Origin of the sequence: Methyloterricola oryzae (assembly GCF_000934725.1) — a bacterium.
Lineage (GTDB): Bacteria > Pseudomonadota > Gammaproteobacteria > Methylococcales > Methylococcaceae > Methyloterricola > Methyloterricola oryzae.
In genome coordinates this window covers 1-230,159 of the sequence record NZ_JYNS01000007.1, presented here as the reverse complement: position 1 = coordinate 230,159, position 230,159 = coordinate 1, and the positions used below count along the sequence as shown (strand labels likewise).

The window sequence follows — 230,159 nt, the reverse complement described above, 5'->3', positions numbered from 1 at the left end:
AACCGCATCCGCCCGGTGGCCTTTGGGCGCCGCAATTGGCTATTCGCCGGAAGTCTGCGTGCCGGTCAGCGCGCGGCTGCCATCATGAGCCTGATCCAGTCGGCGAAACTCAATGGTCACGACCCCTACGTCTATTTGAAAGACGTGCTCACGCGACTTCCGACGCAACCCGCCCATCGGATTCATGAACTTCTGCCGCATCGCTGGCAGCTTGAAACCACTCCCGCTTAGTTCCTCCAAGCGCGATCCGATTCCGGATTGCGTCAACATGGGATCGCCACGCGCTTACGTCCCGCTCCCGCCATGAGGTCATTCAGTGCCGATCAGGCGGCGGTCATGCGCGTCGCGCCCCTCAGTTTCAGCCAGAGCCTGCCGGAGTCCCTGATTCGTGAAGCATGCGTGGAAACCGCGCGGCTTTTCGAGGACTGGAAAAGCGAGCCATCGGTGGCCGGGTAGCGGCCGCTGGGTTCGTAGGCCGTGGCTGGCCTTATTGCCGCCAGAATATGATTTCCGGCAGGATTTGCGCTTTGCCGGTCAGTTGCTCGCCGCCGGTCTCCCGGAGGATCTGGTAAATCCTGCCCGCGGCCTGGATTTCGGCCGGCCCCCATTGCTTGACGATGCCGCCGCAATAGTCGCGCCTCAGCACCATCTGCAATTGCGGGTCCTTTTCCTGGGTCAGCGGTGCAATCTTGGCCCAGGCTCCGTCGTTACGGCATAGCAGTCCGCGGGCTTCCTCCGAGGCGGTGCGGAAGGCGGCCAGACCTTGGGCATTGGCCTCGCCCCAGGCGGCCTTGAACACGTAACCCAGGTTGGGCATGGGTAGTTCGATGCCCAGGCCCTTCAACAGCTCGCGGCCATCCAGCAGCTTCCGGTAGCCCTGTGCCTCCTGCTTGGCGGCGTAGTGCCAGAAGGTCAGCAAGGCGTCGAGCTTGCCGTCGGCGAGCTGCTGATTGAGCAAGGGCGGGGCTCCGAACACCTTCTCCGCGGATTTTTCCAGGTCCAGGCCATGCACTTTGCGGGCGTAGGCGCGCAGCAGCACCCAGTTCTTGTCCAGGGGTCCGCCGACGATACCCAGCTTCTTGCCGGCCAGATCCGCCACCCCCGCCAACTTGGAGCCGGGCCCCGCCATGAGCGCGCCGGCGTGGGTGGAATAGGGGACAAAGCGCAGCGCATTGCCGGTCTGCTCCTGATAGGCCACCCAAATCCAGTCGGTCACGATCATGTCCAAGCTGCCGGCTTGCAGGCCGATCTTGCCCGCGTCGGGACTGGCCAGGGTCTGCACCTGCAGGTCCAGACCGTACTTTTTGTCCAGGCCTTCATTGCGCATGGCCGCCAGTTCCCAATTGACCGTGCCGAAGGCCAAAACGCCGATACGCACTTTGCTGCTGCCGGCCGCGCTGGCTAGGCAGGGAATCAGGGCGAGCATGAGGATGCTCAGGGTTTTGTTCATGGTGTGCTCCCGGCTCTCAGGTTGCGGAAGAAATGGTAAATGAAAAAGCGCAGCATGCTGGCCAGATGCCAGCGCAGGTACATAAGATTGCGGTGGCTCTCCCGGCGTGCATCGTGCACCACGGAAACCTCCGGCGCCAGCAGGACTTCAAGGCCCCGAGCATGCAGGCGCGAGCACAGATCCACGTCCTCGTAATAGAGGAAAAAGGCTTCGTCGAAGCCCCCAATTTCGCGAAATACTGCCGCCGGAAACAGCAGGAACATGCCCGCCACCCAGTCCACGGAAAGGGCGTCACCCTGCAGCCGCTTGTGCAAGGTCTCGCGGTCGCGGTTCAGGCCGAGGGCTTTCTTGACGATGGTCCAGGGGCTGGGGAAATCGCGGGCACTGTCTTCGAGTAAGCCTTCGGGGCTCACCACCCGAGGCGCGACCACGCCCGCCGAAGGGTTTGCCTGCAGGCAGGCGAGCAAGGCGGGAAAGGGGTCGCAGCTCAGCCCGATGTCGGGATTCAGCACGCAGAAGTAATCGCCGTTGGCCTGCTTCAGGGCGGCGTTCTGGTTGGCGCCGAAACCCTTCGCCCGCGCGTTTCGAATGATGCGCAGCGGAAATGGGAAATCCTCCGGCGCTTCCAGGCCCTCCGGGAAGTTTTCCGTGACCAGCACTTCGAGATCACTCTGGCAATTACGCGCGATTGACGTCAACAACTCCGACAGCAGCGGGCCGTGGCCGTGGCTGACGATGGACAGCGTAATGCGCGGGCCGTTCATTGTGGTCTCCCGGGGCGACGGGTTGCGCTGAGGGCAAGGCGTCGCACCGACTTGAGTAGCGAATACGTGCACAGCGCGGCCATGGGCAGGAAACCGAGCAGGCCTTCCCGGTGCAACTGCCGGTAATTATCGAAATCCGCCTGCGCCATGGCCGTCATTTGCGCACTGAGCCCGCTTTCTCCATAGGCCGCCTTGAACGAATAGGCCAGAGGTGCGTCGATCCAGTGGAGGGAATGTCCCAGCAGCGCCAGGCGCAGCCAGAGCAAGTGGTCCTCCATGTGGCGCCGGCCTTCGTCAAAGCGAAGCGGCAGCGCTCTGCGCAGCATGACGGCGGAAGGCGTGAGCCGGTTGGCCAGCAGCAGGGCGAGGCTGGAGAGAGGGCGGCCCTTGAGAGCGTCCGCTTCAAGCCGGGGCGGATTCGGGGAATAAGTGCTGTGCTGCCGCCCGCAGGCGGCGACGTCCGGGTACCGGTCCAGATAGCCGGCCTGGAACTCGGTCTTCTGGGGATGCCAGGCATCGTCGGCGTCCAGGAAAGCCACGTAGTCCTGGCTCGCCGCCTCCCAGCCGCGGTTGCGCGCGGAGGCAGCGCCCAGGTTCTGTGGCAGGGCGAGCACCTGGACCCAATCTTTCCCCAGCCGTTCGGCAATGTGCTGCAGTGCTTCAAGCGTCCCATCACGGCTGTGGTCGTCCACCAGGATCAGTTCGGCCGGCGGGAGCGTCTGGCCCACTACCGAAGCGACGGCGCGCTCGATGGTGGCGGCGCAGCGGAAGCAGGGGATCACCGCGCTCACGGGCGCCTTCAGGGCTTGACTGCCGGTCGTCACAAGGTGCGCGTCCAGAAGGGTGGCAGGCCCCGCAGCCGGCGTCCGAAGTCCAGCAGTCGCCGGGTCCTGGCTTCGCCGAGAAGAGGCCAGAGTGCCATGCGCAGGTAGATGCGTGCCACCGCCATAATCCAGTAGGGTCCAGGCCAGCGGAAGCCCAATGAGCGTTGTGCCCGGCGCACTTCCCGCAATTGCTGCAAGGCCAGGGCGGGCTGGCTGCTGATGCCGCCCACGCGCATGCCGACGATGGCCTCCGGGCCTGCTACGAACTGGGCTGGCGCCTGCCGCAGTTCGCGTAGCAGGAATTCGTAATCGCCGGCGATCCGGAAGCTTTCGTCAAAGGGACCGTAGTCTTCGAAAAGACTGCGATGGTGCAAGACACCCAGGTGCGGCATGCTCATGACCTGGTGAAAGCGCTGGCGGGCGCTATCCCATGCTTCGCCGACACGGTAAAGCACCTGACCCAGATCATTCACCACCGCGACGCGTCCGTAAATGAGGCGGCTGTTGCGGTCCGGCGCGACGAGGGCTGACACCAGGCTTTCCAGGGCGGTCTCGGACCAGAAATAGTCGTCGGCGCCGAGGAAGCAGATCCATTCGCCGCTGGCGTGCTTTAGGGCCTTGTTCCAGGCGTGGTAGATGCCGCGGTCGGCCTCGGATTCCCAATAATCGATGCGATCCGACCAGGCTTCGAGCAAGCCCACCGTGCCGTCCGTGGAGCCGCCGTCCATGACGATGAGTTCCCGATTGGCATAGGTCTGCGAGTCTATGCTGCGCAGACATTGCTCCAGTGTTCCTGCCGCATGGTAGGTGGCAATGACGATGCTGATCTTGGTAGCGGCGCTGCCGGTCTGCATCAGCCGTTTCCTTGGTCCAGCAGGGATTCATATGCAGCGCGGTAGCGCCCGACGATCGTGCGGATATCGAACTCCTTTTCGGTCTTGTCCCTTGCCGCGGCTGCCAGGACGCTCCGGCGTCCCGGGTGATTCAACACCCAGGCCAGACCCTCGGCAAGATCGGTCGCGTCGTTCGCCCGGGCCAGGTACCCGTTGATCTGATGATCGATCAGGTCCGGCATGCCGCCGATGTCGAAGGCGACCACCGGCGTGCCGCAAGCCAAGGCTTCCAGCACCACGTTGGAAAGATTCTCCTGGGTCGAGGGGGCGACTACCGCATCGGCAGCACTGTAAACGGTCGCCATGCTGATATCGTCATGCAGCCGGCCCAGGTAATGGGTATCGAAGCCGAAATCAGGTGCCTGTGCCGGCCGCGCGGCTCCGAAGATCATCACGCCCAGGTCAAGATCCGGTTGTCTGGAGGCGAGGCGTTGCAGGGCCTCGGAAAGGGCGGTAAAGCCCTTGCGCGGGTCCGATGTGGCGGACATGGCGCCGAAGGCCAGCCAGAGGGCGTGCTGCTCCAGCGGCAGTCCCAGCGCCTTGCGGCAGGCGGCTTGGTCCAGCGGCTTGAACTGTTGCAGGTTGAGGCCGTTGGGGATGACTTCGATCCTGTAGCCGGCAAGCAGGGCACTCTCGCCCGCACAGCGCGCCAGCCAACGGCTGGGGCAGACCAGCAGCAACTTCTCCCTCCGGTAGGCGCGGTGCTTGAACTGCCATGCGAATCGGCTGATATCCCACCCTTGCGACGAACCCAGTTGCGGGCAATGGCCGCAACGCTGCCGGTAGTGCCCGCAACCGTTGTCATAATGGCAGCCTCCGGTGAAGGCCCACATATCGTGCAAAGTCCAGACTACGGGACAATGCAATGCGCCGATTTGGCTTGGACTCAGGAAGCCTTCCCCGATCCAGTGGAGATGGACCAATTTTGGGCCGAGCTTGAGTACTGCCCGGTTGAAGCCTATTTCCGGCCAGAGATTACAACTCCAGAACCCGGCCCGGCGCCGCGGATACAGACGCACGGGCACCGCGTCCAGCAGGGGCTTGATCGTGCCCCAGATCGAACCTAGATGCGATCGGCCGTGCGTGGGCAAGACCGTCCCGTCGTCCCCGTATTTGCGATGGACCATCATACTAGCGCGAACACCACTGTCGAGCAGGCCGCTGTGGAGCCGATAGGCGGCTCTAGCGGCGCCCCCATGGATATCCACCGTGCTCACGGAAAGGACCTCTATGGACTGAGTCATTCGCAGCGATGGTTTGGGACCTAAATATTGTCGATAGCCACGAGCCTTTGCATTATCAGGCGTTCGAGGCGGTATTGAGTGTGCCGCTCGCAATTCGCCCTGGAATTGGGCGTTTCATCAGGCAGCGGAGAAGTAGTTTCGCCTGCAGCACAGGCCGTGCCGCCCTGCCCACCGGCGATGCCATGAATATTCGCCAAACGCGCAATCCCTCGCCCGCCGCCATACCACAGGCGACATACCAGTGCAGGCTTAGCATTTTGTGTACTCTCTGTACTGGCGCAGCAAAGTGTTCGCTCAGCTTCCTCGTGAAACGGTCGATCCAATGTGACGCCAGTTCCAGTTCAGTGCAACCCCCGGTGAAACAGTGGTGGGTAATGGCATGATGCAGTCGGAGCTCTTCCGGGTCAGGGGCGAGGCGTAGGAATGCAAGTTGCCCTTCGCGCACCCGGTCTGCAGTTGATCTTTGCTGTTCTGCGAAAACGCTGCTGGTATTTTCCGGATGGAAGCGATAACGCACCAGCGGCTCCGGCAGGTTCGCCATCTTCGTCAATCTGGAGCAGCGCACCCAGAACTCGTAGTCCTCTGCATAGGCGTAGGAAGGGTCGTAACGGAGCCCATGACGCTCAATGAAGTCACGACGCAACATGACTGTGTTGTGGCCGAAAGTGTTTTCGAAGGCCAGGGACAGGCGTATGTCGCGGTCGTCACAGGGTGGGGAAAAGATGCGTGCCGCGCCATCAAAGCGCTCGTACCAAGAGCCGCATACACCAATTTCAGGGTTGGCATCCATGAATTCAACCTGTCTGGCCAAGCGTTGCGGATTCGCGATGTCGTCGCAGTCCATGCGGGCCACGTAGCGCCCGACGCACATCCCAAGTCCCTTGTTTAGGGTCGTGACCAGCCCCAGGTTCTGGCAGTTGTCCACCAGACGGATGCGTGGGTCTTGGTAGCCGATCACAGTTTCGCGGCTGGTGTCTGTGGACCCGTCGTTGACGATGAGAAATTCGAAGTCGGTAAAGGTTTGCGTCAGGATGCTGTCGATGGCCTCGGCCAGATAACGCTCACCATTGTAGACAGGCATCAGGACGGAAATTTGAGGTGGGGCGGGCATCATTGCGGAGAAATCTTTGGGTGCGTGGGCGGTGAAGGGTGGCTTAGCAATGGTGGAGGTTCGCCCTAGCCCTTGAATCGAGGCAATAGTTTGGCCTCTCGGCCGTGCAGACAATCCGGTCTCACGGGCTCATCCGTTTCGGCTTCCAGGAGACGTCGCACGCCCTCTTGGGCGGGAGAAAAACTGTGGGGGGGTGTTCAAAACGGCGTCGATCCGGGCCTCTGAATACTCCGCTCCCAGAAATTGGAGCAAGTCTTTCAGACGCTCGGTTTTCCTCACACAGTCCGAGTAATCGATAACGAACGCATTGAGCGATTTATCCGCATAGGCGCGAAATAGCATGTCCAGTCGCTGAATCCGGCTCAGCACATCTCTCCTGCGTTGCTTTTTCAACCAGGCACTGCGGGCGACCTCCTCGCTGCGCCGGGTGTTGAAGATCAGGGCCGAGCCCGGGAGTATGCGATGGAGAAAATCCAGGTACTCCTCCAATTCCGGCAAGGCCTCGGCATAGCGTATCTCCTTGAAGCCCAGGCATCGTGTACCCTTCGACTCATCCAATGCGCGCAGTTGTGCGATGACCAGCCGGCTCGCATCCTCCAGAAAGAGTTCCGGACTGAGGCGCCGCGCGCCGAAAAAGGGATGCCGGGGCAAATGCGGATTTTCGCTCCCGAGGACTCCCTCCGCCACGTGCGTATTCGCCGAGAGCAAACGCCTATAGGATTGGTACAAGGGAAAAATGAAGTTGAAGTTCTCACCGGCAATCAAGCACCCGTCGATGCTGTTCAAGACGCCTTGCAGGAGCGTGGAGCCACTGCGTCCGTAGGTGACGACTAGAATATATGGATACTTCATGGAAGAACGCAGCCTGCCGCATTCCGGCTCATGCCCATGTTAGCACGCCCCTGCCGCCTATCGCCTGGCTGCCGTTTCCTCAAGGATTCCGACATGACTTTGGCTGGTCCTCCAGGCTCCGGCATAAGTCGACGAACGCATAATCGTGTCTGTACCAGTGAGACAGGTTCGCCAGGGCCTGCGGGTCGAGGCGGCGGTCCAGTTCCTCCGGATTGCGGTGCATGGCAGCCTCTTCGCCTGGCAGGACCGCGCTATCGGGTAGCCCGAGTAATGACTTGAGCTTATCGAAGTCTGCCGTCAGGGATTCCTGGAATCCGACGAAAAGTATGTCATCGCGTCGGGACAAAAAGTAGCTCTCATTTTCGAACCAGTCCCAATAGGACGATCTGACATGCTGAATCGCGCCCATGGCCGCGACCGCGGCTTCCCTCAGGGTGGCGTCGGCCGAGCTTAGCGCCAGCGCCAGCTGGTTGGGAGTCTGAAAGCGGGCGAATGCGACTGCCTCTGCTTCGCTCCAGGGGTAGAAATAGCGCGGCCGGCCTTGGCGCATGCGGCTGTAGAAGCCGCTGACGAAGCGGCTGACAGGGTCGCGCAGGAAAAACATCACGCCGTCACCCACGGGCACATCGCGCAGCGTGCAGGCGTGGTTGTGCAGCACGATACGGTAGCGGGGCGTGACGGATTGATGCTTTAGTACATGCTTGAGCGCGGTACCGCCGGTCTTTCCGATGTGGATGAGATGGACGGTGCGGCGGCCGTGCAGCCGGTCGTAAGTCCGAAGTACGCGGCTGGCGGGAACCCGCAGCCAAGCGGCGACAAACCGTCGGCAGCGCGGCCAGATGCCGGTGGCGGGGGGCTGGGCCGCCGAGTCATGCTCCGGTACCGATTTAGCCTCCACCTTTAGCCTCCACGCCCAGGCCATGCCGCCACGTATTGCGCAGCTTTACCAGGCTATAGCGCAAGGCATAGGCTGGCTGCAGGAGCTTGCCGGGCCGCAGAATCGGCAGCCAGGAGAGGACCCGATCGGCTTTCTGCAGCCGGTCCCAGGCATTGCCGGGGCAGAACCATTGGTGAAAATGGGGGGCGCGTTCCTTGGCGCTGAGGTTCTCGAGCTGGATCAGGCGATCGCTCAGGTTCGCTGCAATGCCGTAAACGGCCGGATCGATGGCTGATTGAGGATGCTCGGCTGCGGTCTGCAGGCACGTGTAGACTTGCCCTATCCATGCCTCCAGCAGCAGGCTGTCCACCAGTTCAAGCCCCTCGCCTACTGGCCGGTGCGGCTCAGGCGTGCGGTGGTGACGCAGTTCCGGGTCGAGAAAACCGCGCATGCGTGTCTCGAAGTCCTCGGGCAGTTCCGGCCAGGGTAGCGAGAGGCCGCTGCGTATCTTGTCGATGACCTGCTCCGGTGCTGAGAGTAACTGGTCGAAGGTAATGATGACCCGCCCGCTACCTTGGGTCTGCACCAAGGCCTCCAGGTTGTTGATCAGCCACAGCAGCAGCCCACGGCGAAACGGCAGCCTGTCGCGCTTTTCCAGCGATCCGGCGACTTCCAGCGGATTGCGCACGGTCAGCAGAAAATGCGGTGACCGTCCGATCTGAGGATACAGCGGCGCCCAGAGCGGCAGCAGCCGGCAGTGACGGGGATCTTTCACACCCCAAATGCCAGCCTCCTGGCGATAGTTGGACAGCACTTGCAGTAATGCGCTTTGTGCTGCGTCCGCCGCGCGTCCCGTCCAGTCCCGTTCGCTGAATACCCGCGGGTCGCTCGAACTTCGCTCTATGTCCTGGAGGAAACGCTCGTGTATGGCGACGATGCGCGCGTCTTCCCAGAATCCCTTAGGATTGTCGATCTCCGCCGGCACCAACTCTCGCCCCAGGTCCATGCCCATCAGATTGAGCACGCGGGTTAGCGCAGAGGTGCCGCTGCGATGCATGCCCAGGATGACGACGATGTGCTTGTCCATGGTTGGGGTGGGATATTAAGAATGGGCGAGCCGACAAGGCCAGACACCGAGGCGTCGAATTTTCTTCGTCCGTCCGTCAGGCATGGGTCACCTCCAGGGGGCGGAAGCAGCCCAGTTTATCGGAGACCTTGGCAATGTATGGGCCATAGCGCTGTTCATCCTCCTGGTTGGAGACCAGTTCCAGGCCCAGGATCTGCGTTTGCTCAAAGATGATCTGGGCCGCGGACCAGATGGTGAGGGATGCGAAATAACTTCCCGGAGCCAGATTGTGCCCCTCCAGCCGCAGGTCAAAGCGCGTTGGCCCAGTTGCAATGGCATCGATGCGGGCCCTTGCGGTGAGAATGTGGGCACCCAATGAATTCTCGATCCCGAGGATGACCGAGATGCCATCCAGGGGACGGGCGGACTCCAGTTCCATATTGAAAACCAGCGGCCGATTGAAACCGAGGGGGCTCGCTTCACGGTCGAGGACGAATCGCAGCACCGCGAAATCGGTCCGCTGATTGCGGATGCCCTGCGTCGTGTCGGCCGCAGCGCCGCCTTGCAGATAATGGGTAACGCACTGTGCGCTGCTGTCGCGCATCGCGAGACGGCCTTGGTCTAGCAGGATGCAGGTGTCGGTCAACTGCAGGATGGAACTGGTGTTGTGGCTAACGAACAGCACCGTGCGGCCCTCGCTGCCCAGCTCCTTCATTTTGCCCAGGCATTTCCGCTGGAACTGCGCATCGCCCACCGCCAGCACTTCATCCACGATCAGGATTTCGGGTTCCAGATGCGCCGCAACTGCGAAGGCGAGCCGGACGTACATGCCGCTGGAGTAACGCTTGACCGGTGTGTCGAGAAACCTTTCAACCTCGGCAAACGCGACGATGGCATCGAATCTACGGTTGATTTCCGCCCGGCGCATGCCCAGTATGGCGCCATTGAGAGCGATGTTCTCGCGGCCGGTCAGTTCCGGATGAAAGCCGGTTCCCACTTCCAGAAGGCTGGCCACGCGTCCAGTGATGGCGATACGGCCCGTCGTGGGGTCGGTGATGCGGGAGAGCAATTTCAGCAGGGTCGACTTGCCCGCGCCGTTGCGTCCGATCACGCCCACGCGCTCGCCCTGGCGGATTTCAAACTCGATATCCTTGAGGGCCCAGAATTCTTCGCGGCCAGGATTGTCGCGGACGCCAAATGGGTGTCGGATTCGCTGCGCGAACTGCCTGGCCGCTCCGTGCAGGGAGTCGCGCAGGGTGATGTAGCGGGCGCTATCCTGGTGCTTGAGGATGTATTTCTTGGAAAGGTTATGAACCTGAATCGCCGTGCTCATCGCGGATTTACAGCAGGGGGCTAGTCATGTCCAGTCGCTTCGATGCGGGATTGTCCCCATCGGCACAATCGACTAAGGTTCGAGAGGCACACATTTCGTGGGATCAAATGATGTCGGCAAAGATCTTTTCCGTTCGGCGGAAATAAAGCACGCCGCTGCACAGGACCACGGCAGCCACGCTCGCGGACACAAGAAATTCGGGCGACAACAGGGGGCGGTCGTCGGTCAGGATGGCCCAGCGGAACCCGTCGATCACGCCGACCATGGGGTTGAGGGAATACAGCAGACGCCAATCTTCCGGGACGATGGCGCTGGTAAACCCCACAGGCGACACGTACAAGCCGAATTGCACCACGAACGGAATGATGTAGCGGAAATCGCGGTATTTGACGTTGAGCGCGGCGATCCACAGCCCTGCTCCCATGGCGGCTGCGAAACCCATGAGGATGAAGGCCGGCAGGGTCAGGATACGCCAGTCCGGAAGATACCGGTACCAAGCCATGAGTCCTGCCAGCAGGATAGCGGAAATGAGGAAATCCGCGAAGCTGACGATGACGGCGCTGGTGGGCACGATCAGACGTGGGAAATAGACCTTGGAGATCATGTTCGCGTTGGATATGAGACTGTTGCCGGCTTCCGTGAAGGCGTTCGCGAAGAACTGCCAGGGCAGCATGGCGCTGAACACCAGGATGGGGTAGGGGGCGCCTTCCGAAGGCAGCTTCGCCAGCTTGCCGAAGATCACCGTGAACACCAGCATGGTCAATACCGGTCGTACCACGGCCCATACGACGCCTATGACCGTTTGCTTGTAACGGACCAGCACATCGCGCCAAGCCAGGAAGTAGAACAGTTCCCGGTAGCGCCACAGATCCCGCCAGTAATGCCGTTCGGTCCTGCCCGCTTCGATGATCAGCGTTTGCTGGCTCGCCATTTTCGCCAGGTGCCTGATTACAGGATGCAGCAGGTGAGCTGAAAGTCGACGTGCTCGCCGCTCTGCGTGGGCCGTTCGCTGCTGCTTGGCACCATGAAACGGATGGTGAAGCGGTGCTTGCCGCCACTGATTTCGGCGAAATAGGGCTGCGTACGCTCCAGGCCGACCCGCAGCAATTGATAGGGCAGGCTGTGATCGAGGGTCTTCTGGAAGAACCCGGCTTCCGCCTGTTCCATGGTGGGAATGGCGCTGCGTCGGATGAAGTTCAGCACCAGGTCGATGGCGTCACGAATGGTGGCGAAGGGGGCCAGCCACGACGCAAGGTCTTCGCGCCGCCGCGCATCGCCTTGCTGCAGCCAGTAATGGTACGTGGGCAGGTCGAAGGCGCAGGTGCCGCCCGGTATGGAACTACGCTGGGAAATGCTCTTGAACAACTCGCTTTCGTTCAGCCAGTGGCCAATCTTGCCGGGCGTCGCATACAGCTTGTCGCTGATATCGTTCAGCCTGTCGAGAATCCGGTTCAGTTTTTCATTATCGATATTGTCGTTGGCGGTGAGCTTGTTGAGCACGCCAACATGCCGGTCCAGTTCCTTGAGCGTTTCCGACTTGAGATCGTTGCGGCTGAAGATGGTCAGGATTTCCAGCAGGGTCGCAATGACCGCCCGGCTCTCCCAGATCGTGTTGCCGCCCATGAAATGATCAACCTGCTGAAACAGTTGCTCGAGGCGCATGAACACGCGAATCCGTTCGTTCAACGGAAACTCATACAGAACCAGATCGTTCAAGTTGGGAAACCGGTCTTGGTGAAGTTTTGAATTAGTGAGGGCGGGCGTCCTTTTCAGTTCGCCATTTTGACCGATGGCCGTGATTAGTCAAGTTGGCCGAGGGACTTCCCGGTTTCCAGGTACCTCAGGTGCAGTTTTGCGACGCGCGCTTCCAAGGCCTCGAGGTCGCCGTCGTTCTCAATCAGATCGTTGGCCGCGGCTAGGCGCTCGGCGCGGGCCATCTGGGATTCGATGATGCGGCGCACAGCGGCCTCGTCCAGTCCGTCCCGTCGGGTGACCCGGGCGATCTGTGTCTCCACCGGGCAGTCCACCACCAGCAGGCGATCCACAAAGTCGCGCCGTCCGGTCTCCAGCAACAAGGGGACCATTAGGATGCAGTAGGCCGCATCCAGATTGGCCATCTGTGCCTCCATGGAGGCGTAGACTCTGGGGTGAAGAATCGATTCAAGGCGCTTTTTGTCGTTGGCATTGCGGAATACCGTTTCGCGCAGCCAGGCCCGGTTCAGGCGCCCGCCATCCAGCGCCTGCGGACCAAAGGATTCGGCGATCTCGGACAGGGCCGGCTGGCCCGGTTCCACCAGGGCGCGGGCGATCTCATCGGCGTCCAGCACTGGCACGTCCAGGCGGCGGAATAGATCGGCCACGGCTGACTTGCCGCAGCCTATGCCACCGGTGAGGCCGACTTTCAACACGTGGGGTTCAGGTCTACGGCGCGAGGCCGGCGAAGCGCAGATAGGCGTCCAGGATGGGGTCGCCCCAGAGCATGACGATCCAACCGGCTGCCGCCAGGTAGGGGCCGAAGGGGATGGGCGCGCTGCGCTGATGGCGCAGGAACGCGATCATGCAGGTGCCCACCACAGCGCCCACCAGGGACGCCATGAGGATGATGGGCAGGAGTTTCTGCCAGCCAAGCCAAGCGCCGAACAGCGCCAGCAGCTTGAAATCGCCGAAGCCCATGCCTTCCTTGCCGGTCAGCAGGCGAAAAGCCTGATAGACCGACCAAAGGCTCAGATAGCCGACGGCAGCACCGATGATGCTGGAGCGCGGGTCGGTGAAACTCCCGGACAGACTCAGCAGCAGGCCCAGCCACAGGAAGGGTAGGGTGATCGCATCGGGTAGCAACTGCTTTTCTAGGTCGATGGCGGACAGGGCGATCAAGGTCCAGCTCAGGCAGAGCGCCGCCAGCATGGCACCGGTCGGTCCCATCTGCCAGGCAACGACGCCGGAAACGATGCCGGTGAGGGCCTCGATGGCGGGGTAGCGGATCGAAATGCCCGCGCCGCAGGCGGCACAGCGGCCTTGCAGGAACACATAGCTGAGGATGGGGATATTCTCGTGGGCGCGGATGCCATGGCCGCAGTGAGGACAACGGGAGCCGGGAGCGACGAGACTGAATGCGGCTTCGGGCGTGTCGCTGCTTTCCAGTCCCAGGAAAGCCTGGCATTCCTGCTTCCATGCCCGCTCCAGCATGCGCGGCAGGCGGTGGACGACGACATTCAGAAAGCTGCCGACGATCAGCCCCAGCAGGCTTGTGGCGGTCACCAGCCAGGCCGGACTGGCCTGCAAAAGATCCAGGATGTCCAAGGGATTAGAGGGTTTAGACGACTGATCCCAGCTTGAAGATGGGCAGGTACATGGCAATCACCAGGCCGCCCACCACCACGCCCAGGAAGGCCATGATCATGGGCTCCAGCAGGCTGCTGAGGGAGTCCACAGCGTTATCCACTTCTTCCTCGAAGAAGTCGGCCACCTTTGACAGCATGCTGTCGATTGAGCCGGATTCCTCGCCGATGGCGACCATCTGGATCACCATGTTGGGGAACAGGTTGGTCTGGCGCATGGTCATCTGCAACTGGTGGCCCGTGGACACTTCGTCGCGCATCTGCAGCACCGCGGTGCCATAGACGATGTTGCCCGTGGCGCCCGCCACGGATTGCAAGGCTTCCACCAGGGGCACGCCGGCCGCCGACATGGTGGCGAGGGTGCGGGCGAAGCGGGCGATGGCCGCCTTACGCATGATTTCCCCGATCACCGGAATCTTCAGGATCAGCCGGTCCAGTCCATGGTTGAAAGCCAGAGAGCGTCGCTTCAGGTTTGCGAGGACGAAACCCGCGACGATCAGGATGCCGGCGATGATGTACCAGTAGTCACGCAGAAAGCGCGACATGCTCACCACCATCTGGGTGAAGGCTGGCAGGTCGGCGCCGAACCCCTTGAACAAATCTTCGAACTGGGGCACCACGAACACTAGCAGGATGGCGGTAACGATCACGGCTACCACGAGGACTGCAGTCGGGTAGGTGAGTGCCTTTTTGATCTTGCCCTTGAGGGACTCAGTCTTTTCCTTGTAGTCTGCGATCTTGTGCAATAAGGTTTCCAACACGCCGGCCATCTCGCCCGCGTGCACCAGGTTGCAGAAGAGCTCGTCGAAATACAGGGGGTGTTTGCCCAAGGCTTCCGCCAGGGGGCTGCCGCCCTCGATGTCGGCCTTGATGCTCATGAGCAATTCTTGCATGCTCGGGTTCTCGTGGCCGCGCCCGACGATGTCGAAGGCCTGCACCAAGGGCACGCCGGCGCTGAGCATGGTGGCGAGCTGGCGGCTGAACACCGCGATGTCCTTGGGGATGATCTTTTTCTTGCGCGCGGTGAAAAGGGGCTTGGGCTTCTTCTTGACCTTGATGACCTTGATGCCTTGACGGCGCAGTTCCGCGCGCACGGTGTTCTCGCTGCGGGAGGAAACTTCCCCCTTCATGCGCGCGCCGGCGCGGTCGGTCCCTTCCCAGACGAAAAGCGTCAGTTCTTCTTTGGCCATGTCCTTATTCTCGGGTCACCCGATCGATTTCTTCCAGACTGGTAATACCGGCGCGCACCTTCTTCAAGCCTGATTCGCGCAGGTTTGAGACGCCCTCGCGCTTGGCCTGCTCGCTGATCTGCATGACGTTACCGCCTTCCAGGATGATGCGGTTGAGGGACTCGGTGATGGGCATGACCTGGTAGATACCGACGCGACCCTTGTAGCCCTTGACGCACTTGTCGCAGCCTTCGGGGCCGAACACGATCAGGTTGTCGATCTCCGACTCCTTGAAGCCCGCGTCCAGCAGCACTTCGGGCGGGAGCTTCTCTTCCCGCTTACAGTTCTCGCACAGGCGCCGGGCCAGACGCTGGGCCATGATCAGCAGCACCGAGGAGGCGATATTGAAAGCCGGTATGCCCATTTGCAGCAAACGGTTGAGGGTCTGCGGGGCGTCGTTGGTATGCAGGGTCGAGAGCACCATGTGACCGGTTTGCGCCGCCTTGACGGCGATCTCGGCAGTTTCCAGGTCTCGAATCTCACCCACCATGATGATATCCGGGTCCTGACGCAGGAAGGCCCTGAGCGCCTCGGCGAAGGTGAGGCCAGTCTTGACGTTGACGTTCACCTGGTTGATGCCGGGCACGGTGATTTCCACCGGGTCCTCGGCGGTGGAGATATTGACGTCAGAGGTATTGAGAATATTGAGGGCGGTGTACAAGGTGACGGTCTTACCGCTGCCGGTCGGGCCGGTCACCAGGATCATGCCGTAGGGCTTCTGGATGGCGTTGAGAAAGTTCTCCTGCTGTTCCGGCTCGAACCCCAGCTTTTCGATGCCCAGCTGGGCGCTGGTGGGGTCGAGGATACGCAGGACGATCTTCTCGCCGAACAGGGTCGGATAGGTGTTGACACGGAAGTCGATGGCCCGGTTGCGGGATAATGCCATCTTGATGCGGCCGTCCTGGGGGACGCGGCGCTCGGCAATGTCCATGCGGGACATGACCTTCAGGCGCGCGGCGATGCGGTTAGCCAGGTTGGCCGGCGGCGCCGCCACCTCATGTAGCATGCCGTCGTGGCGGAATCGGATGCGGAAATTCTTCTCGTAGGGTTCGATATGGATATCCGACGCGCCCTTCTTGATGGCGTCCAGCAGCACCTTGTTGACGAAGCGCACGATGGGCGCGTCGTCAACATCGCTGCTTTCAGCCTCGGGCCGGTTGTCGATCTCGTCGCCGCCGGTGATCTGCAGATTGTCCAGATCGGCGTCGATGAGATCGCGCATGGAGGTGTCGGCGGCCTCCAGGGCGGTGTCGATCAGCTTGGTGAGCTTGTCTTCCTCGACGACGATGCTCTCGGCGGACAGCCGGGTGTGGAACTTGATTTCGTCCAGCGCCTGGAAATTGGTTGGGTCCGCCACCGCCACGAACAGGCGGTTGCCGCGCTTGAACAGGGGGATCAGGTGGTGCTGGCGAATCAGCTTCTCGCTCACCAGCTTGATGGGCATCACGTCCGTGGACAGCACGTCCAGATCAAACTGGGGGACGCCAAACTCCTTGGACACATTGGCCGCGATGGTCTTGGAGTCGAGGATCTTGTTGGCGACCAGATAGCTGACGAACAGCATGCGCCGGGTCTGAGCCTGCTCCAGATGGATCTGCGCTTCGGCTTCGGTGAGCAAGCCTTCCTTGACCAGGCTTCTGGCAAGTCCTGACAGTTGCGCCGATGATGAAGGGGAAGCGACCATGTCTTAGCGGCGAGGCACGCGATTCAGGGAACAGGCGGCGAGTTTGACACCCGACTAATACTAGTTCAAGCCTTGGAATTTGAACAACCGGGGGGCCGCGGCCTGCGCGGGGGCGAGGCCGTCCTCAGTTCTGGAGTTGGGACAGCTTGAGCGCGATGTTGGCCTGCTGGGTGATCTGCTTGAAGGCCTCGAATATCGCCTGATTCATGGGTTCGTGGTGCAAGGCCCGGTCCGCGTAGAAGCAGCCTATCACCTTGTTGTTGAGGCCGAAGGGGGAAATCAGGCATTCGTGGGAGCCCATGTGCGTGGCGATCCAAGGGGTGTAGCGCTCGTAGAGGGGGTGCGACGCCTCCTTGCGTGCCCAGATGGCCTGATTGCGGTTGACGGCATGGGAAAACAGGTTTTCCGGCACGCCCGCCGCCGGAATTTGCAACAGGCTTTGCCGGTTCGTTTCCGGCCAGCCAAGACTGGACTTTTCCTTGAGGACGCGGCGATCCGGCGTCATCAGGGCGAACAGCACACGGTCCATGCGCAGGCTCAGATAGATGCCCTCGATGATCATCTGGAATACCAGGTTCAGGTTGAAGTCGCTGGCCAGGGCGTTGGAAATCTCCTGCACCACTTGCAGCACCGTGACCTGGTTCTTGTCTTCCTGGACCTCCTCCGTGCCAGGCGACTCCTGTTCGGACTCTAACTCCACGCCGGCAACCAGAGATTTTTCCACCTTGGGGATGAAGGGCACGGCGGCCGTGGCGCCAAACTGATTCGCCAGTTTTACCGCGTTGCCCGTGTTGGACTTCACCAGGGCTTCGATTTCCTTGGGCGGGTGCCCAGAGATCTCGGCCATCTTGAGTTGCACCCGATGCAACTCGGGATCCTCCCACCCCTTGGCCGACAGTCGCGCCACCTCGCAGCCCAATCGGACGCATTCACTGCGGCGTGAGGACGGGACGCTCGTGGAGAAGGTATCACCGATCAATCCGCCCAATTTCCAGGTCTTGCCCAGGGCAGAACCCAGTTGCTTGAGCTTGAATCCAAGCACCGACTTTTCGGCTTGGTCGGGATCCATGTTCTGCTCATCCATCAGTCTGCCGATCCGCTTCCCCTGTTCCTGCTCGAAACACCAGAAGGCGATGTGACCGATGTTATGCAGCAAGGCGGCGATGAAGACTTCTTCCGGCACGGGATCCTTGCACATGACGGCCAAGGCCTTGGCCTGCACCGCCGCGTGCAGAGAACGGGCGATTTCCTGGTTGACGCGGTCCTTGTTGCGCTGGTTGAGGATGGTCTCGATGAAGGAGCAGGCGATGGCCAGGTCGCAGATGGGGTTCAGGCCGATGACCACCATGGCCCGGGTCACGGTGGCCAGGTTCTGGCGGCTGGGATTGTAATAGGTGCTGTTGCTCAACTTCAGCAGCTTGGCGGTGAGCGAAGGATCTTCCAGGATGATGCGGGAAATCTCCATCACGCCGGCCCTGCGGTCTTGGGCCGCCGCATTCAGGCGTTGCACCGTGCGCGAGAAAATGGGCATCTCCTGGTCCTGCAGCCAGGCGACCCATTCCTCCAGTGTCGTCGGGAGCGTGGCGGCCGCCGCTTTTACGGGAGCGGCAAGCGTGACGGACTCTGCTGAACTGATGTCGTCAAATTTCAAGTTCATGGCCAATAGGTTTCACGCTCCTTGCATGCCCGCAACCATTGCAGTTTCAAGACAGAAAGTCTAGTCGGCCCGGTCAAAAAACCGCGCTGGTCCTGCATCGCCCATCGATGGGGCCGTGATCCAATCAGAGGGCGCTGATCCTCTGGGCCTGCTCACGCAACTGGTTTAGGCTCGATTGCAGTTCCGCCAGCTTGCCGCGCTCCTTTTCCACCACCTGCGGCGGCGCCTTGTCCATGAAGCTGGGGTCGTTGAGCTTGCCTTCGATGCGCGGCAAATCCTTCTCGATGCGCTGAATCTCCTTGTGCAGGCGCGCCAGTTCCGCATCCTTGTCGATGAGGCCGCGCATGGGGATCAGGATGCGCATCTCGCCGAGCAGTGCGATCGCCGACTCCGGGGCCTGCTGGCCCGGTTCGACCCACTCGATGTGCTCCAGGCGGGCGAGCTTGCTCACCAGTTCACCGTGCGCTTCCAAACGATGACGGTCGCTGTCCTGACCGTTTTCCAACAGGACCGGCAGGAGCTTGCCCGGCGGGATGTTCATCTCGCCGCGGATACGGCGCACGCCCAAAATAAAATCGATCACCCAAGAGATCGCAGAAGCGATGTCTCCGGCGGGTCGATGACGTTCCGTGTCGGGATAGGGCTGGGTCATGATGGTGGCGCCCGACTGTCCTGCCAGTGGGGCGACGCGCTGCCAGATCTCCTCGGTGATGAAAGGCATGAAGGGATGGGCGAGGCGCAAGGTTTCTTCCAGAACCCGCACCAGGGTCTGCCGCGTGCCGCGCTGCGCCGCTTCGTCGCCGGACTGCAAGGTAATCTTGGACATCTCCAGATACCAGTCGCAATAGGTGTTCCAGACGAATTCATAGAGCGCCTGGGCCGCCAGGTCGAAGCGGTATTCGGCGAGATGATCGGCCATGTCCGCCGCCGTGCCGCGCAGGCAATCCCGAATCCAGATATCCGGCGCGCTGTAGCGGCAGGGCAAATCCCCCAGCCCGGTATCCTGGCCTTCGGTATTCATCAGCACGTAGCGCGCCGCGTTCCACAGCTTGTTGCAGAAATTGCGGTAACCCTCCACGCGCTTCAGATCGAAGCGGATGTCGCGGCCAGTGGAAGCCAGGGACGCGAAGGTGTAGCGCAGGGCGTCGGTTCCGTAGGAGGGAATGCCCTCGGGGAAGTCCTTTCTCGTCTGCTTGGTGATGCGCTCGGCCATCTTGGGCTGCATCAGACCCGAGGTGCGCTTCTCCAGCAGGTCATCCAGGCTGATACCGTCAATGAGGTCAATGGGATCGAGCACATTGCCCTTGGACTTGGACATCTTCTGGCCTTCGGCGTCGCGCACCAGGCCGTGGATGTAGACCTGGCGGAAGGGCACGTCGCCCATGAACTTGAGGCCAAACATGATCATCCGGGCGACCCAGAAGAAGATGATGTCGAAGCCCGTGACCAGCACGCTGGTGGGGTAGAAAGTCTTGAGTTCCGGCGTCTGCTCCGGCCAGCCCAGGGTGGAAAACGGCCACAGGGCGGAGGAGAACCAGGTGTCCAGCACGTCATCGTCCTGCTTCAGGGGCAGGTCGGCGGGCAGGCCGAACTTGGCGCGCACCGCCGCCTCGGACTCACCCACGTAGACATTGCCGGCCTCGTCGTACCAGGCGGGGATGCGGTGCCCCCACCAGATCTGGCGGCTGATGCACCAATCCTGGATGTTCTCCAGCCACTGGAAATAGGTGTTCTTCCAGTTGTCCGGCACGAACTGGATGTCGCCGCCGCGCACCGCGTCGATGGCCGGCTCGGTAATGGCCTTGCGCCCGCCGGGACGGCCGTCGGGTTGCACGTCGCGGGTCAGGTCGACGAACCACTGATCGGTGAGGTAGGGCTCCACCACTACCCCGGTGCGGTCGCCGCGCGGCACCATCAGTTTGTGGTCATCCACCTTTTCCAGCAGGCCCAGTTCGTCCAGGTCGTGGACAATTAAATCGCGGGCTTCGTAGCGGTCGAGGCTGTGGTATTTGGCCGGAATCCGCGCAATTTCGGTGTCCGCCAGGATCTCGGCGTTCTTGGTGAGAACATTGATCATCGGGAGCCCGTGCCGCTGCCCGATGGCATAGTCATTGAAATCGTGGGCCGGAGTGATCTTCACGCAGCCGGTGCCGAACTCTCTGTCCACGTAATCATCGGCGATGATGGGGATTTCCCGGCCAGTCAGAGGCAACCGCACGGTCTTGCCTATGAGGTGCTGGTAACGCTCGTCTTCCGGGTTCACCGCCACTGCCGTATCCCCCAGCATGGTTTCGGGCCGGGTCGTGGCCACGACCAAATGCCCCGAACCGTCCGTCAGCGGGTAGCGCAGATGCCAGAGGTGTCCCTGTTCTTCCTGGGAGATCACCTCCAGGTCGGACACCGCCGTGTGCAGCACCGGGTCCCAGTTCACCAGCCGCTTGCCACGGTAGATCAGACCCTCCTCGTGGAGCCTGACGAACACCTCGCGCACGGCTTTGGACAAGCCCTCGTCCATGGTGAAGCGCTCCCGCGACCAGTCCAGGGACGTGCCCATGCGCCGCAACTGCCGGGTGATGGTGCCTCCGGACTGGGCCTTCCACTCCCACACGCGCTCCACGAAAGCCTCGCGACCCAGATCGTGGCGCGTCTTGCCCTCGCCATTGAGCTGGCGCTCCACCACCATCTGGGTGGCGATGCCGGCATGGTCCGTGCCCACCTGCCACAGGGTGCGGTCGCCCTTCATGCGGTGGTAGCGGGTGAGGATGTCCATCACCGTGTCCTGGAAGGCGTGGCCCATGTGCAGGCTGCCGGTAACGTTGGGCGGCGGGATCATGATGCAGTAGGCGGGGCCATCGCCGCTGGCGGCGAAATGCTGGCCGGTCTCCCAGTCCTGATAGAGGCGTTGTTCGATGGCGTGGGGGTCGTAGGTCTTGTCCATGGATGAAATAGAGCCGGATGCGGGATGTTATTGTTCTGAATGGATAGGGATTATACGCGAGCGGGGCGGCTTGCGCCGCGTCCACGGCTCTTGGGAGCGAGGGGCGTGGCGATATGGCCATGAGGTAAACTGATGTCCCCTTGCCGGCACAGGCAAAGGGCTCAGTGTAAGGAAGCGCGCGACAGGGCTGGCCGTGGACTGCGGACAGGCTGAGTGGCCGCGCTTGATTCGAACGACGATTTTGTAAAGGTACTTCTGCTTGGATTTAGACCCTTCATTGGGCCTTTGGGGCCTTTTCGCCAGCGCCTTCATATCCTCCACCATCGCGCCGGGCGGGTCCGAGGCGGTGCTGGCCTATCTGGTGAGCCGGGGCGAAACCGCCAACGGCTTACTGCTGGTCACGGCCACGATCGGCAATACCCTGGGAGCCATCACCACCTGGCTGCTGGGCCTGTGGGCGGCATCGGCGTACTCGCTGGACCAGCTCAAGACCGAGCGGCAGCGCAAGGCGGTGGCTTCCGTTCGTCGCTTCGGGGTTCCCATCCTGCTGCTTTCCTGGCTGCCGGTCGTGGGTGACGCTTTTTGTTTCGCCGCCGGCTGGCTGCGCATGTCCTTTCCGCTGAGCCTGGCCGCCATCGCCCTGGGCAAGATGGGGCGCTACGCGGCCATCGTCTACCTCTTTTCCTGAATCAGCGCACATCACCCACCGGCGCCGCGAAGGCATCGGATACCAGGGTTTCCACGTTGTCGCCTGTCAGGCTTTTCAAGAATTCCACCAGGGCATCGAGTTCCGCCGATGTCAGGTTCAGCGGGCGGATCAGCGGGTCAAGTGCTTCGTTGGGTACGCCGCCCCGGTTGTAGAATTCCACCACTTCGCGCAGGCTGCCCAAGGCGCCGTTGTGCATGTAGGGCGCGGTCAGTGCTACGTTGCGCAGGCTAGGCGTGCGGTATTTCCAGCGGTCGCCGGGATTCTGGGTGATCTCGTACAGGCCCAGGTCAGCCGGGCGGGGTTCTCCCACCTGATTGATGAGCGCGGCGTCCATGTCCACCGCGACCCCGGGGGCCAGTTGCACGCGCTGGGTGGCGACGGGTTTGAGCATGCTGTCGCGGTAACCCAAGCCGGTATTGTGCAACCGGTTGTCGGTGAACAGGGCCGCTTGCTCGCCGACCGCATGGCAGGCGGAACAGCCGGCTTTGCCGGTGAAGAGCGCGAAGCCCTGGCGGGCCGCCGGTGACAGGGCCTGCTCATCGTGGCCGTAGCGCCAGCGGTCGAACGGGGAATGGGCGGAAACCAGGGTGCGTTCGTAACTGGCGAGGGCCTGCCCGATGGTCTCCATGCCCGGGCCGCGGCGGAAGGCCTTCTCGAAGAGTCCCCGGTAGTCCGGCAGCGATTTGAGCTTGTCCACCACGAAACCCACGGACGGATTGCCCATTTCGTTGGCCGCGAGGACGGGGCCCCACACCTGGTTTTCCAGCGTGGACTCACGCCCGTCGTGGAAGATCTTTTCCAGATAGGCCGCGTTGTAGATTGTAGGCGCGTTGCGCCTGACCGTCCGCCCCTCGATGCCGATGGCGGTGGCCTGCTCCTGGCTGGTAAAACCTTGCTCCGGTATGTGGCACATGGCGCAGGAGACGGTGTTGTTGAGGGACAGACGTCGGTCGTAGAAGAGTTTGCGGCCGAGGGCAATCTTGTCCGTGGTCAACGGGTTGTCTGCCGGAATCGGAACTGCCGGCAGACCCAACGGAGGCTGCTGCGCGATGGCCAGCAGATCGGCAGCGCGCCCGGTGCGCCCCAACAGGGCCAGGGAATGGGTCTGATAGTCCGCGGCCGCGTATCCGGTTTTGTCATCGCCGGCCCGCAGCGGCTGGGCTTGATGGGCGTTTGCTGACAGCGCCGGCGGCGGACTCTGGTTTGATTCCAGCAGCAGGGTCTTGACGTCGGCGATCAGCGTGTCCGGGTGCAGCACGGAGACGGTGTAGGTGTTGCGTATGCGTTTGTCCCGGTCGATCAGGAAGACCCGCAACAAATGGGAATATCGGCCGGTGAAGACGCCTTTCTCGTCGTATTCCTTTTCCGCGGTTTGTCCGTAGGCGGAGAGTATGGGCTGGATCTCGGATTCGGAGCGCGTGGTGAGGAACCGCCAGTCGACCCCTGGGCCCTGGAAGGCCTGACCGTAGCCTCCCATGATCGCGGGCGTGTCATGGGTAGGATCGAAGCTGAGGGTCAGCAGTCGGAGCTTGTTTGCCACCTCCGGCTCGGTCTTCAGCTTGTTCTTCAGCTTGTGGAATACGGCAGTTGCCAGCGGGCAGCCGTTCACATCGCTGCAGGTGGCGTAGATGAAGGTCAGCACGCTGATCTTGTCGCCATAGAGGTCGTGCAGGCGCAGGGCCTTGCCCTGACTGTTAAGCACGTCGCCGTCTGCGGCGATGCCCATGGCCGGTAGCACGTAACTGCCAGGATTCGGCGCAGCGTAGGGAAGGGGTGCATAACCGGGAGCCAGGGGCTGCGGTTCGGCCACCTTGTCTTTGTCTGACGCCTGAGCCAAGGAATGGAAGGCGAGCAGGGCGAGGAAAAACAGTCGTGAGAGGTTCATCGCCGGAAGCTCCAGGAGAAGTCGGTGGGGCCTCCCTGCCCCGGGTTGCGGTTTTTACTGCGCGCTGGCCAGTTCATGTCCAGCGGGCTTGGCTGCGACGCCGGAATAGAGCGCCTGGGCGCCGAAGCGCATCTGGTGCGGCCGGCCCAGTTTCTCGGCGTAGAAGTCGATGGCGAACTGCTCCTTCAGGTCCTTGCCGTCCCAGTGATACAGCTTCAGGAACTGCTCGTTGTCCTTGCCCTTCTTGTCCCAGTTGGCCAGGAGGCTGGTGGTGTAGTACAGGCGCTTGCCGTCCCAACTGGACGACACCATGTTGACCTGAGCGCCGACGTGCTTCTCGTAAACCTGCTTGGGGTGATGCGGGTCGCTGATGTCGAAGGCGCGAGTGTTGCCGTCCATGAAGGTGTTGACCCACAGGGTCTTGTCGTCGTTGGAGATGGAAATGTCCACCGGCAGCGGCACCTTGGACGGGTCGCCGATATCGGCCACTGCCTTGGCCTGCCACTCGCCCTTGTCGTCCTCGTAGATGAGCCAGATCTTGGAAGTGAGCGCGGTGGTGGTGAAGCAGTAATTGTGGCTGTCGCCCCAGGCGCAGCGGATTTCCAGGGGAGCGCCGGGCACGTCGAACACCTTTTTCGGCTGCTTGGTGTGCAGGTCCCAGGTGACCACGGTATTGCCGAAGTGCTTCATGGCTTCGGTGTCGGTGAGCATCTTGCCGAAGTCCATCATGTAGTTGTTCCACCCGGTGAAGGAGGAGGTTACTAGCAGGTTCTTCCGGGGCAGGGCGCGCACATCGTAGTTGTATCCGTCGGCAAAATTGCCCGTCTTGACCGCGCCGCGCAGGTCACTATCGGTGGGCATCCAGTGAGTGGCGATGAATTCGCCTTCGTTGGTGTATTCCACCAGGGCGGTGCGTCCGCCATGATCCTTGTTGTTGGAAAGCCCCGTGATGATCATGCGGCCGGGCAGGGCGTACATGGTGTGCGGGCCGACCACGCCGCCGCTTTTCTCTACAAAATTGGTGATGGTCTTAACCAGTTTGGGTTTGCCTGGGTCTGACTTGACGTCGAATACGAAGATCTTGCTGGTATCCAGGCCGCCGGCCCAGAGGAATTGGCGGTCATCGGTGAAATCGGAATGGTGCGCCTCGTTGCGCCCGCCCACGGACAGGGTGTTGACGATCTTGCCGTACTTGTCCGACTTGGGGTTCACATCCACGGTGACCAGTTTGTCCTGCTCGTCGCCGATGCCTTCGGCGCCCAGCGTCCAGACGTAGACGTAATCCTCCTGGCCGGTGATCTTCTTCATGTAGGGCGAGGCGCAGGTCTCGTCGGCCTGAATGGAGAGCGGCGCCGCCGTGATAAAGGCGGCGGCAAGGCCGGCGAGGGTGCCACGCACGGCCTTGGCCAGCCGGCCGTTCATCGGTTGTGTCGTTTTCATTGCATATCCTCTTGTCATGTTCAAACGCGGTCGATCGGCCTCGGTCAGTTGCCGGGCTCTGCGGTGGTGGGGTCGATCCTCGACCGGACGCGGCGGATGCTGTCCGCCGGGAACTCTCCTTGGGCTGCGTGCTCGCGAATTAGTTCTTCGCTGGGCGCGATGTACACGCAGTAGACTTTGTCATCCGTTACATAACTCTCGATCCATTGAATCTGGGGTCCCAGGTTTTTCAGGATACTGCAGGACTTCTGGGAAATTCTTTGCAAGGCCTCGGGCGAGAGGTCTCCGGCTCCGGGAATGCTGCGCTCGATTATGTACTTGGGCATGGTTGTGCTTCCTCCTGGCGTAGTATCGGTCGCGATACGACCGGTCGTCTTGCTTCTGGGTAAAAAATTTATCCTCGGAAATAGCCTTCCAGCAGCATCTTGCGGCACTGCTCCAAAGGGGCTACCGACAGTTCGACTTTCATGCGCAACAATGCGCCCTGCCAAGCATTGACCAGGCAGTCGGCCAGTTCCCCGGCGCTCACATCCGTCCGGAACGACTGTTCCTGCTGTCCACGCGCGATGGCTTCCTTAATCTTGTCCCGATACCGGTGCAGGGCATCCCGCAGGGCTTTGCGGCAGGCATCGCTGGTATCGCCGATCTCACCCATGAGGTTGCCCAGCAGGCAGCCACCCTTGTACTGCCGGCGCTGTGACTCCTCGATCAGTTCCTTGAGGTAGGCGTCCAGGGCCTGCGCGCCGGATAACTGCGGGTTGCCCAGATGCCGTTCCAATTGTCGGATGAAGGGCTCGATGTAATGCTGGATCACATCCGCGCCGAACTCTTCCTTGCTGGCGAAGTAGTTGTAAAACGAACCCTTGGGGACACCGACGGTCTTCAGGATGTCCTGCAGGCCGGTGCCGTGGTAACCCTGTTCCATGAGCAGGTTGACGCCCTGGTCCAGTAGTCGTTCCTTGGTCAGGTTCTTGGTTTGGGTTCGCATGGGACAATATATTAGACCGGTCGTCTTGGATTGCAAGCAGACCTTTCATGCCGTCTCATGGCCACCGAGCTGTATGCGGCGTGTGAGAAATTCTGCGAAGGGCGGTGCGCGTGGGCCCCGGATGGGGCGGGCAAGACAGCGGGAGGGGGGAGCCCTCAGGGAACTCAGACGGACAGAAGCTTGCGGCTAGCGGCGGGGCGATGGCGCGCGCCATCGCGGCCATAAACGAACTCGCTTTGCGAGCGGCCGTGGAGCACGTCCAGCGAGCGTTGCGTATGTTGGCTCAACAGGGCGATATACGCCCCATTATGCAGGTTGATTTCGTTGCATTGTTCGGCGAGTTCCTTGATCGTCGACCACTTGTTGCGAAACGCGTCCACTTGGGGGGAGGAGGGCAGTGCAGCGAAGAGGCGATCGATTCCGCCACGGCCTGTGGGCAGGTTGTGACGCTTGAACAGGTCTTGCTGGTCGGTGGTCAGGCCATTGATGCGGTCCGCAAGCGATTCCTTCGCCTTGGTGGTTTGCTCCAGGCCAGGCACATCGCGGACTCGGAGGCTTTCCTTCTCCTGCTCCAGGACGCCGCGCATTTCCCCGATCAGTTGCTGATAATGGTCAAACAGCTGATCCAGTGTCTGATAGAAGTCACTCATGGTTCTGTGTGTTCCGTCAGGGAGTCAGTGCTTCAAGTTCCACCAGCCGATTGGCCGCCCGTTGAGGGTCGATCTGGTAATGCCCGCTGGCGATGGCATTGCTGATGCGCTGTACATGTGCCGTGTCCACTATCGGCGCGGCGAGCACATTTTCCGTCATCGCACGCAATTTCAAGGATGTTTCCACGGTGTCGCTAGATGCCGCCGGCTCGTCGGATGAGCTCTTTGCGGGCGAATCCGACACCGTCGGCTTCTTGACTGCGGCGGTTGGCAGGGCGCCGCCTAAAGACTGGATGAAAACGTTCATCGCCGTTCTCCGAATGATTTCTTGTCCTGGGTATCGGCCCTGCCCAATCCTTCTTTAATGAGGACAAATACGGAGTTGGAGATGCCAGCTCAGGGTGAAACGCTGATCGTACCATCGGAAATCACCTGCCCTTCGATGATGCGTTGGGAAGAAACATTGCGCACGCGAATGCGCTGTCCAGCCTCTCCGTCCGTCAGCGCGATGCCTGCCATGCTGACTTCGAAAACCGTGTTCTGGGCCCGAATGGCCACCTGCTGCCCACGCTTGACCAGCTTAACGGTGGTCAGATGGGTCGGCAGGAGGACCGTGCCGGCCGCCAGGGACTTGCGCACCGGCTTGCCGATCACATCCTCCGGGTTGAAGAAGCCGCCGTGCAGGGACGTGGCATCCTTTTCGACCAATTCCACATCGCCTGGCGCGATCAGGCTGCCTTGACGCAAAGCGGTTCGCAGCGCCACCACCTGCTTGGATAGGCGCACGAATGCGCGTCCATAAAGCGACCAGGGCTGCGTGCCTTCGCAGCGCACCGATACCGATATATTCCCGAGATCCCGGGTTCCCGGCAACCTGGCGACGGTCAATGGCCGGTCGCACTGCGGCAGTTGCAAGCGCCGGTCCAGCGGCGCCACATCGATCTGATACTTTTCGCCCGTGTGTCGAAGATTTGACTCCACCTGCTCCAGGATGGCTCCGAGTATCGACTCATGCGACTGCCAGTCCGCCTGACTTTGACCGGGCGCGGCGACTGTCAAGGATAACAATGCAATAACTTTCAATAGGTTTGACATGGATGCGCTCCGCTCGGGAGGGGGCTGGTTCAGGCGGCCCAAGCTGCGACGGGAAGAACCGCCGTGTGGCTTGGGCCTTTCATTGCTATTACAAGCATGAATGATGCCCATGCTTCGATTCTGAGGCGCCACGAGAGCTTGATGCGTCTCCGAGGGGTTTGCAGGCGGCGGAAAATTGCCGCCCTCAAGCTGCTGGTAAATCCAAATCGTCCAATTAACCATCTAAAAACAATTAGATAAGTTTATGGCTCGGTTTGTGCTTCACGGTTGTCAACCGTGTAGGAGGGTTTGTCATGGCCATCAATTTTGACAATGCGTTGGGTATTCATCCCCTCGCGCTTCAGTTCCGCAACCAGCGGGCCGAGTTGCTTGCGTCCAATCTGGCGAATGCCGACACGCCCAACTTCAAGGCCCGCGATCTGGACTTTCAATCGGTCCTGAAAGAGGCGCAGGGCGCTACGCTGAAGCTCACCGCCACCCAGCCCGAGCATTTGCAGGCGCCTGGAGCGGGCGGCAGTTTGGGGGTGGCGCCTCAGTACCGGATTCCGTCACAGGCGTCCCTGGACGGCAATACGGTGGACGCGGAGCAGGAGCAGGTTCGGTATGCGGAAAACGCCTTGAGTTACCAGTTCAGTCTGCGTCTGGTCGGCGACAAGTTTAGCGGTCTGAGCGAAGCCATCCGAGGTGAATGATCATGTCCTCCTTCAAGATCTTCGACATCGCCGGCTCCGCCATGCGGGCGCAGTCGCTGCGACTCAATTTGGTGGCGAGCAATCTCTCCAATGCGGAGACGGTCACCAGCAGCATCAATGAAACCTACAAGGCCCGTCATCCGGTGTTCGCGTCCCAGTTGCAGGACGCCATGGCCAAGCCGGGGAAAGTAGGCGAGGCCGACACCGGTACCGGGGTCAACGTGCTGGGGGTGGTAGAGAGCGACGCGCCGGCACTGGCGGAGTACGCCCCGGAACATCCCCTGGCCAATGCCGAGGGCTATATCTTCCGCCCCAATGTGAATCCGGTGGAGGAGATGACCAATATGATCGCGGCGTCCCGCTCCTACCAGGACAACGCGGAAGTGGCCAACACGGCCAAACAGCTCATGCTGCAGACCCTGCGCATGGGCCAGTAAAGGAGTGAGCCGTCATGAGTGTGAATTTGCAGGCGCTCGACAAGTTGGGCTTGTCGGCCGCGACCAAGGCCACGACCACCACCGATACCAGCAAGTCCAGTCAGATGGGTCAGGACATGTTCCTGAAACTGATGATGACGCAGTTGGAAAAGCAGAACCCGTTGAAGCCCCAGGACAGCAGTGAATTTCTCAGCCAGTTGGCGCAGTTCACCATGGTCACCGGGATTCAGGAATTGAAGAACAGCTTTTCCAGCGTTGCCAGCACCATGAGCGAGGGTCAGGCTCTGCAGGCCGCCAGCCTGGTGGGCAAGAGGGTGATGGTGGAATCGAATCAGGGTGTGCTGGGGGCGACGGGCGGACTGTCCGGGGCCTTGAGCCTGGATGCCAACTCCAGCAACGTGACAGTGCAGGTGCTCAATGCGGGCGGTGCGACTGTGAGAACCCTGGAATTGGGCGATCGCAAGCAGGGCAATGTGCCGTTCACCTGGGACGGAATGCTGGACGATGGTGTTACCGCGGCCAATCCGGGTACTTACACCCTCAAAGCGGAAGCGGTGGTCGAAGGCGAGACCGTCGCACTGGCTCCCCATGTGGCGGCTCCGGTGCAAAGCGTCACCCTGGGCGGGTCGCAGGGAATCGAAGTGGATTTGGGCGTTCTGGGCCGGCATAAGCTGGCGGACATTCTTGAAGTTTTGAATTAATCCGGGAGTAGTGTCATGAGCTTTAGTACAGCAGTAACTGGTCTGAATGCCGCGAGCAACATGTTGTCGGTGACGGGCAATAACATTGCCAACGTCAATACGACAGGCTTCAAGAACTCGCGGTCCGAGTTCGCCGATGTGTATTCCACCGCCCTGAGCAGCGGTGGCAAGACGACGCCGGGTTCCGGTGTGGTCACGACCAATGTGGCTCAGTTGTTCGGGCAGGGCAATCTGCAGTCTACGGGCAACAACCTGGACATGGGCATCAGCGGCGAAGGCTTTTTTGTCATGGGAGAGAGCACCGGCAATTACGCGAGCCACTCCTACACTCGCTCGGGGGCTTTCCACACCGACCAGGATGGTTATGTGGTGGGGAACAACAGCAAGCCCCTGCTCTGTTACCGGCCGAACGGGACGACGGTGGCCGAAGGTTTCAGTACGGGCGTGTTGCAGCCCCTCAAACTGGATGCCAGCGAGGGACAACCAAGCGCAACGACCGCGATCAATACGAGCTTTAACTTGGATGCGCGCAAAAAGATCGTGGACAACGCGGTGTTTCCCTTCGTCGGTCCAGACTCCAGTGGAGTCGTGGACCCTAACACCTATTCCAATTCATCGTCGGTCACGGTGTATGACTCCCTGGGCAACTCCCATTTGGTGACCCAGTATTATGTGAAGCGCGACGTTTCGATTCTTCCTAGCCCCCTGCCGTCACCGGCCACGACCCCTGCCAGTATATGGGATGTTTACACGACGGTAGATGGGAAGGACATTAAGGGAACGTCATCGCCGACCGCGCCTACTCCGGACCGGCTGACCTTCGACAACAGCGGCAAATTGGAGGAGATCTGGCCCGGGGCAAGCCCGGCAGCAGCGGTTACCACGACCAAGATCGCCTATCCCAGCATCTCCGTGGCTGCCGATGCCGCACCGATGCAAATTACGTTGGATGTAGCCGGAAGCACGCAACTTGGCAGCGCGTTCAGCGTCAACACGCTCAACCAGGACGGTGTTACCACCGGCACTCTGTCTGGCATTGACATCAGTGACACCGGCATCGTGTTTGCGCGCTTCACCAATGGCCAGGAAAAGCCCCTGGGCCAGGTGGCCATCGTGCGCTTCGCCAACCCGCAAGGCCTGAACAAGGTAGGCGACACCAGCTGGAAGGAGAGCGTGCAGTCGGGCGTGCCATTGAGCGGCGTGGCCGGTTCCGGCTCCTTCGGCACCATCAAGTCCGGGTCATTGGAGAGTTCCAACGTGGAGTTGTCGCAGCAGCTGGTGAACCTGATCGTGGCGCAGCAGGCCTACCAGGCCAATGCCCAGACCATCACCACGGAAAACGAAGTGACGCGGACCCTGCTGCAGATCCGTTAATCCGCATTAGCTGAACAGGAGTAGCCGTCATGGACCGCGCATTGTTCGTCGCCATGAGCGGGGCCAAGCAGATCCTGCAGGCCCAGACCTCCAACGCCAACAACCTGGCGAACGTGAATACCACGGGCTTTCGCGCGGACCTGGAACAGTTCCGCAGCCAGCCCGTGTTTGGACCGGGCTACCCCAGCCGGGTCTACGCCATGCTGGAACGGCCGGGTGTCGATTTCTCGTCGGGGATGATGCAGAACACCGGTCGGGATCTCGACGTTGCGGTGGACGGCGAGGGCTGGATAGCCGTCAAGGGCACGGATGGCAAGGAGGCCTACACGCGGGCAGGGGATTTGCATATCACTCCTCAAGGACAGTTGCTGAACGGCGAGGGACTGCAGGTTGTAGGCAATGCCGGGCCGATCACGGTGCCGCCGGCGCAGAACCTGACCATCGGCAGCGACGGCACCATCAGCTTCATACCGTTGGGACAGAACGCCACGACCCTGGCGGCGGTGGACCGGATCAAGCTGGTGAACCCGCCCAAGGATCAGATGGAAAAGGGCAACGACGGATTGTTCAGGGTCAAGGGCGGCGCGCCGGCACCGGCGGACGCCCAGGTCAAACTGGTTTCCGGTGCCCTGGAATCCAGCAATGTGAGCGCGGTGGAAGAGATGACGCAGATGATCCAGCTCCAGCGCCAATACGAGATGCAGCTGAAATTGATGAAGACCGTCGAGGACGACGGGGCCGCCAGCTCCAAGCTGATGCAGATTAGTTAACGAATCGCGGTATAGAGGACAAGACCATGACCACGCCATCGCTATGGGTCGCCAAGACCGGACTGGATGCCCAGCAGACGCACATGCAGGTGATCTCCAACAACCTGGCCAATGTGAACACGACAGGGTTCAAGAAGGACCGTGCGATGTTCGAGGACTTGCTGTACCAGAACGTGCGCCAGGTGGGCGCCCAGTCCACCCAGACCACGACCTTGCCCTCGGGCCTGCAACTGGGCACGGGCGTCAGGACGGTGGCCACCCAGAAGATCCACACCCAGGGCAACATCATGCAGACACAGAATCCCCTGGATGTTGCGATCAATGGTCGCGGCTTCCTGCAGGTGGTCATGCCCAACGGCGACATCGCCTACACCCGCGACGGATCGCTCAAGATCGATTCCACCGGACAGATCGTCACCAACAACGGCGATCCCATCGAGCCGGCCATCACCGTTCCCCAGGATGCCTTGAGCATCACCATCGGTGACGACGGCACCGTGTCGGTCCTGCAACCGGGCAACACCGCTCCGGCCCAGGTGGGCAGTATCCAGCTGGCGGATTTCATCAATCCCACGGGTCTGGACCCCATAGGCAACAACCTGTTCCGCGAGTCGGTTTCCAGCGGCACCGCCATCACCGGCGCGCCGGGCACCGACAGCCTGGGCAAGATCCAGCAGGGAGCGTTGGAAACCTCCAACGTCAACGTGGTGGAGGAACTGGTCAACATGATCGAGACCCAGCGCGCCTACGAGATGAACTCCAAGGCCATCGAGACCACGGACCAGATGCTGAGCTTCGCCTCCAACACCTTGTAACTGGACTAAAGCCATGAAACGCCTGACGCTGATGCTTCCCCTCGTGCTCCTGAGCGGGTGCGCGTCCCTCCTCAACCCGCCGCCGACCCGTGACCCGGCCTATGCCGCCGTGCGTCCCGAAGACATGATGGTGCCGGCCCAGAATCCGGGCGCCATCTTCCAGTCGGGCAACGAACTGCGCTTGTTCGAGGACGCTAGGGCGCGCCGGATCGGCGATATTCTCACCATCCGCTTGGTGGAGTCCACCGACGCCAAGAAGAGCGCGGCCACCAACGCGTCGCGCAGTGCGGTGACCGAGGTCAAGGCCCCGATGATCATGGGGCAGGAAGCGGCTCAAGTGCTGGGCTATGACCTCCAAACCAGCCTGGAAGCCTCCAACGATTTCAAGGGCAAGGGCAATTCTGATCAGAGCAACGCCCTGAAGGGCAATATCACGGTCAGCGTGGTCGAAGTCTTTCCCAATGGCAATCTGCGGATTCAGGGGGAGAAGCGCGTAGGTCTGAACCGCGGCAATGAATACATCAAGCTCTCCGGCATTGTCCGGCCGGTGGATATCGACACGACCAATTCCGTGGATTCCACCAAGGTGGCTGACGCCACCATGATCTACAACGGCGACGGGGAAATCGCGGATGCGAATCGCATGGGCTGGTTGCAGCGCCTGTTCACCAGCATCCTGTTTCCCTTCTGAACAAAGCGATTTCGGAGAGCCGCCATGGCCACCAAGTATTTGAGAGCACTGTTCGCGGCAGGTCTGGCTGTATCGATATTGTATACGCCTGCGCTGCAGGCCGAGCGCATCAAGGATATTGCCGCGGTTGCGGGTGTGCGCACCAACCAATTGATCGGCTACGGCCTGGTGGTAGGTCTCACCAATACCGGCGACAAAACCACCCGCTTCACCAGCCAGACGCTGCGCAACATGATGATGCAGCTAGGCATGACCCTGAGCAAGGACGTGCCGGTTGCGGGTATCGACCTCAAGTCCAAGAACATTGCCCTCGTCTCGGTTCAGGCGGAATTGCCGGCCTTTTCCAAGCCGGGCCAGATGATCGACGTGACTGTGGCCTCCATGGGCGATGCCAAGAGCCTGCGTGGCGGCAGTCTGGTGATGACGCCGCTGAAAGGTGCCGATGGCCAGGTATATGCCATCGCGCAGGGCAACCTCGTGGTGGGGGGGCTGAGCGCACAAGGGCAGGACGGTTCCAAGGTCACGGTCAACGTGCCCAGCGCCGGCCGTATCCCCAACGGCGCGACGGTGGAGCGGGAGGTGCCCACCGGCTTTGCCCAGGGCAGCAACCTGGTGTTGCAACTGCAGACCCCGGATTTCACCACGGCCAATCGCCTCGCGGAGGAAGTCAACCGGGCCTTCGGCCCCGGCCTTGCGCGTCCCATCGACGCGGCCTCGATCCAGGTAAGCATGCCGCGCGATCCCGCACAACGCGTTTCTTTCACCTCCATGGTGGAAAACCTGGAAATCAGTCCCGGCGACGCGCCAGCCAAGGTCGTGGTCAATTCCCGTACCGGCACGGTGGTGATCAGCAGTCATGTGCGGGTGCAGCCCGCCGCCGTGTCCCATGGAAATTTGACCGTCACCATCACCGAGCGTCCCGAAGTCAGTCAACCGGGTCCTTTCTCGAACGGTCAAACCGCCATCGTGCCACGTTCCGATGTCAACGTGAAGGAAGACGGCAACCGCATGTTCGTGTTCAGACCCGGCGTGTCCCTGGATGAAGTGGTCAAGGCAGTCAACCAAGTGGGGGCGGCGCCGAGTGATCTCGTGGCTATTCTGGAAGCCTTGAAAAGCGCTGGAGCGTTGCGCGCGGAACTCATCGTGATCTAGGAGAGCCGTCATGATCAATCAATCCGGCATGGCCGATGTCTACACCGATTTTCAAGGGCTCGCCAAGCTCAAGGGCGCGGCGAAGCAGAACTCGAAGGAAGCCATCAAGGAGACGGCCCGTCAGTTCGAGTCGGTGTTCATCCAGATGGCCCTGAAGAGCATGCGCAGCACCACCGGCAAGGCCGGGCTGATGGAAAACAACCAGACCAAATTGTACCGCGACATGTACGACCAGCAGTTGGCCCTGGAACTGGGCAAGACGTCAAAGCTGGGTTTCGGCAAGATGCTGGAGCGGCAGTTGGGCGGCTCACCCGACGATCAGAAATTGACAGGCAAGACCCTCGCGGATTACCGCCGCGAGGCGCTGCCGGCCGTCGATCGCGAGCGCGCCTCAGTTGCGCGGGACGTGGCGGGCATGGTGGAGCGCATGGCGGCGGGCGCTGGCACGAAGGTGATGGCCGGTGCGAAGGCGGGACGGTCCGGCGCTTTCTCCAGTCCGCAGGAATTCGTCGACGAACTCTGGCCCCATGCCCAGCAGGTTGGTGAGGAACTGGGCGTCGATCCCAAGATGATCCTGGCTCAGGCGGCCCTGGAGTCCGGGTGGGGCAAGGCGGTGATGCGGGCGGCGGATGGCAGCCACAGCCACAACCTGTTCGGCATCAAGGCGGATCGCAATTGGGAGGGGCGCAGCATCGCCACCAGCACCCTGGAATACGAGAACGGCGCGCCGGTGCGCACGCGGGCGGCATTTCGCGCCTATGACAGCTATGCCGACAGCTTCCGCGACTACGTGCAGTTTCTCAAGGCGAATCCGCGTTACACCCAGGCGCTGCGCAACGCCGAGAATCCGGAGCGCTACATCGCCGGTTTGCAGAAGGCAGGCTATGCCACAGACCCCCATTACGCGCGCAAGGTCATGTCCATCTACAGGGGCAATGCGGCGTTCGAGGGCCTCGATCAGGCTTAGGCGGGCTTGTTAAGCAGGATAACGGGCCGATAACCCGCTTGGAAAGGCGGCAAAATTGTTGAGGACCATGACATGTCAGGCGAACTACTAGGCATCGCAACGTCGGGGCTGATGGCATTTCAGCGCTCCCTGACGACGACCAGCCATAACATTGTCAATGTCGACACGGAAGGATACAGCCGCCAGCGTGCCGACCTGGCCGCGCAGGACGCCAATTTCATTGGCCAATCCGGGTATATTGGGAGCGGCGTCAACGTGGCTTCCGTGCAGCGGAGCTACGACGTTTTTCTGACGAATCAGGTTCGCACTAGCACCTCCGCCCACTCGGAACTGGACGCCTACTACCAGTTGGCCACCCAGGTGGACAACATGATTGCCGATCAGGACAGCAGCCTTTCTCCGGCCATGCAGAGCTTTTTCGATGCGGTGCACGGCGTGGTGAACGAGCCGACCTCGGTTCCGGTGCGGCGGGTGATGCTGACGGCGGCGCAGACCATGGTCAACCGCTTCAATGTGCTCAACGAGAACTTCGACAACCTGCGCGATCAGGCCTACCAGAGCATGGAAAGCAACATCAACCAGCTCAATGCCCAGGCCAGCAACCTCGCGGAACTCAACAAGAAAATCGTTGCCGCTACCGGCAAGGCCAATGGCAATCCGCCCAACGACCTGTTGGACCAACGCGACCAGTTGCTGGTGGACATGGCCAAGCACCTGGATGTCAGGGTGATTCCCGAAAGCAATGGCGCGGTCAATGTTTTCGTGGGTTCGGGCCAGGCCCTGGTGATGGGCACCCAGGCGGCTAGCCTGCGGGTGCAGGATTCCATGTACGGCGATACCCAGAAGGACATTGCTCTGGTGGCCAACGGCTCCAGCAATTCGACCATCGTCACCAATCTGCTCACGGGGGGAGACATTGGCGGCATGATGAATTTTCAGAAGGATTTTCTGGATCCGGCTCAAAATGATCTGGGCCGGATCGCCGCCGCCTTCGCCGACCAGTTCAATACCCAGCACCGTGCCGGTTTCGACCTGAACGGCGTTGCCGGCGTTGACTTCTTTTTCGAGCCCTCGCCCACGGTGGCCAACAATAAGCTCAATACAGTAGGGTCCTCGCTGACCGTTGCCTACAACGACTTCCAGCAGATGTCCGGCGCGGATTACAAGGTGGATGTGACCGCCACCGGGGTCAATATCACCAATCTGCGCACCAGCTCGATTCAGGCGCTGGCCGTGGCGATTCCCCCGGGCACCTTCAATCTCGATGGTCTGGACTTCACCTTGAGCGGCGTGAATGCTGGCGACAGCTTTATCGTCAGCCCCACCCGTGCCGCCGCCGGGAGCCTGAGTATCGCCGCCGGCATGAACGACCCCGCCCTGATCGCCGCGGCAGCTACCGGTTCCGCGACCCCTGCGACGGCCAAGGTGGGCGACAACACCAATGCCCTGGCCCTGACCCGGTTGCAGGCCGCCAAAAACCTTCTCAATGGCCGGGCGACCTATCAGGACGCGTTCAACGAAATCGTCGGCACCGTGGGCAATCTGACCAAGGCCGCAGAAATCAATTCCTCCGCCCAGAAAAGCTTGCTCGATCAGGCCACCCAGCAGCGTGACTCGGTTGCTGGCGTGAATCTGGACGAGGAGGCGGCCAACCTGATCAAGTTTCAGCAGGCCTACCAGGCCGCAGCCCAGACCATTTCGGCCGCACAATCCACCTTTGACGCGCTGATTGGCGCCGTGAGGAGATAGCCATGCGCATCTCGACCCAATTGACGCAGGAACTCGGCGTCAACGCCATGCTCAACCAGCAGAGCAAGATCGCCAAGAGCCAGGTGCAGATGGCATCCGGCCTGCGCGTGGTGACACCTTCGGACGACGCGCCAGCCGCGGTGCGCGCCCTGCTGTTGACCGAGTCCATCAGCATCACCGAGCAGTATCAGAGCAACGTGACCATGGCCACGTCGCGCCTGTCCCAGGAAGATTCGGCCTTGGACAGCGTGCTTAACGCCATGCAGCGGCTCAACGAGTTGGCGATACAGGGCCGTAACGACAGCCTGTCCGAGTCCGACCGCCGCTCCATCGAGGTGGAGGCGCGCCAGATCCTGTTTCAGGTACGCGACCTGGCCAACGCCAAGACCGATGGCGGCGAATACCTTTTCGGTGGCTTCAATTCCACCACACCGCCCTACGCCTATCAGGCTTACACCGTGGGCGGCAGCGAAGTGGGCGGCACCTATGTCTACCAGGGGGACGCCAGCCGGCATTCCACCATGGTGGGTCCGACCTTTCGTCTCGAGGACAGCGACCCCGGCAGCGACATCTTCAATATCGATATCGCCGACATGCCCAGTCCCGCGGTGGAGGTGCAGACCCCGAAGACCAACCTGGGCAGCATCGATGCCACCATCAGCAACGCCGGCGCCCTAACCGGTCATGACTACAAGGTCGACGTCACCTCGGCGGGCGTGACCATTACCGACCTGGCCACCGGCACGGCAAGTAGTCTTCCCAGTTCGACCGCGGGCTATCCGATCGTTACGCAAGATGGCATCACATTCGACCTGACCGAGTCGGTGAACGCCATCGGCACCTCGGGCAGCACCGACAGCTTCCAGGTCAATCTCACCAGCCGAGTCTGGCCGCCGGTGGTGCCGCAAGGAGCGTCCAGGCCCTGGATGACCGGCAATCCGGCCCCGGATCCGCCGGCCGTGTTCGCGCAACCGGAGGAGAACATCCTCAATGTTATTTACAACTTCGCGGAGAACATGAAGAACAACACGCCGGACGACAAGGACATCGAGCGTATCCAGCGCGCCATGACCGCCGTGGACGATATTCGTGTGACCGTGGGTGCCCGTTTGCAGGCCTTGCAGAGCCAGGATGCCATGAACCTCAAGTTCACCACCGACCAGAAGGGCTATCTCTCCACCACCCAGGATCTGGACTACGCGACTGCCATCAGCGAGTTCAACCTTCAGACCTTCGCCTTGAAGGCGGCCCAGCAAGCCTATTCCAAGGTCCAGGGGCTCACCTTGTTCGACTATATTTGACGCCGCGATGTTGCTTAGCCGGGTTCCAGAGCTCTGACGCAGCCAGCGGTCGTTCGCTCCACGGGCTGAAAACTCGCAGCCCTTGCGCGCGAACCGGCGGCGCCTTCTATCGACTCCCACCTATTTCCACTGTGGCAAATGCGTCTGCCTGCTCGACGGGGTGTGGCATATGACACACCTATGAGCTTTTGCTTGTGTAGGGAAAAGCTTCATCGGGTACGTATTTCCTATACGCTGAATCTGCTGCTCGCCAATCCCCGGGATGACCTGTGATTTGCAGCCTGTCGTACGGCTTTTTCTGATTGGTTGGGTGTCCTGAATGCGTGAGATGCCTCAGTTGACACAGGATAAGTGCGGCATATGGCGCAGTTTGAGGTGCCTAAAGCCACGCTTCCTTCCGTATGGCTGCAATTCCTGACTGAATTGCCTACATTTTTTTGGGTTGGCGCAAAACGTGCTTGAAGACGCGTGTCGATAATGACAGGACGCCGGCAGGACTGCTGGTCGCCCACGCATCACCATCCGAAAATGACGAGGACTTGCAATGTTCGAACATAATAAGCACAAGAAACTGATTAGCTTCCTGGCCGTGGCGGCCCTGGGTGGCGCTGCGCAGGGCGTTCACGCCCATGCCGGGTTCAAGGAACAGATCGATTCCGGTACGTCGACCCAGTCGGCCAAGTGGAACGCTGTCACCATCACCCACGGCTGTAATTCCAATGCCGGCGGCGAGGGCAGCACCGCGCCGCACAAAGACGTCATCGCCCTGAGCGTGGTGTTCCCCGATTTCACCAAGACCTCCAACGTGGTCATGCGCAAGAGCCTGAGCACGGCCACCGTCACCGCCGGTGAGGAGCCGACCGTTACGAGCTTTGAAAACGACATCGTCGATTCCACTGCCGACGTGGCTTTGAAAACCTCTATCGCTCTGGACATGGGCGGCGACCAGTTATTCGCCAACAACCTGCCGACGGTGGACGCTAGCGGCAATAACCGCGGCTGGCAGGGCTGGAACGGTAATTTCCCGATCAAGGGACCGGTTCTGATTGAAAGCGCCAAGAAGCCGGACGGCAGCGATATCAGCACCACCGGGCTGTCGCCCTTCCGCATCGGCGGCATCCAGTTCAAGGAGACCTCCTGCGCCAAGACCCTGAGAATCCGCGTCGCTGTGGCCGACTGGTGCGGCAAGGGCAACAAGTCGTACAAGGACGCGGCCTCCAACGTGGATGTCTGGATCGGCTCCAAGACTGCCTTGTTCAACGATCCGGCCACCATGCCCAACGAGAGCCAAGCCATCTTCTGGCCCACCCTGACCATCAACAACAAGGACTACGATGCGACGGCCTGCGCCTCGGCGGATTATGACACCTTGTTCATCGAGCCTTCCACGGCGGACATCGATGCCATGCTGCCCATGCGCAAGCAGAAGTATCCGAAGGGATCCGGCGAGAAGTACTGGCCGACCAAATAAAGTTTTGAGTATCCGGTAAAGCGGGCACTTGCCTCTTGCCGCCATGTAATTTGATATCATGGTGGCAATTTTCTCCAGCACTCTTTTCTTAAGAAAAGAGTGCTGTTTTTTTCAAAGGGCGTGACACACGTTTATCTCCATGACTGAATTCAGAAAAGCTTTGACGGTCAGCGCATGGCTCTGCGGTTCTTTTTTGGCCGGAACTGCGGTGGCCGAGGATGTGCAGGAGGCAACCCTCAGTGGCGGCAGAGGCGCCATTGACCAGTATCAGGTTTCGTGTCCGGAAGGCACGGACCACTTGAAAATACAGGCAAGCCGGAGCCTGGCGCCGCAGGCGAGCCTGCTACAGAACCTCAAGGTCGCCAAAGGCGGCAATGTGGCCAACTCCGCTCCGGTCACGCCAGGCATGACGCAGGAGGTGTCCCTGGACGGCGGCAAAGGCAAGTATTCCATCACCATCGATACCAGCGGCAGTACCGGTTCATCCAAGCAGTCCTATTCTGCCGGGTTCCAGTGCCTGAATGCGGCAGGACAGGCGGTCAAGACCTCGTTGACCAGTTCGGCCGGAAATCTCAAGAAGAAGGGAAAAAAGCTCACGGTCAATTGCGGTAAAACCAAAACCGGGGGCGATCCGAAGTCCTTGCTGGTCCAACTCACCAATATCACGAAAGGGACTCCGGTCCTGATTGCGCAGGTTACTAACTTCTCGAATTCCAGATTTTCTGATAACCGTCCGGTTGCCGTCAGTGTCCCGGAAAGTTTCCCAGGTGAATTGACTGGCTTTGACCCGGGCGACTACCAAGTCCTCGTCGCCCACAACGGCACGCCCGCCCCGGCTGATTTTCAGTATGTCCTGCGGAGCAGTTGCCTGGACAGTTCTGATGTTGAAGCCGGAACACCGGTGGTGACCCTGCTGCAATCTTCCTCGCCCTGAATGCGCCATGATCAACCGTAGACGACTTTCTGATATGGCAGGAGCGGCAATGAATTCGCATGTTTTCAATATCGTATTTACTGGCCTGGCGGCGCTGATCTGGTCGGGCAGTGGCTTCGCCCACGAGGAGAGCAGTCCCCTCGGCGTTGGTGTCACCGCCACGGATGTGCACACCATTTCGTGTTTCGACGATGGCAACGGCACCCCTGCCTTCCTGCTGTTCGAACTGGTTGCCGGTGCGCCGGCCAACGGACCGGTGGTGAGCGCTCAGATACTGGTGCCGGACAAGCAGATCGTCATGAATGTCACTGATCCGGTGAGCGGTGATTTGGGTGGCAGTGGCGAGGTCAGAATCGACGGCGGTACGTCGCCCTATCGGGTCATCGTGAACAAGGCGGGGGCCGGCAAGGCCTTCTACACGATGATCTACCACTGCGAGACGGCTGGTTCCATTCATACCGGCACCGACCAGAGCTATTCGCAGAACCAGTGAGGCCTGTTTTTGGAGGCTGCATACGCGGCTGGCGCGCCAGGTCTGAAATGGGTCGTTGGATTTGATAGCGATGTTCCGCCGCTAAGACGTGGTCCGGCCTCAGGTTTTCCGGCAGGGCTTCAAGGCCATGGGTTCGCCCTGCGAGGTACAGCTTTTCGCGCGGGATGCCCGCCAGGCCGAGCAGGCGGCCGGGGCCGCCATTGCCGATGTGCAGAGACTGGAGGCGCGCTATTCGCGCTACAAGGACGACAGTTTCCTGTCCGAGATCAACCGGGCCGCGGCGGTGGGCGGTTCCATCGAAGTGGATGCGGAAACGGCCGGACTGCTCAATTACGCTCTCGCCTGCTATGAGCAGAGCGGGGGCTTGTTCGATATCACCTCCGGTTTGTTGCGCCAGGTTTGGCGCTTCGATCAAGGCAAACTTCCCGAGGCGGGGCAGGTGGAAGCCCTGCTGGAGCGGATCGGCTGGGACAAGGTGACATGGAAGCCGCCACGGCTCGACTTCAGGGTGCCCGGCATGGAACTGGATCTGGGCGGGGTGGTGAAGGAATACGCCGTGGACCGGGCCGCGGCCCTGTGCCGCGAAGTTGGTGTGCATAGCGGCATCGTCAACCTGGGCGGCGACATCAAGATCGTCGGCCCGCGCGCGGACGGGACGCCCTGGCGCATCGGCATCCGCCATCCACGCCAGCATTCCGGGGTGCTGGACACCATTGAACTGCACGAGGGCGCGGTTGCCAGCAGCGGCGACTACGAGCGCTGTATCGTGCTTGGCGATGAGCGTTACGGCCATGTGTTGAACCCGAAGACCGGCTGGCCTGTGCGGCATATGGCGGCGGTCACCGTGGTCGGCGAGTTCTGCGTCGTCGCCGGCAGCGCCTCCACCATCGCTATGCTCAAGGAGCGGGACGGACCGGCCTGGCTGCAATCCCTGGGCCTGGCGCATCTTTGGATGGATGTGCGCGGCGCCGTGGGCGGCTCCCTGGCTGGCCATGCCTGATACGCAGTCTGTATTCCAAGAACGAAAAGCGCATGAACGATAGCCCAGGCAATTTGGGCGGCAAGGCCGCTCTTTTTTTCACCGTATTTGTCACCGGGTCCGCGGTGATGGTCATCGAACTGCTGGGGACGCGGCTGATCGCGCCTTTCTACGGCGCCAGCCTGTACGTGTGGTCTTCGCTGATTTCGGTGACCATGATCGCCCTGGCCCTCGGCTATTTCATGGGGGGGCGCTGGGCCGACCGCGCCCGGCGCTCGGGCCTTTCCCTCATCATCGCCCTGGCCGCGGTACTGACCCTGGCGATCCCCTGGGCGACCCGTCCCGTGCTCCTGGCGACCGATCCCCTGGGACTGCGCCTGGGCGCTTTCATCAGTGCACTGGTTCTGTTCTCCCCGAGCCTCACCCTGCTGGGCATGGTGGGCCCTTTCGCCATCAAACTCTCCACCTCCACCCTGGCTGGGGTGGGTAACAGCGCGGGCTCGATATATGCCGTCAGCACCGTGGGCAGCGTGGTGGGCACGCTGATCCTGGGGTTCTTCCTGTTTCCTCTGATAGGCTCGCGCGAGATATTGGTGGGCACGGGGTTGCTTCTTCTGGCCCTGTCCCTGATCGTGGGATTGCTGGAGCGAGGCCGTCTCGGCGCGGCCAAGGCGCTGTTGCCCGCGTTCCTGCTCGGTGTGATCGGCTTGGGGATGGTGCCCAAGGTGCTGAGCGCCGGCCATGTGCCGGTGGGCGATAAGTTCCGCGTCCTGTCCGAGCGCGAGAGCCTGTACGGTTGGGTGCGCGTGATCGATGATTCCTCGCGCCGCTTGCGACTCCTCACCTCGGATGCCTCCGCCATCGGCGCGGCGAGTCTGGTCAATGGCGAGAGCGTGCTGAGTTACCAAGACATCGTCGGGTTGATTCCCGCCATGCGCCCGCCCATGCAACGCGGGTTGATCGTCGGCCTGGGCGCCGGCCACATGGGCAAGGTGCTGCACGACCGCTACCGGATGGTGACCGATTCCCTGGAAATCGACCCGGCGGTCTCCAGCGCCGCGGAGGATCACTTCGCGTTCAAGCCCACCGGCAGGGTGATCGTGGGCGATGCCCGCTATGAGATCCGCCATCTGACCGGACCTTATGACCTGATCATCCTCGATTGTTTCACCGGCGGGTCCGAGCCCGCCCATTTGATGACGGTGGAGACCCTGGAACAACTGCGGGGGCTGCTGTCGGAACGAGGCATACTGGCGGTGAATTTCGTCGCCTTCGCCCAGGGGCCCAACAGCCTCGCGCTCAACTCCGTTTCGCGCACCCTTGCCCAGGCCTTCCCCCAACAGGCGGTCTTCATTTCCGAACCGGGCAAGGAGTTCACCGACTTCATCTTCCTGGCCGGTCGCCAGCCCGTCGACATCCATGCGCCAGGCCTCTCGCCAGACCAGACCGCCTGGCTGCAGGAGCGGGTGTTCCCGGTGGACCCCGCGCCTGGCACCGTGCTGACGGACAACCTGAATCCCCTGGAACATCTGCAGATCGCCAAATCCGAGCATTACCGGCGTTTCCTGGTGGACATGTTCGGCGGCGATCTGTTTGTGCGCTGAGGGCAGGCGATCCTGCAGGTGAGCGAGCGCAGCGTCGAAGCAAGTCGCGCAGTCATTCAGGGCTTCGTGACGGGCGCCCTCGGCTGCGGCTGTCCCGCTGAGGTCTTCCGCCAGATCGAATCCTCATGGCCAAGGGTGGAGCGGACTGATCCGAACTACCTGCGTATCCTGATCGGCGGCAGGCTCTTGATCTACGCCGTGGAAGGATCGGAGGGGAGTTCCTTGCTCCATTGGCTACCGTCCCTTGTGGAGCGGGGCAGGGCGGAGCGGGACGCGGCGGCTTACAACCGCTTCCGGCTGGTTCTGCTGATGGACGGAGCGGCCGATGGCCGCGATGAAATGGAGGCCGCGTTCGCGAGGCAGGCGGGGGATGACGGCAAGGCGCACTTGCATTTCCTGCCCTCAGGATCGGCCTGGCACGCGGTGCGCTCGGCGCTCGAATCGGATTTTACGACGGGATAATCGGAGTCTAGCCGGACTCGCCTTCCTCGGCAGCGTCCTTGTTACGCCCTTGCAGGACGTGACGTCCCTCGCCGAGGGGAAAGCGCTTCTTGGCATTGATCACCCAGCCCTTGGCCTTGGCCACCTTCACGTCGCGCACTTCCTCTTCCAGCAGCAGGCGTTGGCGCTCCATGGCCAGCAGTTCGATCTCGCGCTTGATGTGTTCCTCCATGTCGTCCATGGTCTGCGCGCGGCGGGTTTTCTCGTTGATGTCAGCATCCAGTTCCAATTCACGCAGATGGGCGGTATGGCGGATCTGTTCCTGCCGCTGGCGCGCCTCGCTGCCCCGCTGCTCGTCCTGCATGGCTTCCTCCACGCGTAATTCGGCACGCAGGCTCTCCAGTTCCTGCTCCAGACGCACCTTGCGCAAGGTTTCCTCACGCTGTTTGACGGCGAGGAGTTGTTCCTCCTGCTCTAGCCGACGCTGCTGCTCGAGCAGGGACTGCGCGTGCGCCTCCTGTTGCGCCTGCTCCTCCGCCACGCGTTGACGGCGGAGTATCTCGAGGTACAGCGTCCGGTGCCGGGACCAGGGCGCGGCGGCTTCGATTTCCTCCAGCGATCCGAAAACGGGCGTGATGCTGCAGCGGGTGCGGCACTGGATGTAGCGGATCGCCAACTGCTCGTTGATTTCCCGCTCGATGGCCTTCTCGTGGGTGGCGCAGCCCTGTTCCAGCCAGGCGGGGTCGGCTTCCAGGCGGCGCAGGTGTTCTTCCACCTGGTCGCGCAGCAAGGCGTGGTGGCTCTGGCGGATATGCCGGCCCAGTTCCGGCAGGGCCTCCAGATGGTCCCGCGCATAGCGCAAGGTGGGCTGGAAGCGCACTGACACGCTGGCGGAGACGGTGCAGAACGAGCCCAGCACCAGAGGTTCGACGGGAATCTCCCAGTCCTCGATGGGGAGTTCGAACACTTCGTGGTAGAAGCGTTTGATGAAGCGCGCCGGGCGCGGCGCGACGCGCACGACGGGCCCGAGGCGGGTGACCACCACGCTGCGGCCGCCTTCGAAGCCCGCTTCCCAGATGTGATCGTTAGCCTCGAACAGCAACTCATCCATAACGCTTTTTCTCCATGGCTACACGAATCCGCTCGTCATTGGCCGGCGCCGGTTCCTCGCGGCGCAGCTTCAGACGCTCCGAAATGATGGGATAGAGGTTCGGCGCGAACTCCACCGCCTTGCCGCTGATCTTGCGCAGGTAGCCGCGATTGAGCAGAAAGGCCACGGCGAACATGCGAGTCCAGTCCGAATAGCGCCGCGCCCGTTCCAGTTCGGTCTTCTCGATCTGGAATTCCAGTTCGTCGTTGCCGTTGATGGTGAACTCGCCGAACTGGCGAAGGCCCGCGTAGGCCAGTTCCTTCTCTTCCTCGGTGAGGGGCCCCGGGGCCGTGGATTCCAGGCGATAGGACAGCACCAAGGTGAAGAAATCCACCATGCAGGCACAGGCCAGGGCGAACCAGGAGATGTTGCGCCACATGTCAAAGGTGGGTGTGATGCCCTGGCTGAACTGAGGGAAGGGCGCCGGGACCGGTGCCTTCACCGGTGTCAGGCCGGCCCCCGCGGCCAGGGAATCGGCGCGGGTCTGGACATTGCGCAGCGCTTCCTGAAGCTTCTCGTAGGCGCTCGCGTCACTGGGCTGCCGCGTGAAGCCCTGGCTCGCGCCGCGCAGCGCCAGGATGGCGCCATCCAGGGCCGCCAGGTCGGTCTTGAGGCTAGCCAGCTTGGTTTCCTCACGCTGCTGGATCTCGTTGTAAAGGCTCCAGAACTTGCCCTTGCCGACCTTGCGCGCCGTGTTTTCCTGCATGGCCGGGTGGTTGCCCAGATAGGCCTGAGTGGCTTCCAGGCGAGCGGCCTCGGCCTTGCGTTCCTGCTGCGCGATCAATCCGCTGTGCTGGCGCGCCACGTCTTCAAGGTAGCGCGCGACATCGCTTTCCAGGGCGGCGGTCTTATCCAGCAGCAACTGGTCGCGCTGAGAGAACTCGTAGAACTTGAAATAGGAGAACGATACCGAGACCACCAAGGCGACCACCAGGGAGCCGGCGATGCTGAGGTAGCGCGGCAGGTTGGCGCGCCAGTGGGTGCCCGCCAGCTCCAGGGTGCAGATGACGATGATGGATTGCACCGCCACCGTGATGATCAGGGCGATCCACCAGGTAATGAAAAAAGACATGCCATAATAGGTCGTGTAGCCGGAGGCCACGCTCAGCAGCAGCACGATGGGGATGGACCAGACCCGCAGCAGCCCGACGAAGGTGCTCTGAACGGAGTTGAGGATCTGCCCGATGCGCCAGACCTGCGCGGTCATGACGTGGGCCCCGATAGGCCTGATGGCGGGATGGAACGCGCCGGCGGCGCTGAAACAGGGGACTGCCGGGTGGTCTTATCATGCATAGGGATCACCGTCGGTTGGGAAGTCCCCGACATGCTATTGCTTTCCCGGATCAATTTGAAGAGTGAAGGGCATGGAAATCTTTTTCCTGATGCTGGTTGTGGTGGTCGTCGTGGTGGTCGGCAATCTGCTGGTGCTGCTGCGGACGGCGAAGCAACCGAAGGTGCCGGATTCGGTCAAGGCGAAACCCTATGACGATGAGGAAGGCGGCTGGTAGGTCCTGCAGTTCCCTGGAAGTCGTGCAAATCGTTGCAGAAGAGGACGCGTGATGGAGAATACCAACGACACCTTGATAGGACACGTGGTGCGGGTGGACGGCAGTGGCATGCTGGGGCGGCTGTTGGGCGAGGACGAGGGCTTCCGCGACCAGGTGACGGTGGGCGGTGAAACCCAGATCGTCGGGCAGGTGGGCTCCTACGTCTCCATCCATCAATTCGGCCTGCGCGTGCTGGCTATGGTCAAGCGCATCGAGGCGACCCAACCCAAGGGCTGCCGCTCCGCCGCCGGCTGCTCCGTGACCCTGACGCCCTTGGGCGAGGTGGGTGACAAGAACCAGTTCCAGCGGGGTGTCCGCCGCTATCCGACACCCGGCGCGGAAATCCACGCGGTGGCGCCGGAGGAGATCAATTCCATCTTCGTCAAATACCGCGCCCAGCGCTTCAACCTGGGTTATCTGCGCAGCCATCCCGCCACGGGCGTGTATCTGGACGCCTCCGCACTGTGCAGCCGCCATTTCGCCATCCTCGGCCAGTCGGGCTCGGGCAAGTCCTGGACCGTGGCCAGCCTGATCCAGCATGTGGTCTCAGCCATGCCCAAGGCGCACATCATTCTGCTCGACCTGCACGGCGAATACTGCTGGCGCGGTCGCGACGGCCAGCTCAATTCGGCCTTCGATCCCAAGAATACCCGCTACCTGGACGCGCGCCGCCTGGAGATTCCCTACTGGCTGATGACCTTCGCCGAGTTGGTGGACCTGTTCATCGACCGCAACGACGAAGGGGCCTCGGTGCAGATGGCCTTTCTGCGCGAGACCATTTTTGCCTTGAAGAAGAAGAGCGCGGAGCAGTTGGGCATGGACGCCGTGTCCATCGACTCGCCCGTGTATTTCCCGTTGAAAGCCGTCTATGACAGCTTCAAGGAAGCCAACGAGATGCGCACCGACTTCGGCAAGACCAAGGGGCCGTTGTTCGGGCAATTCGACGAGTTCCTGGTGAAGCTCATGAGCCGGCTCAACGACGTGCGCTACGATTTCCTGCTCAGCCCGCAGCGGCGCAACCGCTCCGAATCCCTGGAGAGCCTGCTGCGGGATTTCGTCGGCCTGGGCGAGCCCCGGGCGCAGATCACCGTCATCGACCTGAGCCCGGTGCCCTTCGACGTCCGGCCCACGGTGTCGGCGCAGATCGGGCGCCTGGCCTTCGAATTCAACTACTGGAACCCTCAGAACCGGGAATTCCCGATTCTCCTGATCTGCGAGGAGGCCCATGCCTATATTCCGCGCGACTCGGCCGCCGGGTTCGAGGGCACGCGCAAGTCCATGGAACGCATCGCCAAGGAGGGGCGCAAGTACGGGGTCGGATTGTGCGTGGTGAGCCAGCGGCCCCACGAACTCTCGGAAACCGTGCTGTCCCAGTGCGGCACCTACGTATGCCTGCGCATCACCAATCCGGACGATCAGGCGTATGTTAAGAAGCTGGTGCCGGAGGGGGAGGGCGATCTGGTGGACATCCTCACCGCCCTGGGGCGTGGCGAAGCCATGGTGCTGGGCGAGGCTACCCCGCTGCCGGTGCGTTTCCAGGTTTACAAGCCGGACCCGCCGCCCAACAGCAACGACGTGGATTTCCATACCTACTGGAACAGCGGCCCCGACGATCTGGACATCAACAGTATCGTGCAGCGCTGGCGCAGCCAGGGGCGTTGAAGCCGTGGCGTCGGGATCTTGAAGGAGAACAGCATGGACCCATTCCTGCGGGCCGCTATTGAAGAAGCCGAGAAGGGCTTGGCCGAAGGCGGCATACCCATCGGTTCGGTGATCGTCCACGGCGGGCGCATCATCGGGCGCGGGCACAATCGCCGGGTGCAGTCGGGCAGCGCCATCCTCCACGGAGAAATGGACGCCCTGGAAAACGCGGGCCGCCAGCCGGCCTCGGTATATCGCGAATGCACCCTCTACACCACGCTGTCGCCCTGCGCCATGTGCAGCGGCGCCATCCTGTTGTACGGGATTCCCCGCGTGGTGATCGGCGAGAACCGCACATTCATGGGCGAGGAGGATTTGCTGCGCGCTCGCGGCGTGTCCCTCGAGGTGGTGGACGATGAGACTTGCGTCCGGCTCATGCGGGATTTCATCGCGGCCCACGGCGAACTGTGGAATGAAGATATCGGTGTCTGACGGCTAGCCCATGATGACGTACCGCATAACCCTCCTGCTCGCAGCCCTCAGCCTGTTCACGGCCGTGGCCTTAGGTGCCTTTGGCGCCCACGGCCTGCGCCAGCACCTGGATGCCGCCATGCTGGCGGTCTATCAGACCGGAGTGCAGTACCACTTCTGGCACGGGCTAGGGCTGGGCGTGGTGGCCCTGCTGCTCAGGGGTGACCCTGAATCCCGGCTGTTGCGCTGGGCGGCGGCGCTGCTGCTTGCCGGCATTTTCATCTTCTCCGGCAGTCTGTACGTCCTGGCCATCAGCGGGGTGAAATGGCTGGGGGCGATCACGCCCTTCGGCGGTACCGCCTTCCTGGCCGCCTGGCTGCTGCTCGCCGTCTACGCTTACCGCCTGCCCCGCTAGGAGGCCAACATGGCCGTGACCGCGGCTGCCGAACCTGAGGGGATTGAGCGCGTCCGCCGCGGCACCCTGATCGAGGTTCAGGGACCGGTGGCCGTCATTCAATTCCGGGAACTGCCCCCGTTGCGGCAGGCGCTGGCCGCGCGCTGCGGCGATGAGACGGTACTGTTCGAGGTCCATCAGCATCTGGATCAACGCCATGTGCGCGCCATCTGCTTGCACCGCACCGCCGGTTTGTTCCGCGGCATGGCGGTGGAGGACACCGGATCGGCCCTGCGGGTGCCGGTATCGGAGGCCTGCCTGGGGCGCCTGCTGGACCTGTTTGGCAACCCGCTGGATGGCGGGGAAGCCCTGGCGTCCTCGGAATATCGCCCTATTCATGGCAGTCCCGCGCCCTTACATCAGATCCTGGGCGAAAGCGGGATACTGGAAACCGGCATCAAGGTCATCGACCTCTTGTGCCCTTTCGTCCGCGGCGGCAAGACCGGTCTGTTCGGCGGCGCCGGCGTGGGCAAGACGGTGCTGGTGATGGAATTCATGCATGCCATCGCCGCCATGCATAAGGGGGTGTCGGTGTTCGCCGGGGTCGGCGAGCGCATCCGCGAGGCCCACGAGTTGTGGCAGGAAATGCGCGCCGCGGGCGTGCTGCCGCAGACCCTGCTGGTCTTCGGGCAGATGGATGAATCGCCGGGGGTGCGTTTTCGCGTGGCCCTGTCGGCGCTGACCTACGCGGAGTATCTACGCGATTGCCTCAAGCGGGAGGTGCTATTCGTGGTGGACAACGTATTCCGCTTCGTGCAGGCGGGCAGCGAGATCTCCAGCCTGCTCGGGCGCATGCCGGCGACGGTGGGCTATCAGCCCACCCTGAGCACCGAAGTGGCGGAACTGCAGGACCGCATCATGTCCACCGCGTCCGGGGCGGTGACTTCGGTGCAGGCGGTCTACGTGCCCGCCGACGACATGAGCGACCCGGCGGTGAACGCCATACTCGGGCACCTGGACACGACCGTGATACTGTCCCGCGGGCAGGCGTCCAAGGGCATCTATCCGGCGGTGGACCCCTTGCGCTCGGGCAGCAAGATGATGGACCGGCGCAGCCTGGGGGCTCGGCATTACGCCGTGGCGGCGGACGTGCGCGAGCACCTGGCGCGCTACGCGGAACTGGAGGACATTATCACCATGCTGGGCCTGTCCGAATTGTCCGAGCAGGACCGCCACATCGTGCTGCGTGCCCGCAAGTTGCAGCGCTATCTCACCCAACCCTTCTGGGTGACCGCCGAACACACCGGTATTGCCGGCGTCAGCGTGCCCTTGGCGCAGACCCTGGACGACTGCGACAGCATCATGGCGGGCCGCGTCGACGACTGGCCCGAAGAACGCTTCTACATGCGCGGCGGCCTCGGGGTGGCGGCGTGAGCACCTTCACCCTGCAGGTCTGTGGCGCCACCCGCAGCGTGCAGATGGATGATGTCTGCTCCTTTGTCGGCGAGGACGCCTCGGGCAGTTTCGGCATACAGGCCGGCCACGCCCGCTTCATGACCTGTCTGAGCTTCGGCCTGTCGCGCTTTCGCCAGGCCGGGGGCGCCTGGCAGTACCTGGCGATGCCGGGAGCCGTGCTCTACTTCGCCGACAACCGGCTGCGCCTGAGTACCCGCAAGTTTCTGGTGCACGAGGATTACGGGCAGGTGGTCGAGCAGCTGCACAACCAGTTGCTGGCCGAGGAGGAGTCGCTGCGGGATCTGAGAGCCAGCCTGAAGCGGCTGGAAGAGGAAATCCTCAAGCGCATCTGGGCCATGGGCCACGAGGGGAGGCGCTTGTGACCGATGCCGACGAGCGCTTGCGCAAGCGCGTCGAGAACCAGGCCCGGCGCATGCGGCAGGCCCAGCGCGACCAGCCCACGCTGCTGGCGCAAACCGCCTACGTGGGCACCCTGGGCTTGCTGTTCGCCGTGCCCGTGGTGCTGGGCGCTTACGTCGGGCTCTGGCTGGACCGCCACGTGGAAGGTTATTCCGTCCACTGGACCCTGTTGATGATCGCCCTGGGCGTGGCGATCGGCAGTTTCAACGTCTACTGGTTCGTAAAGGAATGAGCATGAGCAATGCCTTGTCCGCGGCGACCCTGGTCAGCTTCGGGCCATTGGAGATCACCGAGACCGCGCTGACGACCTGCGGCATCAGCGTGGCATTGGCGTTCGTTTCCTGGTGGGCCACGCGTCCCCGGACAAAGCCCGCCGGCTGGCTGCAAACGGCGACGGAAGCCGTGGTGACGGTGATGGAAGACGCCATCGCGGCCGCCGCACCGGCGCATCGGCGCCTGCTGCTGCCTTTCATCGGCAGTCTGTGGCTGTTCCTGGTAGTGGCCAATCTGGTCGGGCTGGTGCCCGGACTGGATTCCCCCACGCGGGATCTCTCGCTCACGGCGGCATTGGCCATCGCTGTGTTCTTTTCCGTGCACTGGTTCGGCATCCGCGAACTGGGACTCAAGGCTTACCTCAAGCACTACCTCAGTCCCAGCCCGATCCTGCTCCCTTTCCACCTGGTGAGCGAGGTGACGCGCACCATTGCATTGGCGATCCGCCTGTTCGGCAATATGATGAGCCTGGAGATGGCGGCCCTGCTGGTGCTCATGGTGGCCGGCTTTCTGGCGCCGGTGCCCCTGCTCATGCTGCATGTGGTGGAGGCCCTGGTACAGGCTTACATCTTCGGCATGCTGGCCCTGATCTATATCGCCGGCGCGCTGCAATCCCAGGAACGGCGCAGGCAACAGGAGGAGTGAGACATGGCTGACATGAGCTGGTTGACCCTGGTCAGCACCGCCGTCGCGGTGCTCGGCATCGCCCTCGGCGTGGCCTTGCCCGCCTACGCCATGGGGCGCGCCATTGCCAGTGCCCTGGATGCGCTGTCGCGCCAGCCGGAGTCCGAGAAGTCGATCATGCGCATCCTCTTCATAGGCCTGGCCATGATCGAATCGCTGGCCATCTATGTCCTGGTCATCGTACTCATCGTACTGTTCCGCAATCCCTTGCTGGAATACGTGCTCAAGTAAGGCGGCTCGCCGCGCGCGCCCGGGAGCAGGCCCTTGGAACTGAACTGGTCCACCTTTCTGCTGGAAATCCTCAACTTCCTGATCCTGGTCTGGTTGCTCAGCCGCTTTTTGTTCCGCCCGGTGCAGGACGCCTTGGCCCGCCGCAAGGCGCAGGCCGAGGCCATCATCGCCAATGCCGACGCCATCCGGGCGGAAGCCGAGACGCTCAGGGGCCGCTACGAAAGCCGGCTCCAGGACTGGGAGGCCGAAAAGCAGGCGGCGCGAGACGAGTTGCAACAGGAGTTGAAGGAAGAGCGCGAGCGCCGCCTGGCGGCGCTGGGCGAAGAACTGGAGCAGAACCGGAGGAAGGAAGAGGCGGTCGCGGCGCGGCAACGGGAGGACCGACTGCGCCATGACCAGGCCCTGTGCCTGGAGCAAGGTGCCAAGTTCGCCAGCCGCCTGCTTTCCAGTTGTGCCTCGCCTGACTTGCAGACGCGTCTGGTGGATCTGGCACTGGGGCATTTGCAAGTCCTGGCGGCGCCCAGCGCCGAGGCCTTGCGGCTGGCCCTTGCTAGCTCGCGCGAGCCGGTTGACGTGAAGAGCGCCTTTCCCTTGAGTCCCGAACAGAGGAATCGCCTTGCGGCGACGCTGGGCGACTTGTGTGGAATGACGCCCGACTGCCGTTTCAGCGAGGAGCCGGCGCTGCTCGCGGGCCTGCGCATCACCGTCGGGCCCTGGGTGCTCCACGCCAGCCTGGCCGATGAACTCCGGGCCTTTGCCGAATCCGCCCATGACAGTGCCTAGCCCGCTGGCGTCCGGGCCTTTCGAGCGGCAGGCCCAGTGGTTGGCGACCTACCGGCCAGGGCTGCGCATGGCCGAGCAGGGCCGGGTGGTGTCGGTGGGTGATGGGATCGCCTGGATCGCGGGATTGCCCACGGTGGCCATGGAGGAAATCCTGGACCTGGAAGATGGCAGCCAGGCCATGGTGTTCGATCTGCGCGAGGGGCTGCTGGGGGCGATCCTGCTGCGCCAGACCGGGGCTGTCGGCGCCGGCGTCCGTGCCCTGAGGGCGGGTCGCATGCTCAGTGTGCCCGGCGGCGACGGATTGCTGGGGCGGGTCGTCAATCCGCTGGGGGAGCCGCTGGACGGCGCGGGCCCTGTGTCGTTTGATGTCCGGCAGCGGCTCCTGCGCCACTCCCCGCCGATCGTGGCGCGCGATATGGTGCATGAACCTCTCTATACGGGCTGCAAGATCGTCGACAGCATGGTTCCCGTGGGCAAGGGGCAACGGCAGCTGATCATCGGCGACGAAGGCCTGGGACGCAGTTCCCTGGCGCTGGATGCGGTGATCAGTCAACGGGGCAAGGACGTGCTGTGCGTGGTGGTGCTCATCGGGCAGAAGCGCTCGGCGGTGGTCAACACCCTGGACATCCTGCGCGCCGCCGGAGCCATGGACTTCACCGTGCTGGTGGTGGCCGAAGCCAGCGCGCTGCCGGGTCTCAAGCACCTGGCGCCCTATGCTGGCTGCGCCCTGGCGGAATACTGGATGGAACGGGGCCGCGATACCCTGGTGGTCTATGACGACCTCAGCACCCATGCCCGGACCTATCGCGAGCTTTCCCTGCTGCTGCGGCGCCCGCCGGGGCGCGAGGCGTTTCCCGGCGACATTTTTTCCATTCACGCGCAGCTTCTGGAACGCTCCACCTGCCTCAACGCGGTGGCGGGCGGCGGCAGCATGACGGCGCTGCCCATCGTGGAGACCCAGTTGGGGGATATTGCCGGCTACATCCCCACCAACCTGATTTCCATCACCGACGGCCAGATCTACCTGGACGCGGACCTGTTCGCGGCCGGCTTCCGCCCGGCCATCGACATTGCCCGTTCGGTCTCGCGCATCGGCGGGCGGGCGCAGCATCCCGCCATCAAGAACGAGGCGGGCCGGATGAAGCTGGACTACCTGCAGTTTCTCGAACTGGAAGTGTTCACCCGTTTTGGCACGCGCCTGGACGAAGCCATGGAGCGGCCTCTGCGCCGGGGACGGCTGTTGCGCGAGTTGCTCAAGCAGGATCGGCTGGAGCCGCTGTCACCGCAGTTCCAGCTGGCTTGGCTGGTGGCTTTTAACGACGGGCTGCTCGACCAAAGGGAGCCGCAGGCTATCCCGGCCGCAATGGAATCCCTCAAGGCATGCGTGGCTGCTTTGTCCCTGGGTCTGGACGATGCCCGCGAGGCCTGGAGCCGGGCGCTGGCGCGCTGCCTGGGGGAGGGTGAGGGTGGTCGGCCGTGAGCCGGCGGCGCGAACTGGACCAGCATCGCCGTCAACTGGACGAGATCGCCGAGATCATGCGCTCCATGAAGAACCTGGCGTACATGGAGACCCGCAAGCTGTCGCGGCTGCTGGATGCCCAGGGGGAGGCCCTGGCGCTGATCGAGGCCGCCGCCTCGGACTTTCTAACATTCTACCCGGACCTGGCCCGGCTTCCAGTCGGTGGGCAACGGCTCGTGCTGCTCATCGGGTCCGAGCGGGGGTTCTGCGGTGATTTCAATGAGGCCCTGCTCAAGGCCGCCGCCGGTGAACTGGCCGGGGCCCATCTGATCGCCGTGGGCTCGCGCATCACCGCGCGTCTCGCCGAAAACGCGGCCGGGGCGACGCTCCTGCAGGGCGCGGGAGTCGCGGAAGAAATCGGCGCTGCCCTGCTGTCCCTGAGCGCCGCCATCGCCCGCTTCCAGGCGCATGAATTGGCCCTCAGCCTCGTGGTTTGGCATCACCGCAACGGGAGGGAAGACCCGGTTCGGAGCACCTTGCTGCCGCCCTTCGCCGACCGAGAACCGAACAGGCCCCAAGGGCATGCGCCGCTGCTGTACCTTCGGCCGGACCGGTTCTATGCCGATCTGGTGGAGCACTATCTCATGGCCGTGTTGCACGAGATTTTCTACACCTCGCTCATGGCGGAAAACCAGCGTCGCATCCAGCATCTGGAAGGCGCCATCCGCCGCCTGGATGACCGGTCCGCTGAGTTTGCCCGTCAGAGCCGGGTGCTTCGGCAGGAGGAGATCACCGAGGAGATCGAAGTGATCCTGCTCAGCGCCGAAGCCGGCTCGCTGCGGCCCGGTTCTCCCTAGTCACGAATTCGCAATTGTCTGCGGCGGCGGTCTGAGGCAGACTGCGCGGTCGACCTTCACGCTTCTGTTGCTCGATTCATGAAATTTCTTGTCCCCGCCCTCGCTCCCTTGTTTTACCTGCTGGGGTGCCTGATCCTCATGGCCCTGCTCGCCTACCCGCTGTTTGTGGTCTCAGGGGGCGATGAGGGACGCGATCTGCGCACACTGGTGACACGTGGGGCGCAGGTCTTAATGGTCGTGGGTCTTTACCCGTTGGCCCGCTGGTGCGGCTTCAACTTCGCCAGCCTCGGCTTCAGCCGCGCGTTCTTCAGGCAGTGGGGCATCGGTTTTGCCTTGGGCGCGGCAATGCTGGGCCTGCATACCCTGGGCCTGATCGGCCTCGGAATTCGTGCGCCCAATGGCAATCCCTTCAGCGAATTCGGCCGCGTGCTGGAAGTCGCTGGCAAGGCGCTGGCGACGGGCCTGGCGGTTGCGCTGGTGGAGGAGCTCATCTTCCGCGGCATGCTGTTCGCCTATCTGCGACGTGCGACCGGCCCCGTGGCGGCGGTTCCGCTCAGCGCCCTGTATTTCGGCCTGGTGCACTTTTTCGGCACCAAGTGGAATGCTCCCTTCTCCGATGTCGGCTGGGCCTCGGGGCTGCACGTGGTGTCCCTGGGGCTGGGCAAGCTGGGGCAGATCGAGCCGGGCGCGTTTCTGGCCCTGTTCTTTGCGGGCATGTTCCTGGCCAGTGTCCGGGCGCTGATTCCCTCGGGGCTGGGCGTTTGCGTCGGAATCCACGCAGGCTGGGTGTTCATCATCAAATGCGCCAAGCCGCTGACCCACGTGGTGCCGGGCGCGCCGCTGGCCTATCTGGTGAGCGACTACGACCGGGTCATCGGTTATCTTTCCGCCGCGTGGCTGGCCACCGTGTTGCTCGTCATCGTCGCGGTTCTCCTCCATCGCCGCCGACTGCACGGTGCGGAAGCCGGCAGCGGCTTCTGATTGCTGCGCCCCTCCGGTGTGTCCGGGTGTTGCATCGGTCCACTATGGCCGCGCAAGGGAACGTGGGTGGTGTATGGTGTGGTGGATTTCAACCAGTCAGGCAGGCCGAGCAACACAAAACACCAGGTTATGCTCAGTGGAAATTGGCGTATTATGTGCTTTTGAACACTTGCTGTGCGCGTGCGGCAGAGAGGTGAAACAGGACAGGATCCATTGCCGCGCGCTGCAGCCTAAAACCGGGCACCTTGCAGGAAACACGCTCGCCCCGCGCGAGACAGGCATGCGTCAGCGCCGGTACCGTCTATATCAGGCCTTGGGATGACCGCCAGGCCCCACACGTCTAAATGGCAATCGATGAATAAAGACAGCATATTCAAGGATAAACGGGATTTCATAGAGAATTTCCATTTCGGCAAGGAAACCGCGGAGGTGTTCGACGATATGCTCGACCGCTCCGTGCCTTTCTACGCGGAGATCCAACGCATGATGGGAGAGATCGCGGAGGACTTTGCGGCACCGGGCAGCAACCTCTATGATCTGGGGTGTTCCACCGGCACCAGCCTGCTCTGGCTGGATCGTTTGCTGCCCAATGACGTCAAGTTCGTTGGAGTCGACTCATCCCCCGAAATGCTCGATCAGTGCCGGGAAAAACTGACGGAACACGGGTTTTCACGGCCACACGAACTGGTTTGCCAGAACCTGGATGACGGCGTGGCCATCGTCAATGCCTCGGTGGTGATCATGAATCTCACCCTGCAGTTCGTGCGCCCGCTTTACCGCGAGCGCCTGATCCAAAGCATCGCCAACGGCACGAACGAAGGCGGCTGCCTGCTGTTGGTGGAAAAGGTGCTGGGGCCCGATTCCACGCTCAACCGCCTGTTCATCAAGTACTACTACGACTTCAAGAAGCGCAACGGCTATTCGGAACTGGAGATTGCCCAGAAACGCGAAGCGCTGGAGAACGTCCTGATCCCCTACCACTTCGACGAAAACCGCAAATTGTTGCTGGACAACGGTTTCAAGGCCTGCGAGGTGTTTTTCCGCTGGTACAACTTCTGCGGCATGGTGGCGATCAAATGAATAAGCAGTCTGCGATCTATCCGGCTTTGCTGGCATCCGGCACCTTTTTCTTCCGTTTCCGCAACGCCCTGTTTCCCGTCGTGCTGCTGGCCCTGGTGCTGCTGGCACGCCCGGCGCAGTGGTTCGGCAACCTGTTTCTGGATCAATGGCTGACCGGGCTGGGTCTGCTATGCACGGTCTCCGGCGAGGCATTCCGCATGCTGGTGATCGGCTATGCCTATATACGCCGGGGTGGCAAGAACAAGCAGGTACACGCCAACGAACTGGTGACCCGTGGTTTCTACGCCCACACACGCAATCCCATGTACGTGGGCAACTACCTGATCGTGGTCGGCTTCGCCCTGCTATTTGGATCCGGCTGGGTGGTGGCTCTGATTGCCCCCTTGTTCGCGTGGATCTATCTGGCCATCACGACGGCGGAGGAAGCCTACCTGGCGGAGAAGTTCGGCGCCGCCTATGCCGAGTACAGCGCCCGGGTCAACCGCTTCATCCCCGATTTCAAGGGGCTGAAGGCATCACTGGCGGAATTCGAGTACGACTGGCGCAGATCTTTGGTCAAGGAATACAACACCCTGTGCTTCACCCTCGGCATCGCCCTGGGTCTCCTGGCCTGGAAGGTTGTCTATGTCTACGGCTATGCGGGCCATGAGACTGCCGTGAGGCTGCTTGTGGGGGCGCTGGTTCCATTGGCCGCGTTTTACGGCACCGTGCGTTACCTCAAGAAAACCCGCCGCCTGCAGCCGGCACGCATGGCGGAAACCGAGGCGGAAACCGGTACCGCTCAATGAACGCGAGGCCTGGCGGGGGAGAAATTCTCCCGCCAGGTCAGTTTTCCGCCCGCACTTGGTACACTAGGCGCATTTAACCGTCTTCCCTGGTGCACCTGCTCATGCGCGAATCCGCTCCCAGAACCGTCTACCTCAAGGACTACACGCCGCCAGACTATCTGGTAGGCAGCGTCGAACTCACCTTCCTCCTGGATGAGGAAAATACCCGGGTCACCTCGCGCCTGCGTCTGCAGAAGAACCCCGCAAGCGCCAACCCCAATGCGCCGCTGGTGCTGGAGGGGGAGCAACTGCAGCTGGAGTGGGTCAAGCTCGATGGCCAGTTGCTCAAGCCCGAACGCTATGAACTGACCCCGGAGAACCTGACTATCGCCTGGGCGCCCAAGGTCGAAGTGTTCACCCTGGAGATCGAGACCCGCATCAACCCCAAGGCCAACACCGCCCTGGAGGGCTTGTACCTGTCCAAGGACATGTTATGCACCCAGTGCGAGGCCCAGGGCTTCCGCAAGATCACCTATTTTCCCGACCGCCCCGACGTGATGGCCAAGTTCACCACCACGCTGATCGGCGATAAATGGCGCTACCCGGTACTGCTGTCCAACGGCAACAAGGTGGCCTCGGGGGACTTGAAGAAGAACCGTCACTGGGTCAAATGGGAGGACCCGTTCCCCAAGCCCTGCTATCTGTTTGCCCTGGTGGCGGGTCGCCTGGACCACATCGAGGATGTCCATGTGACGCCCTCCGGGCGCGAGGTCACACTGCAGATCTACGTGGAGCGGCACGATCTGGATAAGTGCGGGCATGCCATGGCTTCCCTTAAGAATGCCATGCGTTGGGACGAGGAGGTGTTCGGCCGCGAGTACGACCTGGATCTGTACATGATCGTCGCCGTCGGGCACTTCAACATGGGCGCCATGGAAAACAAGGGCCTGAACATCTTCAACACCAAGTATGTGCTGGCCCGGCCCGATACCGCCACCGACGCCGACTACGAGCATGTCGAGGGCGTGATAGGCCACGAGTACTTCCACAACTGGACCGGCAACCGCATCACCTGCCGCGACTGGTTCCAGCTCAGCCTGAAGGAGGGGCTGACGGTGTTCCGCGACCAGGAGTTCACGGCAGACCGCAGCTCGCGCGCGGTCAAGCGCATCGAGGACGTGAACCTGCTGCGTACCCGCCAGTTCGCCGAGGATGCCGGTCCCCTGGCGCACCCGGTGCGGCCCGATTCCTATATCGAGATCAACAATTTCTACACCCTGACGGTTTACGAAAAGGGCGCCGAGGTAGTGCGCATGCTGCACACCCTGCTAGGGCCCGAAGGGTTCCGCAAGGGCACGGACCTGTACTTCGAGCGTCACGATGGTCAGGCGGTGACCTGCGATGATTTCGTCAAGGCGATGGAGGATGCCAACGGAGCCGACTTTACCCAGTTCCGGCGCTGGTACCGCCAGGCCGGCACACCGGAGGTCTGCGTGCTCAGCAGCTATGATGCCGACAGCCAGACTCTCGAACTGGCCGTGCGGCAAAGCTGCGCGCCCACGCCCGGGCAGGCGGACAAGGAACCTCTGCACATCCCCTTCGCCGTGGGGCTGATCGGTCCGGACGGCGCGGATTGTCCGCTGCAACTGGAAGGTGAGCCGGAACCTTCATCCGCCACCACGCGTGTACTGGATCTGACCCAGCCCGAGCAGCGCTTCCGCTTCGTGAACCTGCCCCAGAAGCCGGTGGTTTCGGCCTTGCGCGGCTTTTCGGCGCCGGTGCGGCTGCATCATCCCATCGACTATGACGAACTGGCCTTCCTGCTGGGTCATGACAGCGACCCCTTCAACCGCTGGGACGCAGGGCAGACCCTGGCCAGCCGCATCATCCTCAGCCGCGTGGAGCAGATCAAGGCGGGCGGCACCCCGGGCGCCTCGGACCCGCACCTGGTCAGCGCCTACCGCAAGGCCCTGAGCCAGGACTGGAGCGATCTGTCCTACCTCGCCCTGCTCCTGACCCTGCCTTCGGAGGATTACGTGAGCGCCCTCATGAAGACCATCGATCCGGAAGCGGTGCACGCCGCCCGCCAGTCGGTGAAGCGCGAGCTGACCGAGGAACTGCAGGACAGGCTTTTGGAGTTGTACCGTAGCAACCACCGCGATGAGTCCGGGTGTTTCGACGAGGGCGCCATCGGCCGGCGCAAGCTGAAAAATGTCTGTCTGGGATTTCTCTCGGAACTGGACAACAGCGCGATTCACGCTCTGGAAGTTGCGCAGTTCCGTGGAGCGCGCAATATGACCGACCAGATCGCGGCTCTGGGCTGCGTCGTCAATTCTTCCAATCCGGAACGGCAGGCATGTCTGGAAGACTTCTACCGGCAATGGGAGCAGGAAGATCTGGTCATAGACAAATGGTTCGCCCTGCAGGCTTCCTGCCACCGGTCAGGCGCCCTGGAACGGGTCCAGGGGCTGCTGGCCCATCGGGCATTCGACTTGCGCAATCCCAACCGGGTGCGCTCGCTCATCGGCGCCTTCTGCCAGGCCAACCCGGTCAACTTCCATCGCCTGGATGGCAGCGGCTACCGCTTCCTGGGCGACCACGTGATCGCCCTGGACGGGATCAACCCGCAGATCGCATCGCGCATGGTGGGACCTCTGACTCAATGGCGGCGCTACGGCGGAAACAGGCAGAAACTGATGCGCGAGCAACTGCAGCGCATTGCCGGCACCGATGGCATTTCGGCGGACGTTTTCGAGATGGCGACCAAGAGTCTGGCCTGAGTCAGGCGGAGCCGGCGCGCCCGAAGGCGCGCCGGGCATTTCGGAGCTTATTTGACCAGGGTCGGCTTGAACTTGGCCACGATGGGCGCAACCAGCGACATGGATTTCACCTGATCGGAGGCGCGGTAGCGGTCCGTTTCAGGATAGCCGCAGGGCCGGTTTCCCGGACACGTCAACTTGGGGCCGGCAAACTTGCCTACCTTCGGGTTGATATAGCTCATGACGGTGCCGAACAGGCCGTCGACGCCCCAGCCGTAGGAGTAGGCATGGTAGCCCATGCCGCCGCCCGCGTTGGCCCGCTCGTGCGTCTGGCCCAGGTTGTGGCCGATCTCGTGCACGAAGCTGAGATCGTGGCAGTAGTACATGCCGTCGGTCCCGTCCGAGACCACCGAGTAACCGTAGGTGGATGGGGTCCCGAATTGGGTGATCCAGGAAGTGCCGCAGGAAGCTTGTTGTGCGTACCTGAAAGGCCGCAGCAGGGTCACCAGGTCGGCGCCGTACTTGTCCCGCAGGGTCTTGATATTGCTGCCGGTGAAGGCGGCCCACCCAAAAGTCATGTTCTGCAGGGCCTGCTCGTTGAGACTGGTTTCAGGAAAACTGGTCTTCTGCGTGAACACGGGCCGTAGCCTTACCGGCACGCCGCTGTCTTTGTAAGCCTGGTTGGCGACCGCGAACAGGTAGTTGATGCGCGTTGTCGCCCCGACTTTGCTGGCGAAGTTCTGCGTGTACAAGACCAGCACATCCACGGTGTTGGTTGCGGCCGTCGCCGTAACGGTCGTGGTGGTGCTGCTGGCGCTGCCGGTGGTGGCGACGGCGCCCGCGTAGGAGGGGCGCGCGCCGGACCCGGCGTGGCTGCCGTCCTGGCTTACGCCGGATAAAGGCATGGCGGGTGGCGGATCGGTCTGGTAGGCGCCGCCTTCGCCGGTGGCATCGGCCATGATGCCGCCACCGACGCTGAACGCATCCGGGGGAAACGCGGGTTGCTGCAGGCCGGCGCGGCTGGCGTCCAGCATCCAGGTCTCGCCTTCGTAGGCTTCCAGCAGGTATTCGCCATCCGGTGTCTTGATCGAGCCGGTCATCGTCCCGTTTTCGCCCGAGGTCACCATCATCCGGAACGAATCGTCCTCGCTCAGCTTGCCGACCCAGGTCATGCCACCGGGATGCGGGTATTCGTTGTCCTTGGTGAATTCGTAGCGGCCGGACGGCAGGTCGATGACGAACTTGCCGCCCAGCTCCATGCCCATGAAGCCCATGGGCAACTGGATGCGGCTCAGCGATCCCGGCGGCAGGGACCGGTATTCCGCGGGCACCTGCGCGGGGTCCAGCGGCAAATAGGTGGCGGTCAAGGTGTTGTCGGTCTGTCCGCTGTGTTCGCCCGAGCCACTGTTGCCCGACACGGTCACATCCGCGATGGACTCCCCGTCCCACTGGATAATGTAGTTCTTCCCGCTGAGGAGTTCCTCTAGTTCGGGGGGAATGGCGTTGGCCTGGGCCGTGCCGGCGATGCACGCGCTGACCGCCAGGGCCAACCGTGCCGGAGTGGGGAAGAATTGCATGGCGAACTCCTTCGGGTCTTGCTCCCGGTGTTGGATGGGCCTGGCTAGGTACGCCAGAGCCGGGTGGTCAGTCGCGGTCTCACGCCAGCCTTGCCGTCGGAAGGCAGTCAAAGTCTGCTCAGTCGGCGCGAAGCTGAGCGGGTGCAGATCAGAATGCGATGCTCCAGGTGGCGTTCAAGGCGCCATCGCGCTCCAATTGGTAGCCGTTTACGTCATCCTGCAAGGGCTGCACCCATTCCACCGACAAGGTATTGCCCTTGAAGGTGCCGCTGGGCACCACCGCGCTGAGGCCCATGCCCAGATCCCAGTAACGCCCGCCGTAACTGTTGGGCATGTCCATGGGGCCGACGATCTGATGCGGCGCCTTGTAACGGCCATTGATGGCGCCCTGCGCTGTGTAGATGCCGCGGACGGAGCCGGAGAGCCAGTCCATGAACTTGTAGCTGCCCCACAGGCTGGCCTGGAAGATGTCGCCGAAGGCGAAGCCGACCTCGTTCTCCGATTCCATCCGGTGTGTTCCGCTGAGCTGCCCGCCCCAGGACCAGTCATCCCATTGCCCGGTGTAGGTCAAGCTGGGCTTAAAGTCCCAGGTGCCGCTGCCCAACTGCATGCCGTAGTGCTCATAGTCGCCGCTCACCAGCTTCAGGTCAACTGCCCCGGTGGGCGCGCTGAGGCCCAGGGTGGCGTGCATGTGATGGTGCTGAAAGGTGAACAGCTTGAACAGGGCGTACAGGCCCACATCGCCGACGCCGCCGGTGGCGTGGTGCGGGTTGCCGCCGTGGTTGTGGCCACCCTCGCTGGGGGGCGGCGGCGCGCCCGGTGGCTGGCGCAGGTTCATGTCCATGTCCATGAACTGCGGCATCAGCATGAGGTTCAGCCAGTCGGTGGGGGCGTACATGATGTCCAGCATGTGCATGTACATGCTCATGTCTTTGGGCAGCAGGCTGCATTTCTGCCTGCCGCCGCAGCCCTGGTCGATGACGGTGGCGTCGCTGACCGGGTTTGATCCGTGCAGGATGTCCCCGTCCTGAAGGCTCCACATGAAGCGGTAGCCCACCATGGTCTGTCCGGATTGCTCCATCATGTGGCCGAACATGACGCCGGCGGGCAGGGGCGCGCCATGGGCGTGATGCTCGTGATGGTGGCCTTCATGGCCCGCATGCTCGGACAGGCCCAGATCGCCCATCAAAGACGGGGCGGAGAGGTCCACCTTGATGCCGGCGTTGAATTGGTAGAAGTTGAAGTTGGCGTAGGAATCCTCGCCGCCGCCTCCCAGCTTCAGGCCGCCCGCGTGGGTGTAGTATTCAAAGCTGCCCTGCAGTTGGATGGCCTTGCCGATGGCCTTGCTGACGCTGATACCGGTGCCGATGGCGCCATAGCCGGAGAGCCGGTGATCGCTGGAATAATTGCTGACGGGAACCTTGGAGAGATCGATTTTGCCGTTGCTGAAGGTGGGCTCGGCGTTCTTGAACAGCCAGTAGGGCTGGTAGAAATCCGCCTCGTCCTGGGAGTAATAACGGAACCGCGGGGTGACGGTCCAGCCGTCGCCTACGGGCTGCACCCAGTCGGCCTCGAAGGTGTGCGCGTTGATGCCCCAGTCATCGTGGAAGAAGCGATAGTCCAGGTGCACGGCGGCATCCAGGCTCTCGATGAACTGCACGTAACGCGCGTCCCAGCTGAACTGGTTGCGCTCGTCCGGCCGCCGTTCCATCACCGCTTGCACCTGGGGCACCAGCAGCGGCGGAATCCCTGGCGTTCCCGCATCCTCCGGCGTCTGGTTCGGATCGACGAAGATGAATTCGACCATCTTGTAAGGATTGGCCAGGTAGCCTGTGCTGCGGGTGTAGCTCATCCCGCCCGCCAGGACCGCATCCTTGTTCAGCACCTGGCTCACTCCCAGCCGCGTGCTCCAATCCTGGCGCAGTCCGTTGATGATGCGCGTCGGTGTCGCGTCCGGTCCCGGAATGACATCGATCTGCTTGGTATAGGAGGAGTAGTCGAAGTATTGGCTGGCCTCGGGGTTCAGTTTCGCGTTGATCTCGCTGTTGGTGTAGCTCAGCCCCAGGTCCACGCTGGTGAGCTTCTGATTGAAGTCCCAGCGCGCGTCCGTATTGACGAAGTTGGAGTAATAGTCCGGCTCGTTGGAGACGCCGCCCCCCAGGTTGAATGCCGACTCGTCCCATTCATAACCCAGGCGGAAGTCGCCCTGCATGCGCGTTTCCGGAGAAGCCGCCGACAGTGTGTGCACCAGCCGGTTGTCCTTGACGTAATCGCCGGTGGTTTCGTTGCGCCGGTAGGTGTTGAAACTGCGGTCGTAGCGCAGGACGCCTTTCCCCTGCAGATAGGGCGAGGCGCCGCTGACGGTCTGATGGTTGCCGCCGAAAGCCAGGGGCGCTGTGGCGATGGGCGTGGCCCCGGACCAGGTGTCCTGCACGTAATGGAAGGCGAATTTCCAGCGGTCCATCAGCGTGAGTTTGCCGCTGCCCAGCAAGGTATCCACCTGGATGGGGTTGTACTTGCTGCGGGTGCCCAGGTAGAGCTGGCGCTGACCTTCGGTGTAATGGCCGTACTGGAAGCCGGCCTCATCGCCGGGCGCCGCTTGCGCGGTGGCGGGCGAGAGGCCGGGCAGAGCCAGGGCCGCGGCGGTGAGGGCGCGCAGAGGCGCGCTTTCGCCGCCTGTTGCGTACTTTCTGGCCTCCCGCTTGCGGGCCTTGAGCAGACAGGCCAAACGGCGCAGCAGTCCGCGGTGCAATCGGTGCTTATTCATGGCGCGAAATCTGGCTTCAGTAACAGCCGCAGCCGCCGCCGCTGGTGGATTGACCGCCGGTTGCGGCCTCTCGGCCGCCATAGGTATGAGCGCGCAGGGCCGCCTGTTCCGGGTAGGGTTCCATGGCCATCTGGGGCTTGGCGAGATGGCCGCGCTCCCACGGCTTGACTTCGGCACAGCCGGCCAGCGCGAAGCAGGTCATCGCCAGGGTGAAGGAAAGGCACCAGGCGGGCAAGGCGGGTCCGCTGCCGCGAGGACGGGATTGGAACATCAGGAAGGCTCCTGCACGCTGTGATTCGGATTCAGGGTGGAAAAAGCGTTTGAATTTCGACGCACAAAGCGTGCCCGGCTGCGATTGTATCGCGATTCGCCGGTCCCTTGCACCCTCGGGAAAGCCCGTCCTGACGCGCCCCCATGCGGCGTGGCGCAAGAGATCGGGCCGAGTTCAAAGTTCGCGGCACCGTCAAGGGATCGTTTTCAGGTACCGCACGATGACTTACACTACCGGCGCAATCTTGCTTTCCTTCCCGCCACTCAGGACTGAATGCGCCATGGCCAAGACTCCCTCGGACAAGCCCCGGAAAACCCCATCAACCCGCAAGGCCGCGGCGCCCGGCAAGCAGGCGCCCACGCAGGCCAAAGCCGAATCGGCGGGGGGGGGCATTGCCGCTGCCGATACGCCCGTCGTAAAGACCGGCCCCGAAAAGCAATCGGCCAGCGTGCCTAACCCCGCGGCACCGACACAGCCGGAGGCCAATCCTTCGGCAACCCGGCGGGAGGCGTCCGGCGGTACCGCTGTGGCAAATGCCTCAGTGGCTGCGGCAAAGCCCGAAGACGCGAAGGCGGAGAAGGCTGCCGGCCCGGCGGCGGGGGCGGGGGCGGCGCAAGCTACGCCGCCGGGCAAGGCGCCGGCGCGGAGCAGTTCCGGAAAGGCGGCGAAGGCTCCAACCGGCGCGACAGGTGGCGCTTCGTCAAGCAAGCCGTCAGAATCCGGGCCACAATCCGTGCTCTCGGTTCCGCCTGCCGAGGCGCCGCTGGGCGCGACGATTCCGGCGGAGCTGCGCTTCATGGCCGGCCAGGGAGCCCTGCCTGAGGTGGACATGCGGCCCGAGAGCCTCACCGAAGAGGTGCTGCCGGCGCCGGCGGAGCAGCACTCGCTGCCGCCGGTCACCCCGTATCCACCGGCCAACGACTGGGATGGCCTGTCCATGTCCGAACCGGCCTATGAGCCCGAGCCCGAGCAGGTCTATCAGGAGTATCAGCCCCAGCCATCGCGGCCGTCCTTGTTCATCGTGCAGATCACTCCGGAACTGGCGCCGGTGGCCAAGGTGGGCGGCCTGGCGGACGTGGTGTTCGGTCTGTCCAACGAATTGGAGATCCGCGGCAACCATGTGGAGGTCATCCTCCCCAAGTACGATTGCATGCGCTACGACCACATCTGGGGTCTCTGTCAGACCTTCGACGACCTGTGGGTGCCTTGGTACGGCGGAGCCATCCACTGCTCGGTATTCTTCGGTTTCGTGCACGGTCGCAAGTGCTTCTTCATCGAGCCGCACTCGGGCGACAATTTCTTCAACCGCGGCTGCATCTACGGCTTCAATGACGATGTCATGCGCTTCGCCTTCTTCACGCGCGCGGCCATGGAGTTCCTGTGGCAGTCCGGCAAGACCCCGGACATCATCCATTGCCACGACTGGCAGACAGCCCTCGCGCCGGTATTTCTCTATGAGATCTACCAGCACATGGGCATGTGGCACCCCAGGGTGTGCTTCACCATCCACAACTTCAAGCATCAGGGCGTGACCGGCGCGCAAGTGCTGCATGCCACCGGCCTGAACCGGCCGGAATACTATTTCCACTACGACCGCCTGCGTGACAACCACAATCCGCATGCCTTGAACCTGATGAAGGCCGGGGTGGTCTACGCCAATTTCGTCACCACCGTCTCGCCGCGCCATGCCTTCGAGGCCAAGGACCAGGGCCAGGGTTTCGGGCTGGAGCCCAGCCTGCACATCCACCACGTGAAATACGGCGGCGTGGTCAACGGCATCGACTATTCCTTCTGGAATCCGGAGCTGGATCACCACATACCGGTGCATTACAGCGTCGACACCCTCGAGGACAAGTACCACAACAAGAAGGCCCTGCGCGACCGGCTGATGATCGCCGACAGCGAGAAGCCCATCGTCGCCTTCGTCGGCCGTCTCGACCCGCAGAAGGGGCTGGAGCTCATTCGCCACGCCATCTTCTATACCCTGCAACGGGGCGGGCAATTCGTGTTGCTGGGGTCCAGCCCGGATGGCCAGATCAACAACTATTTCTGGAGCCTGAAACATCAGCTCAATGACAATCCGGACTGCCATATCGAGATCGGCTTCAACGAGGAACTGTCGCATCTGATTTACGCGGGCGCCGACATGGTACTGGTGCCCAGCCGCTTCGAGCCCTGCGGGCTCACGCAGCTCATTGCCCTGCGTTATGGAACCATCCCGGTGGTGCGGGAGGTGGGCGGCCTGGCCGACACGGTATTCGACAAGGACTTCTCGCACCGGCCCTTGCATGAGCGCAACGGGTACGTGTTCCGCGACTACGACGAGGCGGGACTGGAGTCTGCCCTGGGGCGGGCCATCAGTTGCTATTACGAATATCCGGAGCACTTCCGGGAACTGATGAAGAACGCCATGCGCTGCGATTATTCCTGGAATCACCCGGGTGCGGACTATGTCAACATCTACGACATGATCCGCAGCAAGTAGCGCCCGCGGCTTGCGGCGGGATCTTGCGCGCACTTTTCGACAAGGCCGATTCTCTCAATGCGCATCTACAACCTGTTTCCACTGCTCGCCGGGCCTTTCAAGGATTGGCAGCCGCACATGGCGCGCGCCGCCGACCTGGGATTCGACTGGCTGTTCGTCAACCCGATCCAGAAACTGGGGCGCTCGGGCAGCCTGTATTCCATCAAGGATTATTTCGCGCTCAATCCGGCGCTGTGCTCCCGCGGCGGCCAGTCCCCGGAGGACCAGTGCCGGGAAATGATCGGTCAAGCCCAAAAGCTCGGCCTGCGCGTCATGATCGATCTGGTGATCAACCACTGTGCCTACGACTCCGACTTGGTCAAGCAGCATCCCGAGTGGTTCGTTCAGGAAGGCGGCAAGGCCGCGCACCCTTTCTGCATCCATGACGGCGAAAAGGTAGTGTGGAAGGATCTGGCCCAGTTCGACCACCAACACGGCCGCGACCGGGATGGCCTGCTGCAGTACTGTCGGCAGATTCTGCAGTACCTGCTGGATCTGGGCTTTCGCGGGTTCCGCTGCGATGCCGCCTATCAACTGCCCACTGACACCTGGCGGCAGTTGATCCGGTCGGTGAAACGCGACTATCCCGACGCCCTGTTCTTCGCCGAGACGCTGGGCTGCTCCCCCGAACAGACGCGACAGACTGCGCAGGCCGGTTTCGACGCCATCTTCAACAGCTCCAAATGGTGGGATTTCGACAGCCCCTGGCTGTTGGAGCAATACCACCTCACCCGCTCGGTCTCGCCCTCCATCAGTTTCCCGGAGAGCCATGATACGCCCAGGCTGTTCGATGAGGTGCACGGAAACGTGGCCGCCATGGAGCAGCGCTATCTGTTCGCGGCGCTGTTCTCGGCCGGCGTGATGATGCCCATGGGCTTTGAATTCGGCTTCCGCAAGCCTTTACACGTGGTGCAAACTCGCCCGGGCGACTGGGAGGAGGGCGGCGCCGACCTCACCGGCTTCATCCGCCAGGTCAACCAGGTCAAGGCGGGACATCCCGTGTTTCAGCAGGAGAGCGTCACCGAGATCTGGCCCACCTCCAATCCCGCCGTGCTGCTCATGTGGAAATGCTCGGAACAGGTTGGACAGGAAGCCCTGGTGATCCTCAACAAGGACGTCTGGAACCGCCAGCATTGCTGGATCGACGACCTATACCGCTATGTCCAGGGCGGCGCGCCATTGGCGGACGTTTCTCCGCAGTGGCCCATGGGGTTCCTGCCTACGCCATTCGATTACGAGTTGCCTCCCGGGGTAGGCCGCGTGCTGGTGACAGAACCGCGTGACGCGCCCAAATCCACGTAGGCCGCGCTCCGGCGGCTTGGCTGAGGGTTGAACTTTCGCGCCTAAGGCCGGTCTTAGGGGTAAGTGCCGGGAACGGCGCCCGCTACCCATCACTCCCTTGTGGGTAGTTCTGTACAACCCGGCCACCCCAGCCGGGATCCTAGAACTCCGGAGCCGACCTTGGCTTCGGAGCTTTTTTGCACTGTTTCTTCGCGCTGCCGAGTCTGACTGACGGGATCAGCTTGTCTCTTCCGTATCGTCCAAGAGCCAGCGGTCGAGTACCGCGTGCGCTTGGTCCACGCCCTGTTTCGCCAGTGACGAAAATAATTGCAATGAAACCTCCATGCCGCCGGCTTCCAGCTTGAGCCGTCCGCGCACCTGCTGCAGGACTCCGCTGGCCGCGCCACGGCTCAGCTTGTCGGCCTTGGTCAGGGCGATGTGCAAGGGCAGTTCGCAATGCTGGCACCAATCGATCATCTGCCGGTCAAAGTCGGTGAGCGGGTGTCGGATGTCCATGAGCAGGAAGACGCCGCGCAGGGAGCGCCGTTCCTGGAAGTAGGTTTCCATGGCGCGCCGCCAGTTCTTCTGCACGGCGTCGGGCACCTTGGCATAGCCGTAGCCGGGCAGATCCACCAGTCGGCGCTGTCCATCCACCACAAAGAAGTTCAACATTTGGGTGCGGCCCGGCGTCTTGCTGATGCGGGCCAGCGCTTTCTGTTGGGCGATGGTGTTGATGGCGCTGGACTTGCCGGCGTTGGAGCGGCCGGCGAAAGCGACCTCCCGCCCCTCGTCGGGCGGCGCGTCTTCAAGGCGCAAGGCGCTGAGGAGATAGTGGGTGCGGTGGTAGAGAGGATTCATGGGCGGGTAGAGTCGGGTTGACTTTTCTAGTGTACCCGTATTTCATTGAACGGTTGAAGCGGCCTTACCGATCGGCCTCCGGCGAGCCGGAACAGCGGACAGGCCACACCCCACGAGAGGAAGTCGAAGAATGATAAGAAACCTAATAATCGGGTCATTTGTTTCCCTGGCGCTGTTCGGAACTGCTTACGCTGAGGGCGGTGACGCGGGCGCCGGCAAGGCCAAGGCGGAGGGGTGTTCCGGCTGCCACGGCGAGGACGGCAACGCGCCGGCTCCTATGTTTCCGAAGCTCGCGGGCCAGCATGCCTCTTTCCTGGCCAAGCAGTTGCACGACTTCAAGTCGAAAAAGCGCGATGATCCCACCATGACCGCCATGGCCGCGTCCCTCAGCGATGCCGACATCGCCGACCTGAGCGCCTTCTATGCCAAGCAGAAGATCACGCCCGAGAAGGGCGAAAAATCGGAACTGGGCGAAAAGATCTACCGGGCCGGCAACGCCGCGAAGGGCACGCCGGCCTGCAGTGGCTGTCACGGACCCAGCGGTGCCGGCAATCCGAACGCGGTCTATCCCGTATTGGCGGGTCAGTATGCTTCCTATATCAGCAAGACGCTGCATGACTACAAAAGCGGTGAGCGTGCTAACGATCCCAACCAGATCATGCGTACCATCGCGTCACGCCTGAGCGAGGACGAAATCAACGCCGTTGCCGAATACGCATCGGGGCTGTAAAGTCACCGCTCCAGTGCGCGGGGGCCACCTGGCCCCCCACAAAACCCGATATTCCCAAGGAGAAAATGGATGCTTAACTCGATCCTCAGCGTGTTCCTGTTGTTGGCCGTTTCCATCGCAGGCCATGCTGCGCCCAAGTCCGAGGCTGCCGCCGACAAAGGGGGCGAGGGCTACGAACTGGTCAGCCCGCCGCAGCCGACCTCGGATCCGTCCAAGGTGGAGGTCATCGAGTTTTTCTGGTACGGATGCCCGCATTGCTATCACTTCGAGCCGGACCTGAACGCCTGGCTCAAGACCAAACCGGACAACGTGGTTTTCATTCGCCAGCCTGCGGTGTTCAATGCCCATTGGGCGGCCCACGCCAAGGCGTTTTTTACCGCCGAGGCCCTGGGCGTGCTGGACAAGATGCATGCGGATTTCTATGACGCGATCCAGAACAAGAAGATGGCGCTGGAGAGCGAGGCGGACTTGGCGAAGTTCTTCGCCGAGCACGGCGTAAAGGAGGCCGACTTCCACAAGGCGTATAAATCCTTTGCGGTGGATACCAAGATGCGCCAGGCGGAAAACATGGCGGCGCGTTACGGCGTGACGGGCACGCCCAGCCTGATCGTCAATGGCAAGTACCGGGTCAGTGGCTCCCAGGCCAAGACCTTCGCCAACATGATCGAGGTTACCAAATCCCTGATCGCGAAAGAGTCGACGAGCAAGCCGGCTAAGTAAGTACACGCTTGCATTTGTGACGTTTTAACCCATCATTATCCTCTGTGTGGCCTCGGGCCCGGGCCGGTATGCCGGCGGGGCGAGGCTTGAGGGGGCACAGGGCGCGGTTGATCGCGACAGGGTTTGATCGTGCGCTTTGCGGCATTGCGAATGGCTGCCGTGCTCCGGATTCTTACTTTGCTAGGCAAACACCCTTGCACCGACAAGACATTAGGACGGGCCTTGTCCTTTGGCGCCACCCCGGAGTAGAACCCCGAACAGCCGGCCGAAAAGGCATGCGCTGCGGTTCGCGGCTTTCAGTATGAGGCCTGCATGAGCCTCCCGGCCCTGGAACCGCAGTCCCCCGAAGCGTGCATCGAATCGCCGGGCGTGACCTTACGCTTGGCCAGTTTCAACATCCAGACCGGCATCAGCACCGGCAGTTACCGCGAATACGTGACGGGCAGTTGGCGGCATGTGCTGCCCTCCAGCCGGCGCTTCGCCAATCTCGACCGAATCGCTGAAGTCCTCAAGCCCTTTGATATCGTGGGCCTGCAAGAGGTGGACGGCGGCGGCATCCGCAGCCGATTGGTCATTCAGACCCAGTATCTGGCGGAGCGGGCGGGGTTCAAGCACTGGCACAACCAGATCAACCGCCGCATCGGCAATATCGCCCTGCACAGCAACGGACTGCTTAGCCGCGTGCGGCCGATGATGATCCACGACTACAAGTTGCCTGGCCTGCCTGGCCGGGGGGCGCTGCTGGCGTGTTTTGGCGGTGCCGAGGGTGAGGCGCTGTACCTATGCATCTTGCACCTTGCCCTCAGTCGCCGTGCCCGCCTAAAGCAGCTGGCGTTTGTCGCCGAACTGATACGGGGCCTGCCGCATGTGGTGGTCATGGGTGATCTCAATTGCGGTCCCGATTCCCCGGAAATCCGCTTGCTCACCCGTACGACGGCGCTTACCGAGCCCCTGTGGGAACTGGGCACGTTCCCAAGCTGGCGGCCGCGGAAGATGCTGGATCACATCCTGGTGACCCCGAGCCTGGCGGTGGATAGGGTGCGGGTACTCGACTTTGCCTGTTCCGACCATCTTCCCATCGCCATGGACGTCCGGCTTCCTGGTACGCTCCATCTGGCGGCCCAGAGAAGTCAACTCGCATCGGCGGCCTGATGAACAGCCCAAAGCAGAATGAGGCCAACTACTGGCGTGACCGTTACGCGACGGTGCTCGATGAAATGGAGCAGCGCAAGGCCCGCTGGCTGGAGGCGGAACGTCTGCTGGTGCGGGTTATCTCGCGGGTTGCGGCGGCTTCCATAGGTCTCGATTCCACTATCGAGCCGCAGCTCGCCCAGATTCGCAACCTGGTACGCAAGGGAACCCTCAGCGAAGCGATGCAGGTGGAACTGGACGAGGTGTCCAGTGCCCTGTTCGAGATCGTCAAGCAGACGGCCGATGCGACGAAGGAACCCAAGCCGCATGCTGCCGCGGGTGACTACGCCAAACTGTTCGACTTCATCTCCACGCAGTTATTGCGTGCCGATGAGCAGACCCAGCTCAGCGCATGGCGTCAGCGCGCAGAACAAGGTGCATTGGGTGGCGATGCCGCTGCCTTCGCGGACTTGGGCAAATTGCTGGAAAGCGTCGCCGCCGCGCGCGCAGCCAGCGAAGACAAGAGTGGCAAGCCGGGGCTGCTGGGGCGTTTGTTCGGCGCCGGGAAAAAGGTCGAGCGCAAGATCGATCTCGACGCCATCCTGCGCAATCTGATCATGCTCCTGGAAGCGGTGGATACGCCCCTGACGGCGCAGTCCCAGGCCAACCGGCTGCTGTCGCGCCTGCGCCGGGACATCGACGTCGAAGGCTTCATGGATCTGCTGCAGGACGTGGTGAAATTCCTGGCGGAGCTCAAGAGCAGCGCGGAGGTCGAGCAGAAGTCCCTGGAGCAGTTTCTCTCGGAACTCACCCGCAAACTGATCGAACTGGAACACCAGACCGTGGGTGTTCAGGAGCTGACCAAGGCAGCGGAAGAGGGCTCGGCCACTATGCATGCCACGGTGGTGGACCATGTGGAAAGCCTGCGCAGCACCACCAGCAACGCCACCGACCTGGCCTCCCTCAAGCTACTGCTCAGCTCAAGGCTGGACGTCATCTCGGGCTTCCTGGCCAGTGCACGGGAGCAGGAACTGGAACGCGCCCGCGAGGCTGAACTGGAGATGGACAAGCTCACCGGGCGCTTGCAGGATCTGGAGTCGGAGACTGCGGAACTGCGCACGCGCCTGCGGGTGGAACACAGCATGGCCATGCGCGACTGTCTCACCAGCCTGCCCAACCGCCTGGCCTACAACGAGCGTCTCGAACAGGAGGTGTCGCGTTGGAAGCGCTTTCGACACCCGTTCTGCCTGCTGGTCTGGGACATCGACCACTTCAAGAGCATCAACGATCGATTCGGCCACAACGCCGGGGACAAGGCGCTGATCACCATCGGCGAGGAACTGGCTTCCTCGATCCGCGAAACCGACTTTGTCGCACGGCTCGGAGGCGAGGAATTCGTCATGATCCTCTCCGGCGCCGACAGCGGCGCGGCGCTGAAGGTGGCTGACGCCATCCGTGCCAAGGTGGAGAACTGCGGCTTCAACTCGCAAGGAAAGCCGGTGCAAATCACGATTTCCTGCGGCATCAGCGAGTATCAGTCCGAGGATAGCCTGGAAGAGTTATTCGAACGCGCCGACCGCTGCCTCTACCGCGCCAAGCACGAAGGCCGCAACCGCTGCGTCGCCGGTTGAGGGCGCTTACCCATCGGCCCTGATCTCCGCGTCCAGCACGATCAGCCCACCCGCCGGACCATTGCCCGGTTCCGTGACCAGTATTTCCGCGAGTCTCCCCGCTTGCGCCACCAGCCGGTCCCCGTCCCTGAGGCTAGCGCTGACGCGGTAAATCCCCGCCGCCAGCGGCAAGCTGCGGAGGTTCACCCGCACACCGCGGTTCCCTGGTGGCAGGCCGAGCCGCGAAGGGATGCCGGGCTTCGCCGTGGCCACCAGGATTCCAGCGCTATTCCAGAACTGCAGGATGATCTCGGCGGCCTGGATGTTGCGCCGGCTGTTTAGGCTCAGCGCCAGTTCGAAGGGCTCTCCGCTGAGCACGCGCCCTTCGGGCCCCATGACCGTCTGAACGCCGGCAGTCGTTATGCGTACATCATCCGCAAGGTCCGCCGGCAAGGGCGGCGCGGCGCCCAGCGGCTTGAGCGCCTGGTTCAGGTATCCGATGGAGGCGTAGTATCGGTAGAACAGGGCATCGGGTTCACCCAGGGCCACCTGTCTCCCGGCAAACAAGAGCAGGCAGCGGTCCGCCACCTGTCGGACATTCATTTCCGAATGCGAGACAAAAATGATCGCCGTGCCTTCCCGTTTCAGGCGGTTCAGGCGTTCCAGCGCCCGCAGCTGAAAAGCCACGTCGCCAACCGCCAGCACTTCGTCCACCAGTAGCAGATCGGTGCGGATGCTGGTGGCGATGGCGAATTCCAGCCGGGCGTACATGCCGTCGGAATAGGTCTTGACCGGCGCATCGATGGCTTCTTCCAATTCGGCGAAACCGACGATGCCCGTCACCACGCTGTCGGTCTGGCGCGTGTTCAGGCCCAGTTGGGCACATTGCACGTAGATGTTTTCGCGGCCGCTGAGCATGGGCTGGAGCCCGGCGCCGATGCGAATCAGGGACTTCATGCTGCCCTGGGTCGCGATCTGGCCCGTGGTGGGCCGCAGTTCACGATTGATCAGTTTCAGCAGGGTGCTTTTGCCGGCGCCGTTGGGTCCAATGATGCCAAGGCACTCACCGGGTTCCACCTGGAAGCTGATTTCACGCAGCGCCCAGAACTCATCCCGCCGCAGTTTTTTCCTGGGCGGCCTGCGCAGGAGCAGGTGCCCGCGGTCCGCGAGGCGGTAGAGCAGTGCGCTGGTCAGTGAGCGGCAAAAGACGCGTCCGAGTTGATGGACGGATACGGCGGCGATGGACATGACCAGTTCGGACCTGCATGATGAAAAAAAATGCCCCGCGCTCAGGCGCGCGAATCGCCCTGCCTGCCGCTGCCAGGGACCGGGCGGTGCGGCTCCCACGCGAGGTCAAGCTTGCTTTGTGGCGGCGGCGGCGGTTGCTGCTGCGGAGGGCCATTGTATCTGCGTGCGTTTGCTAATCAAGTTATGACGGCCTTGGCGGCCGCCGAGACCTCAAGCGCGTATTTTCCGGGCCACGCGCCCGGCCGGCTCTTGGTAGAATGGGCCCAACTGTCGGAATCAGGCGAAGGAAATAGACATGGCTTTTCTGCCGTTTCATGTGCCGGGCGCGAAGACGCCGCGTATCCTCATCATTGGAGGCGGCTATGCCGGGCTCGCCGCCCTGGTTAGCCTGCGTCGGCATCGACCGGAGGCGGAGATCACCCTGGTGGATCCGCGCAGCCACCATATCAAGATCACCCATCTGCACGAGACGTTTCGAAGGCCCCTTGAGGCGTTTCGGGTGCCTTTCGCCGATCTGGGCGAGCAACTGGGTTTCCGGCACGTGCAAGCCGAGGTCAGGATGGAGGACGAGGACTTGCGGCGCTGGCAGGTGGAAAGGTGCCTGCAGCTTGCGGACGAGACTCTGGAGTTCGACTGTCTGTTGCTGGCCTCGGGAATGGCGCTGCCACCGCCCGGGACGCGGGAGGGAGAGCTGAGCCTGGCGGATTTCTGCGGCTATTCCGGTTACGAACTACTCGAACGGCACCTCGCCCGGTCTGGCGCATCCGATGCGGGCATCTCCGTGGTGGGAGGAGGAGCCACGGGAATCCAGTTCCTGTTCGAGATCGCGGCATTTCTGCGCCAGCGCGGGATCAACGGCCCCCTGCGCCTGATCGACGCCGAGCCACGCGTGCTGCGGCAGTTTGCGCCGGAGTTCGGCCGCTACGTTGTTTCTCGCATGCGCTTGAAAGGTATCGATTACCTGCCCAGGACCTACTTCCGGGGCCAGCAAGACGGCGTGGTGCACGTGGAGGACGCTGAAAGCGGTCAGGTGTCCGAACTGCCATCGGCGCTGACTCTCCTCTTCCCCGGACAGACCCCGGTGCGGCGCCTCCAGGTCAATGCCTTTGGCCAGGTGCGCCTGGGCGGGCATTTGCTGACCCAGGTATTTGCCGCGGGCGATCAGTCGGTCTATGCCGGTCCCGGATCGAACTCGGCCACCGCACAGTCGGCGGTGCGCAAGGGCAGGCTGGCGGCGCGGAACATTTTGAGGCATTGCGGACTCTTACCGGTACTTGAGCCGTATCTGCACCGCGACCTCGGCTATGTGGTCAGCTTGGGGCCTGACGACGCCGTGGGCTGGCTGGGGCTCCAGGGCAATGTGGTCGGTGGCACGCCGGCGCTGCTGATCAAGGAAATCGTGGAGGCACAGTATGACCTGCTGCTATCGGGCATCGACACCTATTTCATCTGACAGCGAAACGTAAAGGGCAGGGGAGGCGGTCAAATGTTCGGACTTCTCAACGACAATCCAGTTGCCGCCAAGGCCGGGATCACCATTCAGCGTCCCGCAGACGAGGTGTTCCGGTTTATCGGCGTGGATTTCTTTCGCAACTATCCCCGCTGGTCGCCGGAGGTGATTGAGCTGAAGCCGATGACCCCGGGCGAGGTCCGGCTGGGCACCCTGGCCCGGCAGGTGCGTGTCGACCAGGGCAACCGGTCCGAGTCCAGCTTCAAGGTCACCGTGTTCGAGCCGGCGAGCCGAATCCGCTTCGAAGGTGTCTCCAACCCGTATGTCTGCGACTACCTGCTGGACGGCGAAAGCACGGGCACGGCGACGCGCGTGGTGTTCACCTTCGAACTGCTGCGCCTGGAACTGTACATGCGTCCCTTTGAAAAGCTCATCCGCATCGCCATTCAGGATGGTGCCGAGCGGACCGTCCGAAACATCAAGCGCCTGATCGAGGCCGAGGCCGCTGCGCTGGCCAGCCAGTGAGCGCGGTAACCGCAAAAGTCGGAGAACGACCATGTCATTCATCGTTGAAAAAGACCCCGGCCTGATTCCACAGATACTCTCCACCATCCTCGATTCCTGCGTCAATGGCGTGACCCTGGCCGATCCGGACTTGGAGGATATGCCCATCGTCTACGCCAACCGCGCCTTCCTGGAGATGACCGGCTACAGCGAGGAGGAAACCCTGGGCCGCAACTGCCGCTTCCTGCAGGGCACGGACCGGGACCAGGAAGCGCGGCGTCAGTTGCGCGAGGCCATCGACGCCTGCCAGCCGGTGGAAGTGAACCTGCGCAACTACCGCAAGAACGGGGAGATGTTCTACAACCACCTCGCCATTGCCCCGCTGTTCGACTCCAACGGAAAGCTCCTGTACTACCTGGGGGTCCAGTACGATGTGACCCGGCAGGTCAAGGCAGAGGAAGAGATCAAACGCCTTTCGGACAGTCTGGAGTCGCTTTCCCGGCTGAAGTCCGCCTGAGCGGCGCGATGCCGGCCGGTTGGCTTGAATGCGAGGTAGCCCGAGATGCCCCTGCTAAGTAACAGTGTCTGCGTGAAATACACGCCCGAGCAGATGTACGAGCTGGTAAACGATGTGGAGTCTTACCCCCGTTATTTGCCCTTGTGCTCCAAGGTCACGGTGCTGGACAAGGATTCGAATCAGCTTCGCGCCACCATTACCCTGTCGAAGGGCAAGATCAAGCTGACCTTCACCACGGCCAATTCCATGGAGCAGGGGCGTCAGATCAACATGAAGCTGGTCGACGGGCCCTTCAAGCGGCTGAGCGGGGTTTGGCGCTTCCGGCCCAGCGGCAATGGCGGTTGCGAAACTTCCTTCGAACTGGACTTCGAGTTTTCCAACAGTCTTCTGAGCCTGGCCTTCGGCGGTTTTTTCAAGGAGGTGGCTGAGTCCTTCGTGGATGCCTTCTGCCGCCAGGCGGCGGTGCGCTACGGGTCGAGCGCGGCGCCGGCCTGATCTCAGGCCAACAGACGATCGCGCAAGCTATTCGCCTGGGCGGCGATTGCGGCCCGGGTTTCGGCATCCAGGCGTTCCAGGTTGCGCCACTGCTGGGCGCTGCGCGGATGGTGCGCGAAGCGCTCCGCATGGCGCATGAGAAAATCCCAATACAGCGTCGTGAACGGACAAGCCTTTGGCCCAACGGCCTGCTCCGGCCGGTAAGGGCAACTGCGGCAGTAATTGCTCATGCGCTGGATGTAGCGCCCGCTGGCTACGTAGGGCTTCGATCCGACGATTCCGCCGTCCGCGTACTGTGACATGCCTAAGGTGTTGGGCAGTTCCACCCACTCCACGGCATCGACGTAAACCGCCAGATACCATTCGTGCACCTCCATCGGGCGAACGCCAAGCAGCAGCGCGAACAGGCCGGTGACCATGAGGCGTTGAATGTGATGGGCATAACCCAGGCTCAGGGTCTGGGCGATGGCTTCGCGCAGGCAGACCATGTCAATTTCAGCCGTCCAATACCAGCGCGGCAGTGCCTGTTCCGCGCCCAGTGCGTTGTGCTGCCGATAGTCCGGCATGTGCAGCCAGTAGATCCCGTGGACGAACTCCCGCCAGCCCAGGATCTGGCGCACGAAGCCCTCCACCGATTGCAGCGGCGCATGTCCGGCCTTGAAGGCCACGATCGCCGCCGCGATGGTTTCCCGGGGCGAGAGCAGGTGCAGGTTGAGCGCGGCGGCCAGGCGTGAGTGATACAGATATGGCTGGTCTTGCCACAGTGCGTCCTGATATGGGCCGAACACTGGCAGGCGGTGCTGGATGAAATCACGCAGGGCTTGGCGGGCATCGAAGGCGGTCACCGGCCAATCGAAGTTACCCAGGCTGCCCGGGTGGCCGGGAAAATGACGGCTGACGTCGGCCAGTGCCGTCCGGGTGATGGGATCGGGCGCAAAGCCCTGGGGCGCGGGGACCCTGCCGGGGCCTGCGCGGCCGAAGCTGCGCCGATTGTCCGCGTCCAGGTTCCAGCGACCGCCTGCGGGCTGCTGGTCCTGCATCAGAATCCCTGATTGCCGGCGCAAGTACCGGTACAGGTGCTCATTGCGCAGTTCCCGTCTGCCCTTTGCCCAGCGGGCGAATGCGTCCGGCGGCATGAAAATGTGCCGGTCCTCGCGCAGGATCAAGGGCAGGTCGAGGCGCACGAGGGTCTGGCGGATCTCATCCAGCACCCGCAAATCCCCGGGCTGGACCAGAATCGCGGCGGCGGGCCGCGCAAGCTCCAGTTCCGCCGCGAGCGCTTCACCCAGGCTCTCATGGGGGTGCTCGCCCAGGCGGTAATAACTGACCGGCCAGCCTGCAGCGAGCAGGTCCTGGTGGAAATGCCGCATGGCGGCGAGGAACAGGGCGCTGCGCTGGCGGTGCGACCAGACATGGGTGGATTCTTGCTTGACCTCGGCCATCCAGACGCGGTCGGAACCCGGGTCGAAGCCATCGAAGGCCGCGCTGTCGCGATTCAACTGGTCGCCCAGGACGATGACGAGATGGCGCAGGTCCGCTGGCTGTGGCATGGCCTCCGGTACTGCGCTCAAGGGGTGGTGAAAGGGAAGTGGAGTCGGCCGATAAGCCGGGTTCTGTCGTGGACAGTCATTCATCTGGGACATGCGTCACCGCATGCCTCAAGCAACCTACCCGGGAGCCGTGCGGGCCGCACGTTTGGGACGAACCCAATGCCCCCCTATTTGGTCTTGCTCCGGGCGGGGTTTACCCTGCCACTCCCGTTGCCGGGAGCGCGGTGCGCTCTTACCGCACCATTTCACCCTTACCCCGCAGCGACCGCCTGAACGGCGGCCCCGGATGACTCCGGGACCGTGCGGATGATCGCTGCGGGGCGGTATATTTTCTGTGGCACTTTCCGTGGGCTCGCGCCCCCCAGGCGTTACCTGGCGCCCTGCCCTGTGGAGCCCGGACTTTCCTCCACCCGCTTTTGGCGGGCAGCGACTGTCTGGCCGACTCGCGGCTAGTGTATCGTTTCGCCCTCGGTTACGCTACTTGAAGTCGGGCAGGCCGGATTGCAGAAACCAACGGTCCTTTTCGTTGTCAAACCGCCAGGTCTGTCGGTCGGTGAGGCGTTGCTCGACGCCGGCAGGCTCGATGTAGTAGCGGATCTCGACGGTCTGGCGGAGCACGTCGCTGCCCTTATGCTCCTGGAGATGGACCCGATCATAGGAGGTGACGTGGACATTCTTCAGGAAGGCGAAATCGAGACGCCCCTGTTTGGCTGGGGGCTGGAATTCGCTGGCGGCTTCCCATTGTCCCCAGCGGATGGCGGCGCCGTAGCGGCTGAGTTCATCCTCCGTCTTCATCAGTTGGAGGTCGTGGGTGCAGCCGGAGAGGAGCAGGCAGGCGGCAAGGAGCAGTTTCGAACACGGGATAGTCGGCAGTGAACGGGATCGCATTGGCTCCTCGTCTGGGGAAATTGAGTGAAATGAGGCCCCTTGCGGAACGGGTCCGGGCTTAAAGCCCGGTCGATCGCTTTCATGCCCTTTGGGCGACCTAATTATATAATGCGAACACAAAAACCTTCGGAGTGGAACACAATGAAAATAATGGCCGGCATCATGGCGATCCTCGCGGTGATCTATTTTCTTCCCGCCTTCATGCAGGGGTCGCATGAAATCAACGGCAAGTCGCGCGAAACCGCCTACCGTTCGGCAATCAAGGCCAAGCGCTACCTGTCCACCGATGACCGGGTGGTGTTCGATACCGCCTTCGGCATTCTGGACAAGATCAAGTCGCAGGAAGGGCCCGATGCCTTTGCCGCCGCGGTGGACGGCATGGACCCGGACGAAGTGATCGAACTGGCCAAAACCGAAGTGGACGCCAAGATTGCCTCCGGAGATCCCGAGTTCAAGCAATATCAATCCTGGGAAGACATGGTCAGCAAGCTGACCACGATGACGCCGAAAAAGCATGCCGGGCAGCCTCCGGCTCCTTTGCGCCAGTCCGAGCGGACCGGCCGGCCCAACTGAGTCCGGTGACGTCGAACGAGGTTACCGACTTTAACCGGCGTCGTTCTCACGTTTAAGCTGCAAAGCCGCCTGGTAGGCCAACTCCCTGCGCGCGCCGGTGATGCGCGCGCACAAGGAGGCAGCAGTCTTCACCGAACATTCCTCCAGCAGAAAACCCAACACCCGTTGTTGCTCGTCCGTCAGGCTGTCCCTGGGTGCCTGAGCGGGGTCGGCGCCCGCGATCAGGATGACGAACTCGCCTTTCTGCATGTGCGGACCGGCCGCAACCAGCGCCGCGGCTTCGCCCGCCGTGCTGTTGACGATGGTCTCGTACAACTTGGTGAGTTCACGAGCGATGGCAACGGGCCGCTGCGCCGGGAAAACCTCGGCTAAGTCCTTTAGAAAATCCAAGGTCCGGTGGCTGGACTCGTAGAAGATCAAGGTCCTTGGATCGTCTGCCAGGGACTGCAGCATCGATTTGCGCGCCGAGCTCGTGCGCGGCGGAAAACCTTCGAAGCTGAAGCGGTCGGTGGGCAGGCCGGAGGCCGAAATCGCCGCCACCAGCGCACAGGCGCCCGGTATGGGTATGACCCGTATGCCCTGCTGGCGCGCAAGGCGTACCAGGGGAAACCCGGGGTCGCTGATGAGCGGCGTGCCAGCGTCGGAGATCAGGGCGATGGTTTCGCCCCGCAGGAGGCGTTCCACCAGGCGCGGGGCGGTTCGGTCCTCGTTGTGCTCGTGCAGGGGCAGCAAGGGCGTGGCGATGCCGTAGTGTTCGAGGAGTGGGCGGCTGTGGCGCGTGTCCTCGGCGGCGATGCAATCCGCTTGGCGCAGCACGTCGAGGGCGCGGAAGCTCAGGTCCGCCAGATTGCCGATGGGGGTGGCGACTAGGTATAGTATGCCGCAGTCTGGTGTTTCCACGCGTGCCTTCCTTAAATTCATTTCCTCATCAGAGTCTTGCACCCATGTCCCTGCTTCCGCGAATTTCGGCCGTTTGTCTTGCCCTGTTGCTGTTCGGCTGCGCTGGCCAAAGCGCGCGGCAAGAGGATGCAGCGATGATCGACGAAGCGCAGGGGCGTATTCGGGCCGGGGATTTTGATGGCGCTGCGCGGGTGTATCAGCATCTCGCACAGGTTTCCAACGCGCCCGATTACTACCGGCTGATGGCGGCGGATGCGGAACTGCGCGGCGGCAACGGCTCCGCGGCCGAGGCCTTGCTGGGGCAGGTGCGCGCAGAGGATCTCGTCGAGGACGAACAATACCGCTATACGCTGCTCAAGAGCCGCCTCTATCTGAACCAGGGGCGCGCCAGGGACGCCATGCTTCTGTTGGATACCCTGAGCCCCCAGCAACTGGATCCTGGGCAGCGCGCCCATTATCACACACTCCGGGCGTCGGCCTACAATCAACTGGGCAATATGCTGGAAAGCGCGCGGGAAAGGGTGTTTCTGGGGTATCTGCTGAAGTCCCCCCAGGCGGTGGAAAAGAACAACCAGCTCATCTACGAGGACCTCAGTCGCATGCCTGAATCAGCGCTTGCAGGGCTTCGCAACGGGCGCCGCGACACCCTGGGAGGCTGGATCGAATTAGCCTTCATCATGCAAGGGCCTGAGCCGGAGCGCCCGCAGGCGCTGGCGGCCTGGCGCGGGCAGTTTCCCCAGCATCCGGCGAATGGGCCTTTCCTGAATACCCTGGGCGGTGCGGCCGAAGAAACGGTCAAGGTCACCCCGCTGCGCGATGCCGAGCCCACCCCTGCGCTGGCCGCAGAGCCAACACCGGCGCCGGCCGCGGCGCCTGGACCCGTGATCGGTGTCCTGCTGCCGCTCAGTGGTCCCTTCGCTGGCGCCGGACAGGCCATACGCGGCGGCATGGAAGCGGCCAACGGGGCGGACACCAATCCGGGCAAGCTAGGCCTCAAATTTGTCGACACCAACGGTGGCGATGTCGTCGCCCTGTACGACCAATTGGTGAAAGAGGGCGCGCAGGATGTGGTGGGACCGCTGATCAAGGAAGATGTGGCGCGACTGGCGGCGGGCGTCGAATTGAGCGTGCCGGTGTTGGCCTTGAACCAGGGCAGCGATGCCTCCCGTGACAATCTGTTCCAGTTTGGGCTGACGCCCGAGCAGGAGGTCGAGCAGTCCGCCGGCAGCGCCTGGTTCGACGGCCGGCAGAACGCGCTGGTGCTGGCGCCGGCCTCGGCTTACGGGCAGCGCCTGATCAGCCATTTCAGCCGCTACTGGAAGAGCCTTGGCGGAAAGATCGTCGCCATCAAGACCTACAAGCCGGGTGGCGAGGATTTTACCAGCAGCGTTCATGACCTGCTGGCGTCCAGCCCCGGTGCTCTGGCTCGGGAGGATGGGGCGGCGGCACCGCCGGAAGCCGCCACCGGTTCCGCCGACTTCGTGTTCATGATCGCCGACGCTCGGGATGCCCGTCTGCTGCGGCCGCAACTGGAATCGCAGCAGGCCATGCCGATTCCGGTCTACGCCATGTCGCAAGTCTTCAACGGGCGTCCCGATGCGGTGGACCAGGACCGCGATCTGAACGGCGTGATCTTCTGTGACCTGCCCTGGATGCTCAATCCCAACGATAGTGGGCCACTGTCGCGCAACAGCCTGCAGTCCCTGGTGGAGCGCACGCCGGAGAACTACACGCGTCTGATTGCCATGGGCATCGATGCCTACAATCTGGTGCCGCAACTGCCCCTGCTAAGATCCGGCGCGCAGAGCCGCTTCGCGGGAGCCACCGGACAACTGGATGTGAAGGCAGGCAACAAGATTCAGCGCCAGTTGTCCTGTGCCCAGTTCGAATCCGGCGTGCCCCAGCCGCGGGGCATCGCGCCGATGTTGCAGCCCAGTGCTGCCGGTATGCAATCCGCGCCCTGATGGCGGAGGCGCGCGAAGGAGGTCGGTCGAAGCACCTCGTAGCGGGCGAGCAGGCCGAAACCGCGGCCTTGGAATACCTTAAGGCTCAGGGCCTGAGCTTGGTGGAGCGGAATTTTCGCTGCCGGCGCGGGGAAATCGATCTGGTCATGCGCGAAGGCAGCGGCCTGGTGTTCGTGGAAGTGCGCTACCGCGCGTCGTCCCGGTACGGTTCGCCGCTGGAGAGTATCGATGCCCGCAAGCGCGGACGGCTTGTCGCTGCGGCCAGCCATTACCTCGCGGTCAATCGGGTCGACTGTCCGGCTCGATTCGATGTGGTCGCCCTAACGCCGGGGCCCGCGCAGCTTGAACTTCAATGGATCAAAAACGCCTTTCAGGACAGCCCCACATGAATTTCCAGGAACGCATCCACCGCCAGTTCACGGCGAATTTCCAGACTGCGCAGGAAGCGCTCACCAACCTGAGCGAATTGATCGAGATTGCTTCGGTCAAGCTGGCCAACAGCCTGCTGAGTGACGGCAAGATTCTGTGCTGCGGCAACGGCGGGTCCGCCGCCCAGGCCCAGCATTTTTCGTCGGAAATGCTCAACCGCTTCGAACGTGAACGCCCCGGGCTGCCGGCCATCGCCTTGACCACGGACACGTCCACCTTGACATCGGTTGCCAACGACTACCGGTACGACGACGTGTTTGCCAAGCAGATTCGCGCCCTTGGGCATTCCCAGGACGCCCTGATTGTTTACACCACCAGCGGCAATTCCGCGAGCATCCTCTCGGCGGTGATGGCGGCCCACGACAGGGACATGGCGGTCATCGCGCTAAGCGGCCGCGATGGCGGCGCCCTGGCGCCGCTGTTGAAGGAAACCGACATCGAAATCCGCGTGGCCTGTCCGTCCACGGCGCGGGTGCAGGAGGTGCACCTGATCATCACCCACTGTCTGTGCGATCTGATCGACCTGCAGTTGTTCGGGGAGTGACCCGCTCCGCCCTGGCTTCTACTGCACCAGGGTGATGCGCATGGACAGGTCGATTGCTTGGACGTTCTTGGTCAGCGCGCCGACGGAGATATAGTCGACGCCAGTGGCGGCTATGTCCGCGATATTGTCCAGAGAGACGTTTCCCGAAACCTCGAGCTTCAGGCGGCCCGCGTTGATGGCGACGGCCTGCCGCATGAGTTCCAGGCTGAAATTGTCCAGCAGCACCCGGTCGGCCCCGGCTTCCATCGCTTGGGTCAGTTCCGCGAGATTCTCTACTTCGACTTCGACCGGCACATCGGCGCCCAGGGCGTGAGCCTGCTGCACGGCGGCGTGGATCGATCCTGCCGCCATGATGTGGTTTTCCTTGATCAGGATGCCGTCATACAGGCCCATGCGATGGTTTTGGCAGCCCCCGCAACGGACCGCGTATTTCTGTGCCTTGCGCAGGCCGGGCAGGGTCTTGCGTGTATCCAGCACGGTCACGGCCGAGCCGCTCACCGCGTTGGCGTAGCGCCGGGCGAGGGTGGCCGTGCCGGACAACGTCTGCAGCAGGTTGAGCGCTGTTCGCTCTCCGGTCAACAGGGATCTGGCCGTGCCGGATAGTTCGCACAACTGCGTTCCCGCTGCGACCCAACTACCCTCATCGACTGACCAGGTAATGCGCGTTTGCGGGTCGATTCGTGCGAAGACCGCTTCCACCCAGGGTTGGCCGCAGACCACTGTGTCCTCGCGGGTCACCACCTTGGCCGTGGCGTGCGTTTCGGCCGGCACGATGAGCGCGGTAAGGTCGCCGGCGCCGATGTCTTCCGTTAGCCAGCGATCAATGTCTTCCAGGGAAACCAGCATGTGTGCTCCTTACGGAAAAGTCCTTAGTTCTGAATGTGCCAAAGCGCCAGCGCGTCTTCACCCAATAGTTCTTATAGCACTCTGGGCGCACGCACGGACGACAAAATCCGGGCCGCCTTGACTCGCAGCCAGGGCCTGGGACACTGCTTTCGCCGCAGGTTAGCGGAAAGTCGGGCCAGGCTCAAAGCCTGAAAGGCCCGTCGCGACCCTTTGAAAGGGTATACCTTTTTCCGCCGAACTGTTCTACAGTTGCCAGGGGCCTTAGGGCCCTGTGTCGTTCTTGACTTACATAAGAAATGGAAAAAAGGAGATCCTTATGAGAAAAGAGGCAGGTATTTCTTTGGCTTTGAGCGTGGCCGCGTTGACTCTTGGCAGCCAGGCCGCATTGGCAACGTGTAAGGATGTATCGTATAGCCAGTTGAAGTCAGCCGCTCAGGCTGCGGTGACGGCGGAAAAGAGTGGGTATGGCCTTCCCATGTGGGTGACCATGGTGGATGAAACCGGCAAGATCTGTCATGTGGTCAACTCGACGGATGGCAAAGGCCACAACAGCGGCGCGTTATGGCTGGGCAGTCGTAACATCTCGGCGCAGAAGGCGAGCACGGCCAATGCCTTCAGCATCGACGGCTACGCCATCTCGACGGCCAACCTGTATACTCCCGTCAATCAGGGCCAGAGCCTGTTTGGTCTGCAGGCCAGCAACCCCATCAACGGCAGTCTCGCTTATACGGGGAGCCCGAACCAATACGGGACCAAGAATGATCCCCTGAAGAACAAGCGCATCGGCGGCGTCAACGTGTTCGGCGGTGGTCTTGCGGTGTACTCCGGGGGCAATAAGAAGATCGGCGCTATCGGCGTTTCCGGCGACACATCGTGCCGCGATCATGCCGTTGCCTGGCTCATCCGCGCCGCCTTGAATGGTCATCCGGGTGGGACCGGGATCACCACGGCGAACTACACGGCGGATGGCACCGCGGTCGCGATCAATGGCGCTGCGGGGACCAGCAATACCTTCAATTTGAAGGGCGACGAACTGATCCTGATCAATGACGTGACCGGCGCTAGCGACGCGGGTGAAGGCTGGGGCGGCTGGAAGCATCCTGCCTGCCCGAGAACGGCTGCGGGTTCAGCGGATGGTACCGCGGCCAATGGCATCATCGTGGTCAAAAACAAGGCGCCGGATTAAGCCGCGATCGTTCTTCATGTGTCCTTGACTGGCCCCTGCGGGGGTCAGTCATTTTATAGGGCTACAAATCTTCATTACATAATTCGAGGTTTTGGGTCGTTCCATGCGAATTTTTATTATAGTCCTGCTGGTCACGCTGGTAGCGGGCGGACTGGTCGTCTATCGCATTCTCCAAAGCGAAAGCCTGAATGAAATGGAGGTGTCGTCTTCGCCCGCGCCAGTGGCGAAGGCAACGCCCGCGGCCGCGCCGGCGCCTCCGGTGCTGCCTCATGCCGAGGAAATTCAGGCTCAGGCGGTTCAGGCGCCTACGCCGGAAGATGAGGAGGACGAGGCGCAGATCGATGCCGAGCAGGTGCTGGAGGCGCTGGAGTCCCTTAAGAGTACCGATCCAGAGGAGCGCGTTGCCGGGGTGGAACAACTGGCCGCCTTCCCGACGGCGGAGGCCGAGCAACAGTTGCTCATCACCCTTGCCGGCGACTCGAGCGCGGATGTGCGCAGCGCCGCTGCGCAAAGCCTTGGTCAGTTCGAGAATCTTTCCGACGGCATCATGACGGCCCTGCTGAAGGCTCTGGAAGACCAGGATGAGGACGTACAGGTGAGCGCCCTGGACGCCATCGAAAGCCTAGTGTCGGATATGGAGGCGAATGAGCCCCGTCTTAAGCAGGTGCTCAGCACGCTGAAGAAACTGCAGTCCTCAAAGAAGCTCAGGGCCGACACGAGGCAGGGAATCAAGGAGTTTCTAGAGGATCAGTAGGCAAAAGCCCAATAAAAAAGCCTCCATACATCCTGTAGGAGGCTTATCGCCTGTTGGTTGGCTTAACAGGTCCAGTCCTTGGCAACGTCCTGTTGAATACTCCTAGAAATCCTTTTCCTGTCTGGCGACGGTTGTAATTCTGAGCTTAGCAACAGCGTGCGTCTGCAGGAAATCGCCGAACTTGATGTAAGCAATTGCTTACGCGATGTGACCGGCTTCACAGGTTTGAGTAGGGCGGTTTATCAATACATAAGAAATCACTATCATAATAAGCTCGCAATTGCAGTTCAACAAACCGCAGATCAGTGGTGAAATGGATCAACGTACGGCGGAAATAAGGCGCGATACCCTGGAAACCCAGGTTTTTGTCCAGGTCAATCTTGATGGTGCCGGAACCGGCCGCTTCGAGACAGGCGTACCCTTCCTCGAGCACATGCTCGATCAAGTCGCTCGGCACGGGTTGATCGATCTGACCGTGAAGGCCGCGGGCGATCTGCACATCGACGCGCACCATACGGTGGAGGATGTGGGTATTACCCTGGGGCAGGCCATCGATCGCGCTGTGGGCGACAAACGCGGCATTCGCCGCTATGGGCACTCATACGTGCCGCTGGACGAGGCTTTGTCGCGTGTGGTGATTGATTTCTCCGGCCGGCCAGGGCTGGCCTACGATGTCAGCTTCCCCAGGGCGCGTATCGGCGATTTCGATGTGGATCTCTTGCTGGAATTCTTCCGGGGATTCGTGAACCATGCTAAAGTGTCGTTGCATATCGACAGCCTGAAAGGCGTCAATGCCCACCATGTGGCAGAGACGATCTTCAAGGCATTTGGCCGGGCCATGCGCATGGCGCTTGAGCGTGATGAGCGCATGCAAGGCATTCTTCCATCGACCAAAGGCGCATTGTAGCCCGTCGCCATCCTCCCCTTCGGTTTTTTTCGTATGTCCTCGGTGGCCGTTATCGATTATGGAATGGGTAACCTCCATTCCATCGCCAAGGCGCTTCAGCATGCCGATCCCGCAGTGCGCGTTATTGTCACGGGCGAACCCAAGGATTTGCTCAGCGCCGATCGCGTGGTATTCCCGGGCGTCGGGGCGATTCGTGACTGCATGCAGGCGCTGCAGCAGAGGCAGCTGATCCCTGTGTTGGCCGAACTGGCCGCGAGCAAGCCTGTCCTGGGTATATGCCTGGGCATGCAGGCCCTGTTGGAGGAAAGCGAGGAAAACGACGGCACGGCGTGTCTGGGTTTGCTGGCGGGTCGTGTCGTGCGATTCCCGGATGGCTTGCAGGACAGCGGCGGCAATCCCCTGAAGATTCCGCACATGGGATGGAACCGGTTGAATCCGTCTGCTGCACATCCGCTCTGGGATGGCATCGACCCCGGCAGCTGGTTTTATTTCGTCCACAGTTACTACGCCTGTCCCGCCGATTCGAGCCAGATCGCGGCGACCAGCGATTATCCGACACCCTTTGCCGCAGCGCTGCAGCGCGACAATCTGTTTGCCGTGCAGTTTCACCCGGAGAAGAGTCAGGTGGCAGGCTTGCGCCTGCTGGCCAATTTTCTGCGCTGGAAGCCGGGCCAATGACTTCCCGCATTCGTCAAATCCACTTGAGTACGAGGACCTGAACATGCTCTTGATACCTGCTATCGACCTGAAAGATGGCAAGTGTGTCCGTTTGCGGCAGGGCCGCATGGAAGACGATACGGTGTTTTCCGAGGATCCTGTGGCGATGGCGAGACGTTGGGTATCCGAGGGCGCCAAGCGGCTGCATCTGGTGGATCTGGATGGCGCGTTCGCCGGAGTTCCCCGCAACCGCGAGGTCATCCACGCCATTCGCGAAGGCTGTCCCGACGTGCAGATCCAGGTGGGCGGCGGAATCCGCGACGAAGACACGATCCAGGGCTATCTGGACGCCGGTGTGGATTTCGTCATTATCGGCACCAAGGCGGTGAGTGCGCCGCACTTCGTGAGCGACGTAGCCGCCGAGTTTCCCAATCACATCATCATTGGCCTGGACGCCCGCGACGGCAAGGTAGCCATCGACGGCTGGTCCAAACTGTCCCACCACGATGTGATCGACCTTGCGCAGAAGTTCGAGGATGATGGCGTCGAGGCCATCATCTACACCGACATCAGCCGCGACGGCATGATGGAGGGCATCAACATCGAGGCCACTGCGCGTCTTGCGCGGTCCATTCGAATTCCCGTAATCGCATCGGGCGGCATCACCAACCTGGAGGATATCCGCCAACTGGGCGGGATCGTGGCCGACGGGGTGATGGGAGCCATCACCGGGCGGGCACTGTATGAGGGTACCTTGAGCTTCGCCGAAGGCCAGAAACTGGCGGATACCTTCTAGTGCTGGCCAAACGGATCATCCCCTGCCTGGACGTGGACAACGGGCGGGTCGTCAAGGGCGTCCGCTTCGTGGAGATACGCGACGCCGGCGATCCGGTGGAGATTGCTCGCCGCTATGACCGCGAAGGCGCGGACGAACTGACGTTCCTGGATATCACTGCCAGTTCCGACAACAGGCAGACCATGGTTCATGTGGTCGAGCAGGTGGCCGGCGAGGTGTTCATTCCCCTCACGGTGGGAGGCGGGATCCGCACGCTAGAGGATATCCGGCGCATGCTCAATGCCGGAGCGGACAAGGTCAGCATCAATACTGCCGCGGTGTTCAATCCGGAATTCGTGCGCGAGGCGGCGGCCCGTTTCGGTTCGCAGTGCATCGTGGTCGCCATTGACGCCAAGCAGGTGAGTACCGTTCCGCCACGCTGGGAGATCTTTACCCACGGCGGGCGTAAGCCGACAGGCCTGGACGCGATCGACTGGGCGCGGCGGATGGTGGAGTACGGAGCCGGCGAGATCCTGCTCACCAGCATGGACCGCGACGGAACCAAATCCGGCTTCGATCTGGCATTGACCCGCGCCATCAGCGAGGCCGTCAGTGTGCCGGTGATCGCCTCCGGGGGGGTCGGCAACCTGCAGGATCTGGCCGATGGCGTGACCACAGGCAAGGCCGATGCGGTGCTCGCTGCGAGCATCTTTCATTTCGCCGAGTATTCCATCCGTCAGGCCAAGGAGCACATGGCGGGGCAGGGGATCGAGGTGCGATTGTGAGCACCGCCTGGCTGGACGAGCTGCGCTGGACCGGCGATGGTCTGGTGCCCGTGATCGCGCAGGAGGCAAGTTCAGGGCAGGTGCTGATGTTCGCCTGGATGAATCGCGAGGCGCTCGCCCTCACTGTCACCGAGGGCTATGCCGTGTACTGGTCGCGTTCACGGCAGAAGCTCTGGCGCAAGGGTGAGGAATCCGGTCATCGCCAGAAGGTCATGGAGATCCGCCTGGACTGTGACGAGGACGTGGTGCTGCTCAAGGTGGAGCAGGCGGGCGGCATTGCCTGCCACACGGGACGGCATCACTGCTTTTTCCGGGTGCTGAGGGACGGCGCCTGGGTGACGGTAGACCCTGTGTTGAAAGATCCGGAGGCGATTTACCGATGACCGAGGCTGATATTCTGGCGCGTCTGGCAGAGGTGTTGGAGCAGCGTAAATCGCAGAATCCCAAGGACTCCTACGTGGCGAGCCTGTATGCCAAGGGACTGGATACCATTCTGAAGAAAATCGGCGAAGAAGCCGCCGAGACCATTATCGCCGCCAAGGGCGGCGAACCCGCGCAGATCGTCTATGAAATGGCCGATCTCTGGTTCCACTGCCTGGTTCTGCTGGCAAACCAGGGTCTGGGGCCCAACGACGTGCTTGGCGAACTCCAGCGCCGCTTCGGTCTTTCCGGGATCGAGGAGAAAGCCTCCCGCACTTGAGCGGTGACTCAGGTCCGCGGGCGCGGGGCCGGGGCCGGTTTGAGCGGCCGCTCTAACGCTTCCCGTGCGGAAGCGATCATAGGCTAGACTTGGCACCTGAGGAAGAAGCCGCGCCGGGGGGCTTGAGCACCCGGATCAAAGGCTGCTTGTCGATACTCGTGCGACGTCAACTTACGCCTATGGATCTGAAAACCAGCCCACCCCCTGGTTCGGTGCCGAGCGCTCCCTTGCCTGCCAATTTTGACGAGTCCGCCGTGGCCGCCTGGCTGGCTGCGTTGCCCCTCGCCAATCGGGATGCTTGCATCGATTCCCTGCTGGTCATGCTCACGGTCCTGCAGAAGCAGAGCCATATTCCCTGCGGCGAGCGGCTGGCTATTATGGAGCGGATCCTGTCGGTTGCAGAGATCCAGGTACAGCAGTATTCCCGCACCCAGTTGGCCGACGAGGCCTTTCCCCTGCCGCAGTCCGCGCAACGGGTCGCGAGCCGCTGCTTCCTGATTGCCCGCGCCTTGGGCGACGGTTATCGGCGCATCGCGATGGACCCCGACTACATGAGTGAGTGGGCCCTGGCCGGCCAAGGCCGGACCGCCGTCCTGCTGAGGGCGCTGCAGAACTATGGCCAGGCGCTGCTGCGCCTGAAGCTCAGTTATCATCCCCCGCCTTTCGACTTCTGGCGCCACATATATGAGCTGTTCCGTCTTGCCGAGGACAACCATCTGCTGAAAGCGGCAGCCAGCGAGGCGACAGCCATTACCGTGGAAGGCAGTTTCCTCGCATTGATGCTGTTTCCGCTGACGCCAACCAACCGGCATCGGCCCCGAGACATCCGGCAGATCTTCTTGCTGCTGCAGCGTTTTTCCGCGCGTGCGCAGTTGGCCTCGGATTGGCAACAGGGCGATCTGAAGGCTTTGTTCGTCGTGGATTTGGACTCGGATCGGGAACCGCATCGGGTGTCAACGCCTGATCTTGAGTGCGGCGGTGGCCTGCGCTTTCTCTTTACCCGGGCTCTGGTGGAGTCCATGATTGCCCATTTCTCGGGGCCCGTGGGCATGAGCGAATTCGGGGGCGGCTTGTCCGGGGGGCTGGTAAAACGCCTGGTCCGTGCCTTGGGCGTGCCGGAGCGGCGCAAGTCATTGCGGCGTCCCGATGCGGGTGAGCGGGTGATCATCGTCGGGCTGAAATCCGTGATCGAGGCGCTTTGGCGTGGCCGGCAGTCCAAGGACCTGCCCGAGGCGCGCACCTCCCTGCAGTACAAGGGTGTCAAGTGGCTCAATGTGCCGGATTTTCAGGTGGAAATCCTGCCCGATGACCGGCCGCAAGGCGGTGAAAGATTCGTGCGCAGCGAGCGAGCGCTCGGCACCCTGATCCGGGAGCAGGCCACGGGTATGTCACGGGAGGACATCTGGGGAGAAAATCGCTTCTCGGGGGCAGCCGGTGTTGGCGATGCATCCAATCTAAAGGCCGCAATGATCAACTCCAGCGCCCGCGGCTGCTGTCTGCTTTGGGCCCACAGGCAGGTTTCCTGCCTCAAGGTCGGGGAACTGATCGGGTTTCCGACCGAACAGGGCAGGCTCTACATCGGCGTGGTGCGTTGGTTGGAGCAGACCCCGGAAGGCGACGTCACCATCGGCGTGGAATTGATTGCGCCCAGGACACGGGCGGTGAGCATCTACGCCGTGGGACGGGGGACGCCGGAGATGGCTTTGTTCCTGACGGAGGACGTGCGCGTGCGGGGTGAGCCCTGCATCCTGGTTTCAACGGCGAAATTCGATGTGGGGCAGACCATTACCATCGATGATGCCGGGGGCTTGAGCCACTTCAGAATCGAGAAGCTGCTGGAGTCCAACCCCTCGTTCCAGCAGTTTACCCTTAGTGAAGAACCCGGCCGGGCACCGGTGGTGCTTTGAGGGGTGGATTGGCCCGCAGGTTTGCCGTCCAGGCCAGAAGCGTCAGCATGGCGAGAAATCCCAAGGCCGATAGAAACGCCGTGCGGCGGTAGCGGCGCACCAGCACATTCTGGGGCGTGCAGGAAATGATGTAAGGCCGTCCATAGCGTGGCCTGCGCACCAGGTTGTGTTCCGTGTGCTGGCGGCGCGCGCCCAGCGATGTGGCCGCCGCAGATTCCGCCGCCGTTCGCGCGGACTCCCATTCCTCCATGTCGATCTGGCCGTCGCCGTTGGCGTCGAAGCGGCGTAGCAACTCGGGCCGGTCCTTTTTCCAGGCGGATAGCAGGTCGCCCGTGGCCTCGCGCAGGCTGACGGAGCCGCTGTCGCCAAGCCCGGCAAAATCCCCGATGATGTACAGGCTGTCAAATTCGTTGATACGATACTCGGTGTAGCGGTATGGCCCCGAGTCCAGCAGTCGCGCCAGGAATCCGGTGTCCCGGGGCGGCGCTCCGGGGCGCGGCGCGTGCCCGCGCCAGCGGACACAGGTGGATGGCGTGATATCTGCCCCGTCGGGGTCGACGATGCACAGGCCCGTATCATCTTGCAGGTGAAAGATGGCATCGCTGATGCCCGATTCAACGACGCGCCATTCGTCCGAACGGCCGCGGGCATCGCGCTCCCGGTGTTCCACCTGATACCGGAACCAGACGCACGGCAAACCGCTGAGCGCGGCATGAATCGGTTCGCCCGGCATCAGGCGAGCATGTCCCTCCAGTTCCACGTAGCCTTGGGCCGCGGAGCGCACTTTCGATGTGGGCATGTCGGTGATCAGGCGCGAGCGCTTGAGACGCGAGAACCCGAAATACAGCAGCCAGATCGCCAAAACCATGCCAGCGGAGAAGCCGAGCCAGAATTGCGCGGGCGTTGCCCGCTGCACGGCGCTGGCCACCAGGGCGGCCAGAGGGTGCGCGTCCGTCATCGTGGTTCAGCCAAACAGCGCTTTGACGTCCACGTCCCCGATTTCCTCGGCCGAAAAGACCAGCAGTTCCGCCGGCTTGAAGGCAAACAGGCGGGCAATGATGATGTCGGGGAATTGTTCCAGTCTCACGTTGTTGCTGTTCACTACGTCGTTGTAGAACTCGCGCCGGTCGGCGATGGCATTTTCGAGACCGGTGATGCGCGCCTCCAGGTTGCGGAAGGATTCGTCCGCCTTCAATTCCGGGTACGCCTCCGCCACGGCGAATAGATTCATCAAGCCCTGCCTGAGGCCGGTCTCGGCGGCTCCCAGAGCCGCCACGTCGGACGATTCCCGGGCCGACGAGACGCGCGCCCGCGCCTGCATGACTTTCTCCAGGGTTTCGCGTTCGTGCTTCATGTACTGCTTGCAGGTTTCCACCAGCTTGGGTAGTTCATCGTGACGCTGCTTGAGCAGCACATCGATGTTCGACCAGGCTTTTGCGATATCATGCTTGAGTCCGACCAGGCGGTTGTAGATGACGATGACATACAAGGCGAGGATCACGAGCAGGCCGAGCAACAAGGCTCCTGCGATGGGCATGGCGGGTCTCCTTTTGGGGATGATGCCTCCCGGCAACCGCCGTGTTTGGGACGAGTGAATGCCGTGAGACTGACGGCATGAAGTATAGACCCCAGCACCGCCGCAGGCCGCGCCGAGAAAGGTCGGATGTTCGTCGTGACCTTGGCCTGCTCCGGAATTGTCAGGCGGGTTTATGCGTCTGATCAGCAAGGCATGACTGAGCAGGTGGAGGACGCCTTTTTCCATGATACACAGCTTCGAGCATAAAACCCCCCGGGTGGGCAGCCGCGTCTATATTGATCCGGCGGCGACGGTGATCGGCGACGTGACCCTGGAGGATGACGCCTCCGTCTGGCCCATGACGGTGATCCGCGGCGATGTAAACTCGATTCACATTGGGGCCGCCAGCAACATTCAGGACGGCTGCGTGCTGCATGTCACCCACGACAGCGGCTACGCCAGGGGTGGCCATCCTCTGGTGGTCGGGGCGGGAGTCACCGTGGGGCACCGCGCCGTGCTGCACGGCTGCCGCATAGGCGATCATTGCCTGATCGGCATCGGCGCCATCGTCATGGACGGCGCCGAATTGGAAGGACGGATCATGCTTGGGGCGGGCAGCCTGGTGCCACCGGGCAAGCGCCTGGAAAGCGGTTTTCTCTATGTGGGCTCGCCGGTGCGCCAGGCACGCCCGCTGAAGGAAATGGAACTGGAGTTTCTATACTATTCCTCCAAGCACTATGTAAGCCTGAAAGAGCGCTACCTCGCCGCGGATTGAGGGCTACGCACGGGAGCTTCGGACTTCTGCGATGAGATTGCCCCTAGGTCGACCCTTGGCTGCGGAGGATGGCATGCCTGACTCACGCATCGATTACTTTCGGCAGATATTGAGCCAGCTTCCCAACGGGGAAGCCCATGTCCAGTTACCGAAGGGGCCAGCAGATGAAGTCAATGCGCTCGGGGTGGCCATCGCGGAGTTGGCAGCATCGATGGCGACCAGTCTGATTGTCGCCGAGGGCGTGTGCGCTCCAGCCTGACCTGCTCGCTGATCGCCCTGCGAAAGCCAGTGGGCTTCCTGTTCTTCAACAGCCAGCAGCCATACTGTTATGCCGCCTTGTATCAGGCGTCTTTCTGCGTCCGTCGGGTCTGGTGTCCGCCGTGGTGGAAAAGAGCCGCCTCTACCAGGAACTGATGCAGTTGAATCAGGCGCTCATGGAGGCGCGCGATGAACTGCGGGTTCAGGCCACCCATGATGCGCCGACCGGTGTCTGGAACCGGGGCGGTTGGCGGTGCGCGAACAGTCAGTGGCCTGGGAGGACAGGCAGCTCGCGGTGTTGGTCAGTGGTGGCGTGGCAACTCTCTTGTGGGGCAGCGCACTGACACCCAACGAACTGATCGAGCGGGCGGACGACGCACTCTACGCCGCCAAACGCCGCGGGCGCGTTCTCAGCCGGAAAGGCCGCGCTCCCGGTTGATCAGCGCGATCACTGGAGCGGTTTCCGGGTAGATGCCGCGCCAGATGCGGAAAGCCTCCGCCGCCTGTTCCACCAGCATGCCGACGCCGTCCATGCAGATCGCCGCGCCGGCGTCATGGCCCCAGCGCACGAAGGGCGTGGGCCCCTGGGCATAGGCCAAGTCGTAGCAGCAGCCGTTGTTCTTGAGGATGCCCGAGGGCAGGGGCGGCAACTCTCCCGTCAGGCTGGCGGCGGTGGCGTTGAGGATCAGATCGAACGCCTGGCCTGCCAGGGCATCGAATCCGCAGGATTCGATTTCACCCAAGTCGCCGAATTCGGCGGCCAGAGCCTTGGCTTTTTCAGGCGTGCGATTGGCGATGATCAGGTGGTCTGGGCCGGATCGCAGCAAGGGCTGCAGAATGCCACGGGTGGCGCCGCCCGCGCCCAGGATCAGGACGGACTTGCCGGCGATCTCAAGGCCCAGGTTGATGGTCAGGTCACGCAGAAGGCCGGCACCGTCGGTGTTGTCGCCAAATACCGTCCCGTCAGGGCGCAGGGCCAGGGTATTCACCGCCTTGGCCCGCTCCGCGCGTTCGCTGCGTAGATCGGCGAAGCGCCAGGCCAGTTCCTTCAGGGGCACTGTGCAGTTCAGCCCTTTGCCGCCACCGGCGAAAAACTCGCGGGCGCGTGCCGGAAACTGTTCCGCTGCCACCTCCAGTGCCGCGTATTCAAGGGCTTGCCCGGTCTGCGCCGCAAACAGGGTATGGATGCGCGGCGATTTGCTATGGGCGACGGGAAATCCGAAGACGGCGTAACGGTCCTTTTGTGCAGCTTGCTGGGTCATGGGGCCTCTTTCAGCCAGCGCGCGGCCTGCAGCGCGAAATAGGTGAGAATGCCGTCCGCGCCGGCACGCTTGAAGCCCAGGAGGGACTCCATGACCGTGGCCCGCTCGTCGAGCCAGCCGTTTTGGGCGGCGGCCTTGAGCATGGCGTATTCACCGCTGACCTGATAGACGAACGTCGGCATGCCGAAGTGGTCCTTGACCCGGCGCACGATATCCAGATAGGGCATGCCGGGCTTCACCATCACCATGTCGGCGCCCTCCTGGATGTCCAGCTCCAACTCGCGCAAGGCTTCGTCCGAGTTGGCGGGGTCCATCTGATAGCTATACTTGTTGCCGCTACCCAGGTTGCCCGCCGAACCGACGGCGTCGCGGAAGGGGCCGTAATAACTGGAGGCATACTTGGCCGAGTAGGCCAGGATGCGCGTGTGGATGAAACCTGCCTGCTCCAGGGCACTGCGGATGCGCCCGACCCGGCCGTCCATCATGTCCGAGGGGGCGACGATGTCGGCGCCGGCACGGGCGTGACAGAGGGCCTGGCGCACCAACACCTCCACCGTGGCGTCGTTCACCACATAGCCGGTCTCGTCGATCAGCCCGTCCTGGCCATGGGAGGTGTATGGGTCCAGCGCCACGTCGGTCATGACGCCCAGGCCCGGCAACTCGGCCTTGATAGCCTGAACCGCGCGCGGCACCAGTCCGTCCGGGTTGTAAGCTTCCTCGGCGGCCTCGCTTTTCAGGGCCTGGGAAACCACCGGGAACAGGGCGATGGCGGGAATGCCCAGGCGCCAGGCCTCGGTGGCTTCGCGCAGCAGGTGGTCCAGGCTCATCCGCGACACGCCGGGCATGGAGGCAACCGGTTCGCGCCGGTCCTCGCCCTCGAGGAGAAACAGGGGGTAGATCAGATCGTCCGCCGACAGGCGCGATTCTCGCATCAGGCGGCGGCTGAATTCGTCCCGGCGCATCCGCCTCGGACGAATAGTCGTTGGGAAAGTGTTATGCTTTGCAGTCTGTTCCGTCATGTTTCAACCCAGGCAACGGCGTCGGCGAACCAAGTGGCGCGGTAGTTTATTACAATGCATCGGGTTATCATAAGCGCATTAATGATCGCAGGAGGGGTTCAATGAAATTTGCCAAGTTTTCGTTCGGATTGACGGCTTGGTTGGGCGTTTGGGGAGTGCTGCTCGCTCTGGCATCCGGGCTGGCTGGAGCCGACGAAGCCTTGCTGCCTCCGCAGATCGTGATTCAGCATACGGCGGACGAACTGCAGAAGAACCTGCAGAAGCCCGAGTACAAAAAGGACTTCGTCAAGGCCACGCACTTGGTGGAAACCATCATCGATCCCCACGTTGATTTCGATCGCGTTTCGATGCTGATCCTGGGCAAATACTGGAAGACCGCCACCCCTGAGCAGCAGGTGCGCTTCAAGAAAGAGTTCCGCATGCTGCTGGTCCGTACCTACACCACCGCATTTACCGAGTACGCAAACTGGACTATCCGTCACCGCCCGATGACGCTTGACGCATCGGACAAGCGTGTCGTGGTGCGCACCGAGATTCTGCAGGCGGGTGCGCAGCCGGTAGCCGTAGATTACCGCATGGCTAATGTGAAAGGCGACTGGAAGGTCTACGATGTGGTGATCGAGGGCATCAGCCTGATACAGAACTACCGCACCAGCTTCACCAACGAGGTGGCGCAGACCGGCTCGCTGGATCAGTTGATCGCCGAGATCGCCCAGCGCAACAAGACGGCGCTCAAGGAGCCTTTGGGCAATAATGCGGCAGGCGGCAAGGGCGCGTCCTGACCACAGTCGCTTGAGCCATCATCACCCTGCCGCCGTCTGATCTAAATCTAAAAGGGCAGGGTTCGTCAGGGAGTGATCGCGACCGGGGGCTTTACAGCCAGTCCCTGGGTTTCAGATAGTTCTGGTACAGGTCGTCTTCCGCGCTTCCCTCTTCCGGCTTCCAGTTGTAGCGCCAGTGCGCCACGGGCGGTAGCGACATCAGGATCGATTCCGTTCTGCCCCCGGACTGCAGCCCGAACAGGGTGCCCCTGTCGTAAACCAGGTTGAACTCCACGTAGCGCCCGCGCCGGTAGAGCTGAAAGTCACGCTCCCTCTGCCCGTAGGGCGTTGCCTTGCGCCGGCGGACGATAGGAAGATAGGCCTCCACATAGTGGTCGCCCACGCTGCGCAGAAAGGCAAAACTGCTTTCGAATCCCCATTCGTTGACATCGTCGAAGAACAGTCCGCCGACGCCCCGGGTTTCTTGGCGGTGCTTGAGGAAAAAATACTCGTCACACCATTTCTTGAACCGGGGGTAGACTTCGGGCCCAAAGGGCAGGCAGGCGGCGCGCGCTGTTTCATGCCAATGGATCACATCGTCCGGGAAGGCATAGTAGGGCGTCAGATCGAAACCGCCGCCGAACCACCAGATGGGCGCTTCACCCTCTTTCTCCGCGATGAAGAAGCGGACGTTGGCGTGCGATGTGGGTACGTACGGGTTGAGCGGGTGAATCACCAGGGAAACGCCCAGGGCCTGGAACCCGCGCCCTGCCAGTTCGGGGCGATGCGCCGTAGCCGAGGGCGGCAGGCTTTGGCCGATGACATGGGAAAAGTTGACCCCGCCCTGCTCGAAGGTTTCACCCCCCGCCAGGACCCGGCTGCGCCCGCCCCCCAGGCCGTTGGCATACTCCCAGCGGTCTTCGGTGAAGCGGGCGGACGCTTCCTCGGCTTCCAGAGCCTGACAAATGCGCTCCTGTAGGTCCTGCAAATAGGATTTCACCGCTTCCAGGCTGGGCTGCTCTTTCATGGGGGTTTCCAGGTTGGTTTGGGGTGCTACGTTCAGATCTCGCCTTCTCCGGCGGCATTTACCTTGGCGTCAATGGGTTGCAGCGCGCCGCTCTCGTCCTTGATGTTCATGTTCGCAATCAGCAGGTCCAGATCCCGCGAGAGGGAATCCAGGATTTCAGGCCTCAGTGAGGATAAGGCATTCTGCAGGATGCCCTGTGCTGGGCGGGGTAGCCGTTCCAAAGTCTGCTGGCCCAGTTCGGTCAGGTAGAGGCTGACCACACGGTGATCGGGGCTGATCCGGTTGCGCGTGACCAGGCCCTTCTTGACGAGCTTTTCCAACAGGTTGCTCGCGGTGGACTGATGGACGGCCATGGCCTTGGCCAGCTCGGTGACCCTGAGCCCGGGCTTTCTCGACAGTTCCCACAGAGCCCAGAGTTGGGCGCTGCTGACGCCGGTTCGTGTCTCCACCCAGTGCGAGTGCTGCTGCACGGCGCGAAAAATCAGGCGAAAGCGCTTCAGGACATCCCGGGGGCTGGCTTCATGCTGCGCCTCGCTCTCCGCTGAGCCTGGGGTCGCTTGATCGGGATAGGCTCTCATGTCCTGGTTTCCTTTCGGCGTTGAAGGGGCGTGGAATCCGCTGCTCGGGCCGGGCGCTTCAAAGCGGGGGCACGGTCATCTATGGCGCACGCGGAATTACCATCCCAGAGGGCTTTGAGCCCGGCGCGGTCGATTGCCGTGGCCGTGGCTAGAATAAGGCGGCACTTGAGCGCCCCGAAGTTTACAGGGTCTCGGCTCACCGGAGCAATCCGGCAGCCTGGAAATGTATGGTTTTCCTGGGTTGTATGCCGGACGCCCTGGTGTATGATGAAGGTAATACCGTCACACGGGACCCCGCATTCCCCAAGGAGCCGCATTCATGTACGAACATCTGGAAACCGCCGCCAATCCTGAAAATCTGAAGCGTGTCGTCATCGAACCGGTTACCCGCGTCGAAGGTCACGGCAAGGTCACCTTGTTGCTGGACGAGGACAACCATGTCCGCCAGGCGCGGCTGCACATCGTTGAATTTCGTGGCTTCGAGCGTTTCATCCAGGGCCGTCCCTATTGGGAACTGCCGGTGCTGGTGCAGCGATTGTGCGGCATCTGCCCGGTCAGCCATCACCTGGCCGCCGCCAAGGCCGTGGATCAGCTGGTCGGCGTCGACCAGCTGACTCCGCCGGCGGAGAAGCTGCGGCGCATGATGCATTTCGGCCAGACCCTGCAGTCCCACGCCTTGCATTTCTTCCACCTGTCCACGCCGGACCTGCTGTTCGGCTTCGAGGACGCCGCGGCTCACCGCAACGTCGTCAGCGTGCTCAAGGAGTTTCCGGACACGGGGCTGAAGGGCGTCAAGCTGCGCAAATACGGCCAGGAGGTGATCCGGGTCATCAGCGGCAAGCGGGTGCACGGCAGCGCAGCCATTCCCGGCGGCATGAACAAGGCGCTGACGCCGGCCGATCGCGATTACCTGCTGCAGGACATCGATGACACGGTGGCCTGGTCCAACGAGGTGGTGGCCCTGATCAAGGACATCTTCCTGTCCAATGTGGAATACCACCAGCATTTCGGCGCCTTCAGCTCCAATTTCCTCAGCCTCACCGGGCCCAAGGGTGAACTGGAACTCTATCACGGCGGCCTGCGGGCGCGGGACGCGGCGGGCAAGACCATCTTCGACCATGTGGACTACCGCAACTACACCCAGTATCTGCGCGAGGAAGTGAAATCCTGGTCCTACATGAAGTTCCCGCATATCGTGGAACTGGGCCGCGAGAACGGCTGGTACCGGGTTGGACCCCTGGCGCGCATCAACAATTGCGATTCCATCGACACGCCGCTGGCGGAAGCGGCGCGTCAGGAATTCATGGCCTATGGCAATGGCGAGCCGGTGCGCGCTTCCCTGGCCTATCACTGGGCGCGCATGATCGAGATGCTGTACAGCGCCGAGGCCATCCGCGAGTTGCTGCAAGACCCGGATATCCTCAGCGGCGATCTGGTGGCTAAGGGCGAGAAGCGCATGGAAGGCGTCGGCGTGATCGAGGCGCCGCGCGGCACCTTGTTCCATCACTATTGCATCAACGAGGACGATCTAATCACCCGCGCCAATCTGATCGTGTCCACCACCAACAACAATCAGGCGATGAACGAGGCCGTGCGGGCGGTGGCTGCGCGCTACCTGGACGGCAAGGAACTGACTGAGGGCCTGCTGAACCACCTGGAGGTGGCGATACGCGCTTACGATCCTTGCCTGTCCTGCGCCACCCACGCCCTGGGCAAGATGCCCCTGCAACTGGAATTGGTGGACGCCCAGGGCGCGCTGATCGACAGCCTGTCCCGGGATAGCGAAGGCAACTTCAGCCACTAAACGCTTCTGAGGCCTGCCCGGTTGCTGCGCCGCCGCGTGGCCCGGGCATTTTTCTGACTTCTTCCGATGCCCGTGCACGACGTTCTGGTATTCGCCTACGGCAACCCCAGTCGGGGTGATGATGCCCTCGGCCCTTCGGCCCTGGACCATTTGGCGGACTGCGCCCATCCCGGGATTGAACTGCTGGGCGATTTTCAGCTTCAGGTCGAGCACGCATTGGATCTGGAACAGCGGCGGTTGGTCCTGTTCATCGACGCCGACGCGTCGTGTTCGGCCCCCTTTCGTTTCATCAGGCTGCAGCCCGCCAGGGATCGCAGCTATACCACCCACGCCATGAGCCCTGCGGCCGTGCTTCAGGTCTTTGAGGATTTGCGGGGCGAGCCGCCGCCCTGCTTCCTCTTGGGGATACGCGGCTACCGTTTCGAACTGGGCGAGCCCCTGAGCGAAGCGGCTCGGGCGAATCTTGAGGCCGCGGCGCGCTTTCTCGACGCGTTGTGCGTCCGTCCTGACCCCACCCATTGGCAGTCACTGAGCCAGTTAAAGTCGCCCGCCGTGCCGGCTTGAGGCCGCCGGCTCAGCACTCCGGGACGTTGACCGGGATGTGCACCGCAAGCCCGCCCTCGGCGGTTTCCTTATAGCGGCTGTTCATGTCCTGCGCGGTTTCCCACATGGTTTTGATTACCGCATCCAGGCTGACGCGCGCGTCCGCCGGGTCGCTGTCCAGGGCCAGGGAGGCCGCGGTGATGGCCTTGACCGCGCCCATGGCATTGCGTTCGATGCAGGGAATCTGCACTAGCCCGCCCACTGGGTCGCAGGTCAGCCCCAGATGGTGCTCCATGGCGATCTCCGCCGCTTGCAGCACTTGTTCCGGCGTGCCTCCCGAAACTTCCGCCAATCCTGCCGCGGCCATCGCTGACGACACGCCGATTTCCGCCTGACAGCCGCCCATGGCGGCGGAAATGGTGGCGTTCTTCTTGAAGAGCGTGCCGATCTCGCCCGCGGTGAGAATGAAGCGCACGATTTTGTCCTCGTCGAATCCGTCCATGAAGCACCAGGCATACATCAGCACCGCCGGTATCACGCCGGCAGCGCCGTTGGTGGGCGCGGTAACGATGCGGCCGAAGGAGGCGTTCTCTTCGTTCACGGCCAGGGCAAAGCAGGTGACCCAGCGGTCCACCAGGGTGAAATTGCGGGACTGGCGCCGCAGCAGGTCTGACCATTCCTCCACGGTCTGGTAGCCGTTGCCCTGGAGCAGCTTGCGGTGGATCGCGAAAGCCCTCCGCCTCACATTCAGGCCGCCCGGCAGATAGCCTTCCTGGTGCACTCCGCGGTAGATGCAGTCGCGGATCTCCCGCCACAGCATGAGCGCCTGGGAGCGGATGGCTTCCTGGCTGCGCCAGGCCTGCTCGTTGAGATAGGTGAGTTCGGACACGGAGAGCCCGAGCTTGCGGCAATTGGCCAGCAGATCCTGACCGCTGTGGCACGGATGGGGGGTGACGATGGGCGGCGTGCTGGGGGTGGAACCGTCTTGTTCACCGGCCACGAAGCCGCCGCCCAGGGAATAGTAGGTGCGCTCCAGGGTTTCGCCGCCTTCGCAGATGGCGTGAAAGCTCATGGCGTTGGCGTGGCGGGGCAGGGTGATGGCATGCTCGAACACCAGGTCGCGCGCATACTCGAAGGGCAGGTCGTGGCTCCCGCCCAGTGGAAGCCTGCCACGCTCCTTGATGGCGGCCACGCGCTCCGGGATCGTGGTGGTGTCGATGCGGGTGTAGTCTTCTCCGCTCAGTCCCATCAGGACTGCCACGTCCGTGCCGTGCCCTATGCCGGTCTTCGCCAGGGAGCCGTAGAGCCTGACGGTGAGGGACTGCACACGCTTCACATCGCCCAGTTCCGCCAGAAACAGGCTCGCGGCCCGCCAGGGCCCCATGGTGTGCGAACTGGAGGGGCCGATGCCTAGCTTGATGATTTCGAAGGCGCTGATGGATTCCATGGACCGATGGCGAAAACAAGGGGAAGTCTAAGCCTGATCGAAAGCGAGGTCGCGTGCCAGCGGGGCGGGCGAAATTCACCATCCACTCGCCGAGACTGGGCGGTTTGCCTGGCGGGTTCGATCTGGTAGGCTTGCCGCCCATGCCTGACTGCCAGACCGCACCCTTCAGCCTCCTTTGCCATCCGCTCCAAACCGACCCGCCGGCATGCCGATTATCCGGGGAATTTGCGCGGTCGGGTGGGATGCTCCAGGTGGGTTTCCGTCTCGAGGGAAACCTTGGCGCGTTGCGCATCCCGCAAGCGGCGGAAGGGCGGTTTGCGGACGAACTCTGGCGGCACACATGTTTCGAACTGTTCGTCGCGCTTCCGGGCTTGCCACGCTATCACGAGTTCAATTTTTCCCCCTCGGGAGACTGGGCGGTCTATGCGTTCGACCGCTATCGCCAGCGGGCGTTCCTTGCGGACATGGAGCTTTCGGCCCTGAAGCCCGAATTGCAGTGCGCCGCTTCGACCGCAGGGCTGGAATTGACCGCCCAGGTTTCGCTCGCCGCGCTCTCACCCCTGCATGTCCGCTCGACACTCCGGTTGGGCCTCAGCGCCGTGCTGGAGCGCAAGGACGGCCCTGACCCGCTACTTTCCTACTGGGCGCTGGTTCATCCGGACGCCAAACCTGATTTTCACCATCCTGAATCCTTTGCACTGACACTCGATGAAATTCGGAATTGACCGCCTCCTGGAAGAGCCCGGCTTGCGCCGTCCCCTGGAAGGCAAGCGGCTGGCGGTGCTGGCCCACCCGGCTTCGGTGACCGCCAGTCTGGTACACAGTCTCGATGCCTTGGCTGCGATGCCCGGCCTGCAGGTGACGGCCGCCTTCGGCCCCCAGCATGGTCTGCGCGGCGACAAGCAGGACAATATGATGGAGTCGCCGGATTTCAACGATCCGGTCCTGGGCATCCCGGTGTTCAGCCTCTACGGCCAGGTGCGCCGACCCACCGACGCCATGATGGAGCCTTTCGACGTCATGCTGGTGGACCTGCAGGACCTGGGCTGCCGCATCTACACCTTCATCACCACCCTGCGCTACGTGCTGGAGGCGGCTGCCCGCCACGGCAAGGCGGTGTGGGTGCTGGATCGGCCTAATCCGGTGGGAAGGCCGGTGGAAGGCCTGACCCTGCGCGCAGGCTGGGAGAGCTTCGTCGGTGCCGGGGCCATGCCCATGCGTCATGGGCTCACCCTGGGCGAACTGGCCCTGTGGTTCGTGCGTAGCTTGAAGCTGGATGTGGACTGCCAGGTGGTGGCGATGGACGGCTGGCAGCCCGAGTCCGGGCCCGGCTTCGGCTGGCCCCTGGGCGAGCGTCCCTGGATCAATCCCAGCCCCAACGCGCCGAACCTCTGGATGGCACGCGCCTACCCCGGCACGGTGATGCTGGAGGGCACCACGCTCTCGGAAGGACGTGGAACCACCCGGCCTCTGGAAATCTTTGGGGCTCCGGATGTGGCCCCGCGTGAGCTTCTGAGACGCGTGGAGAGCCTTGCGCCGCAGTGGCTGTCGGGTTGCAGACTGCGCGAATGTTGGTTCGAACCCACTTTCCACAAACACGCCGGCGCGCTCTGTGGCGGCATCCAGATCCACCCCGAAGCGCCGTTCTATGACCACGCGCAGTTCCGCCCCTGGCGGCTGCAGGCCCTGGCGTTCAAGGCGCTGCGTCAGTTATCGCCCGACTACCCGATCTGGCGCGATTTCCCCTACGAGTACGAGTTCGAGCGCTTAGCCATCGATCTGATCAATGGCAGTGAACTGCTGCGCCTATGGGTGGATGACCCCGGCGCGCACCCGGCCGATCTGGAAGACCTGGCCGGTGCAGACGAGTTAGCCTGGGCTGAAGAGCGCCGCGAGTTCCTGCTGTATTGACGCTCACAGCAGCCGCACCCAGAGCTTGCGGCTCGTCCGCTTGAGGCCGGCAAACCAGCGGCATAGCGGGTAGAGCAGCAGCACCACGAAGGCGGTCATCAGGTAGACAATCAAGAGGCCAAAGCCATGATCCTCGGGCTTGGCCAGTTCCTCCGGCGCGAAGGGCCAGCCGAATTGCCAGTCCACCGCGCCGTAGCGGCCATAGTCCGTAAGGACCGCGAGGCCGTGGATGAGGGGCAGGTGCAGGAGATAAAAAAACAGCGGCACCTGTCCGAATACGTTGACCCAGCGCAGCCATGCTGGCAGTGGACGGTCCAGAAGCGCGATCAGCAGCAGGCCGGGACCCAGGGTCATGAGCAGGTAGTGCAGCGAGGGCGGATACTTGGTGCAGTGGATGAAGGAAAACAGGGTGAACAGGTCCGAGGATTGCGCCGACCAGGTGGTTGCGTCGCCGTAGAGGTTGCCCAGGCGCAACAGGACGAAGGCGCAGGTGAGCAGCATGCCCCAGCGCAGCAACGACCGCCGGCGGACGGCGGCTTCCGCCAGAAACACGGGGCCGAACGCGTATCCCGCCGCCATGACGCCGATCCAGGGAATCAGCGGGTAGGAGGCGATGAAGCGTCGCCCCTCGCCGAAGTCGAAGCCGCCGCCCGCATGCAGCACCTGCCAAAGCCAGCCCCATTCGCCCCACTGCTCCGGGCGCACGCCATCGAACAGATTGTGTCCGAGGATCATGAGTATGCCCACCGTGGCGGCAACCTCCCGGCGCAGGCGGATGAGGAGGCTCAGGCAGAGCATGGACCAGCCGATGGCCCAAAGCACGCCGACCCAGATCTCGCGCATCTCGATGCTGAAGGTCCAGCCGAACCAATGGATGACGGTGAGTTCCAGCAGGATCAAGAGCGCGCCGCGCAGCATGAGCAGCCGCGACTGGGCCGCTAGGTCGCCGCCCCGGGTCAGGGACAAAAAGGTGCTCACGCCGGACAGAAAAATGAACAAGGGCGCGCAGAAATGGGTGATCCAGCGGGTAAGGAACAGGGCCGCATGGGTCTTGTGCAAATCCAGGGGATTGAAATCGGCGCTGCTGAAAAAGTCGCGGGTGTGATCTAGAGCCATCAGGATCATGATGAAACCGCGCAGCAGGTCTATGGCGACGACCCGGCCGTCGAAGGTTCTTGTTCCAGGAGCGCTTGTGTTCATCGACGAGGATTGCGTCAGGACGGCTGAACGGCGGGCGGCAGCTTTTCCTACTCGAGCTCCGCAAACTGGCTGCGGGCGCGGCTGAGCAACTGTTCCACGGGGACGAGGGTGCCTTTCTTGGAAACGACGACAATGGCGCCGAAAGCGTTGGCCAGGGCCGCGGCCAGCATCAGGGCGCACACGTCCTCGCGCGGGTCGCCGCCGCTGCGCAGGCCGATCAGGGTGTCGCGCGTCCCCGCTTCGGCTTTCAATTCCGGATGTTCGCTCAGGTAGGCTTCCGCTGGTTCGAAGCGAAGGTCAAGCCCTCCGTCCTCGCCATTCAAGGTGCAGGGCAGATACCCCGCCGCGCCGAACGGTTCGTAGGCCTCATCCACTGACAATTTGAACTTGAGGCCTTTCAGAGCCTCTTGCAGGGCGCCTCGATCCGGCACTTTGGCACGGTCGATGAGAGCGGAATACGAAATAGCCAAGGGAAGCTCCTGTAAGGTGACGGGAAGCCCGCCATGTCAGCGGTGTCTGGCCCCAGGTGATACCGCCAGGCAAGGCGGGCTGTCAAGCAGCGCCGACGTGCATGCTGTGTTTGGTCCTGGCGTGGGAGGAGCCTCCGTCATTCCCGGTGAAACACACCATCTTATGGCGAGGGGGCTGCCGTAACGACAATTAACCTCATAATGTGCCAGGTCTTTGGTTTGGCTTGTCCGCCGCCGGGGCAGTCAGGGACGGCTCCGCCGGCATTCAGACAACTACATTATTGGGATGGGTATTATGGAAGTCGTGATTGGTATTGTATTTTCGGTGATCTTTTTCCTGTTTTTTCTTCAAAACAAGGCGGGGCCAGCCGATGCGGGCGAACGTGCCGCGCAGGCCGCGACGCCTCCCGCTATGGATTTGGCACTCGGCCAAACGGAGCGGGGAAAGGCCAGCCGGCCGTCAGATTCCGCTCCTGGTCTGTCCATGGCAACGCGTCTTCCGGAAGATTCGGTCTTGCGCCGCCACTACGTGACCCATGTGCGGCAGATGGTCGAGGACATGGCCGGTCCTGTGCCGGGTGACAGCGTATTGCGTCGCCACCATGAGCAGTTGGTCGGGAGCCGGGTGGATGAATGTCTCGAAAACGCCGAGCAGCTTGCAGCATTGTTCGAGCAATTTGGCGCATTCCGCCGCGCCACCTGAGTCAGCCCATCCCGTGGAGCGCGTGAGGGCGGGTTACGCCGCGCCGCGGTTTCTGTTGTTTCATTTGCAGCCGATCAGCGCGCGGCTCTTGTTTATGCGGCATGCTACCGGGAGCGTATTGGCGCCTTCGCCCTTGCCGTTTCTGTCCAGCCCCTGCGACTACATCGACGAGGCGGCGGCGAGCCCGCTCGGGCTGGCGCAGCAAGTGGAGCTTGGGCTGCGCATCAATGCGGACTTGGGCTTTGAGCCCGGGTTGCTGGTCATCGAACCGGAGTTCCTGCGGCGCGCGGAAATTCCGCGCGCCGTGGTGGATGTGCACCTGGCCCGCTTCTCGACGCACGACCCGCCCTTCGAGGCGGTCCGTGCCGCGGGCGGCGAGCTGCGCCCCATCACGGAATTGCGTGGCGCGCATCCGGTCGAAATGGCCATGTTGCAGTGGGCCTACGAGCATCTGCTGACAGACTGAACCTGCCCGCCTTTGTCAGTCACACCTATCCCTGCTTGGCGACCAGCCGCCAGAAGCTCCGCATCTGCCGGTAGGTGCAGCGCTCCTCGCGGCTGATTTCTATCTGGTTGTCGGCCAGAATGGAATCGAGGCAAACCGCGATCCTGCCCGCGATCAGCGGCGAGGGCGTTCTTCCGTAGCGGAATAAAAGGAAGCGCAGGCCTTCCTGATGGTCTGGGAGGGCGACGCTTTCATCGGCTGTGCCGAATTCGTTGCTCTGCATCGTGAGCTTTCCTTCTGTTTTCATGGTTAGTGCAACGTTCCTTCTGGGTGTTGCTGAGGGATTGCGCTCGTCAGGCGGGTGGACAGATGGCTTTTGTAAGCCTCGAGTCCAGCCGCCAGGGTGCTGTTGAGCAGATGCAGGGCTGCCAATCTGAAACGCAGAGTGAACATCCCCAGGCTGACATGGAACATGCCGCTACCGGGGCAGTATTCGACCGAGCAGACTTCACTGCGGGCCAAGGATCTTATCTCGCACCGACTGTTAGTTCCCATGATGTGCCCCATAGGTTTAATGAAACGCCACAAAATTTAAGGAAGAATGATCTTAGTGGTCATTGATGATAATAGTTCCTATTTGTCTGTCAAGCACAGCCGGAAATTTTCAGGAATCGCTGAAAGAGGGCACGCCAAGCTTGAGAGTGCACCAAGTGCCTAAGGCTGAGGCGCTGAGCGGCCGTGGATGTCTCAATTGGACGGGAGGGAAGAGCTCAACGAGCGGCGCTGAAGTCTTGATGAAGACGGTATTCGATGGATGCTTTGTCCGCGCTTGTAATGCTGACAATCACGGTGCCGAAGCGGAATTCCCGTGACTTGGAGAGATCCACCACGATATCGGTGGCATCCGCCGTCAGCGGCTCGGCTTTCGCGCCACTGGTGGGAACGGATTGATCGCGGGAGTAGGACACGACTCCATTAGGGAATTTTCCTGCTCTACCTTTGACGCCCAACTTCAGAGGCACCTTGACGCCTCCCGGTTGAATTGCCACCTCGATGTAGCGCAGCACCGGCTTGCCGTCTGCAGCCAGCCCTTGGTAACGCAGTTCACGGAACCCGCGCTCGTATGACCGCCCAAAGGCATCTGTTTGTCCTGATGCCGTGCGTATGGTTTCCTTGCGTATCAGCTTGAAGATTTGTCCTCCGGAAGGCACCTTCAGGGCGACGTCCTCGTCCTGATAGAGCTTTTCGATCATGGGAGGCTCTGCGGCGCCTGCTGCGACCACGAAACAGGTCAGCAAAATTACAATGGCTTTCATGGCGGCTTGTCGTGGAAGTTGAGCGGCGGTCCCATTAAGCCTAGTGCATCTGGCTCAAGGATACAGGGGACGCTGGACGAGCACTCAGGAGGCCTGGATTGAATCTTTCGCTCCGACAAGCGGCCTTGCGTCGAGGCATACCGGGAATTGGTGGGCGAAACGGAGAAGCGGCGCGAATCGGCAAAAAGCGCCCCGGCGCGGTAATCCCTCCCGCACCGGGCCAGCATCCTGCTCATCGAAAAGCGATCCTTGGCTTTTTCCATACCGGCCTTGGCTGGCGGAGCTGATGGTGTCACTTACGCAGGCCCTCGACCAGTCGGACAACTACGCAGGAAAAATACGTATAACCAGTGTCCTGGGTTGAGCAGGGGGATACCGGGAATGCATGCCGGCTCTGATATCGGCTGGTGACTACGTAATCCAACGAATTGGCGAAAAATGGCGGCGGAAATAAGGTAAGGTCTAATCCCGCAGCGGTTCTGCGACGGTCATGGCTGCGGCAATGCCAGGAAGGTACTCAGTCGACCCAAGGTATCCCCATGTTCCATTCGCAGAAGGTCTTGAAGACCATCCAGTCCCTCGCATCCGAGCCTGAGCCCGACGTTCCCGCTGAGCTGCGCCGCCGCCTGATTGCCGAAGCCGCCTATTTCAGGGCTGAAAAGCGCGGGTTCCAGCCTGGATTCGAAAGCCAGGATTGGGAGGAGGCGGAGGCGGAGGTCGATGCGCGGCTTCACGCCGAGACGGCCTACAGCCTTTATACCCGCTAGGGGCTAGGGGGTCGGAGTTCGGATTTCGATCTCTGCCGGCACGTGCTCGACGGCGAAACGGCCCTTGCTTACCTTGGTCAGGCCTCCGTTGATCCTCACCTGGCTTGCGTCATCCAGTCCGGGTAAAGCCACCATGAGCCCATCGGTGGGCGGCTTGATGCCATCTTCTATACGCATAATGATTCGGTCCGGCCCGGCGTCTTCAATCCGGTAGTTCAGCTTGCCGTAAGGCGTCGTCAGATTGCGGATGCCCACGCCGCCAGGCGAGCTCAGCCATGCCGCGGGCAAGCCGGCGGCCAGCACCAGGCGGTGTTGCGGATCGTCGTAGACGAACAGAGATAACAAGGCCTGTATGTACTCCGCTCCAATCCATGAGTGCGGCATGTCGCCCAGGAAGCGCGGAACCCTCATATCGCGCCACACCACCTCCGGCCATTGGTTCCAGGGTGGCGGGCGTCTCCCCTTGAACAAATAACTCAGCGCGCGGTAGGCCGCCTCACGCTCGCCCAGGCGGACCAAGGCGGCGACGTTGCGTAATTCATAGGGCGCGTAGGCTTGCCAGTTGCTCCTGCCTGCCTGACGGTCGCGAATCTCGGTATCGAAGCGGGCAAAGGTCTTCAGCAGAGAAGCGCGCAGCGGACCCTCGGACTCACCGGCCACGGTGACGGCAACGGCGCTGGAGGTGGGATCGAAGTCGCCCAACTCCGCCGCGCCCGGCACGAAGTCGATCCCGAACTGGGTCTGGGTTCGGGCGATGGATGCCCGCAGGTCCTGGCGCAGGCCATCCCGCTCTGCGGCAAACTGCGCGGCGCGCGGGTCGCCCAGGACGATTGCCAGCCGCGCGGCATCATCGAGTCCGCGCAGCGCCCAGAAATCGTCCCAGTAGCTGTGCACAGGTCTGGCCATGTAGCCTTCGTGGCTGGCGGACTCGGGCAGCAAGCCGTAGAAGCGCGCCGCGTCGCCAGCGCGAAAAGCGTCGGTCAGGCGTTGGCTGCGCAGGTGTGCGAGATAATCAGCGGCCTTGGCCAGCTTGGGCCAGATGGCGCTAAGGAAGGCGCGGTCGTGACTGTAATCGTAGACATTGGCAGCGGCGTAGAGAAACTCGCCGGCACTGTCGTGTTCGATCATGGCGTCCGGGCCCCAGGGGTCCAGGCAGCAGGGAATCGAGCCGTCGGGCCTCTGGTAGCTGGCCAGCCAATCGAGGAACGCGCGCGCCTCGGTGGCGTGGCCCAGGGCCAGCAGGCCCGCGGAGGCCACGGCCCCATCGCGTACCCAGGTGCGCCCATAGCGGCGCGAACCCGGCCGCACCGCCGGCCCGCTGCGGTTGATCAGGATGTATGCCAGGTTGCTCTTGAGTGCCAGGCCCAGATCCTCCTCGCCCGGCGGGAGTTTCAGCTCCACCCGGTCCAGTTCCGCTTGCCAGTGCCGCGCTGTTCCGTCAAGCCGGCGCTGAAAGTCTGAGGCGTCAGCCCGGTTCGCGCTGCCGCCAGCGGGAGGCAGGGTCAAAACCACCTCGCGTGCTTGCCCCGGTTCCAGCTTCAGGTCATAGCGCAGTGCGGCCGACGCGAACCCGAGTGCGTCCTTCACTACCGTCCGCGTTGGTACCTCGCCCCTGATCATCGCGGATGCCAGGGGTTCGCTCTCAAACCCGCCGACGCCGGCGCGGTCGGGTTTAGGCCAGGTCAGCACCCGGTTCACACCATCGATCTCCAACATGCCCGGGATATAGCGCAGACTGTGGATGGGCGAGAGCGCCGCCTCAGGGACCAGGGCCTGCCAGGGCGGCGTCACCGGCAAGGGGCGCACGGCCAGGAACAGCGAGGCCGGAAGCGCTTTTGATCCCAGGTTCGTCACCCGGTAGCGCACGTGGACAACGCAGCCCGGCGGCTGCGCGGATGCCACGGCGGTCATTTCCAGCGTCAGCGCCGAACGTTCCCATTTTACCGACGGGATGGGCAGGTAGCCTTCTTCCAGCGACACTTGGTTGTCGCCGTCGGCCCAGCTGTGCAGCGTGCCTTTCTCCTTCAGGAAGGGCTCCACGGAAAAGCGTGCACCATGGGCCTCAAGGATGCCGTCCTCGCTGAGCAAGGCCTCGCAGTCCGCCCCCGAGGTGGGCTCGCCGGATGTCCCAACCAGGGTCCAATGGGATTGCTCTCCGCTGAAGTAGCGCGGGTAGAACCCCCGGGGCGAATCCTGGGCGATGCGTTCGAACAGGCGCTCGGGCGGGTTGCTGAACTCCAGGGGCTGCAGCGTGACGCTGCGGATGCCGTATCCGTGGCCACGGCTGCTGCGTTGCAGCGACAGGCGCAGATAGCGCGACTCGCTCTCCGGCAGCGGCAGGTAATCGCGTCCGCCGTTGCCCTGGGTGATCACGTATGCCCGTTGCCAGTGGTGCCCGTCGTTGGATGTTTCAACCGCATAGGCGGTGGCATAATCATCCTGGTCCCAATCGAGCGTAACGCCGCCGTATTCCCTCGGCGCCAGGAAATCCAGTTGCAGCCAGGGCGCCTGGCGGCTTTCCCGAGCCCTCCAGGTGGTCTCCCTGCCTTCGACCAAAAGATCCGGGCTGGGGGCGCCCTCGGAAGCCGAGATCATCGGGGTGGCTGCGTGGGCTTGCTGGGGTGGCCGAGGCTCCAGGCGCAGATTGTCGATCCACAGCGATCCGCTGCCGCCGTTCCCGCGGGGAATGACGAATTCGATCAGACCCAGGCGCTGCGGGTTGCCGCCGGCCGCAGGTCCCCAAGCAAACTCGAAGCGCCGGCGCTTCACCGTCAGATCCTGCCAGTCGGGCCTGATTCGCGGAGCGGCGTCGCGGAAGCGCCACACATTCTGGCCCGATGCGTCCACCAAACGCAGTTCCAGACCGCGCTTCCAGCCAGGCGCGCGTACATCGAAACCTAGCACGAAATTGTCCGGCAAAGTCAGGGGGAAAGCCTTGTGCACGATGATCTCGCCGCCGCCCTGGCGGAAGTCGTAATCGATGCGCAGTCCCTGCCCGGCGGTTCCCAGGTCGCCGTGAGCGCTCGCTGCAGCGCCTGGGGCCGGGATGACCTGCCAGGCATCGACGCTGTCGAAACCGTCCAGCAGATCGGTCTCGGCGGGCGTTGGCGCCGCCTGAAGCATCAGAATTACAAGGCTCAGGAGGCGGGCGGCGGCAGATAGGTCAGCGCTTACGGGCTTGAAGAAAACAGTCATGCGGCAGGTGGAGGGCTTGCAGACGCTTGCGGCAGTCTAACACAGCCCATGCCGTAGCCAGTGAGTGAGAGCGGCGGCGGCAGCGGGAACATCATGCCCGGGCGAAACGGCAAAGCGGGCGAGCGGGGATGCAGCCCGGAATACGGAAAGCGGCGCTCGATCCCGCGATGTCGCCCTGCAAGTTGGCTGGCGACGACAGCCCGCCGCAAGACGCCTCCAGGGGATCGGGGCCGTTGCCCCCTGAGGCCGGTCAGGCCCACGCTGGGGTGGGTGACCCGTCGCGGCAAGGGACGTGAGGAACGATAGTGCCTTCGCGGCAGTGTTGGAATTCAGTGAAATACCTACGTATTCTCTCGTGGAAGGCTGGGCTCGGTGCCCCTGGCAGTGGCTGCAAGTCCCTGACTGCAGGTTTCACCTCGCGGCATGAGCCTGGCTATCCTTCGCGCTGCTCGTTTTAGGCACTCCGAGACGTGCTCTCAGTTGGCGCTCCCCCCTCTGCATGACCATCGCATGGTTCCAAAGGAACAAAGGCCGGGCCCAGGGAGCTAGCCAGCGCATCCAAGGCTTGCAGGCGCGCACCCGCCAATCGAAGCGCAGGATGGTTCCCCCCTGCGTCGCTTCCAGGGAGCATTGGCCGAGCCCAGCGAGATCACCACTTACCTGGGCCTTGAGCAGGCGCGGAGCCTCGATACGGACTACGCGCAGCAAAAAATGCAGATGGTAGGGCAGCAGGGTCCGCCATCGGTGCCGCCACAGTGTATGCAGGCCGTCCGGCTCCCCGGTTTCGATCTGCTCCACGTTTTCGACAAAGGACCACCAGTCGGGCCAGCGTCTCGCGTCGGTCAGTTCCCGCCAGACTTGATGGACGGGCGCCTCCAGATGCCAGATGCTCACCAGCTCGAAATGGTCGTGGCTCATCGTGTTCGTCCTAGAACGTCCTCCAGGGCTTCCTGCAGGTGCGGGTAGCGGAACTCGAATCCAAGCTCCATCAGCCTTTTCGGCAACGCACGCTGGCCGCCGAGCAGCAGTTCCGCCATTTCGCCCAGGACGAGGCGCAGGAGGGCGGCGGGAGCGGGCAGGAAGGCCGGCCGGCCCAGAACCTGGGCCAGGCAGCGCGTGAACTCCCGGTTGGTGACGGGGTTGGGCGCGGTGGCGTTGTAAATGCCGCTGGCGGAGGTCTCATTCAGCAGCCGCAGCGTCAGTCCAATATGGTCGTCCAAGTGGATCCAGCTCATGCATTGTTTCCCATCGCCGATGGGACCACCTAGGCCAAGCTTGAACATCGGCAGCATGCGGCTCAAAAAGCCCCCGCCGGGCCCGACGACAAGACCGGTCCGAATGATGCAAGTGCGCAGCCCCAAGTCTTCCGCGCGCAGTGCCTCCCTTTCCCATGCCGCGCACAGTCGGTGGCTGAAATCCTCGCCGGGATCAGCCGACTCGTCGAGGACGGTGTCCCCCCGGTTGCCGTAGTAGCCCACGGCGGAGCCGCTCAACAGGAGCTTGGGCCGCTCCTCCATGCCCGCTATGAATGCAATCAGGTCGCCTGTCACGCCGATGCGGCTATCCCATAGCTGCTGCTTGCGCGCCTCACTCCAGCGGCGATCCGCGATCCCTTCGCCCGCCATATTGATGATGGCGTCGAAGCGGATTTCGGCCGGCAAGGACCGCAGGTCAGACAACGCGCCGACGCTTGCTCCACAAAGGGCGCGTACCCTGTCTTCAGGCTGACGACTGAACACCGTCACATCATGCCCTTGCGCCAAAAGCGCCTGGCACAGGCTCTTGCCGATGAAGCCGGTGCCGCCTGTAATAAGTATTTTCACTCGAGACCTCCAATTGGCTATCCGCTTAAATGGCTACTGAGATTCCCTGGCGTCCGAGGCCCCGGATCGGTCAAGGTCGAGGCTGGCTTGGCCTCGCCGAGATGTAGCTGAGCGGCGTCAGAACAGACGCATCTTTAATTACGGGCAGACGGTTGTCTGGTTTACGCCAGCCAGCACTTTCGAAAATTCTCCGTCGATCCTTGTAACGCAGGCTGCCACCGGGGCCGGCGGATTGAGTGTGTCAGTCGTTAAAATTTTTGACAGGCAGCGCCGCAATCTAGTTCCGGCGACTGGTCCCCGGTTCTGTCGGTGTAAAGCAGATTTTACAGTTTCATCGCCAGTAGCGGCACGAAAGCAATTTGGTGCCGGGTTGGTTGAGCTGTCAGGAGGGAATATATCATATGAAAATCATGTGCTTAAGATACTAAAATTCGTAGATGGCGCGCTTAGTGCACATATCCTCAGACAATGAAATGCCGTCGGACGCATGCTTGCACGCATGCCAAAGCCGGGCCCTTCAACGCACTGACGAGGCCGAACAGTCCTCTTCAAAAACCCATGAGTAAGCATATGGCCGGAATGATCGACAAGCCGCTGACCCTTGCAATTCTGAGCACCGGCTTGGCCGTAGGCGTTGTGCCGGCGATTGCCGCGGTCCCCGAGTTTGGTCCAGTGACCACTTCTCCAGCGGGCCTGCATGCCCACGCCGTGCGAATCGCCGACCTGAACGGCGACGGCAAACAGGACCTGGTGGTGGCCAACGCGCTGGACAATACGGTCAGCCGGCTGTTGGGCAATGGCGACGGCAGCTTTGGCGCGAAGGCTGATTTTGCCACCACGTCGCCGGAACCCAAATCCATTGCGATTGGAGACTTGAACGGCGACGGAAATCTGGACGTTGTGACAGCCAATCAGAATTTTCCGAAAGGGGTCCTCGGTCCTGGCAGTGTCACGGTCCTGCTGGGCAATGGCGACGGCAGTTTCGAGTCCGGAGTCGGCTACTCTGCGGTTCAGGGTGCCCACGAGGCCGCCATTGGCGATGTCGACAAAGATGGGAAGCTCGACATAGTTGTGGTCGGCTGGAACGAGGCCAACGTGGCGGTGCTGAAGGGCAACGGCGCTGGAGGCTTTGCTGCGCCGGTCAAGTTCCCGGTAGGCACCGCGCCGCATTCAGTCGTGATCGCCGACTTTGATGGCGACGGTAACCTTGACCTGGCGACAGCCAACCACATCGAGACCACGGGCACCGTGAGTCTGCTGTTGGGAAATGGCGCGGGAAGTTTTCAAACCAAGCAGACGCCATCCGTCGGCTCGCAGCCGCATTCAATTCGTTCCGGCGACCTGAATGGCGATCATATTCCCGATCTGGTCACGGCGAACGATGCCTCAAACAATGTGAGCGTCCTGATCGGCCAGGGCGATGGCACTTTTGCCACTCGGGTGAACTACGCCGCGGGCACCACGCCGAAGTCGGTTTTCCTGGCCGACATGAATGGCGACGGGCACCTCGATATCCTGACCGCGAATATCTACGGGAACTACCCGACTCTCAAACATACCGGCGGCGATACGGTCGCGATCCTGCTGGGCAACGGCGATGGCACTTTCCAGCCCAAGGCCGAATTCATCATGGGGCAGGGGCCATTTTCTGTCGTCGCCGGCGATGTCAATGGCGATGGACTGCCAGACCTCGCCACTGCTAACTGGCATGACGCCACGGCTAGCATACGCCTGCTCGGCAACGACCTGGCTGTCAACTTGGCCGACACGCCGGATCCCGTCGCCGCCGGCGGCAATCTGACCTACAGCGCACAGGTCAGTAACAAAGGCCCATTCGCCGCGAGCGGCGTCAAATTGAGCATCACCCCGGCCGTCGGCTCCTCCGTGCAGTCTTCCGGTGGCTGCGGTTCATCGGGTAGCGCCCTGGTGTGCAACATCGGCGCGTTGCCGGCAGGCGGCACAGCCAGTCGGACCATTACGGTTTCGCCGGCAAAAGCGGGCGGCATCAATGCACTGGCGTCGGTATCGGCCGCGCAATACGACGCCAATCCAGGTGACAACCAGGCCAGCGCCGTTACCACAGTCAGTGGCAGCACCGCCACGCCGGCACCTTCATCGAAACCCACGCCTGCCCCGACTGCCCCGCCCAAGGGCTCGCCGGCGCCGTCCGCATCGCCTACGACGCATCCCTCACCGGCCCCCACGTCCACGCCCACGCCCACGCCGACTGCCAGCCCGCTGCCGCAGCCCGGTCCGACCCTATCGGCCGACCTGTCCGTGAGCCTGCGTGGACCCCAGAAGCTTAAGCTGCACAGCGCCGGTGCCGTGGCGCGCTATGTAGTGACGGTGCGCAACAAATCCGGGGTGGCGGCTGCGCTGACCTCGCTTCGCTTTGAGTTCCCGGCCGGCCTGCAAGTATTGGCCAGCCCGGCTGGCTGCGCAGAGTCCGCCGCGGGCGGCCTCGTATGCGACTTGGGAACATTGCCGAAGCATTGGTACAAGCGCCTGAGCTTCAAGTTCCGGGCCGGTCAGCCGGGAGAGTTCACCTCGGCCGTCACGACCTCGAGCGCAGCTGCCAGCGATCCGGACGATACGAATAACTCCGCATTGAAGCTGACCCGGGTCAGATGAGACCTCTGGCGCCAACACGCCTTCGCGCAAGCATGAGCCGGATCCTCAAGACGGATCGTTGAGGACTGGCACTGAAACGGATGAGTGCGCGACTAAAACCATGCTTTTTAAAATGTTATTGAATCAGTTGAGTGCAGGTATAGCAATGAGCCGCGCGTACGACAGAAAATTGGTCAAACTCTCCCCGGCCTGTGCGATGGTTATCGCGTTTTGCCTCGCGCGGATGGGCGCTGCCCAGGCCGCGACTCCCGCGGAAGTCGGGTCATGGGGCCCAAGCATTCAGTTTGCGACGGTGCCCGTAGCCGCTGCGATGCTGCCGAATGGCAAGATTCTCATCTGGTCCTCCTGGGACAAGGACGCTTTCACCTACGGGACCGGCGAATCCAGCAGCAATCCGGCGCAGCAGCAGACGCAGACCCAGATCTACGATCCGGCGAGCGGAGCCGTCAGTGGCCTGATCACCGTGACTAATACGGGCCATGACATGTTCTGTCCGGGCACCGCGTTTCTCGAAGACGGGCGTCTGCTGGTCAGCGGTGGCGGCGGCGGCGGTGTTGGACCCTTCGTCACCAACACCAGCATCTATGATTTCGCCTCCGACCAGTGGTACGGCGATGCCCGTATGCATTATGAACGCTGGTACAACACCGCGGTCACGTTGGCCGACGGTGATGTCTTCACGCTCGGCGGAAGAAACGACGCGCTCGGTTACAACGATCCGGGAGAACTGTGGTCTAGCGGTCAGGGCTGGGCTGTGCTGCCGGGCACTCCTGTCAAGCCCATGACCGATGGGGTCGGTGGCCGCAGCAACGAACATCCCAAGCTCTTCCTCGCACCGAACGGCCGGTTGTTCGCGGCTGGTCCAAGCCCCAGGCTGCGTTACTACGACACCATCGGCAACGGGCATGTGGATGCGGATTTCGTCTATCGTGCCGACGACAGCCTCGCCCAGAACAATGTCTCTGTGATGTTTGATGAGCGCAAGATCCTCGCGGCCGGGGGGAGCAAGGGCTATGACATCGGATCCACTGCTCTTGCAACCCGGAACAGCTACGTCATCGAAGTCGGCGACACCATCCAGGAGACCATTCCACGGAAGATCCAGTCCATGACGCGCCCGCGTACATTCGCGAACGGTGTAATCCTGCCCGACGGACAGGTTTTGGTCGTGGGCGGCCTGGATAAGGGCCGTAATTTCTGGGACGTGGGCGCACAAACCGTGCCGGAACTGTTTGATCCCGTTACGGAAACCTGGTCGGACATGGCTGATCAGGTGACACCTAGAACCTATCACTCCGTTGCGCTGCTGATGCCAGACGGGCGGGTGTTTTCCGCGGGCGGTGGGTACTGCAAACCCGTTGTGGATTGCCCTGACTCCCTGAACCACCGCGACGGCCAATTGTATAGCCCGCCCTATTTGTTCAAGGGGGCGCGGCCCGTAATCTCGGACGCCCCGGCGGCGGTCGGCTACAACGGCAGTTTCGACGTGAAGGCCAGCGCAGACACCGCACGTTTTACGATGGTGCGCCTGTCGGCGACAACCCACGGTGTCAACACGGACCAGCGTATCATCAAGCCCGGGTCCAGAAGTGACGGGCATGGAGGGTTCCTGCTGAACGGACCGACCAGCGGCAACCTTGCGCCGCCCGGTTACTACATGCTGTTCGCACTGAATGCCAGTGGTGTGCCATCGGTGGCAAAGTTCGTGCAAATCACGCGTGGTGCCGCAGAATTGACCAACCCGGGCAATCAGTCCAGCATCGCAGGGGCGGCGGTGAACGTTGCCATCGATGCCAGATCGCCCGCCGGCAAGACCTTGCGCTACAGCGCGGTCGGGCTGCCCCAGGGTATCGTCATCAATACCGCCAGTGGCGTGATCAGCGGTCGCCCGGCCGTGGCGGAGGCCCGTAACGTGGTCGTGACCGTCAGCGATGGCACCAGCGAGGCAAGCGCCGGTTTTACCTGGAGCGTCAACCAACCAGCCGCTACGCCCACGCCGCTGCCGACCGCTGCCCCAACGCCGGCCCCGAGTGGCAAGCCGGGCGCTTCGCCCAAACCAACTCCCAAGGCCAGTCCCAAGGTCAGTCCCAAGGCCAGTCCCGCACCCACCGATGCTCCCGCGCCATCCGGTGGCGCCGATCTGTCCATCCGCTTGCGGGGGCCGAAGCAAGTCAAGGGTAACGAGGCGGGCAAGATCGCTCGTTATGTGGTTGTCGTCCTAAACAAGTCCAAAGTGCTGGCGCAATCCACATCGGTAACCGTGAATTATGCCAGCGGACTTGGGTTGGTCACGAAGCCGACGTACTGCGCGGAGGCCGGCAGCGGTCGGCTGGTCTGCGACCTGGGTGACCTGCGCCAGCACAGATCCAAGCGCTTCGGCATCAAACTCAGGTTCGCGCCAGGTACCGCTACCGTGGAGACCAGCGCCAGTGTGGCCTGCAGCGCATCGCCCGATCCGGATGGCGCAAACAACAGCGCGTCGCGCCTGACGCTCATCAACTGAACAGCATCCGGGCATGAGCGTCCGCAATTTCAGGTTCAAAGCGTCGACCGTGCCTGCGGCTGCCCCAGCGACAGCTTCGGCTACCGGACGCCGGGCCGGAACCTCCAGGGAAAATGCCTGGTGCAGCGTCTGTTTGCAGGTGGCCTTGTACGTTGTCGCAGTCATGCAGGTTCCGGCCGCGCATGGCGATACGTCGACGAACCTGATGGCGACCCCGCGACCGTCGATTCAGGTGACCTCGCCGGCGCCTGGCGAGATTCGCTCACCCGGTGCCGCTGGCGACATCCGCTGGGAGTTCCATGGGTTTTCTCCCCGCCGGATGCTGCGCATAGCGCTTTCCACAGACGGAGGCATGTCGTGGCAGCCGCTGGCGCGCGTCAAGGCAGGCAAGCGCGTCTGGAACTGGATCCCCGGCGCGGCCGGGCAAAACGGTGCTTCCAGGACCTTGATCCAAGTTTGCCTCCAGCGCCCGGGCAAGAGGAAATTGTGCGGTCAGACGCTGTCACCTTTCGTACTGCAAGAGAAGGCCTCCGCGCGACCGGCCGAAATTGGCCCGCCCGTGGTGTCATTACCCGGGCCTCAAACATCGACGGTCGGCATCGCGGTCAGCTTGCCTGTTCGGGCGACCAGTGAAAGTCAGAGCCGACTGAATTTCAGCGCCAGCGGACTCCCCGTCGGTTTGTCGATCGACCATCTGAGCGGGTTCATTGCCGGCACGCCGACGGCTGAGGGGGATTGGAATGTAAGCGTCAGTGCTACTGATCTCGAGGGGGGCAGCACGACCGTCCAGTTCCCATGGACCGTCAAACGCTTGGAAGTGTCTGGCTCGGCGGTCCAACTGGGCTCAATTGCCGCGCGGCCACGATCGGTGGGGGAAGCCGTTAGTTATGCGGCGACGGCCAGCGGTGGCTTAAACCTTCGATTCTCGTGGCTTTTCGGCGATGGCACTGCACAGACGCAGCCCACGACCTTGCCGACGGCTTTCCACCGTTTCGAGCGCCCCGGGCGCTTCGCGGTGAGCGTCATGGCGCATCAGAATGGCAAGATTGTCGCCATCCAGCAATTCGTTCAGGCGATCCATAATCCCGTGACGGCCGGTAGGCCGCAGGCCTCTACCAGCATCCTGTATGAGCCATCCACCAAGCGGGTGTGGAATGTGAACCAGGACGGTGGCAGCGTGACGGCTTACGATACCCTTGAGCACGTAAAGGTCGCCGAGGTTCAAGTGGGTGCCGACCCGCGCACGCTGGCGCTGGCGCCGGATGGACGGCTGTGGGTAATTAACCGGCGCTCGGCGAGCATCAGCATCATCGACGTCACTTCGATGGCCGTTGTCCGCACGGCCAATCTGCCATCGGCCTCACAGCCCTACGGACTGGTATTCGATCCCAGCGGCCGGCATGCCTACGTGAGCCTGGAAGCCATGGGCTTGGTCCTGCGCCTGGATCCGGTCAGTGCCTACGAAACCGGCCGCCTTGCCGTGGGCGATGCTCCCCGGCACCTGTCCGTGGATGGCAAAGGCGATCGCTTGTTTGTTTCTCGCTTTATCACGCCGCCTTTGCCCGGGGAGGGGAGCGTTCAAGTCAGAACGGTCGATGCTGGCGGAAAGCCAGTCGGCGGCGAGGTTGTGGTCGTTGATACCACGGCGATGAGCGTCGCAAGCACCGTGATCCTGCAGCACAACGATACTCCCGATAATCCTTCCGGCGGCCGGGGTGTTCCCAACTATCTGGGCGCGGCGGTTATTGCGCCGGATGGCAGAAGCGCCTGGGTGCCGTCCAAGCAGGACAACATCATGCGTGGCAAGCTGCGAGATGGCCTGGACCTCACCTTTCACTGGACAACGCGCAGCATCGCTTCGCGCATCGATCTCGAAACTTTGACCGAGGATTTTCCGTCCCGTCTGGATTTTCGCAACAGTGGCTTCGCGAACGCTGCCATCTTCGATCCCGGCGGCAACTACCTGTTCGTGGCGCAGGAAACCAGCCGTGAAATAGCTGTCGTTGATGCATATGGCTACCAGGAACTCCTGCGCATGGATACCGGCATGGCGCCAAACGGCCTCGCGCTGTCGGACGACGGGCGTCAGCTCTTCATTCACAATTTCATGGATCGCAGCGTGAGCATCTACGACGTCGGTGCCGTTACTCAGGATGGCAGGCTCGAGGCCAAGCGCGTGGGGGACTATCAGGCGGTAGCCGTGGAGGCGTTGTCACCCCAGGTCCTGCGTGGCAAGCAACTTTTCTACGACGCCCGCGACCCGAGGCTTGCAAAGGATGGCTTCTTGAGTTGCGGCGCCTGTCACAGCGACGGGGGACATGACGGGCGCACCTGGGATTTCACCGGTTTTGGCGAGGGATTGCGGAACACGACGACCCTGGAAGGCCGGGCGGGAACCGGGCACGGGCGTATGCACTGGACCGGTAATTTCGACGAGGTGCAGGATTTTGAGGGCCAGATTCGCAACTTCGCTGGCGGTACCGGCCTCATGAGCGATGCGGAATTTCAAGTCGGCAGCCGTTCGCAGCCGCTCGGTGATCCGAAGGCTGGCGTGAGCGCGGATCTGGATGCGCTCGCGGCTTATCTGGAATCGCTGTCCGCTTTTGTCCCCAGTCCCTATCGGCCCGCGGATGAGAGCCTGACCGCGCCCGCCGAAGCCGGGCGGGCTTTATTCCTGGCGCGGCAGTGCGATCAGTGTCATGGGGGGCAGACACTTACGGACAGCATAAACGACACGCAGAATCCCTTGCATGACGTCGGCACGATAAAGCAGCCCGAAAGTGGACGGCGGCTTAATGGACCCTTAAGCGGTTTCGACACGCCAAGCCTGCGTGGCGTCTGGAATACGGCCCCTTATCTGCACGATGGGTCGGCTGCGACCTTGGGAGAATCCATTCGCTTACATGCGGAGAGTGTGACGCATGGCTCCCTGGAGAATGATGAGGTGAACGCACTGGAATCTTATTTGAAGGAACTGGATGGGCGGGCGCCGTAATCAGTGCCGGCGGTATCAGTTTCAAAACGGATTCGCGTGTGGAGATGGAAGAGTCAGGCCCAAGCTGGAGATGATTGTGTGATTTAGCTGTTATCATCCAGTTGTGATGTGGGGCATACCATCACCGTGTGCCAAGAAGGTGTGGCTTCGCCAGGATTTGGCGAGCTACTTCCTAAGCGCTTGCGGTTTTTTGTGGTGGTTAACTGGTGGGCCAATATCCGGTCTGCCTGGGTGTTGCGAAGTGATCGACTGACAGGCGTTTTGGTGAACTGCCGGCGCGTGTTGTTGATTTTGTTGCTGGGGAAGCTCTTATGTCTGATCAAAAGCTTGCAATTGTGATACCTGCCTATAAGGCTGAATATTTTGACCAGACACTGGCTTCAATTGCCTGGCAAAGCGATACTCGGTTCACATTATACATTGGGGATGATGCAAGTACCGAGGATCTCTCTTCAATTGTCGAAAAATACAATAGCCGTATCGATATAGTATATCGAAGGTTTCCTGAAAATCTAGGTGGCAAATCCCTGGTAAGGCAGTGGATGCGATGTGTCGACCTGACACACGAAGAATGGATTTGGGTATTTGGAGACGATGACATCATGCCGAAGGATGCCGTGAAATCTTTTTATGACTTCTTGCATTCGGACACCAGGTTCGATGTGGTGCGTTTCAACTTGGCAGTCATCGATCATCAGGGGGAAATACTTTACGGTGCCACGAGTCATCCGGGCCACGAGTCGTCAGCCCAGTTTGCTTCCAGGGTCTTGGATAGAAGTTGCCGTAGCTCCGCCTCCGAGTTTATTTTCTCGCGAGATGTCTATCTCGGCACAGGCGGCTTTGTGGAATTTCCTCTCGGCTGGGCAAGTGATGTGGCCAGTTGGATACGATTTGGTATGGAAAAGGGCATTTATACCATCGGTAATGAGCCAGTGCGGTGGAGGTTGAGCGGAAACAACTTATCGTCCAGGCAGGATGATCATGTGTACTTGCATAAAATTGACGCGTGCATAGAGTTTACCGGCTTCCTCAGGCAGCATTTCAAACTTCCGGAAGATGTCTTGTTTGATTGGATGTTCTTCCATTTCTCGCTGCTGACTAAAGGGCGGCGTAAATTAAATAAGAAACTGATGCATATCAAGTTTGTGGGCAAAGTGGCGGCCAGTAGGCCGGGCTCAGTGCCAGCCATGCTGAGGTTCTATAAAAATAGAAAGTGTACCTACTTCAGGAAAAAGCTTTGGAGCCTTAGGTACGATTTACCATTTGGGCCACAGTGACTTGCCTTGGTTTCGGAGGGTCGAAGTACCCGCCAGTTGTTTGCGCGCGAATTAACTGTAGGCGCTGGATTCAAACTGAGATTTAAGGCAGATCGCGTAGCTTGCGGTGTTGATGCGCTATAAATTCACCAACTTTTCGGTATCTCCCATGGCACGTTTTGTTGAGGGGGATTTCTAGATATACATGTGGTGCGACTGATTTGAGCTTAAATACCTTGCGTAGCAATTCAGGCCTAGCCTCATGCAGGCTGGTCGTTGGCATTTTCTGCGCCGTACTTGCCTGGCTCACGGTTTTCGATATTCGACCGCCGCTGGAAGACGTCCATTGGGATTCTCCGATCTGGCTGCATCAGGGCAAAGCGTACGCAGAGACCCACTATATCCTTGATTTGCAACAGTGCGCCAAGACATTCTCAACGACTCGTGACCTCCCGGGCGCAGCCAAGGTGCCAATCTGCTTCCCTGAGTTTTCCCGCCTCGGCCACGTTGTCATCCTGGGAGCGTTGAGCCGGCTTCTTGATTCCGGGGTGGACGCGGTCGTGGCAGCCACTTGGTCGTATCGATTCATGTTGGCAGTGAATCTGGGTGCGCTTGCCTGGCTGATCCTGAATCTGCAGAGCGTGCTGAATGGCGGCAAGGATGGCAAGGGCGGCGAAGGCATTGGGCTTGGCCTGGCGGTTTCAACATTCCTGTTTGCCGCCTCCACGTTGTTCCAGTATCTCGGTTCCTCGCTGGTGAGTGACGTGCCAAGCATGCTCCTGGTGACACTGGCTTGTCTTGCCTTTGTGCGCGGGCTTTCGCTCAGATCGTCATGGCGCGTTGGATTGAGCGGACTTTTGGCTTTTTTGGCTTACGTGGTTAGGCTAGAAAGCGTCATCATCTACTTGCTCTTCTTGCTTGCGCTTGCAGTCACGCTAGTCGCCTATCGGCACAGGCCAGTCTGGTGGCCTGGCTTTGTGGTCGCGGGAGTCGTTGCGCTGATTTGCTACATCGGTTATCTGGTGTATCTGTTTCCGCTGCCGTCGCCGTTCCTGTATCTGGCAAATGCAGGGCAGGTGCAGGAGCAGTATCAGGGGACGCAATACCCGTATGGCTTCGTATTCTTTATGAAAGCCGGCGGGTTACTCTGGATCGGCGTCCTGTTGCAGGCAGTTCTGGGCCGACGTTGCGCGTTGAGCGTATTATGCATGGCCTGGCTGGCGCTGCTCGTAGTTCCGTTCGTTCCGTGGTTCTTTCAGCAGGGACCGACACAGACCCGGCATTATGTGTTTATCGTATTGCCGCTCATGGCGCTATCCGCGCTGGGATGGTCTGCTTTTATCCGCCGAACTTGGCTACGTCCTCGTTTGAGACCGCGAATGCTGAGTATTTTGACCGCCACAGCATGCCTGGGGATTATTTCCCATGCAAACGCGTTTTCATTGACAAGTCATCTGCCTGGCATGTGGCGGCTTTCGCAGCTTCTCGGTCTTCCCGCCATAGAGAAGGTCACTTTTCCGCTAGATGAGGCGGTTCAAGTGAGCCGATACATTTACCGAGATGGCGCCCCAACTCTGGTTTTGCTCGCAAGGAATATACAGAAAGAGCAGGACTATGTGTTCTTGCTTGCCTATCTGGGACCGCCTTACGGACCGGATACCGATGCAGTCAAGTACAAGGAGTCAGGTCCTTTCATTGGGGACTTGACGGATTGTTCGCGCCTTCTGCCATTGCCAGTCGCTGAATCGGCCCAGTATTTCAGCGGAGAATTGACCGCACAGTGCGCGGGGACCTTGCGTTCCGCTGGTGTCAGGGTCTTGCGGCTTTCATCCGCGACTAAACCTCTGGACGTGCAACGTCAGCCAGGGGAACTGGTTGTCCTGAACCTCAGGCATTTTGCCCTGTCGCAGTTGCCGTGATGCCCTGCGGGGCCCATCGCCGGGCGGCTTGAGGTGGGCTGCTGCGGCGACGCCGGATACGGTGTTCGGCCATGCGGATGCGATCGATGCCAGGCCACTGCGGTGTGTTTGCACCGAAATCATGCAAGCAGCCTTTATGCGGGCGCGGCCTGCCACCTTTCTGGGCATAGGGGGCGTAAGCTCAGTCACAGGGTCCCAGGGTTGGAAAGCGGTGAGGCCTGACGTTCCCTGAGGTAAGGCTCACTGCCACTATCGAACCAGGGTAGGATGGGGGCTGGCATGATCCCTGTTTAGGGATACGGAGACTTGAACGACTCCGAAGCTGCCCTATGCAAGCCAATTCACTGCAGGAATACCTCGAATCCGTCCACCGCGACTATGCGGGGCTGGATGGCGGCGAGGTTGCCAGTTACATCCCCGAACTGACCAAGGCCGACCCAGCCTGGTTCGGTATCGCCCTGATCACGGTGGACGGGCATGTCTACCAGGAGGGCGACTCCCGCCAGTCCTTCACCATCCAGTCCATATCCAAGGCCATCTCCTATGGCATTGCCCTGGAAGACAAGGGCGTGGAAGCGGTGCTGAAAAAGGTCGGCGTCGAACCCTCCGGGGAGGCATTCAATTCCATCAGTCTGGAGCCCGACACCGGCCGGCCACTGAACCCCATGATCAATGCGGGCGCCATCGCGACGGTCAGTCTCATTGCCGGTGACACCCCCGTCGCCAAGATGCAGCGCATGCTCAAGACCTACAAGGATTACCTGGGTCATCCGGTAATGGTGGACCAGGAGGTCTACCTCTCGGAGAAATCCACCGGTCATCGCAACCGCGCCATCGCCTATCTGCTGCACAACTCCAACATCATTGAAAAGGACACGGACGAGGTCCTGGACGCCTATTTCCAGCAGTGTTCCATCCTGGTCACCTGCCGCGACCTGGCGCTGATGGGGGCGACGCTGGCCAATGACGGGGTCAACCCCATCACCGGCGTGCGCGCGTTGCAGAGTTGCTACGTGCCCAAGGTCCTGAGCGTGATGAGCTCCTGCGGCATGTATGACTATTCCGGCGCCTGGATCTACGAAGGGGGCATGCCGGCCAAGAGCGGCGTGGGCGGCGGCATCGTGGCGGTGCTGCCGGGACAGTTCGGCCTGGCGGTGTTCTCTCCGCCCCTGGACGAGCGAGGCAACAGCGTGCGCGGCCTGGCCGTATGCAAACGGATCTCCTCGGATTTCGGCTTGCACATGCTCCACACCAACCGCACCTCGGCGCCGACGGTGTTCCACTCGATCTACGATGCCACCATGGTGCAGTCCAAGCGCACCCGCAATGTGGAACAGACCCGGTTGCTGGCGGAACTCGGCCACACGGTCTGCGTGCTGGAACTGAAGGGCGACTTGGTGTTCTCCTCGGCCGAGATCGTCATCGGCGAGTCCATGCGCCTGAGTGAGAAAGCGGACAAGTTGATCATCGATTTCACCCGGGTAGGAACGATCAACGGCGGTGCGCTCAACCTGCTCATCGATTTGGTCCGCTCCCAGTACGACCACGGCAAGACCGTGCTCTTCACCGGGATTGCCAACCAATATGTGGTCAAGAAGTCGGCCCGGGGAATCCTGAAGAATCTGGAGGAATTGCCGCTGCTCCGGTTCGATGACGTGGATCATGCCCTGGAGTGGTGCGAGGAGTGCCTGCTGGCCGGCCAGGGGGGTGTTGGCGAAGGCGAAGCGCCGCTGGCGACCCAGGCGTTCTGTGCGGGGTTCAGCGAGCCGGAATTGTCTGCCTTGGAGGTAATGCTGGAGCGGCGCCAATACGCGGCGGGGGACTATTTGTGCCGCGAGGGAGAGCCTGCCGATTGCCTATATTTCCTGCTGCAGGGCCAGGTCAGTGTCAGCGTGCCGCTGGGGCAGCGCAGGTCCGGGCGCATTTCGACCATATCAGCGGGGTCCGCATTCGGCGAAATGGCGATGCTGGATCAAGGCAAGCGTTCCGCCGACATCATCGCAGACACCGACGTGACCTGTTCCATCCTTGACTACACGCGTCTGGATCATTCGGCGATGCAGGATGACTCGGTCGCCCAGGTCCGCCTCAAGCTGGTCACCAACATCGCGCGAGGCCTGACCAAGAAGCTGCGCCAGGCCACCCTGGAGATCAAGTCGCTGCGCAACTGAAGGAGGATTCTGGGCTACTTCGAGTCCATAGCGACTACCCAGGGCGAAAGCTCGGGCGGCGCCTCCGCGAAGCGCCGGCAGCGCTCGAGATGGAAGCGGGCAGGGCCGTCGCCGGGATGGTCCGCGAGGAGTGCCTCGAAACGCGCCGCGGCTTCGTTCCACGCGCTCCGGCCGAGGTCCGCCATGGCTTGATCGAAGTCGGAAGCCAGTCGGCGCGTCTCAGGGCTCGCCGATGGCTCGCTGGCCATGATCTCCACGATGGGCAAGGGTTCCGACTTGCCTACGAAGATGAAATCTCCCAGATAGCGGGTGAGCAGGCCATCCACGCCTTCGGTAACCACGCGGCTGGCCAGCAGCTGCGTGCCCAGGTACTTGTTGAGGCCTTCGATGCGAGCTGCGGTGTTGGCGCTGTCGCCGACGATGCTGTAGACGAAATGGCCGCCGCCACCGGCGTGGCCCACATACACCGTGCCTTCCTCCAAACCGATGCGCAGTGACTGCGCCAGCAGTTCGTGACGCTGCTTGAAGGCCGCGATGGACTCGATGGCTTCCAGTCCCGCGGTCAGCGCCTTGCGCCGGGTGTCGGGATTGGGCTTTTCCGCGGTCCAGGCGCACATGACGCCGTCGGCGCGAAACTCGATGACGTCCACGCCCTGGCTCTTGAGCGGCTTGGACAGGCTTTCGAAGTAGTCATTGAGAAAACTCGCCAGCTCGCTGGGCGGCAGCTTCTCGGCAATGCTGGTGAAGCCCGCCATGTCCGAGGCGAAGCATACGCTGTAGGTCACCCGATTCAGGGCGCTGGAATCGAGGTTCTTCTCGGTGAAATCCCGGGCCAGCTGCTCCGGCAGATACAGGCTGATGGCCTTGGCCGCCCGGGTCTTCTTTCGCCGCTCCAGGAAGTAGTGGGTGAACAAGCCGATGAACAGCGCCAGGGGCAGTTGCACCAGGAACGGTGTGGCCATGGGCAGCCATAGATCGTGCTCGCCAAATGAATGCACGGCATAGGCCGCGTAGCCCGCAGCCGATGCCAGGAGCAGGGGCACCCCCAGGATTGCGGGCAACGCGCCGGCGGTAATTCCCGCCAAGGCCCCGAATCCGCCGACCACGGCGAGTTCCTCCGCGAGGTTCAGGGCTTGCACGTCACGGTGGGTCAGGAGGTTGGCAAAGGAGGTCGCGGCGATCTCCACGCCGCTCAGGTCGACGCCGTCCTCGTTGGTGAACACCGTGTAGAAGCGGTCGGGCTGCCCGGGATCGTAGAGATCGGAAAATCCGACGAAGGCGACCTTGCCCTTCAGGTCCGGCATCGGCGCGCTGCTTGCGTCGCCGCCCGCGATCACGTGGTAGGGGATGGTGGTGATGCTGCCCGGCGGCCCGTAGAAATTGAGAAAGCGATGATCCTCGCCGCCGTAGAGCGCGGCCAAAGCCTCCATCCGCTGAGCTTCTTCCGCCTCCAAGCCCGCTGTGCCACGGGAGAGCTCGCGTAGCTGCGCTTCAAGCTCCGGATGTTGAAGAATGGCCTTGCGTGTGTCATTCATGAAGCGCCGCAGTTCCGCGGCGCGGGCGCTTGCCGGCAACGGAGAGGGCAAGGCATTGGCGCCCGGGAGATTCTGCGTCCTGGCCAACTCCTGTAGCTTGGCATAGGCCGGCATGGTATGGATCTGCATGGCTACGGCGGGCATGGTGGCCGCGCCGCCGACGCTGGGCTTGAAGGCCCAGAATTCGTGCACCGCGACTTCAACCTTGGGCAGCGGGAAGGGGCCCAGGCCCTCGGCGCTGGAGGCGAGGGGCGCGATCGGCGTAATCAGTTGCTCGACCCATACCGATCCCTTGAGCTTGCCCGTCTTGTCGAGCAGTGGCTGGCGCTTGCCGGTCAGCTTTTCGGCGAGCACCACGCGGCCCGACGCCGCGATGACGGCGCCGAAGGCAATATCGTCTTCCGGCCGCTTGGGCTGTTGGAAGTCGAAGTCGAAGGCGATGGCGGACGTGCCCAGTTTCGTGAGGTTTTCAACCAGCCGCGCGTGGATGCTGCGAGGCCATTCCCTCGGTAGCCGGGACAGTCCGAGTTGCCCGCCGGTTTGATCGTCGATGGCAATGACGACCACTTCAGTCGGAGCCGCGATGGGCCCGCGCCATTTGAACAGCCACGACAGACCGACGCCCTGTTCAAACTCCAGTCCCACGGGCGTCAGGGCGAGCAGGGCGCCGGCGATGGACACCGTGAATCCCGTGAGAGTGCCGCGCAGCCAGGGCTTCATGCGTGTAGCACTCGCCGAAAGGGCATCGAAGTTGACGCCTCCAGTCCTGCGTGCCCGTGTTGGCTGAGCTTCCGCTCGACGCGTATCACAGTCGTCCCGTGGCCTTAATCTGCTGCAACAGCCGGCCGATATTCGCCCGAGCCGAGTGTTCGTATCGGTCGCGGAAATGCTCGGTCTGATAGAGGTGTGGTCGTCTGGTAAGGGCCTGGAGAAACCGGATGTTAGCTTGGAAATACTCGTTGTCCGGGATCATATCGAGCTCCCGGCGCACACGCTTAGAGTCTTCCAGGCAGTGTTCCCAAGGAATCCCAAATGGCGACAGGTCGATATCCACCATATACCGCTCGGCCTGTGTGGTGGGTGGATTCACGTGTTCCGTGATAAGAATGAGGCCTCTTACCTGATCTTCGAATGAAGCCGAGAACCGCCCCTGGCTGAGGAGGCTGAAATAGTCTGCACTTCTCACTTCATTGTCGCGAGCCCCTGGCACATAAACCGCATCGTGAAACCACAGCGCCATTTGCACCGCATTCGCACTCTCCATAAACGCTTGGGCCAAATCGAATTCGCGCAGGCAATGGGCAATATGACGAAACGAATGGTAATGCCGCCACGGTTCCGAATAACTCGCGACCAATTGCTCGTAGACCGGCTTCCAATCGGCAGTGCTGTCAGCCTGGGTCCACAGCGATGCGAAGCGAGGCCCGTACTCGGAGCTGCCTGGTTCAAGGTTCATTCAGGAGACTGCTCGTGGATGTGGTAATTGCAGAAGCAAGTCCGGGGCCAGGAATGGACGCCGACTTAAGTCCTTGTTTACTCGCGTGCCTGCCATCGCTAAAGCGTGGATGAAGAGTGGCATGAGATCCAGGGCCATACTTGCCCGTACCCTGGCCTGAGAATATCATGCTTTCCAATTAGGTGCGCCTTTCGAAAACACTGCAACAAGGTGGTGCAATAGTTTCTGGCACCGCTTTCAAGACACACGCGTTTTAGTATATAAATCAAACCGCATATTTTTTGGCGTATTTCATGCAGCAGTTTTGCACGAAAAACTTAGCAGATTTTCATGCCTAGGAGCGGTCTGGATCATCCGGAATAGGAAATTGTATGGAAATGTCCAATAAAAAGCCTGAGGGCCAATGAAATCGGATAAGATGAATGCCTAGGCGGCCTCCTGCCCGCGGCGGACGGTCGGTCTCGACAACCCAAATCTTGCTATTGCTGTGGGTTTTTGTTGCACCATTTGGAGGCGCCGAGGCTGCGGCCCCCTGTGCACAGGTGGCCGGGCGTTTCGTGTCTATCGAGGGGGCCGTCGAAGTTGCGCCCGGTGAAGCTGAAGATTGGCTCCCGGCCCACATGGAAACCGCTCTGTGCGAGGGCGCGTCCATTCGCGTGGGTGCCGATAGCCGCGCGGCGGTTGCCTTGATCAATGAAGCGGTGCTGCGGCTGGATCAGAACACGACGATGCGGCTGGTGGACGTCGCCGAACAGCCGGAGAAGCGCTCCTTCCTGGATCTGGTGAGTGGCGCCTTCAAGTCCTTCAGCCGCGCCCCGCGCACGCTCACGGTGCATACGCCGTATGTCAACGGAATGATCGAAGGGACGGAGTTCGCCATGCGCGTGGATGGTGACAAGACCCTGGTATCCGTTTACGAAGGCAAGGTGCGCACGGAGAACGGCAAAGGCCAATTGAGCCTGACCCGCGGTCAATCGGCGCTGGCGCAGTCCGGCAAAGCACCGCAACCCTATGTGCTGATCAACCCTCGCGACGCGGTGCAATGGACTCTGTATTACCCCCCCATTTTTGCGTCCATGAACGGCGCACCCGCCTCGGAACTTGATGCTGCGCCAGCCATTAAAGTCGCGTTCCGCCTGGCCTCCAAGGGCGATACGGCGGGCGCCTTATCGGCATTGAACGCTATCCCGGAATCGGGCCGCAACGCGGACTTTCACATCTTCCGTGCGGCCCTTCTGCTCGAAGTGGGCCAGGCCAACGCGGCCTTGGCCGATACCCAACTGGCCCTGCAGGAAAACCCCAAAGCGGGTTTGGCTTACTCGCTCAGGGCGATCGTCCGGATCGTGCGGAATGAACCGGACGCAGCCCTGGCGGAAGCGGAAAGAGGCGTGGCGTTGAGTCCCGGCGCGGCTTCGAGCATCGCGCTATCCTACGCGCAGCAGGCCCTGTTCAAAATCGAAGCAGCCCGTGACACCCTGCTGGCGGCAACCCGCGAGCAACCGGGGGACGCGCTTGCCTGGGCCCGGCTGGCTGAACTGTGGTTGATGCTGGGAGACAGGGGCAAGGCCCGTGAAGCGGCAGAGAAGGCGGAGTCCCTGGCGCCCAATCTGGCGCGGACCCAGATCGTGCTCGGTTTCGCGGCCCTGGCGGAATACCACGCGAAGAGCGCAAAAAAGGCGTTCGAGCGGGCGGTTTCATTGTCCTCGGATGATCCTATCGCGCGCCTCGGTCTCGGCTTGGCCAAGATCAGCGATGGCGACCTGGAACCGGGCCGCAGGGACCTGGAAGCCGCTGTGGCCTTGAACCCCTCGGATTCACTCTTGCGCGCCTATCTGGGCAAGGCCTACTTCGAGGAAAAGCGCTATCCGCTCGACAGCCAGCAGTATGGCATCGCCAAGGAACTGGACCCCAAGGATCCCACTGCTTACCTGTATGACGGTATCCTGAAGCAAACCGTCAACCGTCCGGTGGAAGCCTTGCACGACATACAGGCATCCATCGAGAAAAATGACAACCGGGCCGTGTATCGCGGACGTCTGCTACTGGATCAGGACCGCGCGGCGCGCGGCACCAGCGTGGCCCGTGTTTATAACGACCTGGGCTTTACCCAGTTGGGCATCAACGAGTCGGGAAAGTCGCTGGCACTCGATCCTTCATCTGACTCGGCACACCGGTTTCTATCCGATACCTACCGGGGCGTGCGCAGACGCGAAACCTCGCGCGTCAGCGAGTTGCTGCAAGCGCAGATGATGCAGGACGTGAACATCAATCCGGTGCAGCCGAGCTTCGGTGAAACCAACCTGAATATCATCACCCGGGGCGGCGCCACGGATGCCGGCTTCAATGAGTTCACTCCGCTGTTCGAGCGCAATACGGTCAGGCTCAATTCGACGGGGGTCTTCGGAAGCCAGGGCACGACCGGCGGCGAAGGCGTGGTGACAGGATTGTATGATCGCTATTCCATCAGCGCTGGTGCCTTTCACTATGACACCAACGGTTGGCGTCCGAATAACGACATTACTCACGATATCTACAACGTCTTTGCACAGGCCGCCATCACGCCTGAATTGAACGTCCAGGCGGAGTATCGGCACCGCGAATCGCAATTTGGCGATCTGGAGTTCAATTTCTCACCGGACAGTTACGAACGTAATGCACGCAACGAGCTAAAGCAGGATATGGCCCGAGTCGGCTTGCGCTTTTCACCGGCGCCTCATTCCGATTTCCTGCTTTCCTACATTCACGGTAATCGCGACGAAGGGCAAAACAACCCAACCGGCGGCTCTCTGTTTAAAGCGCTCTCCAACGAAGATGCAGATCAGGGGGATGCGCAATATATTTTCAAGCACGAATATTTCAACGTCATTACGGGATTCAGTTATACGCATGTAGGGCAGAAGCTGGGTGTTGGTATCGATATTCCTGCAATATTTAACCAGGCCGATGCGGACCGGTCCGAGGCTAACGACTATCGTGGCTACATATACTCCAACATCAAATGGCCACAAACCGTAACTTGGACGGTCGGGATGGGCGTTGTCAGTTTCGATGAAACAACCCGGCGTTCAACCAATCTGAGCTTCCCTCCCGCCCCAGCTAGTACAAGCGATACGAGCTTCACCAATACCCTGCGTAAGGTGAATCCGAAATTGGGCGTGCAGTGGGATATTACCGAGCAGATTCGCTTGCGAGGCTTTTACTTCCAGACGGTCAAGCAGCCTTTGGCGGCGAACCGCACCTTGGAGCCCACTCAAATAGCTGGATTCAATCAGTTTTACGACAATGCCAACGCTACGCCATCAACTAGATACGGCGCGGGCCTGAATTGGCAGATTGTCCATGACTTGGCCTTGGGAGCAGAAGCGACTTGGCGAGAGATCCAAGAGCCGTCCATAGACACCACCCCCAGATGGGTGAGCGAACCTGCCCGCGAAATGCTTCATCAATTCTATTTGTACTGGACTCCGCTCGATGAATTGTCTGTTCGAACAGCGTTTGTTTACGACGAATATGAAAAAGAGTCCGATACTTTGTCGATTCAGACAAATACGACGCAGCCTCTTAAAGTCGAAACGTTTAGTGTGCCTTTGAGCGCCACATTTTTTCACCCGTCAGGTTTCTTTTCTACAGCGGGGGTGACATTTGTAAGTCAAAACGTAGTTAAAATCGTGACGCCAGAATTTCCGGACCTTCCCCAAGGGCACGATAATTTTGCGGTGGTGGATGTGGGCATTGGGTATCGCATGCCGAAGCGATACGGAATCGTCAGTTTTTCAGTGCAAAATCTGTTTGACGAGCATTTCAATTATCAGGATGACAGCTATCGGGAGTTCAGCAACGAGCCTTCCACCGGCCCGTATTTCCCGACGCGAACGATGATGGGTCGAGTGACCCTGAACTTTTGATGCGTAGGTCCATGGCACTGATCACCGAGCCGTGCTGATGTCTGCTTCAGCCCACGACTTACCAGAGCCAGACTCAGGGGACAATGAGGCGACTTGGCCTTCTGCGGAGGGTGGCGATCGTCGCAAGCGGCGGTTTCGCCGCAGCATCGACCAAGTGATGCAACAAGCTGAGGCTTTCGTAGCGTCGCTCGAAGCGGTGGGCGACGGGGTTATTCTGCTTGATAGTCAATCCAAGGTCGTGTTTGCGTCAAACAGTGTCAGCACAATTTTGAGGGAACAAGGACATTACCTTTCCATCGAAGAGGACTATCTTCGGTTTTCCGAACCCTCAGTGGCAAAAAAATTTGCAGAATTGCTGGCGAGCATCGAGCGTGAAAAGCCGTTGCTGTCTCACGGTGGCGCGTTCGTGGTGGAACGACGGGCGCCACTCCCTCCCTTGTTGCTGACGGTGCTGCCACTTTCTCGACAGACGCCGGAAGACACATTAATTGCGCGGACAATGTTGATTCTTCGCGATCTCTCGCGAATCCCGGTTCCACAGTGGCAGGTCTTTGCTCAGCATTTCAAGTTGTCGGGCGCTGAGACTCGCTTGTGCCTGGCATTGGCGGATGGATTGTCTTTGTCAGACTACAGCAAGAAATTCCACCTAAGCCTCCACACATCGCGGACACATATCAAGAGTGTGTTCCTCAAGACGGAAACGCGGCGACAGGCTGATTTGCTGCGATTGATCTTTGCATTTACTCGCTTGTAGTCGGAACAATCGGGTTGGTCGGGATAAGAAAAATCACTCATTTGAGGGATTGGGCAGAGACGTGGTTTTGTGTAACGTCCGACAGCATGACGGCAACCGCGTTCGAAGTTTCCGGATCGCCCTTAAGTACAGAAGAAAGTTTCAAGAGGAATCGAGAATGAAGCAGCAACTCATCAGTCAACAGGGTGCAGCACGATCGCCCACTCCGGCACCCCATCGTCGTCTTTTGCAGAGCCATCCCCTGTCGTTGATGAAGGCTGCCTTTGCGCTGGTTCTTTTTGGTGTAGGCGGCCAAGCGCATTCTCTGAGCGGCTATGTGGGTGCACCTGGACTCAACTCCGGCCAGCCTTTGACGGTCGTAATCCTGCCGGTAGATCAGGCGCAAACGCCACAAACCGGCGTTTCACTGGTCGCATTTCCCGGTGAAACCGCCGTGACGAAAATGAAGTTCTATTGTGACCAGCGATTCGATGCTGCCGACACGGCACTTGCCTGCGCGCAACAACCCAACGATCAGTTGGCAGTTCAAGTTCCGTCCGGACCCGGAATCATCGTGGAGGGGGATGAATTAAACACGCAGGTTCCGTTTATGACAGCGGGGGCTGTGACGACTTTTTCCACGCAAGTACAAGTGGGAACCGAAACGGTGAGCGTCCGCGGGAGCCTGATCTGTGAAACGGGGGGCGATGGGTCTGGCAACAATTTCTGCGTGAAAATCATTGACGCGCCTCCTCCATCGGTTCCTTCCATTCCGGCACCTGGTTCCGGGCCGGCCATTACAACGACCACTACAAGTGGCGTGTTGAGCTTGCCCAAATTCATTATCGACAACAATTCGGCTGAGTGCGGCGAAGACTTGTTGAAGATGCAGGCGTTTTCCGGCCCATCGGCAGAGGTGGACTGGACCTCGAATCGGCTACCGGGCGATCCAAACAACCTGAACGACTTGGTACACAAGCAGCTTCGCATCAATATCTGTACGCCAAGTACGGTTGAATTTGTGGCGTCCCCAAGTATTGCATCGCCGCTTGCCAATGTGTCCGAGATCAAGCAGGTAGCCAGGAGCATGGCCTTCACGCCGCTGAAATGTACGTATTCAGGAAAGACTTATACGTATGCGACGCCCCCCGTTTATAAGTGTCCCTGAACCGTACGTACCGGTATCGACCAAAAGACAGAAGCAGCCGAAGAACTTGAAGGTATAAATCATGGCTAAAGCATCACACCACTCCATTTCTTTGGCGCCTGCAGGTCGGGTCGCGATCATGGCCTCCCTGGTCGCGGGAAGCATGCTCATGGCGGAATCGGCCCCTCTGCAGGCAGTTCCTTTGGCGAATCATGTCTTCGGCGAATGTCAGTTGAGCTCCGCCAGCGTGAGCGGGCTTGTCGCGGATATCACAAATTCCGCACTCGCTTCCCCGCAAGTCGATTACATCGTGGTTTACACGCGCGATAAGCCAAACCACGGGCAGCAATTGACTGAAACGCCGACATATACCGGTCCCGTTGTATGTATCAACGGAACGGAGCCAAGTGGCGGATTGCTTACAACCCTTGAGCCTACCACTTTGAACACGGCTGTCGGTTACACCGTCCTTCCATCCCCAGCACCCATACCAGTGACGGTGAAGGCAACCGAACAATCCACGGTGTTACAACATGTCCCAGCTGGCGCCACAAACTTGGACAATGCCCAAAATCGGTTTTGCCACACAGCGGCGAACCGGACCGATTGTTTTCGGATTGCTCCGGGACCAGCGCCTTCGCCGTTTCCCATCCTCGCCGCACCAGCCCCAGACAGGACGTGGGGTGGTTGCCGCCTCAGCGTAGCGACCGTCGAAAGTCTGAAAACTGACCTGGGTGCGGGAGGGATTCCCATCGCCACAGCGGAAGCTGATTATCTTGTGGTTTATACCCGCGCCAATCCGAATGATGGTCAGCTCCTGAGTGGTGACCCACCGAGCTATTCCGGGCCTGTCCTGTGTAGCAATCCGGCTGCCGTTTCGATAGACCAGGTGCTGGATAACACATTGGTACCTCCCTCGGTAGATATTAAAGGCTTAAACCACGCAACCTATTTGCAATATGTTGCCTCGGGAGAAGGGGCGAATACGGAGAAAAAGATCTGCCATTCGGCGATACCGAATGTGGATTGCTTTTTGGTGAAAAGTACGCCAGCACCAACGCCGACTCCGACTCCAACAACCGCCGTGCAAAACTTCGAGACGGAGGGAGAGGGATTAGCGTATGCCTTGAATAGCCCGCCGACATACACCCCGTCAGATTTTGTAGTTATTCCCGCTACAGTAAAACCGGCCGACACTGGGTCCGACGGTAAATTTCTTCGCTTAACCACAACTGACTTCAATCAGCTCAATATGATTGGCTTTGAGCCAACCAATTCGGTGGGTTTCCGCAAACTCGTCGTGGATTTTGATTTCCGAATGAAAGCTGAGCCCTTGCCTTATAGAGAAACGCGTGCCGACGGAATTGGGTTTGCTTTTTTGAATACGACCAGTAATCCTTCTAATCCTTTAACTCCTCTTGCGTCGCCAGTATCTATCTACGAAGATGCAAGTACTTCCTTTTTTGTTGGCGGAATGCCAGCATACGCGAAAGATTCGTTCCAGATAGGCTTTGATACGTACAATAATGGGGAGGGGGATCACAATGACAATAATCATATCTCCCTTTACTATAGCGGTGTAGAGACGAAATTTTTTGTATTGAATAGTGCGACATTTGATCTAGCAAATGGGAAATTCAATCATGCACACATTGAAGTCGTCCCCGTAACAGGCGGCGGGTGCAACGTAACTCTGATAGTTACGCCGAGTGGAGAAGGTGCGTCCCCCATTACAGTCTTCGATAGCGAGTACATAATGGATATGAATCCCTACAATGGACGCGCCGTTTTTGGCGGTCGTACGGGTGCATCAAGGGAAACACATGATATCGATAATTTCGCGATAACTATCACAGAATGACGTGATGGATTGATTTGACTTATGAATGCGAATGGCAAACACATAACGATCTAGGTTTTGAAGGGTGTAATTTCATGAATAGGAAAGGTTTGGTTTTAACCCTGGCACTGGCTCCGGTGTTCATCTTGGGAGTCGATTCCGCGGTGTTTGCCGGCGCGGTGAGCGGTTTCGATTGTGTCGTGGATTTGCCAGACAAGCTGGTGACCAAGAATCCAACTGGTTTGGGATCTGATACGGTTGATAAGACCTCAAAAATCACCAGTACTTCGACAATGAGCTGCGATACGTTAGGGGAGATAGATATTACGTGTAAGGTTCCTTTGACCGCTGACGAAATTAAGAAGATGGGGGGGGTTTCAAAGACGATATATACCTATAATGGAATTACCAAGTGCACTGTGGACCGTTCGATATGTGCCAATGGGCCTGCGAAATTAAAGACGACCAAAAATTCCCAGTTAGTCATCAGGCAAACGGACGACTTTACTGCCAAAACGGCTAGTCTCGACAAAAAGTGGGTCGCAAAGGTGTCCTGCGAAGCTCATAATAATGACAAACCGGAATAGGCGTGCCTTTCGCGGTGTCAGTATGCGTGGTGTCGGCAAGCGCCATATCTGAATGCGGCTGGAAAATTACTGCCAGTAACCGGTGTTGCTGCCATTGAAGACATCGTCTGGATTTCGGAAGAAGGTTCAGCGAGTTGGATGAGGCAGCAGCGACCTGCATGTGGCGTTTCGCATATAGACGGTATGCTGCTTCATTGCATGAGCGAATGAATTTTTGGCCATTTGCGAACTTTTCTTCCCAATCGTTGTTCATGCCAATAAAATCATTTCCAAGAAGAAAGCCGACCGACGCGAGGTCGGCGGTGCCAAGCTGAAATCGTTCGTAGGCCGATTTGGCCCGAGTGGGGCATAGATCCCCCTCGCGCGGACGATCACAAGAATAAGAATTGGCGGTACACGGGGGAAGTGATGTATCAAGCGTGTGATGAAAGTGGCTGCACACGGGGGCGTTTCGGCTTTTCACATAGACCGATATGGTCCCTCGGTCTTTGGGTAGTGACCTTCCTTCCGTATTCTGCCCAAGCTCACGAACGCTGGATCCTTACTCCGGAGCAGATTCTGGAGTGGAATGCCAAGCCCATGCCGGGGCTTTATTCCGAGATTTCCTGGCTCAACTTCTCCATGATCGCGGGCTTCCTGCTGTTCACCGTGGGGTGGATACGGCTTGGGTTCACCGGCGCCCGCGAACTGTTTCCCGATTTGCAGGCACGCCTGGGTTCCTACGGCGATCTGGTCGCACCCATCCTGCGTTTCTGCCTCGCCTGGGCGCTGATATCCTCGACCTTCGGCCTTGAGCCCCGATATGGTGTGGCGCCATTCGCCTCGCCCACGCTGTTCGCACCCGATCTGGAATTGAGCCTGCTTGGGCCTGGGTGGGGCTGGCTGCGCTGGGTGCAGTTCCTGCTGGGGTTGGGCTTCCTGTTTGGCGTCTATGTCCGCATCCTTGCGGGGGCGCTGATCCTGTTGGCTCTGCTGGCAACTCTTCTCTTCGGCGCGCCGATACTGGCCTACGCGGGTGCCCTGCTTGGCGTGGCCATCTACCTGGTGATGCAAGGGCCAGGCAGTTTCTATGTGCCCATGCCCACCGAGCCGCGCCTCCGTCCCCTGCAGGCGTGGCTGGAGACGCAGCCGCGCTCGCGGGCGCAGGCCATCATGCGCGTGCTAACGGGCGTCACCATTTTCTATCTGGGTTTCAATTTCAAGGTGCTGCAGCCGAATCTGGCCATCGGCATCATCACCCTGTACGACGTGCCGCTGATGTCTTCGGCGCCGGAGACCTTCACCCTGCTCATGACCCTGGTGGAAGTGACGGCCGGCATCCTGATCGTGGCGGGCATACTTCTTCGGCCCCTGTCCCTGTTCTTCTTGTTCGCGTTTCTCACCTTTGCACTGCTGCTGCCGGAAAGCCTGATGGCGCACGTGCTTTTCTATGGTGTGATGCTTTCCTTCCTATTCAACAGCGCGGGGTACTGGCATATGCCGGAGGCTACTGACAAAGCGGCTAACATCGTCATCGTCGGCGGGACCGTCGCGGCGATCCACGCCGCCATGAAAATCGAGAAGCTGGTGGGCCAGTTCACCAACGTGAAACTTACCCTGATTCATGACCAGCCTAATATGCTGTTCCATCCGTTGCTGCCGGAAGTGATCGGCGGCACCATGCAGCCGGGCAATGCGGTGAATCCGATCCGGCGGGTCTTGCCCCAGACCCGAGTTATCCTGGGAGAACTGCTTCACATCGACAGCGAGGGCCGACGGGTGGATATCCGCCGCAGCGACGACAAGCCCATGACGCTGCCCTATGACGAACTGGTGTTGGCCTCGTTTCCGCAGCCGAATTTCATCGGCATCTCGGGGCTGATGGCCCACTCCAGTCCGATCAATTCGGTGGGCGACGCTCTGCACATCCGCAAAAGGGTCATGGATCTGGTCGAGCGGGCGGAATTTGAGGAAAATCCGGCGGAGCGCCAGCGCCTGCTCGCCTTTGCGGTGATTGGCTCGGGCCAGCGGCCTTACGCCACCGCGGTGGAGATTTCCGAGATGCTCAACACCGCGAAAACCTCATATCCGGTCTTGCGTGAGCATGGCTGGCAGGTCCATCTGTTCGAAGGCACGCAGCCGCCATTCTCCAGCTTCGAGGAGGAAATACGCCCGCGCTGCGACCGTGAACTGCAGGCGGCTGGCGTTCTGGTGCATCGCGAAAGCGAAGTCACGGCGGTGACCGCCACCGAACTGGTTTTGGCCAATGGGACGCGGCAACCGGTCGGGCTGGTGGTCAATGCCCGCTTCGACTACGCCAGCGTGCCCATCGACGAGCAGAGCTACCGGGCACCGCTGGCTGTGACGCCGGAGCTGAAGTTCTTGGAGCGCGAGCATATCTGGGCGACAACTTTGAAAGCCCAGGCGGGAGAAAGGCCGTTTCTCACTACCTCCGACTGGGTCAGCCTTGGCCGGACGGCGGGACAGAACGCCTGGGCAAGCTCCCAGGGCTACGCGACCCAGCCGTTCCGCGCGCACAAACGCTGGCTCAAGCCCTATAACATGGGACGTCACTCCATCTGCAAGCTCGGGCCTTGGCTCATTGGCGGGGGCCCCGCTTGGGTGATTTCCCGTGTGACCAACCTGATGGCGCTGCCCGGCCTGGAGCGTAATCTGCGCATCCTGGTCGACTGGTTCCTGGACATTCCCTTCCGCGCCGACATCGCGGTCCTGGCGCCCGATGCCACGGAACGCCTACAACGTTGTCATTACGAGCCGGGTGACGAAGTCATCCGCCAGGGCGATACCGGGGATACGGCCTATGTGATCGAAGTCGGGCGGGTCGAGGTGGTCACCGACGGGCGCAAGGTCACCGAGTATGGGCCAGGCGATTTCTTTGGCGAGTTGGCCCTGGTGTCCGACACCCTCCGAACGGCGACGGTGCGCTGCCTGACCCCTTGCGAATTGACAGTCCTGAGCCGGGATGACTTCCATACCCTGACGGTCGGCTCCGGCACCCTGGCCAACGCCATACGCAAACAGATCGACGAGCGCTTGCAGGCGATCCGGGTCTGATCAGGGTAACCGCGGGATTGTCACCGCTTTGTCACATGGCGGGGATAGCATGGCTCAATTTAAGCAGTTTGCGGAGTTCTGCCGGTGTCCACGACCATCAACATGTTTCGCAATTCCACGGAGGCGGTTGCCTTCGCCGCCGGTGAAACCATCTTCACTGAAGGGGATACGTCAAACGGCTTGATGTATGTGCTGGTCGAAGGCGAGGTTGAAATCCTCGTGCGCGGAAAGCTCATCGATACCATCGGCCCCGGTGCCAGTTTGGGTGAGATCAGTCTGGTGGATCGCGGACCACGCACCGCGACGGCTGTCGCACGCGTCGGGAGCAAACTCGAACCCATCGATGGCAAGCGCTTTCAATTTCTTGTCCAGCAAACACCGTTCTTTGCCCTGCAGATTATGGAGACCCTGGTGCAACGCCTGCGCCAGCAGCGCGGAGCGTAAGGTTTCCCCGCGCGGATTGACTCAGGCGGGGTCGGAGTTCAGGTGATCCTGATACCCGTGGGCTTGCAATCCCCAGGCAAGGAAGTTGAGGGCCTGGGCGTTGGTCTTTCGCATGCGCGCGACCAGGCTGGCTGACAGTTCCTTCAGGACCTGATAACCGATCGCCGGATTGGCATCCATGTAATCCCAAAGTAACTGGCAGTCGACGGCTGCCAGCTCGGTTTCGCTGACGGCGACGACCGTGGCGGCGTGGGGTTTTTTGTCCAGGAGGGCGAACTCGCCGAACATTTCCCCCGGGCCGACATCGCGGATGCCCGGTTTCACCCGGTACTCATTGGCCAGCGCGACGCTGCCTAGAATCCGTAGCTCGCCGGAAAGTACCAGGTAGACCTTGGAGGAATAGCCTCCCTCCGTAATGACCGTCGCATTGGGCGCATACCGCTCCCGCTGCCAGCAGGTTCCTTCGGGGAAGTCGTGGCGCTCCAGCAAGGCCGCGAGGGCTGGGTAGGCAGGGTTCTGTATCTCACCAAGCGTTTGCGGCATGGGTGTGTCCTTGGTCGGTGGGGCCTACGCGTGATGATATCCGAAGTGCCCGGCTGAAGAAATTCCAAGTGATGCGGTCCGTTTCTCTGTGTTGTTCCGGGAAGTTCGAGGCGACGCCGTTTGATGGGCGACGTGAGAGCCGTTTTCCAGCTCCGGGCGTAAAGGCTTGCAATGCGGGGGGGCTTCAAGGGAGCATACGGATACTTGTCTCAGTCCCCAAGACGACCCGATGCCAGCCAAGCCCAACCCACGACGCGCACATGGTCTCCTTGAGCGCTTCCGCGTAGGCATCAAATCAGCAGCGTACAAGCTGGCATGGCGAATTCGGCTGCGGCTGAGCGCAGCGGCTGGGCGGACGGGGGCAGGGCACAGCGGCATGCTGTTATGGGCCATCCTGATCGGCATCCTAGGCGGTCTGGGTTCGGCGGCCTTCCGCGCGGTCAATTTGCAACTGACCTGGCTGTTCACTGGCCAAAGCCGCGACATCGTCATGATCGCCGAGAGCCTGTCGCCGATCGAGCGGGTCTGGATTCCGACAATCGGCGGCGCACTGGCTGGCTTCGCACTGATGCTGGGAGCGCGCCTGCTTCCTGGGCAGCGCCCATTGGAGTACCTGGAAGCCATCCGTCTCGGTGATGGTGTCATGCGTGTTCGCGCGACCCTGCTACCCCTGTTGTCATCGCTGCTATCCGTCAGTGCCGGGGCTTCCATCGGGCGCGAGGGTGGCATGGTTCAGCTATCCGCCATGCTGGGTTCGGTGCTGGGGCGCTGCCTCTCCGTTTCGCAGCCCAAGCTGAAGCTGATGGTCGCCTGCGGTGGCGCCGCTGGCCTGGCCTCCGGCTTCAACACGCCCTTGGCGGGGGCCTTGTTCATCGCCGAGGTGGTCTTGCAGTCAATCGCCATCGAGGCGCTGGGTCCGCTCATCGTTTCGGCTATCACCGCCACCCTGGTCATACGCCATTGGATCGGCATCCAGCCTATCTTTGCTTCCGCGGTATTGAACGCGCCGGTAACGATCGATCTTCCCCGGGTATTCGAGCTGGGTCTGGTGGCCGGCCTGGCCGCACCCGTATTCCTGCTTTCGCTGGAGCTCTCGCGCAGCGTCTTCCGACGGCTGCGGTTCTCCCTGCCCACCAGCCTCGCCCTAGGGGGCTTGATGGTCGGCCTGATCTCTCTGGTGCGGCCGGAGGTGTGGGGCAACGGGCATGGTGTCGTGGAAGCCTTGTTCCGAGAACCAGCGACCTTTGATTTCGTCCTGAGCATCCTGCTCATGAAGTTCCTGGCGACGGTCATTGCGTCCGGTTCGGGGGCGGTGGGCGGTGTGTTCACGCCGACCTTGCTGATTGGCGCGGCGTTGGGCTGGCTTTTCGAGAGCCTTTTCCCGGCGACTGGAGTTCACTCGACCGGTGTGCTGGTCACCTATGCGGCGTTGGGTGCGGGCGCTTTTCTCGCGGCGACGACCCATGCCCCGGTTCTGGCTATTCTGATGGTCTTTGAAATGACCCTGGATGCCAATCTCCTGTTCCCGCTGATCATCGCATGCCTGACTTCGCGCTATCTTTCGGCCGCTCTTCGCAGCAAGTCGATCTATGCAGAGAGTCTCGGCCCGCACCGGCCGCTGCTACCCATGTATTTGGCCCATGTCTCGGATCTCATGACCAAGCCCAAAGCGGTTATGGACCTGTCAACGTCACTGGATGAATTGCGAGCCGCGTTCTGCACGACGACCGCCAGCCGCATCTGGATCACCGACCGTCACGGACTTCTGCTGGGGGCCATAGCGCCGGCTGCGATCACCCAAGGACATTGGGAATCTGAAGCGCTGGCTCAGAGCCTGATGCAGCCCCAACCACCCAGCATTCAGCCCATGCAACCGCTGGGGGAAGCCCTGCGGCTGCTCATCGAGTCGGGTAGCGAGGAACTGCCGGTAGTGGATGGACGCGGCAGGCTGATCGGGGAAGTCAGCCGCAGCGATGTGCTGCTCAGTTTGACCTGAGATGGGGGCAGGCGGGCGCTCTAGCGTGACGCCGAATTCGGAATGTCTCCAAGCCTGAGCTGTGCTGCCCGCAACAGCTGCGTCATCGCGTCGGCGCCAAGGGGGACACCGAAAAGGAATCCCTGCATGGCTGTCACGCCTTCCCGTTGCAGCACTGAACTCTGACTCTCGGTCTCCACGCCTTCGGCAATGATCTGGATCTCCAGAGTGGAGCCCAGTGACAGGATGGCGCGCACGATGGCCAGGTTTTCCGGGCAGGCGTCGACGCCCTCGACGAAGGAGCGATCGATCTTGAATCGGTCCACGGGCAAGTTGCGCAAGTGGGAGAGGGAAGAGTAGCCGGTGCCGAAATCGTCGATGGACATGGCCACGCCGATATCCCGCAGCGCCCCCATCACCGCGCGGGCCTGCTCGCCCTGTTCCATCGCGCCTTCCGTGATCTCTATCTCCAACATGCTGCCGCTGAGCCCGAATCGTTCCAGCACGAGACTGATCTTGGTGACCAAGCCCGCCTGAAGCTGGCAGGGTGCGAGGTTGACGGCGATACGCGGCACAACGAGTCCTGCGTCCAGCCAGGACCGGCATTGCGTGCAGGCTTCCCGGAGCACCCAATCGCCGATGTCGGGCACCAGGCCCAGTTCCTCGGCGAGGGGCAGGAAGTCGGAAGGACCGATCAGGCCGGCGCGCGGATGATTCCAGCGCACCAGGGATTCGAGGCCTATCAACGCCCCGGTCGCCACATCCACCTGGGGCTGGTAGTGCAAGACCAGTTCGCCGCATCGAACCGCCCGCCGCAGATCGGTGCCCATGGTGAACTTGCGGTTGGCAGCCTGGGCCAGTTCCTCGGTGTAGAACTGGATCTGGTTCCTGCCGCGCTGTTTTGACTGATACATGGCGGTATCCGCCGCCTTGATCAAGTCGTCCGTGGTGTCGGCGTCATCGGGAAACAGGCTCACACCGATGCTCGCCGTGGGCGATATCTCATGGTCTTCGATTTTTACGGGCAACGAGAGTGCGGATGCGAGGCGGGCGAGAATCTCCGAGATGCTGCGCCGGCTCTCGACCTGATCCATGGCGAAGATGAACTCGTCACCGCCCCAGCGGGCCAGGATATCCTGTTTGCGGGTCACGTTGCTCAGGCGCACGCCGATGGTCTGCAGGTAGGAGTCGCCGACGGAGTGCCCGAGGGAATCGTTGATCACCTTGAAGTAGTCCAGGTCGATGAAGGCGACCGCCAGGCGGTGACCATGACGGCGGGCGCGCTCGATCAGTTGCACCAGTTTGTGGGTAAAGTTTTTCCGGTTGGGAAGCCCGGTCAGGCTATCGTGATTGGCCAGGAAGAACAGCTCCCGCTCCGCTTCTTTTGCTTTCGAGTTGTCCGAGAACACGGACACATAGTTGCGCACGCTGCCATCGGAGTTGTAGATCGCCGAGATGCTGCCCCACTGCGGGTAAACCTCGCCGTTCTTGCGCCGGTTCCATATTTCGCCGCACCAGCGCCCGTCGCGGATCAGGGTGATCCAGAGCGTTTCATAGAACTGGATAGTGTGAATGCCCGACTTCAGAACCCGCGGCGTGTTGCCTATGACCTCGGCTTCACGATAGCCGGTGATTTCGGTGAAGGCGCGGTTGACCGATACGATGCGGTTCTGCGCATCGGTGATCATCACCGCTTCCGCCGCCTGGTCAAGGATTGCCTCGGTGGTGTGCCCAGGGCGTAATCGGAGCCCCTGTTCCGCCGCTTCCTTGAAGACCAGCACGCAGCCGGCTATCTGCTCGCCGTCCAGCAGAGGCGCCGATGTGTATTCCAGCGCCAAGGTCTGCCTTTGCTCGTGGCGTACCAGGAGGCGGCCCTCGCGGAAGACTTTCTTGTTTTGAATGTGGTCATGAAACGGCCAGTGCTCCTCCGGCACCGGAGCACCGCCGCTGTCCACCACGACCAGGACGTCCTGGCCTGGCTGTCCCGGCAAGGTGGAGGCGATATGGCCCAGCAACCGGCCCGCGCGCTCGTTGGCGAATGTGATGATCCCATTCTGGTCCAGGCTGAGGATGCCTTCGCCAGCGGACTGCAGGATGAGTGCGTTGCGGCGGTGCAGATCTTCGATGGCAAGCTGGTAGGTGTAGCGGTCGGTGATGTCGCGTGCGTTGACGATGATTTCGCCTTCATTCCCCAGGCTGAGAAGGCTCTTGAAGCTGGCTTCCACCCAGACCGGGCTGCCATCAGCGCGCTGAGAGCGGAAAATCCACGACACCGGCTCGTCGGAGCCTTCGAGCCGCGCGAGGGCGCGCCAGAGCGATTCGCGCTCCTCCTCTTTCAGGAATTCACCCAGGGACCTGCCCAGCATGGCATCTGCCGTAACGCCAAGCAGGTCGAGGCAGGCGGGCGAGACGAAGGTACAGACGCCGTCGGCACGGATGCGTGCGATCATGTCCGTCGAGTGCTCCGCCAGCAGCCGATAATTCTCCTCACTGGAACGTAGGGCGCGCTGATTGAGTACTTCGAGGATGGATGTGGCCAGGGTGTTGGCGGCCTCGATTTCGACCTGCGACCAGGACGGTGACTTGTCCCGGTAGGTTTCTATCCAGGATTCGAACGAACGGCGCGGCGATATTCTGGGTCGCTCCGAGCCCTGCAGCAGAACCTTTTCCGGGCGCCCGGCCCAGGCGATGGTTTGCAGAACGCCGCCACGGAACCAGAGGATGAAGTCCTCCCCATCGGGGGCCAAGGGCGCGATAAGGATACCGCTGGCGCTCTCGTGATAGGCCTCGGCCTCCGGCAACAGCGAGCTCAGGTTGTCGGTGTGGAAAACCGGCGCTGGGGGCAGGCTCCGCAACCAGGCCAGCAAGCCATCCACCTGGCGCGGCGAAGGTGTCTCACCGAACAGATAATGCACGCCGCTGATGGAAATGAGTGCGCCCTTGGCGCGAACCAGGCCGAGCAGCCCGCTCCTCAATAGGGCGATGTCTTCGCTCAGGTTACGTGAGCGGCGGATCTGCCAGAGCAGTTCGCCTTGCAGTTCGTGCACACGCCGGTCCAGTTCGCGCCGTTCCTCGTTCTCCAGGTTGGAGAGCTTGAGGGATACCGTCCGGCCCACAAATTCGTTCAATTCGCGGACACGCAAAGGTATGTACCGCGGCGAGAAGTGGTGGCAGGCAATGAGCCCCCATAGACGGCCGTTCTGGATCAGGGAAATCGTCAGCGTGGCGCGGACGCCCATGTTCCGGAGGTACTCGATGTGTACGGGAGAGAAGGCGCGCAGGGCAGAGTGGCTCATGTCTAGAGGCTCGCCGGTCAAGGGATTGCGCGCAGGTAGCACGGCGACCGGCTCCGACTCGACGTCCGCGATCAGGCGCACCAGGTTCTTGCGGTAGAGTTCACGCGCTTGCGCCGGAATGTCCGAGGCCGGAAAGCGGTTGCCCAGATAGCTCTCGGTGCCCGCGGAACGGCTTTCCGCGATCACCGTGCCATCCCAGTTGGCGTCGAAGCGGTAAATCATCACGCGATCGTAGCCCGTGAGAATCCTGACCTGATCGGCCACCGCCTGGGTATAGCGGCGCAGATCGTACTCCGCATCCGCCTGCCATAGCGCGTCCCGGACCGGAATGAACAGGTCCCGGAACAGGTCCCGGCTTTCCCGTTTCTGCCGCTCGATCTCGAGGACCAAAAGCCCATCGGAGATGAAAACCAGCGCATCGACTTCGATTTCCCGCTGCTCCTGGCGCAATGTCAGGCCGACCACCTCGGCAGATCTCCAGTCACAGCCCCGCGAGCAGGCTTCAAGGACGCGGCTTGCCTGCGTCTCGCCGAGCAGGATGGCAAGCGGTTGGCCCAGCACCGCTCTCGCATCGGGGAACAGCAGTTCCAGATTGGCGCTGGCCATGCGGATCAGACCATCGGACATCGAAACTGCGACGAGAGCGCCAGTGGGTTGAATCGACCCGGGCTGGTGAATGGGTTCTGCCTCGCAGTTTTTTAGCGCTGCCGCCAAAAAGCCTGCGTAGGAGGGATCGTCAGGATCGATGGGTCGGCTTGTCATTCGCTTGCAACTCCCATAAGCCGGGGTGATTGAGTTTATCCCCTGTGGCGCGGTCGGGTGGCTCTCCAGAGCGCATCACAAGCCGATACGGCCTGGAAGCACTGAGCCGGCCACCTCGCGCTGCGTGCCGTTACTCGGGAGGAGGGTCAGTGCTCCAGAGGCAGGTTCCAGTATTCGGCATGTGCCCGCATGAACTCGGCCGCGGTTCCGCATAGCTCGGCTGCCTCGTCCTGGGACCACGCGGTAGTCTCGAGCAGGTCGAAGAATAAGCTAGCGGTCAGGTTGCCGTCGGGGACCTCGGGTTCCAGACAGAAGAATGCACCGCCGTTGCTCTCGTTGATCCGCAGCGAACTGGTGAGGACGCCGCGCAGAACGCGGGCACCCATCAAGGAGCCTACCAGAATATAGGCGCGCCCGGCCCAAAGCGGTGCGACTGGCTTTGCCGATAAGGAGCAAAAGATCGAAGTGGCGTCTGCTTGCGCGCGGGATGAGGCTTGTAGATGGCGCACGTTCAAATCGCGATTCAGGGCGCTCAGCCGGAGCGCAAGGTGAAAGTAACGGGTCCAGGGCGGGCAGGCCAATGCGGTCACCGTGTCGGCCAACACCTGATGCAGCGCATGGAAACGTACAAGCAGCCGATCATACTCGTCGGGATGCAGGTCCGGCTCGCGCAACCGGGCTAAGGCACCCGTGTCGGACGCCGCGGCATGATGGGCGGAAATGGCCCGGCGCAGGGCGTCGCGAATCGGTGACGTGTCGTGGTTAAGGTGCGGCATGGAGAGTCGGGAGCTCCGTCGTCAAGGCGCTGATGCAGGAGCCATTGGCTTCCCGGGTATCGCTCTATATTAGCGCGCATAAGAAAATCTGTCAGATCGGCGGCCAGTGCATGGCCCCAAGCTATGGGGCATGCTCGATGCCAACCGATGCACCCGCCTGGTTGCCCGGCCGGCGAGGTCTGTTAGTGGCGAGGCGAACCAATAAAAGAACTTGCAGGGGGTTGCAACTTGGTTAAACTGCCTACGCTGTTTTACGAACCGCTAGGAGCGCATCATGACGTTTCGTCTCTTGAGTTTTGCCGCCGCCTGCATGCTGGCGCTTACATCCGTCTCGGCAGAGGCTGCTTCACCCACGGCCATCCAGTTTGCCAAGGGCAAGACCGGCGCTAGTGTCACCGGCAAGCTGGTCGGGAGCGATGACGTGGATTACACGCTGCGTGCGTCTGCGGGGCAGACCATGACGGTGGATTTCAAGGCTGGGAAGGGAGCGGCCTACTTCAACGTGATCGCGCCGGGTAGCAGTGGCGAAGCCCTCTTCGTGGGCATGAATGAAGCCAGCAACCACTTCGAGGGCCAGTTGCCGGCAGATGGCACCTATACCATTCGGCTTTATTTGATGGGCGCTGCGAAGGACAGCGGCAAGCCGGTCAATTACACACTGAAGGTCAACATCAAGGGGGGCTCTTCGGCAGCCAAGGCCTCGGGCGCGGGAAGCAGCGCGGCTGAGAAAGCCTGCCTGGCGGCGGTGGCCAAGACGACAGGCGTGAGCGCGGGGAAGCTTTCGGTCAGCAGTGTCTCGGAAGCGCAGTCCGGCATCAGCATCATGGTGAAGGTGCCCGAGGCGACCGCGCCCTGGCATTGCCTGTCCGACAAGAACGGCAAGGTGGACGGCGTCGAGTTCACCGGCTCGGAAGGCGGAAACTGAGCTTTCGGAACCCCGGCGCGGTGGCATCTTTGTGGCAGCAGCCCTGACTTGCTTCAGGGCCGTCTGCGCGGATTGGCCGGCGCCTGGAGCATTCCTGCCGTAAACTTGCGCCTCCGTCCTGCCAGAAAGGCGGGGCTCCGGCACTCATCGAGTTCAATGCATTCAGTCAGTTGGAAGCCATGCGCGCCGTCCTGTTTTTTTTGACCATTCTCCTGTTCAATTCATGGACTGCTGCTGCCCCGTTCTGGGGGGAAACCAAGTCACAGCCGGTTGACACGGACCCCATCCTGCTCAAGCCAGGTCAATTCATTTGGAAAGGCGATGCGGTCCCGGTTGGACCGATTGTCGTGCTGGTCAGTCTGCCCGAACAAAGGGCCTATGTGTATCGCAACGGGGTTCGCATCGGGGTTTCTTCGGCCAGCACCGGCAAGCGTGGACACAGTACGCCCACCGGCGTGTTCACAGTCTTGCAGAAGGATCGCTCGCATCATTCAAAAACGTACAACAATGCGCCCATGCCTTTCACGGAAAGGCTGACCTGGGATGGTGTGGCGCTGCATGCGGGAGACCTGCCTGGCTATCCTTCGTCCCATGGCTGCGTTCATCTGCCCTCGGAATTCGCGCGCCTGTTGTTCGAGGCGGGGCATATGGGCATGACCGTCGTGATCGGGGGCCAGAAGAACGAGCCGAACGAGGTGGTGCACCCAGCTCCGTTGGCGCCGGTCGATGCCTCCACCGGGGGCGTGGTAAAGGTGCCGCGTCTGTCGCGACGCGAGGCATTCCGCTGGAATCCTGAGAAATCGCCGGCAGGGCCCCTCTCCATCGTGATGAGTCGCGCCGATCAGCGCGTACTGGTTTTCCGCAACGGTATCGAAATCGGACGGGCGCGTCTGGCGCTGAGGGATCCGGGGCGGCCCCTTGGCACCCATGCCTTCATCATGCAGAACGGGCTCGGTCAGGGACAGAGCGTTCTGGCACAGGACGCACCCGCGCACCGCTGGCTTGGCGTGGGCATCCCGGGGCGTGAGAAGGAGCGCGATCTGCCACTCAATGGGACCGAAGTGGCCCGTATCAGCCTGCCGCCCGCGTTCGGAAAGGCCGTGTACGAGTCCCTGGTTCCAGGCACCACCTTGCTGGTGACCGATGCGCCGGTGCTGGAGCAGCGCACCACCGGCGTAGCGATGAATATCATGAACACGGACCCGCCCGGTTAGAAGCGTTTTCTGACTGCGACGGTCCCGGAAGACCGAAACTCCCCGCCATCTTTCCGCAGAGCTTTCCCCATCCGCGGGCGCGACAAACGTCGCGCCCGCTTATTCCGCCGAATTTCATCAAGTCCCAGAACTTTGCTTGGGAATTGCGGTCAGAAAATATCGCCGGCCGACGTGTTTGGGGTACGGTCTGGCGCTCAATTCAAACCGAAATTTCGTGCAATCCGTAACAAGCAAGAAGCGAGGAGAATGGCATGAATTTGCGCTTTACATTCTTGATGCTGCTCGTGGCCGGCCTGCTGGCCGCGTGCGGAATTCAGAAGTCCCCTGATCCGAATGACCTCAAGGGGGCACTGGGCATGTCCAAGGAAGAGGTGGAATTCCGTTTCGGCCGGCCGACTCTGCGATCGACGGAATCCAGCAAGGAGCATCCGGGCGGCTATTGGGTCTATGAGGTTAATGGCTCCGGCGGTACCCAATGCAAACTCGATTTCGACCTGCCTCATCGAGTGCTAGCAACCCGTTGTTAAAGCAGTCCTAATCTCTTCCCAAACGAGCGGCTCTCGCGCCCCCGCTGGATGGTCGCAGGGCCGCACGTTCTCTACCGCATGATTTCCTAAACGAGTCTACCCCGATGTTTTGCGTACTCCGGAGTCTGATGGCGTGAGGCTGTCTGGGACGGCTGCGCGCGGTACGGCTCGCTGCCTCCCGTTCCGCTCCGCACACCGCAGGAGCACGCGGAAGCCCAGCAATAGCGCTAGCAGCACGGCAAATACGATGGGATTGCTCAAGTCCTTTTTGACCAGCCACCCGTAGTGAACGACGCCGCCCAGCGCGGTTGCGTAGCTCAGGCGGTGAAGGCGCTTCCAGTTTTTGCCGCCCAGGCGGCGCAACATGGCGTCCGTCGAGGTCACGGCCAGGGGGATCATCAGCAGGAAGGACGGAAAGCCCACCGTAATGTAGGGCCGCTTGGCGATATCTTTGACGATGCCGTCCCAGTCGAAAAATTGATCGACGACCGCGTAAGTGAGGAAATGCAAGCTGCCGTAAAAGAAGGCAAACAGCCCCAGCATGCGCCTCAGGCGCATCGGCCAGGACCAGCCGGAGAGGCGGCGCAGCGGCGTGACCGTCAGGGTCAGCATGAGAAAACTGAGCGTCCAGAAGCCGGTTGTCCGGGTGATCTTCTCGATGGGGTTGGCACCGAGGTTGTCCATGAACGCCCCGGTTCCCAGCTTGGCGAGAGGAATCAGGGCGCACAGGAACACCACGGTCTTGATCCAAACCAGTTGCTGCTCAAGGACTGTCTTCCCTTTCATGGGTCTCAGAAATATCGGGCCAGATCCATACCGGCATACAAAGGCGCGACATCATCGACATAGCCGTTGAAGGGCAGGGTAGGCCGTTTGAAGAAATCGCCGATGCGCCGTTCCTTCGCCTGGCTCCAACGGGGATGATCCACCGCCGGGTTGACGTTGGCGTAGAAGCCGTATTCCGACGGCCCTGCCCGCATCCAGGTGGAGATCGGCTGCTGCTCGACAAAACGGATGCGAACGATGGACTTCGCGCTCTTGAAGCCGTATTTCCAGGGCACGACAATGCGCACGGGCGCGCCGTTCTGGTTCGGCAGAACTTCCCCATACAGGCCGAAAGTTAGCAGGGTCAGCGGGTGCCGCGCTTCGTCCAGCCGCAGGCCCTCCCGGTATGGCCATTCCAGTACGTCCGAGCGCTGTCCCGGCATCTGCTGAGGATCATGCAGGGTGGTGAATTCGACATACTTGGCGTTGCCGGTGGGTTCCACGCGTTTGATGAGTTCCGCCAGGGAGTAGCCGACCCAGGGCACCACCATCGACCAGGCTTCGACGCAGCGCAGCCTATAGATGCGCTCCTCCAATGGCGCAAGACTGAGTAGTTCGTCGATGTCGAACACCTTGGGCTTGTGCACTTCGCCGTCTACCGCCACCGTCCAGGGGCGTGTCTTGAGGCTGCCGGAGGTTTCAGCCGGCGATTCCTTGTCGGTGCCGAACTCATAAAAGTTGTTGTACCGCGTGACGTCTTTCAGCGGGGTGGGTTGGTCCGGCACGACGTATTTGCTGCTCGTGACACCCGCAAGCTTATCGCCGGCGAAGCCGACCCCTGGCGCCAAGGCCCCGGCGGCAAGCCCCAAGGACAACTGCAGGAAGTGCCTGCGACTTTGGTAGACCTCGCGGGGCGTAATTTCGGAGGGCGGTATACGGGAGGAGGGCAGCTTTGCCATGGTGATTCCTCGGGATGGATGGCCAATGTCGATGGGTGGGGTGGACCCTGTCGGATCATATCCACGATTTGATCCGAAGCGCTATCCAGCATGGACAAGTATGTCGGTCGTTTGTTCACCCGCTACCGATCGACCGCTCTTTCGGGGATCAGGGGAAGAAGATGAAGAACAGATAGGCCGAGAACAGCAGGATGTGCACCTGCCCCTGCAGGATCGTGGCGCGCCCGCTGACAAAGGTAATCAGCGCGACGAAGAGCGTCGCATACAACAAGACTGAATTCACGCCCTGCAATCCCAGGATCAGGCTATGCCCCTGCAGGCTTGCGATGATCAGCACGCTGGGCACGGTCAGGGCAATGGTGGAAAGTGCCGAGCCCAGGCAGATATTGACGGCGCGCTGGACGCGGTTGGCTATCGCCGCGCGGTAGGCGCTGAGACCTTCGGGCGCCAGCACCAGGGCAGCGACGATCAGGCCACCCAGCGATGCCGGCGCGTGGAGTTCCTCTATGCCGTAATCGATCAGGCCGCTCAGATGCTCCGCCAGCAGCACGACCGGTAGGACCGAGAACAATAGCCCGACTGCGGAGCGCAACACCGCACCCCGATGCAAAGCGTGGGGCAAGGCTGACGGCGTGGGTTCGTCCTCGGCGTGGTCGAAATAGGAGCGGTGGCGCGTGGTCTGCATCAGCAGGAACACCGCGTATACCAGGACACAGGCAACGCCGAGCAGCGCTTCCTGTTGCGGGGCCAGGGTGGGGCCCGCAGTGGAGCGGCTGTAATCCGGCAGCACCAGAAGGATCAGGGACAGGGGCGCGATCAGATGCAGAAAGGAGAGTGCGCCCTGGAGGTTGAAAGCCTGTTCTAGGTGTCGCCAACCGCCGGCGGTCAGGGCCGTGCCTACCAGTCCATTCAGGACTAGCATCAGGGTGGCGAACACGGTATCCCGAAGCAGGGTGGGGTTCTGATCGCCGGCCAGCATCATGGCCACCATGAGGCTCACCTCGATCACGGTGGCGGTCAGGGTCAGTACCAGCGTACCCAGCGGTTCACCCAGCAAGTCCGCCAGGTGGTCGGCAAAGCGAACCACAGCGAACACGGATCCCAGCATGCAGGTCAGGACAACCAGGCCCGCGGCGCCCATGACAGGCAGTCCTGCCTGCGGGGTGAGTAATTGCCCGTCCAGGTTGATGCCCAGCCAGACCAACCAGGAGACCAGGACAACCGAATAGTGGGCCGGGAAAAGCTTCGCTGGGGGACGGGATTTCAAGAGGGCAATTGAATTCGGAACATTGAAGGAGCGACTTTCAATCATCGGGGCCGCAGTACCATACCGGAACAGCAAACTTGGCCACGCGCATTCGAGCTGGCAATGAGAATGCGGCCGTGGGGTGGCCTTGTCAAATGTAAGGAAAACCGCGGCGGCGCGCCACGGAACCCAGCGCCATGTGACAGGCGCGAGGTGAGCGCGCCTCTTGGCCCGATTATGAGGGCGGGGCCTCGCCACATCCTGCAAGAAATGTAGGGTTGTGCAAGGATTTCAAACAATCCTTGCACCTCGTTGACCGCCGAAACGTGTGCAGTTGCCGATGATCTCCCGCTGCCTGGCTCCCGTCTTCATCCTCAGGTCGATTGTCAGCGCCGAGTCAGCGACGTTCAGTGCCTGAATTGTAATGCCGAGGTCTGGTGGGGGTGGTGTATTTGAACCACTAAAATTTGATCCTGGCGCGCGCGGGCCGCCGCAACCCTTTGCCTTTCCATGGAGCGCGTTTTGGCATGAACATTGAATGCTCAGTACTACTGAACGCATTACGATGACAATTCAACACTCACTTTCGCCCAGTCGCAACCGCTCCCATCCTACCTATGAAGCCAGTCCCGCACGTGCAATCTCCCGCCAAGCTGGCGTTCAGCTATATCAATGCCCTAGCGTCGGCAAACCCGGTCTTGCTGGTTCCTTACCCCGATCAGGGAATAGGCCTTCCGCAAGCACAAGCCATGGCCTGCAGTGCCGTGTGGCGGAGCATTCCGGGCTGTGGGTCGGTCTCTGAGTATTTTGATGACATTCATTGCTTCAGTCCCTGGTTCGGGATTTTTTCTAAAGATTCCGGCCACATGCTACTGTTCTATGCACAAATTGACGGAAATGCAATGCGCGTAACCTATCGGGCAGACAATGTCATTCCAGCGGGTGTCATAGAATGCGCCAACGATCCGAAACGTCTGGCCGAAGCGGAATGCTTTGATGTGCTGGTGCTTTGGTCGTTGGCCCTCGCCGAACGAGGCGCAGCCAAGGGCGGCTTGGCGCACCATCCCCGGTTGGCGCTGTAGTTGGCGGGGGAGTCGTGCGTTCGTTCAGGGACCGCGAGGAGTGATTTGCGGAACGGCGACGGGATAGCGCCAGCCCCCGTTCTAGACGGCTGTTTGGGCTTGCCAGACCGGTTTGAAAGTCCCCGGTCGATGGGGTGCTCGCACCTGAAATCAGCCTTCCAATACGATTCAGCACCATGAGTATTTCCGATTCCATGAATTCGCCCTGCTCAAGACAGCTTGCCGCTTCTGATTCCAGGGGCTGGATGATCGTTCTTGCTTTCGCATTAAGCGCCGTTTTCATCGTGTTGCATCTGGGCGATTTGCCTCTGTTGGCGCCCGATGAGGGTCGCAATGCTGAGGTGGCCCGGGAAATGGCGGATTCGGGGACATGGCTGGTTCCCACCTACGATGGAATGACGTATCTGGACAAGCCGGCTTTCTACTTCAAGACCGTGGCACTGTCCTTTGCAGCCTTCGGAGAGTCGGAGTTCACCGCAAGGCTGTCATCTGCGGGTTTCGCGCTAGCGTTGCTCATCGCGATCTTTTTGTTCTGTCAGCGGGTCTATGATCGGCGCGCCGCATTGGCCGCCATTCTGGTGGTGGCATCGACTCCGCTGTATCTTGCATTTGCGCGCATCGTCATTTTCGATATGACGCTGGCGTTCTTCGTGTGCTCGGCCATTTTTGCCTGCTTTCTTGCCGAACAGTCTGAGGACGCCGAGCGCAAGCGATGGTATAGACTGGGTGCGCTTGCGTCCGGCATGGCCACCTTGGTCAAGGGGCCGGTAGGGTTTCTCCTTCCCACCCTGGTAATGGCCGTGTTCAATCCGCTGGATGGCCGTAAGGGCGCCATGAGGCGCTGCTTTGCCCCGATCAACTGGGCTATCTTCTTTGCCGTGGTTTTGCCCTGGTTTGTCGGACTGTCAATCCTTTGTCCTGACTTCCCGTATTACGGTCTCGTCAAAGAGTCCTTCGCCCGCTTCACGACCCAGGAGTTCCACCGCACTGCGCCGTTTTATTACTACGGCTTGATCATCCTGAGCTGTTTTTTTCCCTGGAGCCTGCTGTTGCCGCAATCCATTTCGGCAGCCTGCCGCAGTCAGCGTCACTGGACCAGCGCGGATCGACTGTTCATGGTCTGGGCCCTGGTCGTGGTGGGTTTCTTTTCGGTATCCCAGTCCAAGCTGCCTGGCTATATCCTCACCGCCGTCATTGCCTTGGGTGTCCTAGTCGGGAGGGTGTTTTCCAGCGCCCTGGGCAATCGCTTGGGGCGATCCGCCTGCATCGTCAGACGCGGTGCCGCTGCACTGGCCGTGATCATGGGGGTACTGGCCCTGTTCGCGGGCGGTTGGCTATTGAATCCTTCGTTAGTCGAGGGGGGGCTTGGGTTGAAGGAGCGGGCTGTGGCGATGATAAAGCCCCAGTTGCCCCTGCTGCTGGTGTCCCTGTCCGTTGTCGTGGCGCTTTCCCTGGCGGCGCTCCGATCAAATGACCCAAGGCTGACATTTCTCGGGTTTGTCAGTGTTCCGCTGTTGCTGATTACCATCAATTTCCCGGGTATTCAGCGTTTCGTCGAAAGCCGCTCATCGCGAAACCTGGCTGCAGCGATGCCCGAGGATCTTGGCAAGGACACCGACATCGCCTGCATTGAGTGCCTGCCCAACGGCCTTCCGTTTTATCTGAAGCGCTTGATCTATGTGATTACGAAGGACGGGACGGAACTCACCAGCAACTACATCCTGTTTGAGATGCACAACGACAGCAAGGAGTTGCAACGAATCATCTTGATGGATCAACTGGACGCGTGGCTGGGTCGACACAAGGCACCTGTGTTTCTGATGGCAAACGGTAAGCAACGGACCTTACTCGGGCAAATCGCGGCAAGGTACGGTGCGCGGGTGATCCCTTTGCCCTCTGGCTATGCGGCAGCGCTTCTGCCTGCGGCGGAGGCGCGCTAAACCCATGTGCGGAATTTGCGGCATTATTCGCTTAGGCCGGTTCCATGATGGACGGGACATGGCAGGGCGGGTTAAGGGTATGCTGGATGCGCTTGCGCACAGGGGGCCGGATGGTTCGCAGGTGCACGGCTTCGGTTCGGCGATGTTCGGATTCTCCCGTCTGTCAATCCGCGGACTGGCCGATGGGCAGCAGCCTTTGGTTGACGCGGAAGCCGGGGTCATGGCCGTATGCAACGGCGAAATCGACAATCACCAGGAACTTCGCGCCTGGCTGACCGGGCGTGGGCGTGCGGTCGCGGGTGCGACGGATGTCGCCGTCATCCTGCCGCTCTATCTCGAACTGGGGGGCGCCTTTGTCGAGAGGCTGGTTGGTGCATTCGCCATCGTCATTTGGGACCAGCGCGACAACAAGGTCATTCTGGCTCGGGACAGAACCGGGGAGCGCCCGCTGTTCTACTCGGTCAAGGATGAAACCGTTTTTTTTGCCTCGCAGATCGCCGCCTTGGCTCAGGACCAGGCTGTAGTCAAGCGGGCCAACCAGAGCGCGCTGTGTGACTACATGCGCGCCGGATATTTCGCTGCGCCAACCACCCCTTTTGCGGACATCGTCAAGGTCCCGCCGGCCGAAATCGTGACCATCGACCTCGACGGCGTCAGAAACGGACGCTACTGGCATTGGGAGATTGGCCAGGCTGTCGCCAGGCGGCCGTCCGAGCAGGAGTTCGACGTCATCTTCCGCGATGCCGTACGACGGCAAAGCGCGGTGGATGTCGACTTCGGCGTTTTTTTGAGCGGGGGGATCGACTCTTCGCTGATCGCCGCCGTGACGAGGCAGGTTTACCCAGACAAGCCGCTGCGCGCCTTCACCTTGCGCTTCAACGAGGGATCCTACGATGAAGGAGCCTTCGCGGAGGCGGTGGCGGCGCGTCTGGGCATTGAGTGCACGTCCGTCTGGGTCAGGCCTGGGGATCTGCCTGCCATCCTGGGGGACATGATTCGCAGTACCGGAGAGCCGCTTGCGGATCCGGCCTGGATTCCCGCGGCGTTGCTATCGCGGCGGGCGGCGCAGGAGATCCGCGTGGCATTGTCCGGCGAAGGCGCGGATGAACTTTTTGGGGGGTATCCTACCTATTTTGGGGCTGGGCTTGCCAATTCTTACGCCAAGCTCCCAGCGCGCATGCGTGGCATCATCAGGAAACGGGTTGAACGCTGGCCGCCGAGTGACAAAAAGGTGACCCTATCCTTTCTGCTGAAGCGCTTCGTGCTGGGAGAGGGTCTCAACCCGCTGGCGCGGCATCGGGTATGGACGGCGAGCATTAACCCGGATGTCATGGCAACGCTGGGATTTGCCGCTGATGCCGGCGAAATAGAAGTGGCGGGGAGCGGCAAACTGCTGGACATGCTGCAGCAGTTTGATCTCGAGCATTCCCTCGCTGAAGGTTTGCTGACCAAGGCGGACCGCGCCGGAATGCGCTTTGGCTTGGAACTGCGGGCACCGTTCCTCGATCGCGCGGTTATTGAGTTTGCTGCGACGCTGCCGGGCACGGAGCGCGTCAGGCTGTTTCAAACCAAGCGCTTTCTGAAGCGTTACGCCTTGCGCTACCTGCCAAAAGATATCGTGATGCGGAAAAAGCGCGGTTTGTCGGTGCCGCTTGCGCAGTGGTTGCGGGACCCATTGTTCGACTGGGCGCAATCCAGGTTGGATTCACCCCGGCTGAGCCACTCGGGTGTCGATTTGGCGGCGGTGCAAGTAATGCTGAACGAGCATCGGCAGCGGCGAGCCGATCACGCTAGAGCCTTGTGGACACTCATCGTGCTCAGCGAATGGCTCGCGTGGGCTGATTCATTGAACTTCCCAAATGTATCTAGCGCGTCCAGTGAGACAATGGCTTCTCTCCAACAGATCCATGCCCCACATGCAATCACAGCGGAGGCGGTTTGAGGAAAATTTACTTCGGCCTGAGAAAAGAGCGGCCCACCATCACGAAAGCGATGTCAGGGCTCTTGCTGACACTTGGCTTCCTGACCCTTGGGGTTATGCCCTTCATGCTCAGGACCGAATACCTCGCCATTCCGGAGAGCGAGTTCAGAGGTTGGCTAGCCTCGTCGGGCTATGCCGCCCCAGCAATATTTTTGCTGGCCAGTGCATTGCTCACGGCCATGGGAATGCCGCGACTGCTCTTCTGCTCCATGGCAGGCATGGTATTCGGCTTCGCATGGGGGATGATCTGGGGACAATTGGGTACCTTGCTCGGTGCTTACGGGACCTTCCTGTTCGCGCGAATGAGTGGCCGGGAATACATTTTGGGCAGGTTTCCGCGGGTCGCGGACTGGGCCAGACCCATCGAATCACGCGGCTGGATTTATGTCCTGCTAATCCGCCAACTCCCGGTAGCTGGCCTGTATAACGATATTCTGCTCGGCATCAGCCCGGTGCGGCATCGCGACTTCTGGATCGGCACCGCGCTCGGCTTTCTTCCCTTGGGCTGCGCCGCCACCCTCACGGGAGCTGGCCTGATTCAGGGCGAATCCTTGCAAATCACGCAGATGCTGGTGCTGGCAGCCTGCATAGGGTCGATTTCCACTTTTGGCTTGAAGTGGACCCTCTCCAGAATTCGCGCGCGAAGAATTTAAGCCGTCAGTCGCAGTTGGCACGCGTGTCTACTCTAGCCCACCTTAGCAACCATGCCGTCTGAGAATTTCGCTCGGGCCGTTCGCCATTACTTCCACTGCCAATCGATAGCCAGCCCTCCGGTAGCGCCAGATGCCGGGTAATTCCTTTGGCCCGCCGTCGGTTCAGCCATAGCTCCAGCACGAAGAGTCATCGACCCAACTTGATCTGTACTTTCCGCGCTTCCTTTTCTGAAGCCATACGGCCCTTCCATTAATCTATACAATTGCTTTGCACTTAACCATAAAGTTTGCATAGAAATACGTTTGATGTGGAGTATTTGTGGGTGGTTTAAATACACCATGTGGCATTCTTGCGAACCTCATAAAAATCATAAAGTTAATGATCGCAAAGGCTGGCACGAGAGCTGCTTTGTAAAGGTAGGTAACTAAATCTGGTGAAAGCGGAAATCCGGTTCATAGGCGATTCTGCTGACGGCAATCGCCTTAGGTTGACTCGCACGATTTTCACACGATATCGAATTTTCAAACAATATTTCGCCTAGCTATGGCAACAGACTACCTATGCAAACGAAGTTAAATAGTTTTGTGACGCTCATGCTGGTTGCCATGGCCATCAGTGGTTGCACTCGGGGGCACGAGGAAAAGCAGGAGCCGCCTCCAAAACTGGAGGCGACTACACCGTTTCGTGAAGATACTTCGGTAATAAAGGAGTATGTCTGCCAAATTCATGCGATACGTCACATTGAGCTTAGAGCCCTCGAACGCGGCTACATCCAGAACATATTCGTAGATGAAGGGCAGTTTGTTAAGCAGGGAAGCCCGATGTTCAAGATCATGCCGAATGTCTACCAGGCGGAATTGCTGAAGGCCAAGGCAGAGGCCAACACCGCCAACATTGAATATCTAAATACCAAGGCATTGACAGACAAAAACATAGTTTCGGTCAATGAGTTGGCGTTGGCCAAGGCCAAGCTGGACAAGGCGGATGCGGAGGTGAGTCTCATGGACACACACCTGAATTTCACCAATGTGAATGCACCCTTCGACGGGATTATGGACCACCTCGAGGTGAGGAACGGCAGTCTGGTGGAAGAAGGGGCTTTGCTAACAACCTTTTCAGATATCAGTAAGCTTTGGGTGTATTTCAATGTCCCAGAGGCAGAATACCTTGATTACAGCATGCAGCATCGGGGTAACGATAAAACAGAAGTTAGACTGAGAATGGCAAATGGCCATATATATGATCAACCTGGATTTATAGAAACGATTGAGGCGGACTTTGATAATACCGCTGGAAACATCGAGTTCCGTGCGGGCTTTCCAAATCCAGATAGGCTGCTCCGCCACGGCGAGACGGGCACCATTCTAATGACAAAGCCTTATAAAGACGCCTTGATCATTCCGCAGAAGGCGACATTCGATATCCTGGACAAAACATATGTCTATGTGATCAAGCAAGATGGCAAATTAGAGCAAAGACTCATCCACGTCGAAGCTTCCCTGCCGCATCTGTTCATCATAAAGGATGGATTGAAGGGTGACGAGACGATCCTGCTTGAAGGCTTACGTAAAGTGCATGCTGGCGAAGGCGTGGAGATCGATTTGCAGTCACCCGAAAAGGTCCGTTCAGAGCTTGAACTTTATACCGAGTAACCGTGACGGAAGTATTTAAGCGATGTTTAATGTCTTCATAAAACGACCTGTTATGGCGATTGTGCTGTCGCTGCTCTTCCTTTTTATGGGTGGTTTGGCAATTCGATCCTTACCGATATCGCAGTTTCCAGATATCGCTCCACCCCGCGTTATCGTATCACTGGCATTTCCTGGGTCCAGCGCTGACGTGCTAGTGAAGTCGTCGCTAATTACCATAGAGCGCGCCATCAATGGCGTGCCAGGCATGAAATATATTGTGTCCGATGCTACCAGTGCAGGTGAGGCGACGATTCAGATCATATTCGACCTTAGCGTGGACCCAAACATCGCGATGGTTAATGTAAAAACGCGTCTAGATCAAGTCATGAGTCGTTTGCCGAAACTCGTGCAATTGGAAGGGGTCATAGTGGAGCGTGTTCAGCCGAGCATGCTTATGTACATCAACCTATATAGTAAAGACAAGAATGCAGATGAGAAATTCTTGTTTAACTATGCTAACGTCTACGTGATACCAGAAATTCAGCGGGTTTATGGAATCGCACAGGCAAAGATTTTGGGTAGTCGCCAATATGCGATGCGTATTTGGCTGAACCCGGACCGTATGCGCGCATATAACGTGTCGACCGATGAAGTGATGGATGCTATTGCAAAGCAAAGCGTCATTGGACGGCCTGGAAGGCTTGGCCAAAGTACTGGTATTGCAGCTCAGTCTAAAGAATATGTGTTGGTGTATCAGGGGCGGTACGACAAGCCGGAACAGTATGAAGACATAATAGTTAAGGCTAATTCTAAAGGTGAAATTCTTCACCTCAAGGATGTTGCAAAAGTCGATTTAAGCAGCGAGTTTTACGACATCTACTCGGATAAGGACTCGTTTCCATCTGCTTCAATCGTTCTTAAGCAGAACTACGGAAGTAACGCGAGCAAAGTAATCGAGGACGTCAAGGAGAAATTGAATGAATTGAAGGCCTCTTTTCCGGAGGGTATGGATTATGAAATCAACTATGATGTATCGCGCTTTGTTGATGCGTCGATCGATAAGGTTCTGCACACGCTCGGAGAAGCTTTTCTTCTTGTCGCCCTGGTGGTTTTCATTTTTCTGGGTGATTGGCGGTCAACGCTAATTCCCATCCTGGCTGTACCGGTTTCCCTCATCGGCTCGTTTGCCGTGATGCAGGCATTTGGTCTCTCTATTAATCTGATAACTTTGTTCGCCCTGGTATTGGCTATCGGCATTGTGGTCGATGACGCCATCGTAGTCGTGGAAGCGGTGCACGCCAAAATGGAGGCCGAGCACTGCTCGCCATACGTGGCATCGCAAAAAGTGTTGAGTGAGATTGGTGGCGCTATCATCGCGATCACTCTGGTCATGACGTCCGTGTTTGTTCCTATCGCCTTCATGACGGGGCCGGTCGGTGTGTTTTATCGGCAGTTTTCCATTGCCATGGCCTCGTCGATCATCATTTCGGCAATTGTCGCGTTGTCGCTCGCCCCCGTGTTGTGCGCCATGATCTTGCGCAGCACCCACGGGCAACGCAGAAAAAGGACGCCGATCCGTCTTTTCATTGACATGTTCAATTATGTTTTTGAAAGGATCACAGGTCGCTATGTCAAAATTCTGGATGCGGTTGTTGCGCGTCGAATGCTCACCCTATTGGTTCTAGGCGCCTTTTCCTTCGGGATATTTTTTGTAAACAAAACCCTCCCAGCGGGATTCATTCCCGGCGAAGACCAAGGCATGATTTACGCGATCATTCAGACCCCGCCCGGCTCGACTCTGGAAGTCACGAACAAGGTTGCCAGGCAGCTTGAAGAGATTGCGAGCAAGATCGAAGGCGTCCAATCTGTATCGTCCCTGGCGGGCTATGAAGTCCTCACCGAGGGCCGTGGTTCCAATGCGGGAACTTGCATCATCAATTTAAAGGACTGGTCGGAACGCAGGGTGTCTGTGGAGGACGTCATCCACGAGTTGGAGGAGAAGACCCGCGATTTCGGAGCTGTCATCGAATTTTTCCAACCGCCTTCCGTTCCAGGTTATGGCGCCGCTTCAGGTCTGGCGCTGCGCTTGTTGGACAAAACCTCCAGCAATGATTACTACGAATTCGACAAGATCAACCAGGAATTCATGGCGGCTCTGCGCAAGCGCAAGGAATTGACCGGTTTGTTTACCTTTTACGCCGCCAACTATCCGCAATATGAACTGGTCATCGACAACAAGCTCGCCATGCAGAAGGGGGTGTCCATCGACAAAGCCATGGAGAATCTGGATATCCTCATCGGCAGTACCTACGAGCAGGGCTTTATCCGCTTCAACAACTTCTTCAAGGTGTACACGCAGGCACTGCCCGAATTTAGGCGCTTCCCCTCGGATGTCCTGAATTACTACGTCAAGAATGATGCCGGCGACATGGTGCCTTATTCTGCCTTCATGACCATGAAGAAGCGGCAGGGTCCCAATGAAATCACGCGCTACAACCTCTACAATTCCGCCGCTATCCGGGCCGAACCCGCAGCCGGATACACCACCGGTGAGGCAATCGCCGCGGTCAGGGATGTGGCCGCCCATACATTGCCGCGCGGCTATGACATCGCGTGGGAAGGTTTGTCATTTGACGAGGCGGCAAGGGGCAACGAAGCCTTAGTGATCTTCGCGGTGGTCATCGTATTCGTATACCTCGTGCTTGCAGCGCAGTACGAAAGTTTCATGCTGCCACTGGCCGTGTTGCTGTCACTCCCGGCGGGAATTTTCGGATCGTTTCTATTGCTTAAAGAGACAGGACTTGCCAACGACGTCTACTCCCAGGTTGGTTTGGTCATGCTCATCGGACTGCTCGGCAAAAACGCCGTGCTGATTGTTGAATACGCGGTACAGCGTCAAAACCAGGGTGTGTCCATCAAGGCGGCAGCCATCGAGGCGGCGAAGGCGCGCTTCCGACCCATCCTGATGACATCCTTTGCATTTATCGCCGGACTGATTCCCTTGGCGATCGCCACCGGCGCCGGCGCTGTCGGCAACCGGACGATCGGCACTTCGGCCTTGGGTGGGATGCTGTTCGGCACTATTTTTGGCGTTGTAGTCATTCCTGGCCTCTATTACATCTTCGCCAAATTGATCGAAGGGCGCCGTCTGATCAGAGGGGAAGAATTTGAGCCACTAACGGAAACCTATCATTATGGCTCGGGTGATGAGGGCGATTATGACTAAATCCATTCGAATAGCCCTATTCAGTATTCTTGGGCTGATGTTAAATGCCTGCGGTATCCCGGATCTGACATCGAAGCAGGAGGATACTCAACTTCCCGGCACCTATGGGTCGGGTGCGTCGCATGAAGGCAGTTCGGCGAACCTGAGATGGAATCAGCTATTTGACGATCCCAATTTGTTGCAGTTGATCGATGTGGCGGTCAAAAACAACAAGGAAGTCAATATAATGATGCAGCGCATTAGTGTCGCCGAAAATGAAATTCAGGCTCGCAAAGGTGCATACCTGCCATTTGTCAGCCTAGGTGCCGGCGCAGATGGACAGAAGGTAGGTCAATATACGCGCAATGGAGCGGTAGAAGAGAATTTAGATATCAAAAACGGCAAGGCCTTCCCATCATTCCTTGGGAATTTCAGTTTCGGACTGTTTTCCTCCTGGGAAATAGATATCTGGAAAAAGCTCCGTAATGCAACAGAAGTGGCACGCTTGGAATATCTTGCTTCCATGGAAGGAAGGCGCTTCCTGATTACCAATCTCGTTGCCGAGGTGGCTCAGGCCTATTACGAGTTGATAGCTCTGGATAATCAGCTTGAAAATCTAGAGAAGAATATTGAAATTCAGCAAAATGCCTTGGAGGTCGTGAAGCAGTTGCAATTTTATGCGCGTACCAATTCATTGGCCGTCAAGCGTTACGAAGCCGAAGTCGCGAAAAACACGGCCAGGAATTACGAAGTCAAACAGCAAATTACTGTCACGGAAAATAGGATAAACTACCTTCTAGGTCGAACGCCGCAAGCTATCCAGCGGCGGTCATCTGATTTTATGAACAGCAAGCCGAAGGTGCTTGCAGTGGGCATTCCTTCTCAATTGCTGAAGAACAGGCCGGATATCCGTCAGGCGGAGTTTGAATTGTCGGCAGCAAAATTGAATATCGATGTCGCCAGAGCCAATTTTTACCCTTCGTTTGGCATCAAAGCAGGTGTTGGGTTCGAGGCATTCGCCCTGAAATATTTGATCAATACGCCTGAGTCACTGGCTGCGACAATTGCAGGTGAACTGGCTGCTCCTTTGGTCAACCGTAATGCGATCATCGCGGACTACAAGAACGCGAGCGCCAAGCAGATACAAGCAGCTTATGAGTACGAACAGAGGATTATCAACGCATACACCGAAGTCAGTAACCAGCTCTCAAATATTGCAAACCTTGACAAGGATTTCGAGCGAAAGGGGTCGCAGGTGGACGCACTCACTCAGTCCATTGAAATTGCTAGCCAGTTGTTCAAATCAGCCCGCACAGACTATTTGGACGTGCTCTTAACGCAAAGAGATACATTGGAGGCAAAAAGGGAATTGATTGAAACAAAACTGAAGCAATACAGTGCTACGGTGGAGCTATACAGATCACTTGGCGGCGGTTGGCGTGATATCGAGGATATTGCCAATGTGGCCTCTGCGGAAGGCGAGGGTTCTTCAGGTCAATTGGGGCCCCGTCGTTGATCCACTAAAACCTTTTGCACTAATTTGGCGCGCGCGTTCCCTGCTTCGACTGGAGTTTGCTGCGTCAGTGGCAGTCTGACAGTCAGTGCCGCGTGTTTTCGGCGATCACGACATTTTGTCGCCACGCGTTTGAATTTGTGGTGCCCCGGATACGATTCGAACGTACGACCTTCCCCTTAGGAGGGCGTTTGAATCAATAACTTACAACAAATCACAACACCTGAAAAGCATAATATTCAGCTAGTTAGAATTGGGCTGTTGTTCTGCTGTATTGCCGAATTTTGTCCTTTTTTGCGGCTCAGTGTCCCACCAGTGTCCCATAAAAAATGAAGGTTGCGCCCCTGCAATGTCTAGCTAAGGAAATAAGTGAATAAGACCCATTTAGTACTGAATACGGTAAAGAGCCCCTTGCAGTGTCTTGCATCCGCCATTCCCGTGCCCACTGAAATTGTCATTGTAGAACTCGCACATCATAGACGTGCCTTTATTGCCGAATAGGGAAGCGGTCCCTGGGCTTCCGCCCGGCACGCTGTAGCTCGTTGCGTTACCACTAAAATTGGTTCCTCCATTCGGCCCGTAAACGGCACCATAGACGTTGCCGAAGCCCATCGAGCCACCTCGGACTAACGAATACTCGCCTTTTAGTGTCTCATTGTCTGGCATCTGAATTTCAATCGAGCCGTGCCCGGTGCCATAGGCCATAAACTTGGCCTCCAGTACTCCAGTCGTGGCGCTCAGTTCATTCGCAGGATATAACCTTGCCGTTCGAGAGCAAGCAACAAGTCCTAATGCCCATATCAAGGCAACGACAACCTGTTTGACTTTGGTTACCCCCAAAACTAAACCTCCGCTGTAATTTTTAAGGCGACCCTACCAAACGAGCGTTAAAGCGTATCCCGCCAGATTTCCTTACGATAATGGCAATTTAGGCTAGGTTCATAGGCGTCACTTAATGATGGATTGTGCTCGACCTTTATTGAAAGCAGGCGGTGACGTAAACTCATTACGGTTATATCCTCGGTTCCCAGTGTATGGATTGACGTTCCCGCGTGACGAATAATTATCGAACCGAAACGTATTTGGCGCACTTCGGACGTGTCCACCAATATATGAACCGTTATTTCGGATGTGCGGCCTTACGTATTTATCGGCATAGGCAATGGATGTGATGCTGACCAAAAATAGAAATAGTAATCCCTTCATAGCGCGCTCCAAGGCTTTTGCATCTGCTATCAATCGTCCATATCGAATGTTCGGTATTCGCCGCTTTCGTGGTCATACACCTCAACTTCAGCGCCTCTGCCTTGCCCCCTGACCGACTGTACCTCCACCTCCTTGTACTCTCCGGTGCTGTAATCAAAAATCTCGATTTCTTTCCCAGAGCGCACCAAATTTCCTTTCGGAATTTCGACATAAGCTCCCTTTTCGTAATCAAATCCATCCCAGCCAAAGGCTGAGGCGGCGGCCATTAGCAGGAAAAAAACACAAACAGTACGCATGGCAGGCCTCCAACAAGTTGCGTAGTCCCTTGCTGCAATCTAGCTGGAATCCAAGCCAGCCACCACTCTCAGCTTTGGTAATTTTTCACAGTGCAAACGTGAAAATTACCCAAACGCGGATATTCAAAGCTGTCGCTGAATTTCCCTTTGTGCCCGCCCCATCGCAGCAAGGAAAGATTCAAGCGCCCGCACCTCGGCGGCCCTTCGGCCATGTTTCTTTGCGTTGAAGCGTGTCGCCTGCTTGCCCTCATCAGTCCGTGGCCCTGTGGACTTCTCCCACGGTCGCCAGTTCCGTATAAGTTCCGATTGAAGCGCTCGCCGCTCTGGTGTCCAGCCGTTCGCCATGTGTGTATTCCAAAAGTTGGTTTGAAGATGGTTCCAAAATTTCCAGTTTCTCAGGCTGGGTGCCGTTGTTCACCTGCTGAGTCACCGCGTTGTTTTGCTGCTTGATGAACGTGGCGCGGCGCGGGTTCTTAAGGTCCGCCAGTGTGGCAAGGGTCCGCCTGCATTGGTTCTGTGCCTTCATGGCGATGCCCATATGTAGCTCAAACCTGTCTAGGTACGTCGCGTCCTGCGCCCGCATCACGGCATTGGCAAACAGGTTTTCCAGCACCTTGGCCTGACACATCAGCATTTCTTCCGCTTCGCTCAGGTCGCCATGAATGACCGACTCTGCTGAGGACTGCAATTGCCTGCCCGCCTCAAGGAAGTCGATTCCTAAGACACCATCCTCAAAGCTCGAATTGGCGTGAATGCCCATCAAGGCGTTTGCGTTCATTTCGACCGAATTGGTAACGCCCTTCGCGGCCCGCTCCTGATTGGTCTTGGTGAGCGCCTGCCGTTCTGCTTTGGCCTTTCTGCTCATGCTTAAAAACCCCGATTCAATTTTATAAACGCCCCAGGTCAGCCACAAAAGCCACAGAACCCCCTTGTTTGCCAGTCTGGACTAGGTTTTGTGGGGTTTTGTCCCGTAACTGGGTACTTCTGGAAAGTGAAAGGGGCGCTACTGCGCCCCTTCACGTGTTAAGCAGCAAGCTTGGAATCAATTCACAATAACTTTGGTAGAGCACTTCCACTTTCCAACATTCTTAACTTTGACCTTCACTTGTAGTGAAGCTTTGCTGCCAGAAAAAATCGCATCAATCTTCTTGTGTTTCTCGGTTTTAAATACTATCCCATTTTTATCAATTGGAACACTTAGGTCGAAATCCCTAAACTCATAAGGGATGGTCAGGCCCCCCTTTTTTATGGAGCCGCTTACCTTGAAGTCGGCCTGTACCGGAATCACTTGGCCTGGTAGCGAAAAAGCTAATTTTAGGACTAAGGTTTCACCTGGAATGAATGTTTGCGTTGGAACCCCTTTATCGTTGAGAACCTGGCATTCCAGGGTTTCGCTCTGGCACGGGAATGCGAGCAGACTCAGACAAACAATCGACGGCATAGCGATGCAAAATTTGACTAATGCAGAAAACTTGGCAGTCATGGCAGCTTCCTTCCAAAGTAGCTCAATTTAAGGCTTGCGAGAATCTTGCAATAGCGCCTTGAAACCCTTAGAGGATTTATAACTATTACGCTCACTTGTTTCGCCAGTTATAGTTGAAACCTGCCTTTTTTCAATTTTCTGCTGATGGCTAGCCCGAAATTACTATATGCGCCAGGAATGCCGGGGACTTCAGAATAAAAAACCAACCGAGCGTATTAACTATTAGTTTAAAAGTGACCAAATATTGACGGTAGTCAAAGGCATTCAGAGTATTTTGACCTTGCTTGCTTTCTGCTTGACTATAGTTTTCTGGTTATTGCCGCAGGCTTGACGGACTGGAAGAATTGAAAAGGGGCGCATCAAAGCGCCCCGGTCAGAATGGCGGGATTGACCTCATACACCTTGCTCGGCCTGCCGCCCTGCGGTTTGTTGGCTTGCGGCAGCGGGCGGATATAGTGCCGTTCGGTCAGCACCTCCAAGGCAGGCTGCATTTCATCAGTGCGCTTGAACCGTGCCTTGTGCGTGTAGTGACAATCGCGAAAGGTAAACGTCTGTTTGCCCTCTCGGCGCAGCCATGCCAGCACGGCGCGGCCAGCATCAAGCGCAGGGTCCGCTCCCATCAGGTCAAACGCTGCCAGGGCATGGGCGCTCAGTGCGTCCGCCATCCGTAGCGCGGCGCTCATATCCTCCAGGAGGATTTCCAGGGCTTGCGGACCTCGGAAGATATGGCGGACCACATGCAACAGCCCTGCGATGCGCGCCACCGCTCCCGGTAATTTCCCGGCCCAGTCCGTACAATGCTCATACATGCCGCCCGGCCCCATGCCAGCTTCCACGCGCAGCCAGAACGATTGCCATGCCTGGAAGGCATCAGGACTCAGATTGAGCGTATGCGGGCAGGGTTCGCCGTTGCGGTCCGTCGCCGGTTCTGCGTTCAGCATGGCATGAACGATTCCCTCATATCGCAGGCGCAAGTCCTCGGACAGCGGGCGTGTGTTTCCCGTGCGGCGGCCCAGGTTCGAAGCAGGCAAAGCGTACAGGAACCGCGCCAGCAATCCACGCCCGCGAAAGCTCGGCTTTTCGGTCAAACCGCGCAGCACATCCGGTTGCGGACTGATGCCGATAGTCAGCAAGGCACATTGCATGAACACAGGCGGGCGGCTGCCCCGGTCCACCTTGACCGCCGCCCCGGCGTGTCCCTGCAAGTAAATATCAATGTTTGGGATGCCTCCTGAGTAGCGCCCACCCATCATTTCGAACAGACCGGCCTCATCGCTCAGAATGGCCATGCGTTCGCCGTTGTCCGCCATATCCGCCCCCAGCTTTTCGGGCGTGATGTCGTCAGACCACACCTTGGGCGGCTTGGGCACATCCGGCAAACAGGCTTCCATGTCGGCAATATCCGCTTTCCACTGTTCAAACTCAGGCCCCATGGCTTTCGCGGCTGCCTTTCGCATGGCGGCTATCCGTTCACTCAGGGTCTTGTGCTCGCTTTCCGCCTGCTTGATTGCGGCATCCAGTTCCAGACGCTCCTTCTGCTCCCATGCCGTGAGGGGCGCGGTTGCCGCGTTCTTGACCGCTGTCTTGCGGCTCCCTGGCGGCAGGGCGCAGCAAGTCCAGACGTTCAACGGCTCAAAATAACCCGGCTTCACGTTCACCTGGTATTTGCCCTGGGCAGCCGCACCCAGCGCCGCCAGCACCATCAATGCGGGCAATTCCAGCGGCGTCTCCGTGGCCTCGGCCAGCCCCGACACAAATTCCTGAATGCTGCCCGGAAACACATCATCCGGCCAGCTCGGCAAGGCGGCAGGCTCCAACGGTATGGGCGCTTGCCAGTCCTCAGCGGCGCTCGCGTCCTGAGCTTGCAGCCACTCGACGGGCACCGGCGCGGAATGGGCTTTGATTGCTTCGCGGAAGGCGTTATCAAGCCTGACTTGGTCGGTTTCCGGCAGCGGGTCCAGCCCATTCCATTCCGGGCATTGGGCCTGCAACCAGTCCACCACATCACCGGCTTTCGGCAGTCCCGGCAGCGTCACACAGTACAGCTCGGGCGGCGCTTCCAGGCCTTGCAGGGCGGCGCACACGTCCATTATGTACGCTTGCCCTGGCTCATCGTTGTCGGGCAGCAGATAGGCTTTCTGATAGCCTGACAGCGGCCCCCAATCGGCCTTGCTGGCCGCCTTGCTGCCCCCTTGTGAAGTCACCGCACACAGGCCCAAGGACTGCAAAGCGGCGGCGCACTTTTCCCCCTCCACAATCAGCACATAGGCGCGGCTTTCATCCTTGGCGACATACTCCAAGCCATACAGCGGGCGCGGCTCTGGCGCAGCCCCAGCCGTGAAGCCATGCCCGTTTTTTCGCTGGAAGAAGGGAACCACCTCCTTCCCGTTCGTGCCCTGGTAGCGCCCGACAACACCCAACGGCGCACCATCGGCGGCGCGATAGGTCCAGGCGTGAAGCAAAGGCTTTCCGTTGAATCGGTCAGGTATGCCGTGCATGTCACACCCCCCATTCATCGGCCAGCTTGGTTAGGGCATCTTGAAAACTCAGCCCCTCCCGTTGCTGGACAAAAGCCACAATATCCCCGCCCTTGGCTCCACATGCGAAGCAGCAGAATGCCCCGGTTTCCAGATGAACCCGAAAGGAACCGGCTCGCCCATCGGCGTGGAACGGGCAAAGACCACCGTCCACCCATCCCCACGCCTTGCGGCGGGGTTCGGCATGTCGGGCAGTTCAGCAGGGTAGAAGGACCGGGGCAGAACCCCGGCCTTGATGGTTACAGCTTCCAGGCGGCGCTTCATTGCCACCTCCAAGCCAACAAGACCAGCGTCGCCAGAAATAGCACGACCTCTGGTAAAATGGGCGCTACGTGAATCAGGAACCAATCCATATCACGCCCCCGCCCTATCGCCACGGGCGGCCCCCGCCGCCCCGGCATCTTCAGGCTTCCAGCCACGCGGAAACCAATAGTGCGCCACGCGGCGCATATCCAAATGCGTTTGAATGGGCCAGCCTTTCTTCCGCAGGTAATGAATAACCGCCGCTAAACGCCAACCGCATCCCATGTTAATCAGAGTTTCATGGGTCAAATCAATTCGGCGTAACAGCAGGTCCGCCACAACGTGGCAATATTTCTGAGCGTATGCACTCATTTTGCCCTCCCATTCTGGCGGTCAATCCAGGCGAAGAAGGCAGATTCGTCGATTAAGACCTTTCGGCCAATGCGCACTAAAGCGGAATCCAAGCCATTTGTCTTGGCATTGAAAATCAGATTACGGAGGGAGCCTTGAGTAAAGGCAGGGTGCCGTTCAGAGAATTGCCGAACGGTTAAGAGACTTTTCGCAAGAACAAGATTCATTTTAATACCTGCAATTTGTTGCACAAATCCGCCGAATTCGCTCCGGCGTTGCAGACATTAAAAGCGCGATTTTTTCCATACTTTCCGCACGCGGAAATGCGGAAGCTTAGCGGGGAAGCTTAGGAGGGAAACTTCGTGATTTATTTTGCTTGACAGCTTTTTTCCTTATCTGCTCTCCTGAATTCGCTAACCTTTGTCTGAATGGTTTTCTTTCTCCATTCCCCTGAGGTTCCACCACTGGTTTTCCAACTAATACCAGCCTCTTTCCCAGTCTCCCACCAATCAACTATTGGGCTTCCCTTTACATTTTTATATCTTCTGAGGATTCTAAAAAATTGGGCTCCTGTGGGTTTTTCATGCTCTTCCCAGATATCTCGCAACCATCGGTTAATTTCCGTCTGGCGTTTTTCTTGTCTTGTGATTTCGTCCGACTCGCGGGACACTGCATCGCCGTGCGATTCCAGCCTAAGCTCTTCAAGCTCCAGCGGTATTTCATAACCCTTTGAGCGCACCCATCTCACATAGCTACAAGGGTCTATTGTATCTAGCAGTGTTGGATAGCCCTTCTCATGCATAGGCATTTTCCCAGCTTTGATACTGCCTTCAGCAAGCTCCCATATTTTCTTGAACTCCTCATAAACCTGTTGTTCTTCTTGTGACTTACAACGACCGCTATACTGGTCAGGGGTTGGCCTGGCTTCAACGCCAAGCGTCAGTAAAATAGCGCGTTCAATCGTCCATAGGTCAGCCTTGGCCCATGTCACGTAGTCGGCTTTTTGGAGTCGCGTATGATTTGGTGCTAAACCAGCCCCTTTCGGCACAGAACCAACAGGCGGCGGCGCTTTTGTTATGTTGTTCTGGGTTGAGTCTTGAGTATGTTGCTTAGCCTCATCCAGAAATTTGAATATCGGGTCATGCTCACGATTTAGGGGGCTTATCCACCCTTCCTGCTTAGCGAGAAAGAAGAATTCAACCGGGGACACCAAGTAAACTCGGACGTCGGCATCCTTGTCGAATTCCTTTGGCAACAAACCTTTTTCAACCCACTCCTCCGCAATTTTTTTGCGTTCATCGTGCTCCTTGTCGAAAATATCCTTCTCAGATGCACTGTAGGGGTAAGGCTCCATCGGGGAAGGCATCGACAGCCATAAACCATCCTCTATCGAAATGCGACGTTTGGTTAGCCAGTATTCCCAATTTATATTATTTGGCTCAGCAGTCTCATAAAGACGCACCCCATGCATGAGCCCTCTCTTTTGCATTTCTGTAGGCAAGGGGCGGCCATCATTAAGCCACTTTACTAACGGGTTGCGCTCGTCGTCGTTTATAGTCTCATCAGCCATAATCAAACCTCCTTCGTTTGATGCTGGTTAGGGCACCGGGGCGGCGGCAACCGTCCCGGCGTCTGGTAACTAGGTTTTGTGGCTTTTGTGGCGCAGTTCGGCTATCCGAAAATCTTGGAGTTCATCCGTTCAACCACGCTGGAAACATGCGCGTCGGACAGGTGGGCGTAGCGCTTCACCATTTGCAAGGTTTTATGGCCCAAGGTTTCGGCAATTTCCGCCAAGCTTGCACCGTTCATGGCTAGATATGACGCGGCGCTATGACGTAGGTCATGGAAGCGAAAATCATGAATCTCTGCCCGTTCTATGGCGACTTCCCAAGGTTGGCGAAGGTCTATGGGTTCGTTTGGGTCTGACTTGCCGGGAAAAAGCAAATCGGTATCCAGTCGCCGCACCTTGGCAAGCTCCCGCACACAGTCCAATGCGTGACCCACTAAGGGAACTACGCGCCTCTCGCCATTTTTGGTTAGATGTAGCGTGATTTTCGCGGCGGCCATGTCTACCACCCCCCAGGCGCGATGAAGCGGCGGGATTTTGGGCTCCCTCCAATACAGGCCTAATATTTCTCCTTGGCGCATTCCAGTTGACAGCGCCAACACCACGGCAGGATAAAGCGCCGCGTTCGATGACTCGCGGCAAGCGGCCAGCAGGGCAGCGCGTTCTTCGTCGGATAGGTAGCGTACGCGGCCACGAGGTGCGCTTGGCCTTTTCACTTTTCGCATTGGGGAATCGTCCAGCCATCCCCATTCATTCACTGCTAGGGTCAGCGCAGCACCAAGGGCATTCATATAACTGGTAACCGTCGCCGCCCCTCTCGGCTTTCCTCTGGGCGTTGTTTCGCTCGACAGCTTGTCACGGACCGAAACAATTGCGGCGGGCGTAATGTCTGCCAACAAGGCATGACCTAGCTCATCCTTCCAGCGGTTAAGGTTGGTCGTTTTTTTCTTCTGCTCCTTCGGTCTTTCGGTAGGCAAGACGTCCCGCATATACCTGTCGATAAGTTCTCCCAGAGTGTGGCGTTTGGCTTCTGCCGTTTTGAAGTGACGGCCCTCCCTAATTGCGGCCTCGGTCTGTTGCGCCCACTTCTTGGCATCGGTCAATCTGGTGAAGGTTTCTGATTGCACTGGATAGCCTTTCAGGCGGACCTTTACCCGGTAACTGGTCTTTCCGTCTTGTGTCTCACGCTTCTCGATGGTTGCCATGTTCGCCGCTCCTTTTACCCTGTCAATAGACTACGACAAGGCACGAAAAATGGCGACATCCCCTTATTAATGGGGCGAAGTTGTTTTATAAAGCAATGAAAATAAATGGAAGATATGGCTGTTATGGGTAATTTGGGACACTCATGGGGCAGCTCGGCTCAAAATTGGGTGCTTTGAGGTTGCTCCTCCGGCTGGGGTAGGGGGGTATCGATTGAACAAATTGTGCCCAAGCGGGTGGGCAGGGAAGGGCGCGTATTGTCGCCTTTTGTTGCTGGTGACTGTCCCACCAGTGTCCCGCAGGCAATAAAAAAGCCTTGGGCTTTCGCACAAGGCTTTGATATTTATGGTGCCCCGAATACGATTCGAACGTACGACCTTCCCCTTAGGAGGGGGACGCTCTATCCGACTGAGCTACCGGGGCGTGCGCAGGATTCTAGCATCGGTGATCCGCACCATCCACCACCATCAAAAGCACCCCGGATTGCGGCCGGCTGATCTGCGTTTCGCAAGGTTGCTGCAGCAATCGGGTTGCTCCGATGAGGGCCGCCGGTGAGTCGATTTTCCGGCATCGAGCCATTTCAAATTTCGGTGGGTAAATTTCATCGTGTCAGGCTATAATTCGCTGTTTTGTTCAACAGCGTTTTCGTTGCCCAACCCTAGGTACAATCATGACGGATCTGTCACTTTACAGAAACATTGGTATCTTCGCCCATGTGGATGCCGGTAAGACCACCACGACCGAGCGAATTCTGAAGCTCACCGGTAAGATTCATAAGATCGGCGAGGTTCACGACGGCGCGGCTACCACCGACTTCATGGAGCAGGAACAAGAGCGCGGCATCACCATTCAGTCCGCGGCGACGACCTGTTTCTGGAAAGATCACCGCTTCAACATCATCGACACGCCCGGCCACGTGGACTTCACCATCGAAGTCTATCGCTCGCTGAAGGTGCTGGACGGTGGGATCGGTGTATTCTGCGGTTCGGGCGGCGTTGAGCCGCAGTCGGAGACCAACTGGCGCTACGCCAATGATTCCGAAGTTTCCCGCGTCATCTACGTCAACAAGCTGGACCGTATCGGCGCGGACTTTTTCCGCGTGGTCAAGCAGATCAAGGATGTCCTGGGGGCTTACCCGCTGGTCATGACCTTGCCCATCGGGCGCGAGGAGAGCTTTGTCGGCATGGTCGAACTACTGACTCGCAAGGCCTGGATCTGGGACGAATCCGGCGACCCGATGAAGTACGAGATCAAGGACGTGCCCGCCGACATGGTGGACGACGTCGAAAAATGGCGCGCCGATCTGGTCGAGAAGGTCGTCGAGCAGGATGACGATGTCATGGAGAAGTACCTGGAAGGCGAAGAGCCGGATGTCGATACGCTCAAGCGTCTGATCCGCAAGGGCACCATCAAGTTGGACTTCTTCCCGACCTACTGCGGTTCGTCTTTCAAGAACAAAGGCGTGCAGTTGGTGCTGGATGCCGTTATCGACTACCTGCCGAACCCGACGGAAGTGAAGCCGCAGCCTGAGGTCGATCTGGAAGGCAACGAAACCGGCGAGTACGCCACCGTCGATCCGGAGCGTCCACTGCGCGCATTGGCTTTCAAGATCATGGACGACCGCTATGGCGCGCTGACCTTCGTGCGCCTGTATTCGGGCAGGATGGAGAAGGGCACCACTGTTCTGAACACCTTTACGGGCAAGACCGAGCGCATTGGCCGTATCGTCGAGATGCACGCCAACAACCGCAACGAACTGGATTCCGCACAGGCTGGTGACATTGTGGCGGTGCTGGGCATGAAGAACGTGCAGACCGGCCATACCCTCTGCGATCCGGATCAGCCCGCGACCCTGGAGCCCATGGTCTTTCCCGATCCGGTTATCTCCATCGCCGTTTCCCCCAAGGACAAGGGTTCCAATGAGAAGATGGGTGTCGCTCTGGGCAAAATGGTTCAGGAGGATCCTTCTTTCCATGTGGAAACCGATCAGGAAAGCGGCGAAACCATCCTCAAGGGTATGGGCGAACTGCACCTGGACATCAAGGTGGACATTCTCAAGCGTACCCACGGCGTGGAAGTGAACGTCGGCAAGCCGCAGGTGGCCTATCGCGAAACCATCACCAAGCGCGTCGAGGACGGCTACACCCACAAGAAGCAGACCGGCGGTTCCGGTCAGTACGCCAAGATTGACTACATCATCGAGCCGGGCGAACCCGGCAGCGGTTTCACGTTCGAGTCCAGCGTGACCGGCGGCAACGTGCCGCGTGAGTTCTGGCCCGCGGTTGAGAAGGGCTTCAAGGGCATGCTGGGCAAGGGCGTTCTGGCAGGGTATCCCTGCGTGGACCTGAAGGTGAACCTGACCGACGGTGGCTTCCACCCGGTTGACTCGTCCGCCATTGCCTTCGAAATCGCCGCGCAGTCGGCATTCCGCCAGACGGTGCCGAAGGCGTCTCCGCAGTTGATGGAACCGATCATGAAGGTGGATGTGTTCACCCCGGATGCTCATGTGGGCGACGTGATCGGTGACCTGAACCGCCGCCGCGGCATGATCAAGTCTCAGGAAGCGGGTGTCACCGGTGTCCGTATCAAGGCAGAGGTGCCGCTTTCCGAGATGTTCGGCTACATCGGCGATCTGCGCACCATGACCTCGGGGCGTGGCCAGTTCTCCATGGAGTTCTCGCACTACATGCCATGTCCGAAGAACGTGTCCGACGTGGTCATCAAGGAAGCACAGGAACGCGCTGCCGCGAAAAAGTAAGGCCCTTCAAGGGGCCGGAGAACTTCCGGCCCCTTCAGTTTCTTCAAGCAAGGCCGCTGTGGCCGGCTCGTCCGTTTCGACGAGTCGGCTGCCGCGGCCTTGTTTTTTTTCTGTCAGTGAGTCGCGAGCAGAAATTTTTTCGCGAGTGTGCGCTGTTACTGTCGGGCGATTCTTGCCATCCATTGTGAAAATTGTGGCATATGCCACAGTCACTTGCGTTTTTGGTGTCTAGCCAAGGCAGACGCCTGGTGGATTCTTGAGGGGCTGGTGCCGAGTTTTTCTTATAGGAAAAACATTTGCTTATGCCATACTCGAGCGCTGAAGGGGGGGCGAACCGGTCGTCAGGAACGTGTGCCTTTGCTGGAAATGACCAATTAAACCATGTGATTTGCCATGAGTATGGCTGGAGTCAGGGCATGAAGACCTATGCCACAGTGTTTCTTTTACTTTTGTCGGCCTTGTTAACGGACGCGTCAGCGGCTGTTGTCGAATTAGTGGGCGCCAAGGTAACGTTCCGCTTTGAGAGCGCAAACACGGGCTCGTTCCAAACCTGGGGCATTGCCACAGACGATCAGCAGCAGGATCAACTTCGCTTTGTGCCGACGGGTTTCAAAGCCACTTCTCCGGTGGATGTCACGCCTGCAAGTGACGGCATTGGACTTCGTAGCAAATCTGAAGAACTGGTGGTCACCGTGATCGCCAATCCCGGCTATGTCTTGAGTGGCGCTTCGTTATTGCAGAAAGGAAGCTACCAACGCTGGGGACTTGATAGCACTATCTTGAGCAATACGGCGGTGTCTGTTTCGGGCTCTTTTACTGTCGGCTCCGACCAAAAGGCGATTGATCTGGAGGGCGATCTGACCGACGGAAGTGTGGGGATGGATTTGCCATCGGCATCGCTTTGGTCGGTGAATCTGTCGTCCGATACAGGGGCAGCGCCCAGCTTGATCGTGAAGGTGTCTTCGACGCTGTTTGCCTTGAGCGCAGCCCCCTTCGGGCAAGCGCTGGCAACGATCCAGAACGACCTAACGCAAATTACCGCTCTGGCGCTGCCGGTACCGCTTCCGGCAAGCTTTCCGCTTTTTGTCACGGCATTACTGGCGGTCGTGCTGATTGCCCCGGCCGGCGTTCGCAATCGCCGCTAACCTACCGCGACATCTCGTTCGCCTTCTGACTGATCAAAACCTACCTGCCTTTGACGCTTGCCGACGCTCAGTGTGGCAATGCGAGCGTCGAAGGTAGCCCGGTTCAAACTTCCAAGACCAATCTAACCGGATCTTCCAGCAATTCCTTGATAGTGAACAGGAAGGAAACGGCTTCGCGCCCGTCTATGAGACGATGGTCATAAGAGAAGGCCAGATAGATCATGGGGCGTATCACGATCTGGCCGTCTTCTACCACCGGCCGTTCCTTGATGGCGTGCATGCCTAGAATCCCACTCTGTGGGGGATTCAGGATCGGGGTTGAGAGCATGGAGCCGAAGATGCCGCCATTGGTGATGCTGAAAGTGCCTCCGGACAATTCCTCGTAGCTGAGTTTTCCGTCGCGCGCCTTGCGGGCGAAATCTACCACCGCTTTTTCGATCGCGCCGAAACCCAGCGTATCCGCGTTGCGCAGAATGGGCACCACCAGCCCGCGGTCGGTGGAAACCGCGAGACCTATGTCGTAGTAGTCGTGGTAGACAATCTCGTCGCCCTCGATGGAGGCATTGATGATGGGATAGCGCTTCAGCGCTTCCACCGTCGCTTTGACGAAAAACGACATGAAGCCCAGCTTGACCTTGTGTTCCTGTTCGAAGCGCGCCTTGTAGGCATTGCGGATCTCGAACACTTTCTGCAGATTGACTTCATTAAACGTCGTCAGCGTCGCCGTATTCTGCTGTGACTGCAGCATGCGCTCGGCGATGCGCGCCCGCAATCGGGTCATGGGTACGCGCCGCTCGCGTGAGTCCGAATTGGCCAAAGGCGTTGAAATTGGTGCGGGCGTCCTTGGTTCCTCTGCAATTGGTGGCGACTTGCGCGATTCGAGAAAGTCCAGGACGTCCTGCTTGGTCAAGCGTCCGCCCTTTCCCGCAGCCGGGATCTGTGACGGGTCGAGCCCATGCTCGGTGAGCAGCCGCCTCACGGCCGGACTGACTGGCTGGGGCAGGGTGACGCGCGGCGATTCCGCCGCCGCCGCTGCGGCAGCAAAGGCTTGGGGCGTCGGTGACGCTTGCAATGGCGCCATCGGTGGTGGCATCTCGGAGGCGATGGCGTCCAGGGCCGTGTCAAGTAGGGCGAGGATCGCACCTGCCCCCACGACGGCACTTTTTTCGCACTTCACTTCGGCCAAGATGCCATCGTCCGGTGCGGGCACATCCAGCACGACTTTATCGGTTTCCAACTCGACCAAGGTTTCACCCTTGCCGACCTTCTCGCCGGGGCGCTTGTGCCATTGTAGGACAGTAGCGTCTTGAACGGATTCCGGAAGGTTGGGTACTGCGACTTCAATGCGCATGGTCTGATGTCCTAACGGGTGAGGCTGGGTTCCGCGAAAAACGCTTCCTCCAGCAACTGCTTCTGCTGCGCCAAATGCCGACTGAACTTGCCCACGGACGGTGCCGCGCAATTGGGTCGTCCCGCGTATCCGAGGGTAAACCCAGGATTGCTCAAACTCAGGAAACGGTGCCTGATCTGGTGCCAGGCACCCTGGTTCTCGGGCTCTTCCTGGCACCAGATCAGCTCCTTGAGATTGGTGTAGGGATCGAGCGCTTCGGCGAAGTCATCGAGCGGGAAAGGGTACAGTTGTTCGATCCGCAAAATGGCAACGTGCCTGATGTTTTCTCGCCGCCGCATTTCCAGAAGATCGTAATAAATTTTGCCGCTGCATATTACCGCACGGGTAACCTCTTTGGCAGGCAGGGCCTCGGTTTCGCCGATCACGGTCTGGAAGCGGCCAGTGGCCAAATCGCTTAAGGAGGAAACGGCCAGTTTGTGCCGCAACAGACTCTTCGGCGTCAGCGTGACCAGGGGTTTGCGATAGGTGCGCAGAATCTGGCGGCGCAGCAAATGGAATATCTGCGCGGGCGTAGTGGGCACACAGACCTGGATGTTCTGTTCGGCGCAGAGTTGCAGGTAACGCTCCAGGCGCGCCGATGAGTGTTCGGGGCCCTGGCCTTCGTAGCCGTGGGGCAACAGCATGACCAGTCCGCTGAGGCGCCCCCATTTGGTTTCACCGGAGGTGATGAACTGATCGATAACAACCTGTGCACCATTGGCGAAGTCCCCGAACTGCGCCTCCCAGATGATCAGCGTGTCGGGTTCCGTGGTGCTGTAACCATACTCGAAGCCCAGCACCCCCTCCTCGGACAGCAGTGAGTCGAAAATCTGGAAGCGACCTTGATTGGGCGCCAGATGCTGGAGGCGGATCAGGGCATCGCCATTTTTCTGGTCATAGAGGATGGCGTGACGATGGAAAAACGTGCCGCGCCCCACGTCCTGCCCGCTGAAGCGGATATGATGACCCTCCATCAGCAAGGTGGCATAGGCCAGGTTCTCGGCGAAGCCCCAATCAACGGACGTATTGCCTTCCGCCATTTTTCGGCGTGCTTCGATGATCGCGGATGCGCGCGGATGCAGTTCGAACCCGGGCGGAATCCGCAGCAAGGCATTGCCGGCGGAAATCAGCTGCTCCATGTGCACGGCCGTTTCGCAGGGCTCTGTCCATTCCTTGCCGATGAAGCGATCCCAGCGGGTCCGTGCGTAGTTGGTGGTATCGCGCAGGGTGGCGCGCAAGGCGACGCCCTGGTTCTCCAGGCGATGCTGATAGGCTTCGTCCAGGCTGCTGACTTCCTGATCGTGAACCACGCCTTCCGCGACCAGACGGTCCGCATACAGCTTGCGAACGCTTGGATGGTTCCGGATGTAGGAGTACATCAAGGGTTGGGTAACGGCCGGTTCATCCACTTCGTTGTGGCCATGCCGGCGGTAGCAGATCAGGTCGATTACCACGTCCCGCTTGAATTTCATGCGGAACTCGACGGCGAGCCGGGTGATATAGATGACCGCCTCGGGGTCGTCTCCGTTTACATGGAACACCGGCGCCTGAATCATGTTGGCCACGTCGGTGCAGTAGAGTGTTGAGCGCGCGTCGAAGGGGTTGCTGGTGGTGAAACCGATCTGATTGTTCACTACGACGTGTATTGTGCCTCCCGTGGTGTAAGCCCGGGTCTCCGACATATTGAGGGTCTCCATCACCACGCCCTGACCGGCAAAAGCCGCGTCGCCGTGGATTAGTACCGGCATCACCGCCGTTTCACCGTCCTCCGGCCAGCGGTCCTGGCGCGCGCGCACGGAGCCTTCCACGACCGGATTGATGACTTCCAGGTGCGAAGGGTTGAACGCCAGGGCCAAGTGCACTGGGCCTCCGGGGGTCTCCACGTCAGAAGAGAACCCCATGTGGTATTTCACGTCCCCGGTGCCATTGGGACTTGGGTCGTGGGTGGCGGTTTCCTCGAACTCCTGGAACAACAGACTGGGCTTCTTACCCATGATGTTGACCAGGACATTCAGGCGTCCGCGGTGGGCCATGCCAATGACGATTTCGCGGGTACCTTGCTCGCCGGAGCGCTGGATGAGTTCATCCAACAGGGCAATGAGGCTTTCTCCTCCCTCGAGAGAGAAGCGCTTCTGTCCCACGTATTTGCGGTGAAGGTACTTTTCTATGCCCTCGGCGGCCACCAGCAATTCCAGGAGCCAGTGCTTTTCCTCCGGGCTGAGTCGAATACGTGCCCGAGAACCTTCCAGCCGACGCTGTATCCATTCGCGCAGTTCCGTATCCACGATGTGAGAGTACTCCGCACCGATGCTGCCGCAGTAGGTCTCATGCAGGCGTCCCAAAATCTCACGCAACGGCTGCTTCTCCGCATTGCGAAGGATGTCCACGTAAAACAGCGAATCCATGTCATGCGCACCCAGCCCGTGAGTCCTGGGGTCAAGATCGCGGATGAATGGTGGTGCAGTTAGTTTGAGTGGATTGTTGTCCGCCGCTTGGTGACCGCGGGTACGGTATTGGGCAATCAGGCGATCTACCGCTGCCTGCTTACGCAGCGCCAGGCTCAGCAGTTCGGCCGAGGGTAGGGACGTAGCGGGCGTGGGTGGCGCGAAATCCTCAGGCGCCTGCATGGACGAAAATTTGTCGCGCCAGGAAGGATCGACGGAATTGGGATCCAGCAGATAGTTTTCGTACAGCTTCTCAAGAAAACCTGCATTGTCCTCGGTAAAGGCGGAGGACTCCTCAAACAGTTGCAGTTTGTTCATCGTTTCTTGGTTCTAGAGTCCTGGCAACCGCATCAACGTGTTAAGGATATTTGCTTTTTTAGTGTTATCCAAGCAATTCCGTAGGTTGAGGAGGTTAATAATTCCTTGCGGCCGAGTTGAATACGCGGTTCTTGTGTTTGCCTCGGCCATTGCTAAACTCCGGAGCACCCAACCCATAGACATGACTCGAGTTCGAATGTTCGACGGACTGATAGCCCGCCTCCCAATTTATGACCGTTCCCTCGGAATCTATGGCTATGAGTTGAAGCTTTGCAGCGGTAATGCATGGCGTGCCGGTGTCGGGGATGATCCTGCGTGTTTGGCGGCGTCACTGGTGGATGCATCCAGAGACCTGGCGCTGGAATCCATCGTAGGGGACAACGTAAGCTTGATCCGTTTGCCTGCGGAACTCTTGCCCTGCTGCGAGCATGTGGCCTGGCCGCGCAACCGCCTGGTGTTTGCGCTGCCAGAGTCGGCAATCGCAGACCCGGAAAGCGCGAGGCTCATCGGCGAACTTGCGAGCCAGGGGGTGCGGATTGCGGTGGACAACCTGACCCAGAGTCTGAGTGCGCTGCAAAAAGAGGCCGGATTCATATCGCTGTGCAGCATGGAAGCGGGTGCGACAGGTGGCTTTAGCCAGCTCACAGCGGCGCCGCCACCGCAACGCAGGCCCCATTTTCTGGTTCGCGCATTGGAAACCGCCGACCAGTACGATTACTTCCAGCGGCTCGGTTTCGATTTCTACGAAGGCTCGTTTTTCGTGCATCCGCGGCTGATCCACGGGACCGAAATTCCCGCCGACCGGCTATCCGCGCTCAAACTTCTTAGCTATCTGCAAGACCCTGAGGTGGGGATCAGGCAGGTCGAGGAGATGGTCAGTAACGACGTCACCCTCAGCTACAAGTTGCTGCGCCTGATCAATTCAGCCTACTTCGGCATGCCCCGGCAAGTCGAGTCCATCAAGCGTGCCGTCGTCTTCTTCGGTCTGCAGCGCATCAAGAATTGGGTGAGCGTGGCCCTGGTCAATGCCATCGAGTTTAGGCCGCGAGAATTGATGAACATGGCGCTGGTACGGGCCAAGACCTGCGAGACGATAGCCCAGAACCTGGGGCGCGAAGCCACGGAGTCCTACCACATTGCCGGCCTTTTCTCGCTGCTGGACGCCATCATGGACGCGCCCATGGCCTACATTCTGGAAAAGCTGCGCCTGCACGACGAGATCAATCAGGCCTTGCTGCACGGGGCGGGCCCCATCGGTGAAGTGCTACAGTTTACGCTGGCTCTCGAGCGGGGCGCTTTTGATGAAGTGGGCGGTAAAGGCATAACCGCGCAAGCCGCCCCATTACAATGCTATATCGACGCGATCACCTACGCCTCGGAGATTGGCAAGCAACTGCGCTGAACTGCCTTCGGTTGTGGGTTAGCGTTTTGCGCGCGTAGGCCTGCCATCCTTGGGCAGTCCCGTATGCTGAGTGCGGAAGGACAGGGCCTTGCGACTGACGCGCTTGCCTTCACCTTCCTCGCCCGTTCCTACCGGTTGAAACCGGGGCACCAGATGGTGCTTGCCGTTGCCTATCAGGTCGGCACGGCCCATGCGCTTGAGCGCATCCCGCAACAATGGCCAGTTATTGGGATCGTGGTAACGGAGAAAAGCCTTGTGCAAGCGCCGCTGCTTCATTGAGCGGGGCACGGGGACCGGCTCGCTGACGCGCGTGACCTTATGCAGGGGGTTCTTGCCCGAATGGTACATGGCAGTCGCGGTCGCCATAGGCGAGGGCAGGAATGCCTGTACCTGGTCGGCACGGAAGCCATTGCGCTTGAGCCAGAGCGCGAGATTGAGCATGTCCTCATCGCTGGTTCCGGGATGTGCCGCGATGAAATACGGGATCAGGTACTGCTCCTTGCCTGCTTCGCGGGAATACTTGTCGAACAGCAGCTTGAAGCGGTCGTAGGTGCCGATACCCGGCTTCATCATCTTTGAAAGCGGCCCGGGTTCGGTATGCTCCGGGGCGATTTTCAGATAGCCGCCCACATGATGGGAGGCGAGTTCCTTGACATACTCAGGCGAAAGCACTGCCAGATCGTAACGCAGGCCTGACGCGACGAGTATCTTCTTGATGCCCGGAATTGCGCGGGCTCGGCGGTACAAGCGAATCAGCGGGCCGTGGTCAGTGATCAGGTTCTTACACACGCCGGGGAAGACGCAGGAAGGACGGCGGCAGCTTGCCTCGATGTCAGGGCTCTTACAGGTCAGCCGGTACATGTTGGCAGTGGGGCCGCCCAAGTCCGAAATGATGCCGGTGAACGCGGGCGATATATCCCGGATCGCCTCGATTTCGCGGATGATGGAATCCTCCGAGCGGCTTTGAATGATACGGCCCTCATGCTCGGTGATGGAGCAAAAGGTGCATCCGCCAAAGCAGCCGCGCATGATGGTGACCGAGTGCTGGATCATCTCGAAGGCTGGGATCTTTGACTCCTCATAGGAGCGGTGCGGCAGGCGGCTATAGGGCAAGCCGTAGACGCCGTCCATCTCCGCCGTGGTCAGTGGAATCGGCGGCGGATTCAACCAGACGTCACGGTCGCCGTGACGTTGCACCAGGGCGCGGGCGTTGCCAGGGTTGGTTTCCTGGTGCAGGACCCGGGACGCGTGGGCATACAGCACGGCATCATCCCGAACTGCTTCAAAGGCCGGTAGGCGAATGACGGTGCGCTCTCGCTGCGTCAGCGCTGAAATGTGCCGAAAACGGACTGGCTTGTCGCCGGGTGTCAGCGATGCGTCCTGGGCGACAGGGGCACAGGCAGGCGGCTCGGCCGCGTATGGGTTGCCTGGAGGGGCGACAAGGCCTGGCTCATCCACGCGGCTGGAGTCCAGTTCATGCCAATCTGCGGGTAGGCCCTTAAGCATGAACGCGGTACCGCGGATGTCGGTCAATGCCTCAACGGATTCCCCCTTGGCAAGCCGGTGCGCGATTTCGACCACCTGTCTCTCCCCATTCCCATAGACCAGCAGGTCGGCCTTGCTGTCCACCAGGACTGAACGGCGAACCTTGTCCGACCAGTAATCGTAGTGAGCGATGCGCCGGAGGCTGGCCTCGATGCCTCCAAGAACGATGGGTACATCCCGGTAGGCCTCTCGGCAGCGCTGCGCGTAGACCAGGACGCAGCGGTCAGGACGCTTGTCTGCTTCTCCGCCGGGGGTATAGGCATCGTTGGATCGAATGCGGCGGTCCGAGGTATAGCGGTTGACCATGGAGTCCATGTTGCCGCCTGTGACCCCGAAAAACAGGTTTGGGCGGCCCAATCTCTGAAAATCCACGGCACTGTGCCAGGCCGGCTGGGCAAGGATGCCCACGCGAAAGCCCTGGGCTTCCAAAAGCCGCCCGATCAGGGCCATGCCAAAACTCGGGTGGTCTACGTAGGCATCGCCGGTAACCAACACGACATCGCACGAGTCCCAACCCAGCGTATCCATTTCGGCTCGGCATGTAGGCAATTGCGGAGCAATGCCGAAACGCTTTGCCCAGTATTTGCGGTAGGAGAATAGGTCTGGGGCGCTCTGCATGATGGTTATGGTGGATCGACGAAGTCTCATTTTAACCCAATTGATCTGCCGAGGCGGCTCCAAGCTGTTGAGTCGGGTCGCAGGATGGAGTGCGCCGCGGATGACTCATTCCGCCACAACAGGGTCCGCGCGGATTGGAAGCCCGCGATCGTGTGCCAGTCGGTCGCATGTACTCCGGATTGGGAGGCGCGCGGGCGATGTGGAAATTTGGGGTGGACAATAAAAAATTTAAAGTTTCAGAAAATTGAACAATCGAATTGTGCCCGCAAACGCGGTGGCAGATGCCCTGCAAACTGTGTCAGCTAGCGGTCTTCACCCTTTTTGCTGAATGTCAAATTTGTGCCGCAGTTCACATTTGCAATTCAAAAATTAGTGTCTATGCTCAAAAGGCATGTAACTATCTATGTGATTTCTAAAGAAATTTCGTAAGAATGGTTATTACGGAAGCAGTCCTTCGGGGTTTGGCCGCCGGCTGGAGGCCATGCAGCAGTGGTCGTTGAGTCGATGTCCAGGGGGTGTTGCTTGTACTCGGTGAAATCACTCGCAAATTGCTTTTCCAGAACTGGATAAATAGGAGCTTTAGCATGAAATTTGCCTATTCAGTCGTTTTTTTGGTGCTGGCGTTTACTTTGTCGATATTCAGCAGCGACAGCTACGCTGCGATTCCGCCAGAGGGGTTTCCGCGTTTCTTCTCTTCGGTGACGGTGGATCTCGATCCATATGGCAGTGACGGCGGCTTCACCCTCACTGCAAAAAACAAGGCTGGAGGGGAGTTCTATTTCGCCATGCTCGACGGCGGGACTCAGTACACCGTCTACAACGGTGGGTTCGAATTGGTTGCCAACTTTAACAGTTCCTCGGATTTTGTCGGGGGGAGCGTCGCTATCAGCGGCCTGCTGTGGCCTGCGGAACTGCCTCCGCCGAGGTCTGGCATCTCCGATAATCTCTTTTCTGCGGATCTGGTGGAGGCCGATGCTAGCCAGTTTCTGTTCTCCAATCCCAACCCGTCGATCGGATTCAGGTCTTTGTTCAGCTCCTTTGGTGGTTGGGCCGCCCAATTTGCCAACACTGACGAGAGCGTTTATCTGACGCTAGATCCGCAATCAGGCAACATTCTTGACCTATTCGGCAGTCTGTTCGATGGCAGCACAAAGACTGTCACGACCGTTCCAGTTCCGCCCGCCGTATGGTTACTGATCAGCGCCTTGGCGTCGCTGTCTGTGATTGGCCGCCGCCGTTCTTTGGATTCAGCGGCCTAAAAGCTTTCTCATCTGCTTCGATTTCTCGTTCGCTGTGCTTTGAGTGGTGCCGTGGGTTCAAATTGCCCACGGCTTTTTTTCTCCTGGGTTGAGCACCGTAAGAAATTCTATTGGGACTTAAACTGGCTCCCGCTTTGAACCGCCGCAATGGCGGTTGACTCATCAGATTGCGAAGATCCTCTCCTTTTGTCCTCATCAAGCCAATGGCTTAGTCGCCGCGCATCACGCGCATGAACTGCGTTGCTAAAAGCTGGATTCCGGAAATCTGCAGCCTTGGAGCTCGCTCGCCTGGATCTATGTCACGCCCCGACTTCAAGGACTGCGCAGGCCATCTCAATTCTCTCAGATCATCCGTGACGCTCAGGACCGTCTGATTCGGCGGTGGCGGCATAGGCGGGATTGCGTAGTCAAATTGCCGGCTTGACGCTATCGCCATACTTCGTGTCATTATCATTTCTCGCACGAAGCTAGGGAGTTGCGGCCATGATCATGGTCTTCATCACTGCGGAGCATACCTATACGTGGCCGAGGTTTCTGGCTACGTCCGGACAGGTTCTGGCCTCTCAGGTTCAACTCATCCCTTACGGCAGTAAGGTTGATGTGATGAACCTACCTTCGGGTGTGGCGATTTTTACCGATATCGATCGACTGTTGCTCTTTCAGAAGGCGGCCGCTGCGCGGGTTCATGAGCACATTACGCGCGAGCGGCCTGACATCTTGGTCCTGAACAGTCCCAGTGGCTCGCTGTTGCGTTACGAACTGCTCAACCTGCTTTTCGAGCGGGGCATCAACCGATTTGCCGTCTATCGTGCCGACGGACCATGGGCTTCAGCCCGCTATCCCGTGTTCGTCCGAGTGGCAAATGACCATAACGCACCGCGCACCAGCTTGCTGTCGTCAGCGGCGGAAGTCGAAGCGGAGATTCAGCGCCTGATTGGGCTGGAGCGCTGGAAAAGCGGCAAGACCTCGGCGAGCAAACCAAAGGGAGGCCCCGGTCATGCAGAGGTTACACCGGTGTGGCGGGACCGGTCACTGACCGGTTTCATTTCCCGTGTGCGGCGGCGGATCCATAGGCGGCGCGATATCATCGTGTCCGAATTCTCCGCGACGGCGGATTCGGTCGGGCTCTATAACAAATATGGCGCCTTTGTGGTGGGACGCCACATCGTACCGGCCCACCTGTGGTTTTCAAGGCGCTGGGTCGTCAAATTCTCATCCTCCGAGCAGGAGCAAGTCCATCTTAATCGGGAGTTGGATTACCTCTGTCAAAACCCGCATGCCGAGAAATTGCGGGAAATCTGTTCGCTGGCCCAGATCCAGTTTGGCCGGATCGACTACAGCGTGGATCAGGATGGCAACCTGCAGGTTTGGGAGATCAATACCAATCCCGTGATTCTGCCGACGATTTCCGATCCCGAGTTGGCTGCCAAGCGAGAGAGGTCGCACAGGCTGTTTGCCGCAGGTTTTGTAGCAGCGCTGAGGGACCTCAATGCAGCGGCCGAGGAAATGACGTTGGACGGCGCTGCCGCCGCTGGCGAAGTCTGATCGGTTAATCAGGCTGCAAAGAAGAGATGCTTGAGGCGCTCCCCCGGGTTGTCGGCGCGCATGAAGGCTTCTCCCACCAGGAAGGCATGCACTCCGCGCTCCCGCATGTAGGCTACATCGGCGGGTTCCAGGATGCCGCTCTCGGTCACGACGGTCCGCTCCGGGCCGATCATGGGCAGCAGGTCCAAGGTGGTCTGCAGCGATACGTCGAAGGTTCGCAGGTTGCGGTTGTTGATGCCCACCAGCGGCAATTCCAAGGGCAACACCTGTTCCAGTTCCGCCGCGTCGTGCACCTCGATCAGCACGTCCATGCCCAGTTCGCCGGCCAGGCGTGCCAGATCAGCCATGGTGGCTTTGTCCAGCGCGGCAGCGATCAGCAGGATGCAATCCGCTCCGATGGCTCGCGCTTCGTAAACCTGATAGGGATCGATGAGAAAATCCTTGCGGATGACTGGCAGGTAACAGGCATTGCGGGCCATTTCCAGGTAGGCCTCTGCGCCCTGAAAGAAATCCCGGTCGGTCAGTACCGATAGACAGGCCGCACCACCGGCCTCATAGCTGCGCGCGATCTCGCCGGGCCGGAAGTCTTCCCGCAACACGCCCTTGCTGGGCGAGGCCTTCTTGATTTCTGCTATGACCGCCGCCTGGCCCTTGGCTAGCCGATTCCGTATCGACTTCACAAACCCGCGGGCCGGACCCGCCGCTTCGGCCATGGACCGCAGTTCCGGCAGGCTGATCTTGGCTTGGCGTTCGGTGATCTCTTCCCGCTTGCGGGCAAGGATTTTCTTCAGGATGTCAGGTGGGTTGTTCATGTGCGCTAGCGTGCGTGATTCGGTAAGCGTGATCTGCTGGCTTTGGGGCCAGAGTTCGGGTCGTCAAAGCGAGAGGCACAAGCCCGCGCCGTCAGGCGAAACTCCGGCTCAAGCTTACCAGTTCGTCCAATTTCCGCCGTGCGGCGCCTGAGCCGATGACTTCCCGAGCCCGCTCCACACCGGCCTCAAGACTGTCTGCCAGGTTGGCCGCGTAGATGGCGGCCCCGGCATTGAGAGCGACGATGTCCGCGGCGGGTCCAGCTTGGCCATCGAGCACGCCGAGCATGATCTTGAGACTGGCGCCAACGGTGTCCACCGCGAGTTTCGTGAGCGGGGCCATGGCGATGCCGAACTGTTCCGGACTCACCTTGTAAGTCGTCACCTGGCCGCCCTTCAGCTCGGCGACCAGTGTCGGCGACGCGATGCTGATTTCATCCAGCCCGTCGTCGGCGTGGACGACCAGCACGTGCTGGCTGCCGAGCTTTCTCAAGACTTGGGCCAGGGGCTCCACCCAGCGCTGCGCGAAGACGCCGACCAACTGGTTGGTGGCGCCCGCCGGGTTGGTGAGGGGGCCCAGCAAGTTGAACAGGGTGCGAACGCCGATTTCGCGGCGCGGACCGATGGCGTATTTCATGGCGCCGTGGTGACGCTGCGCAAACAGGAAGCCCACGCCCACCTGATCGATACAGGCTTTTACCTGGTCCGGCGTCAGGTCCAGATTGACCCCGGCGGCTTCCAGCACATCGGCGCTGCCGGAACGCCCGGAGGCCGAGCGGCTGCCGTGCTTAGCCACCTGGCCGCCCGCCGCCGCCACCACGAAGGCTGAGGTCGTGGAGATGTTGAAGGTGTTGGCGCCGTCGCCGCCGGTACCACAGGTGTCGATCACGTGGGGGCCGGTCACCTTGACCTTGGTCGCCATTTCCCGCAGCACCTCCGCAGCCGCCGCCACTTCTTCCACGGTCTCGCCCTTGGCGCGCAGGGCGATGAGGAAGGCTCCGATCTGCGCCGGCGTGGCTCCGCCGCTCATGATGGTGCGCATGAGCAGGCGCATCTCGGAGGGTGTCAGGTCTTTGTGGTCCAGCAAGGTTTGCAGGGCCTTGGGCATGTCCATGGGAATCAGGCTCCTCAGTGGGTCAGGAAGTTCCGCAGCAGGTCGTGCCCTTGCTCGGTCATGATGGATTCCGGGTGAAATTGCACACCCTCGATGGGGAGCGTCTTGTGACGCACGCCCATGATCTCGTCAAGGTTGCCGTCGCGGTCCTCGGTCCAGGCGGTGATCTCCAGGCATTCCGGCAGGCTGGCCCGCTCGATGACCAGGGAGTGGTAACGGGTGGCCTGGAACGGATTGTTCAACCCCTTGAACACCCCGGTGTCCTTGTGGTGCACCATGGAGGTCTTGCCGTGCATGATGCTCTTGGCATGGATGATGTTTCCGCCAAAGGCATGGCCGATGCTCTGGTGCCCCAGGCACACACCCAGAATAGGATATTTCCCGGCGTAGCGGTGGATTGCGGCCACCGAAATGCCGGCTTCCTTCGGCGTGCAGGGGCCGGGCGAGATCACGAGCTTGTCGGGATTGATGCGCTCGATTTCCTCCACTGCGATCTGGTCGTTGCGCACCACTTCCACCTCGGCGCCCAGTTCCGCCAGATACTGCACCAGGTTATAGGTGAAGGAATCGTAGTTGTCGATCATCAGGATGCGGGCGCTCACAGGCTTTCTCCCTTCTCCAGGCCGGACTCGGCCATGGCCACAGCACGGAACACCGCGCGGCCCTTGTTCATGGTCTCTTCCCATTCATTCAGGGGAATCGAATCGTGGACGATGCCGGCGCCGGCCTGGATGTGCAGCATGCCATCCTTGATCACGGCGGTGCGGATGGCGATGGCGGTATCCAGGTTGCCGGACCAGCCGATATATCCCACGGCGCCCGAGTAGACGCCACGTTTCACGGGCTCCAGTTCGGCGATGATCTCCATGGCGCGAATCTTCGGCGCGCCGCTGACGGTGCCGGCGGGGAAGGTGGCGGCCAGCACGTCGAAGGCGTTTTTGCCCGCCTTCAGCTTTCCGGTGACGTTGGAGACGATGTGCATGACATGAGAGTAGCGCTCGATGATCATCTTGTCGGTGACCCGCACGCTGCCGGTTTCCGCCACCCGACCCGCGTCATTGCGGCCCAGGTCGATGAGCATCAGGTGCTCGGCGATTTCCTTGGGGTCCGCCAGCAGGTCTTTTTCCAGCGCCACGTCTTCCTCGGGCGTGCGTCCGCGACGGCGGGTGCCGGCGATGGGACGTACGGTGACGGTGTCGTCCTCCAGACGCACCAGGATTTCCGGCGAGGAGCCGACGATGTGGAAGTCGCCCAGATTCAACTGGTACATGTAAGGGGACGGATTGAGGCAACGCAGTGCCCGATACAGGTCCAGGGGCGAGGCCGCGTAAGGGATGGACAGCCGCTGCGACAAAACCACCTGCATGGTGTCGCCCTCGACGATGTAATCCTTGACCCGGCGTACCGCGTTCTCGAAACCCTCCTGGGTGAAGCCGGAAACGAAGTCGGCTTCCTCCACCTGGCGCCCTTCGGACTTGGGACTTGGCGGCAAGGCCTGTTCCCGGAGTCGGGCCACCAATTCATCCAGCTTCGCCTCGGCTCTGTTATAGGCGTCCGGTTCCGTGGGGTCGGCGTGGGTGATGATCAGCAGCTTGCCGCTGAGATTGTCGAACACCAGTACCTGGTCCGAGACCATGAGCAAAATGTCCGGATTGCCGAGCGGGTCAGGCTTTTCCCGCAGCAGCCGCGGTTCGATGTAACCGATGGTTTCGTAACCGAAATACCCTACCAGTCCGCCGGTGAAGCGGGGGAGTCCGGCGATGTCGGGCACGCGGAAACGGCCCGAATATTCCTCGATCCACTGCAATGGGTCTTGCACGCGGTGTGACTCCAGGGGCGCGCCGTCGTGCTCGATGCCGATGTCCAGGCCGCGGACCCGGATGATGGTGCGGCACGGCAGGCCGATGATGGAGTAGCGGCCCCATTGTTCGCCGCCGTGAACGGATTCGAATAGGTAGGAATAGGGCGCGTCCGCCAGCTTGAGGTAGGCGCTCAACGGCGTGTCCAGGTCGGCAAGCACCTGGCGGGCGACTGGAATTCGATTGTAGCCTTGTGCGGCGTACTGCTTGAATTGTTCGGGCGTCATGATTGGTTCTGAAAAGGTGACTGAATGGCGTGGCTGTCCGGTGGGCAGCCGTGGGGTGCCGGCAAGCGCCAAAGGGGCGCTTTACGCGGCAACGCGAGTCGTGATTTCAGGACGCCATCGTTCGCGCATGTGGATGGGGGACATGGCTTCAGGCCGCCTTCCTCAGCAGATTCGGGAGTTCCGCAAGGGAGCCGACCAGTGCGTCGGGCTTCAGATCCTCGATGCGCTCACATCGGTGATACCCGTAGGGCACGCAGACGATACCGTAGCCCGCGGCCCGCGCTGCCTCCACGTCGTTCTCCGAATCGCCCACCATCAGGCACTGCCCCGGCTGTAGTGCGAACCGCTCCGCGGTCTTGAGCAACGGCTCGGGGTGAGGCTTGTGCTGCGTGAACTCGTTGCCACAGCCAATATAGTCCAGCAGGCCGCTGACGCCCAGTTGCTCCAGCAAGGGTCCGGTAAAGTCCGAGTGCTTGTTGGTCAGGCAGGCCAGGCGATAGCCTTGCCCTCTGAGCAGGGTCAGGCCTTCCATGACGCCCGGGAATAGCCGGCTGTACCGGCACAGGTTGGCGGCATACAGCTCAAGGTAGGACTGCAAAGCGGCGGCAAAACCTTCGGGTTCTCGTTCGGGCCACATCTCGCCGGTCAGTGCGCGCGTGACCAGCATGGGCACGCCGTTACCGATCCAGGGTCGCACTTTCTCAAGCCCGGCGGGCGGCCGTCCAAGCGTTTCCAGCAGGGTGTCCGCGCAGTACGCGAGGTCCGGCGCGCTATCGACCAGGGTGCCGTCGAGATCGAAGACGATGAGCTGGGGGCGCGCCGGGAGGGTCATCAGCGTTTGGCGAGGGCCAGTTCGTCCCGCAGGGACTTGATGATGGAATCGTAGCGGTTGGGATCGCTGTCCTTCCCCGCGCCGAACACGGCCGAACCTGCTACGAAGGTATCCACGCCGGCCTCGGCGATTTCGCGGATGTTCTTGACATTCACGCCGCCGTCGATCTCCAGGCGGATGTCACGACCGGTGGCATCGATGCGCTTGCGCACCTCGCGGGCCTTATCCAGCACGTAGGGAATGAAGGACTGGCCGCCGAAGCCCGGATTCACGGACATCAGCAGGATCATGTCCACCTTGTCCATGACATAGTCCAGGTAGCTCAGGGGCGTCGCCGGGTTGAACACCAGGCCGCACTTGCAGCCGTTATCCTTCACCAACTGCAGGCTGCGGTCGATGTGCTCGGTGGCCTCGGGGTGGAAGGTGATGTAGCTGGCGCCGGCTTTGGCGAAATCCGGGATGATGCGGTCCACGGGCCTGATCATCAGGTGCACGTCGATCGGCGCGGTGACGCCGTGCTTGCGCAGCGCCTCACACACCAGCGGGCCGATGGTCAGATTGGGCACGTAATGGTTGTCCATCACGTCGAAATGGACGACGTCGGCACCGGCGTTCAGGGTGTTCACGACCTCTTCGCCGAGTCGCGCGAAGTCGGCGGACAAAATAGACGGTGCAATCCAGTTTTCGTTCATCTTTCAGGCTCGCTCATGGTTTGATCTGGTCCGTGCTCCGGCGGTCTGTTAGGGTAGGCCATGGCCCACCGCAGGGAGCTTGAAGCCGCGGATAAGGCCCGCTATTTTCACATTTCGCTCCGACGCGGGCAAGCAAGGCGCTCGCCGGAAAGCTCCAGACCTTTTGAACCCGGATGGATCGATGTCCCAGGATACCCAAAACGCCCTCGTGCTCGTGGACGGCTCTTCCTTTTTATACCGCGCCTACCATGCCCTGCCGCCTCTGACCAATTCCAGGGGCGAGCCCACCGGCGCCATTTTCGGCGTGGCCAACATGCTGCGAAAGCTGCTGTCCGATTATGCAACCGAGCACCTGGCGGTGGTGTTCGACGCGCCGGGCAAGACGTTTCGCGACGAGGCCTACGAGCACTACAAGTCCCACCGCCCGCCCATGCCCGACGACTTGCGCGCGCAGACAGCGCCCCTGCACGAACTGGTGCGCGCGATGGGCATTCCGCTGCTAATGGTGGGCGGAGTGGAGGCGGATGATGTGATCGGCACGCTGACCCGTCAGGCGGTGGAGGCGGGCTTCAGCGTGCTGATCTCCACGGGCGACAAGGACATGGCGCAGTTGGTGAACGAAAGGGTGACCCTAGAGAACACCATGAGCAATACGCGCATGGACGTGGAAGGGGTCAAGGCAAAGTTCGGCGTACCGCCGGAGCGCATCATCGATTATCTCGCCCTGGTGGGAGACACGTCCGACAACATCCCCGGCGTGCCCAAGTGCGGGCCGAAGACCGCCGCCAAGTGGCTGACGGATTTTGGCAGCCTGGACGCCTTGATGGCCCGGGCCGACGAGGTGGGGGGCAAGATCGGCGAGAGTCTGCGCGCGAGCCTTGAGGCCATTCCGCTGTCCCGGCAGCTGGCGACCATCAAGTGCGATGTGGAACTGGACCTGCGTCCGCAGGATCTGCAGCGCCAGCCGGCCGATACGGAAGCCCTACGCGAACTGCTCTTCCGTTTCGAGTTCCATGCCTGGCTCAGGCAGTTGGAGGCGCCGGCAGATCCGCCTCCCGTGCCGGCACCGCCGTCCGACACGCCGGCTAGCCACTACGAGGCGGTGCTCACCGAGGCGCAATTGAACCGCTGGCTGGAGAAGCTGGAGCGAGCGGAGGTGTTCGCCTTCGACACCGAGACCACCAGCCTGGCCTACATGCAGGCGCAGATCGTCGGTGTCTCCTTCGCGGTCACGGCCGGTGAGGCCGCTTATGTCCCGCTGGCTCATGACTATCCGGGGGTACCGCACCAACTAGCGCGGGACGTGGTTCTGGCGCGGCTGAAACCCTTGCTGGAGGACGAGAACCGGCCGAAGCTGGGCCAGAATCTCAAGTACGACGCCAGTGTGCTGGCGAACCACGGCATCGCGCTGCGCGGCATACGCCACGACACCATGCTGGAGTCCTATGTATTCAACAGCACCGCCACGCGCCACGACATGGATTCCCTGGCGGCCTTCTATCTCAACCAGGCGACCATCCACTACGAGGATGTGGCCGGCAAGGGCGCCAAGCAGATTCCTTTCGCCGCGGTGGATGTGGAGCGGGCGACGGAGTATGCGGCGGAGGATGCCGATATCACCCTAAGATTGCACCAGCATCTGTGGCCCCAATTGCAGGCGACGGAGCCGCTGAGGAAGCTGTATCAGGAGATCGAGATGCCCCTGGTGCCGGTGCTCTCGCGCATTGAGCGCACCGGGGTGCTCGTGGATGTGTTCATGCTGGCGGGGCAGGGCGGCGAGTTGGAGCGCCGCATCCACGAAATCGAGCAGGCTGCTTACGACTGTGCCGGCCAGCGCTTCAACCTCGGCTCCCCCAAGCAGATCCAGACCATCCTGTTCGACAAGATGAACTTGCCGGTTATCAAGAAGACGCCCAAGGGCCAGCCATCCACGGACGAATCGGTGCTGCAGGATCTCGCCGAGATCTACGATCTGCCACGGCTGATCCTGGAACACCGCTCCATGTCCAAGCTCAAGTCCACCTATATCGACCGCCTGCCGGAGCAGGTGGACCCGCGCAGCGGCCGGGTGCATACCTCCTATCATCAGGCGGTGGCGGCCACGGGGCGGCTGTCGTCCTCCGATCCCAATCTGCAGAACATTCCCGTGCGCACCGAGGAGGGACGGCGGATCCGCCAGGCCTTCATCGCGCCACCGGGACACCAATTGATGGCCGCCGACTATTCCCAGATCGAGCTGCGCATCATGGCCCATCTGTCCGGCGACCAGAGCCTGCTGGACGCCTTCTCGGCCGGTGCGGACATACACCGCGCCACCGCCGCCGAAGTTTTCGAAACCGCCCTGGATCAGGTCACCCCGGACCAGCGCCGCGCCGCCAAGGCCATCAACTTCGGGCTGATCTATGGCATGTCCGCCTTTGGCCTGGCCAAGCAACTGGGCGTGGCGCGGGAAAAGGCGCAGCTCTATGTCGATCTATACTTTCTTCGCTATCCGGGGGTGAAGGCCTACATGGAGCGCACCCGGCAACTGGCGCGGGATCAGGGCTATGTGGAGACGCTGTTCGGGCGGCGCCTGTATATCCCCGATATCCACGCCAAGAGCGCCCAGCGCAGGCAGTACGCCGAGCGCACCGCGATCAACGCGCCCATGCAGGGCACCGCGGCGGATATCATCAAACGCGCCATGATCGCGGTAGACGCCTGGATACAGGCGGAGCAGCCGCCGGTCCGGATGATCATGCAGGTGCATGACGAGCTGGTATTCGAGGTGGAAGAGGCTTTTGTGGAAGAAGCCGTTATCCGGGTCCGGCAGCTGATGTCGGTGGCGGCTAGCCTGAACGTGCCGCTGCTGGTGGAAGTGGGTGTCGGCGCCAACTGGGATGAAGCGCACTGAAGGGGCGCCGTTGGCGGGGCGGCGGATCGGCCCGGCATTCAATCGATGCAGCTTAACAATGGATACAGGAACACGATGATCACGGTCAGACTGGTAGAAACCCTGGATGAGTTTGCGGCACTGGAGCCTGCCTTCGACAAGCTCTCGATCGAGAGCGAATCCCCTCATCCACACCTGGCCTTCTCCTGGCTCTACCTCTGGTACAAGCACTTCGGAGCGGGGCAGGATCTGTTCCTGCTGGTGGCGGAAGAGGGCAGTGGCGAAAGATTGGAGGTCGTCGGTATCGCCCCCTTGATGATCTACCGCGAGCGGACCGTGAACGGGCTGGTCGATTACCGCACGGTGCGGCTGATCGGCCACGATTTCACTGACCGTAATGACTTCATCGTGAGCGCCGGTCAGCGCGAGGCGATCATTGACGCCCTGGCCGATAGCCTGTTCGCCCGGCGCTCCCGTTGGGACCGTCTTGTGTTGCGGCATCTGAACGATGCATCGCCCACTTTCAAACCTCTGTGCCGGGCTCTCGGGCGTAAGGGCTGCCGAGTGGAAATGGCCGCTCTGGCGACTTGTCCCTGGATCGACGTGGAAGGAAGCTTCGACGACTATTTCAAGACACGCGGACGCAACCTCACGGGCGACGTAGGTCGCCGCTGGCGGCGACTGAAAGATGCGGGGATTGAGCCGGAGCTGCAGATCCTGGCCCGTCTCGACGAAGGCCTACTCGATGAAATCCGCGTGATCGACCGCGCGCGCACCGAGGCGACGGCGGGGCGACAATCAGTGTTCTTGGACGAGCGCAAACGGGATTTTGTTGCGGAACTGGTCGAGAGGCTCAATGAAAGTGGGGCCTGGCGGATTTACGTGTTCCGGCACCAGGGCGTTTTATTGAGCTATTACATCTGCTACGACTGCGCCGGCACCCTGCATTTCTGGGTAACGTCCTATAACGTCGCCTATGAGCAGTATTCCCTGGGCAAGGTGCTGCTCAAGCTGGTGGTGGAGGATTGCTTTCGACAAGGGTTCCAGCATTTCGATTTCATGATCGGCGACGAGGAATACAAGCGACGCTGGACGGACCGGATGAGCGTCAACCATGTGTTGACCGTCACACCCAACAGCCTCAAGAACCGGGGCGTCCGGCTGTTTGGAAGCCTTGTTGCAACGGTGCGCAAATTGAAAGGCCGCAACCAGGGAGGCTGAACCGATGCTGTTCAAGGCGAAGCGAATCGCCCACTTGGAGAGGGGTGGATTCATGGCACGCGGACTTTCTCGTGCCGATATCAGCGACGATATCCTGTCCCGGTGGCGGGAACTGGAGGCGCGATCCCTGGAGGGTAATGCCTACCTTTCACCGCATTTCGTCATGCCTGCCGCGCGTCACCTGAATCCGGATGCCGATCTGGTTTTCGTACTGGTAAGCCGCTCTGGCGATTCCGGCGATGAGCTCTGCGGTCTCGGTGTATTTGAACGCCGGCATGGCGACAGGCACTTCCCGTTGCCCTATTGGCGAGCCTACAAATCGCGTCATTCGTTCCTGACCGGGATTCTGGTCGACGCACGCTTTCCTGAGGCGGTCCTGGACGCCTGCTTTGCCTTTCTCAAGCAGGAGCGGCTGGCCATCGATTTTCCGGAATGCCTGGCTGAGGGCAAACTGGCCGATCACCTGCGCCAAGCCGCGGCGCGTGGCGGCTGGCTGTGGGAAAGCCGTTACGAAATCAACCGTGCCTTTATGGTCCCTGACCGCTGCGGCGATAGCTACATCGACGCGACCGTATCTCCCAAGTCCAGGAAGCGTTTGCGTTCCCAGGCCAATCGGCTGGCACAGCAAGGGGAGATGAGCTGGCAGCTTTCCAGGGGCGAAGATCCAGATTGCGTGGAGCGTTTGCTGGAACTGGAGCACATGGGGTGGAAGGGCGAGGAAGGCACTTCGCTCCGCGCCGGCTCGGGGGATGAAGCCTTCTTTCGCGCCATGGTGGCAGGATTCTCCGGTGAGCGTCGGATTTTTTTCACGGAACTGCGGGTGGGTGGGGAGGTCATAGCCTCCACTGTGAACCTGATTTCCGGCAAACGCGGGTTTGCCTTCAAGATGGGTTGGAATCCTGCGTTCGCGCCTTTCAGCCCTAGCATTCTCAACGTATTGGAGCTGACTCGCCAGGCCGGAACGGAACTGGCCGAGTTGGAACTGGTTGACAGCGGGGCCGGTGAAGGCTCCTTTGTGGATAAACTCTGGGAGGGGCGTTACACGGTGGCGGCCGGGGCGTTTCGGCATGCGTCGCTTCCAGGGCCGGTTCTGGGCGGCATACGGTTCTTAAGGCAGTTGCGGGACCGGCTGAGGTGATGATGGCAAGCGATCAATCCTTTGTGATACGGCCGATGACAAGGTCGGAACTCAAGACGGTCCGTGGCTGGGCGGAAGAAGAAGGCTGGAACCCTGGCCTCCATGATTGCGACACCTATTACGGTACGGATCCCGGCGGTTACCTTTCGGGGCATGTGGACGGCGAAATGGTCGCCGCCATCTCCGCAGTGCGATACGGCGAAGGCTTCGGTTTCGTCGGGCTGTACATCGTGCGCCCCTCTTTCCGCGGCCAGGGCTACGGCATGCGCATGTGGAACGCCGGTCTTGCCAACCTGGGCACGCGGGTTGCCGGGCTGGATGGCGTGGTGCAGCGCCAGGGCGACTACCGGCGCAGCGGGTTTGCTCTGGCCTTCCGCAACATGCGTTACTGCGGTGTGACAGCCCCTGCCACGGCCAGACCCGATGAGCTGGTTCCGCTGCAGTCTATTTCCTTTGACGCATTGCTTCGTTACGATGCCCGCATGTTCCCGGCTGAAAGGCGGACTTTCCTTCAGGGCTGGATAAACCAGGCGGGCAGCCAGGGATTCGTCTCGCGGCGCGACGGCGGCATTTCTGGCTATGGTGTGATACGCCCGGCGGCCAGCGGATATCGCATAGGACCTTTGTTTGCCGACGATCCTGAAACGGCGGAGGCTCTGTTTGCAGCGCTGGCCGGCAGCGTTCCCACCGGTCAGCCCCTGTATCTGGATTTGCCCGAGCCGAACGGGCAGGCGCTGCAATTGGCGGAACGGCATGGCATGTCACTGGTTTTCGAAACGGCCAGGATGTACAAAGGACCCGCCCCGGAGTTGCCGCTGGACCGGATTTACGGTATCACCACCTTCGAACTGGGATGACCGTGAGCTCGTCCAACTAGCTAATGTTCTTTGCGGGGACCCCGCGTTTCCCGTGCACTGACCGAAAATGCTGAGTACAAAAGACCACAGCCGCGATGCCGCCGGGCTGACCTATGTGTATCCCGTCATTTCCCGACGCAGCGGCGGACTGTCCGTCGGCATCAACCTGAATCCCAATAATGCCTGCAACTGGCATTGTGTCTATTGCCAGGTGCCTGGCCTCACCCGGGGCAGCGCCCCTGCCGTCGACCTGCAACGGCTTCACGAGGAACTGACGGGCTTTCTGCGCTCGGTCCTGGATGGCAGTTTTTGCGCCCATTTCGGCGTGGCTCCGGAGAACGGGGTGATTCGTGACATTGCCATCTCCGGGAACGGGGAGCCGACCAGCGCGCCGAATTTCGACCAGGTAGCGGCGGTCATTCATCAGGTCGCGCGATCCCTGGACCTTGGCAGTGAAGTCAAGCGCGTACTCATCAGCAATGGCAGCCTGATGCGGCGCAGTCTGGTGCAGCGGGGGCTGAGGATCTGGCGCAGCATGGGCGGCGAGGTCTGGTTCAAGGTGGATAGTGGCACCGAGGCTGGTCGCAGGCGCATCAACGGGGTCAATCTGGGCACGGGCGTGTTGCTCGGAAATCTGGAGGCGGTGGCCGGGATCTGTCCCACCTGGATCCAGAGCTGTGTATTCAGCTACGACGGAGAGGTGCCCAGCGTAGCCGAACGCAGCGCCTACCTGGCCTTGCTGGGCAAGGCCCGTATGGCCGGGATACCCCTTGAGGGCGTGCTGCTCTATGGGCTGGCACGGCCTTCCATGCAGGCGGAAGCGCCGCGTCTGGCCGTTTTGCCCTCCGGCTGGCTGGAAGGCTTTGCGGCGGAAATCCGGAAGCTCGGCTACAACGTCAAGGTGAGCTTGTGAACAGCGACTATCAGCCCATCGACTGCGGCTTTCATGATGAATTGCAGATGCGGGCGATCCGAGGCGGCGTCGCGCTCATCCTCTATCGCGACGAGGCCGGCCGGGAGCATCAAATTCGCGATGTGATCATGGATGTGTATGCCCGCGCCGGCGCCGAGTACCTGCGGCTGCGCGGCGGAGAAGAAATCCGGCTGGACCGGCTGCTGAGAGTGGTTGGCTGAGTCCTTGCTGCTTCCCATCATGCCGGCATGTGCCTTAGGGCGAGCTTTGCCCAGGCCTTCGCCGCCTTTTCGGATCGGCTCGGAGTCGCGATTCTCTGCCAGCTACGCTACTGCATCGGGCGAAATGAGCTTTTCCAGCAGGCGGCTGTAGCGTTCGTAACGCGCAAGGCTGACGGCGCCAGCTTCCACCGCCTCACGCACCCCGCAGCCCTTGTCCTTGAGATGCCGGCAATTGTTGAAGCGGCAGTTGGGAATATGGGCCTGGAACTCGCGGTAGCCCCAGGCGAGGGACTGCTCCGTGATCTCTGCCAATCCGAACACAGCGACCCCGGGGCTGTCGATGAGGTCACCGCCGCCCGGCAGATGGTACAAAGTCGCCGCAGTCGTGGTGTGGCGGCCCAGGCCGCTCCTTTCGGAAATTTCGCCGATGCGCAGGTTCTTTTCCGGCAGCAAGGTGTTGGTGAGGGAGGACTTACCGACCCCCGATTGCCCGGCCAGCATGCTGCAATGGCCCGCCAGTCCTTGCCTCAACGCATCCAGTCCCAGGTTCTGTTTCGCGCTGATCCGGTGCAGCGGGTAACCGATGCGGGCATAGTCTTCAAGGGCTGCATCGTGCGCTCCCTGGGCGAGATCGAGCTTGTTGTACACGATCTCGACGGCGATATCCCGGTTCTGGCACACGGCGAGATACTGATCCACCAGTAGCCAATCCGGTTCCGGCGTCGGGGCAATCACCACGAAGACGCGATCCAGGTTGGCGGCCACGCAGCGGATCTTGCCGCCATAGGCCGGGCGCGTCAGCAGGGAGCGGCGCGGCAGGATTGCCTCGACGCGTCCCTGATCCTGGCCGCAGGCGCTCCACAAAACCCGGTCCCCGACCGCGGCGTCGCCCAGTCGACGCCGGGTGTGACACAGGATGATGGCGCCGTCTTCAGCCTCCACCGCCAGACCTTTGCCCAGGTGGCTGACGACCAGGCCGTTCAACTCGGGCCCGGTCGCTGTCGCCTGTTCGTCTCCTGCGCCTGAACCCCGGCGCCGGCTGCCGGCCATGCGCCGGTCAGGAGGCCTTGGTGCTCAGGTTGGCGATGCGGATGGCGGCCGGGGGATGGCTGTAATGGAAGGCGGAATAGAGGGGGTCAGGCGTCAGCGTCGCGGCATTGTCGCGGTAGAGCTTGACCAGCGCGCTGATGAGAAAACGTGGCTTGGCCTGCTCGGCGGCGAAGTCGTCGGCCTCGAACTCATGCTTGCGCTGGAAATAGGCGGTGATCGGCTGCAGGAACAGGGTGAAGGCGGGAGAGGCCAGCATGAAGAGTAAAAGAGCCGTGGCATTGGATTGTACGCTCACGCCCAGACCCTGGTAAAACCAGCCCTGTCCTGCCAGCCAGCCCAGCAGGGCGAAGGCAATGAGGGTCATGATGGCGCTGGCGATGAGCATCTTCAGCAAATGCTTGCGCTTGAAGTGGCCGAGTTCGTGGGCCAGGACCGCCTCCAACTCGTCGTGGCTGAGGGAGTTGATCAGGGTGTCGAAGAACACGATGCGCTTGTTGCTGCCCAGTCCCGTGAAATAGGCGTTGCCGTGGCTGGACCGGCGCGAACCGTCCATGACGAAGATGCCCTTGCTCTGGAAGCCGCAACGAGCCAGCAAGGATTCGATGCGGCTGCGCAGGGTCTGGTCCTCCAGGGGCGAGAACTTGTTGAACAACGGCGCGATGAAGGTGGGAACGGCCCAGCTCATGAAAATGGAAAATACTTGGATGAAGGCCCAGGCCACCAGCCACCACAGGGGACCGATGCTGTCCATGACCCACAGGATCACCGCCAGCAGGGCGCCACCGATGGCGACCAGCAGCGCGAATTGCAAGACCAGATCTTTCGCGTACTGTGTCGGCGTATTGCGATTGAAGCCGTATTTCTCCTCGATGACGAAGGTCTGGTAAATGCCCAGCGGCAGCTCAAGCAGTTGCATGAGCACCATGGTGGTGAGTATCACGCCGACCCCGGTGAGGGTGGGCGAGAGCTCAAGGCCCTGCCACAGGCCCGCGATCCATTCGATCCCGCCGCCCAGGGTGAAAGCCAGCAAGAGCACGAGGCTGACCACACGGTTGATTTCGCCCAGTCGGCCCTTGGCCAGGGTGTAGTCCGCGGCCTTCTGGTGCGCTTCCAGAGTGATGGTTTCGCGGAAGGCTTCCGGAACCTGGTCGCGGTTTGCCTGGACATGGGCGAAATGCCGGCGCGAGAGCCAGAACTCCACGGCGAAGGACAAGGCGAGGGCGATCAGGAAGACGACGGTAAAGGTATTCATGGCGTGCCGGTAGGGTATTCCAAAAGTGGACACAGAGTAGCCTCAGGCCCAGGCGGTGACAAGCGGAAAGCGCCTTGTGCGCCGGGGCGGCGGCTTTCCGCTGGCAGGCCTGATTCTAGGACTGCCTGCCGCTGCATTGGTTCTCCACCCACCATAGGGCGTTGGCCCGGATTATGGGATAATCCTTAAGCCATGCCACCGGACTTATTCAGTGTGCCCTGCGGAGCGATGCATTTGCCCACCTCGCCACTTGTGATGCGTGTCTACTGCCTTCTCCTGCTGTTGATTTGCGGGATTGTGGTGGAACTCTTTTATCAGACCGGGGGGCAGTGGCTATCGTCACAACGCCGCATACAGACCGTCACCCAGGCCGCGGCGGTTCGCGCGCGGCTGGAGAGTGAAATCACCTCGGCCACGGCTCTAGGCAGCGGACTGGCCAGTTATCTGACGGCACGGCACGATTCCCAGAACCCCGAAGAAATAGACTCCGTTCTGGCCAGCCTGTTTCGGCAAAGCCGCCATGTGCGGAACTTCGGGGTGGCCATGGGTTACCGCATCGCCTTCGTCTACCCGCCGGTGGGAAATGAGCAGGCCTTGGGCCAGGATTACCACGATCTGTCGGAACAGTGGCCGCTGGTGGAGAAGACCATCGAAACCAGGACACCGCTTATGGCGGGTCCACTGGAGCTGGCACAAGGCGGCAGCGGCCTGATCTACCGCATCCCGGTCTACGTGGGCGATCAATACTGGGGCATGGTCAGTACCGTGCTGGACAGTTCATCGGTGTTTGCCGCGGCCGGCCTGGATGGCAAGGATTCGCGCTATGCCTATGCGCTACGCGGTGCCGATGCCACGGGCGCGAGCGGCGCTGTTTTCTTCGGGGCGGCGGACCTGTTTGATCAGCAGGAAACGCTGGGCATGGATGTCGATGTGCCGGGCGGTCGCTGGCTGCTGGCCGTAAAGCCCGCCCAGGAAGGCGGGGCGCTGGAGCATTGGCTGCTGCTCGGACGCCTGGCCGGCTGGACCTTCAGTGTACTGTTTGCCTACCTGCTCTGGTCCTGGCTGCTACTCCATCGGCGCATGGCGGAACTGGCGCTCTACGACACGCTCACCGGTCTGCCCAACCGTAACCTGCTCATGGACCGCCTGAGCCAGATGATCCACCGCGCGGACCGCCAGGGCCGGCCCTTGAGCCTGCTTTACATCGATCTCGATGGATTCAAGCGCGTCAACGACACCTTGGGGCACAAGGTGGGTGACATGGTGCTGTTGGAAGTGGCCACCCGCCTGCACACGGCGCTTCGCCGCAGCGACACGGTGACGCGCTGGGGGGGCGATGAGTTCGTGGCGCTGCTCGGCAGCAGCGACCGCGAGGCGGCTGCCGCCATCGCCGAGAATCTCTGCCGTGCCGTGGATGCGCCCATCCAAATCGGCGACCAGGAAGTGAAAGTCGGCGCCTCGGTGGGCATCGCCGTATACCCGGACGATGGCGACAATGCCACGGCCCTGATGCGCCTGGCGGACCTGCGCATGTACCACCAGAAGGAAGAGCGGCGGCGGCCCGTTACGGCGGAACAGCCGGCCTGATCAGGCGTCGCGGCGTCGCCGGGGAACCGAGTGTCCGAGGCCAGGCAGCCAGGCTCTAAGGCCTGGCGCGGTCATCACGGTGCTGGCTATGGCCATGATGACCAGCATGGTGAAGACCGAGGGCGGAATCACGCCCAAGTCGTGTCCTAGATTGACCACGATCAGTTCCATCAAGGCCCGCGTGTTCATCATGATGCCGATGCAGCGCGCCTCGTGCGACCCCAGCCCTGCCAGCCGGGCCGCCGCGTAACAGCCGCCGAATTTTCCCGCCACCGCCAGGGCCAGAAGCAGAGCGCACCAGGCCCATAGTTCAGGGGCATGCAGGCTGCCGATGTCCGTCCTGAGGCCGGTGTAGGTGAAGAAGATGGGCAGGAAGAACACCGTCACCAGGTCCGCCACCTTGTTGCGCCAGGCTTCGACCAGCTCCCGCTGGTCATGCAGCAGCACGCCCATCATGAAGCCGCCGAAGATGGCGAAGATGCCCAGCTGGCTGGTGAGCATGGCCGAGGTGAAGACGATCACCAGCAGCACCGCCATAAGATCCTGGGGCATGCTGTCGCGGCTCAGGTCGAAGCGGCGCACGATGAATCGCAGCGCCTGGCGCACCACGAACCAGCTCGTCAGCACGTAGAGCAGCAGCCAGCCGATCTGGACCAGCATGCCGCTCACCGAAAACCGCGATGAGACAATGGCGGAGATCACCGCCAGCAGGGTCCAGCCCACCGCGTCGTTGAGCGCGGCGGCGGAGATGGTGATGGACCCGATGCGGGTCCGGTTGAGGTCGAATTCCAGCATGATGCGGCCCAGGATGGGCACGGCGGTGATGGACAAGGCGACGGCGACGAACAGGGCATAGCCCAGGGGATGGATGTCGCCCGCCAGGTAAGGCGCGGATAGGAAGCCGAAGGAGAGCCCCAGGCTGAAGGGCAGAACGATGCCTGCCGCGGTCACCAGGCTGACGGTGTAGCGGCTGCGCCGCTCGCGCAGGTGCGAGAAATCGAACTCCAGACCGATCTGGAACATGAGCATGATGAGTCCGATCTGGCTCATGATGCTGATGGGAGCGCCATCCACCGAACGGAACACCCAGTGGAAGGTGTCCGGCGCCAGTTTAGCGAATAAGGAGGGGCCGAGCAGCATGCCGGCCAGCATTTCTCCGACAGCGCGGGGCTGGCCCAAAAGCCGAGCCCCATAGCCAGCCACGCGGGCGGCTACCAGGATCACCGCCAGTTGCAGGAGGGTGAAAAACAGAACGTGTTCAGTGGCTGAAGGGGCAGGGGGCATGGCGAGGACGCATAATCGTTCGAGATGAGCCGGACGCTTTGAGAGTGCCCGGCTCTTGATGCTGCGGCGGGCTCAGGGTTTCGCGTCGCCGCCCATGTCGTGCTTCATGCCTTCCATGCCTTTCATCCCCTCCGCTCCACCGCCCTGTCCACCGTGGTTCATGCCGCCCATCCCTCCCATGCCGCCGCTCTGGCCGCCATGGTTCATACCGCCCATTCCACCCATGCCGCCCATGTTCTTCATCATCTCCGACATCTGGCCCATTTCGGACTCGTTCAGAACGCCGTCCTTGTTCTTGTCCATCATGCCGAACATGTCTTCATGGTGCTTGATGAATTCGTCCTTCGACACTTTGCCGTCCTTGTCGCTGTCCATCATCGCGGCCATGCCCTTCATGCCGCCCATCCCGCCGCCCTGACCGCCATGGTTCATGCCTCCCATCCCGCCCATGCCGCCGCCCGGGCCGCCATGCTGCATTCCGCCCATGTCACCGCCACCCATGCCTTTCATTCCCTCCATTCCCTTTGCGGGCGCCTCGGACTTGGGGGAGGCATAGGGCACGACGCCAGCGACCTGTTGCCTGGCGCCCGGGTCCTGAAGCAGAAACGGGTTCTCGCCAGCCGTTGCCAGCGGGGAAGCGATGAGAACCGCGACGGCCAGGCCGCCGAGCACAGGGTTCTTCGTATTCTTGTTCATGAATAAACCTCCTATCCGGTTGAATGTCGGTCGCCGTCTTTACTGCGGCGCTTTCCTGCAAGCCCGAAACGCGCCGGGCGCTTGTGAGTCGCGGAGCATAAGATAGCAGCGCCAAGGTCTCATAAGCGAGCGCAAGCCGGTCATGCCCTCGCCACGGCAGTGTCGCATGTCCGACATCGGACAGGAAATTGTCGTATTTGCGACCCTCGGTCCTATCGTAAGTCCCGGAAAATAGCCATACAAATCGTGGCATATATCTTGGTTTTACATTACCCTGCCAAGGGTGCTGTTTTTGTGCAGCCCGCGCTTTAGCCTCGGCGCGGTCGACCGTCCGGTTGCGGCACGACAGCCCCACTCATCACATGAAAAGAAAAGACGGGGGGAGCATGGCTGACGGGATGGAGAGCTTTTACGACGTGATGCGGCGGCAGGGCATCAGCCGGCGCAGTTTCCTCAAGTACTGCGGTCTGACCGCCTCGGCCCTGGCGCTGGGGCCCCGCTTCGTGGGCGACATCGTCCACGCCATGGAGAGCAAGCCGCGCACGCCGGTCCTGTGGCTGCATGGTCTGGAATGCACCTGCTGCTCCGAGTCCTTCATCCGTTCCGCGCATCCCCTGGCCAAGGACGTGGTGTTGTCCATGCTGTCCCTGGACTATGACGACACCCTCATGGCCGCCGCCGGCTTCCAGGCCGAGGCGATCATGGAAGAGACCATGCGCAAGTACAAGGGGCGCTACATCCTGGCGGTGGAAGGCAATCCGCCTCTCAATGAGGACGGCATGTTCTGCATCGTCGGCGGCAAGCCCTTCGTGGAGCGTCTGCGCTATGCCGCCCAGGACTGCGCGGCGGTGATCGCCTGGGGGTCTTGCGCCTCCTGGGGTTGCGTGCAGGCGGCCAAGCCGAATCCCACCCAGGCCACCCCAGTGCACAAGGTCATCACCGACAAGCCGGTGATCAAGGTGCCGGGTTGCCCGCCCATCGCCGAGGTCATGACCGCCGTCATCACCTACATGCTCACCTTCGACAAGCTGCCGGACCTCGATCGCCAGGGCCGGCCCAAGATGTTCTACGGCCAGCGCATCCACGACAAGTGCTACCGTCGCCCCCATTTCGACGCGGGCCAGTTCGTGGAGCAATGGGACGACGACGCGGCGCGCAAGGGTTATTGCCTGTACAAGATGGGCTGCAAGGGACCGACCACCTACAACGCCTGCTCCACCGTGCGTTGGAATGACGGCGTGTCCTTCCCCATCCAGTCGGGTCACGGCTGCATCGGCTGTTCCGAGGACGGTTTCTGGGACAAGGGCGGCTTCTACGACCGTGTTACCGGCATCGGCGCTTTTGGCGTGGAGGCCAACGCGGACACGGTGGGCCTGATCGCCGCGGGCACCGTGGGCACGGCCATCGCCGCCCACGCTGCGGTGACCGCCGGGAAAAAGAAGTCCGCTGAAACAGAACAACAATAAGGGAGCGCCCGATGACTGTCACCCAAACCCCCAACGGCTTCGCCCTCAACGACAGCGGCACGCGCGTCGTCGTCGATCCGGTCACGCGCATCGAAGGCCATATGCGCTGCGAGGTCAACCTGGACGAGAACAATGTGATCCGCAACGCCGTTTCCAGCGGCACCATGTGGCGCGGCCTGGAAGTGATCCTCAAGGGCCGCGATCCGCGCGATGCCTGGGCCTTCACCGAAAGGATCTGCGGCGTCTGCACCGGCACCCACGCGCTGACCTCGGTGCGGGCGGTGGAGGACGCGCTGGGCATCGAGATCCCGGAGAACGCCAACTCCATCCGTAACATCATGCAGTTGACCCTGCAGGCCCATGACCATCTGGTGCATTTCTATCATCTGCACGCCCTGGACTGGGTGGATGTGGTCAGCGCCCTGAAGGCCGACCCAAAGGCGACTTCGCAGCTGGCGCAGAGCATTTCGCCCTGGGCCAAGTCGTCTCCCGGCTATTTCAGCGACATCGCCACGCGCCTGAAGAAGTTCGTGGAAAGCGGGCAACTGGGGCCCTTCTCCAATGGCTATTGGGGGAGCCCGGCCTACAAGCTGCCGCCGGAAGCCAATCTCATGGCCGTGGCCCATTACCTGGAAGCGCTGGATTTCCAGAAGGACATCGTCAAGATCCACACCGTCTATGGCGGCAAGAACCCGCACCCCAACTGGCTGGTGGGCGGCGTGCCCTGCGCCATCAACGTGGACGGGGTTGGCGCGGTGGGCGCCGTCAACATGGAACGGCTGAACCTGGTGTCCGAGATCATCGACCGCACCATCGAGTTCATCGACCAGGTGTACCTGCCGGATCTGATGGCCATCGCCTCGTTCTACAAGGACTGGCTCTACGGCGGGGGCCTCTCCGCCACCAATGTCATGGCCTATGGCGATATTCCGGAGAAGGCCAACGACCGCTCCCTGAACAACCTGCTGTTGCCCCACGGCGCCATCATCAACGGCAATCTCAAGGAAGTCCACGAGGTGGATCTCAAGGACCCGGAGCAGATCAAGGAGTACGTCACCCACTCCTGGTACCGCTATCCCGACGAGGAGGTGGGCCTGCATCCGTTCGACGGCGTCACCGAGCCGCACTATGCCCTGGGCCGCAATGCCAAGGGGACCCGGACCAATATCATCAACCTGGACGAGGGCGCCAAGTATTCCTGGATCAAGGCCCCGCGCTGGCGCGGTCATGCCATGGAAGTGGGCCCTCTGGCGCGCTACATCGTCGGCTACGCCAAGGGCGTGCCGGCCATCAAGGAGCCAGTGGACAAGCTGCTGACCGACCTGGGACTGCCGGTGACGGCGCTGTTCTCCACCCTGGGCCGCACCGCCGCCCGTGGCCTGGAGGCTCAATATTGCGCCAACCTTATGAAGCATTTCCAGGACAAGCTCATCGCCAACATCAAGGCTGGCGATCTCGCCACCGCCAATGTGGGTCGCTGGGAGCCTGCCACCTGGCCCAAGGAAGCCCGGGGCGTGGGCACCACGGAAGCGCCGCGCGGCGCCTTGGGGCACTGGGTGAAGATCAAGGAAGGCAAGATCGACAACTACCAGTGCATCGTGCCCACCACCTGGAACGGCTCGCCCCGGGATCCCCAGGGCAACATCGGCGCCTTCGAGGCCTCGCTGATGAACACGCCGGTGGCCAAGGCCGACGAGCCCCTGGAGATCCTGCGCACCCTGCACAGCTTCGACCCTTGCCTGGCCTGTTCCACCCATGTCATCGACCGCGACGGGCAGGAACTGACCACGGTCAAGGTGCGCTGAGCAAACGAGTTCCTGGAGGAATACCCATGTTTGGACACAAAATGGTTTTCGTCGTGGCCCTCTCCCTGTTCAGCGGGGCCTGTCTTGCCCATACGGGCAGCCATTCGCTGGAGGGCTTCGGCGCCGGCTTGACCCATCCCTGGCTGGGCGCGGATCACGTTTGCGCCATGCTCGGCGTCGGACTGTGGTCCGCGCTTTTGCCTGGCTCAAACTGGCGGCTGTCGACGGTCTTTCTGGCCAGCATGCTGCTTGGGGCCGGGCTTGGGGCCGAAGGTTTCGCCCTGCCGGGCATCGAGACGGGCATAGCCTTATCGGTGCTGGTCTTGGGTTTGCTGGTCGTCGCCAAGACCCGCTTCGCCTTTCCCGTGGCGGCCTTCATGGCCGGGTTCTTCGCGCTGTTTCACGGGGCCGCTCATGGCGCCGAGGTGGCCAGTGGCCAGGGATTTGCGGTTTACGCCCTGGGTTTTCTCGCCGGGACCGGGCTGCTGCAGCTGGCAGGGCTTTGGATGGGCAGGCTGGCAATGAGGGTGCCCGGCTGCCTGCGTGTGCTTGGCGGACTGCTGACGTCCCTGGGCATCGTCCTGATGTTGCAGAGCGCTTAGGAGAGCTGTCATGGCTGCGACGACCTTGCCTGATCGCGTTTACGTCTACGAAAAGCCCGTCCGGCTGTGGCACTGGGTGAATGCCGCCGCCATCCTGGTGCTGGCGGTGACCGGCTGGTTCATCGCCTCGCCGCCGGTGGTCACCTCCGGCGAAGCCAGCGATCACTTCCTCATGGGCTATATCCGCTTTGCCCACTTCTCCGCCGGCTACGTCCTGGCCGTGGGCCTGATCGGCCGAATCTACTGGGCTTACGCCGGAAATCACTATGCCCGCGAACTGTTCATGCCCAGGGTCGCCAGCAAGGACTGGTGGGAAGGCCTGCTGCACGAAGTGCTCTGGTATCTGTTCCTGGTGAAGGAACCGCGCAAGCATGCCGGCCACAATCCGCTGGCGGGGCTGGCCATGTTCCTGTTCTATGTGCTCGGCTCGGCCTTCATGGTGGTGACCGGTTTTGCCCTGTATGGCGAGGGCCTGGGGGAGGGCAGTTGGGCCGACCGCCTCTTCGGCTGGGTGATTCCGCTGTTCGGCGAGAGCCAGGACGTGCATACCTGGCATCATCTGGGCATGTGGTATCTGGTGGTGTTCGCCATCATCCACATCTATGTGGCGGTGCGCGAGCAGATCATGTCCCGTCAATCCGTCACCTCGACCATGATCGATGGCTGGCGGGTCTGGAAAGATGGGAGGCCTTGAACCGCGTTAGCCCGTTTACGACACGTCGCCTGATCATGTCTGAAAAACGAACTTTAATCCTCGGCATCGGCAATATCCTCTGGGCCGACGAAGGCTTCGGCGTCCGCGTCGCCCAGGCTTTGCAGCGGCGCTATGCCTTTCCGGACCAGGTCACCATCATGGATGGCGGCACCCAGGGGCTGGGCCTGATTCCCTACGTGCAGGATTGCGACACCCTGGTCGTGGTGGATGCGGTGGATTTCAACCTGGAGCCCGGCGCCCTGGTGGAATTGCGCGATGGCGAGGTGCCTGCCTTTCTCGGAACGAAGAAGATGAGCCTGCACCAGGTCAGTTTCCAGGAGGTCTTGGCCCTTTGCGAACTGATGGGGCGGATGCCTTCGCGCTTGTGTCTGATCGGCGTGCAGCCGCAGGTGCTGGAGGACTACGGCGGCAGCCTCAGCGAGGTGGTGCGTGCGCAGTTGGAACCGGCGGTGGCGAAAGTGCTGGCTTACCTGGTGGAGCAAGGCATCGGGGCCAGGGAATGTGAAGAGTCTGCTCCCGGCGACGAGGTGATGGATATTGCCCGCTATGAGCGGGAGCGCCCCAGCGCCGAGGAGGCCTGCCGCGTTGGGGATGCGCGTTTCATGGCGCTTCGCCCAGAGCCTTAGCCCCATGTGCATCGGTATCCCCATGCAGGTGCTGGCGGAGGGCGAGTTCCAGAGCCTATGCGAGGGTGGGGGACGTCAGGCGATGATCGACATGCGCCTCATCGGAATCCAGCCTGCGGGAGCCTGGGTACTGGTGTTCCGCGACGCCGCGCGCGAAGTGCTGAGCGCCGAGCGTGCGGAGCAGATTCAGGCCGCCCTGGAAGGACTTGGCCTGGCCATGTCCGGGGAATTGGATGTGGACCATCTGTTTGCCGATCTGGTCGGCCGCGAGCCGCAGCTGCCCGATTTTCTGAAAGGATCGACGTGACACTGAACGAATTGATCGAACGCGTCTGTGCAAGTGGCGCATTGCCGGTGCTGGATGGCGAGGGTGTCGCCGAGTTCCTGAGCCAGCAGGAGTTCGGGGCCTTGTGCTTCTTCAACGACCCTAAGCTGTATCCCGAGAACTTCGATCTGGCGGTGGTCCTGCCGGAACTGCTCAAGGGATTTCCAAACCTGCGCGCCGCCGTCGCGGCCCCTGCGCAGGCCGCCGCTCTGGCGCGGGATTATGGCGTTGCCGTTTACCCCGCGCTGGTTCTGTTCAAGGATGGCGAGCCCCGCGACGTGGTGGCGCGCATCCAGGCCTGGTCCGAATACCGGGAACGCATCGGGAGGTTGTTTCTATGAGCGAGTCCTTGGCAAGCCTCACGGTGGTCGCTACCGAGCCCGCCGCGCCGGTGAGTCCCCATGACGATCCGGATTGCCTGTACACCGCGATGCCCCAGGGCATGCAGACCTTTGCGATGCCTTCCTTGTTTGAATGGCGCGACAGCACGGTGGGCGCCGATCTGCTGGGATGGCTGGAAACCTCGCTGCAAGCGAACCTGCGTGGCGAGCATCCGGACCCCCTGGATTTGACGGGTGGCGAGGAAGCCTTGCAGCGCTTCGTCAACGAAGTGCTGGGCGAGGGCGAAGTCATCGCGCTGGGAGAAGCGGGTGCCGTGCGCCTCATGGTCAGGGAGACCGTGGTGCCCGGGATATGGCATGTGCGCCGATTCGAGGCGGGCCGCTTGCGGCGTGCCTATCTGGAAACCGGATCGCTCCCAACGGCGCTCCTCGCCTGGGCGCAGAACCTCCATCACAAAGCGGGCGTGGCCGAGCCCAGTGCGTTCCCTTCGGACTTGATGAATGCGCCGGCCCTGATCCATGAAATCTTCGTCAAGGCAGCCGCCTTCGCGCCAGGCCGGGAAGAAACCCTCAATCTTTCCTTGCTGCCCCTGACGGCCGAGGACCTGAAGTTTCTGGTGGCCACCCTGGGCCTGGCCGGTGTGTCCATCCTGTCCAAGGGCTATGGGGATTGCCGCATCAGCCTGACGGGCCTGCCTCACGTGTGGTGGGTCCAGCATTTCAATTCCACCGAGCAGTTGATCCTGAATACCCTGGAGATAACCGAGATGCCGGTGGTCGCCATGGCGGCCCGCGAGGATCTGGAGGATGCCCTGGCGCGCGTGCGGGACATGCGCGCGGATTTGCTCGACCTGGAACCGTAAGCGCCATGGACCGTCATGAGTGCCGGATCTGTTGGTACGTCTACGATCCTGCCGAAGGCGATGAAATTGCCCAGATACCGCCGGGCGCCGCCTTCGACGATCTGCCCGAGGATTGGCGCTGCCCGGGCTGCGAGGCCGAAAAGGCGGCCTTTCTCCCAGTACCGGAGTGACTTGGATTCTCCAATACACGCGATCGGTTGGCGTAGGGGATGGAAGACGCGTGGGCGCGCACTGAGTCACGTGGCTTACTCCGAGGCTGAGCACTCCAGGGCCGCTTCGCTGGTACGCGGAATCGGCGTTCGCTGTGTCGTCAAACACGGCGTCATCACGCAGGTCGAAATCGAGCCGCGCCGCCCTCCGCCCGTGGACCGCCTGCTGATCGGCCAGCCTTGCGAGGCGGTGCTGCCCATGCTCGGGGTGGTGTTTTCCGTCTGCGGTCATGCCCACAGGCTTGCCGCTTCGCAGGCGCTGGCCGCGGTGCTCGATGCCCCCATGGCCGACGATGAACTGCGGCGGTTGGTGTTCCTCAGGGACCTGGAATCTGTCAGGGAACACAGTCTGAACCTGCTGCAATCGGTCCCGACGAAAACCAACGAGCATGCGCTCGCCCGGGAGATCATTGCATCCGTGCAGGCGCTGGCAGCCGGCGCGGCGCAGGGCGCGCCAGACACGAGCAGAGAGGCCGCCGTGGCGACGCTGCACGCTGCCCTGCAGGTTCTGTTCGGACGCTTCTGGCGGCTCACCGATGCTTCCATGGACGCCGTGCTCGATTGGGCCCAGGCTTCGGACGCACCTGTGGCGCGCCTGTTGGCGGCATGCCTGAGGCCTGGCTGGGCCGAGTTCGGCGCGCACGCCTCGCCGGCCTTGCCGCCGTTGTCTGCCGCCAAGCTGGATCAATCGTGGCTTTCGTCCGACCCTGGAGCCTTTGCGGCAACGCCGAGTTGGGATGGTATTCCCTGCGAGACCTCCTGCTATTCCAGGCAGTCCGGCCACCCCCTGATTGCCGAGGCCGCCCGTCGCTATGGCCCAGGCCTACTGGCGCGCAACCTGGCACGCATGCTGGAAACTGTGCTGTTGGCCAAGGGCCTGGCCGCTCCCGCGCCCTTACGACACCCGATTTGCGGCGTTGAGCAGGTGGCGGGTAACGGGTTCGCCCAGGTGGAGGCATCCCGCGGTCGTCTGATGCACTGGGTAGGGCAAGAGTGGGGCAGGGTAAGCGCATACCGCATACTGGCTCCCACCGAATGGAACTTTCACCCCCGCGGATTGGTTTACCAGGGACTGATGGGGGCCAAAGCCGGCGATCCGATGGAATTGGAGCAGAAGATCCGCGGGTTTCTTCAGACCGTCGACCCCTGCGTTCCGTTCGAGCTGAACGTGCTTGCCTGACTCGGCTCGATGGGACCGTCCGCACTGAATTCTCTCAGACAGGTCGAGGAGCGTTGATGGGACGCTTATTTGGTCGATAAGATATTGATATATATGAATTGATTCTAATTGACGGGCCTTTGTGATGGGGCCTTTCCAGGCAACCTTCGGGGTTTTGGCCTTAAGCCGCGCTAGGCGTGATTGGAAAGGCTTTCCCAGTTTGCCGGTAAGAGTTTTTCCGTGCAGGAAATAAACACATTTTTGTTACATAAAATTGGTTGAAAGGCCTGAAACCCTTCTGTATCCTAGCCGACACCGTGTGGGGTTACACTTGGGCGGAAGCGGGATTTCCCGTGCTCTTCCGGGTACCGGCGCGCGGTTCGGATGGCCGTCGTTGCGACGAAATGACGGATTGTTACGCGCTCCTGCGAGCGTCATTTTTTGTAGTGAGATTTGGCAGTATGTCACAAGAGCAGAAAGGAACCGTCAAGTGGTTCAATGAGGCAAAGGGATATGGCTTCATTCAGCGGGAAAAAGGTAGCGATCTGTTTGTTCATTTCCGTTCCATCGTCGGTAGCGGATTCAAGACCTTGAAGGAAGGCCAGGCCGTTTCATTCATCGAAGTGCAGGGTCAGAAAGGCCCTCAAGCCGACAACGTCACTGTTCTGTAAGGCGCGCTTTCTGCGCTGCTCAAAAGCAGGCCCTGACCCGGCCTGCTTTTTTATTTCCCATCCGCCCGTGCGGATCCCGGGTGCGCCCCGAGTCATGTCCTCTAAACCGAGGACTTCCCCGTTTTTCCTATAGCGTTAAGTGAGTTTCCCCCCGGATGCAATCCACCGAAAACAGTTTTGCCTTTACCGATCTCGCCATCTGCGAGCCCATTCTGAAAGCGATCAGGGAGGTGGGCTACGAGACCCCATCGCCTATCCAGGCGGCGAGCATTCCGTACCTCCTCGCGGGTCATGACCTGCTCGGGCAGGCGCAGACCGGGACGGGAAAGACAGCGGCCTTTGCCTTGCCCATCCTGCAGCACATCGATCTGTCGCGGCGCGAGCCGCAGGCCCTGGTGCTGACCCCCACGCGGGAACTGGCCCTGCAGGTGGCGGAAGCCTTCCAGACCTATGCGCGCCATCTGCGGGACTTCCATATCCTGCCCATCTACGGCGGGCAGTCCATGGAACTGCAATTGCGTCAACTACGCCGGGGCGTGCACGTCATCGTCGGAACACCGGGGCGGGTGATGGATCACCTGAGGCGCGAAAGCCTGTCACTGGACGGGCTGCGCACCCTGGTGCTGGACGAGGCGGACGAGATGCTGAAGATGGGCTTCATCGACGATGTGGAATGGATACTCGAGCACACTCCGGAGACCCGGCAGGTGGCCTTGTTCTCCGCCACCATGCCGGAGGCCATCCGTAAGGTCGCGAAGCGTCATCTGCGGGAGCCCAAGGAGGCCCGCATCGAGGCCAAGACCGCCACCGTGGAGGCCATTTCCCAGCGCTACTGGCTGGTTTCGGGGGTGCACAAGCTGGATGCTCTGACGCGCATCCTGGAGGTGGAGGATTTCGATGCCATGATCATCTTCGTGCGCACCAAGCTGGCCACCGATGAACTGGCGGAGAAACTGGAGGCCCGCGGCTACTCGGCTGCGGCCCTCAACGGCGACATGAGCCAGGCCCTGCGCGAAAAGGTGGTGGACCGCCTGAAGAAGAATTCGCTGGATATCCTGGTGGCCACTGACGTGGCGGCGCGCGGCCTGGACGTGGAACGCATCAGCCACGTGGTCAATTACGACATCCCCTATGACACGGAAGCCTATGTGCACCGCATTGGTCGCACCGGACGCGCTGGCCGCAAGGGCGAGGCCATCCTGTTCGTCGCGCCTCGGGAGAAGCGCATGCTCGGCGCCATTGAGCGCGCCACCCGCCAGCGCATCAAGGAGATGCATCTGCCCAGCCACCAGGACATTGCTGATCGCCGGGTGGAACAGTTCAAGGAACTGGTGATGAAGACCCTGGAGGAGGAGGAACTCAGCTTCTACCGCGAGTTCGTCCAGCAGATGGGGCGAGAGCAGAAGTTGTCCCCGCTGGATCTGGCCTCGGCCCTGACCTTTCTGGCGCAGAAGGACCGGCCTCTGGTGCCTCAGGCCCGGACCGAGGAGCCCCGGCCGAAGGCGCGCGTGGAACGGGAGGCGCGCGTGGAACGGGAGGCGCGTCCGCCCAGGAGCTTTGGCGATGAGGGCAGTCTGTACCGAATCGAGGTCGGGCGTGCCGATGGCGTGGCGCCGAAGGATATCGTCGGCGCCATTGCCAATGAAGCGGGAATTCCCGGCAAGGCCATCGGACACATCAAACTGTACGACACCTTCAGTACGGTCAGTCTGCCGCCGGACCTCCCCAAGCAGGTCTTGAAGCGGCTGGAAAAGACATGGATCATGGGCAAGCCCATCAAGATCAGGCCTTGGTCGGACGAGCCGCCGGCCAAGCCTGCAAAGCCCAAGAAAAAGACCGGTTATCCAAAATCGGCGGACTGAGGTGGTGCGCGGGGTTTCCCGCTCGGGTCCGGATTCGAAGGCTTGCTTCCCGGGGAGGCGGCGGTTATCCATGCCGCGTGGTCCTCGGTGATGGCTCGAAGCGCGCGGCGGCCTGAAGGCCTCTGCGGGGTCACAGGCGCCGGACCGGCGAGGTCCGGCAAGGCGCACCGCCTGGCCCGGCGGTTGAGCGCGCACGTGAATCTCATGTCCCGATAGTGAGGAACTCAAGATGAAAGACAAGCTCGTGCTGATTCCACCCCCCGTTTACGCGCTCGCCTTGCTCGGCCTCGGCGAGGGCCTGAGCCTGGTGATGCCGCTTCCGCTGGAGGTTTCCGATCCCCTGCTGGGTGGAACCTTGCTGGGTGTCGGGCTGTTGCTGGCGGTGGAGGCGTCCGCACGCTTTATGCACAAGCGCACCACGCCATTGCCCCATGGCCAGCCCACCGCGCTGGTTATGGAAGGCCCCTACCTGTGGACGCGCAACCCCATGTACCTGGGGCTGCTGGTGGCGCTCACCGGCATTGCCTTCCTGCTGGGTTCACCCTGGCTTTTCCTGGCGCCGCTTAGCTTCTTCTTTGTTGTCGATCGGTTATTTGTCCGTTTCGAGGAAGAACGCTTACAGACCCTGTTCGGCCCGGGATACGCGGACTTGCTGGCCAAGGTGCGTCGCTGGCTTTGATCGGCCTGCCCGGAGCCGCGGAAAAGGAAGTAGCTCGAGACTTCGGCTATGTTAAAATCCCGCGACTAAATTTGGCTTTGCGATGCGCCCAACAAACCTACTCCCGGTTTCGCGGCGCTGCCGACCGGAAGGCGCCGGTTTTTCGGTCGCGCCGAGGTTCGCCCAGACGCGGGCGAACGGATGGAACCCACACACCATTCACCACATAACTTAAAGCACAATCGGGAAGGTAAGATCCAACATGAAACTCAACTTAATTCTGGCCAAGGTGTTCAAATTCGTGACCTTCGTCTTGTTTACGTTCATGACGCTGGTGTATTTCGGCGTTCTCCTGATCCTGCCACTGGACATCATGGCGCAGGTGATACGCCTGCTCATGCTGATTGGCCTGCCCACCGTGATTTCCGCAGTCGCCGGGATCAGCGTGCTCGCCTACGTCGGTCTGATGGTCTACCGCATGCCGGAGCTGTATCATCTGGTGCTGAACATCGGGCTGGATCTGGTCAACTTCGGCCACGCCCAGATCAAGCGTTTCGATCCGCTGATCGAGACCAGCGCCGCGCAGGAAACCAGCGCCGCCTGATTTCAACAGGCCCTCAATATGAAAAACCCCGCCTCGGCGGGGTTTTTTTTGGCCGTTGGTCAGCGCGAGGTGGTTCCGGTCACACCGCGTAGGCCCTGCGGTAGTAGGGCCAGCTTTCCACGTGCAGGTACTTGCGAATCGGGGTCTTGATCACCGAGACGCACAAGGCGATGGAGAACAGGCACCAGACCGCGGCGTACTCGTTGGGGTCCGTGGTGAGAATGTCAGAGATCAACGGCCCGATCAGGTAGTGGAAACCGACAAAACGCCAGGAGCCGTAGAGGATCGGCAGGTAGAAGGCGGTCAGGATATAGGCGATGGCGTGTAAACCGTAGTGCACGCCGAAGCTGCCGCCGGGATACTCGGAGAGCAGTCCGTTGAGGGGCAGTTGCCAGGCGATATGCCAGCTACCTGACACCGAGCAAACCTGCGTGCCGCAGAATCCCTCGAAGCCGACGATGCAATTGCCGGCCCAGGCGAAAGGGTACATCTTCACCAGCATGGCGATGGCGCCGGCGGCGCAAATGGAATACACGTAAACACTGATCTTCTTTTTGACCTGCTCGGGTATGAAGTACATCGCCACCATGTTCACGAAGAAAGGCTGGAATGCGATATGCAGATATCCGAAAAGGGTCAAAATCTGATTGGGCGGCGCATCGCACAGATCGATATAGATATAGGTAGCCGCCTGCAACAATTCCATGCAGGCGAAATAGGTCAAGGGAATCCACAGCTCCTTGGACTCACCCTTGTAGGCCACATAGCTGGCCGTTCCAAAGCCCACCGTGGCCAGCACGGCGGACGCTTCACCACTCCAACACATAAGCAAACCTCTCCCCGATCGTTCTATTTTTTGTCTTTCCACCCGGAGCACGGGCAGGGCTTGAGCACGTCGTCAGGCGGCGGCTTCGGGCGCTATTTTCGGCCTTCTGCAGGCCATCAACAAGCCTCGGGATGAGACCTCGGATCGGTGCTCGAAGTCCCCCGGCTGGATGTTTCAAGAACGTTTCTTTCTTGTGTCACCCTGATACACTCAGGCCTGCGTGAAACTGTCGTGTTGCATGAGTGGCGCTCCGGGTATCACAGCGACCCCTCAAAATGTAAGCGGTTTGCATGCAGGACGCGGTTTTGCGTGACGCTGGCACGACTCTTGACTATAGTTGATCAGGAGTTTCTTATGGACCTTGGCGGTAAGGAGGATACTGTGAGTCAAACATGCTCAACCCCGGGCAGAATCCTTTCCCGTCCCAGATTGTCGCGGGAGATCACGGCGGCTTTGCTGATCAAGTTGGTGTTCTTGATCGGGCTGTGGTTCATGTTCTTTCGGGGGCACACGGACAAACACTCGGCCGAGAAAGCGGTTCAGGGCTGGTTCCCTCCCGCCGTCGACGCTTCACAATCACGGATACCATAAGGAGAACAGCCCATGATTTCGGGAGACGATGTCGTCAATCTGTCGCGGCTGCAGTTCGGCCTGACAGCCCTCTACCATTTTCTATTCGTGCCCCTGACCCTGGGCATGACCTTCGTGCTGGCCATCATGGAATCGGTCTATGTGATGACCGGGCGCGAGGTCTACAAGGACATGACCAAATTCTGGGGCAAGCTGTTCGGCATCAATTTCGCCATGGGTGTGACCACCGGACTCACCCTGGAGTTCCAGTTCGGCACCAACTGGGCCTATTACTCCCATTACGTGGGCGACATCTTCGGACCCATCCTGGCCAGCGAGGGCTGGATGGCGTTTTTCCTGGAATCCACCTTCGTCGGCCTGTTCTTCTTTGGCTGGGACCGGCTGACCAAGGTGCAACACCTGACGGTTACCTGGATGCTTGCGCTGGGAACCAGCATGTCGGCGCTGTGGATACTCATCGCCAACGGCTGGATGCAGCATCCGGTCGGCGCAACCTTCAATTACGAAACTTTGCGCATGGAAATGGCGAGCTTCGCCGATGTCTTCTTCAACCCCGTCGCCCAGGTCAAGTTTGTGCATACCGTGGCCGCAGGCTATGTGACCGGCTCCATGTTCGTGCTGGGCATCAGTTCCTGGTACCTGCTCAACAAGCGTGACATCGGCTTCGCACGGCGTTCCTTTTCCATCGCCTCCGCCTTCGGCCTCGCGTCCGTACTCTCGGTGATCGTGCTGGGCGACGAAAGCGGATACACCTCCGGCGAAACGCAGAAGATCAAGCTGGCGGCCATCGAGGCTGAATGGGAAACCCATCCGCCACCGGCCGGCTTCACCCTGGTCGGGTTTCCGGACCAGGAGGCCGAGCGCACCGACTTTGCCATCAAGATTCCCTACGTCCTGGGCCTGATAGCCACCCGCTCCATCGACGAGGATGTGAGGGGCATCAAAGATCTGCGCAAGGACAGCGCGAAGCGAATCCGCAACGGCATGCTGGCCTACGCCGACCTGCAGAAGATGCGCGGGGGCGACAAGAGCCCCGAAACCCTGGGTAGTTTCGAGGCGCACAAGGCGGATCTGGGCTACGGCCTGCTGCTGAAGAAGTACACCGACAAGGTGGTGGATGCGGATGAGGCCACCATCGCCAAGGCGGCCAATGACACGATTCCCCGGGTGGCTCCGCTTTTCTGGACCTTCCGCATCATGGTCGCCTGCGGCTTCACCATGCTGTTCGTGTTCGCCATGGCCTTCTATTTCTGCGCGACCCGGGTGGCCGATCAGAAGCCCTGGCTGATGCGCATGGCGGTATGGTGCATCCCGCTGCCCTGGATCGCCGCGGAGACCGGTTGGTTCGTTGCGGAATACGGCCGCCAGCCCTGGACTATTTCCGGCGTGCTGCCCACCCACATGAGCGTGTCCAACATCGCGACCGACCAGTTGTGGTTCAGCATTGGCGGGTTCGTGTTCTTCTACACGTTGCTGCTGTTCATCGAGTTGTACCTGATGATCAAGTATGTGCGCCTGGGGCCCAGCAGTCTGCACACGGGACGCTACCACTTCGAGCGGCAGCCGTCGGTGCGGCCGGCCCCGTCCCACGCGTGAGTCGAACTCGCATGTTCGGGGCGCGTGACAGCCTGGCGCTCGTGATGCTGCTTGCGGCGGCGTTTGCGCAGGGCGCCGAGCTGGCCTCGCCGCAGCGCCAGGATGCCGTCGCCGAGCGCGGCGCCAAGGTCATGCCCTTTGCCCTGGACAAGACCCTGCATGTGTTCGATAAGACCGAAACCGGGGGCGTGCAGCAGGTGGTGGCGAAGCAGGTGGGCGATACGGAACAGGTGAACCTGATCCGCCAGCATCTCCAGCACATCGCGGCGAGCTTTGCGCAAGGCGATTTCTCAGGCCCCGCTCGTATTCACGGGGACCAGATGCCGGTGCTCGCCGAGCTCAGCGCGGGTGCCCAGGACCTGAAGATCGTGTACAGCGACCTGCCGCAGGGCGGACAGATCGTCTACGCCAGCGCCAGGCCGGACCTGGTGCAGGCCATACACCGGTATTTCGACGCGCAGTTGAGTGATCACGGGCGACACGCCGTCGGTGGCCACCAGGGCCATCATCCATAGACCAAACCCCGGCCGAGGCCTGGGATCAGGAAACTTAGATTGAGGACATCATCATGATCGACTACGAAACCATACGCGTCATCTGGTGGCTCTTTATCGGCGTGGTTGCCATCGGCTTCGCGTTGACCAACGGCTTCGATTTCGGCATCGGCGCACTGATACCATTCCTGGGCCGCACGGACACCGAACGCCGCGTCATCATCAACACCGTCGGCGCCACCTGGGAAGGGAACCAGGTCTGGCTGGTGCTCCTGGGGGGCGCCATTTTCGCGGTATGGCCCCTAGTTTATGCAACCCTGTTCTCGGGCCTGTACGCGGCCATGCTGCTGGTGCTGTTCGCCCTGTTCTTCAGGCCGGCGGGGTTCGACTACCGCAGCAAGCTGGAAAATCCGACCTGGCGCAATGCCTGGGACTGGGGCCTTTGCATCGGCGGGGCGGTGCCCTCCATCCTGTTGGGCGTGCTGGTGGGCAACCTGATTCTTGGATTGCCCTACCATCTGGATGCGGACCTGCGCTCCTTCTATACCGGCACATTCCTGGGCCTCCTGCATCCCTACGCACTGCTGTGCGGCGTCATCGGATTGCTGATGAATTTGTTCCACGGTTCGATCTTCCTCATGTGGCGCACCGAAGGCACGTTGCGGGAACGGGCGCGCGGAGCCGTCGCGGTTCTGGGGCCTGCCTTGCTGGTCGCCATGGTTCTGGCCACCCTGTGGACCCTGTCCCTGGACCGGCCGGAGATCGCCCAAATGGCGGCGACCGATGCCCCTTCCAACCCGCTCAACAAGACCGTGGTGGGGCAGGGGGCTGGCTGGCTGGCGCACTTTACCGGCCATGCCTGGATGTTGCCGGCGCCCGTCGTCGCATTCGCCGGGTTTATCGGTGCCTACGTGCTGGGGCGGGCCGGTTCTGCGGGCCTTAGCTTCCTGCTGAGCAGTTTGGGCATTGCCGGCTTGCTTCTCACCATCGGATTTGGACTGTTCCCGTTCCTGTTGATTTCCAGCACCGATCCCAAGAGCAGCCTGACGATGTGGGACGCCACGGCGAGCCATTTCAACCTGCTGCTTTCGTTCTGGATCACCGTGGTGTTCCTGCCCATCGTGCTGGCCTACACCCGTTGGGTGTATAAGGTCATCTGGGGCAGTGTTACGGAAGCCAAGGTGCTGCAGGATTCCCATACCCTTTACTGATCAGGAGATATCGCGATGTGGTACTTCACCTGGATTCTAGGCGTCAGCTTCGCCGCCGCGTTCGGCGTCATCAATGCCATGTGGCTCGAGTCTGTCTGCGACATCGACACCCACGGCATCGACCAGTCCTGCGACAGTATCGGGCGGGATAAGGCCTGAGACGGTTTGGCACGTAAAGCAGGACAAGGCAGTTATTCGTGGCACGCCTTCAGCGGCGCGCCGCGGCAGCACAGCAAAATAACGACACCACCAAGACATAAGCTGGAGGAGACAAGATGGCAAAAATCGTGATCATCGGCGCCGGCATCGGCGGCATCCCCATGGCCTTCGAGATGAAGGAGAACGCGCGCAAGGAAGACGAGGTGGTGGTTATCGCCGACACCCCGACCTTCCATTTCGTGCCGTCCAACCCCTGGGTGGCGGTGAACTGGCGCAAGCCCGACGACATCAAGGTGGAACTGGCGCCGGTGTTCAAGAAGAAAAAGATCACCTTCATCCAGCAGAAGGTGACGCGCATCCACCCGGAGCAGAGCCAGGTGGAACTGGCCGACGGCAACGCGGTGGCTTACGACTACCTGATCATCGCCACCGGCCCCAAGCTGGCCTTCGACGAGATTCCGGGCCTGGGGCCGGAAGGGCATACCCAGTCGGTCTGCCATGTGGACCACGCGGGACCTTCGGGCGAATTCTGGGAGGGCTTCGTCAAGGATCCGGGGCCGATCATCATCGGTGCGGTGCAGGGCGCGTCCTGCTTCGGGCCGGCCTACGAATACCTGTTCATCGCCGAGACGGATTTGCGCAAGCGCAAGATCCGCGACAAGGTGAAGATGACCTATGTCACCTCCGAGCCCTACATCGGCCATCTGGGCCTGGGCGGGGTGGGCGACACCCGTGGCCTGCTGGAGAGCGAGTTGCGCAACAAGCATATCGACTGGATCTGCAACGCCAAGGTGGACAAGGTCGAGGCGGGGATGATGTACGTCACCGAGTACGACGAGAACGGACAGGAAAAG

209 protein-coding genes, 1 tRNA gene and 1 other RNA gene are annotated in these 230,159 nt (G+C 60.8%); 126 read left to right on the top strand and 85 right to left on the bottom strand.

Annotated elements, in window-relative coordinates; genetic code table 11:
- The coding region (locus EK23_RS11820; protein ID WP_045225545.1) for a transposase domain-containing protein at positions 1 to 231 on the top strand (231 nt) is incomplete at its 5' end.
- Positions 232 to 303: 72 nt separating this feature from the next.
- Positions 304 to 456: a hypothetical protein gene (locus tag EK23_RS23665; RefSeq protein ID WP_158002498.1), complete on the top strand. Its 153-nt coding sequence runs from the start codon at positions 304 to 306 to the stop codon at positions 454 to 456.
- Between the two features lie 31 nt (positions 457 to 487).
- On the opposite strand, the gene EK23_RS11815 is transcribed toward EK23_RS23665, so the two are convergent.
- The 18 genes from EK23_RS11815 to EK23_RS11730 form a co-directional block, all read right to left on the bottom strand.
- The gene (locus tag EK23_RS11815) at positions 488 to 1,450 is read right to left on the bottom strand and encodes an ABC transporter substrate-binding protein (protein ID WP_052808140.1); all 963 of its coding nucleotides are present in this window, start codon (positions 1,448 to 1,450) and stop codon (positions 488 to 490) included.
- Positions 1,447 to 2,214, bottom strand: a complete 768-nt coding sequence (locus tag EK23_RS11810; protein ID WP_045225544.1) for a glycosyltransferase family 2 protein — start codon at positions 2,212 to 2,214, stop codon at positions 1,447 to 1,449. Before EK23_RS11810 ends, EK23_RS11815 begins: the two co-directional genes overlap by 4 nt.
- A complete protein-coding gene (locus tag EK23_RS11805; RefSeq protein WP_045225543.1) occupies positions 2,211 to 3,038 on the bottom strand; it encodes a glycosyltransferase family 2 protein in 828 nt (275 codons plus the stop codon). Before EK23_RS11805 ends, EK23_RS11810 begins: the two co-directional genes overlap by 4 nt.
- Positions 3,035 to 3,892 (bottom strand): glycosyltransferase family 2 protein, encoded by an 858-nt coding sequence (locus EK23_RS11800; RefSeq protein ID WP_052808139.1) that lies wholly within the window; start codon positions 3,890 to 3,892, stop codon positions 3,035 to 3,037. Before EK23_RS11800 ends, EK23_RS11805 begins: the two co-directional genes overlap by 4 nt.
- On the bottom strand, positions 3,892 to 5,175 hold the full coding sequence (locus EK23_RS11795; RefSeq protein ID WP_082054136.1) for a glycosyltransferase family 4 protein: 1,284 nt from the start codon (positions 5,173 to 5,175) through the stop codon (positions 3,892 to 3,894). The genes EK23_RS11800 and EK23_RS11795 overlap by 1 nt, the downstream gene beginning before the upstream one ends.
- 55 nt (positions 5,176 to 5,230) lie before the next feature.
- Positions 5,231 to 6,289 (bottom strand): glycosyltransferase family 2 protein, encoded by a 1,059-nt coding sequence (locus EK23_RS11790; RefSeq protein WP_082054135.1) that lies wholly within the window; start codon positions 6,287 to 6,289, stop codon positions 5,231 to 5,233.
- Between the two features lie 126 nt (positions 6,290 to 6,415).
- Positions 6,416 to 7,138 (bottom strand): sulfotransferase, encoded by a 723-nt coding sequence (locus tag EK23_RS11785; protein WP_045225541.1) that lies wholly within the window; start codon positions 7,136 to 7,138, stop codon positions 6,416 to 6,418.
- Between the two features lie 79 nt (positions 7,139 to 7,217).
- On the bottom strand, positions 7,218 to 8,036 hold the full coding sequence (locus EK23_RS11780) for a sulfotransferase family 2 domain-containing protein (protein ID WP_052808137.1): 819 nt from the start codon (positions 8,034 to 8,036) through the stop codon (positions 7,218 to 7,220).
- Positions 8,026 to 9,102 (bottom strand): sulfotransferase family protein, encoded by a 1,077-nt coding sequence (locus EK23_RS11775; RefSeq protein ID WP_045225540.1) that lies wholly within the window; start codon positions 9,100 to 9,102, stop codon positions 8,026 to 8,028. The genes EK23_RS11780 and EK23_RS11775 overlap by 11 nt, the downstream gene beginning before the upstream one ends.
- 76 nt (positions 9,103 to 9,178) lie before the next feature.
- Positions 9,179 to 10,414 (bottom strand): ABC transporter ATP-binding protein, encoded by a 1,236-nt coding sequence (locus tag EK23_RS11770; protein WP_045225539.1) that lies wholly within the window; start codon positions 10,412 to 10,414, stop codon positions 9,179 to 9,181.
- Between the two features lie 103 nt (positions 10,415 to 10,517).
- Complete coding sequence (locus EK23_RS11765) at positions 10,518 to 11,345, bottom strand: ABC transporter permease (protein ID WP_045225538.1); 828 nt, start codon at positions 11,343 to 11,345, stop codon at positions 10,518 to 10,520.
- 17 nt (positions 11,346 to 11,362) lie between these two features.
- The gene (gene zapD, locus EK23_RS11760) at positions 11,363 to 12,130 is read right to left on the bottom strand and encodes a cell division protein ZapD (protein ID WP_045225537.1); all 768 of its coding nucleotides are present in this window, start codon (positions 12,128 to 12,130) and stop codon (positions 11,363 to 11,365) included.
- Positions 12,131 to 12,213: 83 nt separating this feature from the next.
- Complete coding sequence (gene coaE, locus EK23_RS11755; protein WP_045225536.1) at positions 12,214 to 12,822, bottom strand: dephospho-CoA kinase; 609 nt, start codon at positions 12,820 to 12,822, stop codon at positions 12,214 to 12,216.
- 13 nt (positions 12,823 to 12,835) lie between these two features.
- Complete coding sequence (locus tag EK23_RS11750) at positions 12,836 to 13,714, bottom strand: prepilin peptidase (protein WP_045225535.1); 879 nt, start codon at positions 13,712 to 13,714, stop codon at positions 12,836 to 12,838.
- Positions 13,715 to 13,727: 13 nt separating this feature from the next.
- Positions 13,728 to 14,942 (bottom strand): type II secretion system F family protein, encoded by a 1,215-nt coding sequence (locus EK23_RS11745; protein ID WP_045225534.1) that lies wholly within the window; start codon positions 14,940 to 14,942, stop codon positions 13,728 to 13,730.
- Between the two features lie 4 nt (positions 14,943 to 14,946).
- The gene (gene pilB / locus EK23_RS11740) at positions 14,947 to 16,665 is read right to left on the bottom strand and encodes a type IV-A pilus assembly ATPase PilB (protein WP_045225533.1); all 1,719 of its coding nucleotides are present in this window, start codon (positions 16,663 to 16,665) and stop codon (positions 14,947 to 14,949) included.
- A 124-nt stretch (positions 16,666 to 16,789) separates the two neighbouring features.
- Complete coding sequence (locus tag EK23_RS11735; protein ID WP_052808136.1) at positions 16,790 to 18,322, bottom strand: HDOD domain-containing protein; 1,533 nt, start codon at positions 18,320 to 18,322, stop codon at positions 16,790 to 16,792.
- A gap of 124 nt (positions 18,323 to 18,446) precedes the next feature.
- Positions 18,447 to 21,260 (bottom strand): valine--tRNA ligase, encoded by a 2,814-nt coding sequence (locus tag EK23_RS11730; protein WP_045225532.1) that lies wholly within the window; start codon positions 21,258 to 21,260, stop codon positions 18,447 to 18,449.
- Positions 21,261 to 21,519: 259 nt separating this feature from the next.
- Between EK23_RS11730 and EK23_RS11725 the strand changes: the two genes are divergently transcribed.
- Positions 21,520 to 21,948 carry a YqaA family protein gene (locus EK23_RS11725; RefSeq protein ID WP_045225531.1) on the top strand — a complete coding sequence of 143 codons (429 nt, stop codon included), beginning with the start codon at positions 21,520 to 21,522 and terminating at the stop codon, positions 21,946 to 21,948.
- Between the two features lies 1 nt (position 21,949).
- Here EK23_RS11725 and EK23_RS11720 read toward each other — a convergent pair whose 3' ends face one another.
- From EK23_RS11720 to flgA, 7 genes are all read right to left on the bottom strand, one after another.
- Entirely contained in the window at positions 21,950 to 23,854 is a 1,905-nt protein-coding gene (locus EK23_RS11720) for a cytochrome c peroxidase (protein WP_045225530.1), read from the bottom strand.
- 54 nt (positions 23,855 to 23,908) lie between these two features.
- Complete coding sequence (gene mtoX / locus EK23_RS11715; RefSeq protein WP_082054134.1) at positions 23,909 to 25,294, bottom strand: methanethiol oxidase; 1,386 nt, start codon at positions 25,292 to 25,294, stop codon at positions 23,909 to 23,911.
- Positions 25,295 to 25,338: 44 nt separating this feature from the next.
- Positions 25,339 to 25,620: a DUF4242 domain-containing protein gene (locus tag EK23_RS11710; protein WP_045225528.1), complete on the bottom strand. Its 282-nt coding sequence runs from the start codon at positions 25,618 to 25,620 to the stop codon at positions 25,339 to 25,341.
- A 68-nt stretch (positions 25,621 to 25,688) separates the two neighbouring features.
- A complete protein-coding gene (locus tag EK23_RS11705) occupies positions 25,689 to 26,282 on the bottom strand; it encodes a TetR/AcrR family transcriptional regulator (protein WP_045225527.1) in 594 nt (197 codons plus the stop codon).
- A 164-nt stretch (positions 26,283 to 26,446) separates the two neighbouring features.
- The gene (locus EK23_RS21775) at positions 26,447 to 26,932 is read right to left on the bottom strand and encodes a flagella synthesis protein FlgN (protein WP_052808135.1); all 486 of its coding nucleotides are present in this window, start codon (positions 26,930 to 26,932) and stop codon (positions 26,447 to 26,449) included.
- Positions 26,933 to 26,948: 16 nt separating this feature from the next.
- Positions 26,949 to 27,239: a flagellar biosynthesis anti-sigma factor FlgM gene (flgM, locus tag EK23_RS11695; protein WP_045225526.1), complete on the bottom strand. Its 291-nt coding sequence runs from the start codon at positions 27,237 to 27,239 to the stop codon at positions 26,949 to 26,951.
- Between the two features lie 89 nt (positions 27,240 to 27,328).
- A complete protein-coding gene (flgA, locus tag EK23_RS11690; protein ID WP_045225525.1) occupies positions 27,329 to 28,027 on the bottom strand; it encodes a flagellar basal body P-ring formation chaperone FlgA in 699 nt (232 codons plus the stop codon).
- Between the two features lie 293 nt (positions 28,028 to 28,320).
- On the opposite strand from flgA, the gene flgB reads away from it, so the two are divergent.
- The 17 genes from flgB (at position 28,321) to EK23_RS11605 (ending at position 44,619) form a co-directional block, all read left to right on the top strand.
- Positions 28,321 to 28,719, top strand: coding sequence for a flagellar basal body rod protein FlgB (flgB, locus tag EK23_RS11685; RefSeq protein ID WP_045225524.1), 399 nt, complete (start codon positions 28,321 to 28,323; stop codon positions 28,717 to 28,719).
- A 2-nt stretch (positions 28,720 to 28,721) separates the two neighbouring features.
- Positions 28,722 to 29,156 (top strand): flagellar basal body rod protein FlgC, encoded by a 435-nt coding sequence (gene flgC, locus EK23_RS11680; RefSeq protein WP_045225585.1) that lies wholly within the window; start codon positions 28,722 to 28,724, stop codon positions 29,154 to 29,156.
- 14 nt (positions 29,157 to 29,170) lie between these two features.
- Entirely contained in the window at positions 29,171 to 29,857 is a 687-nt protein-coding gene (locus EK23_RS11675) for a flagellar hook assembly protein FlgD (RefSeq protein ID WP_045225523.1), read from the top strand.
- A 15-nt stretch (positions 29,858 to 29,872) separates the two neighbouring features.
- Positions 29,873 to 31,231, top strand: a complete 1,359-nt coding sequence (flgE, locus tag EK23_RS11670; protein ID WP_045225522.1) for a flagellar hook protein FlgE — start codon at positions 29,873 to 29,875, stop codon at positions 31,229 to 31,231.
- A gap of 29 nt (positions 31,232 to 31,260) precedes the next feature.
- Positions 31,261 to 32,001: a flagellar basal-body rod protein FlgF gene (gene flgF, locus EK23_RS11665; protein ID WP_045225521.1), complete on the top strand. Its 741-nt coding sequence runs from the start codon at positions 31,261 to 31,263 to the stop codon at positions 31,999 to 32,001.
- Positions 32,002 to 32,027: 26 nt separating this feature from the next.
- Positions 32,028 to 32,816, top strand: a complete 789-nt coding sequence (gene flgG, locus EK23_RS11660; protein ID WP_045225520.1) for a flagellar basal-body rod protein FlgG — start codon at positions 32,028 to 32,030, stop codon at positions 32,814 to 32,816.
- A 13-nt stretch (positions 32,817 to 32,829) separates the two neighbouring features.
- A complete protein-coding gene (locus EK23_RS11655) occupies positions 32,830 to 33,507 on the top strand; it encodes a flagellar basal body L-ring protein FlgH (protein WP_045225519.1) in 678 nt (225 codons plus the stop codon).
- 24 nt (positions 33,508 to 33,531) lie between these two features.
- Positions 33,532 to 34,659 (top strand): flagellar basal body P-ring protein FlgI, encoded by a 1,128-nt coding sequence (locus EK23_RS11650; protein WP_045225518.1) that lies wholly within the window; start codon positions 33,532 to 33,534, stop codon positions 34,657 to 34,659.
- A gap of 10 nt (positions 34,660 to 34,669) precedes the next feature.
- The gene (flgJ, locus tag EK23_RS11645) at positions 34,670 to 35,626 is read left to right on the top strand and encodes a flagellar assembly peptidoglycan hydrolase FlgJ (protein ID WP_045225517.1); all 957 of its coding nucleotides are present in this window, start codon (positions 34,670 to 34,672) and stop codon (positions 35,624 to 35,626) included.
- A 72-nt stretch (positions 35,627 to 35,698) separates the two neighbouring features.
- A complete protein-coding gene (flgK, locus tag EK23_RS11640) occupies positions 35,699 to 37,375 on the top strand; it encodes a flagellar hook-associated protein FlgK (protein ID WP_045225516.1) in 1,677 nt (558 codons plus the stop codon).
- Between the two features lie 2 nt (positions 37,376 to 37,377).
- Entirely contained in the window at positions 37,378 to 38,676 is a 1,299-nt protein-coding gene (gene flgL, locus EK23_RS11635; protein ID WP_045225515.1) for a flagellar hook-associated protein FlgL, read from the top strand.
- A gap of 544 nt (positions 38,677 to 39,220) precedes the next feature.
- A complete protein-coding gene (locus EK23_RS11630) occupies positions 39,221 to 40,147 on the top strand; it encodes a hypothetical protein (protein ID WP_045225514.1) in 927 nt (308 codons plus the stop codon).
- A 139-nt stretch (positions 40,148 to 40,286) separates the two neighbouring features.
- A complete protein-coding gene (locus EK23_RS11625; RefSeq protein ID WP_045225513.1) occupies positions 40,287 to 41,081 on the top strand; it encodes a hypothetical protein in 795 nt (264 codons plus the stop codon).
- A gap of 49 nt (positions 41,082 to 41,130) precedes the next feature.
- A complete protein-coding gene (locus EK23_RS11620) occupies positions 41,131 to 41,574 on the top strand; it encodes a hypothetical protein (protein ID WP_045225512.1) in 444 nt (147 codons plus the stop codon).
- 127 nt (positions 41,575 to 41,701) lie between these two features.
- Positions 41,702 to 42,574 carry an FAD:protein FMN transferase gene (locus tag EK23_RS11615; RefSeq protein WP_045225584.1) on the top strand — a complete coding sequence of 291 codons (873 nt, stop codon included), beginning with the start codon at positions 41,702 to 41,704 and terminating at the stop codon, positions 42,572 to 42,574.
- A gap of 32 nt (positions 42,575 to 42,606) precedes the next feature.
- Entirely contained in the window at positions 42,607 to 44,157 is a 1,551-nt protein-coding gene (locus EK23_RS11610) for a fused MFS/spermidine synthase (protein ID WP_045225511.1), read from the top strand.
- Between the two features lie 18 nt (positions 44,158 to 44,175).
- On the top strand, positions 44,176 to 44,619 hold the full coding sequence (locus tag EK23_RS11605) for a hypothetical protein (protein ID WP_052808133.1): 444 nt from the start codon (positions 44,176 to 44,178) through the stop codon (positions 44,617 to 44,619).
- Between the two features lie 7 nt (positions 44,620 to 44,626).
- On the opposite strand, the gene EK23_RS11600 is transcribed toward EK23_RS11605, so the two are convergent.
- Both EK23_RS11600 and EK23_RS11595 read right to left on the bottom strand, forming a co-directional pair.
- The gene (locus EK23_RS11600) at positions 44,627 to 45,709 is read right to left on the bottom strand and encodes a hypothetical protein (RefSeq protein ID WP_045225510.1); all 1,083 of its coding nucleotides are present in this window, start codon (positions 45,707 to 45,709) and stop codon (positions 44,627 to 44,629) included.
- Positions 45,702 to 46,955, bottom strand: a complete 1,254-nt coding sequence (locus tag EK23_RS11595) for a hypothetical protein (RefSeq protein ID WP_045225509.1) — start codon at positions 46,953 to 46,955, stop codon at positions 45,702 to 45,704. Before EK23_RS11595 ends, EK23_RS11600 begins: the two co-directional genes overlap by 8 nt.
- Before the next feature lie 157 nt (positions 46,956 to 47,112).
- On the opposite strand from EK23_RS11595, the gene EK23_RS23305 reads away from it, so the two are divergent.
- The 16 genes from EK23_RS23305 to pepN all read left to right on the top strand — a co-directional run bounded on the left by EK23_RS23305 (position 47,113) and on the right by pepN (position 61,571).
- On the top strand, positions 47,113 to 47,256 hold the full coding sequence (locus tag EK23_RS23305; RefSeq protein ID WP_145998646.1) for a DUF2897 family protein: 144 nt from the start codon (positions 47,113 to 47,115) through the stop codon (positions 47,254 to 47,256).
- Between the two features lie 51 nt (positions 47,257 to 47,307).
- Positions 47,308 to 48,957, top strand: a complete 1,650-nt coding sequence (locus EK23_RS11590; RefSeq protein WP_045225508.1) for an ATP-binding protein — start codon at positions 47,308 to 47,310, stop codon at positions 48,955 to 48,957.
- 33 nt (positions 48,958 to 48,990) lie between these two features.
- Positions 48,991 to 49,428, top strand: a complete 438-nt coding sequence (locus tag EK23_RS11585) for a nucleoside deaminase (protein ID WP_045225507.1) — start codon at positions 48,991 to 48,993, stop codon at positions 49,426 to 49,428.
- Between the two features lie 10 nt (positions 49,429 to 49,438).
- Positions 49,439 to 49,822, top strand: a complete 384-nt coding sequence (locus tag EK23_RS11580) for a DUF423 domain-containing protein (RefSeq protein ID WP_327037052.1) — start codon at positions 49,439 to 49,441, stop codon at positions 49,820 to 49,822.
- Positions 49,823 to 49,831: 9 nt separating this feature from the next.
- Positions 49,832 to 51,235 carry a F0F1 ATP synthase subunit beta gene (atpD, locus tag EK23_RS11575; protein WP_045225506.1) on the top strand — a complete coding sequence of 468 codons (1,404 nt, stop codon included), beginning with the start codon at positions 49,832 to 49,834 and terminating at the stop codon, positions 51,233 to 51,235.
- Positions 51,232 to 51,639: a F0F1 ATP synthase subunit delta/epsilon gene (locus EK23_RS11570; RefSeq protein WP_045225505.1), complete on the top strand. Its 408-nt coding sequence runs from the start codon at positions 51,232 to 51,234 to the stop codon at positions 51,637 to 51,639. The genes atpD and EK23_RS11570 overlap by 4 nt, the downstream gene beginning before the upstream one ends.
- Positions 51,636 to 51,908: an AtpZ/AtpI family protein gene (locus tag EK23_RS11565; protein WP_082054132.1), complete on the top strand. Its 273-nt coding sequence runs from the start codon at positions 51,636 to 51,638 to the stop codon at positions 51,906 to 51,908. The genes EK23_RS11570 and EK23_RS11565 overlap by 4 nt, the downstream gene beginning before the upstream one ends.
- Positions 51,909 to 51,910: 2 nt before the next feature.
- Positions 51,911 to 52,594 carry a F0F1 ATP synthase subunit A gene (locus EK23_RS11560; RefSeq protein WP_045225504.1) on the top strand — a complete coding sequence of 228 codons (684 nt, stop codon included), beginning with the start codon at positions 51,911 to 51,913 and terminating at the stop codon, positions 52,592 to 52,594.
- A 3-nt stretch (positions 52,595 to 52,597) separates the two neighbouring features.
- On the top strand, positions 52,598 to 52,864 hold the full coding sequence (locus tag EK23_RS11555) for an ATP synthase subunit C-like protein (RefSeq protein WP_045225503.1): 267 nt from the start codon (positions 52,598 to 52,600) through the stop codon (positions 52,862 to 52,864).
- 33 nt (positions 52,865 to 52,897) lie between these two features.
- Positions 52,898 to 53,647: a F0F1 ATP synthase subunit delta gene (locus tag EK23_RS11550; RefSeq protein ID WP_045225502.1), complete on the top strand. Its 750-nt coding sequence runs from the start codon at positions 52,898 to 52,900 to the stop codon at positions 53,645 to 53,647.
- A complete protein-coding gene (locus EK23_RS11545; RefSeq protein WP_045225501.1) occupies positions 53,604 to 55,127 on the top strand; it encodes a F0F1 ATP synthase subunit alpha in 1,524 nt (507 codons plus the stop codon). Before EK23_RS11550 ends, EK23_RS11545 begins: the two co-directional genes overlap by 44 nt.
- Entirely contained in the window at positions 55,124 to 55,963 is an 840-nt protein-coding gene (locus EK23_RS11540) for a F0F1 ATP synthase subunit gamma (protein ID WP_045225500.1), read from the top strand. Before EK23_RS11545 ends, EK23_RS11540 begins: the two co-directional genes overlap by 4 nt.
- A gap of 78 nt (positions 55,964 to 56,041) precedes the next feature.
- Positions 56,042 to 56,944, top strand: a complete 903-nt coding sequence (locus tag EK23_RS21770; protein WP_082054131.1) for a CPBP family intramembrane glutamic endopeptidase — start codon at positions 56,042 to 56,044, stop codon at positions 56,942 to 56,944.
- 354 nt (positions 56,945 to 57,298) lie between these two features.
- Complete coding sequence (cmoA, locus tag EK23_RS11530; RefSeq protein ID WP_097990951.1) at positions 57,299 to 58,024, top strand: carboxy-S-adenosyl-L-methionine synthase CmoA; 726 nt, start codon at positions 57,299 to 57,301, stop codon at positions 58,022 to 58,024.
- Positions 58,021 to 58,812 carry a methyltransferase family protein gene (locus EK23_RS11525; protein ID WP_045225498.1) on the top strand — a complete coding sequence of 264 codons (792 nt, stop codon included), beginning with the start codon at positions 58,021 to 58,023 and terminating at the stop codon, positions 58,810 to 58,812. The genes cmoA and EK23_RS11525 overlap by 4 nt, the downstream gene beginning before the upstream one ends.
- 101 nt (positions 58,813 to 58,913) lie before the next feature.
- The gene (gene pepN / locus EK23_RS11520) at positions 58,914 to 61,571 is read left to right on the top strand and encodes an aminopeptidase N (protein WP_045225497.1); all 2,658 of its coding nucleotides are present in this window, start codon (positions 58,914 to 58,916) and stop codon (positions 61,569 to 61,571) included.
- 47 nt (positions 61,572 to 61,618) lie between these two features.
- On the opposite strand, the gene EK23_RS21765 is transcribed toward pepN, so the two are convergent.
- The 3 genes from EK23_RS21765 to EK23_RS11505 all read right to left on the bottom strand — a co-directional run bounded on the left by EK23_RS21765 (position 61,619) and on the right by EK23_RS11505 (position 66,165).
- Entirely contained in the window at positions 61,619 to 63,127 is a 1,509-nt protein-coding gene (locus EK23_RS21765) for a reprolysin-like metallopeptidase (RefSeq protein ID WP_052808131.1), read from the bottom strand.
- Positions 63,128 to 63,275: 148 nt separating this feature from the next.
- A complete protein-coding gene (locus EK23_RS11510) occupies positions 63,276 to 65,894 on the bottom strand; it encodes a DUF3570 domain-containing protein (protein ID WP_082054130.1) in 2,619 nt (872 codons plus the stop codon).
- 16 nt (positions 65,895 to 65,910) lie between these two features.
- Positions 65,911 to 66,165, bottom strand: coding sequence for a DUF4266 domain-containing protein (locus EK23_RS11505; RefSeq protein ID WP_082054129.1), 255 nt, complete (start codon positions 66,163 to 66,165; stop codon positions 65,911 to 65,913).
- 280 nt (positions 66,166 to 66,445) lie between these two features.
- Between EK23_RS11505 and EK23_RS11500 the strand changes: the two genes are divergently transcribed.
- Positions 66,446 to 68,650, top strand: a complete 2,205-nt coding sequence (locus EK23_RS11500) for a glycogen synthase (protein ID WP_235282022.1) — start codon at positions 66,446 to 66,448, stop codon at positions 68,648 to 68,650.
- Between the two features lie 57 nt (positions 68,651 to 68,707).
- Positions 68,708 to 69,991 carry an alpha-amylase family glycosyl hydrolase gene (locus EK23_RS11495; protein WP_045225496.1) on the top strand — a complete coding sequence of 428 codons (1,284 nt, stop codon included), beginning with the start codon at positions 68,708 to 68,710 and terminating at the stop codon, positions 69,989 to 69,991.
- Positions 69,992 to 70,207: 216 nt separating this feature from the next.
- Here EK23_RS11495 and yihA read toward each other — a convergent pair whose 3' ends face one another.
- Positions 70,208 to 70,828: a ribosome biogenesis GTP-binding protein YihA/YsxC gene (gene yihA, locus EK23_RS11490; RefSeq protein ID WP_045225495.1), complete on the bottom strand. Its 621-nt coding sequence runs from the start codon at positions 70,826 to 70,828 to the stop codon at positions 70,208 to 70,210.
- A gap of 130 nt (positions 70,829 to 70,958) precedes the next feature.
- On the opposite strand from yihA, the gene EK23_RS11485 reads away from it, so the two are divergent.
- The 4 genes from EK23_RS11485 (at position 70,959) to EK23_RS21760 (ending at position 75,040) form a co-directional block, all read left to right on the top strand.
- Entirely contained in the window at positions 70,959 to 71,558 is a 600-nt protein-coding gene (locus EK23_RS11485; RefSeq protein WP_045225494.1) for a c-type cytochrome, read from the top strand.
- A 69-nt stretch (positions 71,559 to 71,627) separates the two neighbouring features.
- Positions 71,628 to 72,278, top strand: a complete 651-nt coding sequence (locus EK23_RS11480) for a thiol:disulfide interchange protein DsbA/DsbL (RefSeq protein ID WP_045225493.1) — start codon at positions 71,628 to 71,630, stop codon at positions 72,276 to 72,278.
- 312 nt (positions 72,279 to 72,590) lie between these two features.
- Positions 72,591 to 73,430, top strand: coding sequence for an endonuclease/exonuclease/phosphatase family protein (locus EK23_RS11475; RefSeq protein WP_082054128.1), 840 nt, complete (start codon positions 72,591 to 72,593; stop codon positions 73,428 to 73,430).
- Positions 73,430 to 75,040: a GGDEF domain-containing protein gene (locus EK23_RS21760; protein ID WP_052808130.1), complete on the top strand. Its 1,611-nt coding sequence runs from the start codon at positions 73,430 to 73,432 to the stop codon at positions 75,038 to 75,040. The genes EK23_RS11475 and EK23_RS21760 overlap by 1 nt, the downstream gene beginning before the upstream one ends.
- A gap of 6 nt (positions 75,041 to 75,046) precedes the next feature.
- Here the strand turns inward: EK23_RS21760 and EK23_RS21755 are convergent, their stop codons facing one another.
- Positions 75,047 to 76,267, bottom strand: a complete 1,221-nt coding sequence (locus tag EK23_RS21755; protein WP_052808129.1) for an ABC transporter ATP-binding protein — start codon at positions 76,265 to 76,267, stop codon at positions 75,047 to 75,049.
- A 295-nt stretch (positions 76,268 to 76,562) separates the two neighbouring features.
- On the opposite strand from EK23_RS21755, the gene EK23_RS11460 reads away from it, so the two are divergent.
- Genes EK23_RS11460 through EK23_RS11445 form a run of 4 tightly spaced genes read left to right on the top strand, consistent with a single transcriptional unit; the run spans position 76,563 to position 79,233 of the window.
- Complete coding sequence (locus EK23_RS11460; protein ID WP_045225492.1) at positions 76,563 to 77,720, top strand: NAD(P)/FAD-dependent oxidoreductase; 1,158 nt, start codon at positions 76,563 to 76,565, stop codon at positions 77,718 to 77,720.
- 33 nt (positions 77,721 to 77,753) lie between these two features.
- Positions 77,754 to 78,242 carry an SRPBCC family protein gene (locus EK23_RS11455; RefSeq protein WP_045225491.1) on the top strand — a complete coding sequence of 163 codons (489 nt, stop codon included), beginning with the start codon at positions 77,754 to 77,756 and terminating at the stop codon, positions 78,240 to 78,242.
- A 31-nt stretch (positions 78,243 to 78,273) separates the two neighbouring features.
- Entirely contained in the window at positions 78,274 to 78,738 is a 465-nt protein-coding gene (locus EK23_RS11450; RefSeq protein WP_045225490.1) for a PAS domain-containing protein, read from the top strand.
- A gap of 45 nt (positions 78,739 to 78,783) precedes the next feature.
- A complete protein-coding gene (locus EK23_RS11445) occupies positions 78,784 to 79,233 on the top strand; it encodes a type II toxin-antitoxin system RatA family toxin (RefSeq protein ID WP_045225489.1) in 450 nt (149 codons plus the stop codon).
- Positions 79,234 to 79,235: 2 nt separating this feature from the next.
- Here EK23_RS11445 and EK23_RS11440 read toward each other — a convergent pair whose 3' ends face one another.
- From EK23_RS11440 to EK23_RS11435, 3 genes are all read right to left on the bottom strand, one after another.
- Positions 79,236 to 80,783, bottom strand: coding sequence for a cryptochrome/photolyase family protein (locus tag EK23_RS11440; protein ID WP_045225488.1), 1,548 nt, complete (start codon positions 80,781 to 80,783; stop codon positions 79,236 to 79,238).
- Between the two features lie 36 nt (positions 80,784 to 80,819).
- An RNA gene (rnpB, locus tag EK23_RS21780) (RNase P RNA component class A) lies at positions 80,820 to 81,229 on the bottom strand.
- 31 nt (positions 81,230 to 81,260) lie between these two features.
- A complete protein-coding gene (locus EK23_RS11435) occupies positions 81,261 to 81,671 on the bottom strand; it encodes a hypothetical protein (protein WP_045225487.1) in 411 nt (136 codons plus the stop codon).
- Between the two features lie 141 nt (positions 81,672 to 81,812).
- On the opposite strand from EK23_RS11435, the gene EK23_RS11430 reads away from it, so the two are divergent.
- Positions 81,813 to 82,244 (top strand): hypothetical protein, encoded by a 432-nt coding sequence (locus EK23_RS11430; RefSeq protein ID WP_145998645.1) that lies wholly within the window; start codon positions 81,813 to 81,815, stop codon positions 82,242 to 82,244.
- Positions 82,245 to 82,274: 30 nt separating this feature from the next.
- Here the strand turns inward: EK23_RS11430 and rsmI are convergent, their stop codons facing one another.
- Entirely contained in the window at positions 82,275 to 83,144 is an 870-nt protein-coding gene (rsmI, locus tag EK23_RS11425; RefSeq protein ID WP_235282020.1) for a 16S rRNA (cytidine(1402)-2'-O)-methyltransferase, read from the bottom strand.
- Between the two features lie 134 nt (positions 83,145 to 83,278).
- Between rsmI and EK23_RS11420 the strand changes: the two genes are divergently transcribed.
- From EK23_RS11420 to EK23_RS11410, 3 genes are read left to right on the top strand one after another with little or no spacing between them, the layout of a single operon-like run.
- Positions 83,279 to 85,108: a penicillin-binding protein activator gene (locus EK23_RS11420; protein ID WP_235282019.1), complete on the top strand. Its 1,830-nt coding sequence runs from the start codon at positions 83,279 to 83,281 to the stop codon at positions 85,106 to 85,108.
- Complete coding sequence (locus EK23_RS11415) at positions 85,108 to 85,497, top strand: YraN family protein (protein WP_045225483.1); 390 nt, start codon at positions 85,108 to 85,110, stop codon at positions 85,495 to 85,497. The genes EK23_RS11420 and EK23_RS11415 overlap by 1 nt, the downstream gene beginning before the upstream one ends.
- The gene (locus EK23_RS11410) at positions 85,494 to 86,081 is read left to right on the top strand and encodes a phosphoheptose isomerase (protein ID WP_045225482.1); all 588 of its coding nucleotides are present in this window, start codon (positions 85,494 to 85,496) and stop codon (positions 86,079 to 86,081) included. The genes EK23_RS11415 and EK23_RS11410 overlap by 4 nt, the downstream gene beginning before the upstream one ends.
- An 18-nt stretch (positions 86,082 to 86,099) precedes the next feature.
- Here EK23_RS11410 and nadC read toward each other — a convergent pair whose 3' ends face one another.
- Positions 86,100 to 86,927 carry a carboxylating nicotinate-nucleotide diphosphorylase gene (gene nadC / locus EK23_RS11405; RefSeq protein ID WP_045225481.1) on the bottom strand — a complete coding sequence of 276 codons (828 nt, stop codon included), beginning with the start codon at positions 86,925 to 86,927 and terminating at the stop codon, positions 86,100 to 86,102.
- Positions 86,928 to 87,243: 316 nt separating this feature from the next.
- Here nadC and EK23_RS21750 point away from each other — a divergent pair, with 316 nt between their 5' ends.
- From EK23_RS21750 to EK23_RS11360, 9 genes are all read left to right on the top strand, one after another.
- A complete protein-coding gene (locus EK23_RS21750; protein ID WP_082054127.1) occupies positions 87,244 to 88,113 on the top strand; it encodes a GlcG/HbpS family heme-binding protein in 870 nt (289 codons plus the stop codon).
- 103 nt (positions 88,114 to 88,216) lie between these two features.
- On the top strand, positions 88,217 to 88,867 hold the full coding sequence (locus tag EK23_RS11395; RefSeq protein WP_045225480.1) for a HEAT repeat domain-containing protein: 651 nt from the start codon (positions 88,217 to 88,219) through the stop codon (positions 88,865 to 88,867).
- 313 nt (positions 88,868 to 89,180) lie between these two features.
- Entirely contained in the window at positions 89,181 to 89,774 is a 594-nt protein-coding gene (hisB, locus tag EK23_RS11390) for an imidazoleglycerol-phosphate dehydratase HisB (RefSeq protein ID WP_045225571.1), read from the top strand.
- 33 nt (positions 89,775 to 89,807) lie between these two features.
- Positions 89,808 to 90,452, top strand: a complete 645-nt coding sequence (gene hisH, locus EK23_RS11385; RefSeq protein WP_045225479.1) for an imidazole glycerol phosphate synthase subunit HisH — start codon at positions 89,808 to 89,810, stop codon at positions 90,450 to 90,452.
- A gap of 43 nt (positions 90,453 to 90,495) precedes the next feature.
- Entirely contained in the window at positions 90,496 to 91,227 is a 732-nt protein-coding gene (gene hisA / locus EK23_RS11380) for a 1-(5-phosphoribosyl)-5-[(5-phosphoribosylamino)methylideneamino]imidazole-4-carboxamide isomerase (protein WP_045225478.1), read from the top strand.
- Entirely contained in the window at positions 91,227 to 91,991 is a 765-nt protein-coding gene (gene hisF / locus EK23_RS11375; RefSeq protein ID WP_045225477.1) for an imidazole glycerol phosphate synthase subunit HisF, read from the top strand. The genes hisA and hisF overlap by 1 nt, the downstream gene beginning before the upstream one ends.
- Positions 91,988 to 92,374, top strand: coding sequence for a phosphoribosyl-AMP cyclohydrolase (hisI, locus tag EK23_RS11370; protein WP_045225476.1), 387 nt, complete (start codon positions 91,988 to 91,990; stop codon positions 92,372 to 92,374). Before hisF ends, hisI begins: the two co-directional genes overlap by 4 nt.
- Positions 92,371 to 92,691, top strand: a complete 321-nt coding sequence (locus EK23_RS11365) for a phosphoribosyl-ATP diphosphatase (protein ID WP_045225475.1) — start codon at positions 92,371 to 92,373, stop codon at positions 92,689 to 92,691. The genes hisI and EK23_RS11365 overlap by 4 nt, the downstream gene beginning before the upstream one ends.
- Positions 92,692 to 92,918: 227 nt before the next feature.
- The gene (locus EK23_RS11360; protein WP_145998644.1) at positions 92,919 to 94,598 is read left to right on the top strand and encodes a cyclic-di-GMP receptor FimW-related protein; all 1,680 of its coding nucleotides are present in this window, start codon (positions 92,919 to 92,921) and stop codon (positions 94,596 to 94,598) included.
- Here EK23_RS11360 and EK23_RS11355 read toward each other — a convergent pair.
- Together EK23_RS11355 and EK23_RS11350 are read right to left on the bottom strand one after the other, a co-directional pair.
- Positions 94,561 to 95,556 (bottom strand): hypothetical protein, encoded by a 996-nt coding sequence (locus EK23_RS11355; protein ID WP_052808126.1) that lies wholly within the window; start codon positions 95,554 to 95,556, stop codon positions 94,561 to 94,563. The genes EK23_RS11360 and EK23_RS11355 overlap by 38 nt on opposite strands.
- Before the next feature lie 6 nt (positions 95,557 to 95,562).
- Complete coding sequence (locus EK23_RS11350) at positions 95,563 to 96,135, bottom strand: LemA family protein (protein ID WP_045225473.1); 573 nt, start codon at positions 96,133 to 96,135, stop codon at positions 95,563 to 95,565.
- Positions 96,136 to 96,358: 223 nt separating this feature from the next.
- Here EK23_RS11350 and EK23_RS11345 point away from each other — a divergent pair, with 223 nt between their 5' ends.
- Both EK23_RS11345 and EK23_RS11340 read left to right on the top strand, forming a co-directional pair.
- Positions 96,359 to 96,889 (top strand): gamma carbonic anhydrase family protein, encoded by a 531-nt coding sequence (locus EK23_RS11345; RefSeq protein ID WP_045225472.1) that lies wholly within the window; start codon positions 96,359 to 96,361, stop codon positions 96,887 to 96,889.
- A gap of 73 nt (positions 96,890 to 96,962) precedes the next feature.
- Positions 96,963 to 97,148: a hypothetical protein gene (locus EK23_RS11340; protein ID WP_145998643.1), complete on the top strand. Its 186-nt coding sequence runs from the start codon at positions 96,963 to 96,965 to the stop codon at positions 97,146 to 97,148.
- An 82-nt stretch (positions 97,149 to 97,230) separates the two neighbouring features.
- Here the strand turns inward: EK23_RS11340 and EK23_RS24470 are convergent, their stop codons facing one another.
- Entirely contained in the window at positions 97,231 to 97,362 is a 132-nt protein-coding gene (locus tag EK23_RS24470) for a hypothetical protein (RefSeq protein ID WP_268748179.1), read from the bottom strand.
- A gap of 38 nt (positions 97,363 to 97,400) precedes the next feature.
- On the opposite strand from EK23_RS24470, the gene EK23_RS11335 reads away from it, so the two are divergent.
- Complete coding sequence (locus EK23_RS11335; protein ID WP_200892144.1) at positions 97,401 to 97,586, top strand: nucleotidyl cyclase domain-containing protein; 186 nt, start codon at positions 97,401 to 97,403, stop codon at positions 97,584 to 97,586.
- Here the strand turns inward: EK23_RS11335 and aroE are convergent.
- A complete protein-coding gene (gene aroE, locus EK23_RS11330; RefSeq protein WP_045225469.1) occupies positions 97,558 to 98,409 on the bottom strand; it encodes a shikimate dehydrogenase in 852 nt (283 codons plus the stop codon). The genes EK23_RS11335 and aroE overlap by 29 nt on opposite strands.
- Positions 98,406 to 99,428 carry a porphobilinogen synthase gene (gene hemB, locus EK23_RS11325; RefSeq protein WP_045225468.1) on the bottom strand — a complete coding sequence of 341 codons (1,023 nt, stop codon included), beginning with the start codon at positions 99,426 to 99,428 and terminating at the stop codon, positions 98,406 to 98,408. Before hemB ends, aroE begins: the two co-directional genes overlap by 4 nt.
- 101 nt (positions 99,429 to 99,529) lie before the next feature.
- Here hemB and EK23_RS11320 point away from each other — a divergent pair, with 101 nt between their 5' ends.
- On the top strand, positions 99,530 to 100,210 hold the full coding sequence (locus EK23_RS11320; protein WP_045225467.1) for an MlaC/ttg2D family ABC transporter substrate-binding protein: 681 nt from the start codon (positions 99,530 to 99,532) through the stop codon (positions 100,208 to 100,210).
- Between the two features lie 91 nt (positions 100,211 to 100,301).
- On the opposite strand, the gene hemF is transcribed toward EK23_RS11320, so the two are convergent.
- Together hemF and EK23_RS11310 are read right to left on the bottom strand one after the other, a co-directional pair.
- Positions 100,302 to 101,216 (bottom strand): oxygen-dependent coproporphyrinogen oxidase, encoded by a 915-nt coding sequence (hemF, locus tag EK23_RS11315; protein ID WP_045225466.1) that lies wholly within the window; start codon positions 101,214 to 101,216, stop codon positions 100,302 to 100,304.
- Between the two features lie 32 nt (positions 101,217 to 101,248).
- The gene (locus EK23_RS11310; RefSeq protein ID WP_045225465.1) at positions 101,249 to 101,794 is read right to left on the bottom strand and encodes a MarR family winged helix-turn-helix transcriptional regulator; all 546 of its coding nucleotides are present in this window, start codon (positions 101,792 to 101,794) and stop codon (positions 101,249 to 101,251) included.
- 319 nt (positions 101,795 to 102,113) lie between these two features.
- Here EK23_RS11310 and EK23_RS11300 point away from each other — a divergent pair, with 319 nt between their 5' ends.
- Positions 102,114 to 103,598, top strand: coding sequence for a Ni/Fe hydrogenase subunit alpha (locus EK23_RS11300; RefSeq protein WP_045225463.1), 1,485 nt, complete (start codon positions 102,114 to 102,116; stop codon positions 103,596 to 103,598).
- Positions 103,599 to 103,664: 66 nt separating this feature from the next.
- Positions 103,665 to 104,162 (top strand): hydrogenase maturation protease, encoded by a 498-nt coding sequence (locus EK23_RS11295; RefSeq protein WP_045225462.1) that lies wholly within the window; start codon positions 103,665 to 103,667, stop codon positions 104,160 to 104,162.
- Between the two features lie 10 nt (positions 104,163 to 104,172).
- Here the strand turns inward: EK23_RS11295 and EK23_RS11290 are convergent, their stop codons facing one another.
- Complete coding sequence (locus EK23_RS11290) at positions 104,173 to 105,588, bottom strand: L-serine ammonia-lyase (protein ID WP_045225461.1); 1,416 nt, start codon at positions 105,586 to 105,588, stop codon at positions 104,173 to 104,175.
- Positions 105,589 to 105,839: 251 nt separating this feature from the next.
- On the opposite strand from EK23_RS11290, the gene EK23_RS11285 reads away from it, so the two are divergent.
- Complete coding sequence (locus tag EK23_RS11285; RefSeq protein ID WP_145998641.1) at positions 105,840 to 106,313, top strand: DOMON-like domain-containing protein; 474 nt, start codon at positions 105,840 to 105,842, stop codon at positions 106,311 to 106,313.
- The gene (locus EK23_RS11280; RefSeq protein WP_045225460.1) at positions 106,297 to 107,499 is read left to right on the top strand and encodes an exo-beta-N-acetylmuramidase NamZ family protein; all 1,203 of its coding nucleotides are present in this window, start codon (positions 106,297 to 106,299) and stop codon (positions 107,497 to 107,499) included. The genes EK23_RS11285 and EK23_RS11280 overlap by 17 nt, the downstream gene beginning before the upstream one ends.
- A 3-nt stretch (positions 107,500 to 107,502) precedes the next feature.
- On the opposite strand, the gene EK23_RS11275 is transcribed toward EK23_RS11280, so the two are convergent.
- Both EK23_RS11275 and EK23_RS11270 read right to left on the bottom strand, forming a co-directional pair.
- Positions 107,503 to 108,699, bottom strand: coding sequence for an acetyltransferase domain-containing protein (locus EK23_RS11275; protein ID WP_045225459.1), 1,197 nt, complete (start codon positions 108,697 to 108,699; stop codon positions 107,503 to 107,505).
- 47 nt (positions 108,700 to 108,746) lie between these two features.
- Entirely contained in the window at positions 108,747 to 109,169 is a 423-nt protein-coding gene (locus EK23_RS11270; RefSeq protein WP_045225458.1) for a hypothetical protein, read from the bottom strand.
- Positions 109,170 to 109,464: 295 nt separating this feature from the next.
- Here EK23_RS11270 and EK23_RS21745 point away from each other — a divergent pair, with 295 nt between their 5' ends.
- Positions 109,465 to 109,872 (top strand): hypothetical protein, encoded by a 408-nt coding sequence (locus EK23_RS21745; protein WP_052808124.1) that lies wholly within the window; start codon positions 109,465 to 109,467, stop codon positions 109,870 to 109,872.
- Positions 109,873 to 109,966: 94 nt separating this feature from the next.
- Positions 109,967 to 110,338: a hypothetical protein gene (locus tag EK23_RS11260; RefSeq protein WP_145998640.1), complete on the top strand. Its 372-nt coding sequence runs from the start codon at positions 109,967 to 109,969 to the stop codon at positions 110,336 to 110,338.
- Positions 110,339 to 110,363: 25 nt separating this feature from the next.
- Here the strand turns inward: EK23_RS11260 and EK23_RS11255 are convergent, their stop codons facing one another.
- From EK23_RS11255 to EK23_RS11250, 3 genes are all read right to left on the bottom strand, one after another.
- Positions 110,364 to 110,600 (bottom strand): hypothetical protein, encoded by a 237-nt coding sequence (locus EK23_RS11255; RefSeq protein ID WP_045225567.1) that lies wholly within the window; start codon positions 110,598 to 110,600, stop codon positions 110,364 to 110,366.
- Positions 110,601 to 110,626: 26 nt separating this feature from the next.
- On the bottom strand, positions 110,627 to 110,839 hold the full coding sequence (locus EK23_RS23300; protein WP_145998639.1) for a hypothetical protein: 213 nt from the start codon (positions 110,837 to 110,839) through the stop codon (positions 110,627 to 110,629).
- Positions 110,840 to 111,087: 248 nt separating this feature from the next.
- On the bottom strand, positions 111,088 to 111,570 hold the full coding sequence (locus EK23_RS11250; RefSeq protein WP_145998638.1) for a hypothetical protein: 483 nt from the start codon (positions 111,568 to 111,570) through the stop codon (positions 111,088 to 111,090).
- A gap of 602 nt (positions 111,571 to 112,172) precedes the next feature.
- Between EK23_RS11250 and EK23_RS11245 the strand changes: the two genes are divergently transcribed.
- Positions 112,173 to 112,400 carry a DUF2934 domain-containing protein gene (locus tag EK23_RS11245; protein ID WP_045225455.1) on the top strand — a complete coding sequence of 76 codons (228 nt, stop codon included), beginning with the start codon at positions 112,173 to 112,175 and terminating at the stop codon, positions 112,398 to 112,400.
- 3 nt (positions 112,401 to 112,403) lie between these two features.
- Here EK23_RS11245 and EK23_RS11240 read toward each other — a convergent pair whose 3' ends face one another.
- The 3 genes from EK23_RS11240 to EK23_RS11230 all read right to left on the bottom strand — a co-directional run bounded on the left by EK23_RS11240 (position 112,404) and on the right by EK23_RS11230 (position 117,418).
- A complete protein-coding gene (locus EK23_RS11240; protein WP_052808123.1) occupies positions 112,404 to 115,595 on the bottom strand; it encodes a discoidin domain-containing protein in 3,192 nt (1,063 codons plus the stop codon).
- Between the two features lie 411 nt (positions 115,596 to 116,006).
- Positions 116,007 to 116,513 (bottom strand): SRPBCC family protein, encoded by a 507-nt coding sequence (locus EK23_RS11235; protein WP_045225454.1) that lies wholly within the window; start codon positions 116,511 to 116,513, stop codon positions 116,007 to 116,009.
- Positions 116,510 to 117,418 (bottom strand): TIGR01777 family oxidoreductase, encoded by a 909-nt coding sequence (locus tag EK23_RS11230; RefSeq protein ID WP_045225453.1) that lies wholly within the window; start codon positions 117,416 to 117,418, stop codon positions 116,510 to 116,512. Before EK23_RS11230 ends, EK23_RS11235 begins: the two co-directional genes overlap by 4 nt.
- Before the next feature lie 558 nt (positions 117,419 to 117,976).
- On the opposite strand from EK23_RS11230, the gene EK23_RS21740 reads away from it, so the two are divergent.
- From EK23_RS21740 to glsA, 6 genes are all read left to right on the top strand, one after another.
- Positions 117,977 to 120,049, top strand: a complete 2,073-nt coding sequence (locus EK23_RS21740; protein WP_158002497.1) for an FG-GAP-like repeat-containing protein — start codon at positions 117,977 to 117,979, stop codon at positions 120,047 to 120,049.
- A gap of 310 nt (positions 120,050 to 120,359) precedes the next feature.
- On the top strand, positions 120,360 to 122,552 hold the full coding sequence (locus EK23_RS24465; protein ID WP_052808121.1) for a galactose oxidase-like domain-containing protein: 2,193 nt from the start codon (positions 120,360 to 120,362) through the stop codon (positions 122,550 to 122,552).
- Between the two features lie 145 nt (positions 122,553 to 122,697).
- Positions 122,698 to 125,547, top strand: a complete 2,850-nt coding sequence (locus EK23_RS11215; RefSeq protein WP_158002496.1) for a putative Ig domain-containing protein — start codon at positions 122,698 to 122,700, stop codon at positions 125,545 to 125,547.
- Positions 125,548 to 125,858: 311 nt separating this feature from the next.
- Entirely contained in the window at positions 125,859 to 126,824 is a 966-nt protein-coding gene (locus EK23_RS11210) for a glycosyltransferase family 2 protein (protein WP_052808119.1), read from the top strand.
- 200 nt (positions 126,825 to 127,024) lie between these two features.
- The gene (locus EK23_RS11205; protein WP_145998636.1) at positions 127,025 to 128,722 is read left to right on the top strand and encodes a glycosyltransferase family protein; all 1,698 of its coding nucleotides are present in this window, start codon (positions 127,025 to 127,027) and stop codon (positions 128,720 to 128,722) included.
- A 329-nt stretch (positions 128,723 to 129,051) separates the two neighbouring features.
- Positions 129,052 to 130,893: a glutaminase A gene (gene glsA, locus EK23_RS11200; RefSeq protein WP_045225451.1), complete on the top strand. Its 1,842-nt coding sequence runs from the start codon at positions 129,052 to 129,054 to the stop codon at positions 130,891 to 130,893.
- A 14-nt stretch (positions 130,894 to 130,907) separates the two neighbouring features.
- On the opposite strand, the gene EK23_RS11195 is transcribed toward glsA, so the two are convergent.
- Positions 130,908 to 133,148, bottom strand: coding sequence for a CHASE2 domain-containing protein (locus tag EK23_RS11195; protein ID WP_045225450.1), 2,241 nt, complete (start codon positions 133,146 to 133,148; stop codon positions 130,908 to 130,910).
- Between the two features lie 85 nt (positions 133,149 to 133,233).
- The gene (locus tag EK23_RS11190; RefSeq protein ID WP_045225449.1) at positions 133,234 to 133,884 is read right to left on the bottom strand and encodes an HD domain-containing protein; all 651 of its coding nucleotides are present in this window, start codon (positions 133,882 to 133,884) and stop codon (positions 133,234 to 133,236) included.
- 620 nt (positions 133,885 to 134,504) lie between these two features.
- On the opposite strand from EK23_RS11190, the gene EK23_RS11185 reads away from it, so the two are divergent.
- From EK23_RS11185 to EK23_RS11160, 7 genes are all read left to right on the top strand, one after another.
- Positions 134,505 to 137,789: a FecR domain-containing protein gene (locus tag EK23_RS11185; RefSeq protein ID WP_052808118.1), complete on the top strand. Its 3,285-nt coding sequence runs from the start codon at positions 134,505 to 134,507 to the stop codon at positions 137,787 to 137,789.
- A 37-nt stretch (positions 137,790 to 137,826) separates the two neighbouring features.
- Positions 137,827 to 138,543: a helix-turn-helix transcriptional regulator gene (locus tag EK23_RS11180; RefSeq protein ID WP_045225448.1), complete on the top strand. Its 717-nt coding sequence runs from the start codon at positions 137,827 to 137,829 to the stop codon at positions 138,541 to 138,543.
- 157 nt (positions 138,544 to 138,700) lie between these two features.
- The gene (locus EK23_RS11175; protein WP_045225447.1) at positions 138,701 to 139,690 is read left to right on the top strand and encodes a hypothetical protein; all 990 of its coding nucleotides are present in this window, start codon (positions 138,701 to 138,703) and stop codon (positions 139,688 to 139,690) included.
- Between the two features lie 118 nt (positions 139,691 to 139,808).
- On the top strand, positions 139,809 to 141,530 hold the full coding sequence (locus tag EK23_RS23295) for an L-type lectin family protein (protein WP_145998635.1): 1,722 nt from the start codon (positions 139,809 to 139,811) through the stop codon (positions 141,528 to 141,530).
- 74 nt (positions 141,531 to 141,604) lie between these two features.
- Entirely contained in the window at positions 141,605 to 142,096 is a 492-nt protein-coding gene (locus EK23_RS11170; RefSeq protein ID WP_045225446.1) for a hypothetical protein, read from the top strand.
- Between the two features lie 495 nt (positions 142,097 to 142,591).
- Positions 142,592 to 145,150 carry a cyclic nucleotide-binding domain-containing protein gene (locus EK23_RS11165; protein WP_158002495.1) on the top strand — a complete coding sequence of 853 codons (2,559 nt, stop codon included), beginning with the start codon at positions 142,592 to 142,594 and terminating at the stop codon, positions 145,148 to 145,150.
- A gap of 84 nt (positions 145,151 to 145,234) precedes the next feature.
- Complete coding sequence (locus tag EK23_RS11160; RefSeq protein ID WP_200892143.1) at positions 145,235 to 145,594, top strand: cyclic nucleotide-binding domain-containing protein; 360 nt, start codon at positions 145,235 to 145,237, stop codon at positions 145,592 to 145,594.
- 21 nt (positions 145,595 to 145,615) lie between these two features.
- Here EK23_RS11160 and EK23_RS11155 read toward each other — a convergent pair whose 3' ends face one another.
- Positions 145,616 to 146,137: a Crp/Fnr family transcriptional regulator gene (locus tag EK23_RS11155; RefSeq protein ID WP_045225444.1), complete on the bottom strand. Its 522-nt coding sequence runs from the start codon at positions 146,135 to 146,137 to the stop codon at positions 145,616 to 145,618.
- A 229-nt stretch (positions 146,138 to 146,366) separates the two neighbouring features.
- Here EK23_RS11155 and EK23_RS11150 point away from each other — a divergent pair, with 229 nt between their 5' ends.
- Positions 146,367 to 148,133, top strand: coding sequence for a ClcB-like voltage-gated chloride channel protein (locus EK23_RS11150; protein ID WP_082054122.1), 1,767 nt, complete (start codon positions 146,367 to 146,369; stop codon positions 148,131 to 148,133).
- Between the two features lie 20 nt (positions 148,134 to 148,153).
- Here the strand turns inward: EK23_RS11150 and EK23_RS11145 are convergent, their stop codons facing one another.
- Together EK23_RS11145 and EK23_RS11140 are read right to left on the bottom strand one after the other, a co-directional pair.
- Positions 148,154 to 152,170 carry an EAL domain-containing protein gene (locus EK23_RS11145; protein ID WP_045225442.1) on the bottom strand — a complete coding sequence of 1,339 codons (4,017 nt, stop codon included), beginning with the start codon at positions 152,168 to 152,170 and terminating at the stop codon, positions 148,154 to 148,156.
- A 146-nt stretch (positions 152,171 to 152,316) separates the two neighbouring features.
- The gene (locus EK23_RS11140; protein WP_045225441.1) at positions 152,317 to 152,946 is read right to left on the bottom strand and encodes a heme oxygenase-like domain-containing protein; all 630 of its coding nucleotides are present in this window, start codon (positions 152,944 to 152,946) and stop codon (positions 152,317 to 152,319) included.
- 274 nt (positions 152,947 to 153,220) lie between these two features.
- On the opposite strand from EK23_RS11140, the gene EK23_RS21730 reads away from it, so the two are divergent.
- From EK23_RS21730 to EK23_RS11125, 3 genes are all read left to right on the top strand, one after another.
- On the top strand, positions 153,221 to 153,871 hold the full coding sequence (locus EK23_RS21730; protein ID WP_052808116.1) for a hypothetical protein: 651 nt from the start codon (positions 153,221 to 153,223) through the stop codon (positions 153,869 to 153,871).
- A gap of 179 nt (positions 153,872 to 154,050) precedes the next feature.
- Positions 154,051 to 155,085 carry a L,D-transpeptidase gene (locus EK23_RS11130; RefSeq protein ID WP_045225440.1) on the top strand — a complete coding sequence of 345 codons (1,035 nt, stop codon included), beginning with the start codon at positions 154,051 to 154,053 and terminating at the stop codon, positions 155,083 to 155,085.
- A 251-nt stretch (positions 155,086 to 155,336) separates the two neighbouring features.
- Positions 155,337 to 155,612, top strand: coding sequence for a hypothetical protein (locus EK23_RS11125; protein ID WP_045225439.1), 276 nt, complete (start codon positions 155,337 to 155,339; stop codon positions 155,610 to 155,612).
- Positions 155,613 to 155,708: 96 nt separating this feature from the next.
- Here EK23_RS11125 and msrQ read toward each other — a convergent pair whose 3' ends face one another.
- The 3 genes from msrQ to EK23_RS11110 all read right to left on the bottom strand — a co-directional run bounded on the left by msrQ (position 155,709) and on the right by EK23_RS11110 (position 158,603).
- The gene (gene msrQ, locus EK23_RS11120) at positions 155,709 to 156,398 is read right to left on the bottom strand and encodes a protein-methionine-sulfoxide reductase heme-binding subunit MsrQ (protein WP_103557141.1); all 690 of its coding nucleotides are present in this window, start codon (positions 156,396 to 156,398) and stop codon (positions 155,709 to 155,711) included.
- A 5-nt stretch (positions 156,399 to 156,403) separates the two neighbouring features.
- Positions 156,404 to 157,336 carry a protein-methionine-sulfoxide reductase catalytic subunit MsrP gene (gene msrP, locus EK23_RS11115; RefSeq protein ID WP_045225438.1) on the bottom strand — a complete coding sequence of 311 codons (933 nt, stop codon included), beginning with the start codon at positions 157,334 to 157,336 and terminating at the stop codon, positions 156,404 to 156,406.
- A 148-nt stretch (positions 157,337 to 157,484) separates the two neighbouring features.
- Positions 157,485 to 158,603: a calcium:cation antiporter gene (locus tag EK23_RS11110; protein WP_045225437.1), complete on the bottom strand. Its 1,119-nt coding sequence runs from the start codon at positions 158,601 to 158,603 to the stop codon at positions 157,485 to 157,487.
- Between the two features lie 596 nt (positions 158,604 to 159,199).
- On the opposite strand from EK23_RS11110, the gene EK23_RS11105 reads away from it, so the two are divergent.
- The 7 genes from EK23_RS11105 (at position 159,200) to EK23_RS11075 (ending at position 170,591) form a co-directional block, all read left to right on the top strand.
- The gene (locus tag EK23_RS11105) at positions 159,200 to 159,664 is read left to right on the top strand and encodes a hypothetical protein (protein WP_145998634.1); all 465 of its coding nucleotides are present in this window, start codon (positions 159,200 to 159,202) and stop codon (positions 159,662 to 159,664) included.
- Positions 159,665 to 159,840: 176 nt separating this feature from the next.
- Positions 159,841 to 161,604: an ArnT family glycosyltransferase gene (locus EK23_RS11100; RefSeq protein WP_235282016.1), complete on the top strand. Its 1,764-nt coding sequence runs from the start codon at positions 159,841 to 159,843 to the stop codon at positions 161,602 to 161,604.
- Entirely contained in the window at positions 161,567 to 163,546 is a 1,980-nt protein-coding gene (gene asnB, locus EK23_RS11095; RefSeq protein WP_327037051.1) for an asparagine synthase (glutamine-hydrolyzing), read from the top strand. Before EK23_RS11100 ends, asnB begins: the two co-directional genes overlap by 38 nt.
- A 50-nt stretch (positions 163,547 to 163,596) precedes the next feature.
- Positions 163,597 to 164,238 carry a TVP38/TMEM64 family protein gene (locus EK23_RS11090; RefSeq protein WP_145998633.1) on the top strand — a complete coding sequence of 214 codons (642 nt, stop codon included), beginning with the start codon at positions 163,597 to 163,599 and terminating at the stop codon, positions 164,236 to 164,238.
- 561 nt (positions 164,239 to 164,799) lie between these two features.
- Positions 164,800 to 165,891 (top strand): efflux RND transporter periplasmic adaptor subunit, encoded by a 1,092-nt coding sequence (locus tag EK23_RS11085; protein WP_045225435.1) that lies wholly within the window; start codon positions 164,800 to 164,802, stop codon positions 165,889 to 165,891.
- 22 nt (positions 165,892 to 165,913) lie between these two features.
- Complete coding sequence (locus EK23_RS11080; RefSeq protein ID WP_045225434.1) at positions 165,914 to 169,096, top strand: efflux RND transporter permease subunit; 3,183 nt, start codon at positions 165,914 to 165,916, stop codon at positions 169,094 to 169,096.
- Positions 169,089 to 170,591, top strand: a complete 1,503-nt coding sequence (locus tag EK23_RS11075; protein ID WP_082054139.1) for a TolC family protein — start codon at positions 169,089 to 169,091, stop codon at positions 170,589 to 170,591. The genes EK23_RS11080 and EK23_RS11075 overlap by 8 nt, the downstream gene beginning before the upstream one ends.
- 381 nt (positions 170,592 to 170,972) lie before the next feature.
- Here EK23_RS11075 and EK23_RS11070 read toward each other — a convergent pair whose 3' ends face one another.
- The 10 genes from EK23_RS11070 to EK23_RS11030 form a co-directional block, all read right to left on the bottom strand.
- Positions 170,973 to 171,293 carry a hypothetical protein gene (locus EK23_RS11070; RefSeq protein ID WP_045225433.1) on the bottom strand — a complete coding sequence of 107 codons (321 nt, stop codon included), beginning with the start codon at positions 171,291 to 171,293 and terminating at the stop codon, positions 170,973 to 170,975.
- A gap of 530 nt (positions 171,294 to 171,823) precedes the next feature.
- Positions 171,824 to 172,090: a DUF5334 family protein gene (locus EK23_RS11065; protein ID WP_045225432.1), complete on the bottom strand. Its 267-nt coding sequence runs from the start codon at positions 172,088 to 172,090 to the stop codon at positions 171,824 to 171,826.
- A 250-nt stretch (positions 172,091 to 172,340) separates the two neighbouring features.
- Entirely contained in the window at positions 172,341 to 173,003 is a 663-nt protein-coding gene (locus EK23_RS11060) for a hypothetical protein (protein ID WP_145998632.1), read from the bottom strand.
- Between the two features lie 129 nt (positions 173,004 to 173,132).
- A complete protein-coding gene (locus EK23_RS11055) occupies positions 173,133 to 173,573 on the bottom strand; it encodes a hypothetical protein (protein ID WP_045225431.1) in 441 nt (146 codons plus the stop codon).
- A 359-nt stretch (positions 173,574 to 173,932) separates the two neighbouring features.
- Positions 173,933 to 176,071 (bottom strand): YfjI family protein, encoded by a 2,139-nt coding sequence (locus EK23_RS11050; RefSeq protein ID WP_052808113.1) that lies wholly within the window; start codon positions 176,069 to 176,071, stop codon positions 173,933 to 173,935.
- 1 nt (position 176,072) lies between these two features.
- Positions 176,073 to 176,264 (bottom strand): CHC2 zinc finger domain-containing protein, encoded by a 192-nt coding sequence (locus EK23_RS24695; RefSeq protein ID WP_082054117.1) that lies wholly within the window; start codon positions 176,262 to 176,264, stop codon positions 176,073 to 176,075.
- A 200-nt stretch (positions 176,265 to 176,464) separates the two neighbouring features.
- Positions 176,465 to 176,725 carry a hypothetical protein gene (locus EK23_RS22510; RefSeq protein WP_082054116.1) on the bottom strand — a complete coding sequence of 87 codons (261 nt, stop codon included), beginning with the start codon at positions 176,723 to 176,725 and terminating at the stop codon, positions 176,465 to 176,467.
- A 346-nt stretch (positions 176,726 to 177,071) separates the two neighbouring features.
- Complete coding sequence (locus EK23_RS11040) at positions 177,072 to 178,274, bottom strand: hypothetical protein (RefSeq protein WP_045225429.1); 1,203 nt, start codon at positions 178,272 to 178,274, stop codon at positions 177,072 to 177,074.
- Between the two features lie 101 nt (positions 178,275 to 178,375).
- The gene (locus EK23_RS11035; protein WP_045225428.1) at positions 178,376 to 179,476 is read right to left on the bottom strand and encodes a tyrosine-type recombinase/integrase; all 1,101 of its coding nucleotides are present in this window, start codon (positions 179,474 to 179,476) and stop codon (positions 178,376 to 178,378) included.
- A gap of 344 nt (positions 179,477 to 179,820) precedes the next feature.
- A tRNA-Arg gene (locus EK23_RS11030) sits at positions 179,821 to 179,897 on the bottom strand.
- A gap of 247 nt (positions 179,898 to 180,144) precedes the next feature.
- Here EK23_RS11030 and fusA point away from each other — a divergent pair.
- Both fusA and EK23_RS11020 read left to right on the top strand, forming a co-directional pair.
- On the top strand, positions 180,145 to 182,232 hold the full coding sequence (fusA, locus tag EK23_RS11025) for an elongation factor G (protein WP_045225427.1): 2,088 nt from the start codon (positions 180,145 to 180,147) through the stop codon (positions 182,230 to 182,232).
- A gap of 416 nt (positions 182,233 to 182,648) precedes the next feature.
- A complete protein-coding gene (locus EK23_RS11020; protein ID WP_045225426.1) occupies positions 182,649 to 183,377 on the top strand; it encodes a hypothetical protein in 729 nt (242 codons plus the stop codon).
- Between the two features lie 103 nt (positions 183,378 to 183,480).
- On the opposite strand, the gene odhB is transcribed toward EK23_RS11020, so the two are convergent.
- Together odhB and EK23_RS11010 are read right to left on the bottom strand one after the other, a co-directional pair.
- Positions 183,481 to 184,728 (bottom strand): 2-oxoglutarate dehydrogenase complex dihydrolipoyllysine-residue succinyltransferase, encoded by a 1,248-nt coding sequence (gene odhB / locus EK23_RS11015; protein ID WP_045225425.1) that lies wholly within the window; start codon positions 184,726 to 184,728, stop codon positions 183,481 to 183,483.
- A gap of 11 nt (positions 184,729 to 184,739) precedes the next feature.
- Positions 184,740 to 187,529 carry a 2-oxoglutarate dehydrogenase E1 component gene (locus EK23_RS11010; RefSeq protein ID WP_045225424.1) on the bottom strand — a complete coding sequence of 930 codons (2,790 nt, stop codon included), beginning with the start codon at positions 187,527 to 187,529 and terminating at the stop codon, positions 184,740 to 184,742.
- Between the two features lie 334 nt (positions 187,530 to 187,863).
- Between EK23_RS11010 and EK23_RS11005 the strand changes: the two genes are divergently transcribed.
- Entirely contained in the window at positions 187,864 to 188,931 is a 1,068-nt protein-coding gene (locus EK23_RS11005; protein WP_158002494.1) for an EAL and HDOD domain-containing protein, read from the top strand.
- Positions 188,932 to 188,949: 18 nt separating this feature from the next.
- Here the strand turns inward: EK23_RS11005 and EK23_RS11000 are convergent, their stop codons facing one another.
- Complete coding sequence (locus tag EK23_RS11000) at positions 188,950 to 191,094, bottom strand: YgiQ family radical SAM protein (RefSeq protein ID WP_045225422.1); 2,145 nt, start codon at positions 191,092 to 191,094, stop codon at positions 188,950 to 188,952.
- 584 nt (positions 191,095 to 191,678) lie between these two features.
- On the opposite strand from EK23_RS11000, the gene EK23_RS10995 reads away from it, so the two are divergent.
- Positions 191,679 to 192,353 (top strand): VPLPA-CTERM sorting domain-containing protein, encoded by a 675-nt coding sequence (locus tag EK23_RS10995; RefSeq protein ID WP_045225421.1) that lies wholly within the window; start codon positions 191,679 to 191,681, stop codon positions 192,351 to 192,353.
- 483 nt (positions 192,354 to 192,836) lie between these two features.
- Entirely contained in the window at positions 192,837 to 193,898 is a 1,062-nt protein-coding gene (locus EK23_RS10985) for a hypothetical protein (RefSeq protein WP_045225419.1), read from the top strand.
- A gap of 8 nt (positions 193,899 to 193,906) precedes the next feature.
- Here EK23_RS10985 and trpC read toward each other — a convergent pair whose 3' ends face one another.
- From trpC to rpe, 6 genes are all read right to left on the bottom strand, one after another.
- Complete coding sequence (gene trpC, locus EK23_RS10980) at positions 193,907 to 194,710, bottom strand: indole-3-glycerol phosphate synthase TrpC (RefSeq protein WP_045225418.1); 804 nt, start codon at positions 194,708 to 194,710, stop codon at positions 193,907 to 193,909.
- 91 nt (positions 194,711 to 194,801) lie between these two features.
- Positions 194,802 to 195,821, bottom strand: a complete 1,020-nt coding sequence (gene trpD / locus EK23_RS10975) for an anthranilate phosphoribosyltransferase (RefSeq protein WP_045225417.1) — start codon at positions 195,819 to 195,821, stop codon at positions 194,802 to 194,804.
- Positions 195,822 to 195,835: 14 nt separating this feature from the next.
- Positions 195,836 to 196,405, bottom strand: a complete 570-nt coding sequence (locus EK23_RS10970; RefSeq protein ID WP_200892145.1) for an anthranilate synthase component II — start codon at positions 196,403 to 196,405, stop codon at positions 195,836 to 195,838.
- Positions 196,406 to 196,419: 14 nt separating this feature from the next.
- Complete coding sequence (gene trpE, locus EK23_RS10965) at positions 196,420 to 197,907, bottom strand: anthranilate synthase component I (RefSeq protein WP_045225415.1); 1,488 nt, start codon at positions 197,905 to 197,907, stop codon at positions 196,420 to 196,422.
- A 148-nt stretch (positions 197,908 to 198,055) separates the two neighbouring features.
- The gene (locus EK23_RS10960) at positions 198,056 to 198,739 is read right to left on the bottom strand and encodes a phosphoglycolate phosphatase (protein WP_045225414.1); all 684 of its coding nucleotides are present in this window, start codon (positions 198,737 to 198,739) and stop codon (positions 198,056 to 198,058) included.
- Positions 198,739 to 199,431, bottom strand: a complete 693-nt coding sequence (gene rpe / locus EK23_RS10955; protein ID WP_045225413.1) for a ribulose-phosphate 3-epimerase — start codon at positions 199,429 to 199,431, stop codon at positions 198,739 to 198,741. Before rpe ends, EK23_RS10960 begins: the two co-directional genes overlap by 1 nt.
- 181 nt (positions 199,432 to 199,612) lie before the next feature.
- Between rpe and polA the strand changes: the two genes are divergently transcribed.
- From polA to EK23_RS10925, 6 genes are all read left to right on the top strand, one after another.
- Positions 199,613 to 202,324, top strand: coding sequence for a DNA polymerase I (gene polA / locus EK23_RS10950; protein WP_045225412.1), 2,712 nt, complete (start codon positions 199,613 to 199,615; stop codon positions 202,322 to 202,324).
- A gap of 75 nt (positions 202,325 to 202,399) precedes the next feature.
- A complete protein-coding gene (locus EK23_RS10945; RefSeq protein WP_045225411.1) occupies positions 202,400 to 203,524 on the top strand; it encodes a GNAT family N-acetyltransferase in 1,125 nt (374 codons plus the stop codon).
- A gap of 52 nt (positions 203,525 to 203,576) precedes the next feature.
- Entirely contained in the window at positions 203,577 to 204,662 is a 1,086-nt protein-coding gene (locus EK23_RS10940; protein ID WP_158002493.1) for a GNAT family N-acetyltransferase, read from the top strand.
- Between the two features lie 35 nt (positions 204,663 to 204,697).
- Positions 204,698 to 205,519, top strand: a complete 822-nt coding sequence (locus EK23_RS10935; protein ID WP_235282012.1) for a GNAT family N-acetyltransferase — start codon at positions 204,698 to 204,700, stop codon at positions 205,517 to 205,519.
- Between the two features lie 67 nt (positions 205,520 to 205,586).
- Positions 205,587 to 206,432: a radical SAM protein gene (locus tag EK23_RS10930; RefSeq protein WP_045225408.1), complete on the top strand. Its 846-nt coding sequence runs from the start codon at positions 205,587 to 205,589 to the stop codon at positions 206,430 to 206,432.
- Complete coding sequence (locus EK23_RS10925; protein ID WP_045225407.1) at positions 206,429 to 206,653, top strand: hypothetical protein; 225 nt, start codon at positions 206,429 to 206,431, stop codon at positions 206,651 to 206,653. Before EK23_RS10930 ends, EK23_RS10925 begins: the two co-directional genes overlap by 4 nt.
- A 102-nt stretch (positions 206,654 to 206,755) precedes the next feature.
- On the opposite strand, the gene rsgA is transcribed toward EK23_RS10925, so the two are convergent.
- Positions 206,756 to 207,703 (bottom strand): ribosome small subunit-dependent GTPase A, encoded by a 948-nt coding sequence (rsgA, locus tag EK23_RS10920; protein ID WP_082054112.1) that lies wholly within the window; start codon positions 207,701 to 207,703, stop codon positions 206,756 to 206,758.
- Positions 207,704 to 207,710: 7 nt separating this feature from the next.
- The gene (locus tag EK23_RS10915; protein WP_045225406.1) at positions 207,711 to 208,955 is read right to left on the bottom strand and encodes a M48 family metallopeptidase; all 1,245 of its coding nucleotides are present in this window, start codon (positions 208,953 to 208,955) and stop codon (positions 207,711 to 207,713) included.
- 192 nt (positions 208,956 to 209,147) lie between these two features.
- On the opposite strand from EK23_RS10915, the gene EK23_RS10910 reads away from it, so the two are divergent.
- Positions 209,148 to 210,542 carry a diguanylate cyclase domain-containing protein gene (locus tag EK23_RS10910; protein ID WP_082054111.1) on the top strand — a complete coding sequence of 465 codons (1,395 nt, stop codon included), beginning with the start codon at positions 209,148 to 209,150 and terminating at the stop codon, positions 210,540 to 210,542.
- Here the strand turns inward: EK23_RS10910 and EK23_RS10905 are convergent, their stop codons facing one another.
- The gene (locus tag EK23_RS10905; RefSeq protein WP_045225405.1) at positions 210,543 to 211,826 is read right to left on the bottom strand and encodes a cation:proton antiporter; all 1,284 of its coding nucleotides are present in this window, start codon (positions 211,824 to 211,826) and stop codon (positions 210,543 to 210,545) included.
- A 72-nt stretch (positions 211,827 to 211,898) separates the two neighbouring features.
- A complete protein-coding gene (locus EK23_RS23660; RefSeq protein ID WP_052808111.1) occupies positions 211,899 to 212,522 on the bottom strand; it encodes an EF-hand domain-containing protein in 624 nt (207 codons plus the stop codon).
- A gap of 386 nt (positions 212,523 to 212,908) precedes the next feature.
- Between EK23_RS23660 and EK23_RS10895 the strand changes: the two genes are divergently transcribed.
- The 14 genes from EK23_RS10895 (at position 212,909) to EK23_RS10830 (ending at position 224,428) form a co-directional block, all read left to right on the top strand.
- Positions 212,909 to 213,988 (top strand): hydrogenase small subunit, encoded by a 1,080-nt coding sequence (locus EK23_RS10895; RefSeq protein WP_082054110.1) that lies wholly within the window; start codon positions 212,909 to 212,911, stop codon positions 213,986 to 213,988.
- 11 nt (positions 213,989 to 213,999) lie between these two features.
- A complete protein-coding gene (locus EK23_RS10890) occupies positions 214,000 to 215,793 on the top strand; it encodes a nickel-dependent hydrogenase large subunit (RefSeq protein ID WP_045225403.1) in 1,794 nt (597 codons plus the stop codon).
- Positions 215,794 to 215,819: 26 nt separating this feature from the next.
- A complete protein-coding gene (locus EK23_RS10885; protein WP_045225402.1) occupies positions 215,820 to 216,395 on the top strand; it encodes a HupE/UreJ family protein in 576 nt (191 codons plus the stop codon).
- A gap of 10 nt (positions 216,396 to 216,405) precedes the next feature.
- A complete protein-coding gene (gene cybH, locus EK23_RS10880; protein ID WP_045225401.1) occupies positions 216,406 to 217,089 on the top strand; it encodes a Ni/Fe-hydrogenase, b-type cytochrome subunit in 684 nt (227 codons plus the stop codon).
- Positions 217,090 to 217,124: 35 nt separating this feature from the next.
- Positions 217,125 to 217,736, top strand: coding sequence for a HyaD/HybD family hydrogenase maturation endopeptidase (locus tag EK23_RS10875; RefSeq protein WP_045225400.1), 612 nt, complete (start codon positions 217,125 to 217,127; stop codon positions 217,734 to 217,736).
- 4 nt (positions 217,737 to 217,740) lie between these two features.
- Positions 217,741 to 218,043, top strand: coding sequence for a HypC/HybG/HupF family hydrogenase formation chaperone (locus tag EK23_RS10870; protein WP_045225399.1), 303 nt, complete (start codon positions 217,741 to 217,743; stop codon positions 218,041 to 218,043).
- Entirely contained in the window at positions 218,040 to 218,402 is a 363-nt protein-coding gene (locus tag EK23_RS10865) for a thioredoxin domain-containing protein (RefSeq protein ID WP_052808110.1), read from the top strand. The genes EK23_RS10870 and EK23_RS10865 overlap by 4 nt, the downstream gene beginning before the upstream one ends.
- Entirely contained in the window at positions 218,399 to 219,265 is an 867-nt protein-coding gene (locus EK23_RS10860; protein ID WP_045225398.1) for a hydrogenase expression/formation protein, read from the top strand. Before EK23_RS10865 ends, EK23_RS10860 begins: the two co-directional genes overlap by 4 nt.
- Before the next feature lie 5 nt (positions 219,266 to 219,270).
- Positions 219,271 to 219,435, top strand: coding sequence for a rubredoxin (locus EK23_RS10855; RefSeq protein ID WP_045225397.1), 165 nt, complete (start codon positions 219,271 to 219,273; stop codon positions 219,433 to 219,435).
- Positions 219,436 to 219,505: 70 nt separating this feature from the next.
- The gene (locus tag EK23_RS21725; RefSeq protein ID WP_052808109.1) at positions 219,506 to 220,654 is read left to right on the top strand and encodes a nickel-dependent hydrogenase large subunit; all 1,149 of its coding nucleotides are present in this window, start codon (positions 219,506 to 219,508) and stop codon (positions 220,652 to 220,654) included.
- A 440-nt stretch (positions 220,655 to 221,094) separates the two neighbouring features.
- Positions 221,095 to 221,304 (top strand): cold-shock protein, encoded by a 210-nt coding sequence (locus tag EK23_RS10845; RefSeq protein ID WP_045225396.1) that lies wholly within the window; start codon positions 221,095 to 221,097, stop codon positions 221,302 to 221,304.
- A 155-nt stretch (positions 221,305 to 221,459) separates the two neighbouring features.
- The gene (locus EK23_RS10840; protein WP_045225395.1) at positions 221,460 to 223,166 is read left to right on the top strand and encodes a DEAD/DEAH box helicase; all 1,707 of its coding nucleotides are present in this window, start codon (positions 221,460 to 221,462) and stop codon (positions 223,164 to 223,166) included.
- A 229-nt stretch (positions 223,167 to 223,395) separates the two neighbouring features.
- Positions 223,396 to 223,845 carry a methyltransferase family protein gene (locus EK23_RS10835; protein WP_045225394.1) on the top strand — a complete coding sequence of 150 codons (450 nt, stop codon included), beginning with the start codon at positions 223,396 to 223,398 and terminating at the stop codon, positions 223,843 to 223,845.
- A 241-nt stretch (positions 223,846 to 224,086) separates the two neighbouring features.
- Positions 224,087 to 224,428: a hypothetical protein gene (locus tag EK23_RS10830; protein ID WP_045225393.1), complete on the top strand. Its 342-nt coding sequence runs from the start codon at positions 224,087 to 224,089 to the stop codon at positions 224,426 to 224,428.
- A 79-nt stretch (positions 224,429 to 224,507) separates the two neighbouring features.
- Here EK23_RS10830 and EK23_RS10825 read toward each other — a convergent pair whose 3' ends face one another.
- Positions 224,508 to 225,254: a DUF5765 domain-containing protein gene (locus EK23_RS10825; RefSeq protein ID WP_045225392.1), complete on the bottom strand. Its 747-nt coding sequence runs from the start codon at positions 225,252 to 225,254 to the stop codon at positions 224,508 to 224,510.
- A gap of 468 nt (positions 225,255 to 225,722) precedes the next feature.
- Here EK23_RS10825 and EK23_RS24690 point away from each other — a divergent pair, with 468 nt between their 5' ends.
- The 6 genes from EK23_RS24690 to EK23_RS10795 all read left to right on the top strand — a co-directional run.
- On the top strand, positions 225,723 to 225,845 hold the full coding sequence (locus tag EK23_RS24690) for a hypothetical protein (protein WP_369112144.1): 123 nt from the start codon (positions 225,723 to 225,725) through the stop codon (positions 225,843 to 225,845).
- A gap of 15 nt (positions 225,846 to 225,860) precedes the next feature.
- A complete protein-coding gene (locus EK23_RS10815; protein ID WP_235282024.1) occupies positions 225,861 to 227,441 on the top strand; it encodes a cytochrome ubiquinol oxidase subunit I in 1,581 nt (526 codons plus the stop codon).
- An 11-nt stretch (positions 227,442 to 227,452) separates the two neighbouring features.
- Positions 227,453 to 227,956: a hypothetical protein gene (locus tag EK23_RS10810; protein WP_052808108.1), complete on the top strand. Its 504-nt coding sequence runs from the start codon at positions 227,453 to 227,455 to the stop codon at positions 227,954 to 227,956.
- 53 nt (positions 227,957 to 228,009) lie between these two features.
- Positions 228,010 to 229,146, top strand: coding sequence for a cytochrome d ubiquinol oxidase subunit II (cydB, locus tag EK23_RS10805; RefSeq protein ID WP_082054109.1), 1,137 nt, complete (start codon positions 228,010 to 228,012; stop codon positions 229,144 to 229,146).
- Between the two features lie 15 nt (positions 229,147 to 229,161).
- Positions 229,162 to 229,305 (top strand): cytochrome bd-I oxidase subunit CydX, encoded by a 144-nt coding sequence (gene cydX, locus EK23_RS22500; RefSeq protein WP_045225388.1) that lies wholly within the window; start codon positions 229,162 to 229,164, stop codon positions 229,303 to 229,305.
- Positions 229,306 to 229,421: 116 nt separating this feature from the next.
- Positions 229,422 to 230,159 (top strand): NAD(P)/FAD-dependent oxidoreductase (locus EK23_RS10795; RefSeq protein ID WP_045225387.1); only part of this gene is annotated, 738 nt, incomplete at its 3' end.

Bases quoted from the DNA above. Each gene is read 5' to 3' on its own strand.
- EK23_RS11145 (WP_045225442.1), bottom strand. From the start codon at position 152,170: ATGACAAGCCGACCCATCGATCCTGACGATCCCTCCTACGCAGGCTTT.
- EK23_RS11300 (WP_045225463.1), top strand. From the start codon at position 102,114: ATGTACGAACATCTGGAAACCGCCGCCAATCCTGAAAATCTGAAGCGT.
- EK23_RS11440 (WP_045225488.1), bottom strand. From the start codon at position 80,783: ATGCCACAGCCAGCGGACCTGCGCCATCTCGTCATCGTCCTGGGCGAC.
- EK23_RS11600 (WP_045225510.1), bottom strand. From the start codon at position 45,709: ATGGATGAGTTGCTGTTCGAGGCTAACGATCACATCTGGGAAGCGGGC.
- EK23_RS11100 (WP_235282016.1), top strand. From the start codon at position 159,841: ATGAGTATTTCCGATTCCATGAATTCGCCCTGCTCAAGACAGCTTGCC.
- EK23_RS11580 (WP_327037052.1), top strand. From the start codon at position 49,439: ATGATGACGTACCGCATAACCCTCCTGCTCGCAGCCCTCAGCCTGTTC.
- cydB (WP_082054109.1), top strand. From the start codon at position 228,010: ATGATCGACTACGAAACCATACGCGTCATCTGGTGGCTCTTTATCGGC.
- EK23_RS11525 (WP_045225498.1), top strand. From the start codon at position 58,021: ATGAATAAGCAGTCTGCGATCTATCCGGCTTTGCTGGCATCCGGCACC.
- EK23_RS11125 (WP_045225439.1), top strand. From the start codon at position 155,337: ATGAATTTGCGCTTTACATTCTTGATGCTGCTCGTGGCCGGCCTGCTG.
- EK23_RS10810 (WP_052808108.1), top strand. From the start codon at position 227,453: ATGTTCGGGGCGCGTGACAGCCTGGCGCTCGTGATGCTGCTTGCGGCG.
- EK23_RS22510 (WP_082054116.1), bottom strand. From the start codon at position 176,725: ATGAGTGCATACGCTCAGAAATATTGCCACGTTGTGGCGGACCTGCTG.
- EK23_RS10885 (WP_045225402.1), top strand. From the start codon at position 215,820: ATGTTTGGACACAAAATGGTTTTCGTCGTGGCCCTCTCCCTGTTCAGC.
- EK23_RS11555 (WP_045225503.1), top strand. From the start codon at position 52,598: ATGGCTGACATGAGCTGGTTGACCCTGGTCAGCACCGCCGTCGCGGTG.
- EK23_RS10825 (WP_045225392.1), bottom strand. From the start codon at position 225,254: ATGTGTTGGAGTGGTGAAGCGTCCGCCGTGCTGGCCACGGTGGGCTTT.
- EK23_RS11810 (WP_045225544.1), bottom strand. From the start codon at position 2,214: ATGAACGGCCCGCGCATTACGCTGTCCATCGTCAGCCACGGCCACGGC.
- fusA (WP_045225427.1), top strand. From the start codon at position 180,145: ATGACGGATCTGTCACTTTACAGAAACATTGGTATCTTCGCCCATGTG.
- EK23_RS11255 (WP_045225567.1), bottom strand. From the start codon at position 110,600: ATGCAGAGCAACGAATTCGGCACAGCCGATGAAAGCGTCGCCCTCCCA.
- flgF (WP_045225521.1), top strand. From the start codon at position 31,261: ATGGACCGCGCATTGTTCGTCGCCATGAGCGGGGCCAAGCAGATCCTG.
- msrP (WP_045225438.1), bottom strand. From the start codon at position 157,336: ATGGCAAAGCTGCCCTCCTCCCGTATACCGCCCTCCGAAATTACGCCC.
- flgA (WP_045225525.1), bottom strand. From the start codon at position 28,027: ATGTCAAACCTATTGAAAGTTATTGCATTGTTATCCTTGACAGTCGCC.
- EK23_RS11595 (WP_045225509.1), bottom strand. From the start codon at position 46,955: ATGACCGCGCAGGTCTGGCGCATCGGGCAGATCCTCAACTCCGTTCAG.
- EK23_RS24470 (WP_268748179.1), bottom strand. From the start codon at position 97,362: ATGGGTGGCCTGAACCCGCAGTTCATCGCGCGCCTCCATGAGCGCCTG.
- EK23_RS11775 (WP_045225540.1), bottom strand. From the start codon at position 9,102: ATGGACAAGCACATCGTCGTCATCCTGGGCATGCATCGCAGCGGCACC.
- EK23_RS10845 (WP_045225396.1), top strand. From the start codon at position 221,095: ATGTCACAAGAGCAGAAAGGAACCGTCAAGTGGTTCAATGAGGCAAAG.
- EK23_RS11705 (WP_045225527.1), bottom strand. From the start codon at position 26,282: ATGCGAACCCAAACCAAGAACCTGACCAAGGAACGACTACTGGACCAG.
- odhB (WP_045225425.1), bottom strand. From the start codon at position 184,728: ATGCGCATTGAAGTCGCAGTACCCAACCTTCCGGAATCCGTTCAAGAC.
- EK23_RS10905 (WP_045225405.1), bottom strand. From the start codon at position 211,826: ATGCCCCCTGCCCCTTCAGCCACTGAACACGTTCTGTTTTTCACCCTC.
- trpE (WP_045225415.1), bottom strand. From the start codon at position 197,907: ATGACGCCCGAACAATTCAAGCAGTACGCCGCACAAGGCTACAATCGA.
- EK23_RS21740 (WP_158002497.1), top strand. From the start codon at position 117,977: ATGAGTAAGCATATGGCCGGAATGATCGACAAGCCGCTGACCCTTGCA.
- EK23_RS10995 (WP_045225421.1), top strand. From the start codon at position 191,679: ATGAAATTTGCCTATTCAGTCGTTTTTTTGGTGCTGGCGTTTACTTTG.
- EK23_RS11140 (WP_045225441.1), bottom strand. From the start codon at position 152,946: ATGCCGCACCTTAACCACGACACGTCACCGATTCGCGACGCCCTGCGC.
- EK23_RS10940 (WP_158002493.1), top strand. From the start codon at position 203,577: ATGGCACGCGGACTTTCTCGTGCCGATATCAGCGACGATATCCTGTCC.
- pepN (WP_045225497.1), top strand. From the start codon at position 58,914: ATGCGCGAATCCGCTCCCAGAACCGTCTACCTCAAGGACTACACGCCG.
- EK23_RS11630 (WP_045225514.1), top strand. From the start codon at position 39,221: ATGTTCGAACATAATAAGCACAAGAAACTGATTAGCTTCCTGGCCGTG.
- EK23_RS11815 (WP_052808140.1), bottom strand. From the start codon at position 1,450: ATGAACAAAACCCTGAGCATCCTCATGCTCGCCCTGATTCCCTGCCTA.
- EK23_RS21760 (WP_052808130.1), top strand. From the start codon at position 73,430: ATGAACAGCCCAAAGCAGAATGAGGCCAACTACTGGCGTGACCGTTAC.
- flgE (WP_045225522.1), top strand. From the start codon at position 29,873: ATGAGCTTTAGTACAGCAGTAACTGGTCTGAATGCCGCGAGCAACATG.
- EK23_RS11355 (WP_052808126.1), bottom strand. From the start codon at position 95,556: ATGACGGACGCGCACCCTCTGGCCGCCCTGGTGGCCAGCGCCGTGCAG.
- flgJ (WP_045225517.1), top strand. From the start codon at position 34,670: ATGATCAATCAATCCGGCATGGCCGATGTCTACACCGATTTTCAAGGG.
- EK23_RS11130 (WP_045225440.1), top strand. From the start codon at position 154,051: ATGCGCGCCGTCCTGTTTTTTTTGACCATTCTCCTGTTCAATTCATGG.
- EK23_RS10890 (WP_045225403.1), top strand. From the start codon at position 214,000: ATGACTGTCACCCAAACCCCCAACGGCTTCGCCCTCAACGACAGCGGC.
- EK23_RS11080 (WP_045225434.1), top strand. From the start codon at position 165,914: ATGTTTAATGTCTTCATAAAACGACCTGTTATGGCGATTGTGCTGTCG.
- EK23_RS10960 (WP_045225414.1), bottom strand. From the start codon at position 198,739: ATGACCCTCCCGGCGCGCCCCCAGCTCATCGTCTTCGATCTCGACGGC.
- EK23_RS11050 (WP_052808113.1), bottom strand. From the start codon at position 176,071: ATGCACGGCATACCTGACCGATTCAACGGAAAGCCTTTGCTTCACGCC.
- EK23_RS10860 (WP_045225398.1), top strand. From the start codon at position 218,399: ATGAGCGAGTCCTTGGCAAGCCTCACGGTGGTCGCTACCGAGCCCGCC.
- EK23_RS11415 (WP_045225483.1), top strand. From the start codon at position 85,108: ATGGCGGAGGCGCGCGAAGGAGGTCGGTCGAAGCACCTCGTAGCGGGC.
- EK23_RS11075 (WP_082054139.1), top strand. From the start codon at position 169,089: ATGACTAAATCCATTCGAATAGCCCTATTCAGTATTCTTGGGCTGATG.
- EK23_RS11500 (WP_235282022.1), top strand. From the start codon at position 66,446: ATGGCCAAGACTCCCTCGGACAAGCCCCGGAAAACCCCATCAACCCGC.
- yihA (WP_045225495.1), bottom strand. From the start codon at position 70,828: ATGAATCCTCTCTACCACCGCACCCACTATCTCCTCAGCGCCTTGCGC.
- EK23_RS11610 (WP_045225511.1), top strand. From the start codon at position 42,607: ATGAACGATAGCCCAGGCAATTTGGGCGGCAAGGCCGCTCTTTTTTTC.
- trpC (WP_045225418.1), bottom strand. From the start codon at position 194,710: ATGAACAACCCACCTGACATCCTGAAGAAAATCCTTGCCCGCAAGCGG.
- flgL (WP_045225515.1), top strand. From the start codon at position 37,378: ATGCGCATCTCGACCCAATTGACGCAGGAACTCGGCGTCAACGCCATG.
- cybH (WP_045225401.1), top strand. From the start codon at position 216,406: ATGGCTGCGACGACCTTGCCTGATCGCGTTTACGTCTACGAAAAGCCC.
- EK23_RS11055 (WP_045225431.1), bottom strand. From the start codon at position 173,573: ATGACTGCCAAGTTTTCTGCATTAGTCAAATTTTGCATCGCTATGCCG.
- EK23_RS10830 (WP_045225393.1), top strand. From the start codon at position 224,087: ATGAAACTCAACTTAATTCTGGCCAAGGTGTTCAAATTCGTGACCTTC.
- cydX (WP_045225388.1), top strand. From the start codon at position 229,162: ATGTGGTACTTCACCTGGATTCTAGGCGTCAGCTTCGCCGCCGCGTTC.
- EK23_RS11620 (WP_045225512.1), top strand. From the start codon at position 41,131: ATGAATTCGCATGTTTTCAATATCGTATTTACTGGCCTGGCGGCGCTG.
- EK23_RS11195 (WP_045225450.1), bottom strand. From the start codon at position 133,148: ATGAAGCCCTGGCTGCGCGGCACTCTCACGGGATTCACGGTGTCCATC.
- EK23_RS11790 (WP_082054135.1), bottom strand. From the start codon at position 6,289: ATGATGCCCGCCCCACCTCAAATTTCCGTCCTGATGCCTGTCTACAAT.
- EK23_RS11800 (WP_052808139.1), bottom strand. From the start codon at position 3,892: ATGCAGACCGGCAGCGCCGCTACCAAGATCAGCATCGTCATTGCCACC.
- EK23_RS11730 (WP_045225532.1), bottom strand. From the start codon at position 21,260: ATGGACAAGACCTACGACCCCCACGCCATCGAACAACGCCTCTATCAG.
- EK23_RS11615 (WP_045225584.1), top strand. From the start codon at position 41,702: ATGGGTTCGCCCTGCGAGGTACAGCTTTTCGCGCGGGATGCCCGCCAG.
- EK23_RS21755 (WP_052808129.1), bottom strand. From the start codon at position 76,267: ATGTCCATCGCCGCCGTATCCGTCCATCAACTCGGACGCGTCTTTTGC.
- EK23_RS10915 (WP_045225406.1), bottom strand. From the start codon at position 208,955: ATGAATACCTTTACCGTCGTCTTCCTGATCGCCCTCGCCTTGTCCTTC.
- flgM (WP_045225526.1), bottom strand. From the start codon at position 27,239: ATGAACGTTTTCATCCAGTCTTTAGGCGGCGCCCTGCCAACCGCCGCA.
- EK23_RS11735 (WP_052808136.1), bottom strand. From the start codon at position 18,322: ATGAACTTGAAATTTGACGACATCAGTTCAGCAGAGTCCGTCACGCTT.
- EK23_RS11090 (WP_145998633.1), top strand. From the start codon at position 163,597: ATGTCAGGGCTCTTGCTGACACTTGGCTTCCTGACCCTTGGGGTTATG.
- EK23_RS11455 (WP_045225491.1), top strand. From the start codon at position 77,754: ATGTTCGGACTTCTCAACGACAATCCAGTTGCCGCCAAGGCCGGGATC.
- polA (WP_045225412.1), top strand. From the start codon at position 199,613: ATGTCCCAGGATACCCAAAACGCCCTCGTGCTCGTGGACGGCTCTTCC.
- EK23_RS11365 (WP_045225475.1), top strand. From the start codon at position 92,371: ATGACCGAGGCTGATATTCTGGCGCGTCTGGCAGAGGTGTTGGAGCAG.
- EK23_RS11795 (WP_082054136.1), bottom strand. From the start codon at position 5,175: ATGACTCAGTCCATAGAGGTCCTTTCCGTGAGCACGGTGGATATCCAT.
- EK23_RS23665 (WP_158002498.1), top strand. From the start codon at position 304: ATGAGGTCATTCAGTGCCGATCAGGCGGCGGTCATGCGCGTCGCGCCC.
- EK23_RS11210 (WP_052808119.1), top strand. From the start codon at position 125,859: ATGTCTGATCAAAAGCTTGCAATTGTGATACCTGCCTATAAGGCTGAA.
- EK23_RS11590 (WP_045225508.1), top strand. From the start codon at position 47,308: ATGGAGAATACCAACGACACCTTGATAGGACACGTGGTGCGGGTGGAC.
- rpe (WP_045225413.1), bottom strand. From the start codon at position 199,431: ATGAACGAAAACTGGATTGCACCGTCTATTTTGTCCGCCGACTTCGCG.
- EK23_RS10835 (WP_045225394.1), top strand. From the start codon at position 223,396: ATGAAAGACAAGCTCGTGCTGATTCCACCCCCCGTTTACGCGCTCGCC.
- EK23_RS11290 (WP_045225461.1), bottom strand. From the start codon at position 105,588: ATGGAATCCATCAGCGCCTTCGAAATCATCAAGCTAGGCATCGGCCCC.
- hemF (WP_045225466.1), bottom strand. From the start codon at position 101,216: ATGAAAGAGCAGCCCAGCCTGGAAGCGGTGAAATCCTATTTGCAGGAC.
- EK23_RS11460 (WP_045225492.1), top strand. From the start codon at position 76,563: ATGGCTTTTCTGCCGTTTCATGTGCCGGGCGCGAAGACGCCGCGTATC.
- EK23_RS11495 (WP_045225496.1), top strand. From the start codon at position 68,708: ATGCGCATCTACAACCTGTTTCCACTGCTCGCCGGGCCTTTCAAGGAT.
- hisA (WP_045225478.1), top strand. From the start codon at position 90,496: ATGCTCTTGATACCTGCTATCGACCTGAAAGATGGCAAGTGTGTCCGT.
- EK23_RS21770 (WP_082054131.1), top strand. From the start codon at position 56,042: ATGAAATTTCTTGTCCCCGCCCTCGCTCCCTTGTTTTACCTGCTGGGG.
- hisH (WP_045225479.1), top strand. From the start codon at position 89,808: ATGTCCTCGGTGGCCGTTATCGATTATGGAATGGGTAACCTCCATTCC.
- EK23_RS11035 (WP_045225428.1), bottom strand. From the start codon at position 179,476: ATGGCAACCATCGAGAAGCGTGAGACACAAGACGGAAAGACCAGTTAC.
- trpD (WP_045225417.1), bottom strand. From the start codon at position 195,821: ATGGACATGCCCAAGGCCCTGCAAACCTTGCTGGACCACAAAGACCTG.
- EK23_RS11430 (WP_145998645.1), top strand. From the start codon at position 81,813: ATGAAAATAATGGCCGGCATCATGGCGATCCTCGCGGTGATCTATTTT.
- EK23_RS11765 (WP_045225538.1), bottom strand. From the start codon at position 11,345: ATGGCGAGCCAGCAAACGCTGATCATCGAAGCGGGCAGGACCGAACGG.
- EK23_RS10875 (WP_045225400.1), top strand. From the start codon at position 217,125: ATGTCTGAAAAACGAACTTTAATCCTCGGCATCGGCAATATCCTCTGG.
- EK23_RS11235 (WP_045225454.1), bottom strand. From the start codon at position 116,513: ATGAGCCACGACCATTTCGAGCTGGTGAGCATCTGGCATCTGGAGGCG.
- EK23_RS10855 (WP_045225397.1), top strand. From the start codon at position 219,271: ATGGACCGTCATGAGTGCCGGATCTGTTGGTACGTCTACGATCCTGCC.
- EK23_RS11445 (WP_045225489.1), top strand. From the start codon at position 78,784: ATGCCCCTGCTAAGTAACAGTGTCTGCGTGAAATACACGCCCGAGCAG.
- EK23_RS11310 (WP_045225465.1), bottom strand. From the start codon at position 101,794: ATGAGAGCCTATCCCGATCAAGCGACCCCAGGCTCAGCGGAGAGCGAG.
- EK23_RS11155 (WP_045225444.1), bottom strand. From the start codon at position 146,137: ATGCCGCAAACGCTTGGTGAGATACAGAACCCTGCCTACCCAGCCCTC.
- EK23_RS11720 (WP_045225530.1), bottom strand. From the start codon at position 23,854: ATGAACCTCTCACGACTGTTTTTCCTCGCCCTGCTCGCCTTCCATTCC.
- hisB (WP_045225571.1), top strand. From the start codon at position 89,181: ATGGATCAACGTACGGCGGAAATAAGGCGCGATACCCTGGAAACCCAG.
- EK23_RS11190 (WP_045225449.1), bottom strand. From the start codon at position 133,884: ATGAACCTTGAACCAGGCAGCTCCGAGTACGGGCCTCGCTTCGCATCG.
- EK23_RS11320 (WP_045225467.1), top strand. From the start codon at position 99,530: ATGAAATTTGCCAAGTTTTCGTTCGGATTGACGGCTTGGTTGGGCGTT.
- flgG (WP_045225520.1), top strand. From the start codon at position 32,028: ATGACCACGCCATCGCTATGGGTCGCCAAGACCGGACTGGATGCCCAG.
- EK23_RS11150 (WP_082054122.1), top strand. From the start codon at position 146,367: ATGCCAGCCAAGCCCAACCCACGACGCGCACATGGTCTCCTTGAGCGC.
- EK23_RS21765 (WP_052808131.1), bottom strand. From the start codon at position 63,127: ATGCAATTCTTCCCCACTCCGGCACGGTTGGCCCTGGCGGTCAGCGCG.
- EK23_RS11250 (WP_145998638.1), bottom strand. From the start codon at position 111,570: ATGATCGAAAAGCTCTATCAGGACGAGGACGTCGCCCTGAAGGTGCCT.
- EK23_RS23660 (WP_052808111.1), bottom strand. From the start codon at position 212,522: ATGAACAAGAATACGAAGAACCCTGTGCTCGGCGGCCTGGCCGTCGCG.
- EK23_RS11710 (WP_045225528.1), bottom strand. From the start codon at position 25,620: ATGCCCAAGTACATAATCGAGCGCAGCATTCCCGGAGCCGGAGACCTC.
- EK23_RS11450 (WP_045225490.1), top strand. From the start codon at position 78,274: ATGTCATTCATCGTTGAAAAAGACCCCGGCCTGATTCCACAGATACTC.
- EK23_RS11395 (WP_045225480.1), top strand. From the start codon at position 88,217: ATGCGAATTTTTATTATAGTCCTGCTGGTCACGCTGGTAGCGGGCGGA.
- EK23_RS21775 (WP_052808135.1), bottom strand. From the start codon at position 26,932: ATGAGTGACTTCTATCAGACACTGGATCAGCTGTTTGACCATTATCAG.
- flgB (WP_045225524.1), top strand. From the start codon at position 28,321: ATGGCCATCAATTTTGACAATGCGTTGGGTATTCATCCCCTCGCGCTT.
- mtoX (WP_082054134.1), bottom strand. From the start codon at position 25,294: ATGAAAACGACACAACCGATGAACGGCCGGCTGGCCAAGGCCGTGCGT.
- glsA (WP_045225451.1), top strand. From the start codon at position 129,052: ATGCAAGCCAATTCACTGCAGGAATACCTCGAATCCGTCCACCGCGAC.
- msrQ (WP_103557141.1), bottom strand. From the start codon at position 156,398: ATGAAAGGGAAGACAGTCCTTGAGCAGCAACTGGTTTGGATCAAGACC.
- flgK (WP_045225516.1), top strand. From the start codon at position 35,699: ATGTCAGGCGAACTACTAGGCATCGCAACGTCGGGGCTGATGGCATTT.
- EK23_RS21730 (WP_052808116.1), top strand. From the start codon at position 153,221: ATGACGTTTCGTCTCTTGAGTTTTGCCGCCGCCTGCATGCTGGCGCTT.
- asnB (WP_327037051.1), top strand. From the start codon at position 161,567: ATGCGGCAGCGCTTCTGCCTGCGGCGGAGGCGCGCTAAACCCATGTGC.
- EK23_RS10970 (WP_200892145.1), bottom strand. From the start codon at position 196,405: ATGATCGACAACTACGATTCCTTCACCTATAACCTGGTGCAGTATCTG.
- flgC (WP_045225585.1), top strand. From the start codon at position 28,722: ATGTCCTCCTTCAAGATCTTCGACATCGCCGGCTCCGCCATGCGGGCG.
- EK23_RS11345 (WP_045225472.1), top strand. From the start codon at position 96,359: ATGATACACAGCTTCGAGCATAAAACCCCCCGGGTGGGCAGCCGCGTC.
- EK23_RS11275 (WP_045225459.1), bottom strand. From the start codon at position 108,699: ATGAACACAAGCGCTCCTGGAACAAGAACCTTCGACGGCCGGGTCGTC.
- nadC (WP_045225481.1), bottom strand. From the start codon at position 86,927: ATGCTGGTTTCCCTGGAAGACATTGATCGCTGGCTAACGGAAGACATC.
- EK23_RS11585 (WP_045225507.1), top strand. From the start codon at position 48,991: ATGGACCCATTCCTGCGGGCCGCTATTGAAGAAGCCGAGAAGGGCTTG.
- EK23_RS11175 (WP_045225447.1), top strand. From the start codon at position 138,701: ATGAAGCAGCAACTCATCAGTCAACAGGGTGCAGCACGATCGCCCACT.
- EK23_RS11480 (WP_045225493.1), top strand. From the start codon at position 71,628: ATGCTTAACTCGATCCTCAGCGTGTTCCTGTTGTTGGCCGTTTCCATC.
- EK23_RS11180 (WP_045225448.1), top strand. From the start codon at position 137,827: ATGTCTGCTTCAGCCCACGACTTACCAGAGCCAGACTCAGGGGACAAT.
- EK23_RS10870 (WP_045225399.1), top strand. From the start codon at position 217,741: ATGTGCATCGGTATCCCCATGCAGGTGCTGGCGGAGGGCGAGTTCCAG.
- EK23_RS11475 (WP_082054128.1), top strand. From the start codon at position 72,591: ATGAGCCTCCCGGCCCTGGAACCGCAGTCCCCCGAAGCGTGCATCGAA.
- EK23_RS11675 (WP_045225523.1), top strand. From the start codon at position 29,171: ATGAGTGTGAATTTGCAGGCGCTCGACAAGTTGGGCTTGTCGGCCGCG.
- EK23_RS11410 (WP_045225482.1), top strand. From the start codon at position 85,494: ATGAATTTCCAGGAACGCATCCACCGCCAGTTCACGGCGAATTTCCAG.
- EK23_RS11065 (WP_045225432.1), bottom strand. From the start codon at position 172,090: ATGCGTACTGTTTGTGTTTTTTTCCTGCTAATGGCCGCCGCCTCAGCC.
- EK23_RS11420 (WP_235282019.1), top strand. From the start codon at position 83,279: ATGATCGACGAAGCGCAGGGGCGTATTCGGGCCGGGGATTTTGATGGC.
- EK23_RS11185 (WP_052808118.1), top strand. From the start codon at position 134,505: ATGGAAACCGCTCTGTGCGAGGGCGCGTCCATTCGCGTGGGTGCCGAT.
- EK23_RS10945 (WP_045225411.1), top strand. From the start codon at position 202,400: ATGATCACGGTCAGACTGGTAGAAACCCTGGATGAGTTTGCGGCACTG.
- EK23_RS11625 (WP_045225513.1), top strand. From the start codon at position 40,287: ATGACTGAATTCAGAAAAGCTTTGACGGTCAGCGCATGGCTCTGCGGT.
- EK23_RS11245 (WP_045225455.1), top strand. From the start codon at position 112,173: ATGTTCCATTCGCAGAAGGTCTTGAAGACCATCCAGTCCCTCGCATCC.
- EK23_RS11560 (WP_045225504.1), top strand. From the start codon at position 51,911: ATGAGCAATGCCTTGTCCGCGGCGACCCTGGTCAGCTTCGGGCCATTG.
- EK23_RS11545 (WP_045225501.1), top strand. From the start codon at position 53,604: ATGAACTCCGGGCCTTTGCCGAATCCGCCCATGACAGTGCCTAGCCCG.
- EK23_RS11785 (WP_045225541.1), bottom strand. From the start codon at position 7,138: ATGAAGTATCCATATATTCTAGTCGTCACCTACGGACGCAGTGGCTCC.
- EK23_RS11260 (WP_145998640.1), top strand. From the start codon at position 109,967: ATGCGGCATGCTACCGGGAGCGTATTGGCGCCTTCGCCCTTGCCGTTT.
- aroE (WP_045225469.1), bottom strand. From the start codon at position 98,409: ATGACCCAGCAAGCTGCACAAAAGGACCGTTACGCCGTCTTCGGATTT.
- EK23_RS23295 (WP_145998635.1), top strand. From the start codon at position 139,809: ATGGCCTCCCTGGTCGCGGGAAGCATGCTCATGGCGGAATCGGCCCCT.
- EK23_RS10935 (WP_235282012.1), top strand. From the start codon at position 204,698: ATGACAAGGTCGGAACTCAAGACGGTCCGTGGCTGGGCGGAAGAAGAA.
- rsgA (WP_082054112.1), bottom strand. From the start codon at position 207,703: ATGGCCGGCAGCCGGCGCCGGGGTTCAGGCGCAGGAGACGAACAGGCG.
- pilB (WP_045225533.1), bottom strand. From the start codon at position 16,665: ATGGTCGCTTCCCCTTCATCATCGGCGCAACTGTCAGGACTTGCCAGA.
- EK23_RS10985 (WP_045225419.1), top strand. From the start codon at position 192,837: ATGATCATGGTCTTCATCACTGCGGAGCATACCTATACGTGGCCGAGG.
- EK23_RS11040 (WP_045225429.1), bottom strand. From the start codon at position 178,274: ATGGCTGATGAGACTATAAACGACGACGAGCGCAACCCGTTAGTAAAG.
- EK23_RS11485 (WP_045225494.1), top strand. From the start codon at position 70,959: ATGATAAGAAACCTAATAATCGGGTCATTTGTTTCCCTGGCGCTGTTC.
- EK23_RS24465 (WP_052808121.1), top strand. From the start codon at position 120,360: ATGCTGCCGAATGGCAAGATTCTCATCTGGTCCTCCTGGGACAAGGAC.
- EK23_RS11295 (WP_045225462.1), top strand. From the start codon at position 103,665: ATGCCCGTGCACGACGTTCTGGTATTCGCCTACGGCAACCCCAGTCGG.
- EK23_RS11340 (WP_145998643.1), top strand. From the start codon at position 96,963: ATGCCTGACTCACGCATCGATTACTTTCGGCAGATATTGAGCCAGCTT.
- atpD (WP_045225506.1), top strand. From the start codon at position 49,832: ATGGCCGTGACCGCGGCTGCCGAACCTGAGGGGATTGAGCGCGTCCGC.
- EK23_RS11505 (WP_082054129.1), bottom strand. From the start codon at position 66,165: ATGTTCCAATCCCGTCCTCGCGGCAGCGGACCCGCCTTGCCCGCCTGG.
- EK23_RS10930 (WP_045225408.1), top strand. From the start codon at position 205,587: ATGCTGAGTACAAAAGACCACAGCCGCGATGCCGCCGGGCTGACCTAT.
- cmoA (WP_097990951.1), top strand. From the start codon at position 57,299: ATGAATAAAGACAGCATATTCAAGGATAAACGGGATTTCATAGAGAAT.
- EK23_RS11020 (WP_045225426.1), top strand. From the start codon at position 182,649: ATGAAGACCTATGCCACAGTGTTTCTTTTACTTTTGTCGGCCTTGTTA.
- EK23_RS11655 (WP_045225519.1), top strand. From the start codon at position 32,830: ATGAAACGCCTGACGCTGATGCTTCCCCTCGTGCTCCTGAGCGGGTGC.
- hemB (WP_045225468.1), bottom strand. From the start codon at position 99,428: ATGACGGAACAGACTGCAAAGCATAACACTTTCCCAACGACTATTCGT.
- EK23_RS11170 (WP_045225446.1), top strand. From the start codon at position 141,605: ATGAATAGGAAAGGTTTGGTTTTAACCCTGGCACTGGCTCCGGTGTTC.
- EK23_RS10910 (WP_082054111.1), top strand. From the start codon at position 209,148: ATGCCACCGGACTTATTCAGTGTGCCCTGCGGAGCGATGCATTTGCCC.
- EK23_RS11240 (WP_052808123.1), bottom strand. From the start codon at position 115,595: ATGACTGTTTTCTTCAAGCCCGTAAGCGCTGACCTATCTGCCGCCGCC.
- EK23_RS11770 (WP_045225539.1), bottom strand. From the start codon at position 10,414: ATGAGCACGGCGATTCAGGTTCATAACCTTTCCAAGAAATACATCCTC.
- EK23_RS11085 (WP_045225435.1), top strand. From the start codon at position 164,800: ATGCAAACGAAGTTAAATAGTTTTGTGACGCTCATGCTGGTTGCCATG.
- EK23_RS11070 (WP_045225433.1), bottom strand. From the start codon at position 171,293: ATGGCCTATGGCACCGGGCACGGCTCGATTGAAATTCAGATGCCAGAC.
- EK23_RS11435 (WP_045225487.1), bottom strand. From the start codon at position 81,671: ATGCGATCCCGTTCACTGCCGACTATCCCGTGTTCGAAACTGCTCCTT.
- EK23_RS21745 (WP_052808124.1), top strand. From the start codon at position 109,465: ATGGAAGTCGTGATTGGTATTGTATTTTCGGTGATCTTTTTCCTGTTT.
- EK23_RS10895 (WP_082054110.1), top strand. From the start codon at position 212,909: ATGGCTGACGGGATGGAGAGCTTTTACGACGTGATGCGGCGGCAGGGC.
- EK23_RS11280 (WP_045225460.1), top strand. From the start codon at position 106,297: ATGAAATTCGGAATTGACCGCCTCCTGGAAGAGCCCGGCTTGCGCCGT.
- EK23_RS11000 (WP_045225422.1), bottom strand. From the start codon at position 191,094: ATGCAGAGCGCCCCAGACCTATTCTCCTACCGCAAATACTGGGCAAAG.
- EK23_RS21750 (WP_082054127.1), top strand. From the start codon at position 87,244: ATGAGAAAAGAGGCAGGTATTTCTTTGGCTTTGAGCGTGGCCGCGTTG.
- EK23_RS11350 (WP_045225473.1), bottom strand. From the start codon at position 96,135: ATGCCCATCGCAGGAGCCTTGTTGCTCGGCCTGCTCGTGATCCTCGCC.
- EK23_RS23305 (WP_145998646.1), top strand. From the start codon at position 47,113: ATGGAAATCTTTTTCCTGATGCTGGTTGTGGTGGTCGTCGTGGTGGTC.
- EK23_RS11510 (WP_082054130.1), bottom strand. From the start codon at position 65,894: ATGAATAAGCACCGATTGCACCGCGGACTGCTGCGCCGTTTGGCCTGT.
- EK23_RS10840 (WP_045225395.1), top strand. From the start codon at position 221,460: ATGCAATCCACCGAAAACAGTTTTGCCTTTACCGATCTCGCCATCTGC.
- EK23_RS11650 (WP_045225518.1), top strand. From the start codon at position 33,532: ATGGCCACCAAGTATTTGAGAGCACTGTTCGCGGCAGGTCTGGCTGTA.
- EK23_RS11105 (WP_145998634.1), top strand. From the start codon at position 159,200: ATGAAGCCAGTCCCGCACGTGCAATCTCCCGCCAAGCTGGCGTTCAGC.
- EK23_RS11745 (WP_045225534.1), bottom strand. From the start codon at position 14,942: ATGGCCAAAGAAGAACTGACGCTTTTCGTCTGGGAAGGGACCGACCGC.
- EK23_RS11010 (WP_045225424.1), bottom strand. From the start codon at position 187,529: ATGAACAAACTGCAACTGTTTGAGGAGTCCTCCGCCTTTACCGAGGAC.